Source organism: Mycolicibacterium pulveris (assembly GCF_010725725.1).
GTDB lineage: Bacteria > Actinomycetota > Actinomycetes > Mycobacteriales > Mycobacteriaceae > Mycobacterium > Mycobacterium pulveris.
Window position 1 is genome coordinate 4,083,971 of the sequence record NZ_AP022599.1, and the last position, 230,686, is coordinate 4,314,656.

The window sequence follows — 230,686 nt, forward strand, 5'->3', positions numbered from 1 at the left end:
CACCGATATCGACGCGCTGGTCTCGTGGGTGGGCAGTGAACAGACCGAAAGCCTTGGGCCGCAATCGATCCACCTCAAGGATGCGCTCACCCCGACGTTGCTGTTCCCATTCGCCGCACCGCGGGTCGCCGGCGACCTCTCCGATGTCGGGTCGCGGGCCGAGATGGAGATGAAGGTGCTGCTGTGGGCGGTCCAGCGGCTGATCTCCGGGTTGTCGCATGTCGGCGCCGAACGGGACGTTGCCGCGCGGCTACACGTGGTGCTGCCCGGCTCACCGAACCGCGGCATGTTCGGCGGTGACGGCGCGTACGGCGAGGCCAAGTCCGCGCTGGACGCGCTGGTCACCCGGTGGAAGGCCGAATCATCTTGGGCGCAACGAGTTTCGTTGGCGCACGCGCTGATCGGCTGGACCAAGGGCACCGGGCTGATGGGGCACAACGACGCGATCGTCGACGCCGTCGAAGAGGACGGGGTGACCACCTACACCACCGACGAGATGGCGACCATGCTGCTCGGGCTGTGCGACATCGAAGCCAAGGTGGCGGCCGCACGCGAGCCGCTGCAGGCCGATCTGACCGGCGGGCTGGCCGACGTGGAGCTCGATCTCTCGGAGCTCGGCGCCAAGGCCCGTGAGGAGATGGTGTCGGAGTCGGCCGCCGAGGACCCCGAAGCGCACGGCATGATCCGGGCGCTACCGTCGCCGCCGCGCGGGCACCGCGCGGCACCGCCGCCGGCGTGGGACGACCTCGACGTCGACCCGGCCGACCTGGTCGTCATCGTCGGCGGTGCCGAACTCGGGCCGTACGGCTCGTCGCGGACCCGCTTCGAGATGGAGGTCGAGAACGAACTCTCGGCCGCCGGAGTGCTGGAACTGGCGTGGACCACCGGCCTGGTCAAGTGGGAAGACGATCCGACCCCGGGCTGGTACGACACCGAGACCGGCGAGCTCGTCGACGAGGGCGAGCTGGTGGAGCGCTATCACGACGCTGTGCTCGACCGGGTGGGCATCCGCGAGTTCGTCGACGACGGCGCCATCGGCCCGGATCACGCCGCGCCGCTGCTGGTTTCGGTGTTCCTCGACAAGGACTTCACGTTCGTGGTGTCCAGCGAGGAAGAGGCCAGGGCGTTCGTGCACTTCGATCCGGAGCACACCGTGATCTCGAAGGTGCCCGATACCGGCGACTGGCAGGTCACCCGCAAGGCAGGCACCGAGATCCGGGTTCCGCGCAAGACGAAGCTGTCGCGCACGGTCGGCGCGCAGATCCCCACCGGGTTCAACCCGATGGTCTACGGCGTCAGCCAGGACATGATGAACTCCATTGACCGGCTGGCGATCTGGAACCTCGTCACCACCGTCGACGCGTTCCTGTCGGCGGGCTTCACCCCGACCGAACTGATGCGCTGGGTGCATCCCAGCCTGGTGGCCAGCACGCAGGGCACCGGGATGGGCGGCCTGACGTCGATGCAGACCATGTACCACGGCAACCTGCTGGGCCGGAACAAGCCGAACGACATCCTGCAGGAAGTCCTGCCCAACGTGTACGCCGGCCACGTCGTGCAGTCCTACATCGGCAGCTACGGCGCGATGATCCATCCGGTCGGCGCGTGCGCCACCGCGGCCGTGTCGGTCGAGGAGGGCGTCGACAAGATCCGTTTGGGCAAAGCGGAATTCGTCGTCGCCGGTGGTTACGACGACCTGACGCTGGAAGCCATCATCGGCTTCGGGGACATGTCGGCCACCGCGGACACCGAGATGATGCGCGCCAAGGGCATCAGCGACTCGAAGTTCTCCCGCGCCAACGACCGGCGCAGGCTCGGGTTCGTCGAGGGCCAGGGCGGCGGCACCCTGCTGCTGGCCCGCGGGGACCTGGCGCTCAAGATGGGCCTGCCGGTGATGGCGGTGATCGCCTACGTGTCGTCGTTCGCCGACGGCGTGCACACGTCGATCCCGGCTCCGGGCCTGGGTGCGCTCAGCGCCGGCCGCGGCGGACGCGAGTCCGACCTGGCGCGGTCGCTGGCCAAGCTCGGCGTCGGCGCCGACGACATCGCGGTGGTGAGCAAGCACGACACCTCGACGTTGGCCAACGACCCCAACGAGACCGAGCTGCACGAGCGGCTGGCCGCCTCGCTGGGCCGGTCCGACGGCGCCCCGCTGTTCGTGGTGTCGCAGAAGAGCCTCACCGGCCACTCCAAGGGCGGTGCCGCGGCGTTCCAGATCATGGGGCTGTGCCAGATCCTGCGCGACGGCGTCATCCCGCCCAACCGCAGCCTGGACTGCGTCGACGACGAACTCGCGGGCGCCGAGCACCTGGTCTGGCTGCGCGACACGTTGCGGTTCGGCGACAGCTTCCCGCTCAAGGCCGGTCTGGTGACCAGCCTGGGCTTCGGGCACGTGTCGGGTCTGGTGGCGCTGGTGCATCCGCAGGCGTTCATCGCGGCGCTGAGCCCGCAGCAGCGTGAGGACTACCTCGAACGCGCCAACGCGCGGGTGCTGGCCGGTCAACTCCGGTTGGCGTCGGCGATCGCGGGCGGACCGGCGCTGTACGAGAAGCCGGCCGACCGCAGGTTCGCCGCCGACGTACCGGAGAAGCGGCAGGAGGCCGAGATGCTGCTGAACCCGGCGTCGCGGCTCGGTGACGGCGACGTGTACGAGCCTGCTGCGCCATGGCGATAGTCGGGGTGGGGATCGACCTGGTCTCCATACCCGAGTTCGCCGCCCAGGTTGACCAGCCGGGAACGGTGTTCGCCGAGACGTTCACGCCCGGGGAGCGTCGCGACGCCGCCGACAAGAGCTCGTCGGCGGCCCGGCACCTGGCGGCGCGGTGGGCGGCCAAGGAGGCCGTCATCAAGGCGTGGTCGGGCTCGCGGTTCTCCAAGCGGCCGGTGCTGCCCGAGGGCATCCACCGCGACATCGAGGTCATCACCGACATGTGGGGCAGGCCCAAGGTCCGGCTCACCGGCGCGATCGCCGAGCATCTCAAGGACGTGACGATTCATTTGTCGCTGACCCACGAGGCCGACACCGCGGCGGCGGTCGCCATCCTCGAGGAGCGCTGACGGGTTTCTTCGCGAGCGTGCGTGTCTGCGCGCGACACGCCGCCAAATTGTGCGAGTTTGCGCACGCTCGCGGCCAGGCGGCGACCCATTAACCTCGAGGGCATGGACGATCTCGTGCGGCGAGTGCGTGAGGTGCTGCCGTCGGTACGGCGCGACCTCGAGGATCTTGTGCGGATCGAGTCGGTGTGGGCCGACCCGGCCCGCCGACCGGAGGTGCACCGCAGCGCCGACGCGGTGGCAAAGCTGCTGTCCGACGCGGGATTCGGGGACATCCAGATCGTGAGCGAAGGCGGCGCGCCTGCGGTCATCGGGCGTCATCCCGCACCGCCGGGTGCGCCCACCGTGCTGCTGTATGCCCACCACGACGTGCAGCCGGAGGGCGACCACACGCAGTGGCACTCGCCGCCGTTCGAGCCGACCGAACGCGACGGCCGGCTGTATGGCCGGGGGACCGCCGACGACAAGGCCGGTATCGCAACGCATTTGGCGGCGTTCCGGGCACATGGGGGCAAACCGCCGGTCGGGGTGACGGTGTTCGTCGAGGGTGAGGAGGAATCCGGGTCGCCGTCGTTGTCGAAGCTGCTGGCCGCACAGCGTGAGACGCTGGCCGCCGACGTGATCGTCATCGCCGACTCCGACAACTGGAGCACCGACGTGCCGTCGCTGACGGTGTCGCTGCGGGGGCTCGCCGACTGCGTCGTCGAGGTGGCCACCCTCGATCACGGGTTGCATTCGGGGTTGTGGGGCGGAGTGGTGCCCGACGCCCTCAGCGCGCTGGTGCGGTTGCTCGCCAGCCTGCACGACGACGACGGCAACGTCGCGGTGGCGGGGCTGCATGAGGCCACGGCGGCCGACGTCGACTATCCGCCGGAGCGGCTGCGCCGGGAGACCGGCTTACTCGACGGGGTGTCCGAGATCGGGTCCGGCTCAGTGCCGCAACGGCTTTGGGCCAAACCCGCGATCACGGTCATCGGGATCGACACGACGCCGATCGACAAGTCGTCGAACACCCTGATCCCGCGGGCCAGGGCGAAGATCAGCATGCGGGTCGCGCCGGGAGGCGACGCGGCCGAACACCTGGCCGCGCTGACGCGTCATCTCGAGACGCACGCGCCGTGGGGAGCGCGCGTCACCGTCACGCCCGGCGACCTCGGCCAGCCCTATCGGATCGACGCCACCGGGCCGGTCTACGACGCGGCCCGGGCCGCGTTCCGTGAGGCGTGGGGCACCGAACCCGTCGACGCCGGCGTGGGCGGCTCGATCCCGTTCATCGCGGAGTTCGCGGAGGCGTTCCCGTCGGCCAAGATCCTCGTCACCGGGGTGGAAGACCCTGCGACACAGGCACACAGCGTCAACGAGAGCCTGCACCTCGGGGTGCTGGAACGCGCCGCCACCGCCGAGGCGCTGCTGCTGGCGAAGCTCGGCTCAGACGGAAAGATCGCGACGTAGCTTGGCGACGTGCCCGGTGGCCCGCACGTTGTACTGAGCCACCCCGATCCTGCCCTTCTCGTCGACGACGAACGTCGAGCGAATAACACCCTGAACGCTCTTGCCGTACATGGTCTTCTCGCCGTAGGCGCCCCACTCGGTGAGCACCTTGCGGTCCGGGTCCGACAGCAGCGGGAAGGTCAGCTTCTCCTTGTCGCGGAACTTGGCGAGCTTTTCGGGCTTGTCGGGGGAGATGCCGATGACATCGAGCCCGGCCTCGTTGAGCTCGGCGAGGTTGTCGCGGAAATCGCAGGCCTGCTTGGTGCAGCCGGGCGTCGATGCCGCCGGGTAGAAGTACACGATGACCTTGCGGCCCTTGTAGTCGGAGAGCTTGACCGTGTTGCCGTCGGAATCCGGCAGGCTGAACGCGGGCGCTTTGTCGCCGACCTCGAGTCGCGGTGTCTGTGGCACGGCTGGCATCCCTTCTTGTCGACCGGTGCGCTCCGGTGAGCGCGGGCTGCTTTAGGGTAGATCGGCAGGCTCCGAAGTGGAGCGGCGACTTCTCAGGCGGCTTGGAGGCGCAAGTGGCAGACCGCGACCCCGACACCATCAAGCGGGAGATCGATCAGGCACGCAATCAGCTGGCGTCGACCGTGGACCTTCTGGCCGAACGGGCCAACCCCAGCCGGCTGGCCGAAGACTTCAAGGCTGGTGCCGTGCGGTTCGTCAAGAAGCCCGCCGTGGCGATGTCGCTGGCCGGTGCGGGCGCGTTGCTGCTGGTGTTGGTGGTGCGCCGGGTCAAGCGCGGCTGACGCCGTTCAGCCCCGACGCCGCGCGGAGCGGAACCAGTCGGCGAGGGAAAAGCTCGGCGGGTTGGCGACCCGGCCGAGACGGCTGCAGCTGTAGACCGCGACCGGGCTGTCCACAGTTACCTCATCGGCAGCGTGCGAACCGACGGCGCTTGCCGTCAACGATCCGCTCATCTGCGACATCAGCTAATTCCCCGTCTCTTCGATCATTCGGCAGGCCCGCGGCCTGTCGCCCCACTGTCAGCTAACGAAACTGTAGCAGAAGTTTTTGCCCTCTAGCAGCATAAAACCCGAATAACCCCGTTCCGTTATTGTCTTCTCCGCAACTTTCGGGGACAGCGTGTGATTTTCACCATAAGTTTGCTTATGTCATCGCCAGCACATCGTCTGCGGCGGGGCCGTCGATCGGCAGAGTAATTTGCGCATCCGTAATCCGCAACGTTTCGCGGACTGCTCACAAGCCCGGGTGGGCGGTAATGCGTGCGGCAGGCTGGGAGGGCTTGCTGCCCGCCTGCCAGTCCAAATGCAAAAAGGGGCCGAAAGATCGGCCCCTCGTGGTGCGCCGTCAGGGTTTCGAACCCCGGACCCGCTGATTAAGAGTCAGCTGCTCTACCAACTGAGCTAACGGCGCTGCGTGTGCGACAATAACAGGCCCTCTGGCGCAGGGTGAAATCCCGAGCGCAGGCGGTTGCCGGGGAGGCCGCCGAGGCGACTTCCAGGCGTGTTTGCCCATACACTGTTTCGAGAAGTGTTGCTCCGTGCTTCCTGGTTGCGAGGTGGAAAGAACATGTGGCAGGTCCGTGCTGTGACCCGTCCGCGCCGACGTCGTGCATGGCTGACGGCCATTGCCCTTGTCCCCGTGGTCGCGTTGGGGCTGTCTGCCTGCGGCAGCAATTCCGCGCCCCCGCAGCCCCAGGTGATCACAGACAAGGGAACGCCGTACGGGGATTTGCTCATTCCCAAGCTCGTCTCCTCGGTCAAGGACGGCGCGGTGGGGGTCAGCGTCGACGCCCCGGTGACCGTCAGCGCGGAATCGGGCGTGCTGGGTTCGGTCACGATGGTCAACGAGAACGGGCGCGTGGTTGACGGCAAGCTGAGCCCCGACGGCCTGACCTGGTCGACGACGGAACCGCTTGGCTACAACAAGCGCTACACGTTGACCGCGGAGTCGATGGGCCTCGGCGGCGCCACCAGCAGGCAGATGACCTTCGAGACGCACTCGCCGGAAAACCTGACGATGCCCTACGTGGTGCCCAGCGACGGCGAGGTCGTCGGGGTCGGTCAGCCCGTGGCGATCCGGTTCGACGAGAACATCCCCAACCGTCTGGCCGCGCAGCGCGCGATCACGATCAAGACCACGCCGCCGGTCGAGGGCGCCTTCTACTGGCTGAACAACCGCGAAGTGCGTTGGCGCCCACAGCATTACTGGAAGCCCGGCACCAAGGTCGAGGTGTCGGTCAACACCTACGGCGTCGACCTGGGCGACGGCTTGTTCGGGCAGGAGAACGTCTCAACGCATTTCACCATCGGTGATGAGGTCGTCTCCACGATCGACGACAACACCAAGACGATGACGGTGAAGCGCAACGGCGAGGTCGTCAAGACCATGCCGGTTTCGATGGGCAAGAACAGCACGCCGACCAACAACGGCACCTACATCGTCGGCGAGAAGCGCGCGCACATGGTGATGGACTCGTCCACCTACGGGGTGCCGGTCAACTCGCCCAACGGATACCGCACCGAGGTGGACTGGGCGACGCAGATCTCTTACAGCGGCATCTACGTGCACGCGGCGCCGTGGTCGGTGGGCAGCCAGGGCTACAGCAACGTCAGCCACGGCTGCGTCAATGTCAGCACCAGCAACGGGCAGTGGTTCTACAACAACTCCAAGCGCGGTGACGTCGTCGAGGTCATCAACACGGTCGGTTCCACGCTGCCGGGCACCGACGGCCTCGGGGACTGGAACATCCCGTGGGAGACGTGGAAGGCCGGCAACGCCGGCGTCTGAGCCGAAAAATGGTCAGGGAGCGGAATCCGCTCCCTGACCGATCGGGGTGGCTGACGGGACTCGAACCCGCGACAGCCAGGATCACAACCTGTCTGCGGATTAATGTTGAAAAGGGCTATTGAACTGCACCTATAGTCCCTAAGGACGAGAACCTTCGCAACGTTCAGAGCGGACATAATGGTGCATAAATGCCTGCTAGGAGACGCGTCGGTGTTGCGCTAAGGTTGCAGCCGTGGCCGCAGTGAAAAAGGCTAAGAGGCGCTCCTGGGGCACATTGCGCACCATGCGCAACGGGCGCGTCCAGGCGAGTTACGTGGCCGACGACGGTCGCCGCTACTACGCCGCCCACACTTACGACACGCGGATGGACGCTGAGGGCTGGTTGGCCAACGAGCGCCGGTTGATTGAATCGGGAGACTGGACGCCGCCAGATACGCGTGCCGCAACTAAGCTTGCCGGAACAGTGCTACTCCGTGAATACGTCAACGGCTGGTTGTTGGAGCGGGACCTCACACCGAAGACGCGGGCACTGTATGCGGACCTACTGAACAGCCGAATACTGCCGGTGCTGGGCGAAGAAATGCTGAGGAACGTATCACCCGGCATGGTTCGCGCCTGGTGGATCGGACTGGGCAAGGCGACGCCGACGAGGAATGCTCACGCCTACCAACTGCTGAGAACGATCTTCAACACTGCGGTTGCGGATAAGGTCGTCTCCGAGAATCCGTGCCAGATCAAGTCGGCGGGGAAGGCCCCGAAACCTCGTGATGTTCGACCGCTGACTCCCGATGAGCTAGAGCAAGTGGCTGACGCCGTCCCCGAGAAATATCGGGCTGCTGTCCCGGTTGCTGCCTGGTGTGGACTCCGCTTCGGAGAATTAATTGAACTGCGGCGGAAGGATGTTTATACCGTTGATGGCAACACTGTGCTGCGCATTCGCCGGGTGGCCACACGTGTGGGGAACCGAATTGAGGTCGGCCCACCGAAGACGGATGCAGGAATTCGCGATGTTACTGTCCCGCCCCACGTCGCTGAGACTCTCCGCCGACATATGCGCGTCAACACGGGGCAGGGGCCGGAATCGTTCTTGTTCACCACGACTCGCGGGCAGCGGCTATCGACGACGGCCTTCACAAAGGCCGTAAAGGTTGGCTTTGCGAACGTGGGCAAACCCGAGATGCGCGTACATGACCTTCGACACGTCGGTGCGACGCTCGCTGCCCAGGCTGGCGCGACTACGAAGGAATTGATGAGGCGTATTGGCCACACAACCCCGGCGATGGCAATGCGTTACCAGATCGCGGCTGATGAACGTGATGCGGCGATTGCCCGTGAGATGACCAGGCTGGCGGGTCCGCACGGAAGTTCTTGAGTATCTTGCGAAATGGCGTGGATTTGCAGCTTCCAAGCGTGCGCTGTACTGTGACCTCGTCACCAAACACTTCGCAGATAGCGAGCCTCCTCTAGGCATCATTTGGGCCCTGGCCGATAAGCGGCTGGGCCATGCCGAAGGAGAAATGTGTTTCAAGAGGTCCCGTCAGTCAGCTTCGCCGAGGGGCTGCCGAAACGACCAACCATCAAGCAGGCCGCCGACCATCACGGGCTGTCCGAGAAAACGATCCGTCGTTACATCGCTGAGGGTCGGCTAGTCGCATACCGCGTCGGCAAGCGCAGCATACGAGTTGATCGGGAGTCCCTGATCCGTCTCGCGACGCCGCTGGGCGGTGCGGCATGACCGGCAAAGACCGCTCAGTCAAGCTGGTTCCCGCCACGGACGTGACCGATGACGTTCCAGTTTGGGCGTGGACCTACGGGGGGAAGGGACGCATTCAACTCGGTACGTTGGCACTCTTCGCGGGTCGGCCGGGAGCCGGAAAATCAACCGCTGCACGCTGGTTCGCAGCGGCGGTGTCGAACGGCACGCTGGCCGGCTGCTGGGAGGGGCGGCCGCAGAACGTCGCCTACATCGCTCCGGCGGAGGAGTCAGTGAAGTACATCGTCAAGCCGGGCTTGCGAGCAGCGGGCGCGGCGATGAACCGAATTTTCTTCCCGGAGGTGCGGTGCGACGGCATGCAGGTCCGTCTTCTCTCTGTGGACGACGAGGACAGGCTCACGGAGTGTTTCGTCGCGCACGATATAAAGCTCATCGTCGTCGATCCGCTGATGGACACCATAAGTGCCAAGGCAGATATCAACCGAAACAACGAGGTTCGTGCGGCATTGCAGCCTTGGATGCGTATGGCGGACTTGCTGGAAGGTTGCATCCTCGGCGTCGCGCATCTCAAGAAGATGCCCGGAGATGACATAGTGGCAGGGATTAACGCTTCGTCAGCCTTCGGTGAAGTCGCCCGCGCAGTCTTCGGCTTCGTGAAGGACGATGAATCGCCCGACGATCGGATCATGTCTCAAGCGAAGAACTCAACCGGCGAGGAAGACCTTGCGTTAAGGTATCGTATCGAAACCTGTTCCGTTATAACGGATTCGGGTAGCACTGGGGTAGTGGGGCGCTTCGCCATCACAGGAAATTCTGACCGCACTGCGGGAGACGTGTTGCGAAACGCTTCTGACGACCGGCATGCGTGTCGGAAGTGGCTCAAAACGCATCTGGTAGACCACGGGAAGACTGCATCCGCAGAGGTGAAACAGTTCGGGGAGGCGCAGGGGTTCAGTACTTCGGCGATCGATCGTGCTGCCCGATTGCTCAACGTCACTGTCACCTCTGCCGGGTTCCCTCGAAAAACGTACTGGTCGTTTTCCACACCAACGAAGGTTGGGGCGACCGACGTAACCGACGTGACTGACGCAACTTGCGCCGAGGGCACCCCGAGCGCTTCGGTCGTCGATGCAGTCACGTCAGAAACGTCAGTCACCTCTGTTCAGTTCGGCGACCCCCGTGATGGGGATGCTGTAAAGCAGACGGCGTAGCGCCTGACGATGAGGGGCACGGACCAGCGCAGCCGGGCTGGTCCGCGCCCGTCGTCTCAAAACTAAAGAACTGAGACGGCATGATGAGACCTACTATGGGGCCGGAACTGCCAGTTGAAATTGTCTCAAAAGTTGCGTCAATATGGGTGTCTCATATTGACGTGTTCTGAGACTTTTGAGACACTTAAGGTATGGCAACGGCTATCGCTACTGGCACCCAACTTGGTTACGCCCGAGTAAGCACTGGGCATCAATCGCTCGATCAGCAAGTCGATGCGCTTACCGCCGCAGGCGTCGATTCGTCACGCATTTACTCCGACAAGCTGTCGGGCATGTCGTCGCGGGAGGAGCGTTCCGGCTTGGGTGCGCTGTTGGACTATGCACGCGAAGGTGATGCCATCGTGGTCGTGGGCATCGACCGTTTGGGCCGTAACGCCGCAGAGGTAATGACCACAATCCGGGAGTTGGGGCAGCGCGGAATCGTGTTGCGTTCGATTCGCGAGGGGATCGACACCTCGAACGCCACTGGTCGAATGGTGGCGGGGGTGCTGGCGAGCCTGGCCGAGTTGGAATTGGAGTTGGGGCGGGAGCGTCGGACGGCAGCGCGAGAGGCGCGTCGCGCACGCGGGCAGTCAATCGGTCGTCCGAAGGCTCTAGACGATGCGAAAGCGGCTTTGGCGCAGCGGATGCACGCTAGTGGAGAGTCGGCGACCACGATCGCGAGTGCGCTCGGTGTCAGTCGTGCCACCGTTTATCGGGTGCTGAGCCAAGGGGCATAACGGGAGACCATCGTAATTTCCACGACAACGTCCGCCGTTGCTGGTCGTGCCGCGTGTTTCATACAGCAGCGATTTGTGATTCATCCCAATGCGTGTCGTCTGTCTCGTAGAGCAGCCCCTCGAACCAGTCGATTGCATATTCAACGTGCGGCATTGGCGCTTCCCACCGCACGTCAGTGACCGTGCCACGAGCTCCCTCCTGTAGCGGTGCCATGCAGTCCACCCGCCCGACGAATGCGACTGTGTCGCCAATCTTGTGTGCGGCTGTCGGTATCGAATCGTCCAGGACCCACACGCCGTTGCGTTTCCCATCGGCGGCGTAAGTGTGGCGTTCGATGAACCATCCGTCCTCTGCAAATACCGGCTCCCACTCTTCGCACTCGTCCCAGTCGATGTGGTCAGGAATTCGCTCAACTTCGTCGGCGATAGCACGCAGCATCGTTGCGAGAGTCGCGCCCCGATCTTTATCGACGGTCGAGAGCCTTAGCTCGAACATGATGTGATCACTCCTTCGTATGCGATTGCGATTATGGCCGTTTTGACGAGGGTGGCGAAGGCACGTCAGAGGCCCGCCCCATGCCCAGTGGTGGTCATGTTCCGCACGTTCGTCATGAATTGATGACGCTTCTTCGCCGCATCGGAACCCGAAGCACCCATTGCTATTTCGAGGGTTCGGCGTAAGGGGACTGGCGATTCTGCTATTGCGTCGTTCCGTGCGATTAGGCGGCGGATTTCGTCATCCGTAGGGTTGCGGTACGACTTCTTGAGGTTGCAGGAATCATGGGCCAGGACCAAATTCCACACACCGTTTAGGTCGGGACCCTTCCAACTCCCGGTGGTCATCCACTTGAAGGGGAAAACGTGATCGACGTGTATGTGGGGTCCGTTGAGGTCGCCCAGAGGTTCGCGGCAGTAGAAGCAGCGCCCGTACTGGAATCCGTCGATTGAGGCGCGAAGACTCGTTAATGCCACTCTCTGCGCCGCAACGACAAGCTGGCCGCTCGCCTCCTCGAACTTGAGCCCACCCATAATGCTGCGTCCGATGCCGGCATCGAACGATGCCTCCACGATTCTCCATCGGGCGTCGAGTTCATCGTCGAGAACGCCTGACGACTCGTCCGCGACGGCACGCAGGCTAGGGGTTAGGCGGACGATGCGGGTGGGTCCCCGCCCCTCTAGTTCGTAGAACCTGTGCGCCACTTCCCGGCCCGCAAGGTTATGGAACTTCTGCATCACCATCGCAGGAATCGACTTAACCGCCGCACTGACAAGGGCTTCCGTAGGTCGTCCCGCTGCTCGTGACTCCTCGCGCTCTCGCGCCAACACCGCCAAAAAGTCCTGCTCGCCCATTGATTGCGAACTCGGCGCTTGCGGAAAGTCGCCCGACCGATCAACCAGTTGTGCAGCGTAGGCGGTCGCCAAGTCCACTAGCGGAACGGCATCGCGACCCGTGCGAGCCATGTCCAGCAAAGCCGCACCGAGAGGGAACTTGTATGTTCGCACATTGGCGCCCATCAAGATCGCCTGCCGCCACGCCGTCCGAGCTGTCGGTTCACTGCGGTAGAACTGCTCCAACATGGATCACATTATGGCGAGGCGCTCCGACATTACGGGCAAATTGATCCGGGATGGCGTGGCAGCCGTCATCGCAGCGTCCGGACGGACAGCCAGAGTAAAGACGCTCGACGAAACGGCTTACCGTGCCGCGCTCTGGGACAAGCTGGACGAGGAGGTCGAAGAACTCCGGCGCGCCAGCAACCCAAACGACGTGTTGGAAGAAGCCGCCGATATTCTGGAAGTGCTCGTAAGCATCGCCGAGACTCACGGACACACAATCGACGGGCTGCTTCGCACTGCGGCGATGAAACGGGCGGAGCGCGGACGGTTCCGCAACAGGTTGTGGCTATCGGCGGAGGGGCCTCAGTGAATGCCATCGAACCGGAAACACTGATCAGTGCGCGTTGCTACAGCCGCGACGAGGTGCTGGCCCGTCCTTGTCCCGTCCCGAAATCGCCGGGCGTGTACGGATGGTGGTTCCGTCAAATACCCGGCGCGATAGATATCACCGCATGCGAGAAGCGGGACGGGTTAACCCTTCTGTACACCGGCATCAGTCCGTCGCGGCCACCAGCGAACGGCAAGCCGCCGAGTAGCCAAAGCCTGTTCCATCGGATTCGCTACCACTACACCGGAAACGCAGAAGGATCGACCCTCCGCAAGACCCTAGGTGTGCTGCTGGCCGGAGAACTCGGCATCCAGTTGCGCCGCGTCGGGTCCGGGACACGACGGACGTTCGGCCCTACAGGAGAAGCCGCGCTCAGCCAATGGATGGCCGACAACGCTCTGGTTTCATGGGTGGTACGCGAGGAGCCTTGGGTCCTGGAAGAAGAACTCATCGCTAGCCTCGACCTGCCCCTGAATCTTCAAGGGAACGCACACAACGACTTCTATCCGACGCTGAGGCGCATCCGCGCTGAGGCGGAACGAGTAGCACGGGACCTTCCGATCGTCTAACGGGCTGGTCCTCGTTCCAGATTTGCGAGCCCGACGCGTGAAGGGTAGGGAGTGGCCCCTTGACCTCCGCGATATGCGCCTCGAACGGCCAGCGTCGCTTCTCTCTCAGCCCTCAATAACGAACCGAGTTCCGAGGCGGTCGTCGAGCAGACAGTCGATAACGTCGGCCGAGCCGGCACAGCCAAGCACCCGCTCGCTCAATCCGCGTACCGAAACAATTAAGCTCAGTTCGCGTGGATGGATTCGATCGTTCGCATAGTCAATGCTTAATGCGCTAGCGAAGCTAGCCACGACAATCATCTGGGGGTATTGGCAACGAATCAAACGGTGCCTATGGGAGCGCTCGATCACCCGCGACTGACAACTCTGATCAGCGCCGTCGCCACGGGTGCGCAGGAGAGCGCTACCGGCCCAGGGCCTTGCTGGCAGCAGTGGCTCGGGCACGGTCAACTCGGAGGCGTTCCATGAAGCGTCCTACGTTGTATCCGCCTCGTTCCAGGATGATCCGGAAAAATCGTTCGGCGTCCGTACGTTGCTCTGCCGTCATCCTTTCATTTACATACTGAGATCGCGCTAAAGAGAACATCACGTCGAAAACGGCGGGTGTTTCGTGAAACTTCTCCGCCGCTCTCGCGAATTGGGACGGCCAGTCGCTAGATTCGACGGTGAGCGATAACAGGGCCGCCATGATAGCTGCCTTCGGGCACTCCTCGATCAGATCGTCGAACGCTTGTTGAATCGCTACCTCTAACTTCTTAGACGACAGCGATCCCGCCATTGCGGTGAGGCAAAAGAATAGAGGAAATTGAGCCTGCATCTTCGCCTTTGCATCTGCAATCTGTTTTTCAGACCTCTCGTCGTCTTGAGCCAGCTCATCCGCTAAGTCAGACATGAAGTCTTGGAAATCATCGTCTTGCTCAAATAAATAGACCATGTCCGCCCACAGATGTACTGTCTTCTTGAGCGTCTTGACCTTGAGCGGCATATTCCTTACTAGCTCTGAATCACGAAGGACATTGGAAACCAAAGACAGAGCTCGCAGAGCTTTCTGAATGTGGGGAGCATCGCGCATACTCCGCGCAGGGAACGGCTCACTAGAACGGACCACAGCATTTTCGATCACGTAATTGAGGTCGTCATCGGTTTCTTCTTCGTCGTCCGAGTCGCTCTGGCCCGCATGTGCGCCGGATTCATCATCATCCAGAGGCTCAGTTTCAGCCGAAGTAACGGCCGCGACGACCGAGTCAAGCCCAAGTGGATGGTCTGTCCCGCTTGTCCTGGCGGGTCCAAAAATTGAAGCGGAGCGCTCGTCGGAACATTCTTCGCGGTCGACTAATGCATGAACGCGCTCAAGCACACCTTGATCATTCCTGACTAATGATGCATAGTGGGTTATAATCTTCGAGTAGAATAAGCCATCGTCAATAAGCTCTTCCTTAAAGGGTGGGTCCTCCTTGGCTTGTTTGGCTGCAAATAGGTACAAATAACTAGACTGGGCAAAACGGACAATGTTCTTGGGATCACTGCGTCGAGTCGTCAAAATATGACGAGCTTTCAATGATTCCAGCATGGCCGTCGGGCTTTCGTTCCAGCCATATTCTTCAAAGAGCTCAGTCAGAAACCGTACTACATCATCCTCGGCAAGCGCGCCAGCTTTATTACGTGCATACAATGAAGCAAGCGCTGATAGAATGGCTTCGCGGTCGCGTGCGTCTATGCTGAACCGCGAATCCTCAAATATTTCGCGACCGAGCAGCGAGCTGACAAACTGGTCCAGGAGTGTCACAGGGGTGACAGCTTGTATAGTCAGTGAAGTCTTGATGAAGACATCGAGAAGCAGAGCGATATTCCAGGCAGTCCTGGGTAAACCCTCGACATTCAGAGTCTGCTGCACTTTCTCCAACATCACTTCGGCTCGGTCATCGTCGACAGCCAGGCGGACTAGTGCGCGGACGTCACGCTTCGTCATCCTGCCCATATAGCGGACCGCGGGGGTCAAGCCGGCGTTTTCTAAGGCAGTGATTAATTCCGCCTCTGCGCCGAGTGAACAACTTAGGAAGCAGCCCTGAATCCAGTCAGCTTTAAGGTCTTCGATAAAGCGATCGAAGGTCCTGTTCCCCGGTCGCGGAACTATGTCGTCGACACCAAGTATTATGCCCTCTAAGGGTTCGTGCGGAGGAATCCCACAACTCTCGGCCAGATTTCGACGGATCAATCGGTCGAGACCGCGAACGCCCGAAGGTAATTCGCGGTAATCGACAAGCACAGGCACCGTCGATATTTCGTCATTAGTGCGTGTCATTATTAGCCATTCGAGGGCAGTGGTGATGCCGCTAATTTCTTCGCCTACAACAAGTACAAGCTTCTCTTCACGTGCGTCTTTCGCGGGATCAAGCCTTATGTCCTTCTTTCCAGCTTCATACTGGTCGATGCTCGACAAGATTTTCTCGTGCGGCGCACTAAGAAGCACCGGACGAACAATAAGTTTGTCGAGGTCAGTGATGGTATTAGCGTCGTCGATCGCAACAATGGACTCCGACTGTACGCGTTGCAATAATGCGTCGCGAGCTGCGCGATGGTAACTCTGTCTTGTTATCAGGGCCGGGGTGCGCCCGGCGGCGCTGCCGATCCGCGTAATAAATTCTGGGAGATCGGCGTAATTATCGGATTCGAACGGTACGACGGTGATCGGCGTTTCTCGATATTGCTCGGTGAGTGTGTCGCGTTCTGAATTGCGGCAGAGTAGATAGTGTTCGTTGCCCGAATTAGGTATATCTTCGTCGATTCTCGCTATCAACCGGCCTAGGTTTGGGTCCTCCAATGTGCCACTTGCGCCGACGAATAAGATGGATTTGCCGCCCGCCATCAACCATTGAATAGACTGCGCGCTCCGATTTTCCACGATTGCGCCATAGGATTCGGACCCGAATACCACCGTATCGGGGTCTAAGTAGCATCCGTGTAAGTGCATTACGGCATTAATAGCCCCGTTGAGCGCACGCTGCATATTGTCATATTCTCGCCATGTCACTCGATCGCGATTTGCGACACGCTCGATGAGTACATCATAATTTGTTGTTGCAATTGGCATGCCGAGGCTAGCGATCGCCTGTATTAATTCGGGTCGCTCAGGTTCGGCTAAGCTGCCCACCGTTTCGTAGAGCCAGTTGCTGAAACCGCGCTTGCCTAGCCGGCTCGCGATGTTTTGTGCGACGCTTGCGTAGTCGCTTGGACGCCGTGCTATTTCTATTTGTCGACGGTTGACCTCCGCCCACTCGGCTTCGTCAATCCCCGTTTGCACCACGGTTTCGATGCCGTGCTCAAGCAGGGAACGCCAGTCCCGGAAACGGGACGACGGCATCGTCGCAGCAGTCGTTCCAGCGCCGCAAACGACTACCAGACGGTTGCCCTTGATCGCGGCAACGATGCCTTCAATTGTCACTGCCCTGTTATAACTCATCAGTTCGCCCTGGGTCCGGATTCCCAGCGGGCGGCGAAGTCTTCGGCTCTAGGGCGCCATTGACTGGCCCACGTAGTGCAAGTGCCTAGCGGATCATTTCTCTGTCAATTCGACTAGGTAGCAGTTGGTCTCGGGCAGTTGGGTACCAACTTCGACTGGCACAACCAGGGCGCAGGCGCTGTTGAGCCCAGCGGCCCATTGCGTACTTGAGACCACGTCCGTAAGGCGGGCTAGTAGCAGCCAATAGCATGCTTCGTCTGCGACAATGCGTCGAGCATTCTGCGCCCAGACAATCGCTGAGCCTGCTACACCATCGAACTTCACACTGAGAGGCACGAAGCTTGCCCGTCCTTCAAGGACTGTCTCGATGGTGAAGGCGAGGTCATCCTGATCCGCAGTCACCAGCACTGCGTCGTCGAAGAACCGCTCCGCCGACCGCTCCAAGGACGAAAGGTCAGTGCGCGTGCTTGCGACCATACCGACACCTCCGCCTAGTTCCCTGCTCCATGTGCCGACGTAAAAGCCGTTGATTATATTGTCTCGGCGTTGATAACTCAAATGTACACGGCAGCAGTCTCATTGCCTAACTGTTTATTGCGGGGCTCAGGCGACGCTACTTATATGTGCAGTCACCGTGGAAGTTGATCCGAAGTTGCAATTAGGTTGCAGAGGTGCCCAGGACGAAAAACAGTGGGAGGGCAAAATGCCCTCCCACCTGCGGGGTGGCTGACGGGACTCGAACCCGCGACATCCAGGATCACAACCTGGTGCTCTACCAACTGAACTACAGCCACCATTGCCGCGGCGTGTGCAGCGGCGTCGTCGATACTATCCGCTCGGATGCTCTACGGCCGAATCGGTAACGCTCGAGTCGGCGCCGTTCGTTCCCAGCTCCGCGGCGATCGCCGCGATTTCGCTGGTCGAAGGCCCCGGCGGGGCAACGAACGCGGTGCGGCGGTAGTAGCGCAACTCACGTATCGACTCGTGGATGTCGGCCAGCGCGCGGTGGGCCAGGCCCTTCTCGGGCTGGCCGAAGTAGATCCGCGGGTACCAGCGACGGCACAGTTCTTTGATGGAGCTGACGTCGATCATCCGGTAGTGCAGGAAATCGTCGAGCTTGGGCATGTCGCGGGCGATGAAGCCGCGGTCGGTGGCGATCGAGTTGCCGGCCAGCGGCGCGGTCTTCGCCTGCTTGACGTGCGTGCGGATGTAGTCGAGCACCATCTCCTCCGCGGTGGCGACGTCGACGGTCGAGGACCGGACCTCCTCGATCAGCCCCGAGCGGGTGTGCATCTCGGTGACCACCGGGATCATCGACGACAGCGCCTGCTCATCGGCGTGAATAACGACGTCGATGCCCTCGCCGAGGACATTGAGATCCGCATCCGTCACCAGCACCGCGATCTCGATGAGCCGGTCGGTCGCCAGATCCAGCCCCGTCATCTCACAGTCGATCCACACCAGTTCGTCGCGCACAGCCGCTCTTCCCGTCACTTCGCTCGCCTCAGAGGCTCACAGTACTGTTTTCGACCATGACGACTGAGCCGACAGGCACGCCCGCGCAGCAGATCGCCTCTGGATACGCCGTCGAGGGCCCGGCGCTGGAGTTGGGGAGCGTCGTCGTCGACGGGGTGTGTGACCCGTCTGCGCAGGTCCGCATCCCGCTGGCGACGATCAACCGGCACGGCCTGGTCGCCGGCGCCACCGGCACGGGCAAGACGAAGTCGCTGCAACTGATCGCCGAACAGCTCTCCGCCGCCGGCGTGCCGTGCCTGATGGCCGACGTCAAGGGCGACCTGTCGGGGTTGGCACGCCCTGGGCAGGCGGGCGACAAGATCGACCAGCGCGCCGCCGACACCGGCGACAGCTGGACGCCGACGGCATATCCGGTCGAGTTCCTGACGCTGGGCACCAGCGGGATGGGGGTACCGGTCCGTGCGACGGTCTCCAGTTTCGGTCCGATCCTGCTGTCGAAAGTGTTGGGCCTGAACAAGACCCAGGAATCGACCCTCGGGCTGATCTTTCATTGGGCCGACCAGCAGGGCCTGCCGCTGCTGGACCTCAAAGACCTGCGCGCGGTCATCCAGTACCTCACCAGCGAGGAGGGCAAGCCCCTGCTCAAATCGCTGGGCGCGGTGTCGACGACGACGGCCGGGGTGATCCTGCGGGCGCTGGTGAACCTCGAGGCCGAGGGCGGCGACACGTTCTTCGGAGAGCCCGAGCTGGAGCCGGAGGACCTGCTGCGCTGCGACGACCAGGGCCGCGGCGTCATCACCCTGCTGGAACTGGGCAGCCAGGCCACCCGGCCGGTGATGTTCTCCACCTTCCTGATGTGGGTGCTCGCCGACCTGTTCACCTCGTTGCCCGAGGTCGGTGACCTCGAGAAGCCGAAGCTGGTGTTCTTCTTCGACGAAGCGCACCTGCTGTTCAGCGACGCGTCGAAGGCGTTCCTCGAGCAGGTCGAGCAGACGGTCAAGCTGATCCGCTCCAAGGGCGTCGGCGTGTGCTTCTGCACCCAGCTGCCGACCGACGTGCCCAACGACGTGCTGTCCCAGCTCGGGGCGCGCATCCAGCACGCGCTGCGCGCGTTCACCCCCGATGACCAGAAGGCGTTGTCCAAGACCGTGCGCACCTACCCGAAAACCGAGGTGTACGACCTGGAGTCGGCGTTGACGTCGCTGGGTATCGGCGAAGCGATCGTCACAGTCCTCTCGGAGAAGGGTGCGCCGACGCCCGTTGCCTGGACCCGGATGCGGGCCCCGCGCTCGCTGATGGACACCATCGGCAACGACGCGATCACCGCCGCCGCCAAGGCCAGCCCGCTGCAGGCCGAGTACGGCCAGACCGTGGATCGCGATTCCGCCTACGAACGCCTGGCCGCCAAGCTCGCCCCGCCGCCCGAGGCCGAAGCCGCGCCCGCGGAGGTGCCGGTGCCGCCGCCGGTGCCGCCGCCGCCGATGCCCGCCCCGGCCGCGGAACCCGGCTTCCTGGACAAGATGATGGACAGCCCCGCGTTCAAGAGCGCGATGCGCTCGGCGGGCACCGTCATTGGCCGCGAGATCACCCGCAGCATCTTCGGCACCGGGCGCCGTCGGCGCAGACGCTAGCCGCTGAGACTCCGCGAAATAGCATTCCGGGCTGTGATTTTGGCGATCCGACGACCTGGAATGCTATTTCGCGAGAAAAGAAGAAAAGCTAGCCGCCGGCGAGCTTCTTGTACACCGCGCCGACGATCGGGGTCACGATCACGCGTGGGGTGTAGCCGCTGGCCACCGACATCGCCTTCGACGTCACCCCGGGAACCACCCGCATCTTGTTGCGCTCCAAGCCATCCAGCGACAGCTTCGCGGTGTAGGCGGTGGAGATCCAGAGGAAGTCGGGGATCAGCTTCTCGACAAGCGACTGCTCGTCCTCGGACGGCAGCGTTTCGCGCACCGGCCCCGGCGCCAGCAGCGTGACGTGCACGCCGACGTGTTTGAGCTCGCCGCGCAGCGACTCGCTGAACGTGTTGACGAACGCCTTGCTCGCGGCGTAGGTGGCGTTGTTCGGAATCGGTGAATTGCCCGCCGCCGAACCGGAAATCAGGATGCCGCCGGCCCGGCGCTGCACCATCCCGGGCAACACAGCGAGCACAAGGTCGTGCACACCAAGGACGTTCAGCTGCACCTGCGCCTTCTCGCCGGCCGGATCCAGCTCCGCGACCGGGCCGAACGTCGCCGTACCCGCGTTGGCACACAGGATGGAGATGTCGCGCGCGGCCAACTCGTCGCAGAACTCGGTGCGCGCGGTCGGGTCGGCCAGATCCACCGGACGCACCTCGACCGTCACGCCGTAGCGATCGGTGAGCCGGTCGGCCAACGCCGTGAGCACATCCTCGCGGCGAGCGGTGACGATGAGGTGGTGTCCACGGGCGGCGAGTTCGACGGCCAACGCCTCACCGATGTTCTGCGAGGCGCCGGTGACGACGGCACGGGCTTCCGCGCTGGGAGCGGGTACTGGCATGCGCCGGACTATATCGTGGGCCAGCATGAGCGACACCCGCCCGGCGGACCCCCAGATCGCGGCCAAACGGCAGGTGTTCGCGTGGGCCCTGTGGGACTTCGGCGCGACGGGCCTGAACGCGATCGTCGTGACCTTCGTGTTCTCGGTCTATCTGACCAACGCCGTGGGCGACGATCTTCCCGGCGGCGCAAGCGCCGCGTCCTGGTTGGGCTGGGCCCTCGGAATCGCCGGTGTGGTGGTCGCCCTGCTCGCCCCGGTGACCGGAGTCTGGGTCGACGCGCCGTGGCGGCGCCGCCGCGTCCTGGGGGCGCTCAGCGGTCTTGCGGTGCTGCTGACCGCGGCGATGAGCCTGATCGCTGACGACTATCACTACCTGCTGCCCGGGTTGGTGCTGTTGGCGGGCGCCTCGGCCTGCAGCGAGCTGGCGACGGTGCCCTACAACGCGATGCTGCGCCAGCTGTCCACCCCGCAGACGTCCGGTCAGATATCCGGATTCGGCCTGGGTTTCGGCTATTTCGGCAGCGTCGTGTTGCTGCTGGTCGTCTACGTCGGCTTCATCGCCGGCGAGGGCGACACCCGCGGCGTGCTGAACCTTCCGGCGGCGGACGGCCAAAACGTCCGCGCCGCAATGTTGTTGACCGCCATCTGGTTCGGGGTGCTGGCCCTGCCCGTCGTCATCGCGGTGCGCAGCCCCGAACCCCGGCCGCAGGAGCCGACCGCGCGGGCGGGATTCTTCAGCGGATACCGCACGCTGTGGACGGAGATCGTGGCCGAGTGGCGACGCGACCACAACGTGGTGTACTACCTGATCGCCAGCGCGGTGTTTCGCGACGGGCTCACCGGCATCTTCGCGTTCGGCGCGGTGCTCGGGGTGAACGTCTACGGGGTCTCGGCCGCCGACGTGCTGCTGTTCGGGGTGAGCGCCAGCGTGGTGGCGGCCGTCGGCGCCGTCGGGGGTGGTCTGCTCGACGACAGGTTCGGCGCCAAGGCCGTCATCATCACCTCGCTGACGGCGATGATCGCCGTCGGCATCACGCTGATGGCGTTGTCCGGGCCGTTGGCGTTCTGGATCTGCGGGCTGTTGCTGTGCCTGTTCATCGGGCCCACGTTGTCGGCGGCGCGGACGTTGATGCTGCGGATCGCCGCCGAGGGCAAGGAGGGCGTCGCGTTCGGCCTCTACACCACCACCGGACGCGCCGTGTCCTACCTGGCGCCGTTTCTGTTCTCCACGTTCATCGCCGTGTTCGGAACCGACCGCGCGGGCATGGGCGGGCTGTTGGTGGTGCTGTTCGCCGGCCTGCTGGGGATGGTGGCCGTGCGGGTGCCGCGCCGCGCGACGACGGGTTAGCCGAGCGCGGTGCAGATGGTCAGCCCGGCGCCGGTGCGCCGCTGCACCGTCACGCCGTTGACCGTGATCGAGCAGGACACCTCGCGGCCGACGTTGATGATGCTGATGCTCGCGGAACCCTCTGCGGGCTCGGCCAATTCAACCTGCTTACTCCACGGCAGCAGCACGTTGAACTCGGTCTGCAACAGCCCGCCGGAGTCGACGTAGGTGATGTTGATCGCGCGGCCGGTACCGGTGACGTTGTAGACCACCGTCTCCGTCACCCCCGGGCTCGGGCTGGGCGTCGTGGTGGTCGGCGGCCTGCGCGGCACCGTCGGCGCCGGTACCACCGGGATGGTGGGCCTAGGCGTCGTCGTCGGCGTCGGGGTGGTGAACCTGGGCTCCTGCACCGCGGGCGGAGCCACGACGGTTTCCTGCCGGGACCTGTTCACGTTCACGATGACCAGGGCGACGACGAGGCCTACGACGGTGACCACCGCGATCCCGGCCAACACCCACAACCAACGGGGCGCCGGGCGCTCCTCTTGAGGCGGCTCCTGAGGCGGTTGACCGGGCGGATACTGCTGACCGTATTGGCCGGTCGCATACGGGTCATAGCCGTAGGACGGGTACGCCGGCATCTGCTGGGTCGGCGCGGGCCCCGCGGGCGCCTGGTAGGTGGGTCCGTAGCCCGTCTGGCTCGCGTACGCCGGATCGGCGTATCCGGGGTAGCCGGCGCTCGGCGGCTGGGACGGTACCGAACCGTCGCGCAAGCCCGCCTGCTCCTCGCTTCCGCGGTGCGGTGAATCCGTCATGCCCACCTCATGGCTGCGAGGGTACCTGGGCGACCGCACAAACCCCCCGACAAGCACGTCGAACGAGGCTGCGACCTGGCACTTCCGTGCGTCGGGTCGCCGCCGGACGTGACCCATGGACAATACGAGGGGTGGGGCAACAGGTTCGCCGGGTCTACGGCCCGTCGATGTCGCCGGACGCCACCGCGTTCGCGCACCTCGTCGACGACGGCGGCTTTCCCCGCGCGGTACAGCGCTTCCTGCGCGGCTGGCGCGCGTCGTCCTCACGTGACGTCGAACTGCCCGTCGAGGGACCCGTACTGCGGGTCATGCACTCCGCCGACGGCCACTGGCTAGCGTGTGAGGTCGCCCCGGACGGCAGCACCCGCAGCCAGATCTGGGTCGTGACAACCGATCCCGACGACCGCGACGCGCGCCGCATCGACTCCTGGCCCGAAGGCTTCCAGGAGGGTACCGCGGAGCTGATCAATTGGGACGGCACCCAGGTGGCCGCGATCCTCACCGGCGAAGACGGGGTGGGCACCTCGTGCCTGATCGACCCCGCCACCGGCGAGATGACCGTGCTGGACCGTCGCTCCAGCGGCCGGCTGGTCGACGCCTGGTCCGGGGTGGCGCTGGTGCGTGTCGGCCCGCGCGGCTACCGGGACCTGATCATGCTGCGTGCCGGCATCGAGACCGTGCTGCTGCCATACGATCCCGGCTCGACCACCGACACCGGGATCATCCTCGACGACCACCTTCCCCGCCGGCTGCGCGCCGGTCTTGAAGGGGAACTCACCGAGAGATACCAGCCCGCGACGATCTTCGACGAGGACAGCACCGAAGGCTATGTACGCGCCCTCATCCGCAGCGAGAACGGGGCCGAATACGCGCGGCTGCTCGAGGTGACCGTCACCGCGGACGGGGTCGCCTATCACGTGGTGGCCGAGCGCGCCGGCCACGAACTCGACGAGTTCACCGTCAGCGACGACCTCTCGACGGTGGCGATGTTATGGAACATCTACGGCGCCAGTGAATTACAGATCCTCGACCTCACCGACTACACGCTGCACGAGCCGATTCCGTTGCCCGGCATGGTCGCCAGTGAGCTGAGCATCAGCGCGGGCGGGTGGATGTTGGCGGTGACGGTCGAGGGTCCGTCGCGCCCACCGACCGTCGAACTGGTCGACCCGCGGACGGCGGAGTGGGAACTCGTCGACCGCGAGCCCAGCCTCGGACCGGTCAGCGCCGACCCGACGCTGGAGACCATCACCGCCCGCGACGGGCTGGAGTTCAGCGGTTGGCTGTTCCGGCCGCCCGAGAAAGTGGACCCGATCGGCGCGATGCTGTTTTTGCACGGCGGGCCGGAGGGCCAGGGCCGGCCCGGCTACAACGAGTTCTTTCCGGCGTTGGTGGAGGCGGGGATCACCGTGTTCCTGCCGAACGTGCGCGGCTCCGGCGGATTCGGGCGCAGTTTTATGCATGCCGACGACAAGGAGCGCAGGTTCGCCGCGATCGATGACGTCGCCGACGCGGTGCACTTCCTCGTCGAGAACCAGCATGCGCCGGGCGATCGCATCGCGTGCTGCGGATGGTCCTACGGCGGCTATCTCACCCAGGCCGCGCTCACCTTTCATCCGGACCTGTTCGCGGCGGGCATCAGCATCTGCGGCATGAGCGACTTGAACACCTGGTACCGCACCACCGAGCCGTGGATCGCCGCGGCGGCATATCCCAAGTACGGCCACCCCGTCAGCGACCAGGCGCTGCTGGCGGAACTCTCACCGTTGCAGCGGGTGCAGAATCTGGTCGCCCCGTTGCTGCTCGTGCACGGCGCCAACGACACTAATGTGCCGCCCACCGAATCTCAGCAAATGTATGACGCGTTGCGAGCGCTCGGCCGCACCGTGGAGTACCTGGTTTTCGACGACGACGGACACGAGATCGACCGGCGCGAGAACCGCGCCGTGCTGCTCAAGGCCATGAGGGAGTGGCTCCTCGCGGCGTTTTCGCCCGCTGCGCAGCTTTGACGAGGTCGCTGCGCCTCGAAGGTTTACCGCAACTGGCGCGAGGGTAATTCACCGCTACGTCAATGGCGGTGCCCACACGGACGGAGGCGCAGCATGCGAGGAGTTATCGGTGTCGTCGTTCTCATTTGGTTGCTGATCGGGGTGTTGGCCGCTTACCAGCGCGGCTATTTCCAGACCGGCGACGCAAACTGCGCCACGGCGGCGCGAGTGGCCTTGACGGTTCTCGTCGGGCCGCTCAACTACGCGGGTGTGAATCCCAAAGTTGATTGCAACATCCCGGAGCCCAGCGCTTCCGGGCTTTATCCGAAAGCTGTTGCCTGACAGCGGCAGCTACTAACGAAGGAGTGGCGATGATCATTCTCGGAATCATTCTGGCGGTGCTGGGATACTTCTTGTGGACGCCGTTGATGTACATCGGTATCGCGTTGGTCGTCATCGGCGCGGTGTTCTGGTTGCTCGGCAGCGTCGGGCGTCCGGTCGCCGGCCGGCGAGCCTGGTATTAACCCCAGCGCTGCACACGGCGGTCACCCGGTCAACGGGTGGCCGCCGTTGTTGTTTGTGCCGCAATCGGTTACGTCTCGGTCCCGTCTCGGGTTAGGTCAATGCCGCGAGCGTCATCTCGCGCAGCACCGCGCGTGAGCGTGCTCGTTCAATCCCGTTGGTGCCGTGTGCCTTGAGGGCATGCGGGGTGGAGTTCATCAATCCGAACGCCGCGTGCGCCATCAGCCGGGCCTCCTTCTCCACGAGGCCGCGCCGACGTAGCTGATCGACCCAGATCTCCACATACTGCCGCTGCGCCTTGCGCACTTGGCGCTTGGCGGGGTCGGGAAGATGCGCCAGATCGCGGTCCTGGATCCGGATCAGGTCCGGCTCGCCCAGCGCGAAGTCGAGATGGAAGTCGACCAGCCCGGCCAAGGCACCGTCGGGATCGTCGGCCGTGGCCACCACGGCCCTGGCTCCGGCCAGCAGGCGGGTGCTGATGCCCACCAGCAACTCGACCAGCAGCGCCTCCTTGTTCGGGAAGTGCCGGTAGATCGCCGGTCCGCTGACCCCCGCGGCCGCACCGATGTCTTCGAGGCGCACCGCGAGATATCCGCGGTCGGCGATGAGCCGCTCGGCGGCCGCGAGCAGCTTCGTGCGGCGGTCGGACTTGCGTCGACTGCGGGGCGTTTCAACGCGGGCGACGGTGGACATTTCGGTTAATGATAACTAACATCACCTCGGTTAGTCGCCATTAACTCAACTGAACGGGTTTTCCTCGATGGCAACGCGGGTTTCACATCGTGAGGAGCACGTCGCACTCGTCGAGCAGCTGCGGACCAAGCTGGCCACCGCTGCGCTCGGCGGTCCCGAACGTGCCCGCGAACGACATGTCGGCCGCGGCAAGCTGCTGCCGCGCGACCGGGTCGACGGCCTACTCGATCCGGGCAGCCCATTCCTGGAGGTGGCTGCGCTGGCCGCAGACGGCATGTACGACGACGAGTGCCCGGGCGCGGGGATGATCACCGGGATCGGCCGGGTGTCCGGTCGCGAGTGCATGATCGTGGCCAACGACGCCACCGTGAAAGGCGGGACCTACTACCCGATCACGGTGAAGAAGCACCTGCGCGCCCAGGAGATCGCCGGACAGAACCGGCTGCCGTGCATTTATCTGGTCGACTCCGGCGGCGCGTTTCTGCCGCGCCAGGACGAGGTGTTCCCCGACCGCGAGCACTTCGGCCGGATCTTCTATAACCAGGCCAACCTCAGCGCGCAGGGCATCGCGCAGATCGCCGCGGTGCTCGGGTCGTGCACCGCGGGCGGCGCGTACGTGCCCGCGATGAGCGACGAGGCCGTCATCGTGCGCAACCAGGGCACCATCTTCTTGGGCGGGCCCCCGCTGGTGAAGGCCGCCACCGGTGAAGTGGTGACCGCGGAGGAACTCGGCGGCGGTGACCTGCACTCCAAAACCTCCGGGGTGACAGATCATCTGGCCCACGACGACCGCGACGCGCTGCGCATCGTCCGACGCATCGTGGCGACGTTGGGACCCCGCGCCGAACCGCCGTGGCAGGTCGTGCCGTCGGTCGAGCCGATGGCCGACCAGACCGAGCTCTACGACGTCGTTCCCGTCGATCCGCGCGTTCCCTACGACGTCCACGAGGTGATCACCCGCATCGTCGACGGCGGCGAGTTCTCCGAGTTCAAGGCCGAATACGGCAGCACGTTGGTCACCGGGTTCGCCCGCATCCACGGTCATCCGGTCGGCATCGTCGCCAACAACGGTGTGCTGTTCAGCGAATCCGCGTTGAAGGGTGCGCATTTCATCGAACTGTGTGACAAGCGCATCATCCCGTTGCTGTTCCTGCAGAACATCTCCGGCTTCATGGTGGGCCGCGACTACGAAGCTGGCGGGATCGCCAAGCACGGCGCGAAGATGGTCACCGCGGTCGCGTGCGCCCGGGTGCCCAAACTGACCGTGGTCATCGGCGGCTCGTACGGCGCGGGCAACTACTCGATGTGTGGGCGCGCCTACTCGCCGCGGTTCCTGTGGATGTGGCCCAACGCCAGGATCTCGGTGATGGGAGGCGAGCAGGCCGCGTCGGTGCTGGCGACGGTGCGCGGGGAGATGACCCCCGAAGAGGAGGAGAAGTTCAAGGCCCCCATTCGCCAGCAGTACGAGGACCAGGGCAACCCCTACTATTCGACGGCACGGCTGTGGGACGATGGGGTCATCGATCCCGCCGACACCAGAACGGTGCTGGGCCTGGCGCTTTCAATTGCCGGGCAAGCCCCGCTCGAGCCGGTTTCCTACGGCGTCTTCCGGATGTGATGGTCATGTCTGCGTTCTCCACCGTCCTGGTCGCCAATCGAGGCGAGATCGCCGTGCGGGTGATCCGCACGCTGCGCGCGATGGGAATCCGCTCGGTCGCGGTCTTCAGCGACGCCGACACCGGCGCGCGCCACGTCGCCGAGGCCGACACCGCCGTGCACATCGGCCCCGCGGCCGCACGCGACAGTTACCTCAACATCGACGCCGTCGTCGCCGCCGCTGCGCGCACCGGAGCCCAGGCGATACATCCCGGTTACGGATTCCTCTCGGAGAACGCGCAATTCGCCGCAGCGCTGCAGGACGCGAACATCGTGTTCATCGGGCCGCCGGTGGCCGCGATCCAGACCATGGGCGACAAGATCGCGGCCAAGGCCGCCGTCTCGGCCTTCGGGGTTCCGGTGGTGCCGGGGATTTCCCGGCCCGGCCTGACCGACGCGGAACTGATTGCCGGCGCCGAGGAGGTCGGATTTCCGGTGCTGGTCAAGCCCTCGGCGGGCGGCGGCGGCAAGGGCATGCGGGTCGTGCACACGGCGTCCGAACTGCCCGCCGCGCTGGCCAGCGCACGACGCGAGGCCGGTGCCGCGTTCGGCGACGACACACTGTTCCTGGAACGCTATGTGCTCAACCCGCGCCACATCGAGGTGCAGGTACTCGCCGACGGCTACGGCAACGTCGTGCATCTCGGCGAGCGGGAGTGCAGCCTGCAACGTCGGCACCAGAAGGTCATCGAAGAGGCGCCGTCTCCGCTGCTCGACGACGCGACGCGGGCCCGGATCGGCGCCGCGGCCTGCGACACCGCACGCAGCGTGGACTACACCGGCGCCGGCACGGTCGAGTTCATCGTGTCCGCCGATCGGCCCGACGAGTTCTTCTTCATGGAGATGAACACCCGCCTGCAGGTCGAGCACCCGGTGACCGAGATGGTCACCGGCGTCGACCTCGTCGAACAGCAGGTGCGCATCGCCGCGGGCGAGAAGTTGCCCATCGCCCAGGACGACGTCACCATCACCGGGCACGCGATCGAGGCCCGGGTCTACGCAGAAGACCCGGGACGCGGCTTCCTGCCCACCGGCGGCGACGTGCTGGCCGTCGCCGAGCCCGAGGGACCCGGCATCCGGGTCGACTCCGGCCTGAAGAGCGGCACGGCCGTCGGCAGCGACTACGACCCGATGCTGTCCAAGGTGATCGCACACGGCGCCGACCGGCCCGACGCGCTGCGGGCGCTCGACGCGGCGCTGGCCGACACCGCGGTGCTCGGGGTGACCACCAACATCGAGTTCCTGCGGTTTCTGCTGGCCGATGCCGAGGTCGCCGCGGGCCGGCTCGACACCGGGTTGCTCGACCGCCGCGCCCCGGACTTCCAACCCGCGCCGCCCGGCGACGAGGAGTTGATCGCCGCGGCGGCCTACAAGTGGGTGCGCGGGTGGGCCCGTGCGACGGGCGACCTGTGGGCCTTACCGTCGGGATGGCGGGTGGGGGAACGCGCGCCGACGACGTTGCGGCTGCGCTCCGGTGAGCGCACCGACCACGTCTACCTGACCGGCACCCCGACCTCCGCCAGCGCAGCCGTCGAACATGGCGAAACGCATTCGCTGGCAGCGTCGTTGGACGGTGACCGGCTCACGATCACGCTTGACGGAGTGCGCACCGAGTACCTCATCGCCGCCACCGACGGCCAGATCTGGTTGGCCGGTGCCGGACGTACCGCGCTGGTCGAGGAGGTCCGCGAAGCGCCGGTCCGCCCCGACGACGAACTGTCCGGAGACGCCGAACTGACCAGCCCGATGCCGGGTTCCGTTGTCGCCGTTGGGGTGTCAGACGGACAACGGGTCGACGCGGGCACTGTCGTCGTCACCGTCGAGGCGATGAAGATGGAGCATGCGCTGACCGCGCCGGTGGACGGCGTGGTGGAACTGGTCGTCGCCGCGGGTGAGCAAGTGAAGGTGGGCCAGGTCCTGGCCCGGATAACGGCAAGCGAGGAGCCGCAACCATGACCGACTTTCTGGCTACGGGCACGCTGCCCGACCACTATCAACAACTGGCCAAGACGGTGCGCGACTTCGCGCAGTCCGTTGTGGCGCCGGTCTCGGCGAAACACGATGAGGAACACTCGTTTCCCTACAAGGTTGTCGCGGGCATGGCAGACATGGGATTGTTCGGCCTTCCGTTCCCCGAGGAGTACGGCGGCATGGGCGGCGACTACTTCGCGCTGTGCCTGGCGCTCGAGGAGCTCGGCAAGGTCGACCAGAGTGTGGCCATCACCCTCGAGGCCGGGGTGTCGCTGGGCGCGATGCCGATCTACCGGTTCGGCAACGACAAGCAGAAGCAGGACTGGCTGCCGCTGCTGGCCAGCGGCAAGGCGCTGGGCGCGTTCGGCCTGACCGAGCCCGGCGGCGGCAGCGACGCCGGCGCGACGAAGACGACCGCGCGGCTCGACGACGGCCACTGGGTGATCAACGGCAGCAAGCAGTTCATCACGAACTCCGGCACCGACATCACCAAGCTGGTGACGGTCACGGCGGTCACCGGGGAGACCGACGGCAAGAAGGAGATCAGCTCGATCCTGGTGCCCGTTCCGACACCGGGGTTCACCGCCGAACCGGCCTACAACAAGGTCGGCTGGAACGCCTCGGACACCCATCCGTTGAGCTTCGACGACGTGCGGGTGCCGGAGGAGAACCTGCTCGGCGAGCGCGGCCGCGGCTACGCGAACTTCCTGCGCATTCTCGACGAGGGACGCATCGCGATCGCCGCGCTGTCGGTGGGCGCCGCGCAGGGCTGCGTGGACGAGAGCGTCAAGTACGCCAAGGAGCGTGAGGCGTTCGGCCGGCCGATCGGGGCCAACCAGGCGATCGCGTTCAAGATCGCGCGGATGGAAGCCCGGGCACACACCGCGCGCACGGCCTACTACGACGCCGCGGCGATGATGCTGGCGGGCAAGCCCTTCAAGAAGGCCGCCGCCGTCGCCAAGATGGTGGCCAGCGAAGCCGCCATGGACAACGCGCGCGACGCCACCCAGATCTTCGGTGGCTACGGGTTCATGAACGAGTACCCGGTGGCCCGCCACTACCGCGACAGTAAGATCCTCGAGATCGGGGAGGGCACAACGGAAGTGCAGCTGATGCTGATCGGAAGGGAACTCGGACTTTGAGCGAGAAGAATGTCGGCGGGCGGGGTGGCGGAAGAGTCATCGTTCAGCGGGGCCTGTGGTACGAGGAGTTCGAGCCGGGGGTGATCTATCAGCACCGGCCCGGCCGCACCCTCACCGAGGCCGACAACGTGCTTTTCACCACGCTGACGATGAACACCCAGGCGCTGCACCTTGATGCCGCGTTCTCCGACGCCCTGCCGCCGTTCAACCAGCGGCTGATCAACTCGATGTTCACGCTGTCGACGTTGGTGGGCCTGTCGGTGGCCCAGCTGACGCAGGGCACGATCGTCGGCAACCTCGGCTTCGGCGAGGTCAAGTTCCCCAAGCCGCTTTTCCACGGCGACACCCTGTACGCCGAGACCGAGGTGACCGACAAACGCGAGTCCAAAAGCCGCCCCGGGGAGGGGATCGTCACGTTCGCCCACACCGGGCGTAACCAGCACGGTGATGTCGTCGCGCTGGCATCGCGCAAGACGATGGTGCGGATGCGGCCGCAGGGAGAAGCCTGATGGGAATCGAGCAGGTCGGGCCCGGCTGGCTGTTCTGCCCGGCTGATCGGCCCGAACGGTTCGAGAAGGCCGCAGCGGCAGCCGATGTCGTGATCCTGGACCTCGAGGACGGGGTTGCCGCCAAAGATCGCGAGGCCGCCCGCAAGGCCCTGATCGACACGCCGCTGGACCCGGCCCGCACCGTGGTTCGGGTCAACCCCGTCTCCACGCCCGATCACGCGCTGGATGTAAACGCCGTGGCGGCAACGGATTACAGGACGGTGATGCTGGCCAAGACGGAGACCGCCGAGCAGGTGGCCTCGCTCGCGCCGCTGGACGTCGTCGTTCTCGTCGAAACGCCGCTCGGAGCACTCAACGTCACCGAGTCGGCCCGCGTCGACAACGCCTTCGCGGTGATGTGGGGAGCCGAGGACCTGTTCGCGATCACCGGGGGCACCGCCAACCGCTGGCCCGACGGCAGCTACCGCGACGTCGCCAAGCACGTGCGGTCACACAGCCTGTTGGCGGCCAAGGCCTACGGGCGGCTGGCGCTGGACTCGGTGTACCTGGACATCAAAGATCTCGACGGGTTGCGCGCCGAAGCCGACGACGCCGTTGCGGTCGGGTTCGACGCCAAGGTGGCCATCCATCCCACGCAGGTGGCGGTGATTCGGTCCGCGTACACGCCGACCGACGAACAGGTCGACTGGGCACGCCGGGTGCTCGACACGGCCCGCGACCAGCGGGGCGTCTTCCAGTTCGAGGGCATAATGGTGGATGCCCCAGTGCTGCGGCGAGCAGAGCGCATCGTCGCGTTGGCGCCACACCCCGGCAGCTGACGGACGGGCCCTCCACCAGGGGTTTGCTCTGACCGCCTCCGTGCTGAGCACCTCAGTCGCCTGACGACGCGATCCGCCGTCAGTGACCCTAGGAGGCGGTATGGCCGGTTTGTCGGAGTTGGTCCAACTCGTGGCGCCCGACGGCACACCGACGGCGCAAAGCCGTTACCGCCGAGATCTGCCGCCTGAGACGCTTTCCTGGCTTTACGAGTCGATGGTCGTGGCGCGCGACCTCGACGGCGAGTTCGTCAACCTGCAGCGGCAGGGTGAACTGGCGCTGTTCGCGACGTGCCGCGGGCAGGAGGCCGCGCAGATCGGTGCGGCGGCGTGTTTGCGTAAGACCGATTGGCTGTTCCCCCAGTACCGCGAGCTCGGCGCATTTCTGCTGCGTGGCATCAGCCCCGCCCAGATGGCAGCGGTGTGGCGCGGCAAGTGGCACGGCGGGCTGGATTTCACCGACAGGTGCGTCGCGCCCATCGCCATCCCGATCGGCACCCAAAGCCTGCATGCCGTCGGTGCCGCCATGGCCGCGCAACGGCTGGGCGAGAATTCGGTGACGCTGGCGTTCCTCGGCGACGGCGCCACCAGCACGGGCGACGCGCACGAGGCGCTCAACTTCGCCGCGGTGTTCACGGCGCCGTGCGTGTTCTTCGTGCAGAACAACCAGTGGGCGATCTCGGTGCCGGTCAGCCACCAGATGGCCGCGCCGTCGATCGCGCACCGAGCCGCCGGATACGGCATGCCGGGCATCCGCGTCGACGGCAACGACGTGCTGGCGTGTTTCGCGGTCGTGGCCGAAGCGGCCGAGCGGGCCCGCGACGGCGGCGGGCCGACCCTGATCGAGGCGGTCACCTACCGCATGGGCCCGCACACCACCTCCGACGACCCGACCCGCTACCAGGACCCCGACGAGGTGGCGCTCTGGGCCGCCCGCGATCCGATCCAGCGCTACCGCACGTACCTGCGCGACACCGGAGTCTGGACAGACCGGCTCGAGGAGCGCGTCGCGGCCCGATCGAAACGGCTGCGAACCGAGCTGCGCGAGTCGGTTGTCGGCGCAGCCGATTTCGACGTCGCCGACATGTTCGACACCGTCTACCACGACATCACCCCAGAGCTCGCGCACCAGCGACGACAACTGCTGGCCGAGCTGGCGAAGGAGGCTTCGGGCGAGCGAAGCGACGGGAGGGCAAGAGCATGACACAGATCATCGAACGCCCCGCAGCGCACGGCGAAGACGAGCCCCGCGGCCCCCTGCTGACCCCGGTGCCGGTGGCGCCGACGCTGACCATGGTGCAGGCGATCAACCGGGCGCTGCACGACGCGATGGCCGCCGACGAGCGGGTGCTGGTGTTCGGCGAGGACGTCGCGACGCTCGGCGGCGTCTTCCGTGTCACCGAGGGGCTGGCCGAAACCTTCGGCGCGCAGCGCTGCTTCGACACCCCGCTGGCGGAGTCGGCGATTGTCGGCATCGCGATCGGGATGGCGATCCGGGGCCTGGTGCCGGTGCCGGAGATTCAGTTCGACGGCTTCGTCGCACCCGCGTTCGATCAGATCGTCAGCCATCTGGCCAAGTACCGGATGCGTACCCGCGGTGACGTCGCCATGCCGGTGACCATTCGCATCCCGTCGTTCGGCGGGATCGGTGCCGTCGAACACCATTCCGAATCGACCGAAACCTACTGGCTGCACACCGCGGGCCTCAAAATGGTGGTGCCGTCGACCCCGTCGGATGCGTATTGGCTGCTGCGAGAGGCGATCAGCAGCCCCGATCCGGTGGTGTACCTCGAACCCAAGCGGCGCTACTGGGCGCGCGGGCCCGTCGACACCGAGGTGGCGGCCCCGCCGATCGGCCGGGCGGCGATTCGGCGCAGCGGCGATGACGTCACCGTGGTGACCTACGGTCCGCTGGTCGCGACGGCGTTGAGCGCGGCCGAACTGGCTGCCGTGCAGCGCGGTTGGCGCCTGGAAGTGATCGATCTGCGGTCGCTGAACCCGCTGGACTTCGACACCGTCGCGAACTCCGTGCGACGCACCGGCCGCGCGGTCGTGATGCACGAGGGCCCCCGCACGTTGGGGTTCGGCGCGGAGCTGGCCGCCCGTTTGCAGGAGGAACTCTTCTACGACCTCGAAGCACCGGTGTTGCGCGCCACGGGATTTGACACACCGTATCCTCCGGCCCGGCTGGAGAAGCTGTGGCTGCCCGGTGTCGACCGGTTACTCGACTGCGTCGAACGCACGTTGGAGCAGCCATGACGGTACGGGAGTTTCTGGTCCCCGACCTGGGTGAGGGGCTGGAAGACGCCACGATCACGCACTGGGCCGTCGCGGTCGGCGATGACGTCGAACTGAACCAGACGCTGTGCACCGTCGAAACGAACAAGGCCGAGGTCGAGATCCCCAGCCCGTACGCGGGCCGCGTCGTCGAACTCGGTGGCGCCGAAGGCGATACGCTCGCCGTCGGCGCGGTGCTGGCGCGTTTCGAGACCGATACCGCCGATGCGAATCGCACGCCGGTGCTGGTCGGTTACGGCGCCGACGACGGGCTGGACAGCAGCAGGCGACCCGCCGCGCCGCTCCGGCCCAGAGCCAAGCCCCCGGTGCGTAAGCTGGCCGCCGAGCTGAACGTCGACCTGAGCACGGTGACCGGTTCGGGGGCCGACGGGGTGATCACCCGCGAGGACGTCCTGGCCGCGGCGGGCAGCGCCGCACCCGAACCCGACACCGTTTCCGTTCGCGGTGTCCATGCCGAGATGGCACAGCGAATAACGTTGTCGCGCAGTGAAATACCAGATGCGCATGCCGGTGTGGAGGTCGACGCGACGGGCTTGATGAAACTGCGCGACCGGCTGGCGGGCAAGGCCGACGCGGAGGCGTCGATCACCCCGTTCGTGCTGACGCTGCGACTGTTGACGATCGCGCTGCGCCGCCACCCCCACCTCAACGCCACCTGGGTCGACACCGCCGACGGGCCGCAGATCCATCTGCACTCGGCGGTGCATCTGGGGTTCGGGGTGGCCGCACCGCGGGGTCTGCTGGTTCCGGTGGTGCGTGACGCGCAGGACCTGACCACGCGCGAGCTGGCGCGCGTGGTGGCCGGGTTGATTCAAGGTGCGCGTGACGGAACGCTCAAGCCGACCGAACTACAGGGGTCGACGTTCACGGTGTCAAACTTCGGGGCGCTCGGTCTCGATGACGGCGTGCCGGTCATCAACTATCCGGAGGCGGCGATCCTCGGGATGGGCTCGCTGCGGCCCAGACCCGTCGTCGTCGATGACCAGGTGGTCGCCCGCCCGACGGTGAAACTCACCTGCGCGTTCGACCACCGTGTCGCCGACGGCGCGCAGGTCGCGGCGTTTCTGGGGGAGCTGCGGGAGCTGATCGAGTCACCGGAGCTGGCGCTGCTGGACCTCTAGCTCGTCACCTGCGTTTGGCGGCGGCCAGCCGGCGGGCGAACTCGGGGGACAGGATCGACGTGGCCTGCGGCCCGAGTTCGGTGTCGACGGCGATGCGGTGCTGGTCGGTGTCGACGACACCGGGGTTGGCGGTCGCGCGCATGGAGGCCTTGGTGGCGAGGACGACCTCACGCGGCGCCGCCGCAGGCCCGGCGGCCAGCTCGCGTGCCGACGCGACCGGGTCGTCGGCGACCGTGAGCGCCAGCCCGTGACGGACCGCGGCCTCGGCGTCGAACCGCATGCCGAACAGCAGCGCCGCGCGCGCGGCCTGCGGCCCGACCGCGCGTTGCAGCATCCAGGTGGCGCCGCCGCCGGGGTGGATGCCCAACTTCTGGAACCGGGGATCGAACAGGGCGGCGGGACCGGCGATGCGCACGTCGGCGGCCAGCGCCAGGTTCAGGCCCGCGCCGACGGCCGCGCCGTTGACCGCGGCGATCGTCGGCAGCGCGCAGTTGGCCACGGCCAGGAAACCGTCGTAGATCTTGAGCAGGCCGTCCTCGGTCGCCTCCCCGAGCGCGCTGAGGTCGGCGCCGGCGCAGAACGCCTTGCCGGCCCCGGTGACGATGAGCGCGTGCACGTCGAGGTTGGCCTCGGCGGCGTCGACGGCGGCGCGAAGCTGGGCGGACATGTCGAACGTCACCGCGTTGCGGCGGTCGGGATCGTTGACGGTGACGACGGCGACGCGGTCCTCGATGTGGACCAGCACAAGATCAGACACGCTGCTCAGCCTAGAGCGGCCGTCCCGACGCTCAGCTGGCGGCCGTCAGCGTGACGTTGTGCAGCGCCACCGCGACGTCGCTGGGCAGGACGTCCATGAAGGTCGAAACGTCCCTGATCGCCGCGCCGCTGGCGATGACGTTGCCAGGAAAGCCCGGGCCGCAGGGGAAGGCGTGACACCGATACCAGAAGCCGGGTGCGCTCTGATACGGCGCCATGCTGGGTGCCTGGTCGACCCGGTAGCGGCCGGGCCGGATGTAGGCCGTGGCCCAGCTGTCGGTCGGGTTGGTGGCGACGCCGAACACACCGTTGCTGCCGTAGCTCGGCGGGCTCGCGTGTGCGGCACCGCCGATCGGACCCGCCAGCAGGGCGCCGACCGCAATCACCGCGGTCGCGCCGCGTCGCGCGGAGTTCACGCGATGAGTGTATCGGCGGGTCGGCTTCGGCGTCAGGCCGCGGCGCTGCCCTCGTCGGATCCGGTGGCGCCGCCGGCGTCTTGCGCCGCGTCGGTGCTCTCGTCGTCGCCCTGTGCTGGTTCGCTCTCACCGCCGGCAGCGGAATCTTCATCTGGCGCAACGACGTCCGAGTCGCGATCGTCGACGCCGTCGGTGAGGCCGACGCTGCCGGGTTCGGCTTTGACGCTGGTCCGCACGACGTTGATCTTGGGGCGTTTCTCGTCCGGCGTCTCCGACAATTCGGCGTCCTCGTCGGGGGCGAGTGACTCCGACGCGGTCGCCACAGGCGACAGCACGTGCTCGGCGACAGCGGCGTCCATCTGGGTGGCGGTCTCGGGGCTCTCCTGCTCGGACGCGGCGCTTTCGTCCGCGATGTCCTTCCCAGCAGCGGGCTTCGCGGGCGCCGTTGCCGCATGCCAGCCCTCGACGATCGCGCCGGGGATCCGGACGAGGGTGTCCAGCGCCTGTTTGGGCGAGGGAAGCAGCGTCGCGGGGCGGTACGCGCTGGGATCGCGGGGAATCGGATTGCCCCCGTAATAGGCGGAGTCGACGAGCAGCCGCAGGACCGGGTCGAAGAACGCGGCGACACGGTCGCCGAAGACAGCACCGATGAGCCGGGTCAGCGGTAGTCCTTCGCTGGCATAGGTCACGTAGGTGGTGTTGTTTCGGGAGGTGACATATGTCGTGATCGGATCGCCCGGGGAACTGCAGCGCGCATCCGGGCAGTCGAGAACGGCGCCGCTGACGGTGATCGCGCAGGTGTTCGCGTCGCACTGAACGGCGGGCGTGCCGTCGGGGTTGACCGGCAAGTCCAGCGAGCCCTGGTCGCGGTGCCGGTACAGGTAGCCGACCAGTGAGTTGACGGCCGCCAGCGGGTTGAGGAGTACCGCGGGTGCGTTCGAGTTGTAGTCGTACTCGTAGCCGATGTTCACCGCGCGCAGGGCGGGCACCTCGCTGGGGGTGGGAAACGGGTTGACGCCGATGAGCGCGAACCATGGATATCTGGTGCCGAAGCCGCCGTCGGGGCGCGCGACGTCGTTGTCGAGAACCAACACCGTGTCGCTGAGGTCGGGACGCTTGCTCAACGCAAGCAGGCTCACGTTTGCCGCGCCCCAGCCCGACGCGATGATGGCGTTCTGTTCCCCCGCGTTGGCGTCGAGCGCCTGTTCGATTCCTTTCAGCCCGGACCAGAAGTTGACGTAGACGATGTCGTCACCGTTGGGGCCCGTGTACACGGGGTCGTTGAACTTGCCCTGGAAGAAGTCCTCCACCCCCGCCCCGGTCGGGTTGGTGGAGCTGCCGACGACGATGAGCGCGGCCAGGTCGACAAGCGGCGCGGTGATGGCGGCCGGCTGCATCGCGGCGACGCCGGCGACGCTGGTCGCGATACCCGCGGCCGCGACGGTCAGCGCCACCCTGCTCGCGCGTCTTGCCATCCCTGAATTCCGTTCGACGGTGCCCTAGCAATCTATTGTGCGCCCCCGGCAGGGATCGAACCTGCGACCAACCGCTTAGAAGGCGGCTGCTCTTTCCGCTGAGCTACGGAGGCAATGCCCCTCGAATTCTATCTTCCAGGGCGATAGGGGCCGGACAGCTACTAAAGCCGCTGCCCGCCACCGCGCGGCGGGCTAGCGTGGTCACAGCAGCGTTCGTAGTGGGAAGGGGAGCGGCCAGCTATGACGGATCTGCCGGACCTCGATGCGGCAGGACTTCCTGAGGAACTCAATGCCCTCGACCAGATCCTGCATCGTGGTGAGGCCAACCCGCGGACCCGATCGGGGATCTTGACCCTGGAACTCCTCGACACCACGCCCGATTGGGACCAGTTCCGCGCCAGGTTCGAACATGCCTCCCGCAAGGTTCTGCGGCTGCGGCAGAAGGTGGTGTCTCCGACCCTGCCGACCGTGGCGCCACGGTGGGTGGTCGACCCCGACTTCAACCTCGACTACCACCTCCGCAGACTGCGGGTGCCCGAGCCCGGCACCCTTCGGCAGGTGTTGGACCTGGCCGAGGTCGCCGCGCAATCGCCGCTCGACATTTCCAGGCCGCTGTGGACGGCAACCCTTGTCGAGGGACTCGCCGACGGGCGGGCCGCGTCGCTGGTCCACCTCAGCCACGCCATCACTGACGGTGTGGGTGGTGTGGAGATGTTCGCCAGCCTCTACGACCTCGAGCGCGAACCGCCGCCGCAGGAGGTCCCGCCACTGCCGATTCCACAGGATCTCTCGCCCAACGACTTGATGCGCCAAGGGATCAGCCGCCTTCCCGCCACGATGTTCGGCAGGTTCCGTGGTGTGTTGGCCGGGGCGGCGCACGTGGTGGGCGAGGTGGTCCGCGACCCGATCTCACGAGTGGGTGACGTCGTCGAGTACGCGATGTCCGGTGCCCGCGTCGTCGGCCCCGTCGCCGAACCGTCGCCAGTGTTGCGCCGGCGCAGCCTGTCCTCACGCAGCGAGGCGATCGACATCGAGTTCGGCGACCTGCATCGGGCCGCCAAGGCGGCGGGCGGATCGATCAACGACGCGTATCTGGCCGGGCTCTGCGGCGCGTTGCGGTTCTACCATCACGCCAAGGGCGTGCCGATCGACGAGCTGCCGATGGCGGTGCCGGTGAACCTCCGCTCAGAGGCCGACCCGGCAGGCGGAAACCGGTTCGCCGGTGTGAATCTCGCTGCGCCGATCGGCCTGACCGACCCGCAGGTACGCATCAAGAACATCCGGTCGCAGATGACCACCAAGCGTGAGGAACGCGCCATCGACATGGTCGGGGCGATCGCACCGGTACTGAGCCTGCTGCCCGACGGTGTGCTCGAGTCGATGGCCGGCTCGATCGTCAACTCCGACGTCCAGGCCAGCAATGTGCCGGTGTATGCGGGTGACACGTTCATCGCCGGTGCGAAAATCCTGCGGCAGTACGGGCTAGGCCCGCTTCCCGGCGTGGCGATGATGGTGGTGCTGATCTCGCGCAGCGGCTACTGCACGGTGACGACTCGGTATGACCGCGCCGCGATCACCGATCCCGATCTCTGGGCCCGGTGCCTGGTACAGGGTTTCGATGAAGTCCTCGCCCTCGGCGGTGACGGTCGGGCCGTACCCGCCTCGTTCACGCTCGACGCGGTGTCATCCAGTCCGGTCTCATCCAACGGGAGTGCGTCGCAATGACTTCGGCGAATGGTCAGGGTTCTCGTGTCATGCGGCTTCCCGGTTCGGTCGCCGAAATCAAGGCCAGCCCGCCCGGCCCGGAGGTGGGCGCGTTCTTCGATCTCGACGGCACCTTGGTCGCCGGCTTCACCGGTGTGGTCATGACGCGAGATCGATTGCGTCACAGGCAGATGTCGGTGGGTGAGTTCATCGGGATGGTCCAGGCCGGGCTGAACCACCAGCTCGGGCGATCGGAGTTCGAAGACCTGATCGGCAAGGGCGCACGGATGCTGCGCGGCAACTCGCTCGGCGACATCGACGAACTGGCCGAACGGCTCTTCGTGCAGAAGATCATCGGGCGCATCTACCCGGAGATGCGCGAGTTGGTGCGCGCCCACATGGCGCGCGGCCACACCGTGGTGCTGAGCTCCTCGGCGTTGACGGTTCAGGTCGAGCCCGTCGCGAGGTTCCTCGGCATCGAGAACGTGCTGAGCAACAAGTTCGAGATCGACGAAAACGGCCTGATCACCGGCGAAGTGCGCAGGCCGATCATCTGGGGACCCGGAAAGGCCAGGGCGGTGCAGGCGTTCGCCGCCAAGCACGGCGTGGACCTGTCGAAGAGCTACTTCTACGCCGACGGCGACGAGGACGTGGCGCTGATGTACCTCGTCGGCAACCCGCGGCCGACGAATCCGGGCGGGAAGCTGGCCGCCCTCGCCGCCAAACGCGGATGGCCGGTATTGCGGTTCAACAGCCGCAGCGGCAGCAACCCGATATCACATCTGCGCACCGCCGCCGGCATCGCGACGATGGTTCCGATCGCGGCGGGTGCCGTCGGCCTGGGCCTGCTGACCCGCAGCAAGCGCACCGGCGTCAACTTCTTCACGTCGGCGTTCGGCAGGACGTTGCTGACCGCGATCGGGGTGAACATCAACGTCTTGGGCAAGGAGAATCTGACCGCGCAGCGGCCCGCGGTGTTCATCTTCAACCATCGCAACCAGGCCGACCCCCTCATCGCCGGCCGGCTGGTCGACACCGACTTCACATCGGTCGGTAAGAAGGAGCTCGAGAAGGACCCGATCGTCGGCACGCTGGGCAAGGTGATGGACGCCGCCTTCATCGACCGCGACGACCCGCAGAAGGCGGTTGAGGGGCTCAAGAAGGTCGAGGAACTCGCCCGCAAGGGGTTGTCGATTCTCATCGCGCCGGAGGGCACGCGGTTGGACACCACCGAGGTGGGTCCGTTCAAGAGAGGCCCGTTCCGGATCGCGATGTCGGCCGGAATTCCCATCGTGCCCATCGTGATCCGCAACGCGGAGGTGATCGCCGCGCGGGACTCGAGCACCTTCAATCCCGGCACCGTGGACGTCGTGGTGTACCCGCCGATACCCGTCGACGACTGGACCCACGAGAACCTGTCCGAACGCATCGAAGAGGTGCGCCAGCTCTATATCGACACGTTGAGGGACTGGCCACACGACACGTTGCCGACCCCTGAGTTGTACACGCGCACAGCGAAAAAGAAGGCGAAGAAGGCCACCAAGAAGTCCACCGCCAAGAAGACCACGAAGAAGGCGACCGCCAAGAAGTCCGCGGCTTCGAAGTCCACGGCCAAGAAGTCCGCGGCCAAGAAGTCTGCGGCGAAAGACACCGCTGGGGAAGGCCGGTCGTGAAGGCACCCGTCGACCAATACACCCCGTTCACCCCCACCGACGACGCGCTCGTGCTGGCGTCGGTGTCCTCACCCGCCGAGCAGGAACTGCTCAACGACTGGCTGGCGCAACAGCGACGCGAACATCCCGACACCAACGTCGAGGTGCTGCGGTTGCCGCACGACGACGACCCCCCGCCAGGAGTTCTCGCCCAACTTGTCGAAAAACTTCAGGCCGACGAGGACCGGTCGGTCGTGCCGGTCCGGGTGTTCTGGGTACCGGGCGGACTGCCCACCCGGTCGAAGATCGTGGCCCTGCTGTCCGGCCGCGACACGTACCGCCCACCCGAGATCCTGCAGCGACGCATCCTGCGGAAAGATCCGTCGCGGGCCCGGGTGGTCGCAGGCGAGCCCGCCAAGGTGTCCGAACTCCGTCAGCAGTGGGCCGACACCACCGTCGCCGAAAACGCAAGGGAGTTCGCCCGCTTCGTCATCCGCCGTGCCGCCCTGGCGATCGAGCGCGTCGAACTGCGGCTGTTGGGTCCCGAGTACAAGTCGCCCCGGCTGATCAAACCCGAGTTGCTGGCCTCGGCGCGGTTCCGCGAAGGGCTGGAGAAGATCCCGGGCGCGACAATCGAACGCGCCGGCGAGATGCTCGACGAACTGTCCACCGGATGGAGCCGGTTCTCGGTCGACTTGATCCCGTCACTCGGCCGGGCGATCTTCAGCCGAGGGTTCGACCCCAACATCGACTACGACCGGGCCGAGATCGAGGTGATGCGGCGCAATCTGGAGAACCATCCGGCCGTCCTGCTGTTCTCGCACCGGTCCTATCTCGACGGTGTGATCGTGCCGGTGGCCATGCAGGAGAACCGGTTACCACCCGTGCACACGTTCGCAGGCATCAACCTGTCGTTCGGGCTCATGGGTCCGCTGATGCGTCATTCCGGTGTCATCTTCCTACGCCGCAAGCTCGACGATCCGCTCTACAAGTACGTGCTGCGCCAGTTCGTCGGCTACATCGTCGAAAAGCGGTTCAACCTCAGCTGGTCGATCGAGGGCACCCGGTCGCGCACCGGAAAAATGTTGCCGCCCAAGCTCGGGCTGCTCGCCTACGTCGCCGACGCCTACCTCGACGGGCGCAGCGACGACATCCTCTTGCAGCCCGTGTCGATCAGCTTCGACCAGTTACACGAGACCGCCGAATACGCCGCGTATGCCCGCGGCGGCGAGAAGACGCCCGAAAGCCTGTCCTGGATGTACAACTTCATCAAGGCGCAGGGTGAACGCAACTACGGCAAGATCTACGTCCGCTTCCCGGAAGCCGTGTCGATGAGGGAGTACCTCGGCGAACCGCACGGGCCGATGACCACCGACGAGGACGCCAAACGGCTTGCGCTGCAGAAGATGGCGTTCGAGGTCTCGTGGCGGATTCTGCGGGCGACGCCGGTCAACGCGACCGCGCTGGTTTCGGCGCTGCTGCTCACCACGCGGGGCCTCGCGCTGACGCTCGACCAGATTCACCACACCCTGCAGGACTCGCTGGATTATCTGGAACGCAAGCAAACCCCGATGACCAACAGCGCGTTGCGGCTACGCACAGCCGAGGGGGTGCGCGCGGCGCTCGACGCGCTGTCCAACCGCCATCCTGTCACCGCGGTCGACGGCGGCAGGGAATGTGTCTGGCGGATCGCGCCGGAGGACGAACACGAGGCCGCCTTCTACCGCAACACGCTCATCGACGCGTTCTTGGAGACCTCGATCGTCGAGCTGGCCCTGGCCCACGCCGCGCGCAGTGGCGGCGACCGGTTGGAGGCGTTCTGGGACCAGGCGATGCGGCTGCGCGACCTGCTGAAGTTCGACTTCTACTTCGCCGACTCCGCCGCGTTCCGTGAGCACATAGCGGAGGAGATGTCATGGCACGAGGACTGGGAGGCGCACGTGTCGGCCGGGGGCGATCGCATCGATGCCCTGCTGCGCGCCAAAAAGCCGCTCATCGCCGGCGCCATGCTGCGCCCATTCTTCGAGGCCTACGAGATCGTCGCCGACGCTCTTAGTGACGCCCCCGCCGAGATCGGCGAGAAGGAGTTGACGAAGAAGGCACTCGGCCTCGGCGACCAGTACGTCGCCCAGGGGCGGGTGCGCAGCAACGAGTCGGTGTCGGCCCTGTTGTTCAGCACCGCCCGCCAGGTGGCCGTCGACCAGAACCTCCTGGCGGCGGCGGCCGACCTTGCCGAGCGGCGCCAGGCGTTCCGCGACGAGCTGCGCGACATCCTGAGCGATATGGATCGGGTGGAGCAGATCTCGCGCGAACAGTTCTATGCCCGTGAGGCCCAGCGGCGGGCACTGCGCACCGAGCCCGCCTAGCCTGCGCCATAAGCTGGGGGTATGACTTCCCCCAGCCGGCTGGTCCCGGCGGGCGTACGCAGCAGCGCAGTGTGGCCCGTGCTCGTCGGCGTCGGCCTGCTGGCCGGTGCCGTCGCCGCGGCCATCGGGGGTCTGTCGCTGGTGGACGCGCTGACCGCCACCGGGCTGCCCGACCCGGGTCCGGTGACCACCTACGGCCTGCCGTTCTTCCGGGCAGCGGGGGAGATCGCCGCGGTCATCGCCGTCGGCGCGTTCCTGTTCGCGGCGTTTCTGACCCCGCCCCAAACGAACGGCGTGCTCGACGCCGACGGATACCGGGCGCTGAGGCTGGGCACCGCGGCGTCGGCGGTCTGGACGGTATGCGCAGCGCTGCTGTTGCCGCTGACCGTGTCCGACGTGTCGGGGCAGCCGTTGAGCAAGCTCGATCCGATGAGCGTCTGGTCGGCCGCCGGCCTGGTCGACATCGCCGGCGCCTGGCGGTGGACGGCCTTCATCGCCGCGTTGGTCACGGTGGTGAGCATTCCGGTGCTGCGGTGGACGTGGACGCCGATCCTGCTGGCCGGAGCATTGGCCACCCTGCTTCCGCTCGGGCTGACCGGGCATTCGTCGTCGGGCGGCGACCACGATCTGGCCACCAACAGCCTGCTTCTGCATCTGGGCGCGGGCGCGCTCTGGGCCGGCGGGCTCCTCGCGCTGCTGGCTCACGCGATGCGCGGCGGCTCGCACGCCGATCTCGCCGCACGACGGTTCTCGATGCTGGCGTTCTGGTGTTTCGTCGTGATGGCGGCCAGCGGCGTGATCAACGCGTTTGTGCGCATCGAGCCCTCCGACCTCGTGAGCTCGCGGTACGGCTGGCTGGTTCTGGCCAAGGTGGTCGCGCTCGGCGTGCTCGGCGTGATCGGCTGGCAACAGCGCCGCACCGGTGTCGCGACGTTGCAGAAAAACCCCGAGGAGCGCCGGCCGCTGCTGCGCCTCGCGCTGGTGGAAGCGGTGGTGTTCGGTGCGACGTTCGGTATCGCCGTCGGGCTGGGACGCACGCCACCACCGCCGCTGCGTGAGCAGCCGAGCGTGGTCGCGGTCGCGATCGGCTACGACTTGCCGGGCCCGCCCACGCTGCTGCGGGTGCTGTTCGACTGGCGGTTCGACCTGATCTTCGGCACCGCGGCGATCGTGTTGGCCGTGGTTTACCTGCTCGGGGTACGCCGCCTGCGCCGCCGCGGCGACGCCTGGCCGGTCGGCAGGACGCTGGCCTGGCTGTCGGGCTGCGCGGCGCTGCTGTTCGCGACGTCGTCGGGCCTCGGCCGCTATATGACCGCGATGTTCTCCATGCACATGGTGGCCCATATGGTGCTGTCGATGCTGGTGCCGGTGCTACTCGCGTTGGGCGGCGCGGTGACGTTGGCGCTGCGCGCGCTGCCGACGGCGGGGCGCGGCGAGCCGCCCGGGCCGCGGGAATGGCTGCTGGCCGCACTGCACTCGCGGGTGTCGCAGTTCTTCACCAATCCGATCATCGCGACGGTGATGTTCGTCGCCGGGTTCTACGGCCTGTACTTCGGTGGCCTGTTCGACGCGGCGCTGCCCGAGCATGCCGCGCACATGCTGATGAACGTGCACTTCCTGCTCAGCGGCTACCTCTTCTACTGGGTCGTGATCGGCATCGACCCGACACCGAGGCCGCTTCCGCAGTTGGGCAAGGTCGCGATGGTGTTCGCGTCGCTGCCGCTGCACGCGTTCTTCGGTGTGGTGCTGATGGGTTCGAAGACGGTCCTCGGCGAAACGTTCTACCGCTCACTTCAGTTGGATTGGCACACCGATCTGCTCAGCGATCAGCGGACCGGCGGTGGAATCGCCTGGGCGGCCGGGGAGTTTCCGCTGGTGCTGGTGATGATCGCGTTGCTGATCCAGTGGCAGCGCAGCGACGAACGCACCGCCAAGCGCCTCGACAGGGCCGCTGACCGTGACCACGACGAGGAATTGGCCGCCTACAACAACATGCTGGCGGAGCTGGCCCGCCGCGACGCCGAATCCCATTAGTTCCTTGTGCGCCCGAGACCGACGCCATGGCTGGTTTGCGGCCGCCGAATCGACCATTGCGTCGGTCTCGGCGATAGGGGGAGCCATACCGGCGCCGCGCGCGTCCAACGGGTGTGCGGATTCCTTTCGTCGGCAGCGACGCCATTGCCGCCGGCCACCTCACCAGAGCCCATCTGCGCAGTCACTACCGGCCGCTGTACCGCGACATCTACGTCCCGCGCGGCCACGAGGTGTCGCTGCGCGAACGGATCATCGGTGTGTCTCTCGCCTCGCCGAATGCGGTGATCGCCGGGGTGGCCGCGTCCGTGCTGCACGGCGCGAAATGGGTCGATGACGACATCCCGATCGAAGTGGTCTCGGCGGCCCGACGCCAGCGCGGGCTGATTCTTCGGAACGAGACCCTCGACGAGGACGAGGTCACCACGGTCGCGGGCATCCGGGTGACCACGCCGGCGCGCACCGCGTTAGACCTCGGCCGCCATCTGCCGCGAAACAGCGCCATCGCACGCCTGGACGCGCTGATGAACGCCCGCCCGTTCGCTGTCGAGGACGTCGCGCTGTTGGCCAAACGTCATCGCGGTGTGCGGGGTCTGCGCCGGCTCCCGGCGGCGTTGCCGCTCGTCGACGGCGGCGCCGAGTCGCCGAGGGAAACCTGGCTGCGGCTGCTCTTCATCGACGCCGGGCTACCCCGCCCGACAACGCAATTGGTGATTTGCGACGAGATGGGCCGCTACGTCCGACGCATCGACATGTGTTGGGAAGACTTCAAAGTCGGCGCTGAGTACGACGGCGACCAACACCTGACCAGCCGGCGACAATACGTCTCAGACATCCAGGTCAATCGCGTGCTGCAGCGGCTCGACTGGCACGTCGTCCACGTCGTCAAGGAGGACCGCGGCGCCGACATCGTCGAACAGGTGCGCGCCGCGCTGCTGGCGCGGGGCTGGCGTCCTTGAGCCGCTCGAGACCGACGCAATGGTCGATCTGGCGGACGAAAACCAGCCAAAGCGTCGGTCTCGGGCGCGAGGCCGACGGGGACGATCCCCAACGCCCGATTCATCCACAGGGGCCAACTGGCGCAGGTGGTTCCCGCGCACCGGTGTCGGTGTTCTGACGGTCAATAGCGGTGTCACCGACGCGCTTCGCGGCCGTCGTTCCGCAACAAGTTGGAGGAAATATGTTCGAGACACCGTTCAGCATCGTGGGCACCATCGTCACCGACCCGATCCACCGCCGCGTCGGCGACCAGGAGATGGTCAGGTTCCGCGTCGCCAGCAACTCGCGACGCCGCACCGCCGAGGGAACATGGGAGCCCGGAAACTCGTTGTTCGTCACAGTGAACTGCTGGGGCAAGGTGGTGGCCGGTGTCAGCGCCGCCCTGGTGAAGGGCGACCCGGTGGTCGTTTTCGGACACGTCTACACCAGCGAGTACGACGACCGCGACGGCAACCGACGCTCGTCAGTCGAGGTGCGCGCGACCTCGGTCGGACCCGATCTAGCGCGCTGCGTCGCGCGCATCGACCGGTTCAAACAACAGGAAGACCAAGACCAGCGGTCGGCGGATCAAGACGCGGCGGGCCAGGGCGACAGCGCGGGCACGCCCGACGCCGAGGCGGTCGGCTCCGAGGAGGGGCTGACGCTGTCGGCTTAGTCAGCTCAGGCCACGCCTAGGATGGGGCCCGAGCGAACCGCGCAGACAGCGCAGATAGCGAGAGACTCAGGAGGCAAGACCACGGCATGGCCGAATTCATCTATTCGATGCGGAAGGTCCGCAAGGCGCACGGCGACAAGGTCATCCTTGACGACGTCAGCCTGAACTTCCTTCCAGGCGCGAAAATCGGCGTCGTCGGGCCCAACGGGGCCGGGAAGTCGAGCGTCTTGCGGATCATGGCCGGGCTGGACACTCCCAACAACGGCGACGCGTTCCTGCAGCCGGGCGCCACTGTCGGCATCCTGCAACAGGAACCACCGCTGAACGAGGAGAAAACCGTTCGGGAGAACGTCGAAGAAGGCGTGGCGATCAAGGAGAAGCTCAACCGCTACAACGAGGTGGCTGAGCTGATGGCCACCGACTACTCCGACGAGCTCATGGAGGAGATGGGCCGGCTGCAGGAGGAACTGGACGCAGCCGACGCATGGGACATCGATTCCCAGCTCGAGCAGGCGATGGACGCGCTTCGCTGCCCGCCGCCCGACGAGCCCGTCACCCATCTCTCCGGTGGTGAGCGCCGCCGCGTGGCGTTGTGCAAGCTGCTGCTGTCCAAGCCCGACCTGCTGCTTCTGGACGAACCCACCAACCACCTGGACGCCGAGAGCGTGCAGTGGCTCGAGCAGCATCTCGCGGAGTACAAGGGCGCGATCCTGGCGGTCACCCACGACCGGTACTTCCTGGACAACGTCGCCGAGTGGATCCTCGAACTCGACCGCGGCCGCGCCTACCCCTATGAGGGCAACTACTCGACGTACCTGGAGAAGAAGGCCGAGCGCCTCGCGGTGCAGGGGCGCAAGGACGCCAAGCTGCAGAAGCGGCTCAAGGACGAGCTGGCGTGGGTGCGTTCGGGTGCCAAGGCCCGTCAGGCCAAGGGCAAGGCCCGGCTGCAGCGCTACGAGGAGATGGCCGCGGAGGCCGAGAAGTCACGCAAGCTCGACTTCGAAGAGATCCAGATCCCGGTCGGGCCGCGGCTGGGCAACGTCGTCGTCGAGGTCGAGCATCTGGACAAGGGCTTCGACGGCCGCCCGTTGATCAAGGACCTGTCTTTCACCCTGCCGCGAAACGGCATCGTCGGCGTGATCGGACCCAACGGCGTCGGCAAGACCACGCTGTTCAAGACGATCGTCGGCCTCGAGCAGCCCGACAGCGGCACGGTCAGGATCGGCGAAACCGTCAAGCTCAGCTACGTCGATCAATCCCGGTCGCGTATCGACCCGAACAAGACGGTCTGGGAGGTCGTGTCCGACGGGCTGGACTACATCGAGGTCGGCCAGAACGAGATCCCTTCGCGGGCCTACGTATCGGCGTTCGGGTTCAAGGGCCCCGATCAGCAGAAGCCGGCCGGTGTGCTGTCCGGCGGGGAGCGCAACCGGCTCAACCTCGCGCTCACCCTCAAGGAGGGCGGCAACCTGATCCTGCTCGACGAGCCGACCAACGACCTCGATGTGGAAACGCTGTCGTCGCTGGAGAACGCGTTGGAGAACTTCCCCGGCTGTGCCGTGGTGATCTCCCACGACCGCTGGTTCCTGGACCGCACCTGCACGCACATCCTGGCGTGGGAGGGCGACGAGGACAACGAGGCCAAATGGTTCTGGTTCGAAGGCAACTTCGCCGCCTACGAGGAGAACAAGGTGGAGCGCCTCGGCGCTGAAGCGGCCCGTCCGCACCGGGTGACGCACCGGCGACTGACCCGCGACTGATCGGGAAGAACCTCGCGGCCCGATCGGGCTAGCGAGGCCTCTGCGGGACGATAGTGTCGCACCTGCGGACCACGAAGTCGTGTCGTCAAAGGCAGGAGCACCTATGTCGCTGAAGCCGAGATCCGGTGATGTGGGGTCGTCACCGTCGCCGGCGCTCAGTCAGCAGGCCGCCGCACAGATGGCCAACGCCTATGTCGCCACCTACCGCGGTCCGCACGCGGACGCGCCCGAGGCCGTCGGCGTCACGGCGCCGGTGAACGTCGCCGACCACAATGTCGTGTCCCCCGAACTGCTGGCCGCCCATCACCGCCTCGGCAGGCAGCGCCCGGCCGGCAGCACCCGGGTGGCGGTGTACAGCGCCGGCGACGCCGGAGGTTTCGGACCGGCTCTGCAGATCGTCACCGACGACACCGCGATGGCGATGGATTCGGTGACGGTGCTGCTGCATCGGTTCGGCGTGCCCTACACCGCGGTCATGAACCCGGTTTTCCTGGCCGAGCGCAGCCCGACCGGCGATCTGCGCGAATTGCGCCCCGCCGCGGAGGCCGGCGACATGCGTGACGGCGTCGCGGAGGCGTGGATCCACATCCAACTGGCACCGACCGCGGACAACAAGGCGGTGGCGGGGGTGGCGCAGGCGCTGCCTGCGGTGCTCGAGGACGCCCGCCATGTCGACCTTGATGCCGATGCGCTGGCCACGACGCTTTCCGAGCTTGCCCACCGGGTCGAGACCGATTCCGGCGCACGGTTTCCCGGCCCGGACCGCGAAGACGTCGCCGCGCTGTTGCGTTGGCTGGGCGACGGATACTTCGTGCTGCTGGGTTATCAGCGTTGCCAAGTGCGCGACGGACAAACGACGGTCGACTCATCGAGTCGTCTCGGCTTGCTGCGCTCACGCCGCGACGTGCTGTCCGAACTGACCGAACCTGGCGAACTGCTGGTGCTGGCCCAGGCCACCATTCCGAGCTACCTGCGCTACGGCGCCTACCCCTACATCGTCGTGGTGCGCGAGCAGTCGGGTCAGTCCGCGGTCGAGCACCGCTTCATCGGGTTGTTCAGCGTCGCGGCGATGAACGCCAACGTGCTGGAGATACCGCTGATCTCCCGGCGGGTGCGCGATGCGTTGGCGCTGGCGCACCGCGACCCTAACCATCCGGGCCACCTACTCCTCGACATCATCCAGACCATCCCCCGCTCAGAGCTTTTCGCGCTGTCGGCGCAGGACCTGCTGGACATGGTCAAGGAAGTCGTCGACCTGGGCTCGCGGCGACGCACGCTGCTGTTTATGCGCGTCGACTCGCTCGCGCACTTCGTGTCGTGTCTGGTTTATCTGCCGCGGGACCGGTACACCACCGCGGTGCGCCTGGAGATGCAAGACATCCTGGTCCGTGAACTCGGCGGGGTCGGCATCGACTACACCGCCCGGGTCAGCGAATCACCTTGGGCGTTAGTCCATTTCACGGTGCGCATGCCCGACGACACGCGCCCCCAGGGCATCGACACCTCGACCGAGAACAAGAATCGGATCCAGGGTTTGCTCACCGAGGCGGCCAGAACCTGGGGGGACAGGCTGATCGGCGCGGTGAAGACCGGCTCGATCGACCAGGCCAGCGCCGAGCACTACGCCACCGCGTTCACCGACTTCTACAAAGAAGCCGTCGAACCCCCCGACGCGATCGATGACATCTCGATCATCGAAGGGCTAGAACACAATTCGATCAAACCGGTGCTGATCGACTTGTCGGAGGACGGCGCCGCCCAGTTGACCCTGTACCTCGGCGGCCGGTCGGCGTCACTGAGCGACCTGCTGCCGATACTGCACTCGATGGGCGTCGTCGTCCTCGAGGAGCGGCCCTTCACCGTGGAGCGCCCCGACGGCCTAGAGGTCTCGATCTACCAGTTCAAGATCGTCCCCCACATGTCGATCCCCATGCCCGCGCCCGGCACCGAACGCGACACCATCGCGGAACGATTCGCCGACGCCGTGACCGCGATCTGGCACGGCCGCGTGGAGGGCGACCGGTTCAACGAACTGGTGCTGCGCGCGGGCCTCACGTGGCAGCAGGTCGCGGTGCTGCGCAGCTATGCGAAATACCTGCGGCAGGCGGGATTTCTCTACAGTCAGGCCCACATCGAGTCGGTGCTCAACGACAACGCCGGCACCGCGCGTTCCCTCGTCGAGCTGTTCGAGGCGCTGTTCGCGCCGGTCGACGAATCCGGCGACGGCGCGGCACGACGCCGCACTGCGCAGGCCGCAGCGGCGGCGGTCGCCGCCGACATCGACGCGTTGGTCAGCCTGGACACCGACCGGGTGCTGCGCGCGTTCGCGTCGTTGATTCAGGCCACGTTGCGCACCAACTACTTCGTCTCGCGGCCCGACTCGGCACGCCGACAGGATGTGTTGTCGTTCAAATTGGATGCCGGTCTGATCGACGAACTGCCGCTGCCGCGACCGAAGTTCGAGATCTTCGTGTACTCGCCACGGGTAGAGGGCGTGCACCTGCGGTTCGGGCACGTCGCGCGCGGTGGGCTGCGCTGGTCGGACCGTCGTGAGGACTTCCGCACCGAAATCCTCGGGCTGGCCAAGGCGCAGGCGGTGAAGAACGCGGTCATCGTCCCAGTGGGCGCCAAGGGCGGCTTCGTCGTCAAACGACCGCCGCTGGTCACCGGCGACGAGGCAGCCGACCGCGAAGCCCAGCGCAACGAGGGCATCGCCTGCTACAAGCTGTTCATCTCGGGCCTGCTCGACGTCACCGACAACGTCGACAAGAGCACCGGCGCCGTCGTGCCCCCGCCCGACGTCGTCCGGCGCGACGGCGACGATGCCTATCTGGTGGTCGCGGCCGACAAAGGGACCGCGACGTTCTCCGACATCGCCAACGAAGTGGCCCACTCCTACGGGTTCTGGCTCGGCGACGCGTTCGCCTCCGGCGGATCGGTCGGATACGACCACAAGGCGATGGGGATCACCGCCAAGGGGGCATGGGAGAGCGTCAAGCGCCACTTCCGCGAAATGGGCGTCGACACCCAGGCCGAGGACTTCACCGTCGTCGGGATCGGCGACATGAGCGGGGACGTGTTCGGCAACGGCATGCTGCTGTCCAAGCACATTCGCCTGCTCGCCGCGTTCGACCATCGGCACATCTTCATCGATCCCGACCCCGACGCCGCTCGCTCGTGGGAGGAACGCAAGCGCCTCTTCGACCTGCCGCGGTCCAGCTGGGCGGATTACGACACCTCGCTGATCAGCGAGGGCGGCGGCGTCTACAGCCGCCAGCAGAAATCCATCGCGATCAGCCCGCAGGCGCGCGCCGCGCTCGGGATCGACGACTCCGTCGAGGAACTCACCCCGCCGAATCTCATCAAGGCCATCCTCAAGGCGCCCGCCGACCTGCTGTTCAACGGCGGAATCGGTACCTACATCAAGGCCGAGAACGAGTCCGACTCCGACGTCGGCGACCGCGCCAACGATCCGGTGCGCGTGAACGGAAATCAGGTGCGCGCCAAGGTCATCGGTGAGGGCGGCAACCTGGGGGTGACACCGCTGGGTCGCATCGAGTTCGACCTCGCCGGCGGCAGAATCAACACCGACGCGCTGGACAACTCCGCCGGTGTGGATTGCTCCGATCACGAAGTGAACATCAAGATCCTGATCGATTCGCTGGTCAACGCCGGAAAGGTCAAGGCGGAGGACCGCGCCGAGCTGCTGCTGTCGATGACCGACGAAGTCGGCGCGATGGTGCTCGAGGACAACAAAGATCAGAACGATCTGATGGGCACCAGCCGGACCAACGCGGCAAGCCTGCTGTCGGTGCACGCCCGCATGATCAAGGACTTCGTCGCCGACCGCGGCCTGAACAGGGAACTGGAGGCGCTGCCGTCGGAGAAGGAGATCCACCGACGCACCGAAGCCGGTCTCGGCCTGACGTCGCCGGAGCTCGCGACGTTGATGGCGCACGTCAAACTGGCGCTGAAAGACGATGTGCTGGCCAGCGATCTGCCCGATCAGGAGGCGTTCGCCTCGCGGCTGCCCTGGTACTTCCCGGAGAAGCTGCGCGAGAAGTTCAGCGACGAGATCCGGGCGCATCAGCTCCGTCGCGAAATGGTGACGACCATGCTCGTCAACGACGTCGTCGACGTCAGCGGCATCACCTACGTGTTCCGGATCACCGAAGACGTCGGGGTCGGAACCGTCGATGCCGTCCGCAGCTACGCCGCTGCCAACGCCATCTTCGGAATCAGCAAGCGGTGGCGGTCGATCCGCGCGCTCGGAGACGACGGGGTGTCGGTTGCGGTCACCGACCGGATGACATTGGATCTGCGCAGGCTCGTGGACCGGGCCGGGCGGTGGTTGCTGAACTACCGCCCCCAGCCGTTGGCGGTCGGCGCAGAGATCAACCGGTTCGCGGCGAAGGTCGAGGCGCTGACACCGCGGATGTCGGAATGGCTGCGCGGTGACGACAAGGCCATCGTCAACAAGAACGCCGGCGAGCTGACATCGGAAGGCGTGCCGGAGGACATGGCGTATCTTGCCGCCGCGGGGCTGTACCAGTTCAGCCTGCTCGACGTCATCGACATCGCCGACATCGTCGACCGGGAGCCGGTCGAGGTGGCCGACACCTACTTCGCGCTGATGGACCGCCTCGGCACCGACGGTCTGCTGACCGCGGTGTCGCGACTGCCGCGCGATGACCGCTGGCATTCGTTGGCTCGGTTGGCGATTCGCGATGATGTCTACGGGTCGTTGCGCGCATTGTGTTTCGATGTGCTGGCGGGCGGCGAACCCGACGAGAGCGGCGAGGAGAAGATCGCGGAGTGGGAGATGACGAACAGTTCCCGGGTTGCCCGCGCACGCCGCACCCTGGCCGAGATCTATGAAAGCAATCAGCACGACCTTGCGACGCTGTCGGTGGCGGCACGTCAAATCCGCAGCATGATACGAACGAGTGGAACGGGGACCTCTGGGTGAATGGTTTTGTGGCGCCGGTGCATGTCCGGTGGTCGGACATCGACATGTATCAACACATCAACCACGCCACCATGGTGACCATCCTGGAAGAGGCCCGGATTCCGTTCCTGCGCGAACCGTTCGGCCCCGAGATCGAAACCATCGGGCTGCTGATCGCCGAAGTGAACATCGCCTACAAGGCTCAGCTTCGGCTGGCGGATTCGCCGCTTCAGGTGACGATGTGGTCGAAGCGGGTGCGCGCCGTGGACTTCACCATCGGGTACGAGGTGAGATCGGTCAACGCCCCCGCGGACTCCAAGCCCGCGGTGATCGCCGACACCCAACTGGCCGCGGTGCACATCAACGAACAGCGATTACAACGTCTTTCGCCGGCCCAGCGGGAGTACCTGCGGCGTTGGTCCCGATGACCCCGGCCGAACGCGGTATCTGGCTCGACGACCCGACACATCGCAACGACCTCGCCGCCTTCACCGAACGCCTCCTGCGACTCGACCACGCCGCGATCATCCGGTTTCGGCAGCGCACGGATCAGCACATCATGGCATGGGCCGCAACAGGATTCGACGTCCTGGCCGGCCGCGTGGTCGGTGGGCGGATCAAACCGGTCGATCTGGCTGTCGGGGCCGACGCCCTGGCTGCGGGCCTCGTCGCGATGACACCGGACGGTCACATCGAGCCCGGCTTCGCGATGGACTCCGCATGGCGCGGGGCGCTACCGCCGGAGACCGGATTCGTGCACCTCGACGATGTGCCGGCCCGCGTCGTGCTGGAGTTGGCCGAGCGTGGCGGCGCACTGGCCAAACAACACTCCAGCGCCCACGGACCGCCTGTGTCGCTGCTGGACCAGGACGTCATGGCGGTCAGCTCGGGCGACCAAACCGTGGACATACCGATGCGCTGCGTATTCGCGCTGACCGCAATGGGTTTCGTGCCGCAACCGATTGGAGGCGACGAGGTCGTGCGGGTTCGGGTGCATCCGACGTGGCTGCGCATCGACGCGCGGTTCGGTTCGGTGTACCGGCGCCGTGGCGCCCCGGAGGTGGTGCTGTCTTGACGCGGGAGAGGGATCTAGACCAGCCAGGCGGCGGCGTCGGGCGGTAGGTCGCCGTCGACCAACGGGGCGCTGGCGAGCAACAACTCGCCGTCGGGAAGCGGTATCGCCACGCGGCTCGCGTTGAGCACGCATTTCAGGCCGCCGTCGCGACGGAACGCCAGACAATCGTCGGGAGAGGCAAGCCACTGCACCGATCGGCCGCCGAACTGCGGACGGCTGCGCCGCATGTCGATGGCGCGACGGTAGAACGACAGCGTGGAATCCGGGTCGTCGCGCTGCTTTTCGGCCGTCAGCGCCGCCCACTCGGGTGGAATCGGCAGCCACGTCTGCGGATTGGCGGAGAACCCGAACGGGGGAGCGTCGCCTTCCCACGGCATCGGCACCCGGCATGCGTCGCGTCCGCGCAGGGTGCGCCCCGACCGCTCCCAGATCGGGTCGCGTAGCGCCTCGTCGGGCAAATCGACGTTGGGCAGGCCGAGTTCTTCGCCGTTATAGACGAACACCGCGCCCGGCAGCGCCAGCATCACCAGCGTCATCGCCAGCGCCCGGGACAGCCCCAGGTGTCCGCCGCCGTAGCGGGTCGGGGTGCGGTCGACGTCGTGATTCGACAGCGTCCAGGTGGCTGTCGCGTCAACCAGATCCGCGGCCGCCATGGAGTTCTCGATGGCTTCCCGAATGCCGCCCGCGTCGAAGCGGGTGCGCAGCAGCCGGAAGTTGAAACCCAGGTGCAGCTCGTCTGGGCGCACGTAGCGGGAGAACTGCTCGTTGTCGTAGACCCACACCTCGCCGATCGCGACGGCATGCGCGTAATCGTCGAACACCCGGCGGATCTGGCGGTGGATCTCATGCACGCCGTCGTTGTTGAACCGAGGGTCGTCGTCCATATTGGCCAGCACCATCTCGGCCTTGGCCAATCTCATGTCCGGCAGCCCCGGCGGTTTGGCCATGCCGTGAGCGACGTCGATGCGAAACCCGTCCACGCCCCGGTCCAGCCAGAACCGCAGCGTCTTCTCGAGGTCCTCGAACACCTCGGGGTTGTCCCAGTTGAGGTCGGGCTGTTCGGCGTCGAACAGGTGCAGGTACCACTGACCCGGTTCGCCGTCGGGCTCGACGACGCGGGTCCACGCCGGGCCGCCGAAGATCGACAGCCAGTTGTTCGGCGGGCGACCGCCGTCGGGGCCGGTGCCGTCGCGGAAGATGTAGCGGTCCCGTTCGTCGCTGCCGGGGCCGGCGCGCAACGCCGCCTGGAACCACGGATGGTGCGAGCTGGTGTGGTTGGGCACCAAGTCCATGGTGATCTTGATGCCGCGCCCGTGCGCGGCCTCGATCAGCCGATCCAGCGCGCCGAGCCCGCCGAACAGCGCATCCACGTCGCGCGCGTCGGCCACGTCGTAGCCGTGATCGACCATCGGCGACACCATCACCGGGTTCAGCCAGATCGCGTCCACGCCGAGTTGCTGCAGATAATCCAGCCGGGAGGTGACACCGTCGAGGTCACCGACGCCGTCGCCGTCGCTGTCGCGAAACGACCGCGGATACACCTGGTAGAAGACGGCCCGAGACCACCACGGCGCGGGCATCAGAACGGCGAGTTCACCATCGACTGCGCGGCCATCTCCAGGTAGTCCAGCAGCATCTTGCGGTGTGCGTCGCCGAGCGTCTCGCTATCGATCTCGGCGATGGCGGTGTGCATGCAGCGCAACCAGGCGTCGCGCTCCAGGTAGCCGATGCGAAACGGGACGTGGCGCATCCGCAGCCGGGGATGGCCACGCCGCTCGGAGTAGGTCTGGGGCCCGCCCCAGTACTGCTCGAGGAACATCCTCAGCCGCTCTTCGGCGCCCTCCAGGTCGTCTTCGGGGTAGAGCGGATACAGAATCTCGTCCTCACGCACCAGCTGGTAGAACCGCGACACGATCGCGCGAAACGTCTCGTGGCCACCGACCTCGTCGTAGAACGATCGTTGGGGCTGTGTCACGCCCCCATTGTGTCTTGTCGCCGGATGTGGCTGGTCAGGCGGTCGGTCACCGGATGTTCGCCGGACTGACCTGCGAACACGACAACAAAGACCGTGCGATCGATCCCAAACCAGGGTTTACTGTGCGTCGGAGGACGTATGGCGCATCGCAAGAAAGGCCCGTCCAGAAGAGCGGGCTTGTCCGGGGCCGCGGTATCGCGCGCCCAATCGCGGGCTCTGCACAGCGTCGAAACCCATCCACCAAGTAGCACCGACGGCTCTTTCTGGGGTCGGCGCCGGGTCCTTCTGCTGAACTCCACCTACGAACCGTTGACCGCTCTGCCCATGCGGCGGGCGGTCATCATGCTGATGTGCGGAAAAGCCGACGTTGTGCACGACGACCCGGCCGGGCCGGTCATCCATTCGGCGACCCGCTCCATCGTCGTGCCCTCGGTGATCCGGCTCAAGGCCTACGTGCGGGTGCCCTACCGGGCCCGCATCCCGATGACCAGAGCGGCGTTGATGCACCGCGACCGGTTTCGCTGCGCCTACTGCGGAGGCAGGGCCGACACCGTCGACCACGTGGTGCCGCGCAGCCGCGGCGGCGATCACTCCTGGGAGAACTGTGTGGCGGCCTGCTCGACGTGCAATCACCGCAAGGCCGACCGGTTGCTCGTCGAGCTGGGCTGGACGCTGCGCTCGGTCCCGGTGCCGCCGAAGGGACAGCACTGGCGGCTGTTGTCGACGGTGAAGGAACTCGATCCGTCATGGATGCGATACCTGGGCGAGGGCGCGGCGTAACCGCGGCTGGTATACGGTTTGCGACGTGAGCAGCACACTTTCACACGCGCTAGTGATCCTGGTGCCGTTGGGACTGACCGCCATCCTGGCCGCGCTCATCTGGCGTGGCAAAGGGCCGCACCCGGCGACCTACCAGATGTCCGAGAAGTGGACGCACGAACCGATCCTGTGGGCGTCCGAGGAACCTGTTGTCCATGGCCATGTCCATGGCCATGCTTCACACCCGTTCACCGTAGGAGGCGGCGCCAGTGGCAAGTGGTGAAGTCACGACCATTGAGCAGGACAAGCTGCCGATCGGCTGGGTCGTCACGGCCAGCGGCCGGATCTCGGGGGTCAAGGAACCCGACGAGCCGTCGCTGACCTATCCGTTCCCGGTCAAGGACCTGGTCTTTCTCGACGACGCGCTCGAGTACGGCTCCCGCCGGGCCAAGGCACGGTTCGCGGTCTACATCGGCGATCTCGGTGCCGACACCGCGGCCGGGGCCCGCGAGATCCTGGCCAAGGTGCCCACGCCCAACAACGCGGTGCTGCTGGCCGTCTCGCCGAACCAGCGTGCGATCGAGGTGGTCTACGGCAACGACGTCAAGGGCCGCGGTATCGAGGAGTCCGCGCCGTTGGGGATCTCGACGGCCGCGGAAGCGTTCAAGGACGGCAAGCTGATGGAGGGCCTGATCAAGGCCGTCGAGGTGATGAGCGCGGGTGTCTCGCCGCGCTGACACCCCCGGTTTTTGGGGCGAGCGTGCGTGTCTGCGGGCGACACGCCGTCAACTGTCGCGAGTTTGTGCACGTTCGCGGCTGAGCGCGGCGCGGATCTCGACATAGCGCGCCAGGAACGCGCGCTCGTCGAGGCGCTTGCGGCGCATCCAGATGGTGACTTCCTCGTTGCACTTGCTCGTGTTGCACGACGCGCAGGCCGGCACCACGTTGTCGACGGTGTAGCGCCCGCCGCGCGAGATCGCCATCACACAGTCGCGCTGTAGCGGGCCGTCGGTCGCGCCGCAGTAGGCGCAGCCGCTCCATGCGTTCTTGATCGCCACCCACTGTTCGGCGGTGAGGTCGTTGGTGACGGCGCTCAGTCGACGCTTGCGCTTGCGGGCCGCCCGAGCCCGGCGACTTCGATTGACCGCCACCTCGACAGGATGCCGCGCGAGCGTGCGCAAACTCTTGCTTCTGAGCGGCGTGTCGCCCTCTGACACGCACGCTCGCGCCAAAGAGGTGGTGAGGGGCTTACCCGGCGTCGAATTCGCGGGCTCGCAGGGCGCGCTCCACCCCGGCGCGGCCCTCGAGCACCAGGCGGCGCAGCGGGGGCGGCACATCAGGGTCGGCCAGGAACCGGTCGGCCGCGTCGAGGCCCTCCTGGCTGACGTCCCAGGACGGGTACAGCCCGACGACGACGGTCTGCGCGACCTCGCTGGAGCGTCGCCGCCACACCCCGGCGATCGCGCCGAAGTATTTGTCCCGGAACGGCTTCAACAGCTCCTGCTGACCCGGTCGGACCAATCCGCCGATGATCGACCGCGCGGTGATGTTGGCCAGCGTGTCGTCCTCGATCACCTGCTCCCAAGCCGCTTCCTTGACGGCCAGCTGCGGACGCGCCGCTGCCGCGGCCAGCGCGTGCCGTTGTCCGGCCGCGGTGGGGTCCCGTTTCGCCTCGGCGTCGATGAACGGTGTCGGCATGCCGTCGGAATCCACGGCGCCCGCGGCGGCCAGCGCGGTGACGATGCGCCAGCGCAGGTCGGTGTCGACGTCGAGGCCGGGCAGACCCTTGACGGCGGGATCGTTGTCCAGCAGCTCCGACAGCACCTCGACGTGACGCGGGCTCAGCACCGACCCGCACAGCGCGTTGACATAGGCCAACTGGTGATCGGAGCCCGGCGCCGCCTCGCGGGCCAACTCCAGCAGCCGGTCCGCGAACTCGGGCCAACCCTGTCCATTTGCCCAGTCCGGGTCCGCGTAGGAGTTCAGCGCCGTCTGGGCCTGCAGCAGCAGCCGTTGCGCCACACCGACTTCGGTCTCGGCCTGCACTCCACCGCGGACCAGCGCCACGAAGTCGCGGGCGGTCAGCTCCGCGTCCCGCGTCATCTCCCAGGCCGCCGACCACGCCAGCGTGCGGGGCAGCGGTTCGGCGATGTCGGCGATGCGGGTGAGCACGGTCCGCAACGACTCGGGGTCCAGGCGCAACGAGCAGTACGTCAGATCGTCGTCATTGACCAGGATGAACTTGCCACGCGAAATACCCTGCAGCGCAGGAACTTCGGTGATCGACTCTTCGACGTCGAGTTCCTCGCGGTGCACGCGCACCAGCTTGCCGGAGCCGTCGTCGTCGTACACCCCGACGGCGAGGCGATGCACCCGGGTCTCACCGGCGCCCGGCTGCGCACCGCTTTGGGTGATCGCGAAACGGGTGAACCGGCCGTCGGCGTCCAGGTCGAAGTCGGGTCGCAACGTGTTCAGGCCCGTGGTCTTCAGCCACTGCTGACCCCAGCCGGACAGGTCGCGCCCAGATGCCTTCTCCAGCGCGCCGAGCAGGTCTGAGAACGTGGCGTTGCCGAAGGCGTGGTCGCGGAAGTAATTCCGCAGGCCGGCCAGGAACTCCTCCAGCCCAACATAGGCGACCAGTTGCTTGAGCACGCTGGCGCCCTTGGCGTAGGTGATGCCGTCGAAGTTGACCTCGACGGCGGCCAGGTCGGGAATGTCGGCGGCCACCGGGTGCGTCGACGGCAGTTGGTCCTGGCGGTACGCCCACGACTTCTCGACGTTCGCGAACGTGGTCCACGCCTCGGTGTACTCGGTGGCCTCGGCCTGGCAGAGCACCGAGGCGAAGGTGGCGAAGGACTCGTTGAGCCACAGGTCATCCCACCATTGCATGGTGACCAGGTCGCCGAACCACATGTGCGCCATCTCGTGCAGAAGGGTTTCTGCGCGACGTTCGTAAGACGCCCGGGTCACCTTGCTGCGAAAGACGTAGTCCTCCAGGAAGGTCACCGCGCCGGCGTTCTCCATCGCTCCGGCGTTGAACTCCGGCACGAACAGCTGGTCGTACTTGCCGAACGCGTACGGGATACCGAAATTGTTGTGGTAAAAGGAGAACCCCTGCTTGGTTTCGGTGAACAGCCGTTCGGGGTCCATGAACTCGGCCAGCGACTTGCGGCAGAACAGGCCGAGCGGAATGTCGCCGTGCTCGTCGGAATAGATGTCGTCCCAGCGGGCATAGGGTCCGGCGATCAGCGCCACCAGGTAGGTGCTGAGCCGCGGAGTCGCAGTGAAGCGGTGCCGCTTGGCTTTGCCGTCGTCCTCGGCGCTGAGGGTGGCGCCGTTGGACACCACCTCCCAGTGCGACGGGGCCGTCACGGTGATGTCGAACACGGCCTTGAGGTCGGGCTGGTCGAAGCATGCGAACATCCGCTTGGCGTCGGCGGTCTCGAACTGTGAGTAGAGGTACACCTCGCCGTCGACGGGGTCGACGAAGCGGTGCAGGCCCTCGCCGGTGTTGGAGTAGCGGCAGTCGGCGTCGACGACGAGCACGTTGTGCTTGGCCAGTCCGATGAGCGGAATGCCGGTGGATTCGTCGTAACCGCTGACGTCGATGGGCCGGTCGTTGAGGGTGGCGCGGCGGACGGTGTCGGCCGCGAGGTCGAAGTAGGTGTCCGCGCCGGGCAGCGCCTCGAACTCGACGGTGGTGGTGGAGCGGAAGGTGCGCTCGCCGGGCTTGCCGTTGCCGTCGGTGACGTCGATATCGATGCGGTAGCTGTCGACGGTGACGAGCGCGGCGCGCTCGACGGCTTGTTCGCGGGTCAGGTTGGGTAGTGCCACCCGACCAACCTATCGGCCGCGCCGCCGGTGGGCGCGGCCTCGGCTCAGAGGCCCGGGATCGCCCGCGCCGCCGGCAGCCAGTCCAGCACCGTGCCGTTGCCCACCGACGCCAGCATCTGCGGACAGTACGACGAGATCGCGATGCCGGTGAAGAACGCCGCGATGTCCGGCGGGATGCCGCTGTCGGTCACCTGCGTGTACACCTTCGCGAGGTTTTTGCCGGGTTCGACGAGCAGCGGACATACCGACTCGCCGAGGGCGACCATGTCGACCGGGTTGTCGATGGTCATGCCGGCGCCGCGCAGCGCGGCCAGAAAAGCCTCATCAGCGGTGTCGGCCTGCGCCGGTGCGGCCAGCGCCGTCGCCGCCGCCGCGAGACCGGTTCCCACCGCGAAGACGCGTACTCGAAAATCAAGGTGTTTGTTCACTTTGGTAACGATCGACCACGTTGGTCACAGGAGTACCACGATTCGGTCACCGTTCGCACACTTAGGCGTTTCTTATTTCGTCGTGGCGATCGCGGTGGTTATAGGGCGCGGCGGCGGGGAACACATCGCGAGCCGCTTCGGTTGCCAGGATGGAAGCTTGCTCATCTCGCGCCCGGAAGGATTGCCCATGTCCGAAAAGTCTGTTGCCGGTTTCTGGTTCGATCCGCTGTGCCCGTGGTGCTGGATCACCTCGCGGTGGATTCTCGAGGTCGAGAAGGTCCGCGACATCGAGGTGGATTTCCGCGTCATGAGCTTGGCGATCCTCAACGAAGGCCGCGACGTGCCCGACGAGTACCGCGAGGCGATGAAGAAGGCGTGGGGACCGGTGCGGGTGGCCATCGCCGCCGAGCAGGCCAAGGGCCGCGAGATCCTGGGACCGCTGTACACCGCGATGGGAACCCGGATTCACAATCAGGACAACAAGGACTTCGACGTCGTCATCAAGGAGTCGCTGGCCGAGGTGGGTCTGCCCGCCGAGCTCGCCGAAGCCGCCGGCACCGACAAGTACGACGAGGCGTTGCGCAAGAGCCACCACGAGGGCATGGACGCCGTCGGCGACGACGTCGGCACCCCCACCATCCACGTCAACGGGGTCGCCTTCTTCGGCCCGGTGTTGTCGAAGATCCCGCGCGGTGAGGAGGCCGGCAAGCTGTGGGACGCGTCGGTGACATTCGCGTCGTATCCGCACTTCTGGGAACTCAAGCGCACCCGCACCGAGCCGCCGACCTTCGACTGATCGCGGCCGTCGCGCGTTCGCGAGACGTACACCAGGGTCGCTGAGACGGCGAAGATCACGACCCTCATGTTGATTTCGCGAACGTCGAAGTAGGGTGACCGCCATGCGCGTCTACCTGGGAGCCGACCACGCCGGCTTCGACCTCAAGCAGGCCATCATCGAGCACCTGCGCGACAACGGGCACGAGCCCATCGACTGCGGCGCATTCGTCAACGACCCCGACGACGACTATCCGGCGTTCTGCATCGCGGCCGCCGAGAAGACGGTCGCCGACCCGGGCAGCCTCGGCATCGTGCTCGGCGGGTCGGGCAACGGCGAGCAGATCGCGGCGAACAAGGTGCCCGGCGCGCGCTGCGCGTTGGGATGGAGCGTGGAAACCGCCGAGTTGGCGCGTCAGCACAACAACGCGCAGCTGATCGGCATCGGCGGACGGATGCACACGGTGGAGGAGGCGCTGGCCATCGTCGACGCCTTCATCAACACGCCGTGGTCGAATGCCGAACGCCACCAACGCCGTATCGACATCCTCTCCGAGTACGAGCGCACCCACGTCGCGCCGCCCGTGCCCGGCGGCTAGGAATGCCCGAAGGTCACACCCTGCATCGGCTGGCCCGGCTGCATCAGCGCCGGTTCGCCCGCGCGCCGGTGCTGGTGTCCAGTCCGCAGGGCAGGTTCGCCGACGGCGCCGCCGCGGTCAGCGCCCGGGTGCTGCGGAAGGCCAGCGCGTGGGGCAAGCACCTGTTTCACCACTACGAGGGCGGCCGTGTGGTGCACGTGCACCTCGGCTTGTATGGGACCTTCACCGAGATGCCGCTTCCGATGCCGCCGCCGGTCGGCCAGGTGCGGATGCGGATGATCGGTGCGGAGTACGGCACCGACCTGCGCGGCCCGACGGTGTGCGAGGTCATCGAAGAGGGCGAGATCGACGACGTCATCGCCCGGCTGGGCCCCGACCCGCTACGCCGCGACGCCGACGGTTCGCTGGCATGGGAGCGAATCCGTAAGTCGCGCAGGGCGATCGGCTCGCTGTTGATGGACCAGACGGTGATCGCGGGCGTGGGCAACGTGTACCGCAACGAGCTGCTGTACCGCCACCTGATCGACCCCTACCGCCCGGGCACGCAGATCGACGAGTCGGAGTTCAAGGCGATGTGGACCGATCTCGTCGCGCTGATGAAGGTCGGGTTCCGGCGCGGCAAGATCATCGTGATCCGTCCGGAGGACGACCACGGTGCGCCCGCCTACGGTCCCGACAGGCCGCGGACCTACGTCTACCGGCGCGCGGGTGAGCCGTGCCGGATCTGCGGGACGGAGATTCGTACCGCGGTGATGGAGGGCCGCAACCTGTTCTGGTGCCCGACCTGCCAGAAGTAAGTTCCCTTCCGGCGATTGTGCGGTTTCATCCGCGACACGCCGATGCGCGCGTATGAGGCCGCACAGTCGCGGTGGTCCGGGTCGGTAGCCGCGCACCATCTCTGCGCGACATCTCTGCGCGAGCAGACGCAAAAACCCCCGAATTTGCCCTTATTTGGGGGTTTTCACGTCTGCTCGCGGTGGCTGGGTCTAGGTCAGAAGCCGCCGAAGTCGCCGAAGTCGCCGCCGAAATCCCAGCCGCCGCCGTCGCCGGCATCCCCGCCGAAGTCACCCTGCCCCTGATCGAAGCCTTGGTCGTAGCCCTGGGCGAAGCCCTGCTCATACCCGGTGCCGTGCATGCCGGAGAACAACGCGTCGAACAGCAGCACCGAGCCGAGGCCCCACGCGCCGGCCACCAGGGCCGGCTTCCACCACGGTTCGGAGTACCAGCCGGCGGGCACGGGCCGGCCCGCGACCTGGCCGCCGGGGAAGTAGTTGGGGGTGCGCTCCGAGGGCGTCGGCGACGCCTCGATCTCGCGGCCCTCGAAGTTGACGCGTCGGGCCTCGGTCACAGCACCGGCCGAGCGTTGCCCCGCCAACGTCTCCAACTCGGGCCCCGGATCCATGCCCATCGCGACGCGCGCGGCGCGCACGTAGTACATGCCTTCGAGCGCGCTCTCCTTGGCAAGCGCTGCCTGCCGGACGGTGGTGGCCTGTTCGATCTGCGAGCCGGCGGCGGTGTATCGCTCCGAGGCGTCGGCCAATGCCTGCTTGGACGCCTCGTCGGAGCCGGTGAGGCCGATGACCTGGCCGCCGAGGCGTTCGATGACCCGGCGCGCGTCGGCCTTGGCGTCCTCCAGCGCGGTCGCGTTGCGTTTGTCCGAGGCCTTCATCACCGCGTAGACCAGCACCCCGAACGCGACGATGACCAGCACGACCAGCACGAGCAGCACGCCGTTCATGGCGTTCAGCCTACCGATGGCACCGCCCGGTCAACCGGTCCGAATTGCGCTCTCAGCGAGCGCACCGGGGCGGGGATTGGAGCGGGCGACGGGAATCGAACCCGCGTCGCTAGTTTGGAAGACTAGGGCTCTACCATTGAGCTACGCCCGCATGTGCAGCACCAGCAGACTGTACCGGCGGCACCGGAATCAAATCCAATTAAAGGTAACGCGTGTCCAGCCCGTAGTATCTCGCGTGGTCGTTCTGTGTTTTCGGGGCGGCCGATGGGCGCGGGGTGTAGCGCAGCTTGGTAGCGCATCCGCTTTGGGAGCGGAAGGTCGCAGGTTCAAATCCTGTCACCCCGACTGCAACGTGGACCACACCAAACTTGAAGGAGCAGGAAGTGAAGAGCACCGTCGAGAAGTTGAGCCCCACCCGGGTTCGCATCAACGTGGAGGTGCCCTTCACTGAGCTCGAGCCGGAGTTCGACCGCGCGTTCAAGCAGCTGGCCAAGCAGGTGCGGCTGCCCGGCTTCCGGCCCGGCAAGGCGCCGCGCAAGCTGCTGGAGGCCCGCGTCGGCCGCGAGGCGATGCTGGACCAGGTGGTCAGCGAAGCCCTGCCGGGCCGCTACTCCGAGGCGGTGACGTCGTCGGAGGTCAGCCCGCTCGGGCAGCCCGACATCGAGATCACCAAGAAGGAGTACGGCGAGGACCTGGTGTTCACCGCGGAGGTCGACGTCCGCCCCGACATCGAGCTGCCGGATCTCGACAGCCTGGCGGTCACCGTGGACGCGATCGAGGTGACCGACGAGGAGGTCGACGCCGAACTGCAGTCGCTGCGCGCGCGCTTCGGCACGCTCAAAGGCGTCGACCGCGCCGCGCAGACCGGCGACTTCGTCTCCATCGATCTGTCCGGTTCGATCGACGGCAAGGACCTGCCCGAGGCCGCGACCGAGGGCCTGTCGCACGAGGTCGGTTCCGGACAACTTGTCGAGGGTCTCGACGAGGCGATCGTCGGGCTCAAAGAAGGCGAGAGCCGCGTCTTCACCACCAAGCTGGCCGCCGGCGAGCACGCCGGCGAGGAGGCTCAGGTCACCGTCACCGTCAAGTCGGTCAAGGAACGCGAGCTGCCCGAGCCCGACGACGAATTCGCCCAGCTGGCAAGCGAATTCGACACCATCGACGAGCTGCGCAACAACCTTCGCGAGCAGGTGGAGCGCACCAAGCGGGTCCAGCAGGCCGAGCAGATCCGCGACAAGGTGTTGGAGACCCTGCTCGAGCAGGTCGAGGTGCCGCTGCCGGAGAAGATCGTGCAGGCCCAGGTCGACGACACCCTGCACAACGCGATCCACAGCCTCGACCACGACGAGGCGCGCTTCGCCGAGGTGCTGGAGCAGCAGGGCACCAGCCGTGAGCAGTTCGACGCCGACAACCGCAGCAACGCGGAGAAGGCCATCAAGACCCAGCTGCTGGTCGATGCCATCGCCGACAAGCTCGACGTCCAGGTCGGTCAGGCCGACCTCACCGAGCGCCTGGTGCTGATGTCTCAGCAGTACGGCATGGAGCCGCAGCAGCTGCTGCAGGCGTTGCAGCAGAACAACCAGCTTCCGGTGATGTTCGCCGACGTGCGGCGCGGGCTGGCGGTGGCCGCCGTCGTGCAGCGCGCCGCGGTCACCGACACCGACGGCACCGTGATCGACACCACCGAGTTCTTCGGCCGCCCGGGCGAGGCCGAGGCCGAGGCCGCGACGGAGGAGGCTTCCGCCGAGGAAGCAGACAAGGCCGACAAGACCGACGAGGAACCTGCCGACGCCAAGTGACGCTGTGAGCGAACGCGGCCCCTCTGAGGACTGCGCGACGCCGCTGGTTGGTTAGTGTCGGGAAGAACGGGACTTTGACAGAAAGCAGGTACCAGTCGTGACTGACATGCGGTCAAACGGCCACGGACTCAACCTCGTCGACTCGGTGTATGAGCGGTTGCTGTCCGAGCGGATCATTTTCTTGGGCTCGCAGGTGGACGACGACATCGCGAACAAGCTGTGCGCGCAGATTCTGCTGCTCGCCGCCGAGGACCCCACCAAGGACATCCACCTCTATATCAACTCACCCGGCGGGTCCATCAGTGCCGGCATGGCGGTCTACGACACGATGGTGCTGGCGCCGTGCGACATCGCCACCTACGGCATGGGGATGGCCGCGTCGATGGCGCAGTTCCTGCTCGCCGCCGGAACCAAGGGCAAGCGGTACGCGCTGCCGCACGCCCGGATCCTGATGCACCAGCCCCTGGGCGGTGTGACGGGCAGCGCCGCGGACATCGCCATCCAGGCCGAACAGTTCGCGGTCATCAAGAAGGAGATGTTCCGGCTCAACGCCGAGTTCACCGGTCAGACCATCGAACGTATCGAAGCTGACTCCGATCGCGACCGCTGGTTCACCGCACAGGAAGCGCTCGAGTACGGGTTCGTCGACCACATCATCACCCGCGCCAGCATCAACGGAGTGTCGCCATCATGAGCCAGATCGATCCCCGCCTGCAGCCCGCCCACGGCGGAGCCGTGAATCAACCTTCAGCCCGCTACATCCTGCCGTCGTTCATCGAGCACTCCAGCTTCGGTGTCAAGGAGTCCAACCCGTACAACAAGCTCTTCGAGGAACGCATCATCTTCCTCGGGGTGCAGGTCGACGACGCGTCGGCCAACGACATCATGGCCCAGTTGCTGGTGCTGGAGTCGCTGGATCCCGACCGCGACATCACCATGTACATCAATTCGCCCGGCGGCTCGTTCACGTCGTTGATGGCGATCTACGACACCATGCAGTACGTGCGTGCCGACATCCAGACGGTGTGTCTGGGGCAGGCGGCGTCGGCGGCGGCGGTGCTGCTGGCGGCCGGTACGCCGGGCAAGCGGCTCGCGCTGCCCAACGCCCGTGTGCTGATTCACCAGCCGGCGCTGGCCGGGGTCATCCAGGGCCAGTTCTCCGACCTGGAGATCCAGGCCGCCGAGGTGGAGCGGATGCGCACGCTGATGGAGGCGACGCTGGCCCGCCACACCGGCAAGACGCCCGAGCAGATCCGCAAGGACACCGACCGCGACAAGATCCTGACCGCCGAGGGCGCCAAGGAGTACGGAATCATCGACACGGTGCTGGAGTACCGCAAGCTCTCGGCGCGGACCGCCTGAGCCTGGGCACATCCGGCGTGGCTGAATCGCGCCGATTGATGCTGTCGCAAACCCCGGGTATGGCACTCTTACGGCAGCCATTCGGGGGGCCAGACGGCAGGGGGGCGTGATGTTGGCGGGAAAACGACTTGGTGCTGTGGTGGCCGTGGGCGCGACGGCGACGGTGCTGCAGGTGGCGTCGCCGGCGCTGAGCCACGCCGATGAGGTGTGTCCCGCCGGGACCTATTGGGACGTCTACACCAACCAGTGCATCCCGTATTCCGCCGTCGACGTGTACCTGAACCCGACCCCGATCCTGGGGCCGAACCCGGTGGTGGGGCCCGCCGGCCCCGTCGGCGTCGGTGGCGTGGTGGGCCCGGTCGGTCCCGGTCCGGTGGGGCCGGGCCCCGTGGGGCCGGGTCCGGTGGGACCAGGCCGGCGCTGAGTGCGACGCCGGCTGCGGTGGGTGATGAAACTCGCGGTGGATATTCGCTCGGCGACGGGTAGTTTGGTTGCGGACTGCTCCCGAAGCGGTAACGGCGGCGACACGCCAGGGACACGGTCCGCGTTCCACACAGTTATCTGGGTAGACAGACGATATGTTGGCGCGACAGGCAAATACCAAAGGCGCGATTCGGCTTTATCAGTCGCCCCGTACGGGAACAAACGGGTAGCGTCGGGTTCATTCCCCCTGGGAAGCCCGACGGACCACATAGAGAAGATTCAGTACCGACTGCGAGGAAAGTAGGACCCCACCACCATGGCGCGCATTGGAGACGGCGGTGACCTGCTGAAGTGCTCGTTCTGTGGCAAGAGTCAAAAGCAGGTTAAGAAACTCATTGCGGGCCCAGGGGTCTACATCTGCGACGAGTGCATCGACCTGTGCAACGAGATCATCGAGGAGGAACTCGCCGACGCTGACGACGTCAAGCTCGACGAGTTGCCCAAACCGGCCGAGATCCGGGACTTCCTGGAGGGCTACGTCATCGGCCAGGACAACGCCAAGCGCACGCTGGCGGTCGCGGTCTACAACCACTACAAGCGCATCCAGGCCAGCGAGAAGGGCCGCGATTCGCGCTCCGAGCCCGTCGAGTTGGCCAAGTCCAACATCCTGATGCTCGGCCCCACCGGCTGCGGCAAGACCTATCTCGCGCAGACGCTGGCCAAGATGCTCAACGTGCCGTTCGCGATCGCCGACGCCACCGCGCTCACCGAGGCCGGCTACGTCGGTGAGGACGTCGAGAACATTCTGCTCAAGCTGATCCAGGCCGCCGACTACGACGTCAAACGCGCCGAGACCGGCATCATCTACATCGACGAGGTCGACAAGATCGCCCGCAAGAGCGAGAACCCGTCGATCACCCGCGACGTCTCAGGCGAGGGTGTGCAGCAGGCGCTGCTGAAGATCCTGGAAGGCACGCAGGCGTCGGTGCCCCCGCAGGGCGGCCGCAAGCATCCGCATCAGGAGTTCATCCAGATCGACACCACCAACGTGCTGTTCATCGTCGCGGGCGCGTTCGCCGGGCTGGAGAAGATCGTCTCCGACCGCATCGGTAAGCGCGGGTTGGGCTTCGGCGCCGAGGTGCACTCCAAGGCCGAGATCGACACCCAGGACCACTTCGCCGAAGTGATGCCCGAGGACCTGATCAAGTTCGGGCTGATCCCGGAGTTCATCGGCCGGCTCCCGGTCGTGGCGTCGGTGACCAACCTCGACAAGAACTCGCTGGTGCAGATTCTGTCCAAGCCCAAGAACGCGTTGGTCAAGCAGTACACCCGGCTGTTCGAGATGGACGGCGTCGAGCTGGAGTTCACCGACGACGCGCTCGAGGCCATCGCCGATCAGGCCATCCACCGCGGCACCGGTGCCCGCGGCCTGCGCGCCATCATGGAGGAAGTCCTGCTGCCGGTGATGTATGACATCCCCAGCCGGGACGACGTCGCCAAGGTCGTCGTCACCAAGGAGACCGTGCAGGACAACGTGCTGCCGACGATCGTGCCGCGCAAACCGTCTCGCACCGAACGCCGCGACAAGAGCGCCTAGCCGGCCGAATGCGTCAGCGCACCACCCGGTCCGGCCGGGTGTAGACGTTCATCGAATCACCGCGTAAAAACGCCACCAGCGTGAGACCGGATTGGCTGGCCAGGTCGACGGCCAGCGATGACGGCGCCGACACCGCGGCCAGCACTGGGACGCCGGCCATCACCGCCTTCTGCGTCAGTTCGAACGACGCGCGTCCGCTGACCAGCAGCACCGTGCCGCCCAACGGGATCCGGTCGTGCTCCAGCGCCCATCCGATCACCTTGTCGACGGCGTTGTGCCTGCCGATGTCCTCACGGACCGCCAGCGGGGCGCCGGTGGTGTCGAACAGCGCGGCACCGTGTAGGCCGCCGGTGCTGGCGAAGACCTTCTGCGCGTCACGCAGCAGCGCAGGCAGGCGCGTCAGCGTCTTCGCGGCCACGGTCGACGGATCGTCGCCGGGGCAGTGGCGGCTGCTCAGCCGCACGGCCTCCAGGGAGGCCTTGCCGCACACGCCGCACGACGAGGTGGTGTAGAAGTTGCGGGTCACGTCGACGTCGGGCATCGCGACGCCTGCGGCCAACGTGACGTCGAGCACGTTGTAGGTGTTGGCCACCACCCCCGACTCGTCGGTCGTGGTGCCCTTGCAGTACCGCACGGTCAGCACATCCTCGCGGCGCCCGATCACCCCTTCGGTGAGCAGAAACCCTTGCGCCAGTTCGATATCCGATCCGGGTGTGCGCATGGTGACGGTGATGGGCCTGCCATTGACCCGGACTTCCAGCGGCTCCTCGACCACCAGCGTGTCCGGCCGGGCCACGGTGTCTGCCGCGGTGACATGCTGTACCCGGCGCCGGGCGGTGACCCGTCCCATCACGCGCCCCCCGGGCGGACCAGGTCGGCGCGTCGGCTGCTCGGGGGCATGGGCCCAGCCTAGGACGAAGGCCACGCGCGTCGAACTCGCCGCCGACGCCATCAGACGGCACAATGGTCGCGTGGATTCTGAAACCGCAACGAAAGCACGTGCGCGCGTGTGGCGTGATCCGCTTTCGGCCGGCTTCCGCGCGCACCAGAACCTGCTGCTACTCCGGTTGCGCTGGCATGAGCGGCGCGCCGCGGCCTCGGCCGAGCGGCTGAATTAGCCCACGCGCTGCGACGATCGCTGACCCGCATTTCGGCGTGCCGGCGCGCCGCTACTGCCGAGTAGAGCGTTTTCTTAGAAATCGCGGCCGCCCCGGGGTGACGAAAAGCACACTCTTGTCTCACGACGGCACCCCGCACACACGTGAGCTGCGCGTTTGGGCTAACCTTGTCCGCGTGTCCCACGCGGGTCCGGTGAAGGCCTACCTAAGGAAAGTGCAATAATCGGTACTGGTAGTGACATAAAAAATTTTGGGTGGACGTCTGCGGCGCCGGGTCACACTGACGGCGACGCGAACGACGTTCGTCGGTAACGACCCACAAACTAGAGAGGCAGGGGCGTGGGGGCCAACGGCAACGGCGCAAGTGCAGGAACTCGGCAGAAGCTGGAGAAGGTCGTCATCCGGTTCGCCGGTGACTCCGGTGACGGCATGCAGCTCACCGGTGACCGGTTCACCTCCGAGGCCGCGCTGTTCGGCAACGACCTTGCCACGCAACCGAATTACCCTGCCGAGATCCGCGCCCCCCAAGGCACCCTGCCCGGTGTTTCGTCGTTCCAGATTCAGATCGCCGACTACGACATCCTCACCGCGGGCGACCGCCCCGACGTCCTCGTCGCGATGAACCCGGCCGCGCTCAAGGCAAACGTTTCGGACCTTCCCCGCGGCGGGCTGATCATCGCCAACTCCGACGAGTTCACCAAGCGCAATCTCGCCAAGGTCGGCTACGAGTCCAATCCGCTCGACAGCGATGAGCTGTCCGACTACGTCGTGCAGGCCGTCCCGATGACCACGCTGACCCTGGGGGCCGTCGAGTCGATCGGCGCCTCCAAGAAGGACGGACAGCGCGCCAAGAATATGTTCGCCTTGGGTCTGCTGTCGTGGATGTACGGCCGCGAGCTCTCGCACAGCGAGGCGTTCATCCGCGAGAAGTTCGCCCGCAAGCCCGACATCGCCGAAGCCAACGTACTGGCGCTGAAGGCGGGCTGGAACTACGGCGAAACCACCGAGGCGTTCGCCAGCACCTACGAGGTGGCCCCCGCCAAGCTGAAACCCGGTGAGTACCGCCAGATCTCCGGTAACACCGCGCTGGCCTACGGCATCGTCACCGCCGGTCAGCTGGCCGGTATCCAGGTCGTGTTGGGCACGTACCCGATCACGCCGGCGTCGGACATCCTTCACGAGCTGTCCAAGCACAAGAACTTCAACGTGCTGACGTTCCAGGCGGAGGACGAGATCGCCGGGATCGGCGCGGCGATCGGGGCGTCCTACGGCGGCGCACTGGGCGTCACCAGCACGTCGGGACCGGGGATCTCGCTGAAGTCCGAGGCCATCGGCCTGGCGGTGATGACCGAGCTGCCGCTGGTCGTGATCGACGTGCAGCGCGGTGGCCCCTCGACGGGTCTGCCGACCAAGACCGAGCAGGCCGATCTGCTGCAGGCGATGTTCGGGCGCAACGGCGAGTCACCGGTTGCGGTCATCGCGCCGCGCTCACCCTCGGACTGCTTTGACGTGGCCATCGAGGCGGTGCGCATGGCGGTCACCTATCACACGCCCGTGATGATCCTGTCCGACGGCGCGATCGCCAACGGCTCTGAGCCGTGGCGCATTCCGGACGTTGGCACGTACCCGCCGATCAATCACGTCTTGGCCAAACCCGGTGAGCCGTTCCAGCCGTACGCGCGGGACCCCGAGACGCTGGCGCGCCAGTTCGCCGTTCCCGGCACACCCGGGCTGGAACACCGCATCGGCGGGCTGGAGGCGGCCAACGGTTCGGGCAACATCTCCTACGAACCGAAGAACCACGACCTGATGGTGCGGCTGCGGCACGCCAAGGTGGCGGGCATCAAGGTGCCCGACCTGGAGGTCGACGACCCGACCGGCGACGCTGAACTGCTGATGCTGGGTTGGGGCAGCAGCTACGGCCCCATCGGTGAGGCGTGCCGGCGTGTACGGCGCCGGGGGATCAAGGTCGCGCAGGCGCACCTGCGCAATCTCAACCCGCTTCCGGCCAACCTCGGTGAGGTGCTGCGGCGCTACTCCAAGGTCGTGCTGCCGGAGATGAACCTCGGCCAGCTGGCGCTGTTGCTGCGCGGTAAGTATCTGGTCGACATCCAGTCGGTCACCAAGGTGGAAGGCATGGCGTTCCTGGCCGACGAGGTGGAGGGCATCATCGATGCCGCGCTCGATGGAACGCTGGGCGACAAGGAAAGTGACAAGACCAAGTTCGCGCGGCTGGCGGCTGCGACCGTCGAAGTTGGCGCGACTGGTGTGGGAGCGAACGCATGACAGATCTGGTTGGAGCTGATCTCGGCCTGACGTCGGGCACCAGTGGTGTGCCCACGACCGACCAGCCGCAGAAGGGCAAGGATTTCACCAGCGACCAAGAGGTCCGGTGGTGCCCGGGTTGCGGTGACTACGTCATCCTCAACACCATTCGCAACTTCCTGCCCGAACTGGGTCTGCGTCGCGAGAACATCGCGTTTGTCAGCGGTATCGGCTGCTCGAGCCGCTTCCCGTACTACCTGGAGACCTACGGTTTCCACTCCATCCACGGCCGCGCGCCCACCATCGCGACCGGACTGGCGCTGGCGCGCAAGGACCTTTCGGTGTGGGTGGTCACCGGCGACGGCGACGCGCTCTCGATCGGCGGCAACCACCTGATCCATGCGCTGCGCCGCAACGTCAACATCACGATCCTGCTGTTCAACAACCGGATCTACGGGCTGACCAAGGGCCAGTACTCGCCGACGTCGGAGGTCGGCAAGATCACCAAGTCCACCCCGATGGGCTCGCTGGACTACCCGTTCAATCCGGTGTCGCTGGCGCTGGGCGCCGACGCCACGTTCGTCGGGCGCGCGTTGGACTCCGACCGCAAGGGGCTCTCCGAGGTGCTGCGGGCGGCCGCGGCACATCGCGGCGCGGCGCTGGTCGAGATCCTGCAGGACTGCCCGATCTTCAACGACGGCTCGTTTGACGCGCTGCGCAAGGAGGGCGCCGAGGAGCGGCTGATCAGCCTCACTCACGGCGAGCCCGTCGTGTTCGGCGCCGACGGCGAGTACTGCGTGGTGAAGTCGGGCTACGGGCTCGAGATCGCCAAGACCGCCGACGTCTCGGCCGACGAAATCGTGGTGCACGACGCCCATCTTGAGGACTCGGCGTACGCGTTCGCGCTGTCACGGCTGTCCCAGGAGAACCTCGAGCACATGGTGATGGGCGTCTTCCGGCAGGTCAACAAGCCGACCTACGACGATGCCGCCCGCCAGCAGGTCGCGGTGGCCCAAGAGGCGCAACCGCACGACACGGCCGCGCTGCAGTCGCTGCTTCGGGGCAAAGACACCTGGACGGTCGACTAACGTCTCACCCATGACGACCACGACAGGTCTGGCCGCGATCATCCTGGCGGGCGGGGCTTCTCGCCGGATGGGCCGGGACAAAGCCACCCTTCCCTACGAGGGCACCACCTTCGTCGAGCACATGGTGAGCATCGTCAGACGCCGGTGCGCGCCGGTGTTCGTGGTGGCCGCGCCCGGGCAGGCGCTTCCGGAGCTCGATGCCGAGGTGCTGCGTGACGAGGCCCGCGGTTACGGCCCGCTGTTGGCGACCGGACGCGGGTTGCGCGCCGCCGCGGAGGCCGGCGTCGAGCTGGCGTTCGTCTCGGCGGTGGACCTGCCGCTGCTGACCGGCGAGCTGATCGATCAACTGGTGACCCCCGCGGTGGCGCTGGGCGCCGACATCGTGCTGCCCTGGGACGGGCGCACCCACTACCTGGCCGGTATCTACCGGACGTCGCTGGCCGACCGGGTGGACGAACTGGTGGCGGCCGGGGAACGCAGCATGCGCGCGTTGGCGAACTCCGTCGACACGCAACGCGTCGTCATGCCTCGGCAGCGCGCTTTGACCAACGTCAACACCCCCGCGGATCTGGCCGCCGTGAATTCTCGGCAAATTGCGTAGCAAATTACTTTAGTTTCAATCAACCATTTGTAGCGACCGGAATTGAATTCCGCGCCTGCAATTACGTCGGCAACTCGTCGTAATATGCGTCCGATGGTGCGGACCCGTGCGCACAAGGGCTTCGCCGCCCCCTGTCCGGTGCGACTCGAAACTTGGTGCGGTGCATACGGTTTCGAATTCGGCAAGTGACAATGGTCCTCAATTCGGTCACAATTGGTCACGAATTTCGGTCTGGGACAGCGGCGAAACCGCACGCTCCGGTGTCGACGGACGCATCCCATCGGCCGATCGCCTGGTCGGTGACAGGGCGCACGTGGCCGCGGCGGGTGCAGACGCCGCGGTTCGACGCGACCTGCAAGATCTGAACCATGTTGGGATCCCCGGCTTTTCATTCCGTGGCGTCGCGTCTCCCGGGGTTGTCGTCGCAGCAGGTGGCCCGGACGCGAGAACGGCTCGTCTGAGCCGAAAATCCCTCTATGACACCATCTTTGGACCCAAACCTGCCTGCTCCCGCTGCGGGGCACGGCCAGCGAACCCGTTCGCCAGTTGGGTGGTCTGCATCGGTGTGAAACGCGATGTGGTGCGGTTGAGACCCGATTTCAGGGCCCGCGTACCCGAAATCTGCGCACATACTCGTGCTCCACGTCACAAAATCATGGTGAGTTGGCTCACGAAATTATGCTGACCGCCGGCTTCTGAGATGTCCGTCGGCACGGTGAGTTACCTGCACAGACATCGGGAAAATGCCGTCGTGATCTGTCCGTGATCATTCCGCGACACGTCCTTCACCGATATGACTTCCGCCGATTCGGTTTGTACGGTCCCAAACGGCTTCATAAGGAGCAAACAATTTCAAACCCACGAACCTGCGCGTGAGTGGGGCCGCCGGGCGAGATGGGCGAGATGACACCGCCGGTGGCCGCCGGGCGGTCACGTCCGGCGAGGTTTCGGCCTTCCGCTGTCGCACCCGACCGAGACGGTGCGGCCCAACTGACGCCTGAAGAGGCACTTACACCCGCGTGTCCCGCGGGTGTCGGTGGTGCGCGCTTGGCGAAAGGAACGAAGTGAAGAACATCCGCAAGACGTTTGGCCTGGCCACCTTCGCCGGTGCGCTCGCCGTGGCGCCGATCGCGCTGGCGGGCACTGCCAACGCGGACAGCGTGAACTGGGAAGCCGTCGCGGCCTGCGAGTCCGGTGGCAACTGGTCGATCAACACCGGTAACGGCTACTACGGCGGCCTGCAGTTCAGCTTGGGGACCTGGCGGTCCAACGGCGGGTCGGGCATGCCCCACCAGGCCAGCAAGTCTGAGCAGATCCGCGTCGCGGAGAACGTGCTGCAGTCGCAGGGTATCGGCGCCTGGCCGTCCTGCGGCGGACGCGGCTGATAACAACAGACCTCGGAGGCGGCGCCGGTTCTCGACCGGCGCCGCCTCTTCTTTCTCAGAGGCCTCTTACATCAGTTAAGTAACGAATAAAACTTTTGACACTCACGTAACAGGTGACCTTCCTCACCCGACACACGGGATAACCGCAGCGGAGAGCAGCTCTTCACGCGGGCCTGGTGTCAAACGGTCGGGGAAGGACCGCAGTGATGAACATTCGTAAGGCAGTTACCAAGGGTTTGTGGGCCATCGCGATCACCGGAGGCCTGGCCGTCGTGCCGATGGCCGTGTCGACGCCCACCGCCGCGGCTGAGTCGGTCAACTGGGACGCCATCGCCGAGTGCGAGTCCGGCGGCAACTGGTCGATCAACACCGGTAACGGTCACTACGGCGGACTGCAGTTCAAGCAGTCGACCTGGACGGCCAACGGCGGCGTCGGCAACCCCGCGCACGCGTCCCGCGCAGAACAGATCCGGGTGGCCGAGAACGTTCTGCGCACCCAGGGGCTGAAGGCCTGGCCGAAGTGCGGGCCCCGCGGCGCCACCCCGGCGGTGTGGACCAACGCCGGTGTCCCGGCCGCGCCGGCCACTCCCGTCGCCACCGGCTGCGCCGCGATGCCCACCAGCGGCCTGCTCGGCTTCGTCAACCCGCGCCAGATGTGCACCGCCCTGCTCAACCCGCTGGGCGCCCTGGGCGTGACACGCTGAACTCGTTGCCCTGGGGATCGACGAACAGCCCGCCGGGCCCACGCAGCGCGGCGAAGCCGGCGGGTTCGGTCCGAAGCGTCCACTGCCAACGATTGGGCACCGCCCGTTCGTCGGTCACCCGGACGAACTTCCAGATCAGCGATTCCCAGCCTGCCGAGCCGTAGAGCCAGCGCGGGGTGCCGTCGGGCGCGTCTCTGACGTCGGCGCCGACCACCGCCGCCCACCACGCGGCCAGTTCCTCGGGACGGTCGCTGTCGGTGCACACGGCGAACACCCGGGCCGCGGCCGTGCCCTCCGGTGCGGGGTCGGGAAACGCGCAGAACTCGTTGCCCTCCACGTCGGCGAGGGTGACCCAGCCGGAATGCTCGGCCAACAGCCGCGCGCCGCAGTCCAACAGCGCGGTGACGTCGCGGGCGTAGACATCCAGGTGCACGCGGTTCTTCACGGTTTTGGGCCGCTGCTGACGGCGAAACGACAACAGCCCCCGCTGGGCGTCGCGGCCCAGCACGTCGGCCCAGAACGCCTCGACGGCACACGGATCGGCGGCCTCCACCGACAGGGCGCCCAGCGCGGTGCTCACGCCGGTTGTACGTCGAGTTCGCCGGGCAGCCGGAACGCCGACCGCGCCGCGACGGCGGCCATCTGTCGCGCCAGCACCCCCTCGGGCACCAGCACCGAGGAGCGGCTGACCAGCGTGCTCAATATCGCCGGTCGCAGGTTGACGGCGACGCCGAGCAGCTTGGACTGGCGCACCACCGACCGCACCCGTGGCCGGCGGAACGCCACGAACCTGGCGAACGCGGCGGAAAGATCGCCCACGCCGTCGACGAACCTCGCCAGGATCGCGGCGTCCTCGATGCCCTGGCAGCCGCCCTGACCCAGGTGCGGACGCATCGGATGTGCGGCGTCGCCGACCAGCACCACCGGGCCGCGTGACCACTGCCGCGCGTCGTCGCGGTCATAGAGGTCGTTGCGCAGCACGGCGCGCGGATCGCTGGCCGCCAGCACCTGTGGGATCGGGTCGGCCCAGCCGGCGAACATGGCGCGCAGGTAGGTCAACTCCCCGTCGGGTGCCCGTCCGCCCTCGGGCGTACGTTCGGTCGCGAACCAGTAGGTGTGGTCGGTTCCGAGCGGAACGTGGCCGAATTCGACCGCGGGTCCGACGACTTCACCGGCGACCTCGGGGTCGATCGTGCAGTCGGCCACCCCGCGCCATGCCGTGTATCCGACGTAACGGTTCCGCAGCGGACCGTTGAGGTGGCGCGCCACCATCGAGTGCGTTCCGTCGGCGCCCACCACGGCGTCGGCGTGAAGCGCCGCCGAGCCCGACAACGTCACTCGCACCCCGTCTCCCGTCGGGACCAGCGCTTCCGCGGACACCCCCGCGCGCAGGCTGCCGTCGGCGAGCGCGTCGCTCAGCACGGCGGTCAACGCCGAGCGGCGGATCACCACCAGCGGCTCGCCGAGTGCCTTGACGATGCGCTGCGGCGACGGGTGCCGCAGCCAGGTGCCGTCACGCCAGCGCAGCGCGCCGGCGGTCACCGTGCCGCCGGCCGCGCGCACCGCATCGCCGAGGCCCAGCTCGTCGAGCGCGGCCAGCGCGTTGGGCCAAATGGAAATGCCCGCGCCCGACGAGGTGTCGGTGCGTTGCTCGACGAGCGTCACGTCGTGACCGCACCGCTGCAGCGCGACGGCGGTCGTCAGGCCCGCGATGCCCGCACCGATCACCACGATCCGTTTCGCCATCCGATGAACGTAGCGCGTGACCCGGGCGCTTTCGCGTCCGTTTCTGCCGGAGGGCGGTGATTTCGCGCCCGGCACAGCCATGGCGCAGATCTCGACGACTTTTCTGCGACGGGCTTGTGCTACGAACGGGTCATGTCCACCACGCCGTTCGAGGATCTCGACGACTACATCGCGCTGCCCCGCGTCTCCGGCCTTGCGGTGTCACCCGACGGAACCCGTGTCGTGACCACCATCGCCGAGCTCAACGACAAACGCACCGAATACCTCACCGCGGTGTGGGAACTGGACCCCGCGGGCAGGCAACCGGCGCGGCGGCTGACCCGCGGCGCCAAGGGCGAGTCGTCGCCGGCCTTCGCCGCCGACGGTGACCTGCTGTTCATCGCCGCGCGCCCCACCGAGGACGACGACAAGCCGCCGGCGGCGTTGTGGCGGTTGCCTGCCGCCGGCGGCGAGGCGTTCAAGGCGCTGGACCTGCCGGGCGGGGTGGAGGCGGTCGCCACCGCGCGGGAGGCCGACGTGGCGGTGGTGCGCGCGCCGATGTTGCCGTCGGCGCGCACCGTCGACGACGACCGCCGGCTGCGCGATCTTCGCAAGGACAACAAGATCACCGCGGTCCTGCACACCGGCTACCCGATCCGGGACTGGGACAAGGACATTGGGCTCAGCCATCCGCACCTGTTCGGCCTCGGTGTCGACGGAGGCGATCCGAAAGATCTCGCCGGGGCGCCGGCGGGAGCGCTGCGTGAGGCGCAGTTCGACGTCAGCCCGGACGGCCGATTCGTGGTCACCACCTGGCAGCAGCCCGCGCCCGGGGCCGCTGCGCATTCGGTGTTGGTGCGGATCGACACCGACACCGGCGAACGCGTCGTGATCGCCGACGAGCCCGACGCCGACCTGTGGAGCCCGGCGATCGCGCCGGACGGGTCGGCGGTCGCCTACGTTCGGGAGTCGTATTCGACCCCAGAGAAGGCGCCGCGAATCACGCTGGGCTGCTTACGGTTTGGTGGGCAGCACGAAACCGTCGCATCGGAGTGGGACCGGTGGCCGGCCTCGCTGACGTGGGCGCGAGACGGGTCGGTGTTGATCGTTACCGCCGACCAGAACGGGCGCTGCCCGGTGTTTTCGGTGGACCTCGCCGACGGCGCGGTGACCCAGTTGACCTTCGACGACTACGCCTACACCGATGTCACCGCCGCACCCGACGGCGGGATCTACGCGCTGCGCACCTCCTATGCCGCGCCCCCGCATCCGGTGCGCATCGACCCCGACGGTGCGGTGACGGAGTTGCCGTGTGTGCCCGCGCCACGGCTGCCGGGGCAGCTGACCGAAATCGAGGCGACCGCGCCCGACGGCGCCCGGGTGCGGTCCTGGCTGGTGCTGCCCGACGGCGACGGGCAGGCGCCGTTGCTGCTGTGGATTCACGGCGGCCCGCTCAGCAGCTGGAACGGCTGGTCGTGGCGGTGGAACCCGTGGCTGCTCGCCGCGCGCGGGTACGCGGTGCTGCTGCCGGATCCGGGGCTGTCCACCGGCTACGGCCAGGACTTCATCCAACGCGGTTGGGGCGCTTGGGGCGGTGCGCCGTTCGACGACCTGATGGCGGCCACCGACGCCGCCTGTGCACACCCCCGCGTCGACTCCTCGCGGACCGCGGCGATGGGCGGATCCTTCGGCGGTTACATGGCCAACTGGGTCGCCGGTCACACCGACAGGTTCGACGCCATCGTCACCCATGCCAGCCTGTGGGCGCTCGATCAGTTCGGCGCCACCACGGACTCGGCCTACTACTGGGTGCGGGAGATGACCCGCGAGATGGCGGAGACGTACTCGCCGCACCGCTTCGTCGAGAAGATCCGAACCCCGATGCTGGTCATCCACGGTGACAAGGACTATCGGGTGCCGATCGGCGAGGCGCTTCGGCTGTGGTACGAGCTGCTCACGGACTCCGGGCTGCCCGCTGACGAGGACGGCACCACCGCGCACCAGTTCCTCTACTACCCGTCCGAGAACCATTGGGTGCTCAGCCCGCAGCACGCCAAACTCTGGTATCAGGTGGTCACCGCGTTCCTGGCCCGTCACGTGCTCGGCGAGGAGGTCGAACGGCCCGAAGCCCTCGGGTAGCGTCGCCGTCATGAGCGGAGCACAGCGAGAGTTCGACATCGTTCTATACGGGGCAACCGGTTTCGCCGGCAAGCTGACCGCCGCGTACCTGGCCACGGCGGGAGCCGACGCCCGCATCGCGCTGGCAGGCAGATCCGAGACCAAGCTCCTCGCGGTGCGCGACTCGCTCCCCGCGGCGGCGCAATCCTGGCCGCTGATCACCGCCGACGCGTCGCAGCCGTCGTCGCTGAACGCGATGGCGGCCCGCACCCAGGTGGTGGTGACCACCGTCGGGCCCTACATCAAGTACGGGTTGCCGTTGGTGGCGGCGTGCGCGGCCGCGGGCACCGACTACGCCGACCTGACCGGTGAAACGATGTTCATCCGGCAGAGCATCGACCTCTACCACAAACAGGCCGCCGACACCGGTGCCCGGATCGTGCACTCATGTGGATTCGACTCCATCCCTTCAGATCTCACCGTGTTCGCGCTGTACCGCAGGGCGCAGCAGGACCAGCAGGGACAGCTCACCGACACCAACCTCGTGGTGCGCACGTTCGCCGGGGGCGTGTCCGGCGGCACGGTCGCCTCGATGCTGGAGGTGATGCGCACCGCGTCCGCTGACCCCGAGGCCAGGCGGTTGATGGAGGATCCGTACACGCTGACCGAGGACCGGTCCGCCGAACCGGAGTTGGGGGCACAACCCGACATGAGGTGGCGCCGCGGGGCCGAGGTCGCCCCGGAGCTGAAGGGATACTGGACGGCACCGTTCGTGATGGCCATGGTCAACACCCGAATCGTGCGGCGCAGCAACGCGTTACTGGACTACGACTACGGGCGGCGATTCGAATACGGCGAGCAGATGAGCGTGGGCCGCTCGATCGCCGCGCCCGTGGCCGCGGCCGTCGCCGCGGGTGGCAACGCGGCCACCATGGCACTCGGCAGCCGGTTCTTTCATCGGCTGCCCGCCAAGCTGGTCGAGCGCGTCGTCCCCAAACCCGGCACCGGACCCAGCGAGCGTGTCCGTGAGCGGGGGCACTACACGGTCGAGACCTACACCACCACGACGACGGGTGCGCGGTACAAGGCCACCATGTCCCAGCAGGGTGACCCGGGCTATAAGGCCACCTCGGTGCTGCTCGGCGAGAGCGGCCTGGCGCTCGCCCTCGACCGGGATCGGCTCTCGGACCTGCGCGGGGTGCTGACCCCGGCCGCCGCGATGGGCGATGCGTTGCTGGCCCGTTTTCCCGGTGCGGGGGTGACGCTGGACACCGTCCGGCTGGCGTGATCCGGCTGCGCCGAAGACGTCCGGCACCCCGGTCCACTGGATTACTGTCGGCAGATACACACTCTCGGGGGACGAAGGTGGATACGCGATGGCCGGCCTCGACGAACTCTTCAATCAGATTCCCACCCAGGAGATCGCCGCCAAGTTGGGCGCCGACGAGAACGAGGTGAACAACGCCGTCCGCACCCTGGTGCCCGTCCTCGTCGGAGGATTGCAGCAGAACGCCCAAGACGCCGGGGCTGCGTCCAACATCGAGTCCGCGGCCACCAACCACGCGGCCAGCGGCCTGCTGGATGGCGGCGTCAGTGTCGAGCAGGTCGACGAGGCCGACGGCTCAAAGGCCGTCGCGCGGATCTTCGGCGGCAACGACACCACCCAGGTCGCGTCGGCCTTGGCGGGTGGCGGCGCAGGCAACAGTGAACTGATCCAGAAGCTGCTGCCGATTCTGGCTCCGATCGTGCTTGCCTATATCGGCAAGCAACTGTCGAGGGGGTCTGCCGAACCGCAGGCTCAGCAGCCCGGCGGCGGTGGGCTCGCCGACGTGCTGGGCGGGATCCTCGGCGGGACCGGCGGTGGTGGCGGAAACAACCCGCTGGGCAGCATCCTCGGCAGCGTGTTGGGCGGCAACCAGGGCGGCGCGCTCGGCGACATCCTCGGCGGGCTCTTGGGCGGCAAGAAGTAACTGCTCGGCGCCGGTTAGGCCCACCGGGCTTGCATCGGCCGGCTCTTCCTAGAATTGCGGGGTGACCTCAACCCCTCGTCGCGCCGCCGATCCCGGCGTTGAAGCTTTACCCAAGTCGTGGGACCCGGGCGCGGTGGAGTCTGACCTGTACGAGGGTTGGGTCAGGGCCGGCTACTTCACCGCCGACGTGAACAGCCCCAAGCCCGCCTATTCGATCGTGCTGCCCCCGCCGAACGTGACCGGCAGCCTGCACATGGGCCACGCGCTCGACCACACGCTGATGGACGCGCTGACCCGGCGCAAGCGGATGCAGGGCTACGAGGTGCTGTGGCTGCCCGGCATGGACCACGCCGGGATCGCCACCCAGTCCGTGGTCGAGAAGCAGCTGGCCGTCGACGGCAAGACCAAAGAGGACTTCGGCCGTGAGCTGTTCGTCGACAAGGTGTGGGACTGGAAGCGCGAGTCCGGCGGCACCATCCAGGCCCAGATGCGGCGCATCGGCGACGGCGTGGACTGGAGCCGCGACCGGTTCACCATGGACGAGGGGCTGTCGCGGGCGGTCCGCACGATCTTCAAGCGGCTGTTCGACGCCGGCCTGATCTACCGCGCCGAACGGCTGGTCAACTGGTCACCGGTGCTGGAGACCGCCGTCTCCGATCTCGAGGTCAAATACGAGGACGTCGACGGCGAGTTGGTGTCGTTCCGCTACGGGTCGCTGTCCGACGACGAGGCGCACATCGTGGTGGCCACCACCCGGATGGAGACGATGCTCGGGGACACCGCGATCGCCGTGCACCCCGACGACGAGCGCTACCGCCATCTGGTCGGCAAGAAGTTGCCGCATCCGTTCCTCGACCGCGAAATCGTCGTCGTGGCCGACGAACACGTCGATCCGGAATTCGGTACCGGCGCGGTGAAGGTCACCCCCGCCCACGACCCCAACGACTTCGAGATCGGGATGCGCCACGGGCTGCCGATGCCGACCATCATGGACACCAAGGCCCGGATCACCGACACCGGAACGCAGTTCGACGGGATGGACCGGTTCGAGGCCCGGGTGAAGGTACGCGAGGCGCTGGCCGCCCAGGGCCGCATCGTCGAGGAGAAGCGGCCGTATTCGCACAGCGTCGGGCACTCCGAACGCAGCGGCGAACCGATCGAACCCCGGTTGTCACTGCAGTGGTGGGTCAAGGTCGACGACCTCGCCAAGGCTGCAGGTGACGCAGTGCGCAACGGCGACACCGTGATTCACCCCAAGAGCCTGGAACCACGCTGGTTCGCCTGGGTGGACAACATGCACGACTGGTGTATTTCGCGCCAACTGTGGTGGGGCCACCGCATCCCGATCTGGCACGGACCCAACGGTGAGATGGTGTGTGTGGGGCCGGACGAGACACCGCCCGAGGGCTGGGAACAAGACCCCGACGTGCTGGACACCTGGTTCTCGTCGGCGTTGTGGCCGTTCTCCACGATGGGCTGGCCCGACCACACGCCTGAACTCCAGAAGTTCTATCCCACAACGGTTCTGGTCACCGGTTACGACATCCTGTTCTTCTGGGTGGCCAGGATGATGATGTTCGGCACGTTCGTCGCCAACGACGACGCGATCACCGACTACGGCAGGCGTGGACCGCAGGTGCCGTTCAAGAACGTCTTCCTGCACGGGCTCATCCGCGACGAGTTCGGCCGCAAGATGAGCAAGTCGCGGGGCAACGGCATCGATCCGCTGGACTGGGTGGAGAAGTACGGCGCCGACGCGCTGCGCTTCACGCTGGCCCGCGGCGCCAGCCCCGGCGGCGACTTGTCCATCGGCGACGACCACGCGCGCGCGTCGCGCAACTTCGCCACCAAGCTCTTCAACGCCACCCGCTTCGCGCTGATGAACGGCGCCCGCCCCGCCGAGCTGCCGGACGCTTCCGAGCTGACCGACGCCGACCGCTGGATCCTGGGCCGGATGGAGCTGGTGCGCGCCGAAGTGGACGCGGCGTTCGACGGCTACGAGTTCAGCCGGGCCTGCGAAGCGCTCTACCACTTCGCGTGGGACGAGTTCTGCGACTGGTACGTCGAGCTGGCCAAAGTGCAACTGACAGAAGGTATCGAGCACACGACCGGGGTGCTGGCCAAGGTCCTGGACACGTTGCTCAAGCTGCTGCACCCGGTGATGCCGTTCGTCACCGAAGTGTTGTGGAAAACGCTCACCGGCGAGGAGTCACTGGTGGTGGCCGACTGGCCCGAACCCAGCGGCTTCGCGTTGGACCCCGATGCCGCCCGGCGGGTCGCCGATATGCAGAAGTTGATCACCGAGGTGCGCCGGTTCCGCAGCGACCAGGGCCTCAACGACCGGCAGAAGGTGCCCGCAAGGCTGACCGACATCGACTCCGCCGATCTGGCCGCGCAGGTGCCCGCCGTCAGCGCGTTGGCATGGCTGACCGCCGCCGATGACGGGTTCACCCCGACGGCCGCCATCGAGGTGCGGCTGTCGAAGGGCACCGTCACGGTCGAGGTGGACACCTCGGCAAGCGTCGACGTGGCCGCCGAGCGGCGTCGCCTGGAAAAGGACCTCGCCGCCGCGCAGAAGGAATTGGCAAACACCACAAGCAAACTCGGCAACGAAGCGTTTCTCGCCAAGGCCCCCGCCGAGGTGGTCGAGAAGATTCGCGGGCGCCAACGGGTGGCCGAAGAGGAAGTCGAGCGCATCACCGCGAGGCTGGCATCGCTGAAATGACCGATCCGGCGGATCCGCCGCGGCCGGACCCCGACCCGACCCCGGACGAGGTGGCGGCACTGCTTCAAGTCGAGCACCTACTCGACCAGCGTTGGCCCGAAACCAAACTCGAACCGAGCACCGCACGCATCGCGGCGTTGATGGAACTGCTCGGATCACCCCAGCTGAATCATCCGTCGATCCATATCGCGGGCACCAACGGCAAGACGTCGGTGGCGCGTATGGTCGACGCCCTGCTGACCGCGCTGCATCGGCGCACCGGGCGCACCACCAGCCCGCACCTGCAGTCGGCCGTGGAACGCATCGCGATCGACGGTAAACCCGTCACGCCGGCGCAGTACGTGGCGACCTACCGCGAGATCGAGCCGTTCGTGCACCTGGTCGACGAGCAGGCGGCGAAGACCGGCGGGCCCGCGCTGAGCAAGTTCGAGGTGGTCACGGCGATGGCGTTCGCCGCGTTCGCCGACGCACCGGTCGATGTGGCGGTCGTGGAGGTCGGGCTCGGCGGCCGCTGGGACGCCACCAACATCATCAACGCCCCGGTCGCCGTCGTCACCCCGATCTCGGTGGACCACGTCGACTACCTCGGCAGCACCGTCGCCGAAATCGCCGGGGAGAAGGCGGGAATCATCACCAAGCAAGACGACGACCTGGTCCCCACCGACACCGTGGCCGTCATCGCGCGCCAGACGCCCGAGGCGATGGAGGCGCTGCTGCGCCAAGCCGTGCGGGCCGACGCCGCCGTCGCACGCGAGGACTCCGAGTTCGCGGTGCTCGGCAGGCAGGTCGCGGTCGGCGGGCAACTTCTGGAACTGCAGGGCCTCGGCGGGGTGTACTCCGACATCTATCTGCCGCTGCACGGTGAACATCAAGCCCACAACGCGGTGCTCGCTCTCGCCGCCGTGGAGGCGTTCTTCGGCGCGGGCGCGCAGCGTCAACTCGACGTCGGCGCGATACGCGCCGGCTTCGCCGCGGTCACCAGCCCGGGTCGGCTGGAACGAATGCGCAGCGCGCCAACGGTGTTCATCGACTCCGCGCACAACCCGGCCGGGGCGTCGGCGCTGGCGCAGGCGCTCACCGAGGAATTCGACTTCCGCACCCTGGTCGGCGTCGTCTCGGTGATGGGGGACAAGGACGTCGACGGCATCCTCACCGCCCTCGAGGCGGTGCTCGACCAGATCGTGGTGACGCACAACGGTTCGCCGCGCGCGCTCGACGTCGAGGCGCTGGCGCTGCGCGCCGAGGAGCGGTTCGGTCCCGAACGCGTCGTCACCGCCGCCACCCTGCCCGATGCGATCGAGACCGCGACGGCGATCGTGGAGGAATCGGCCCAGGACGGCGAGTCGTTCGGCGGTGCGGGCATCGTGATCACCGGTTCGGTGGTGACGGCGGGCGCGGCGCGGACGCTGTTCGGAAAGGATCCCCAGTGAGCCAAGCACCGGACCCGTGGAAGAGCTTTCGCGGGGTGATGGCCGGCACGCTGATTCTGGAGGCCATCGTGGTGCTGCTGGCGTTGCCGGTGGTGGCGCGCATCGGCGGCGGGCTGACCGCGGCCAGCGGCGGCTACCTCGTCGGGCTCGCGGTGCTGCTGGTGTTGCTGTGCGGGTTGCAGGGCCGGTCGTGGGCGATCTGGCTGAACCTGGCCGTGCAGCTGGTGTTCATCGCGGGGGTCGTCGTCCATGTCGCGATCGGCCTGATCGGGGTCGTCTTCCTGGTGGTGTGGCTGGTGATCGCCTACCTGCGTGGCGAGGTGCTGCGCAGGCAGAAACGCGGGCTCTTGCCCGGGCAGCAGCAGCCGCCCGACTAGGCTGTCGGCCGTGACTGAGCGGACCCTGGTGTTGATCAAGCCCGACGGCGTCAAACGAGGCCTGATCGGAGAAGTCCTCAGCCGGATCGAGCGGAAGGGCCTGGCGATCGTGGCCCTGCAGCTCAAGGACGTCAGCGACGACCTGGCCCGTCGGCACTACGCCGAACACGAGGACAAACCGTTCTTCGATTCGCTGCTGGAGTTCATCACCTCGGGCCCCGTCGTGACGGCCATCGTCGAGGGCCCCCGGGCGATCGCGGCGTTCCGCCAGATCGCCGGCGGCACCGATCCGGTGGAGAAGGCCGCGCCCGGCACGATCCGCGGCGACCTGGCCCTGGTCACCCAGGACAACATCGTGCACGGCTCGGATTCCCCGGAGTCGGCGGCCCGCGAGATCGCGCTCTGGTTTCCCGGCAGCTGACTCCGCGATATTGCCTGCTCGCGCGGCCTGGTCGGGTGGGGTGGCGTGATGTGGGATACTTGCCTCGGGTGACCGGCCTGTAAGCGGGGCTGGAAACCCGAATGAAGACTTAGACGTGCGCGACCATCGCCACGCGCGGTGCGGCGCCGACCGTCCAGCCATCATTCGCAATAGGCGCCGGGATGGTTCCACAGGGAGCCGCTCGGGGCGAGACCATAACAAGCTCGGGACCGTGTAGTACCGAGCCAATAGCGGAAGCCCTCGCGTGGCCGCGTCCAACGGGACGCGCCCGGGGGCTTAGAGGAGACTACGTGGCCGACAATGACCATTCCCAAGCCCCGACTGAAGACCTTTCAGAACACGCACCGCCGACCGAGGACTCTCAGCCCGACAAGCTGAGCGTCGATTCGCTCGCGCAGGAGCTGGGCACCACCAGCGAGCGGGTGCTCGAGGCGTTGACCGAACTCGACGGCAGGGCCCGCGACCCGCAGTCTCCCGTCGAGGAGGACGAAGCCCAGCGGGTGCGCGATGCGCTCGCCCAACCGCCTGGCGTCGCCGAGCAGCCCGCCGAGCAGCGCGAGCCAGAGACCGATTCAGGTGATTCAGGTGACGGCGCCGCCACGCCCGAGCCCGCCGACTACCTTCCCCTGTTCGTCGCGCCCCAGCCTGTCACCGTCGAGTACAGCTCCGACGACGAGGACGAGGACGGCGACGACGGGACGGACTCCGACGACGACCAGTTCGAGCGGCCGTCGGGTCGGCGCAGGCGCCGTGGCCGCCGCGGGCGGGGCCGTGGTCGCGGCGAGCAGAGCGGTGACGACGACTCCGACGACACCGACAGCCAGGGCAGCGACTCCGACGACGACTCCGACGACTCCGACGATGACTCCGGTGACGACGACAGCACCGGCACCGAGGGCGCCACCCGGCGTCGTCGCCGCCGCCGTCGTCGCAAGTCCGGCTCCGGTGACGACACCGACACGGCCCTGTCGCCCGACGATCCACCCAACACCGTCGTGCACGAACGCGAGCCGCGGAAGACCAGCAAGACCTCGGGGTCCAGCGGTGACGGCGAAATCCAGGGCATCAACGGGTCGACCCGGCTGGAGGCCAAGCGGCAGCGCCGACGCGACGGCCGCGACGCAGGCAGGCGCAGGCCGCCGATCCTGAGCGAGGCCGAATTTTTGGCCCGCCGCGAATCCGTCGAACGGATGATGGTGGTGCGCGACAAGGTGCGCACCGAACCGCCGCACGAGGGCTCCCGGTACACCCAGATCGCCGTGCTCGAGGACGGCGTCGTCGTCGAACACTTCGTCACCTCGGCCGCGTCGGCCTCGCTGGTCGGCAACATCTACCTCGGCATCGTGCAGAACGTGCTGCCGTCGATGGAGGCCGCGTTCGTCGACATCGGCCGCGGCCGAAACGGCGTCCTCTACGCCGGTGAAGTGAACTGGGAGGCCGCGGGCCTCGGCGGCGCCAACCGCAAGATCGAGCAGGCACTCAAGCCGGGCGACTACGTCGTCGTGCAGGTCAGCAAGGATCCGGTGGGGCACAAGGGCGCCCGGCTGACCACCCAGGTGTCGCTGGCCGGGCGCTACCTGGTCTACGTGCCGGGCGCGTCGTCCACCGGGATCAGCCGCAAGCTGCCCGACACCGAACGGCAGCGGCTCAAGGAGATCCTGCGCGAGGTGGTGCCGCCGGATGCCGGCGTGATCATCCGCACCGCCTCGGAGGGCGTCAAGGAAGACGACATCCGCTCCGACGTCGAGCGGTTGCAGAAGCGCTGGACCGAGATCGAGGCCAAGGCCGCCGAGATCACCGAGAAGAAGGCCGGGGCGGCCGTCGCGCTCTACGAGGAGCCCGACGTGCTGGTCAAGGTCATCCGCGACCTGTTCAACGAGGACTTCACCGGGCTGATCGTCTCCGGCGACGAGGCGTGGAACACCATCACCGAGTACGTGAATGCTGTTGCGCCGGAGCTGCTTCCGCGGATGACGAAGTACGAGCCTCCGGTCTCCGCCGAGGGTGAGCCGGGACCGGACGTGTTCGCCGTCCACCGGATCGACGAACAGCTGCTCAAGGCGATGGACCGCAAGGTGTGGTTGCCGTCGGGCGGCACGCTGGTCATCGACCGCACCGAGGCGATGACCGTGATCGACGTCAACACCGGCAAGTTCACCGGCTCGGGCGGCAACCTCGAACAGACCGTCACCCGCAACAACCTCGAGGCCGCCGAGGAGATCGTGCGCCAGCTGCGGTTGCGCGACATCGGCGGCATCGTGGTCATCGACTTCATCGACATGGTGCTCGAGTCCAACCGCGACCTGGTGCTGCGGCGGCTGACCGAGGCGCTGGCCCGCGACCGCACCCGGCACCAGGTTTCCGAGGTCACCTCGCTGGGCCTGGTGCAGTTGACCCGGAAACGGCTGGGCACCGGGCTGATCGAGGCGTTCTCGACGTCGTGCCCGCACTGCGCCGGGCGGGGCATCATCCTGCACACCGATCCGATCGACTCGACGTCGGGGAACGGACGCAAGTCCGACGGCAACCGCCGGGGCAGGCGCGGTAAGCGGGGCGGCAAGTCCGACGACGTCGCGGTTGCCAAGGTGCCCGCTCATGCCGCCGAGCATCCGATGTTCAAGGCGATGGCCGCGTCGGCGTCCCGGCAGGAGGACGAGGCCGAGGACGACGAGAAGAAGCCCGCCGAGGAGGTCGCCGAGGCCGACACCGAAGGCATCCGGGAGGCGGTTTCCTCGTCGGCGGACGAAGACCTCGAAGACGACGACTCGTATGAGCCCGACGAGGACGAGGACGACGAGCCCGACGAGGACGAGATCGAGCTGGATGACGACGACGACGAGGACGACCTCGACGACGACATCGAGGTCATCGACGACGACTCCGACTCGGACGAGGATGAGGACGACGACTCGGACGAGGACGACGACTCAGACGAGGACGAGGACGACGAGGACGCTGCGGTGGCCTCCGTGGCGCTGACCCGGCCGGGCGGCCGACACCGTCGCCGCGCCGCCGCGCGACCTGCGGGCCCACCCAGCCACAGCCGCTGATCAGCCTCGGAGCCCGGCGCCGTGACCTGCGGTGATTTGACCCTCACGGTCCGGCTCAAGTAGCCTTGAGCAGTTGTCGCCAGGCTGTGGCCGGCGATCGTGGAAGACCCGGAAACCCAGACCCGCGCAGTCGCGAGCAGCGCTGTGTCAGAAACGACGTAGGAGCACGAGCACGATGGCAGCCGAGAAGGCCACGTACGCAATCGTCAAGACGGGCGGCAAGCAATATAAAGTCGCCGTCGGTGACGTGGTCAAGGTCGAGAAGCTCGACAGCGAACCCGGCTCCAAGGTGTCGCTGCCCGTGGCCCTCGTCGTCGACGGCGCGAAGGTCACCACCGACGCCAAGGCCCTGGAGAAGGTCGCCGTCACCGGCGAGGTGCTCGAGCACCGCAAGGGCCCCAAGATCCGCATCCACAAGTTCAAGAACAAGACCGGCTACCACAAGCGTCAGGGTCATCGTCAGCAGCTGACGGTCCTGAAGGTCACCGGCATCAAGTAAAGGGCTTTCGACATGGCACACAAGAAGGGCGCATCCAGCTCACGCAACGGTCGCGACTCCGCAGCACAGCGGCTCGGCGTCAAGCGATTCGGCGGCCAGATCGTCAAGGCCGGCGAGATCCTGGTCCGCCAGCGGGGTACTCACTTCCACCCCGGCACTAACGTCGGGCGCGGCGGCGACGACACGCTGTTCGCCACGGCTCCCGGTGCCGTCGAGTTCGGCACCAAGCGCGGCCGCAAGACCGTCAGCGTCGTGCGACCGTCCGCGGAGGCCTAACTCCGCCGTCGAAACCGACGTTTAGGCGTTAGGCACTCGCACTTTCGCGCCCAAACGTCCCTTTCGGCGAAGGAGAGGAGTATCCGATGGCCCGGTTTGTCGACCGCGTGGTGATTCACGCGCGGGCCGGCAACGGCGGCAACGGCTGCGCCTCCGTCCATCGCGAGAAATTCAAACCGCTCGGCGGTCCCGACGGCGGCAACGGCGGGCGCGGCGGCAGCGTCGTGCTGGTCGTCGACCCGCAGGTGCACACGCTGCTGGACTTTCACTTCCATCCGCACGTCGTCGCGCCCTCGGGCAAGCCGGGCGCGGGCGGTCACCGCGACGGCGCCGCGGGCGCCGACCTGGAGGTCAAGGTGCCCGACGGCACCGTCGTGCTCGACGAGAACGGCAGGGTGCTCGCCGACCTGGTCGGGGCCGGTACCCGCTTCGTCGCCGCCGCAGGCGGCCGCGGCGGGCTGGGCAACGCCGCGCTGGCCTCGCGGGCCCGCAAGGCACCCGGCTTCGCGCTGCTCGGCGAGAAGGGCGAGGCCCGCGACCTAACGCTGGAACTCAAGACCGTCGCCGACGTCGGGTTGGTCGGGTTTCCGTCCGCAGGCAAGTCGTCGCTGGTGTCGGTCATCTCGGCGGCCAAACCCAAGATCGCCGACTACCCGTTTACCACGCTGGCGCCCAACCTCGGCGTGGTGTCCGCCGGCGAGCACACCTTCACCGTCGCCGACGTGCCCGGCCTCATCCCCGGCGCATCCGAGGGCCGCGGCCTGGGCCTGGACTTCCTGCGCCACATCGAGCGCTGTGCGGTGCTGGTGCACGTGGTGGACTGCGCGACGCTGGAACCCGGCCGCGACCCGATCTCCGACATCGAGGCGCTCGAAGCCGAACTCGCCGCCTACCAGCCGACGTTGCGGGGCGACTCGACGCTCGGCGATCTGGCCGAACGTCCGAGAGCGGTGGTGCTCAACAAGATCGACGTCCCGGAAGCGCGGGAGCTGGCCGAGTTCGTCCGCGACGAGATCGCCGAGCGGTTCGGCTGGCCCACCTTCGCGGTCTCCACCGCAACCCAAGAGGGATTGCGGCCGTTGATCTTTGCCCTGGCCGAGATGGTGGCTGAATACCGCAAGGCGCGCCCGCCCGCCGTGGCGCGTCGACCCGTCATCCGGCCCGTGCCGGTGGACGACACCGGGTTCACCATCGAGCCCGACGGCCACGGCGGATTCATTGTCCGCGGTGTGCGGCCCGAAAGATGGGTCAATCAAACGAATTTCGACAATGACGAGGCGGTCGGATACCTGGCCGACCGGTTGGCGCGGCTTGGCGTCGAGGAGGAGCTGCTTCGGCTCGGCGCACGGCCCGGCTGCGCGGTGACCATCGGCGACGTGACCTTCGACTGGGAACCGCAGACTCCCGCCGGTGTCGATGTTCCGTTGTCCGGGCGTGGCACCGACGCGCGGCTGGAGCAGACCGAGCGGGTCTCGGCGGCCGAACGCAAGGCGGCCCGCCGCGAACGCCGCCGCGGAAGCGGGGAGTCGTGAGCGCGCACCGCGACGCGATCCGCACCGCCCGCAGCGTCGTCGTCAAGATCGGCACCACCGCGCTGACCACACCGTCGGGGGTGTTCGACCCCAGCCGGCTGGCGACGCTGGCCGAGGCGATCGAGGCCCGCATGAAGGCCGGCTCGGACGTGGTGATCGTCTCCTCCGGCGCGATCGCCGCCGGCATCGAGCCGCTCAAGTTGTCCAAGCGGCCCACCGATCTGGCCACCAAGCAGGCCGCCGCCAGTGTCGGGCAGGTGGCGCTGGTCAACGCGTGGAGCACGGCGTTCGCCCGCTACCAGCGCACCGTCGGCCAGGTGCTGCTGACCGCGCACGACATCTCGATGCGCGTGCAGCACACCAACGCCCAACGCACGCTGGACCGGTTGCGGGCGCTGCACGCCGTGGCGATCGTCAACGAGAACGACACGGTGGCCACCAACGAGATCCGGTTCGGCGACAACGACCGGTTGTCGGCGCTGGTGGCTCATCTGGTCGGCGCCGACGCGCTGGTGCTGCTGTCCGACATCGACGGCCTCTACGACGCGGATCCGCGCAAGGGCCAGGCGCGCTTCATCCCGGAGGTCTCCGGTCCCGAGGACCTCGACGGTGTGGTGGCCGGCCGCGGCTCTCACCTGGGCACCGGCGGGATGGCGTCGAAGCTGTCGTCGGCGCTGCTGGCCGCGGACGCCGGTGTTCCGGTGCTGCTGGCCGCGGCGTCGGACGCCGCGACCGCGCTGGCCGACGCGTCGGTCGGCACGGTCTTCGCCGCCCGGCCCCAACGGATGTCGGCGCGCAAGTTCTGGGTGCGCTACGCCGCCGAGGCGTCGGGATCGCTGACGCTGGACGACGGCGCCGTGCGGGCGGTGGTGCGGCAACGCCGGTCGCTGCTGCCTGCCGGCATCACAGCGCTGTCCGGGCGCTTCTACGGCGGCGACGTCGTCGAGTTGCGGGCGCAGGACACCACGATGATCGCGCGCGGAGTGGTGGCCTACGACCACACCGAGCTGGAGACCATGCTGGGCCGGTCGACGTCGGACCTGCCCGCCGACATGCGCAGGCCCGCGGTGCACGCCGACGATCTGGTCGCCGTCTAGGCGATTTCGGCGCGGCTATGCCCCTACAGCGTCCGTTTGCGCGCCCAACTCACACACCAGCAGGGCCAACATCTCCGAGCAGCCGCTGTCGACCTTGACCGTGGCAAGCGCGTCGCCGCGCGTCGGCCCGCGGTTGATGATCGCGACCGGCATCCCGGCGGCCGCCGCGTGCCGGACGAACCGGTAACCGGAGTACACCGTCAGCGACGACCCCGCCACCAACAGCGCGTCGGCGGCGTCGACGACCGAATATGCCTCTGTCACACGCTCTTTGGGCACGTTCTCGCCGAAGTAGACGATGTCGGGCTTGAGCATGCCGCCGCATCGCCCGCAGTCGACGACGCGAAACGACGCGGTGTCGTCGACCACCGCGTCGGCGTCCGGTGCCACGGCGATACCACCGACCGCCTTGGCGCGCTGCGCGAATCCCGGGTTGGCTTCCTCCAACAGGTCGGCGAGCGCCGCGCGCGACATGCGGTGGCCGCAGCCCAGGCAGATCACCTCGGCGTAGCTGCCGTGCAGGTCGACCACCGCGCGACTGCCCGCCTTGGTGTGCAACAGGTCGACGTTCTGGGTGATCAGCCCGCACACGACGCCGGCCCGCTCGAGCCGGGCCAGCGCGCGGTGACCGGCGTTGGGCGCGGTGGTGTCCATGTGCCGCCAGCCGAGGTGGTTGCGCGCCCAGTACCGCTGCCGAAACGCCGGGTCGGAGGTGAACTGCCGAATCGTCATCGGATTGCTCGGCGGCGAGTCCGGTCCGCGGTAGTCCGGGATACCCGAGTCGGTCGATATCCCCGCGCCGGTCAGCACGGCGACACGCCTGCCGCGCAGCACATCGATCAGTTCCGGGGCGTCCACGGTGTCGAGGGTACGGCTCAGCTCATCAGCGCCCCGGCCGTCACCCGGCCCGGCGTCGAGATCGACGTTTTGGCGGGATTTACTCGCACTTTCCCGCAGGCGGGAAGGATCAGCCGTCGCGCCCGTGGGCGAGGCGGGCCACTCCGCGCAGGATCCACGGTGTGTGCCTGGCCATCGTGGCCACGGCGCGGTCCGAGCGGCGCATGCCGGTCCGTGGACCTGGAGTAGGTGCGGATATCAGCTGTGCCTCCATCGATTCGGTCCGCGCGCCGCGGCGATCCACCGCCAACAGTTGCCATGCGCCGGGCACGCCCCGCAACTCGACGGAGCCGCGATCGTCGAACTCGGTGCCCGAGCCGACGACGAGATCACATACGGTGCGCGAGACGAGGATCTCCCCGCTGCCCGCCTTGTCGACGATCCGCGCCGCGATGTGCACAGCGATGCCGCCGATGCCGGTTTCCAGCAGTTCGCACTCGCCGGTGTGGATTCCGGCGCGTATCTCGATACCCAAGGTTTCCGCCTCGGCGCGTAAGGTCTCGGCGCACCGGATCGCAAGCGTCGGGCCCTCGAAGGTGATCAAGTGGCCGTCGCCCGTACTTTCCACCACCGTGCCCCCGAACCGGTGTGCGACGTCAGCGGTGATCTCGTCGAATCGGTGCAGCACCGCACGCCACCGCTCGTCGCCCATCGCCGCGGCGTGTCGTGTCGATGCGACGATGTCGGTGAACAGCACGCTGCGCAGCGCACGACGCGCCGGAGAGGGCGCGGCATGGCTGCCGGTGAGGAACTCCTCGACCTCGGTCAGGATCGTGTCGGGATCGGCGAGCCAGGGCGCGTGGTTGTTGCCGTCGACTTCGAGCATTCGCGCACCGGGGATGTGGTCGGCGATGTAGCGGCCGCACTGCACCGGAACGACTTCTTCTCGGGCATGGATGACCAGGGTGGGTGCGGTGATGGCCGGCAGGACCGGCCGCGCGTCGATCCGGAACCCGGCTTCGAGGACCGCGCGCGCCATCCCCGGGCTGGCGCTCATCCGTTCCACCATCGCGAGCAGGCGGACGGAGCGCACCGACGGCAGTAGAGCCTTGGCCGCCGCGCCGCTGCCCCATGCTGTGAGGACGGCGCGCCAAAAAGCCTGCAAGCCGGCGATCTGCTGCACCGAGGGTGTGTAGCGCTCATCGAGCTCGCCCAGCAAGCGGTCCCGCAGCTCGGCCGGATCGCGTTCCAAGTCAGCCCAGCCGTCGACGTAGGCGTACGCGAAGGTGCCGGTGAGAATCAGCGCCCGCGTTCGCTGCGGTCGTGTCGCCGCGAAGAGGATGGAGGCCGGGCCGCCCTCGCTCGTCCCGAAAAGCACGGCCCTTTGGAAGCCGACGGCGTCCATGACGGCCTCGATCTCGGACACCCGCTCCTCCAGCGTGCGGACTTTGGGCACCGGGTCCGACAGGCCCGCCCCGGCCTTGTCGAAGAGAAGGACGCGACAGAACGTGGCGAGGCGCTCGAAGAAGGCCACGAATTCGGGCACGGTCCAATACAGCTCGACGTGGCTGGCGAACGATCCGGCGAAGACCAGCTCGATAGGTCCGTCGCCGAAGACCTGATACGCCAGGTTGAGGTCGCCGCAGGATGCGTACGCCGTTTCCGGCACGTTTGAAGCGTACTGCTGCCCGACATCAGCCGTAGCGTCTCGCCTTTTCCCGTCAGCCCAGGCAATCGGCCGCGGAAATGATGTCGGCGCTCATGTTGCTGCGCATCATGGTCAGCGCCGCATCGCTGAGTTCCGGATCGATGTGCGCGACCGCGTCGGGCGGGACCACTACGGGAAAGTGCCGGACGTAGGCATCCAACGCGGTGTAGAGGATGCACTGTTCGGTCACCTGGCCGGTGAGGATCACCCGCTCCGGCTTGAGTTGGTTGAGCAGGTACGCCAGCGAGGTGGCGTAGAAGGCGCTGTGGCGCACCTTGGTCATCAACCGGCAGCCCTTGTGGGGCACGATCGGTTTCACCAACTCCGGTCGTTCACCATCGAGCGCGGCACTCACGATGTCGTCGAATTGTGCGCTGAAATCGCCGTAGTTGTCGTTGACATAGATCAGCTCGACGTCGTCGCGTTCGCGGGCCTCGGCGACCAGCTGCGCCAGCGGATCGATGATCTCGGCGACGTGGGGGGCCAGCTTCTCGGCATCGGGATGCCGGTAGGTGTTCATCATGTCGATGACCAGCACAGCGGTGTCACTCATGGGCTTCTGCATACCCCGTTCTGCTTTCGGGCAACAATGAGGCATGGATTTCTACTCGGCCTACCGGCACGGGTTCGTGCGCGTCGCCGCCTGCACACACCACACGGCGCTGGCGGATCCGCAGGCCAACGCGCAATCGGTGCTGCGGTTGGCGCAGGGCTGCCACGACGACAGCGTCGCGCTCGCGGTGTTTCCGGAGTTGACGCTGTCGGGGTACTCGATCGAGGACATCGTGATGCAGGACGCCCTGCTCGACGCGGTCGAGGACGCGCTGCTCGACGTCGTCGCCGCATCCGCCGACCTGATGCCGGTGCTCGTCGTCGGCGCCCCGTTGCGGTACGCGCACCGGATCTACAACACCGCGGTGGTGATCCACCGCGGCCACGTGCTCGGGGTCGCGCCCAAGTCGTATCTGCCGACCTACCGAGAGTTCTACGAACGCCGCCAGATGGCACCAGGCGACGACGTGCGCGGGGCGATCCGGATGGGGGATGCCGACGTACCGTTCGGGCCCGACTTGTTGTTCATCGCCACCGACATGCCCGGCTTCGTGCTGCACGTGGAGATCTGCGAGGACATGTTCGTGCCGATCCCGCCGAGCGCACAGGCCGCGCTGGCCGGCGCGACGGTGCTGGTCAACCTCTCCGGCAGCCCGATCACCGTCGGGCGCGCCGAGGACCGTTGCCTGCTGGCGCGTTCCGCGTCGGCGCGGTGCCTGGCCGCCTACGTCTACGCCGCAGCGGGAGAAGGCGAGTCGACCACCGACCTGGCCTGGGACGGTCAGACGATGATCTGGGAGAACGGGGAGTGCCTGGCGCAGTCCGAACGCTTCCCGAAGGGCGAACGACGCTCGGTCGCCGACGTCGACCTCGAGCTGCTGCGCAACGAGCGGCTGCGGATGGGCACGTTCGACGACAACCGCCTCCACCACGGCATCGATGCGGACACGTTCCGGCGGGTGGAGTTCCGGCTCGACCCGCCGTCGGGCGACATCGGGCTGCGCCGGGAAGTCGAACGGTTCCCATTCGTGCCGTCGGATCCCGAACGGCTGGAACAGGATTGCTACGAGGCCTACAGCATCCAGGTGTCCGGGCTGGAACAGCGCCTGCGCGCGCTGCACTACCCGAAGGTGGTGCTCGGGCTGTCCGGCGGGCTGGACTCCACCCACGCGCTGATCGTCGCCGCCCGCGCCATGGACCGAGAAGAACGGCCGCGCAGCGACATTCTCGCGTTCACCATGCCGGGTTTCGCGACGGGGGAGCGCACCAAGGGCAACGCGGTGCGGCTCGCCGAAGCCCTGGGCGTGACCTTCGCCGAGCTTGACATCAGCTCCACCGCCGAACTGATGCTCAAGAACATCGACCACCCGTTCGGGCGCGGTGAACCGGTGTATGACGTCACATTCGAGAACGTGCAGGCCGGCCTGCGCACCGATTACCTGTTCCGGCTGGCCAACCAGCGCGGCGGCATCGTGCTCGGCACCGGTGACCTGTCCGAGCTCGCACTGGGCTGGTCGACCTACGGTGTGGGCGACCAGATGTCGCACTACAACGTCAACGGCGGTGTGCCGAAGACGTTGATCCAGCACCTGATTCGCTGGGTGATCGCCTCGGGGCAGTTCGACGACGCGGTCAACGAGGTGCTGCAGTCGGTGCTGGACACCGAGATCTCTCCGGAGCTGGTGCCCGCCGGCGAGGACGAGGAGATTCAGAGCACCGAGTCGAAAATCGGACCGTATGTCCTGCAGGACTTCTCGCTGTTCCAGGTGCTGCGATACGGGTTTCGGCCCTCGAAGGTCGCGTTTCTGGCGTGGCATGCGTGGAGCGACGCGCAGCGCGGCGACTGGCCGGCCGGATATCCCGAGCACAAGCGGCCGTCATACTCGCTCAAGGAGATCCGGCACTGGCTGCAGGTGTTCGCGCAGCGCTTCTACTCGTTCGCGCAGTTCAAGCGTTCGGCAGTGCCCAACGGCCCCAAGGTGTCTCACGGCGGGTCGCTCTCGCCGCGCGGTGACTGGCGGGCGCCGTCGGACATGACGGCGCGGGTGTGGCTCGACGAGATCGAGCGCGAAATCCCCGAATCCGGTTAGCGTTTGCGGCGCAGCTTGCCGGCGCTGAGCGCGCCGACCGCCGCGCCGGCCAGCGCCCCGACAGTTGACCACCACCACTGATCGGTCATGGCGGCCACGGTCACGCCGAGGACCAGACCGATGATCAACGGCATCCAGAGCCAGGTCGCTTCCTGCTTGGTGTTCATCTGCCTGCGTGCCATCACACCCACGCTAGCGCGGGTGGTCGACGGCCCAGGTCAGCGCTCGTAGGTGCCCGTCAACACGCCGCGCGCCAGTACATGACCGGCGATCGAGGCGAGAAGTCCCTTGTGGTCGGTCACGCCGTCGGGCACCGGCGTGTCGAGCGCGAACAGCTGAAACCGGTAGTGGTGGGGGCCGTGTCCCCGGATCGGTGCGGGGCCGACATAGGAGTCGCCGAACGCCTTGACGAACCGCACGCCGGCGGCGCCGGGCGTGAGCTCGCCTTCGTCGAGGCTGCGCCGGTCGGCTTCGATCAGCGCGATCGTGTGCATCAGCGGTTTGGGGCCGGGCACGTCGATGTCGTCGATGACCAGGGCGAGTTGTTTGGCCGGCGCCGGCACCCCGCTCCAGCGCAGCGGCGGCGAAACGTTTTCGCCGACGGCGGCGCCGGCGTGCTTCTGCGGGATCGGCCCGCCGTCGTCGAACGCACTGCTGGTGATGTCGATGGTGTCGGCACCCGCGTACTCGGGCGCGGCCAGCGGGCTGCGGTGTGCGCCTGCGCGGAACCGGCGGAGCAGCTTTCCCACAATCGGCATGCCCGGCAGTCTAGTCAGCGATTTCGGCGTAGTTCGTCACGGTGAGCGTGACGAACTACGCCGAAATCGCCCGAGGCCCGGGACGAAACGGCCGACTCGTGCGGTGTACTCGCGGTACGTGTCGCCGTGCACCGCCAGCAGGTAGGGCTCTTCGACGGCCCGGACCTGAAGTTCGATGGTGACGACCAGAATCACGAACCCGGCCAACGCCACCACATTCGGTGTCACCAAGGCGATTCCGAGCCCGAACACCAGCATCGCGGTGAAGATGGGATTGCGCACCACCGCGAACACCCCGGTGCGCACCAGCGCGGTCCGCTCACGAGCGTCGACACCGATCCGCCACGAATCGCCCATGTCCAGCTGCGCGTACACGGTGGCGGCGATCCCGACGGCCGCGAGCACCACCCCGACGACGTTCAGCCACGGCCGGTCCAGCGCCGCCAACGGCGCCACCACACCGAGCAGCTGCAAGATCGCCGCGCACACCGCCGCGGCCATCGCCACCACGAAGCCCACCCCGGCGAACCATTCGACCGAACCGATGCGGCCGCTGATCCCCCGGAACCCGGTCGAACCGGTTCGACGACGCTGAACCCAACTGCGCCAACCAAATCCGAGCAGCGCGAACACGCCGAACAGCACGAGCGCGACGACAGGCACCATGTCTCCCCTCATGAACAGCAGGCGTCTCCGCGCCAGGCATTGATGCCTTCACGAACGGCGATGGCGGCGATACCCAGCGCGGCGAGCGGATCGGTCCACGTCCATCCGAGCACGGCGTTGAAGACCAGACCGATCAGCAAGACGGCCGACAGATACGTGCACAACAGCGTCTGTTTGGAGTCGGCGACAGCCGAGCGCGAGCCCAGTTCGCGCCCGGCGCGACGCTGCGCCCACGACAACACCGGCATGATCACCAGGCTGAGCGCGGCCAGCGCGATGCCGATGCGCGATGGCCGCGCCTCGCCGAGCCCGACCAACGTCAGCACCGCGTCGGCGGTCACATAGGCCGCCAGCGCGAAGAACGAGAACGCGATGAACCGCAGCGCGGTCTTCTCCCGGGTCTCGGGGTCCGGGGCGGCGAACTGCCAGGCGACCGCCGCCGCGGAGGCGACCTCGACGGCCGAATCGAGCCCGAAACCGATCAGCGCCGTCGACGACACGCGACTGCCTTCGGTCAGCGCGACGATCGCCTCGATCACGTTGTAGCTGATGGTCGCGGCCACGAAGAGCCGGACGCGGCGGATGAGGACGTCGCGCCGGGCCGCCGTCGTCGCGACCATCAGCAGCAGCCCTCGGTTTCAGCGGCTGGGCAGCACGCCGGGTCGACCGTGAGCACCAACCCGATCAGGTCGTCGAGCGCGTGGGCGATCCGGGCGTCGGCGAGTTCGTAGCGGTTGCGCCGACCTTCGGGCTGCGCGACGACCAGGCCACAGCCGCGCAGGCACGCCAGGTGGTTGGACAAGATCTGGCGCGACACCCCGATCTTGTCCGCTAGCTCGGAGGGGTAGCCGGGGCCCTCGCGCAGGAGCAGCAGGATCTCGCAGCGCGTCGGGTCGGACAGCGCGTAGCCGAACCGCGACAACGCGTCGCGATGGGTGACCGTCCGCATGCCACAGACAGTACAGCAATTTCTGTACTATTCAAGCGTGATTTCGGCGCGGTTCGTCACGGTGAGCGTGACAAACTGCGCCGAAATCGCTGCTCAGAGGCGGCCGTCGAGGCGTAGGTCGGGATGCACCCAGTCCGGCGAACGCCGCTCCTTGAACGCCCGGAACCCCTCGATGATCTCGGGTCCGGACAGGCTGGACTGCATCCCGATGCGGTCGAACAACCCCAGATAGTTGTCGATGCTGGACTTGACCAGTCCGCGGGCGCCCGGGGCGGTGCGGCAGCACTGGGCCAGCACCTCGCGGGCCTGCTCGAGCAGCTCGTCGTGCGGCACCACCCGCGCCACCAAGCCCCACTCGTAGGCCTCCTGCGCGTTCAGCACGCGCCCGGAGAACATCAGGTCGCGGGTGCGGACCGGCCCGATCAGCCGGGTCAGCATCTGGGCGTAGTAGGTGTCGGCGATGCCGCGGAACAGCTCGGGCACCCGGAACGTGGCCCGGTCGCTGACCACCGCCATGTCGCTGCACATCGCGATCTGCAGCCCGCCGCCCTGACACAGCCCGTTGACCGCCGACACCACCGGTTTGACCGACTGGCGCAGCGTCTCGAACGGCGTCACGTCCATCCCCAGCGCCGACCCGAACGTCAACCAGTCGTCGCTGCCGTCGCCGCCACCCATGTCGCCGCCGGGGGCGAACACGTCACCGGTCCCGGTGATGAGCAGGCCCGCCAGGTCGGGATCGGCGTCGACGTGGCGCACGGCGTAGCGGATGCCGAAGTACATCGCGGGCGTCATCGCATTGCGTGCCTCGGGCCGGTCCAACGTGCACACCCCGAACGCGCCCTCACGGCTGAAGCGCAGATACGGTGTGCCCAGCCAGTCGCCTTCGGGGGGCCGAGGCGTGCTGGTGGTGGGGGGCACTGAGGTGTCCGATGTCATAGCCGTGGCTCTCCTGCCTTCCGTTTGGTCACTGCATCGTCGATGGCCTCTGCGTAGGGCGCGCAGTCGCCGGCGCCGGGCACCAGCGTGGACAGCGCGGCGGCCGCGCACGCACGGCGCATCGCGCCCTCGTGTCCGTCGAGCCAGCCCGCGGCCAGCACGCCCGCGAACACGTCGCCCGCGCCGGTGGTGTCGACCGCATCGACGGCCGGCGCGGGCACATCGAACCGCTCGTCCTCGCCCAGATAGCTGGCCCCGCGCGCGCCGCGGGTGATCACCAGATGGGGGACCGGCCAGTGCCAGTGGCCGGCCTCGGATTCGTTGACCACGACGACGTCGGCCGACTCGGACAGGGCGAGCAGCGCGTGCGGCGGCGCGCCCGCCGGCGACGCGTTGACGACGACGACCGCACCCGCTGCCCGGGCCACCCGCGCCGCGTCGACGGCAGTGCCGACCGGGATCTCCAACTGCATCAGCACCACATCGCTGTCGGCGATCACCGCGCGCACGTCGGCGTCGTCGACGCTCAGGTGCGCGTTGGCCCCCGGCGCCACCACGATCGTGTTCTCCGCCGCGTTGTCGACGACGATGACCGCCGTGCCGCTGGGGCCCGGCAGCGTCACCACCCCGGCCAGCGCGACGTCGTTGTCCTCCAGGTGGGCCCGCAGCAACGCGGCCGCCGGATCGGTGCCGAGCGCCGCGACGAGCTGCACCTCCGCGCCCGCGCGGGCGGCGGCCACCGCCTGGTTTCCGCCCTTGCCGCCGGGCGCGGTGGCCTTCGTCGACGCGAGGACCGTCTGGCCAGGCCGCGGCAGCGTGTTCACCACGAAGGTGTGGTCGAGATTGACACTGCCGACCACGCAGACCCGCGCCACCATGACTGACAACGCTAGACCAAGCCGCCTACCCGACACGTGTCGAACGGCCCGGACGCCCGTTCGATACGCTGGGGTAATGAGTGTGCAGGCCCCCTCACTGCCCGGTTTGCGCGAACAGGTCCACGACGCCGCCCGCCGCGCCCGCGTCGCGGCCCGCGCGTTGGCCACGCTGAGCACCGAAACCAAGAACCGTGCGCTCAACACCGCCGCCGACCACCTGCTGACGCGCGTTGGCGACGTCCTCGCGGCCAACGAACAGGACCTGGAGGCCGCCAGGGCCGCGGGCACACCGGACGCCATGCTCGACCGGCTCGCGCTGAACCCCGGCCGCGTCGAAGGGATCGCCGACGGGCTGCGCCAGGTCGCCGGGCTGCCCGACCCGCTCGGCGAGGTGCTTCGCGGCCGCACCCTGCCCAACGGGCTGCGGCTGCGCCAGGTGCGGGTGCCGCTGGGTGTGGTGGGCATAGTCTACGAGGGCAGGCCCAACGTCACCGTCGATGCGTTCGGCCTGACGCTGAAGTCGGGCAATGCGGTGCTGCTGCGCGGCAGTTCGTCGGCGGCGCGCTCCAACGCCGCCCTGGTGGATGCGTTGCGCGCGGCGCTGGCCACCGAGCTGCTCGACGCCGACGCCGTGCAGCTGCTGCCCAGCGAGGACCGGGCCAGCGTCACCCACCTGATCCAGGCGCGCGGCCTGGTCGACGTCGTCATCCCGCGCGGCGGGGCAAACCTCATCGACGCGGTGGTGCGCGACGCCACGGTGCCGACCATCGAGACCGGGGTCGGCAATTGCCATGTCTACGTTGACAAGTCGGCCGATCTCGACGTCGCCGAACGGATTCTGTTGAACGCCAAGACACGCAGGCCCAGCGTGTGCAACGCGGCCGAGTCGGTGCTGATCGACGCCGCGATCGCCGGGCAGGCGGTGCCGCGGCTCACCAAGGCGCTGCGCGACGCCGGCGTGGCCGTGCACGACAATCCGTCCGAGGACGAACTGCGCGCCGAGTTCCTGTCGATGGACATCGCGCTGGCGGTCGTCGACGGCGTCGATGGGGCGATCGCCCACATCAACGAGTTCGGCAGCGGACACACCGAGGCGATCGTGGCGACCGATCTTGCTGTAGCCCAACGCTTCACCGATCAGGTCGACGCGGCGGCGGTGATGGTGAACGCGTCGACGGCGTTCACCGACGGCGAGCAGTTCGGGTTCGGCGCCGAGATCGGCATCTCGACCCAGAAGCTGCACGCCCGCGGCCCGATGGGACTGCCCGAACTGACCTCAACCAAGTGGATCGTGTGGGGAGAAGGCCACACCCGCCCGGCCTGAAAACAGGAGTTACTACATTGACCGTCCCCGCACGCCCGGCACCGCTGTTCGCCGACATCGACGATGTCGCGCGCCGGCTGGCCGAAACCGGTTACCTGCCCGACACCGCCACCGCCACCGCGGTTTTCCTCGCCGACCAGCTGGGCAAGCCGTTGCTGGTCGAAGGCCCCGCCGGGGTCGGCAAGACCGAGCTGGCCCGCGCGGTCGCGCAGGCCACCGGCTCGGGCCTGGTGCGGTTGCAGTGCTACGAGGGGGTCGACGAGGCCCGCGCCCTCTACGAGTGGAACCACGCAAAGCAGATCCTGCGCATCCAGGCCGGGCACGGCGACTGGGATGCCACCCGCGACGACGTGTTCAGCGAGGAGTTCCTGCTGAGCCGGCCGCTGCTGACCGCGATCCGGCGCACCGAGCCGACCGTGCTGCTGATCGACGAAACCGACAAGGCCGACATCGAGATCGAGGGTCTGCTGCTGGAGGTGCTCTCGGACTTCGCGGTGACCGTGCCCGAGCTGGGCACGATCACCGCCGAACGCGCGCCGTTCGTCGTGCTGACGTCCAACGCCACCAGGGAGCTCTCCGAGGCGCTCAAGCGGCGTTGCCTGTTTCTCCACATCGACTTCCCCGACGCCGAGCTGGAACGGCGCATCCTGCTGTCGCGGGTGCCCGAGCTGCCCGAACATCTGGCCGCCGAACTGGTCCGCATCATCGGGGTGCTGCGCGGAATGCAGCTCAAGAAGCTGCCGTCGGTGGCCGAGACCATCGACTGGGGCCGCACCGTGCTGGCGCTCGGCATGGACACGATCGACGACGCGACCATCGCGGCCACGCTGGGCGTGGTGCTCAAACACCAGTCCGATCAGATCAAAGCCAGCGGCGAGCTCAGGCTGAACTGACATGGCCGTCCGCCGCACCCGTCCGCCGCAGCCGCTGGCGCCGCACGGTATCCCCGGTCACCTGGTCGGGTTCGTCGAAGCGCTGCGCAAGCAAGGGATTTCGGTGGGGCCGTCGGAGACCGTCGACGCCGGGCGGGTGATCTCGGTGCTCGGTCTTGGGGACCGGGAGGTGCTGCGCGAGGGCCTCGCGTGCGCGGTGCTGCGCCGCCCCGAGCACCGCGACACCTACGACGCGATGTTCGATCTGTGGTTCCCCGCGGCGCTGGGCGCCAAGACCGTGCTGCTCGACGACGACGGCGCGCCGCTCGACGACATCGAGGGGTTGCCGCCCGGGGACATCGAGGCGATGCGCGCGGCGCTGCTGGACCTGCTGGCCGACAACGAAGAGCTGGCCAACCTCGACGAGCGGATGGCGGCGATGATCGCCCGGATCGTGGAGGCTTACGGCCGCTACAACTCCAGCCGCGGCCCGTCGTACTCGTCGTATCAGGCGCTCAAGGCGATGAACCTCGACGACCTCGAGGGCCGGCTGCTCGCCGGGCTGCTGGCGCCCTACGGCGACGAGCCGACGCCGACGCAGGAGCAGATCGCCAAAGCGATGGCCGCCCAACGCATCACGCAGCTGCGCAAGATGGTGGAGGCCGAAACCAAGCGCCGCACCGCCGAGCAGCTCGGCCGCGACCACGTGCAGATGTACGGCGTGCCGCAGCTGGCCGAGAACGTCGAGTTCCTGCGCGCTTCCGGTGAGCAGCTGCGCCAGATGCGCCGGGTGGTGCAGCCGCTGGCCCGCACCCTGGCCACCCGGCTGGCCGCGCGTCGGCGCCGCTCCCGCGCCGGCGAGATCGACCTGCGCAAGACGCTGCGCAAGTCGATGTCCACCGGCGGTGTGCCGATCGACGTGGTGCTCAAGAAGCCGCACCCGGCCCGGCCCGAGCTGGTGGTGCTGTGCGACGTGTCGGGTTCGGTGGCCGGGTTCAGCCACTTCACGCTGCTGCTGGTGCACGCGCTGCGCCAGCAGTTCAGCCGGGTTCGCGTGTTCGCGTTCATCGACACCACCGACGAGGTGACCGAGTTGTTCGGCCCCGACGCGGACCTGGCCGTCGCGGTGCAGCGCATCACCCGCGAGGCCGGGGTGTACACCCGCGACGGGCACTCCGACTACGGACACGCGTTCGTGTCGTTCCTGGAGCGCTGGCCCAACGTGCTGTCGCCGCGCAGCTCCCTGCTGGTGCTCGGCGACGGCCGCAACAACTACCGCAACCCGGAAACCGAGCTGCTGGCCCACATGGTCAACTCCAGCAGGCACGCGCACTGGCTCAACCCCGAGCCGAAGCATCTGTGGGGTAGTGGTGACTCGGCGGTGCCGCGCTATGAGGAAGTCATCACCATGCACGAATGCCGTTCGGCCAAGCAGCTGGCCTCGGTCATCGATGCCCTGCTACCGGTCTAAGTACGGCGCGAACGTGGGTTACCCGCACGCCTCGGCGGCCCGAACCGTGACACGGGCCCACACTCGGCGCGAGAAGTAAGCTGGCTCTTCGTGGCTTCTGGACGCAGGCTCGGGGTGATGGGTGGGACGTTCGACCCCATCCACAACGGACACCTTGTCGCCGCCAGCGAGGTCGCGAATTTGTTCGGGCTCGACGAGGTGGTGTTCGTGCCGACCGGGCAGCCGTGGCAGAAGGATCGCCACGTCACCGCCGCCGAGGACCGCTACCTGATGACCGTGATCGCCACCGCGTCCAACCCTCGGTTCACCGTCAGCCGCGTCGACATCGACCGCGGCGGGCCGACCTACACCAAGGACACGCTGAACGATCTGCACGCGCTCAACCCGGACAGCGAGTTGTACTTCATCACCGGGGCCGATGCGCTGGCGTCGATCCTGACGTGGCAGAACTGGGAGGAGATGTTCGCCATCGCGAAGTTCGTCGGCGTGAGCAGGCCCGGCTACGAGCTGGACGGTAAGCACGTCACGGCCGCGGGCAAACAACTGCCCAAGGACGCGTTGACCCTCGTGGAGGTGCCTGCGCTGGCGATCTCCTCGACCGACTGCCGCCTGCGCGCCGCCCAGAACCGACCGATCTGGTATCTGGTGCCCGACGGCGTGGTCCAGTACGTGGCGAAGCGAAAGCTCTACGCCGCCAAACCGTTGACAACCCAGGGAAAGCAGCAATGAGCGCCTCCGAGGAAGCGGTCCAGATGGCCACGGTGGCCGCGCGGGCCGCCGCGGCCAAGCTGGCCGACGACGTCGTCGTGATCGATGTGTCGAATCAGCTGGTGATCACCGACTGTTTCGTCATCGCCTCGGCGTCCAACGAGCGCCAGGTCAACGCGATCGTCGACGAGGTCGAGGAGAAGATGCGGCTGGCCGGATACAAGCCGGCCCGACGCGAAGGTGCCCGCGAGGGCCGGTGGACGCTGCTCGATTACGTCGATATCGTCGTGCACATCCAGCACCAAGACGAACGCAACTTCTATGCGCTGGACCGGCTTTGGCGTGACTGTCCGGAGATACCGGTCGAGCTGGACGGGCAGACGTGAGGGTTCGTCGCTTGGTCATGCTGCGGCACGGCCAGACCGAGTACAACGCGGGCAGCCGAATGCAGGGCCAGCTCGACACCGACCTGTCCGAGCTGGGCCGCGAGCAGGCCGTCGCGGCCGCCGAGGTGCTGGCCAAGCGGCAGCCGCTGGTCATCGTGTCCTCGGATTTGCGCCGCGCGTTGGACACCGCGGTGTCGCTGGGTGACCGCGCCGGGCTGCCGGTGCTTGTCGACACCCGGCTACGCGAGACGCACCTCGGTGACTGGCAGGGCATGACCCACCTGGAGGTCGACGCCATCGCACCCGGGGCCCGGCTGGCCTGGCGGGAGGATGCCCGCTGGGCACCGCACGGCGGCGAGAGCCGCGTCGACGTCGCCGCCCGCGGTATGCCGGTGGTCGAGGGCTTGGTCGCCGAGCAGACCGAGTGGGGGCTGGACTCGCCGGAGCGGCCGGTGGTGCTGGTCGCGCACGGCGGGTTGATCGCGGCGCTGACGGCGGCGCTGCTGCGGCTGCCGGTGGACAACTGGCCGATCCTGGGGGGGATGGGCAACGCCAGCTGGGTGCAGCTGTCCGGGCACAGCGAGGTCGACGCGCGTGCCGAGTACATCCGCTGGCGACTCGATGTGTGGAACGCCTCGGCGCAGGTTGCCAACGATGTCCTCTGAGCGCCCGACCCTGCTCATCTTCTGCGACTCGCTGTCCTACTACGGGCCGTCCGGCGGCTTGCCGTCCGACGATCCGAGAATCTGGCCCAATATCGTTGCTCGGCACCTGGATTGGGATGTCGAGCTGATCGGGCGGATCGGCTGGACCTGTCGCGACGTGTGGTGGGCGGCCACCCAGGATCCGCGGGCGTGGGCGGCACTGCCGCGGGCGCGGGCGGTGATCTTCGCGACGGGCGGGATGGACTCGCTGCCGTCGCCGCTGCCGACCGCGCTGCGGGAGTTGATCCGCTACGTGCGCCCACCGTGGCTTCGACGCTGGGTGCGCGACGGCTACGGGTGGCTGCAGCCTCGGCTCTCACCGGTCTCCCGTTCGGCGCTGCCCGCGCATCTATCCGCGGAATATCTCGAAATGACCCGCGGCGCCATCGATTTCAACAGGCCGGGGATACCGGTGGTGGCGTGCCTGCCGTCGGTGCACATCGCCGAGACCTATGGGCGCGCGCATCACGGCCGCGAAGCCACCGTGCGGGCGATCACCGAATGGGCTGAGCAGCACGATGTTCCGCTCGTCGACCTCAAGGCCGCCGTCGGCGAATACGTCATGGCCGGCCAGGGCAACCCCGACGGCATCCACTGGAACTTCGAGGGCCATCAGGCCGTTGCCGAACTGATGATCAAGGCACTGGTGGAGGCGGGGGTGTCGTGTCCGTAGTCGTGGTCACGGACTCGTCGTCGCGGCTGCATCCCGACGCGCTCAAGCAGTGGCAGATCCGGCAGGTTCCGTTGCACGTGCTCGTCGACGCGGTCGACCTGCGCGACGGCGTCGACGAGGTGCCTTACGACATCCACGAGTTGCCGCGCGCCAGCACCGCCGGAGCGACGCCGGCCGAGCTCGCCGAGACGTATCGGCACGCACTGCAGGACAGCGGTGGCGGCGGCGTTGTGGCCGTGCACCTTTCGGCCGCACTGTCGAGCACGTACAGTTCGGCGGTGCAGGCCGCCCGCGAGTTCGGCCCCGCGGTGCGGGTGATCAACTCCCGATCGGTCGCGATGGGGGTCGGTTTCGTCGCGCTGAGCGCCGCACGTGCCGCGGCGTCGGGTGCGGATCTGGACGCGGTGGAAGCCGCCGCGCGCTCCGCCGTCGACCGTGGCCGGGTGTTCGTCGTCGTGCACCGGCTGGACAACCTGCGGCGCAGCGGGCGTATCCGGGCCGCGGCGTCGTGGCTGGGCACCGCGCTTTCGGTCAAACCGCTGCTGTGTTTGGACGAGGACGGGCGTCTGGTGCTCGATCAGCGCGTCCGCACGGTCAGCAGAGCCCACGCGGCGATGGTCGATCGGGTCGTGGAACTGGTCGGTGACAGGCGGGCCGCGGTCGCGGTGCACCACGTCGACAACCATGACGGCGCCGACGCGCTCGGCGCGGAGCTCACCACGCGGCTGCCGCAGATCGAGTCGCTCACGGTGTCCGACATGGGCCCGGTGCTGTCGATCCACGTCGGCGCGGGGGCGGTGGGCGTCGTTGTGCAGCTCGATCCGTAAGTCATCGCCCTGGTCGACGGCGGGGCATAGCGTGGGTCAGACCGCTACACGCCCGGTGACCGGCGGCAGGTCCTTGAGCGTGACGATGCCCGGCTTCGCCGCGACGACGGCAGGCACCGCGTTGGTCACCGGCATCGCCGTGTAGATCATGCCCAGGCCCATGAAGGGTTCGGTCCAGTCCCTGGGCGGCAGGCAGTGCAGCACGGTACGCATGTTGGGCACCCCGAACATTGTTCGAGGATATACGGCGTGTCGGGTGCTGTGACCTCGTGTTTTGGGGCTATGTGCGGGTCACGGGCACCAGCCGGTCGCCGGTGAGGGCGTAGACGATGGTGCCGTCGCGGGGCGGTTGCCATTCGGCGGGTATCTCGTGGCGGTAGACGAGTACGTCGGCACCGTCGAGCAGCGCGTCCATTCGGTCGCGCTCTCGGCGTAGGTCGGCGGTGAAGTCGTACCAGTCGCTTCGGGCGTTGGTGAGTCGTGCGACGTGTGCGCGGGCTTTGACGATGAGGTGCTCGCGGAGGCCGGTGACGACGGCGGCGGCTTGCTCAGCCGGTCGGGGCATGACGGGGGTGCCAGCGGGCGTTGGCGGCGCGGCGGGCCTTGATGGTGGTCTGGCTCTCGGGTGCGGGGATGTCGGTGTGTACTTCCTTGAGCAGTCGGGCCAGCGCACCTTCAAGTAACCGGAGTTCCGCGCTGAGCTTCACCCGTACCTTCGGCTCCGTGCTCGCCTGATAGTCGGCGGTGAGGTCTACGCGGCGGTCGATGTTGGCGGCGATGGCGTCGAGCACGGCACGGTCGGCGGCGGTCCACACCAGCGTCGTGCCGGTGCGCTCAGACGACGCGGCGAGTTCAGCGTCCAACTCCCGCAGCACCTTTCGCGCCTCCGCGCAATGCCCACCCATACCCACCAGTCTGACACCACAGAACCAGGCCCATGCGTGCATCCAGCGGAATCTTCAGTGCTGGCCGTGGGTGTTGGTGGGGTTGGGGTGGGGGTGGAGTACCCCCGTTTTGCCGTCTGTGCGTGCCGTGGAGCGGCGAACGGCGTGGTGGTGGTGTCGTGGTGGCTTAGCGGGGTGTCGGTCGGCTGAGTTGTGGCGCGGTCCAGGTGTCCAATTGTGGACGCGCTGGGCTCAGTCTTGGTTGGGTCGAAGACGGCGGAAGATGTGGGCGAGCCGGTCGATGGTCTCATCGGGGAGGATTAGTGTCAGGTCGACCTCGGTACCGCCGAGTTGCCGCAATCTGAGCGGAAGCAGGGGTCCTTCGGGATACTCGGTGCTGTGGGTGAGCCTCGTAGGCGGCTCGACGACGACGTACTGATTGAGGTCGCGTAGCGCTTCGCCCATGAGCAAGACGGGCGCGGCCATGCCGGTCGCCGATTGTTCCGAGCCTTGCGGGCGGTATTCGGCACCGGAGTCGAGTTCGTTGTAGTGCTGAGAACAGACCGGCCAGAAGGCATACGGCATGGTCGCTTCGCGGTTGCACATAAGCACGGCGCAGTGTCCCATGCCGCAAATAATCGCAGCCCGACGTGGTCGTGTGTCTATCGACGCGCCGTTGCCCGTAATTCAATGGGTGTGTTGCGTCGTGACGCGGTCATCTCGGTGAGTGATGCTGTGAAGTGTGTTGAGTCGTGAGGTTCGGTGTCGGCGGGTGGCGCGGTGTCGCGGGTGGTCGGTGTTGATGCGTCGGAGTGCGCGCGGTGTGTACGGTCTTCGCCGTCGCAAGGGCAGGTTGCGGCTCGACCTGACCATCGACCAACTAGAGGCGGCGTTGGGTATTCAGCGACCGTCGCCGCCGCCGACGTGGATACAGAGGGCCGCGTGTCGCGGGGTCGATCCCGAGGTCTTCTTTCCCGACTGTGGGGACAGTCGGTCGGCCCAAGCAGCCAAGGCGATCTGCGATAGGTGCTCGGTCGCGGATGCATGCCTTGCGTACGCGATGAAGCGAAGCGAGCTGTTCGGGGTGTGGGGCGGCAAGACCAGGCGCGAGCGAATGGTCCTCGCTCGTCAGACCTGAGCGGGCGCTCTGAACGCCTGAGACTTGAAGAGGTCGAATTCGGCGACGGGTGGTCGATGACGGTAATAACGTCAGCAGCACCTACCTAAACGAAATTCACCGGGGGAGGGGAGTGTCGGTGGCTGACTTTATGGGCTCGTTGGAGATCGTTTGGCCTGGCCTTTCGGCGTTGATCGGCGCGGCAATCGGAGGTGGTGTGACCCTGTGGGCGAACAAACAGAACTCAGCTCAGGAGCGATCGGCCAGAAAGGATGCAAGACAGAGGGAGATAAAAGACCGTGGATTCGCCGCTTGTAGCGAAGTTCTCAGGACAGGACAGCTCTACTACAACGAGGTGAATAGTCTTTGGTGGGACCTCCAATGCCTTAAGGACCGGAAAGCCATCCTGACCCACGATGAACCGTTCGATGATGCCCTTCGGAACCACCACGCAGCCACCGCGCTAGCGCGAATCGCAATTCCGCCAACGGCTGAGCCAAGCTTCTCGGACTACATCAGAAGCGTTCGCAATATTGCGAATGTCGTGGCCGATTGGAAGGTCGAGTATCTCGATGCGCGCGACTTCCTCTCACCTGAGCCGTTTGAGTTCTCCACCAGCGACGATTCGACTCCTGAAGACAGGTACGACTGGCTCTCACGAGACATGGTGACTAGACGCGACGAATTCGCGAGGGTGGCGCGTGAGCTGTTCGCCGAGGACGTGTGGACCACTACGTAGGCAGCCCGGCCCCGGCTTCCCGGTGTACGCCCGTGACCGGAATGCCGGGGCGGCTGTCGTCACCCCCTTGGGAAGCCGTCGCCGTAGGAGGAATGCGGAAAGGGCGGCGACATGTTCTTTGCAGGGGTGTGGGCCGGTGCATGAATCATGGCTGAGCTAGGAGCAACACACACCGGCCCACGTCTTTAGCTACCGCCGACGCCGACCTTGACGATGGCGTCCTCGTGGGGGAAGCCGAAGCCCACCCGGCAGGTCACCCTGACGGCCAAGCTGTCGGAGCCGAAGAAATAGTCGGTGGACACGTCGAGGGTCACGTCCCGGCGCAGCACCACAAAGACTTTCGCCTTGTCGAGTGCCCAGATTCGCCCGTCCGGGAGGTTTGTGCCGTCCGCGACTGCGACCAGCGGGATGCCGAGCACGGTGTCGGCGGGGGCGCGGGTGGCGTCGCCGACCGTGGACGCCAGCAAGGGTTGGTTGCTGTCAGCTTCGGTCTTCAGCCGTTCAATGTCGGCAACGGTATCGGCGGCGGCGACGAACGCGGTAGCGGTCGAACCGACCTTGCGGAGCCGTGTTTTCGCTTCGACGGCCCAGTCCAGGTTGGTGAAAGTCGATCCAGCGGTGACGAGTTGGGTACCGCCCAACGATTGCAGGCCGCTTGGCCCGTTGGTGACCGTGTTGCCGAAGAAAGCCGCGTCGATCTTGCGGGCAACCGAGCGGGCCAGAGATGCCTGGACGACGGCGGTGGCTTCGGGCGATGAGTCTTCGGCCAGTTCGGTCGAGACTTTCACCAGGGCAGCAACTTTCAGCGGCGTGACGACCTCTTCGGTGACGGTCGGGTCGGTGAGGTCAATGTCGGTGCCCTCGGGCACCCAGGCGGCGGCGGCGTCTTCGTCTACGACGGGGATTCTGAAGTCACGCGATGCGGTGTGGACGACGGTGGCGACTTCGGACCGCAACGCGACGGATTCGTCTTGGATTGGGCGAACGATGAGGTCGCCGACCTCTTCGGGGGTGAGGATGCCGCTAGCAGCGTCGGACAGGAAAGCCATGTCGAACCTCTTCGGTAAGACAACGGCGTGACCGTCCCGCGAGGGAACAGCCAGCGTCGTTGTGCAATTACCGCGAGTGCCGACCGGCGACCCACGTTGACCCGACCGGGCCTGAGCCGAATGCCCTTACCGGGCAATCAATGTCGTGATGTTACCCCGTGCGGCCCGCCCCTCGTAGCAGCTCTTGAAATGTTCGGGGTTGCTTCGCTTCACGGTCGGGCACGTCTCTACTGGTCACCATGCTCGCGGGCGCGGCGGGGGAGATGCCGTGTCGCACGCTCAGGTGCGGGTGTTCGGCCACGACGGCGGCAAGGGCGGCGTCCACCAACTCCGCGCTGACGTTGCCGTCCTCGTCCAGCAGTTCGGCCAGCGGCGGGCCGAATCGGAACAAGTCGGCGGGGTCGTGGAGCTTGCCGGTCACCAGTGCCTCGGCTTCGCGTTGTTGCACGGTGTCGAGGCGGGCCTGCAGGGCGTCGCGTTCGGCGGTCAGCGTGTCGATGGTCGTCTGGTGTTCGCGTGCCTTGGCTTTCCACCATTCCAACGACCGGGGAGTGGGCTTGTCTTCGGTCGGCTCAGCCTCAGCAGCCGGCGACTCGTCGCCGGTCGCGTTCTCGGTGGGGGCGGCGTCGGTGTCCGGTTCGGGCACGGTGTCTTCGGGCGCGGTGTTTTTACGCTTCGTGGTCATACGTATTCCTTTGGTAGTTGGAGCATGGACAAGTGCAGACCGTCAATCTCGCGGAGGATCGCGTGGCGTACGGCCTCGGTGCTGAGCACGCGGAGCGCGTAAACGCGGGCCGCGTAGTTGACCGCGAGCCATGCCACGCGAGCCGGGTCGGTGTCGGGGTCGGCGATGATCTGGTCGGCGAGCCAGCGCACCCGTTTGTCGGTCGTCGCAAGCAACATCACCAACGCGGTGAACATGTCGCCGACAAGGTCGCGCTCCGGGGTACTGACGACCGGGTCAGCGACCAGTGAGCCGTTCCGCATCGCTGTCATCCCTGGGCAGCACCTCCATCTGAGTCGAATCCTATTGGCGGCGGCACACTTCCGGCCTCGGCACGGGCGAAGTGCGCAATGTCGGCCCGGATTGAGACGAGGCGTTCAGGGTTGCGGTCGAGGTGCGTGAGTCTCGTGAGCATGAAAAGCAGAGTCCAGACCAGATCGTCGCGGCGGTCGAGTTGGTCGGCCTCCGCGAGAACGGCATCGACACCAGCAGCATCGCAGGTCGCGTATGCCTCGATAGCAACGTATGCGCGTTTTAGGTCACCGGCCCGGTGCTGGGGATGGGTCGCGTTTTGGGGGGTCATGCAGGTTCCCTTCTCTCTTTGCTGTTGGCGACAGGGCAGTTGTCTCTGTGTCCTTGCGTCGGGACGTGCTACCCGCACACTTCACAGCGACCTGGCCCGGTCGGCGGCGTGAATTGTCCAGTTGCGTCAGCACTCTCATCGTGATGCAACTGTCCAGTTGCATCAGTGACGCCAGTAGAACGGTGCTGGTCGCGCCCAGTTGCATCAGTTGCATCAGTTGCATCAGTGCTGGGGTGGGGTGATGCGACTGTGGGCGCTGGGAGCGACCAGTACGTGATGCGTGGGAAGCCTTCGGGTTCGACCACGACATTAAGTTTGCTCGCGGCCCGGTCGATGCTGGCCTTGCTGAAGCCGCCCTGCTTGCGTGCTTCGTCTTTCGCGTCGCGGGAACGGACCCGGCCATGCTCGGTCAGGTAGTCCTCAAGCCACTGCTCCGCTTCGGTCGTCTTCTCTTCGCGATCGTGTGAAGCCAGCAATGCGTATGCGTCGTGCTGGCTGGTGCCGACCCACTCCACGCGGGCGGCACCGCGTTCAGGCACGTCCATCAGCCGGTAGGTCAGCGAGTCAGGCAGGGGCGCAAGGTTACTTTTGACGGCGGCGAGCACCCGCGTGGATTCGTCGTCGGGGTCCGGGGCCACCAACAGTCCGGCCCGGGCCGCACCGACAATGCCGATAGAGCCACCGCCGCGATACAACGGGTCACCCTTGCCCTTATTCAGGTGCCGCAAGAGCAACACAGTGCAGCCGGTTTCGTCGGCGAGCGCGGCCAGCCGTGCGAGGACTTGCCGCATGTCCTGATCGCGGTGCGAGTCGGTGCCGGTCGGCAAGTAGGCCATGAGCACGTCCACGATGACGAGCCGCGACTGTGTCGCGGTGACGACGGCGCGGAGTTGCGCCACGTCGGCCAACGTGGCTGTGCGTAGTTCCGTGCCGTCTGAGTCGAGCGGAACACCCTGCACGGCGTGGACCCTCGCCACGTCGGCACCGGCCACGTCGAGACGCGGACGCACGGTGTCGGCAAGCCCGTCCTCGGCTGACAGCAACACCACGTCTCCGGGGTGGTCGCACCGGCTGCCGTCGGGCCACGTGCCGCCCGTCGTCACGGTCGCCGCGAACGTCAGTGCCAGCGTGGACTTGCCGAGACCGGGGTCACCGTCGAGAGTCACGAGCTTGCCCAGCGGTATGCGGTTCGGCCAGAGCCACGACACACGCTCAGGCAACACGTCAGCCAGCGTGACGACGCTGAAACTCAGCGGCGCGGCGTCGGGACTGAGGTCTGGGTCCGGTTCCGGTCCTGGGTCCGGTGGCGGCTCAGGCGGGCCGGGGTCGTCATGGTATGTCGTGTTCGGTGTGTGACCGTTGAGTCGTGACCGTGCAGCGTGGAACTCGAACCGCTCTTTCCCAAGAACCGGGTCGTTGTGATCTCTCATGCCGCGCTCCGACGTGCCAAGCGTTCAAGCCGAACCCGGTGCTCTGGACAGAGTCGCCATGCGGCGCGAAGCGTATGCGGCTCGAATACCGGGGTGCATCCGATGCTTTCGAGGTAGTTGGCGGTGGCGATGACAGCGTCGGCTTGTGCGAGTGTTATGTCGTCGCGGCAGCGGTGCCGGTCGTGGTCGGGGTCGCGGATGCATCCGCATGGTTCGAGTGGCGGCATGAGCAACTTGGCAGCCGCTCTGCGACGCCCGCCGGTGTCGGTGCGGTGCGATAGGGTGGCGGTGTCCAGGGCGAGGGGCGGCTGACCGTGATCGGTGGCCGCCTTTTCGTTTGTCATCCGGTGGACCTCCGGGTGAGGTTGGTGTCTGTGAAAGCGACACACAGGACTGACTTTTGGTGGCTACCCAGTGGTGGCGCGTCCGCAACGGCGCGGCGCACGTAGGCGCGTTCCTGGTCGGTGAGTTCGTCGTACCGGCTCACGCGGCACCGCCCGCGAGCGGCTTCGGGGTGACCATGCCGCGTACGTCGTTGCGGTGGACGAGGAAGCGGTTAGCACCGACGTTGACGGCGCGAACCTTGCCCACCTTGGCCCAGCGGAGAACCGTTTCGTAGGTCGGAGTGCGGATGCCGTCGCGGTCGAGTTCGGCGAGAACGACCGTGATGCGGTCGAAGTCAGCAGGGTTCACGGGAAGCGGTCCTTATCGGCTCAGCGGTCAGTTGCGCGACCGTTCCGCTGTTCCAGCCTCACCCGTCCGGTGGCGTCAGTTGGCTTACCGCCAAAATGTCGGACGTGACGCCCGCCCGCATGTCGAGAGATTACGCGATGCGTGACAAGTCTGACAAGACTTATACACTTGAAAGTAGTTCTCTAAGAACGCTATTCGTGTCGCGTTGTGTATCGAGTGTGAATCAAGCGGTCACAGTTTCCAGCTGTGCTCGACAGAGTCGGGATGAAAGCCGGTGCCCTTGTTCGCGGCGGGGAGAATAGTCACGGTCAGCAACGCATCCACGACGGCACGTTGACGGTCCAGCGGCAACGCATCGAACGCGGTGCCCACGTCCTTGGCGTCGATGAGTCCGTCGAACACGCGAGCGCGGTGACTGTCGTGCAACTGAGCTTCGATGGGCGCGAGCTTCGCCGTGGCTCGCGCAATCTTCGAGTTCATCCGGTGCGCGTCGATCAAGTCTTCGTCGTAGTCGCGTTCGGCCTGGGCGATCTGAGCGCGCAACGCGGCGGCGCGTTTCCGTAGCTCGGTCACGTCGGGCGCGTCACGGCTCACCAACAGTTCGGCGGCGTCCGGTTGGGCGAGGCGTTCGACCACCATGCCGACGACCAGGCGGTCAACGGCGGCCATGTCGCGGGTGACACCGAAACAGCGCTTGCACACGTAGACGCGGCGACCTTGGGCGACGGCGGCACCGGAGCCAACGGCTTTGCCGCATTTGCCGCACTTGGCGACCCCCGTCAGCAGGTGTTTACGGGCGCTCGACGTGCCGCCTTTGCGGCGTCCCGGCTCGGTGAGGACGGCGCGGACACCGTCGAACACATCGCGATCCACAATGGCGGGCCAGTCGCCGTCACCCACGGGTTGACCTTTGTATTCGCGGACGCCAGCGTTGCGGTAGGCCATGAGCAACTGACGCACCGTCGCACCGGTCCAGGTGTTACCACGGGTCGTGGTCGCGCCCTTGGCATTCCACTGTTTCGCGATGGCGTGCAAGCTGGTCCCGGCCAGTATCGCGGCGTAGGCGTCGCGGACCATCTTCGCGTGCTTCGCGTGCAGGGCGATGCCCTTGCTGGTCTTGCGGTACCCGAACGGCACGACGTTCCAGTTCGGCACACCGGCCTCGGCGCGCTGGACGGCGGCGCGTTTCTGGCGTGCTGATTTGCGGTCCACTTCAGCCCGCGCTACCGCCGCCTTGATGCGGGCGAACAGTTGGCCGTTGTCGGTGCTGAGGTCCGCTTCGCCGCCGACCGTGGCGAGCGCGAGCCGTTTGTCGTCGGCCAGAGTGATGAACTCTTCGAGTTCGATGGGGCGGCGGTGCAGCCGGTCCAAGTCCCACGCGACGACGGCGCGGATACGGCCCGCACGGATGTCGGCGAGCATGTCCTGATAGCGGGGGCGTGGCTTGCCGGTGCTGGCACTGGTGTCGTTGTCGAGATATTCGACCGGCGTCCAGCCACGGGCGGCACAGAGCTTTCTACAGTCGGTGCGTTGGCGGTCAACGGCAAGCATGTTGCCGTCGCGGTCCTGTGATTGTCGGAGGTACATTGCGGCGTCCATGCCCTATATCCTAGGCGCATATTCGGGACGCCGAAGACCTGGATGACGTGTCCGTGTTCGAGCGGCTTCGGCGGGGTGACATGGTTGCCCATGATCCAGTTGAAGCCCACGTTGACGACGTTGCGGTCGCCGACCCAGCCGCGGTGATATCCGTGCACTCCCGCGACCGTGCCCTCGGGAATCCGCATGAAGCCCAGATCGCTGTCGCCGGTGGCGGCGGTGAACGTGACGTCGAACGTGATCCGGTCGAGCGTCGCGCCGATGGCGTCCGCCATCATCGCCGCCGATTCGGCGAAGACCTCGCTTTCCCGGCGCACGCTCTCGGCCAGACCCGGTGTGTCGGGATCCTGCGAAAACCCCATCGCGGTTTGGGTTCCGGCGGACTCGTAGGTCGAGCAGTCCACCGACTCGGTGATGCGGATCTCGTCCACCCGCTCACACGCGCCGGAGAGCACCATGCCGACCATGTTGGAGATACCGGGGTGCGCCCCGCTGCCGAAGATGCTGGAATTGCCTTTCTCACAAGCCTTTCGGATGCGGTCGAGGTCTTCGGGCGTCTGCTTGCCGCCGGTGATCCAGGCCGCGCTCGTGCAGACGTTGACGCCGGCTTCCAGCAGCCGCGCCAGCTCGTCGATGTTCGGCCACAGCGGGTTGTAGCAGCAGGCGTCGGGCTGCAGCGCCAGCAGCGCGTCGACGTCGTTGGTGGCGGTCACCCCGGTCGGCTCGGGCCAGCCGGCCAGCTCCGCGGCGTCCACGCCGACCTTGTCCGCGCCGTGGGCATACACCCCGACCAACTCCATGTCGTCGCGGCCGATGATGGCGTGCAGTGACCGGCGGCCGACGTTGCCGGTGGTCCATTGGATGACGCGAAGGGGCCGGGTGACGCTCATCTGCAGGAGGTTACATGTGGGTGCCGCCGTCGACACGCACCTCGGTGCCGGTGACGAAGAACGCGTCGGTGCTGCCCAGCATGGCGACGACGGCGGCGACCGCCTCGGGTTTGGCGAACATCGCCCCGTTCTCGAGCGCCAGCACCGGCTGGATCTTGCCGAACAGCGAGTAGTCGGCGTCGGCGGGCAATCCGGGTCCGACGCTTTGCTTGGATTCACCGGTGCCGTCGGTCATGCCCGACGAGATCGAGCCGGGCTGCACGGAATTGAACCGGATGCCCTCCTTGGCGAACTCGAGGGCCAACGCGTGCGTCATCGCCTGGACGCCGCCCTTGGAGGCCGCGTAGGCCGACATGTAGGGGTGGGCGAACGTCGCCGACGTCGAACTGAAGTTGACCACGGCGGGTTTGGTGCCCTTGCGCAACGCCGGAATGGCTTCGCGGGTCACCAGGAAAGTGCCGATGAGGTTGATCCGCAGCACCTGCTCGAAGTCGGTCAGCGTGGTGTCGAGGAGATGCGCTGAGCGCAGCACCCCCGCGGCGTTGACGAGGGTGTCCAGCGCGCCCAGCGTCCGGACCGCCTCGGCGACGCCGGCTTGCACCGACGGTTCGCGGCTGATGTCCATGGCCACGGTGGTGAGCCGATCGCCGTGCGGCTCGGCCTTGGCGACGGTGTCTTTCAGGCCGGCCTCGCTGATGTCGGCGGCCACCACGCGCCCGCCCTCGTCGAGGATGCGCAGGACGGTCGCCTGCCCGATGCCCGACCCACCGCCGGTGATCAGAACCCGTCGGTCGGTGTATCGCTGAAGAGATGCCATGGCCCGATACAACACTGTCGGACACCAGGTGTCAGCCAGATATCCCGATCGTCGGAAGAATTCAACGGCGCTTGGGCCGGATGAAGACACCGGAGGCCTCGACCGTGGCGCCCTCGGCGTCGGCGATATGGCCGACGACGTAGGTCTTGGCGCCCTCGACGCGGTCGACCCAGGCCTCGGCGCGCAGCCGGCCGAGTCGGGTGGGCCGCACGTACCGGACGGTGATCGTTCCGGTGACGGCGGGTGCGTCCGGTCGGTGGGCGGGGGCGGCCAGGACGTGGTCGAGGATCAGCGCGCACACCCCGCCGTGCACGTGTCCCGCGGGGCCTTCGTAGGCGGCGCCGAGTTCGAACTCCGTGTGCACGGATCCCTCGGGTGCGTGGTGGATCACCAGCGGGGGAGCGATGGCGTTGCGGGCCCCGATCAACACGTTGCCCAGTGCTGTCGGGCGGCCGTCAGCGGCGGCGCGCACCCCGTAGGAACCAGGCATCAGCTCGGCGGACAACAGTTCGACGGCTTTGTCGATGTGCGCCTTGGCTTCTGCGGCGGCGGCGTTGCCCACCTCGCTGCGGATGGTGACGTCGATGAGGCGGCGAACCGACTGCGTGAGCGGTTCGAAGTCGTCGGTCATGCGTGCGGCTCTCGCGCCGCCATGTCGAGCGCCGCGAGATGGCTGAACAGCATCGACGCGCCGATCGGGTTGCCGCCACCGGGATAGGCGGTGCCGCTGACGGCGGCCATGGTGTTGCCGGCCGCGTACAGGCCCGTGATGGGGTTGTCCGATGCATCGAGCACGCGGGCCCGGGTATCGGTGCGCAGACCTCCTTTGGTGCCGAGGTCGGACAGACCGAACGCCGCGGCGTGAAACGGCGGCTTGTCGATCGGGACCAGCGGCGGCTCGCCGCTGGAAAAGGCCCGGTCGTAGGCTTCGTTGCCGCGTCCGTAGTCCTGGTCTTCACCGGCGGCCACCATGTCATTGAAGCGCTGCACGGTGCGGATCAGGTTCGCCGCGGGTACCCCGATCAACTGCGCCAGGTTTTGCAACGTGTCGGCCGTGCGCCACAGACCTTCGGCCCGGTACCGGGCGGTTTCGACCAGCGACACGTTGGTCGCCTTGACCGGCGGCACCTCGCCCTCGCGGTCGTCGTAGACCATCCAGCACGGCAACCGAAGCGCGCCACTGTCGATTTGGCGGATCATCTCCCGGCCCAGCCGGTCATATGGTGCGGATTCGTTGACGAAGCGAGTCCCGTCCTGGTTGACGAAGATTCCGCCGGTGAACCACAGCGCGAACGCCGAACGCCCACCGGGATGGGTCAGCCCAGGTGACCACCACGCCTGGTCCATCAGGTCGACCGATGCTCCGACAGCCAGGGCCGCGGCGTGCGCGGCGCCGGTGTTGCCGGGCGCCCCCATGGTGTCGTCGGCGCGGCCGGGAACGCCATAGCGCTTCCTCATCCGGGGGTTGTGCTCGAATCCGCCGGCCGCCAGCAGTACCCCGCGACGGGCGCCGATCGCAATTCGTTCACCACCGCGGTCCAGGACTGCGCCGACGACGGCGCCGTCTTTCGTAATGAGCTCCACCAACGGTGAATTCAGATGCATTGTGACGTCCGGCTTGTCACGCAAGGCAGCGATGAACCGCCCGACCAGCGCGCGCCCGCCGGTCAACAGCTCGGGTTGCGGCGCGCCGAGCCGCTCGCTGTCGAGCGGTCCGCGTATCGACCTCGCAAGTTGGCCGAGCTGTTTCGCCGGTAGCGGCTTGGCCACGATGTGGCGTAGCCCGTCGGTTCTCGACCCGGGTAGTGCGCCGAAATAGTCGGGCCACGGCAGCACGGCGAAGTCGAAATGCGGGTCGGCTTCCAGGTACTCGATGAGTGCGGCGCCACCGCGGACGTACGTCTCCTGCAGCTGCTGCGGTGTGCGGTCGCCGACGACGGCACGAAAGTATGTCAGCGCGTCCTCAATCGTGTCGTCGCTGCCCGCGCGTCTGAGCACCGGGTTGCAGGGGAACCACATTCCGCCGCCGGCCGAGTAGGCCGTCGTCCCGCCGAACTTGTCGGTTGCTTCGACCAGTGCCACCGAAAGGCCTTCGCGCGCCGCGGTATACGCGCCGGTGACGCCGCCGCCCGAGCCGGCTACCAGAACGTCGACGACCTGGTCAAAGTCAGTCAACGGGCTGGCCTTGGAACGCGGTGGTGATCCGGCGGACCAAACCGACGGTCGGCGTTCGCCGTCGAGTCGTCCGAAGCCACATCTGCCTCCAGTGCCTCGAGTATTTGTCGATGATGAACCACAGTGTTACATCGTCGTCATGGCGGGCAACCGCGCGTCCCGTGAGCGGCAGTCGACAATGCCGACAGCGCCGCCGTTGATAGCCTTGACCGGTGGAGCCGAGTTCAGCGATGCCGAACCTGACAGCGACCGCATGGGCGTTGCTGGGCATGCTGTCGTACGACACCGAGTTGTCCGGTTACGACATCCGCAAGTGGATCAACTGGAGCATGCGGTTCTTCTACGGCAGCCCGGCCTACAGCCAGATCTATTCGGAGCTGAAAAAGCTCGAAGAGCAGGGTTTTGTCACGTCGCGGGTGGAAAGCAGCGCGGGTGCCCGCAACCGTCGGCTATACAAGATCACCGAAGCGGGCATGACAGCCGTCACTCGATGGGCGAATGAGGCCCCGCTGGACCCGCCGGTGCTCAAGCACAACGCCATCTTGCGGGTCACGTTGGGGCATCTGACCAATCCGGCCAGGCTCAAGGAACTCTTGAAGCAGCATCTGGCCTGGGTGGAGCAAATGCACCTCGAGGCGGCAAAGGATGCGCGCTGGGCCGATGTCGAGCCGGCATGGGCGTTCGCCCGAGTCGGATTGCAGTGGGCTGAGCGACATTACGCCGCAGAGCGCGAACTGACCCTGCAGATGATCAAGGACCTCGACGAGGCGCAGGCGGTCTTTGCCCAGGCCACCAGTGGGACAGAGGCAGGCATTCCGTGGCCGAAGCCGGAGTATTGGTACGAGATCGAGAAGAAGGCCGAGGCTGAAGAGTCGGACTAGCCGTGCGGTGTAGCCGCGTTGGCGTGTCGCGCCGCGATGTACCCGAACACCAGGCCCTGGGCGATGGTCGCGCCCGCACCGGGATACGTCGCGCCGAACGCATTGGCTGCGGTGTTGCCGATCGCGTATAGACCGTCGACGATGCTGCCGTCTTCGCGCAGCACCCGGGCGCATTCGTCGGCACGAAGACCGCCGCAGGTACCCAGATCGCTGAGCACCATCTTGACCGCGTAGTACGGCGGCTTGTCGAGCGCGCGCAGGTTGGGGTTGGGCGTGATCGTCGGATCGCCGTAGTAGCGGTCGTATGCGCTGCTCCCGCGATGGAATTCGTTGTCATGTCCGTCGCCCGCCTTTTCGTTGAACTGCGTCATCGTCGCGACGAACTCTGACGCCGGAACTTGCATCTTGGACGCAAGGTCCGCGAGCTCCGATGAGCGATGCGCGATGCCGGCCTCATACCAGGCGCGCGGAATGGGCATCCGCGGAAACAGTTCAGCGCCAAAGACATAGCTGTTGCGGTACTGCTGGTCGAACACGATCCACATCGCCTCGACCGGATTCCCGGCGCGTTCTCGTTCGAGGACCCGTTGCCCGAACGACATGTAATCGGTCGCCTCGTTGACGAACCTGGTGCCGTTCTGGTCGACGATCAGCGAGCCCGGCAGCGACCGTTCGGCGAGCATCACCAAAGGAGCCGCGCCGGGCAGCGGCGCCACCGCGGGGAACCACCACGCCTGATCCATCAAATCGATTGCGCCGCCGAGTTCTTGAGCGCAGCGAATCGCGTCGCCCGTGTTGGTCTCGGCGCCCAGGCTCATATGCTCGCCGAGCGCTTCGGACTGAAACTTCCACCTCATTTCCATGCTGTGGTCGAACCCACCGGCGGCAAGTACCACGCCGCGGCGCGCGGTGACGGCCACCTCGCGTCCGTCGTGGTCGATTACGGCACCGGTGACCCGGCCGTTCTCGGTGGTGAGGCGGCGCAGCACGCTTTCCGTCCAGACCGGGATGCCCGCCCGCAGCACTCCGGCGAACAACCCAGCGGCCAAGGCTTGACCGCCCGCGGTGTAGCGGCGGCCGAGCAGCAGCCCCCCGACCCCCTGCCCGAGGCGCTTGGCGACCGTCGGCAGGCCTTTGCGCGGCACCCGCGACATCAGGTTCAGCCACCGGTAGTCGGCTCCGGTCGTGGGCATCGGGATCTTGACTTCCATCACGCCGCCACGTAGCCGGCTCCGATAGTCGCCGAGGATCGCAGTGTTCAGGGGCCGACACTCGCAGGTGCGTCCGGCCGCTGTGCCACCGGGCTTCTCAGGGTGATAGTCGGAGTAGTCCTTTGCCCAGAACAGCCGCATCGGCGTCGTCCGCCGCAACATCTGCACGGTCGCGCCGACATGAGCGAGGAACGCTGCGGAACGCTCTCGGGGAGCGGTACCACCCACGACCGAGTCCAGGTACTCTTGCGCATCCGCCGTCGTGTCGGCCGCGCCGTTCTCGTCGAGAACCGGGCTCGCCGGGAACCACAGAGCACCGCCGGATCTTGCCGTCGAGCCTCCTACGTGGCTCGACTTCTCGACCAGCAGCACGGACATCCCGAGTTCCTTGGCTGCCAACGCGGCGGCCATGCCGGTGCCTGAACCGATCACGACAAGGTCCACGACAGTGTCCTGGACCGTTAATCCGGTGGGGATCGTGCTGGAATCGCGAGTCGTCACGTTCGCCGACAGTAGATAGCCATCACCGGCCCCCGGATTCACCCTCCCTACCAGCGGGACGCTTACCGACCTGGATCGGTATCAGGCGGTAAAACGAAGCCATGACGTTGCACACTGCTGTCGAGGTCCGCCAGATCGAATCAGGGCAGGCACCCACTCGATTCGCTCGCGGGTGGCACTGCCTCGGGTTGACCCGTGACCTCGGGGATGGCAAGCCGCACACGATGCACGCGTTCGGCAAGAAGTTGGTGGTCTTCCGCAGCGGGGACGGCAGGATCAACGTGCTCGACGCCTACTGCCGGCACATGGGCGGCGATTTGTCGCAAGGCGAAGTCAAGGGCAACGAGATCGCGTGTCCATTCCATGACTGGCGTTGGGGCGGAGACGGCCGTTGCAAGAAGGTGCCCTACAGCAAGCGGGTGCCGCGGCTGGCTCGGACGGCGACCTGGCTGACGCTCGAGCAGGACGGGATGCTGTTCGTGTGGAACGATCCCGAGAACAACCCGCCGCCGGCCGATGTGACGATTCCGCGCATCGAAGGCGCCGGAAGCGATGAGTGGACCGACTGGCACTGGTACACAACCGTCGTCAACACCAACTGCCGGGAGATCATCGACAACGTCGTCGACATGGCGCACTTCTTCTATATTCACGGGTCGATGCCGACCTACTTCAAGAACATCTTCGAAGGACACATCGCCACCCAGTACATGAACAGCGGCGCCCGTGACGACATACCGCATCCCGAAGACCAGCCGCGGATGCTGGGTACGACATCGGTCGCGTCGTATTATGGACCGTCGTTCATGATCGACGATCTGACCTACCACTTCGAGCATGAGGACCAGAAGACGGTTCTTCTCAACTGTCACTACCCGATAGACGCCGATTCCTTTGTGTTGCAATACGGGATCATCGTCAAGAAATCCGAGAACCTGCCCGAGGAGGCGGCGATGCAGACCGCGATCGCACTCGGCGACTGGGTGAAAGTGGGTTTCGAGCAGGACGTGGCGATCTGGAAGAACAAAGCTCGCATCGACAACCCGCTGCTGTGCGAAGAGGACGGACCGGTGTACCAGCTGCGGCGGTGGTACGAGCAGTTCTACGTCGACGTCGCTGACGTCACGCCCGACATGGTGGACCGGTTCGAGTACGAGATCGACGTCACCCGGCCGCGGGAGGCCTGGCAGAAGCAGGTCGAAGACAACATCGCCGCACGCGCCGCGCAGGCTTAGCATGGCCGTCCACGCCGACAACCGACTGCTCGACTCACCGCTGGTACCGGTGCGTTGCCGTCGATGCGCGGCACAGGTCCTTGTCCGCAAGAGCAGCTGGCAGCAGACCAGCATCCAGTGGAACGCGGACGCCACCGCCAGGTGCCCGCAACGACGCGAAGCAGAGCAACTCAACGAGCACAGCGGCGGAGTGTTTCTGGCGTGCTCTGACCTGCGCGACACGATCGATGAGGCAGTTGGGAGTGGCGCGCTGCGCATCGTCGACGAAACGGTTGACGTGACGCCGTAACCTCGAGGCTGTGACAACGGACGCCCACGTGCGTGTCGCGGTCGTAACCGGGGCCAGCCGCGGCGCCGGCCACGGCATCGCCAGCGCCCTGGTGGCACGCGGCTGGCGCGTATACGTGACCGGCAGGACCGTGACGGACGCCGGTGACGGCCGGATCGCGGTGCCGCTCGACCATCGCGACGATGCGGCGGTGTCCGCGTTGTTCACGCGGGTTGAGCAGGAAGACGGCCGGCTCGACCTACTGGTCAACAACGCCGCCGCGGTCCACGATGCGCTGACAGATCCGAAACCGTTCTGGGACAAGCCCATCGGTCTGGCCGACATCATTGACGTCGGTCTGCGATCGGCGTACGTGGCAGCGTATTTCGCCGCTCCGCTGATGCTTCGGAGCGAGCGCGGCCTGATCGCGTTCACATCCTCGCCCGGGTCGGTGTGCTACATGCACGGGCCTGCCTACGGGGCGCAGAAGGCCGGCATCGACAAGATGGCTGCCGATATGGCGGTCGACTTCCGCGGAACCACCGTGCACACCGCATCGATCTGGATGGGCATCCTGCTCACGGCGAAGCTACGCAGCGCATTCGACGGCAACCCCGAGGGTCTGGCGGCGATGGCGCAGCACGCCGAGACACCCGAGTTCGTCGGGCATGTGATCGACGCGCTGTACCGCGACCCGAAGCTCACCGAGGTCAGCGGACACACCTTGATCGCCGCCGAACTCGCGGCGCGCTACGGGATCACCGACGAGGGCGGCAGGAAGCCGCCGTCGCACCGCGACATGCTGGGCTCACCGCGCACGCCCAGCGATGTGATCGTGCGGTGACGACTCAGGTCAGCTGAAACGCGCTGATCGGCGCTTCCTCGGGGTAGACCGCCGGACCGCCGAGGTCGTAGACCGCGTTGAGCGCGGCAATGAACTCCGGATCGTGCAGCGGTTCGCTGGGCACGTCGAGCTTGACGCCCTTCTTGTGAACGTCATCGACGAGCATGTCGATCGCTTTGTCGACGGTGAGGTCGTCGCTGCCGTCCATGTTCTTTTTCAGCTCGTCGAAGTCGGTGAACACCTCGGCCGACCAGTGCACCAGGAACCGCAATTCGTCGGTGTGGTGACGGGCGATCACATCCTCGCCGTTCTTGAGCAGCCAGTGGTCGCGATCGGCCGGATCGCCGGTGAAGACGGTGTCGAAGGCGAGGCCCGGTGGCGTCTGCAGTTCCAGCGGCCCGTTCGCCTCGCCGCGATGCACCATCATCTCGTTCTGCACGAGCACACCGCGGTTGTAGATCGGCGGCAGGACACGTCGCGGCTGCTTGAGCGGGCCGTCGGGCCAGTAGGTGAATCCGCTGCCCTCGTCGAGCGAGAACCAGGTGATCACCTGCGCCATCTTGATCAAGTACTCCTGGAACAGCCCGGACTTGCCCATCACGCTGCACAGCCAGGTCGGCGCGTTCTCGTGGCGCACACCGCGGAAGCTCGGGGAGTCCAGGTGTCCGGGATCGCGGTTGGCGCACGGCCCGTTGATGTTGAACAGCATCATCTGGGGCTTGGCGTACTCGGCGTTCCAGTAGCTCTTGGCCAGGTCGATGAACCGCTTGTTGTAGAAGCAGTCGTGCAACTCCGGGTAGAGCACCGTGCCGTAGTTCGCCAAATACCCGCGGAACGTCGCGGTCAGAAACAGGTCCAGCGACGGGGTGAACCCCTCGGGAAACATTCCGCTCATGGTGGCCATCAGCTCCTCGGCGGATGCGAAGTGCTGGGCGATGATCAGTCGCCACGGCCCCTGTGTGCGAACCACGTCGAGGAGGCGTTCGCGTTGGTCGTCGGTATAGACGTTGTCGATCTCGCGGGGCGGCGAAACCGGCCGCAGTATGTCGGAAAGCTCCATCCGCTGCTGTTCGGTAAGCATGGCTCGATTGTGGTGCGGCGATAGGCTGCCTGGTCGCCACCTGTCCGGTGATCGGGACGCCGCTTTTGCGCCGAGCAGACGTGAGCACCCCCTTTCCGGGGGCTTTCAGGGGGTCTTAGCGTCTGCTCGCGCGGGGGCCCAGCTCGCGCGGGGGCCCAGCTCGCGCGGGGGGCCCAGCTCGCGCGAGCAAAACGATCTACCACGGGAGCGGGTGTGCGAACTTTGCGCGCAGCAGCGCACCGATCTCGGCGACCGCCAGCCGGCCCCTGGCCGTGGCCTCCGAGCGCATCAGAAAGCCGTGGTACATGCCGGGATAGCGGGTCAGCGTGGTCTGTACCCCAGCGTCGCGCAGCCGAAGCGCGTACCGCTCGCCCCAGTCGCGGATCGGATCACACGCGGCGGTGACGACGATGGCCTGCGGAAGCCCGGCCAGGTCGGTTGCCATTGCCGGGAACCGGTACTGGTCCGGCGGTGTGCTTACGCCCCGATCCGCGAGTTCATGCATGAAGTCGATGTCGTCGCAGTGCAGCATCGGCGCGTCGGGCATGCTCACGATCGACTCGCAGGTCATGTCGCGGTCCAGACCCGGATACATCAGCACCAGACAGCAGATCGGGGGGCCGCCGCGGTCGCGTGCGGCCAGCGCGACTGCCGCCGCCAACGAGCCGCCCGCGCTGTCCCCGACGACGGCTAACCGCTGGGGGTCGACGCGAAACGCACCGGCGTTGGAGGCGACATATGAGGTCGCCGCATACGCGTCCTCGAACTGCGCCGGCGCCGGCGCCTCCGGTGCAAGCCGATAGTCGACGGACACCACCGCGGCGCCGCTTTCGGCGGCCAGTGTCCGGGCGAACGGTTCGAACGAGTGATTCGAGCCCAATACCATTCCGCCGCCGTGGAAATAGACCAGGACGGGGGAGTCGTCGGCGAGGGTCGGGCGGTAGATCCGGATCGGAACAGACCCTGCCGGGCCGGGAACGTCGCGGTCCTCGATGTCAGCCATCTCCGGCATGTCGTCGGGGTGCGGTGCCGATTCGATCGTCCGCCGCACCTCGGTAAGGCCACGCTGACGCATCGGGGGAATCGGCCCGAACGCCGCGACGCGCTCGGCAGCGTCCGGATCCAGAGGGTATTGCGTCACAGCTGATCTCGATCGCCTGATGCCGACTGCACGGTGGCGGCCGCGTGCGCGCCCGCGCGGCGTCCGCTGAAGATGCAGTCCGCGATGGACAGCCCGCTGACATAGCTGTTGGAGCAGACACCGATCGCGTTGTGGCCTGCGGCGTACAGGCCGGCCACCGTCCCGCCGTCCCGATGGGCGACTTCGCCCGTGCGTTCGTCGACGATGAGGCCGCCGAGCGTCAACCCGGGGATCGGATAGAACATCGAACTGTCTGCCGAGATATTGATCGAGTAGAACGGCGCTGTCTCCAACGGTGGGCACAGCTCCGGCTCCTTGTGGGCGGGATCGCCTGCGCCGCTGCGGATGTCGCGATTGTATTCGTCGACGGTGCGGCGCAGCCCTGACGGGTCGATCCCGTTCTTGACCGCGATGTCTTCGATCGTCGACGCCTTCTTGCGCCCAAGGGTGAAGAGGTAGATCAGCTGCAGGCGCTGGAAGAGCTGCGTCTGCTCGCGGATCTGATCCTTCACCTTTCGCCAGGTCGGGGTGTCGTAGATCGCCCACCCGGCGCCGCCGAACTCGCGCATCATCACGTTGCCGTGCGTCGCGCCGTACAGGTCTTCGTTGGCGATGCGTCGGCCGTCGCGGCCGACGGTGAGGCCCTCGAGGAACGCGCTCGGCGGCGATAGGAAGCGCCAGGCGGTGACGTTGCCCATCTTGTCGGTCCTGCCGCCGGCCGCGACGCCCAGGGCGATGCCGGAGCCGTCGTCACCGGGGGTTCCGAGCGGGGAGATCTTCAGAAATTCGGGCGCGTGTTCAGCCATCCACTCGCGGTTGTGCACGAAGCCGCCGGCCGCCAGGATCACGGCGCGCGCGTGTGCCTCACCGTCCACGGCGGCAGCGGCCCACAGCGCCTCGGCGTGCTCGACAGCGCCCTTGACCAAGCCCGGTAGCCAGGTGCCGGTCTTTCCGGTGAGTTTGGTCAGAACCCGGTGCCGGCGTGCGTGGGGATGGTTCGCGGACATCGCGCGGTAGCGGACTCCGCGGATGCGCCCGTCGCCGTCCGACAGGAGTTCGTGTACCCGGCACAACGGAACGAACTCGACACCTTTGACTTTGGCCGAGCGGCGCAGGTGCTCGAACAGCACCTTGCCCGAACTCATGCCAGGCGCCAGCACCCGGTGGCCGCGCGGCACGGGCCGCGCGTGAAGCGCGTAGGGATAGGCCTTTTCGTTTCCGGAGTAGTATAGGTAGAAGTCGTCGGTCGGATACGACGTCTTGTACGACGGCACCGGGCCGCCGCGGAACCGCACCCCTTGCCGCTTGAGCCAGTCGATCAGCGCTGGGCTCTGCTCGCAGAACCTCTGCAGAGTTTCGCCGCTGACCGCGTCGCCGACCTCCTGCTCGAGATATGCCCGCATGTCCTCGACGCTGTCGTCGTAGCCACCGGCCCGCTGTTCGGCGGTGCCCGCGCCCGCGTAGATGATTCCGCCCGACAACGCGGTGGCCCCGCCGCCGTATCCACGGTCCAGCACCAGGACGCGTGCCCCGCGGTCGGCAGCCTCGATCGCCGCGGCCGCACCCGCGGCTCCGAACCCGACGACGATGACGTCGTACTCGATGTCTCTTGGCATGGTCACCGTCACAGGACCGACTTGATCTGTTTGGCGACCAACCGGGTGGCGCGCTCCGCCGACAACCGGGTCAGGATGTCGAGAGCCCGCGCATCCGTGCCGATCAGGACGCGGAACCGGTCATCGGCAATGCCCTCGACGATCTTGTCGCCCGCGGCCTCGGCGCTGGTGGAACGGACTTTCCTGCCGCCGGCATCGAGCATCTGCACCCCGGAGTTGCCCGTCAGGTTGGTGTCGATGTTGCCCGGAAACACCGTCACCACATGGACGTTGGTGTCGCACAGTTCGGCGTAGAGACCTTCGCTGAACTGCTTGACGGCACCCTTGCTCGCGCTGTACAGCGTTTGGCTGGCGAACGGCAACAGCGCGGAAAGACTCGACATGTTCGTGATGTTCGCCTCCGGACGTGCCAGCAAGGTCGGCAGGAACGTGCGGCACATGCGCACCGTGCCTTCGAAGTTGATGGCCATGATGTGGTTGGTCTCCGCCGGGGAGAGTTCGGCGAACGGTGCGAACCGGTGGATGACGCCTGCGATGTTGACCAGCCCGTCGACCTGCCCGTGTGTCTCTGTCACCACCTGCGGCAGTGCCGCGACGGCCTCGTCGTCGGTGACGTCGAGAACGTGGGTGGACACCGCGGCGCCGGTCTGGGCTGCGAGCTCAGCCGTGCCGGCCAGCCCGACGGCATCGAGGTCCACGGCTGCGACGCGGGCGCCTCGGCGGGAAAGACCAAGTGCGACTTGCCGGCCCATTCCGTTGCCCGCGCCGGTCACTACGAACACCCTGTCGGCGATCTGCACGTCGACCTTCTTTCAGCCGGATCCGGTCAGTGCCGTGCGGGGTCGAATCGCTGCTTGGTGCGCAGGACCGGTGCGCGGCGGTCCGCCAGGATCGCAGCCCGCTCGGACATCGCGTTGCCCACATACTCGGGCTGGGTGAGCAGGTAGAACTCGCCCGCGGCGGCCTGCTCGAACACCACCTGTGCCGCTTCGAGCGGATCCATTGCCTCGGCCTTGATGTCGAGCATCGCCGCCCGCTGCGATTCGGCGGCCCCGACGTCGCCGTCGTCGACCCCACCGGCCGCTTCGAAGATGTTGGACTTCACCGCGCCGGGCAGCACCGCTTGCACGTGGATCCGGTCGGCGTGGCCGGCCAGTTCCACTTCCAGACGCAGACATTCGGTGAGTGCCAGCACCGCGTGCTTGCTCATGATGTAGGGCGTCTGCAGCGGTACGGCGGCTACGCCGCCGATGGACGACAGGTTCCACACCCACGCCGGGGAGTCGGTGGCGATCATGCGGGGTAGGAACGCGCGGATCCCGTAGAACACGCCGCTGACGTTGATGTCCACCAGTCGGTCCCAGTTGGCGACCGGGGTGTCCCACAGATAGCCGAACTGCTCGACACCTGCGTTGTTGACCAGCAGCCGTACCGGTCCGATGTCGGAGTACACCTGTGCGGCAACGTCTTCGAGTGCATCCGGGTCACGCACGTCGCACACCACATCCACGGCGCCGGGCAGCTCCTCCCGTAGCGCCACGATGGCGCCGGCGTCGATGTCGACGAGCACGACGGTCATGCCCAAGGCGGCGGCGTGGCGCGCCAAGCCCGCACCTATCCCATTGCCCGCGCCGGTGATGACGGCGACACCACCGCCGAAGGCCGCGTGCGCGCCCACCCGTTACGAACCGGCCGGTGCTGTGGCGGCGGCCTTGGCGGCGTGCTCGGCGAACGGAATCGAGTCCTCGGCGTCGAGAATCACGGTCATCGAGGTGAAGACCAGTCCGTTGTTCGAGCGGCGGATGCCGACGTCGACCACTCCACTGGAGACGTCGAACGGGACGTTGTTGGTCACTTGATTGACGTACAGGTAGAAGCGGGCTGTGGTGACGTCGCCGTCGACCCCGGTGCGGAAGATATTGGTCGCGTGGTGTCGCAACGGGTAGGGGTTTTCGTTGCGGTGCCGGGTCAGCCACGCCAGCGTCTCGTCCTTGCCGTGCAACTCGGCGGCCAGCAGATCCTCGAACGGGCAGTTGCCGGAGTCGGATCGGCTCAGGTATTCCATTTCGTCGCCGAGCCGGGCGCCCAATTCGGTGAAATGGCCCTGGTCGTAGTGGTACCAGAAGCCGGCGATGAACTCCTGAACCTCAGACAGCGAAATTTCGTTGCTCATGGCAGTGAGTCAACCGTCGACGGGCACGGCTTGGTGCCACGATGCCCGGTCAGTGGAACATTGCCCGTGCGCGCGGACCGATCAGTCCGTGATCAGTCCCCACATGTCCGCGCCCGGTGCCGTCGTTGCGGCGCTGACCTGCTCGTCCCAATAGCGCACCGATCCGAACTCGGATCGCCACGCAAGCGCGGCGCGGGTGAACTCGTGCAGCCGGTGCTCATAGGTAGTGCCGATGGCGCCGTGGATTTGATGGGCGTTTCGTACCACGACGGAGGAGGCGTGGCCGACACACGACCGGGCCGTCGCGACGCGGAACCTAAGGTTCGGAGCCGTCCAGCCGCTGGCGACCGCCGTCATCAATGCCGCCTCGGTCGCCGCGCGTGCCAGCGCCGCCTCGGCCGCGACGTCGGCAATCAAATGCTGCACCGCTTGGAACCGAGACAGCGCCCTGCCGAACTGGATGCGTGAACCCGCATGGTTGATCGAGGACAGCACGATCTCGTCGAGGACCGCGCACACCTGAATCGCTCGCGTCAGCGCCGCTTTCAGCCGCAACCGCTCGACGAGATCCGCGTTGACGGGCACCCCGTCAAGCGTGTCGACGTCGGCAACCACCGTGTCGCGTGGTTCGCCGATCAGGTTGGCGCCCGGCGAGATCTTCAGTTCTGCGGTGTCGACATCGGCAACGCGGTGGGTGTTGCCGTCGCGCCAGAGTACGACGGCCCGGTCGCTGCTGGCCGCCCACGGCACACCGCGCGCCGTTCTGTCATCGTCCAACAGGCAGATGGTCCGTGTCGCGGCGTCGACCGGCATCGTGTTCGCGTCGAGCAGCCAGCACGCCAGCAGGTCGTGTTCGGCCAACGGGATGCGCACCGCGTTGCGGGCCGCGGCGGCCAGCAGCTCGGCCGCCTCGAACCAGCCCGCGCCGCTGCCGCCGGACTCTTCGGCACCGGTCAATCGAACCAGCCCGAGTTCGTCGAGTTGGCGCCACAATTCGGCATCTCGTTCGACGGTCTTCGTCGGCGGGTGGGTGTCGCGGTACTCGGTGAACACCGCGGCCATCATCTCGACCAGCGCGGGATCCACGTTGACTGGTGAGGTGGCGGAAGTGCTCATCGCAGCCCCAGTCCTCTCGCCACCACACCGCGCAGGATTTCGTTGGTCCCGCCGCGCAGCGTGAAACCCGGACGCTGGTCGACGGCATGCGAAACCAGTTGAGCGAACGCGGGGTCCGCTGTGTCGACGGTGTCATCGGTGAGCAGGTCGGCGAAATCGGCGATGTCACCCTCCGTGGCCGTGCCAAGTATCTTCACGACGGCGGCCGGAACGTCGGCAGGATTCCGACGTTCGAGCGCGCCGGCCACGGCGCTCGACATTTGATGTAAGGCGGCGATCCGGGCCACCAGCCGGCCGAGGTCGGCCTCCCGGCCGCCGCGCTGTCCGGCGATTCGTTCACCGCACGCCCTCAACAGGACGAACGTGGACAGAAACCGTTCGGGCCCGCTGCGCTCGAAGGCCAGTTCCGAGGTGACCTGCTGCCAGCCTGCGCCGATCTCGCCGAACACCATCTCTTCGGGCACGAAGGCCTCGTCGAGGATCACCTCGTTGAAGTGGTGGGCGCCGTTCATCGAAACGACAGGTCGGATGTGAACTCCGGGCCCACGGAGATCGACGATGAACTGGCTCAGCCCAGCGTGCCGGTTGTCCGGATCGACCGGTGCGGTGCGGGCCAGGGCGATGAAGGCGTGCGCGCGATGCGCGCCGGAGGTCCACACCTTGGTGCCGGACAACAACCAGCCGCCGTCGACCGGCACCGCTTTGGTGCGCACACTTGCGAGATCTGATCCGGAATCGGGTTCGCTCATGCCGATGCCGAAGTAGCACTCGCCACGCACGATGCGCGGGAGAAACTCCTTCTTCTGGTGTTCCGTGCCGTACTTGAGCAGCGACGGAACGATCTGCCGATCGGCGATCCAGTGGGCCGCGACGGGTGCACCCGCGGCCAGAAGCTCGGTCACGTCATCGAGCGTCCGTGCGCCGCTCGACGGCTCATCCCATCCCGTGCGGCAAGCGGACGCTCGCCCATCCCGTGAGGAATCGACCGCGGGCCCGCCGTGCTCGATGCGAACGGGGAGCGTCCGTTCGGCCAACTCTCGGCCGACGCCGGACCTCTTGTACCCGCCGAATGGAGCGACCGGGTTGTACATGCCCCCGTTGATGTCGAGCTGGCCCGTCTGCACCCTTCGCGCGAAGGCGATGGCGGTATCGAGGTCAGGGCCCCACACCGCGCCTGAGAGCCCGTAGGGCGTGCCGTTGGCGATGCGCAGGGCGTCATCGGGGTCCCGGACCGGGATCACGGCCAGCACCGGCCCGAACACCTCCTCCTGACCCAACTCGGAGGCGGGGTCGACGTCGGCGAACACCGTCGGAGCGACGTGCCCGCTCCCGAGGCCGTGGCCGCGCAGTTGACCGATGGACGGTACACGCTGACGGTCGACGTCCCGGATGGTTTGCGGTGCGGCAACGTCTATTACGGGCCGGTCATCGCGACCCGCGACGTCTATTCCTGGGATGCGACATCCCGGTCCGGCACGCTTGAATCCTCCTTCGCGGTGGGGTGTGACGGTGCTCCCGGCGGCACCTACACCTACCCGTTTCAGCTCGTACGCGCTGTAGCCGCCGGCTTCGCGCAAATTCGCCGCCCGCAGATCGAACTTTTCGACGCCCGCCGTCGTGACCTTAGAAGGTCCGCCACGACGTTAGGGGTCGAGATGCGTGGTCGCGTGCAATCGGGTCTGGTGGCCGCCGTCACCGCCATCGGTGTCGTCACGCCGATGGCCGTCGTCCCCGCTGAACCACCGGCGTGGACGCCACGCGCCGAGGTCCACGACGTGCGGCTGGCAGCGGCCGCACCGCCCCTCGGCGCGATCCCGCTGGCGTTCATCAACAACCAGTTCCAGTACTGCAGCGTCATCTGCCCCCACGTCGTGCAAGGGCTGGTCACGATACCGATCGCGGTGGTGATGACGCCGGTGACGTTCCTGGGCGCCCTCGCCGCGACGGGGGCGCCGCTGAGGGCGCTTGGAGCCGCCGCGGCGACGGTGACCGGGGCGGCGAACGCCGCGGCGACCCCGATCATCGAAAACGACGTGTTCCGGGTGGTTCCGAAGGCGTTCAACAACCTCGAGGTCGCGGTGGTCGAGCTGCTCAACGTCGCTGCGGCGGTGTCGCGGCCTGGCGAGTTTCTGCAGGAACTCAACTCCGCGCGCGCGAACATTCTCGCTGCGCTGAACCAGCCGCTGCCGCCGCCGGTACCCACCGAAACCGGCGCGCGGACGCTGCCGCAGGTGCTGGCCGTCGAGGCGATCAGGGTGTTCGCTGCCGTCGCGTTCCAGGCAGGCGAGATCCTGCTGCTCGGCGTCGTTCAGACCGCCGACGCCGCCGCGCAGGAACTGGCGCTGTCGGGTGATCCGGTCGCGGCGATCGAGGCCGGGGTGGCCCAGGCGGCCGAGAGCCTCACCGTCGCAGGCGGCATCGTTCGCGACGCCGCCGACACCGCACTCACCAACATCAGCGCGGCGCTGGCCGACCCGTTCCCGGGTGCTGCGCCGACGGGGCCCGACGCCGAGGCTGACAACGAGGCTGACACCGAGCCGGACACCGCGTCGGTCATCGCCGAAACATCGCGCGTCACAGCGGTATCCGACGTGTCAGACGAATCGAAACCGAAGACGTTGGCGCAGCTGCGCGACCGGGAAGACGACTTCGGTCTCCAGGACGATTCGCCGTCAACCGCGGGTCAAGCCTCGTCTGCGGACTCCTCGACGTCGGCTTCCTCGGCTTCTTCGGCCGCCCGGTCCACCCGCTCGGCAACGCCCTCACCTGTCGGCTCGTCGGCGGTGCGGGAGCGATCAGCGGACGCGGTGCCCGGCGCTGGCGAGACGTTCATGGACAGCGCGACGCCGAGCGCCGTGAAGAACGCGATGAACAACGATCCGCCGAGGTAGACGTTCATGGGCCCGCCCGGGGAGATGAAGCTGCCCGGCGGGCCGATGATCGTGATGGTCTCGATCAGCTGCTCGACGGTGAACACCGCGGCGGCGATCCCCAACCATCGTGGGAGCCGGTCTTCGTTGGCCGCCAACAGGATTGGCGCTGCCACCATGATGTTGGCAATGGTGAGCATCGGCGCCGACATCGCCAGGATGTCACCGATGGTGCGCGCAGTCGCCGACCCGAGCTGAGCGGGATGCAGCGCGAACCCCGCGGTGAACCACGTCGCGATGATGAGCTGCACCAGCACCAACGCCGAGCCGATCGTGAACACATAGCCGGCCGGCCCCGTCAGCCGGTCGCGGGCGTGGCCGAGCACCACCACCAGCGCCAGGCTCCCGAACGCCGCCAGCAGCGCGTGCGCGCGCATCGCGGCCGAGTGCGCGTTCGCGTGGGCGACGATGTCGTGGCCGGGCTGGCCGATGCCCGGCATCGTCGGAACCATCGCCAGTGCAACGGCGAACAGCACTCCGAACGTGATTCCGGCGATCATCGGTGTACGACGATCCATTGCTGCGCTCCCTTACGGGCCGTGGCGATGCGTGCGCGGCCGCCGGCGGACAACCGTAAACAACACCGTATCCACAATCGCGAATTCATCCACAGTCCGTACGGCGTGTCACCGCACGAGCCGAAATCGGTCGGCGCCGCGGCCTACTTTTCGGCGTATGCGAACCGAATTGCCGACCGAGCGCCTGCAGCGCCGGTTGGGCACCGAGACGAAGCCCGACGCGAGCGACGGGCAGCCAGCCGGCGACGGCGACCGACCCGACACTCTGCTGTCACGATGGCTTCCCGACACCCAGGCGGACGGCGGCGCCGGCTGGATGGCCGCCGTACGGGCGGACCCCGGCCGGGCCGGGGTCGTCGCGCTGGCCGCGGTGGGCGTCATCGCCGTCCTGGTGACGGTGTTCACCATCGTCCGCGACAAGCCCCCGCCGGTGACGTCGGCCAACTTACCTCCGGTGCAGATGGTTTCGTCGGGCAGCCCGACCCCGAGCGGCCCACCGGCGCCGGATACCCCGGTCGTCGTCAGCGTGGTCGGGTTGGTGCACAAACCCGGCCTCGTCACGCTGGATCCGGGGGCCCGGATCGCCGACGCTGTCGGCGCCGCCGGGGGAGCGCTCGACGGCGCCGACCTGCTCGGGTTGAACATGGCCAGACGCGTTGCCGACGGCGAGCAGATCATCGTCGGCATCGCGCCGGTGCCGGGTGAACCCGCCGCGATGGGAAGCTCGATCACCGCCGACACCGCTGACACCGGCTCCACCGCCTCATCGGCACCCGCCGAAGGCGCCACCGCCCCCGGGGCGGTCGTGGACCTCAACACCGCCACCGTCGAACAGCTCGACACGCTGCCCGGTATCGGGCCGGTGACCGCGTCGGCGATCGTGGCGTGGCGCGACGCCAACGGGCGGTTCAGCAGCGTCGAGCAGCTCGGCGACGTGGACGGTATCGGCCCCGCGCGGCTGGAAAAGCTTCGTGACCTCGTCCGTGTGTGACGCCGATGGACGCCGGCCCCGTTCGGCTCGACCTACGCCTGGTGCCGGCGGCACTCACCAGTTGGGCGGTGACGGCCGCCGGAATCCTGTGGCACGTCACCGGATTGGTCGCCACGGCGCTGGCGGCGGTCGCGGTGACAGCTGTCGCCGGGTGGTTCGGTGATGTCCGCCGCGGTGCCGACGGCGACCGCCGGGCGATCCGGGCGGGCGTCGTCGTCGTCGCCGTCGTCGGTGCGACGTACTCGATCGCGATCGGGCTGCGGGTCGACGAACTGGGCAGGCATCCGATCACCGCGCGCTACGGCACGGTCGCCGCCGTCGTCGTGACGCCGAGTGAAAGCCCACGGGTGCTGGGCGGCAACCGGGCGATGTTCCGCGGATCGCTCGCGATGGTCGACGGACACGAGGTGACCGGTCGGGTGGTCGTGTTCACCTCAGCGATCGCGGTCGCAGACCTGTCCGCCGGCCAGCCCGCCGGGTTCCGCGCCCGCATCGGCCGGCCGACGCGCCGCGACTTGTCCGTTGCGGTGTTGTCGGCGAGTGGGCAGATGGCGCGGGGACAGGCGTCGCCGATCCAGCGGGCCGCACACGGGATTCGGCGCGGTTTCGCCGAGGACTCGCGTCAGGTGCTGCCCGCCGATCGGGCCGCGATGCTGCCCGCGCTGGTGCTGGGTGATACCTCGTCGGTGAGCTCGCGGACGACCGCTGAATTCCGGGCGTCGGGCCTGACCCATCTCACCGCGGTGTCGGGCGCCAATGTCACCATTGTCTGCGGCGCCGTGCTGTTGAGCGCGGGTCTGGTCGGCCCCCGGGTGGCGGTGGCGCTGGCCGCTGTGGTGCTGGTGGCGTTCGTGGTCGTGGTGCAGCCGTCGGCCAGCGTGCTGCGCGCGGCGGTCATGGGTGGGATCACGTTGCTGGCGTTGGTGTCTCACCGGCGCCGTCAGGCGATCCCCGCGCTGGCGGCCAGCGTGCTGGTGTTGATGGCCGCCTCGCCGGAACTCGCCGTCGACGTCGGCTTCGCGCTGTCGGTGTCGGCGACGGCGGCCCTGGTGGTTCTGGCTCCGCACTGGTCGCGGCGGCTGGTCGGGCGGGGCTGGCCCAAGCCGCTCGCCGACGCGGTGAGCGTGGCCATCGCCGCGCAGCTCGTCACCGCGCCGCTGGTGGCCGGTATCGCGGGCCGATTCAGCGTGGTCGCCGTCGCGGCGAACCTGGCTGCGGCCGCGGTGATCCCACCGATCACCGTGATCGGCACCGCGGCGGCAGCGCTCGGCGCGCTCTGGCCGGCGGGTGCGCAGCTGCTGATCCGGTTCACCGGGCCTGAGCTGTGGTGGTTGCTGCGGGTGGCGCACTGGGCGGCGGCGGTGCCTGGGGCGTGGCTGCCGGTGCCGTCCGGACTGCTGGGTGTCGTGGTGGTCGCGGTCAGCGGCATCGTCGGCACGCTCGCGTGGCGGTGGCGCCCGGTGCGCATCGTGGTGTGCGGCGCCGCGATCTGCCTGCTGGCGTGGACGGTGTCGGGCTTGTCGGGCTGGCATGACACGATCGGGGAGTGAGTCAGGAGGTTTCGCGGCTGCACCTGATCCTCGGTGACGAGGAGCTGCTGGTCGAACGCGCCGTCGCGGCCGTGCTGCGAGCGGCCCGCAAGAGCGCGGGCACCGTCGACGTGCCGGTCGACCGGATACGCGCCGGGGAGGTCAGCGCCAGCGAGCTCGCCGAGCTGCTCAGCCCGTCGTTGTTCGCCGACGAGCGGGTGGTGGTGCTCGAGTCGGCGGGGGAGGCGGGCAAGGATGCCGTCGCCGTCATCGCCGCCGCGGCGGCCGACCTGCCGCCCGGCACCATGCTGGCCGTCGTGCACTCCGGAGGCGGCCGGGCCAAGGCCCTCGCGGATAAACTCAAAAAGCTTGGCGCACAAGTGCATCCATGTGCCCGGATCACCAAGCCGCGTGAGCGCGCGGACTTCGTGCGTGCCGAGTTCCGCGCGTTGAAAACCAAGGTCGACGACGACACCGTCACCGCCGTGCTCGACGCGGTCGGCTCGGACATCCGCGAGCTGGCGTCGGCGTGCTCACAACTGGTCGCCGACACCGGCGGCACCGTCACCGCCGCGGCGGTGCGCCGCTACCACTCGGGCAAAGCGGAGGTGAAGGGTTTCGACATCGCCGACAAGGCGGTCGTCGGCGACGTCGCGGGCGCGGCCGAGGCGCTGCGGTGGGCGATGATGAGCGGCGAACCTCAGGTGGTGTTGGCCGACGCGTTGGCCGAAGCCGTGCACACCATCGCGCGGGTGGCTCCGCTGTCGGGGGATCCGTACCGGCTGGCGTCGGAATTGGGCATGCCGCCGTGGCGGGTGCAGAAGGCGCAGAAACAGGCCCGGCGCTGGTCACGCGCGTCGGTGGCGGAGGCGATGCGCCTGGTCGCGGCGCTGAACGCCGACGTCAAGGGTGCCGCGGCCGACGCGGATTACGCGCTGGAATCGACGGTGCGCAAAGTCGCCGAACTCGCGGCGGACTAGAACTACCGCGGGCTCAGAGCTTGTTGAGCGCGCGCGCCAGCGCCGACTTGCGGTTGGCGGCCTGGTTCTTGTGGATGACGCCCTTGCTGGCGGCCTTGTCCAGCTGGCGGCTCGTCGAATGAAGCAGCTCGCTGGCCTTCTCCTTGTCGCCGGCCTCGACGGCCGCCCGGAATCCGCGCACCGCGGTGTGCAGCGACGACTTCACCGACTTGTTGCGCATCCTGCGCTTCTCGTTGGTGCGGTTGCGCTTCATCTGCGACTTGATGTTGGCCACGCGGCTATTCCTTCGTAAATCTCGACTGGGTTCGGCAAGTGTGTGGGCGCCCGTCCTACGGGCAGCGACTGCTCAGGGTACCAGCGAGCACCGTGATCGCCCAAAGTGAGGCCCGCTGGCCTGCTGATATGGGTCGGGTCAGGCCGGTTTGACGCCGACGCCGGGGTGGACCTCGACCCGGTGCAGGTCGTCGCCCAACTCGATCTGGCGGTCGAACGCCGAGGCGGCCAGCGCGCGCCACTCGTCCTCCTGACCCGGTTCGATGGCCGGGACGTAGTGGGTGAGGATGAGGATGCCGACCCCCGCCCGTGTCGCGGTCGCCGCGGCCTCCTCGACCGAGGAGTGGTAGTCGCAGATGTCGCGCAGGCGCTGCATCGGCAACGCATCGATCAGGTCCTTGCGGATCACCGTGTGCACCAGCGCGCCCGCGCCCGCGGCCAGCTTGTCGAGGCTCTCGCACGGCACCGTGTCGCCGGCCAGCACCACCGACGCGTCGGCGTGCTCGACGCGGAAACCGATCGTGGGGGTGACCGGGCGGTGATCGGTCGGGGCCGCCGTGATCGTCACGCCGTCGCGGTCCCACACCACGCCGTCGGTGTACTCGTGCACCTCGACCGGGGGCGGGGACGTCAGGTCGTCGTGGTGCGCGATCCGGTAGCCGATGTCGAAGCTGAACGCCTTGAGCGTGGCGTCGACCACCTCGGCGGTGCCAGGCGGCCCGATGATCGGAAACGGCGGCTGGTCGGGGGTGAACGTGGTGACCCAGCGGCTGATGATGAGATCCCCCAGGTCGGCGATGTGATCGCTGTGTAGGTGGGTCAGCAGCAGCGCGGCCAACCCGTTGGCGCCCGCGCCGGCGCCCGTCATCCGCTGCTGCACGCCGCGGCCGCAGTCGACCAGGAACGTCTGCCCGCCCGCCCGCACCAGCGTCGACGGGCCCGCCCGGTTCGCGTCGGGAATCGGACTTCCAGTGCCGAGCAGCGTCACCTCGATCATGGCCCCACATATACCCGACGGCCGTGGCGAGCGTGCGCTATTGGCCCGATCGAAAACCAGTGTGGCGACGAGCAATTCATGATCAACCCCGGCACGCAGCTGCGCAGGGTGCTCGCGTCGGCGCTCTCAGGTGCGCGGTTTCGAGGCGGTGCCGTCGGGTGGCGCGTCGCCGCGGTTTTGGGACACCGATGCCAAAACCTTTCGCGTTTTGTCCCTTCGACCTAGCCTGATGTGAGAAGGATCACTGAAACGGAGGCATCGATGCGGATCGCGGACGTATTGCGCAGTAAGGGTGCGTCGGTGGCGACCATCACCCCCGAGACTTCGGTCGCGGGGCTGCTGACTGAGCTCAGCGTGCACAACATCGGCGCGATGGTGGTGGTTTCGCCGGATGGTTTGGTCGGCATCGTGTCCGAACGCGATGTTGTGCGGGCGTTGCAGCAACGAGGCTCCGAGCTGCTCACGCGGCCGGTCGCAGAGATCATGTCCACGCTGGTGGCGACCTGCTCACCCAACGATTCGGTGGACAGCCTCAGTGCGCTGATGACCACCAACCGGGTGCGTCATGTGCCGGTGTTGAATAACGGTCGGCTCGCCGGAATCGTCAGCATCGGCGACGTGGTCAAGACGCGGATGGAGGAGCTGGAGGCGCAGCAGGAGCAGTTGGAGGCCTATATCACCCAGGGCGGCTGATGCCGTTCGCCATCGCCGTTCGAACCTCCCGAAAAGCCGATATCCGGCCGTTGGCCGGCACGTTGGGTCGCGCCTTCTACGACGACCCGGTGATGCGGTGGATGCTGCCCGACAACGCCCGTCGCGCCAGGAGGCTGGCGCGGATGTTCGCGACCATGACCCGCCACCACTTCCTGGCCGGCGGCGGCGTCGAGATCGCGGCCGGCGCCGACGGCATCGGCGCTGCCGCGCTGTGGGACCCGCCGGGGCGGTGGCGGCAGTCGCCGCTGGAGGAGTTCCGGATGATGCCCGGCTTCATGCTCGCGATGGGCACACGCGCGGGTCGCGGCCGCCAGATCGCCGAGCTGATGAAGCAGCACCACCCCGAAGAGCCGCATTGGTACCTGGGCGTGATCGGCAGCGATCCCAGCGTGCGGGGCGGCGGGTTCGGGCGTGCCCTGATGCAGTCCAGACTGGACCGCGTCGACGCCGAACACGCGCCGGCCTACCTGGAGTCCAGCAACCCCGACAACATCCCCTACTACCAGCGCTTCGGCTTCGAGGTCACCGGCGAGATCACCCTGCCCGACGACGGCCCGAAGATGTGGCCGATGTGGCGCGACCCGAGGTAGTCCCCTGGCGCGAGCGTGCGCAAACTCGCGCTTTTCGGCGGCGTGTCGCCCTCAGACACGCACGGTCGCGCAATGGAAGGCGCGTGCTCAGCTCCAGGAGTATTCGGCCCGCAGCCGGGCGGCCACCACGTCGAACTTCGTGCGTTCGAGGATCGCGCCCTCGCGCCGGATGCCTTCCTCGGGCACGTCGAGCACCCGGTCCAGCCGCACCCAGCTCTGCCTGCTCTCGTAGTCCCACGTGCCGCTGCCGATGGCCACCCAACTGGGGTCGTCGCGGTGGTGTTCCTGGCTGGACAGCATCAGTCCAAGCAGCGTGGACCGGTCGCGCCCGACCACCAGCACGGGACGGTCCTTGCCTTGCGTCGGGTCGTCCTCGTAGACCACCCAGGTCCACACGATCTCGCCGGGGTCGGCGCGCCCGTCCAGATCCGGGGCGTAGACCAGCTTGCGGGCCCGCTGGGCGGTCGGCACGAAGTTGCGGCTGACCGGTCGGCCCGCGGTGATCGCCGGCGCGTCGTCGCGCGAGGTGCCCGCGATCGCCTCCAGACCGAGCCTGATGCCCTGCTGAATTCCGCGCTGCACGGTCTCGGATTGACCGATTTGACGGATGAACTTCGGCGCCTCGTTGAACACCAAATTCTCCGCAAACCTCTGAAAGGTTTTCCACGGCGGAGCCATATTGCCGAGCATAAGCGAAGGCGCACAGCCGCGATTGTGCCGACCGGCGCCTCGCTGGATACCCTGGTAGCCGACACAGTCCGCCTCACCAGGAGATTCCCATCAGCAGCTTCGCCGACCAGACCTTCACAGCGCCGGCGCAGATTCGGAACTTCTGCATCATCGCCCACATCGATCACGGCAAGTCGACGCTGGCCGACCGAATGCTGCAACTGACCGGTGTCGTCGACGACCGCACCATGCGGGCGCAGTACCTGGACCGGATGGACATCGAACGCGAGCGCGGCATCACGATCAAGGCCCAGAACGTAAGGCTGCCTTGGCGAGTCGATGGCACTGACTACGTGCTGCACCTGATCGACACCCCCGGCCACGTCGACTTTACCTATGAGGTGTCGCGGGCGTTGGAGGCCTGCGAGGGCGCGGTGCTGCTGGTGGACGCCGCGCAGGGCATCGAGGCCCAGACCCTGGCCAACCTCTATCTGGCGCTGGACCGCGACCTGGCGATCATCCCGGTGCTCAACAAGATCGACCTGCCCGCCGCCGACCCGGACCGCTACGCCGCCGAGATCGCCCGCATCATCGGCTGCGAACCCGAAGACGTCCTGCGGGTCTCGGGCAAGACCGGCGACGGGGTTCCCGACCTGCTCGACCACGTCGTGCGCGAGGTGCCGCCGCCCACCGGCGACGCCGACGCGCCGGCGCGGGCGATGATCTTCGACTCGGTCTATGACACCTACCGCGGCGTGGTGACCTACGTCCGCGTCGTCGACGGCAAGATCGTCCCGCGCGAGCGGATCAAGATGATGTCCACCGGCGCCACCCACGAACTTCTCGAGGTCGGCATCGTCTCCCCGGAACCCAAGCCCGCCGACGGCCTCGGCGTCGGGGAGGTCGGCTATCTGATCACCGGCGTGAAGGACGTGCGTCAGTCCAAGGTCGGTGACACCGTGACGACCGCGCGCAACGGCGCTGCCGAGCCGTTGACCGGTTACCGCGAGCCCAAGCCGATGGTCTACTCCGGGCTGTATCCGGTCGACGGCTCCGACTATCCGGATCTGCGCGACGCGCTGGACCGCCTGCAGCTCAACGACGCCGCGCTGACGTGGGAGCCCGAGACATCGGTGGCGCTGGGATTCGGTTTCCGCTGCGGCTTTCTCGGCCTGCTGCACATGGAGATCACCCGTGAGCGCCTCGAACGCGAGTTCAACCTCGACCTGATCTCCACCTCACCCAACGTGGTGTATCGCGTTGTGACCGAAGACGGTTCGGAACGACTGGTGACCAACCCGTCGGACTGGCCCGGCGGCAAGCTGCGCGCCGTGTACGAGCCCGTCGTCAAGACGACCATCATCGCGCCCAGCGAGTTCATCGGGGCGATCATGGAGCTGTGCCAGTCACGCCGGGGCGAACTCGCCGGCATGGACTACCTGTCCCCCGAACGCGTCGAGCTGCGCTACACGATGCCGTTGGGCGAGATCATCTTCGACTTCTTCGACGCGCTGAAATCACGCACCCGCGGTTACGCCAGCCTCGACTACGAAGAGGCCGGCGAGCAGGAGGCCGATCTGGTCAAGGTCGACATCCTGTTGCAGGGTGAGCCGGTCGACGCGTTCTCGGCGATCGTGCACAAGGACGCGGCCTACGCCTACGGCAACAAGATGACGACCAAGCTCAAGGAGCTCATTCCGCGTCAGCAGTTCGAAGTTCCGGTGCAGGCGGCGATCGGGTCCAAGATCATAGCTCGCGAAAACATCCGCGCGATCCGCAAAGACGTGCTATCGAAGTGCTACGGCGGTGACATCAGCCGCAAGCGCAAGCTGCTGGAGAAGCAGAAGGAAGGCAAGAAGCGGATGAAGACGATCGGGCGGGTCGAGGTGCCACAGGAGGCGTTCGTCGCCGCCCTGTCCACCGACACGTCCGCGGACAAGGCCAAGAAGTAGGCATCCGATGCATCCGCGCGCGACGACGGCCGCTGCGTTGAGCGCGTGCGTTCTTCTTGCCGGGTGTTCGATGCGGGTCGCTGACCGTCCGGCCCTTCACATCGCCGAGGTCGCCAAACCGTCGCCGGTGCGCGCGCTCGACCAGATACTGCCCAGCGCCGACGAGCTGACCACCATGCTCGGCGCTGTCGGGTTGATGGGCCCGCTCGTCGAGGGCGGCGCCGACATGCTGCTGCACAGCGTCGGGGAAGCCGACGCGACCCCGGCTGACTGTGTGGGCGCGGCTTATCGGCTGCAGAAGGTGGTTTACGACGCCGGCTCGGCCCGTACCGTGGCCAGCCGGTCGTGGGCCGGCGGGGACGCCAACGGCCCGTCGTCGACGGGGGCTTTCGGAGTTGTCCAGTTCGCCACCCCCGACGACGCTCAGGAGTTCTTCGCCGCCGCGGCCGACAAGTGGCACCGCTGCAACGGGCAGACGTTGGTGCTGCAGCGTCCCGATGCCCACGCGCAAGGGGCCAGCAGGATCACCGGCGTGGCCGTCGACCGCGACACGGTGTCGGCGGTCGTCATGCACGACGGCGGGTCCACGGTTCAGCGGGCGCTGGGTGTGGCATCGGATTGCGTTGTGGACGTGGAGATCTCCGATGTCGCGGGCGCGGATCCGATGGGTACGCACGATGCGGTCGCCGTCGTCGACTTGATGTTGCAGAAGATCGGAATGTCGTGAGGCCCGGGACGGCCACGGTTTCCCGGGCAATCGCCATGGGAGCCGTGGTCGTCGCGGCCACGGTGCCGCTATCGGGTTGTGTGAGCACCGTTTCGGGCACGGCGGTGCGCGGCCCCGATCTCGGGCAGTTCGATGTGCCGCCGCTCGACGAAACCAAGCTCAACGACGTGCTGCTGTCCATCGGCGAGCTCAACGGGATCATGGGTTCGACCACGATGCGGGTCACCAGCGAGCTCGACGAGATGACCGACCACTCCGACGACGTGTCGGACCGGGACTGCCTGGGCACGGTCTACGGCGCTGAGGAACCGGTGTATGACGGCAGCGGCTGGACGCACGTGCGCGACGAGGTGGCCCGCGAACCCGGCGACGACAACGCGCACTGGGTCGAGCAGACCGCGGTGCTGTACCCGTCGCCCAGAAACGCGCAGCGGTTCTTCGACGACTCCAGGCGGGCCTGGCAGAACTGCGCGGGCACCCCGGTCGCGATCTTCTCCGACGACGAGGCGTATTTCTGGGACCTCGACGACGTCCTCACCGAGGACGCGCTGATCACCCAGATGACCACCCAGGACGACGCCGACGGATGGGCCTGCCAGCACGCCCTTGCCGTGGCGTCCAACCTCACCGTCGAAACCTGGGCGTGCGGCTACACGATCATCGACGAGGCCGAGACCATCGCCCGCGAGATGCTCGCCAACGCCGCCCGCAGATAGGCCGAGCAGACGCTAAAACCCCCAAATGCACCGCGAATTGGGGGTTTTCACGTCTGCTCGCGGATGGAAGCGGAACGCTACATCGGGGCGTTGGCGGGCACGAAACCGCCGGAGCTGTCGGCCTCCTCCTCGGCGCGGATCACGTGCACCACCGCGTTGATCAACGCCAGATGGGTGAACGCCTGCGGGAAGTTGCCGAGGTGACGTCCGGTGCGGGGTTCGATCTCCTCGGCGTACAGGTGCAGCGGGCTGGCGAACGACAGCAGCCGCTCGCACAGATGCTTGGCGCGGTGGATCTCGCCGATCTCGACCAACGCCGACACCAGCCAGAACGAGCAGATCGTGAAGGTGCCCTCATCGCCGGCCAGCCCGTCGTCGGTCTCTTCGACGCGGTAGCGCAGCACCAGACCGTCCTCGGTGAGCTCGTCGGCGATCGCCAGCACGGTGGCGCGCACCCGCGGGTCGTCGGGCGGCAGGAACCGGGTCAGCACCGCCAACAGCAGCGACGCGTCCAGTGCGTCGTTGCCGTAGCGCTGGGTCAGCACCCCTCGGGAGTCGACACCGTTCTTGAGCACATCGGCCTTGATCTCCTCGGCGATGGCGCGCCACTGCTGGGCGTAGGACTTCTCGCCCTGCAGTTCGGCCAGTTTGGAGCCGCGGTCCAGCGCCACCCAGCACATGATCTTGCTGGAGGTGAAGTGCTGCGGCTCGCCGCGCACCTCCCAGATGCCGCGGTCGGGTTGGCGCCAGTGCTTGATCGCCTCCTCGACCTGCTGCTTGAGCACCGGCCACAACGTGTCGGAGATCTGCTCGCGCGACTTGGCGTGCAGATACACCGAATCCAGCATCGTGCCCCAGATGTCGTGCTGCATCTGGTTGTACGCCCCGTTGCCGATGCGCACCGGGCGTGCGCCGTCGTAGCCGGACAGGTGGTGCAGTTCCTCCTCGACCAGCGTGCGCTCACCGCCGACGGCGTACATCACCTGCAGCGGGTGACGCTCGCCGTTGTTGGCGCCGGAGACGTCGGCGATGAACGCGAAGAAGTCGTCGGCCTCGCGGTCGAGGCCCATCGTGTACAGACCCCACAGCGCGAACGTCGAGTCACGCACCCAGGCATAGCGGTAATCCCAGTTCCGTTCGCCCTGCGGGGTTTCCGGCAGCGACGTGGTGGGAGCCGCCAGCAGCGCGCCGGTCGGCGAGTAGGTGAGCCCCTTCAGCGTCAACGCGCTGCGCTGCAGGTAGGCCCGCCACGGATGATCGGGGAAGTTTCCGATGTTGATCCACTGCCGCCAGCACTCGCTGGTCTGCCACATCTTGTCGGCGGCTTCGTCGTAGTTCTGTGGCGCCGGGTGCTTGGACCACGACAGCGCGACGAACGCGTTGTCGCCCTCCTTCATCCGGGTGCGTGCGCGCGCCTCGTGGCCCTCCAGCCCCAGCCGCAGGTTGGTGGTCAACCGCAGCGTCGGATGCGCGTCGGGGTCGCGGCGGGCGCGGGCGATCGCCTCACCGTAGGCCTGGGCCGAGTACTCCCAGGTGGCGGGGATGCGGTGGTAGTCGAACGCGGGCTCGCAGTTGAGCACCAGCTCGACGGTGCCGCTCACACACCGCACCGTGCGCAGCAGGATGTGCTCGGCGTCCCAATCCATCGGGGTGCGGCGGTGGGTGCGCGACCGGGTTTCGAGGTCATGCCACGGCCCCATCACCAGCGCGTCGCGCACGATCAACCAGCCGGTGTGGGTCTGCCAGGTGGTTTCCAGGATCAGGCTGCCCGGCAGGTACCGGCGGGCCGCCGGCACCGATACCCCGTAGGGGCCCAGCCGGAAGTGGCCGGCGCCGCGGTCCAGGATCGCGCCGAACACGCTGGGCGAGTCGGGGCGCGGAACGCACAACCATTCGACCGACCCCGCCGACGAGATCAGGCACGTGTTCTCGCAGTCGGACAGGAACGCATAGTCGGCGATCGGCGGAAAGGGGTTCCGCAGCGACGCCGTCGGCGCGTAGGGCATCGGCCCGGTCATGGTCAACGGGACGTTCGACTCGCCGGTGGGGGCGGATCTCGACCCGTTGTCGCCCTCAATCTTGGCCTTCGACGACTCTTCGGACGGCTCGATATGCGGCAGAACCATGCCGACATCATCGACTGCCGACCTGTCCGGAGTCCACCCGCAGGGTGTGTGTCGTCCGACGGGGATCAGCGGCGCGCGAACTGCGGCACGGACTCGGGAAGCGGGCCGATCGCCACGCCGTACGCCGCGACCCTGCGCAGCAGCGTCGTGCGCGCGGCGATTCGGATCAAAAGCGGCGGCCGGACCGGGCCGCTGGAGCCCACCGCGACCGCGATCACCCGCGCGTGAATCACCCGCTGCACCGCCTGGATCACGGCGGCGGGCAGCCACCGCCGGGCCTGCAGCCGGGCCAACTGCCTGACCGGAACCCGGCCCGTCCGCAGCGGAGCGGCCAGCATGCGCCCGGCGGCCACCGCATCGGCCACCGCCAGGTTGATCCCCACGCCGCCGACCGGCGACATCGCGTGCGCGGCGTCGCCGATCAGCAACAAACCGTCGGTGTACCAGCGTCGCAGCCGGTTGAGCTGGACGTTGAGCAGCTTGACGTCATCCATCGACGTCAACGCCGCGGTGTGTTCGGCCAACCACGGCACCAGGGCCACCACGTTGCGGCGCAGCGCCTCGACGCCCTCGGCGCGAAGCTCGCTGTCACGCCCCTTCGGGATGACGTAGGCGCACTGGTAGTAGTCACCGCGGTCGATCACGATCTGGGCATTCCCGGCGCCGAGCACCCCGGCCAGGCCGTGGGGGTCGTCGGCATCTCGAGGCAGCCGGAACCACCACACGTCCATCGGCGCGCCGAAGTTCTTGGGCGTCATCCCCATGGCCGCCCGCAGCGTCGAGGACCGACCGTCGCAGGCCACGGTCAGCGGTGCGTGCATCGCGCGCACCTTCCCGTCGGCCGTGCGGTAGCGCACCCCGACCACCGTGTGGTTGCGGGGACCGCCGCGGACGATCGGTCCGAGCACCTCGGTGCTGCGCAACAGTGTGAACGTGGGCTCTTTTTCGGCCGCAGACGCCAACAGCTCCAGGAAGTCCCACTGCGGCACCAGCGCGATGTGTTTGTGCGGCCCGGGAATTCGGCGCAGATCCATCGCCACCTCGGTGCCCTGCACGCTCAGCGACAGCCGTTCGATCTCACGGTGCGGGATTCGGGCGAACTCCTCGCCGAGACCGAGCTCGTCAAGCAACCGCAGGGTGCTGGCGTGCACGGTGTCGCCGCGGAAGTCACGCAGGAAGTCGGCGTGCTTTTCCATCACCGTGACGTCGATGCCGGCGCGGGCGAGGAGCAGGCCGAGCATCATCCCGGCGGGCCCGCCGCCGGCGACGATGCAGGTGGTGCTCTCGGGGCGCGGCTCGTCGTGCGGCACGGCGCAATCTTCGCATCACATACCCTGGCCAGGTGGACGGCTTCCTCAATTGGTGGGACGGCGTCGAGCTGTGGCTCACCGGGCTGCCGTTCGTTGCGCAGACCGCGGTGGTGATGCCGGTGGTGCTTGCGGGGGCCTTCGGGCTCGCGGTGGTGCTCGACGGCGTGCTGGGCAACAGCATCCGACTGGTGCGCCGGGTGCGCCATCTTGACCGGGACGACGATCGATGAGAGGTGGCACATGCCGCGGTCGAGGGTGACGTTGGTGCTCGTCTTCTTGGTGGTGTTGGTCCTCGTCGCGTGGCTGGTGACGCGTCAGGGCGGCTGAGCCCACACCGAGCACATCCGGTGAATTCTGTTATTCTTCGCGCCATGCGTACGGCTACCGGCAACAAGGGCGGCCATGTCTTGGCGCTCATTGCCGTGGGCTTCTCCGCTGTCGCTGACGTCTGTTGTTGTTGCTAACCCCACTCCCGTCCACGGTTTGGTGTCGGCAGCGGCCATCCAAAGCCTGATGCTGATCTGTTCTTGCCGTTGTGGCGGGCCGTCCCGTTAGCGTTTCTGCAAGGAAAGGTCATCAAATGCTCAACCGCCCCAGGTCGTGGCGAAACGCCGCCGTACTGACCACCGTCGCCGCCGTCCTCGCCGCCTGCGGCGGGGGTGCCAGCGATGTCGCCGGTGACGGAGGCACCTCTGACGCCGAGACGACACTCACCTTGGTTGCCTACGCCGTACCCGAACCCGGCTGGTCGAAGGTCGCCCCCGCGTTCGCCGCCACCGAGGAGGGCAAGGGGGTCGCCGTCACCGCGTCCTACGGCGCCTCCGGCGACCAGTCGCGTGCGGTCGAAGCCGGGAAACCCGCCGACATCGTCAACTTCTCGGTGGAGCCCGACATCACCCGTCTGGTCAAGGCCGGCAAGGTCGACGAGAACTGGAATACCGGTGCGACCAAGGGGATCCCGTTCGGCTCGGTCGTCACCTTCGCGGTGCGCGACGGCAACCCGAAGAACATCCGCGACTGGAACGATCTGCTGCAGCCCGGTCTCGAGGTCATCACGCCCAGCCCGCTGAGTTCGGGCTCGGCCAAATGGAACCTGCTGGCGCCGTACGCCTGGGCCAGCAACGGCGGGCAGGATCCGCAGGGCGGCCTCGAGTTCGTGACCAAGCTCGTGACCGAGCACGTCAAACTGCGGCCCAGTTCGGGTCGTGAGGCCACCGACGTCTTCCAGCAGGGCAGCGGTGATGTGCTGCTGGCCTACGAGAACGAGGCGATCAACTTCGGGCTGGAATACGTGAACCCGCCGCAGACCTTCAAAATCGAAAACCCGGTGGCGGTCGTGAACGCCAGTCGGCACGCGGAGAAGGCCCGCCAGTTCGTGAACTTCCAGTACACCCCCGAGGCGCAGACGCTGTGGGCGGAAGCCGGATTCCGTCCCGTCGACCCCGCGGTGCTCGCCGAGTTCGCCGACAAGTACCCCGCACCCGAGAAGCTGTGGACCATCGACGATCTCGGCGGCTGGGCAAAGGTCGACCCGGAGCTGTTCAACAAGGACAACGGCGCCATCACGAAGATCTACCAGCAGGCCACTGGATGACAGCAAGCCTTGAGCCCGAGGCGGCCCGGCAGGACCCCACCGGCAGCGGTGGCGCCGGGTTGCCCCGGGGTTTCTTCACCAGCCGCTACGGCAGCACCAGGCTGCGGGTCGGGGTCGCGACGACGTGGCTGTCGATCATCGTGCTGTTGCCGCTGGCGGCGATCGCCTGGCAGTCCGCCGGAGGCGGCTGGGATGCGTTCTGGCAGGCGGTCACCTCCAACGGGGCGATCCAGTCGTTTCGGGTCACGCTGACCGTCTCGGTGACGGTCGCGGTGATCAACCTGTTCTTCGGTCTGCTGGTCGCGTGGGTGCTGACCCGCGACGACTTCCCCGGCAAGAGGCTGGTGGACGCGATCATCGACCTGCCGTTCGCGCTGCCGACGATCGTGGCGAGCCTGGTGATGCTGGCGCTGTACGGGCCGGCCAGCCCGGTCGGCATTCACCTTCAGCACACCAAGTGGGGGGTGGGGATGGCGCTGCTCTTCGTCACCCTGCCGTTCGTGGTGCGTTCGGTACAGCCGGTGCTGCTCGAATTGGACCGCGAGGTCGAGGAGGCCGCGGCCTCGCTGGGCGCCGACAACTTCACGATCTTTCGGCTGGTGTTGCTGCCCGCCTTGCTGCCGTCATTGCTTTCCGGTGCGGGGCTGGCGTTTTCGCGGGCCATCGGCGAATACGGCTCGGTGGTGCTCATCGGTGGGGCGGTGCCCGGGGAGACCGAGGTGTCGTCGCAGTACATCCGCACCCTGATCGAGTTCGACGACCGCACCGGTGCGGCCGCCGTTTCGATCGTGCTGCTGGCGATCTCGTTCGTCGTGTTGTTCATTCTGCGCAGCATCGGGTCGCGGGTGGCCAAGCGACAGGAGCTGTCCGAGTGACGCTTTCGCCCGCCGCACGTTACGCGCTCCGATTCCTGGCGCTGGGCTATCTGCTGGTGCTGCTCGTGGTGCCGGTCGGGCTGATCCTCTGGCGCACCTTCGCGCCGGGATTCGGCGCGTTCATCGAGTCGGTCACCACCCCCGCGGCGATCTCGGCGCTTCAGCTCTCGCTGTTGGTGGTGGCGATCGTGGTGCCGCTCAACGTGATCTTCGGGGTCCCAACGGCGTTGGTGCTGGCGCGTAACAAGTTCCGCGGAAAGAGCCTGTTGCAGGCGGTGATCGACCTGCCGTTCGCGGTGTCGCCGGTGGTGGTTGGGGTGGCGCTGATCCTGCTGTGGGGATCGGCCGGGGCGCTGGGGTTCGTCGAGAACGACTTCGGAATCAAGGTCATCTTCGGGCTGCCCGGGATCGTGCTGGCCAGCATCTTCGTCACGGTCCCGTACGTCATCCGCGAGGTCGAGCCGGTGCTGCACGAGTTGGGCACCGACCAGGAGGAAGCCGCGTCGACGCTGGGCTCCAGCGGATGGCAGACGTTTCGGCTGGTCACCTTGCCGTCGATCAAGTGGGGCCTGATGTACGGCATCGTGTTGACCGTGGCCCGCACGCTCGGTGAATACGGCGCGGTGATCATGGTGTCGTCGAACCTGCCGGGCACCTCCCAGACGTTGACGCTGCTGGTGTCGGACCGCTACATGCGCGGCGCCGAATACGGCGCGTATGCCATCTCCACGCTGCTGATGGCGGTGGCGATCGTCGTGCTGATCGCGCAAGTGGTCCTCGACATCCGCCGCGAGAAGACAGCCAAATAGGCTGGAGGAGACATCATGACCAATGCGATCACCGTGCGAGGCGCCAACAAGCGCTACGGCGACTTCGCCGCACTGGACAACGTCGACTTCGACGTGCCGTCTGGCTCCTTGACGGCGCTGCTCGGGCCCAGCGGCTCGGGCAAGTCGACGCTGTTGCGTGCGATCGCGGGCCTGGACCGACCCGACACCGGAACCATCACGATCAACGGCCGTGACGTCACCGACGTGCCCCCGCAACGGCGGGGCATCGGGTTCGTGTTTCAGCACTACGCGGCGTTCAAGCACCTGAACGTGCGGGACAACGTCGCCTTCGGCCTGAAGATCCGCAAGCGGCCGAAGACCGAGATCAAGGAGAAGGTCGACAACCTGCTGGAAGTGGTGGGGCTGGCCGGGTTTCAGACCCGCTACCCGAACCAGCTCTCCGGCGGGCAGCGGCAGCGCATGGCGCTGGCGCGCGCACTGGCCGTGAACCCGGAGGTGCTGTTGCTCGACGAGCCGTTCGGCGCGCTGGACGCCAAGGTGCGTGAGGATCTGCGGATCTGGCTGCGGCGCCTGCACGAGGAAGTGCACGTCACCACCGTGTTGGTCACCCACGACCAGTCCGAGGCGCTGGACGTGGCCGACCGCATCGCGGTGCTCAACCAGGGCCGCATCGAGCAGGTCGGTTCCCCGACAGAGGTTTACGACGAACCCGCCAACGCGTTCGTGATGTCGTTTCTCGGGGCGGTGTCCTCACTGAACGGCAGCCTGGTGCGCCCCCACGACATCCGCGTCGGGCGCAGCCCGGAGATGGCCATCGCGGCAAGCGAGGACTCCGTGGCCACCACCGGCGTCGTGCGGGCCACCATCGACCGAATCGTCATGCTCGGCTTCGAGGTTCGTCTCGAGCTCACCAACGGCGCGACCAACGCCTCGTTCACCGCGCAGATCACCCGCGGGGACGCCGAGGCGCTCGCGTTGAAGGCCGGCGACACCGTCTACGTGCGCGCCACCCGCGTCCCGGCGATCCCGCCCAGCGGCGCGAGCAGTCAGGAAAACCCCCTGCAGAGCGCGGAAATAGGGGATTTCGCGACTGCTCGCGAAGAGTGAATTAAGCCGCCACGCTGGCGGTGCTCAGCGCGTCGAAGCGGTCCAGCACCGTGGCGGCGACGAGATTGTGTGAGCCCAGCGGCTCGGCCATCGGAATACCGTGCGCGGCAGCGTAGTTCGCCACCCGGTCGGTGATGCGGCCGTGTGCCAGGAACCACGGGGCGATCACCAGGCGTCGTGCGCCTCTGGCGCGCAGCGTTCGCGCGGCGTCGTGCACACCGGGGTGCGGACCGGTCGCGAACGCGACTTCGGTGCCCAGCCACCGGGTTCCGGTGTGCAGCTTCTTGGCCACGGCGGCGGTGTGCGCGTTGGCGGTGGCGCTCGACGAACCGACGGCGACCACGATCACCCCGAGGCCGTCGTCGTCGGGCGAGACCCCGCTCTCGGCGAGTCGCTGCCGCAGCACCGACAACAGGGCCGGGTCCTGCCCCAGCACCCCGGCCTGTTCCACGTCGGCCCCGGAGGCTTCGATCACCGAGGGCAGGTCGATGCGCGCATGATAGGCGTCAGCCAGCAGGAACGGCACCACGATTCCGTGCCCGGTCACGCCGGCCAGCACGTCGCTCAGGCTGGGCAGCGCCTTCTCCAAAAACGCCGGGCGCACGTCCAGCCACGGCCGAAGCCGCCGGATCCGCCCGGCAACCGCATGAGTCACCGCCGCCGAGCGCGGATCGACGCTGCCGTGCGCGGTCAGGATGAGCGTCACGAAGCGTGCAGCCCGCACTCGATCTTGCCGGTGCCCGCCCAGCGGCCGCTGCGCGGATCGGCGCCGTCCACGGGCTTGGCCGTGCACGGTGCGCAGCCGATCGACGGATAGCCTTCGTCGACAAGCGGATTGACCAGCACCTCGTTGGCGTCGATGTAGTTCTGCATGTCCTCGTCGGTCCACGCCGCCAGCGGGTTGATCTTCACCAGCCCGAACGCCTTGTCCCAGCTGATCAGCGGTGCGTTCGCGCGCGTCGGCGCCTCCACCCGCCGAATGCCGGTGACCCACGCCGAATATCCGCGCAGCGCCTTGCTCAACGGCTCGACCTTGCGCATCCGGCAGCATTCGTTGGGCGCGCGGGCGAACAGGTCCTTGCCGTAGAGCTCGTCCTGGCGGGCCACCGAGTTCTCCGGGGTGACGTTGACCACGTTCACGTCGTAGACCGCCGCCACGGCGTCGCGGGTGCCGATCGTCTCCGCGAAGTGATAGCCGGTGTCCAGGAACAGCACATCGACCCCGGGTCGCACCTTGGCGGCCAGATCGACGAGCACCGCGTCCTGCATGTTGGACGCCACGATGTAGTTGCCGCGGAAGTTCTCGTCGGTCCAGCGCAGCAGGTCCTCGGCGCCGGCGCCGTCGAGTTCCCTGGCCCCGCGCTCGGCCAGCGCCTGTAAGTCTGTGTCGGACAGCACCTCGGTCACCGCAGATCCGCCTCCTCGGCTCGCATCGCCCACGTAGCGAAACGCTCGCCGTCCTCGCGTTGTTTCACGAAGTTGCGGACCACCCGATCGATGTAGTCGCCGACATCCTTGGACAGCACCTTGTGCTGGCGCAGCTTGCGACCGAACCCGCTGTCCAGACCCAGGCTGCCGCCCAGGTGCACCTGGAACCCCTCCTCGGGCCCGTCGCCGTCGTCGACGATCTGGCCCTTGAAACCGATGTCGGCCACCTGGATGCGCGCGCACGAGTTCGGGCAGCCGTTGAGGTTGATCGTGATCGGCACGTCGAGTTGGGCGTTGATGTCCTCGAGCCGCTTCTCCAGCTCGGGCACCAGGGCCTGCGCGCGGGTGCGGGTCTCGGTGAAGGACAGCTTGCAGAACTCGATGCCGGTGCAGGCCATCAGGTTCTTGCGCCAGTGCGTCGGCTCGGCCGGCAGTCCCAGCTTGGCCAGCCCGGCAGTGAGCTCATCGAGCTTGTCGTCGGCCACGTCCAGAATGATCAGCTTCTGGTAGGGCGTGAACCGCGCACGGTCGGAGCCGGCTTTCTCCATCAGGTCGGCGACCGCGGTCAGGATGGTGCCCGACACCCGGCCGGCGATCGGGGCGACGCCGACGGCGTTGAGACCGTTCTTGAGCTTCTGCACCCCGACGTGGTCGATCGGATGCTTGACCGGTTTGGGCGCCGGTCCGTCGATCAGCGGCCGCTTGAGGTACTCGGTTTCGAGAACTTCGCGGAACTTTTCCGTGCCCCAGTCCTTGACCAGGAACTTCAGCCGCGCCTTGGACCGCAGCCGGCGGTAACCGTAGTCGCGGAACATCGCGGTGACCGCTTCCCAGACGTCGGGAACCTCATCCAGCGGCACCCAGGCGCCGAGCCGTTGCGCCAGCATCGGGTTGGTGGACAGGCCACCGCCCACCCACAGGTCCAGTCCGGGGCCGTGTTCGGGATGGTTCACCCCGATGAACGAGATGTCGTTGACCTCGTGGGCCACGTCCTGCAGGCCCGAGACCGCGGTCTTGTACTTGCGCGGCAGGTTGGAGTACTCGGGGTTGTTGATGTAGCGGCGGACGATCTCGTCGAGCGCCGGCGACGGGTCGAGCACCTCGTCGAGGGAGAGCCCCGCCAGCGGTGAGCCCAGCATGCCGCGCGGGCAGTCGCCGCAGGCCTCGGTGGTCTGCAGCCCGACCTCGTCGAGCCGGCGCCAGATCTCGGGAACGTTCTCGATCTCCAACCAGTGGTACTGCAGGTTCATCCGGTCGGTGATGTCGGCGGTGTCGCGGGCGAACTCGGTGGAGATCTGGCCCAGGGTGCGCAGCGCGGCGGTGGACAGCGCCTTGCCGTCGCAGCGGACCCGCATCATGAAGTATTTGGCTTCCAGCAGATCGGCGTTCTCGTCGCCGGTCCAGGTGCCGTCGTAGCCCTGCTCGCGTTGGGTGTAGAGACCCATCCAGCGGAACCGGCCGCGCAGGTCGGTCTTGTCGATGCCGTCGAAGCCGGTCTTGGCGTAGATGTTGATGATGCGGTCCCGCACGTTGAGCGGGTTGTCGTCCTTCTTGAGCTGCTCGTTGGCGTTGAGCGGTTCGCGGTAGCCGAGCGCCCACTGGCCTTCGGCGCGCGGCTTGCGGGTCGTCTTGGGCTTGGCCTGTGTCTTCGCCTGTGTCATTGGGGGTGGGCTCCTTCGTGGAGCCGGCGTTCGGATCGCGCGTGTCACCGGTGAGCTGACCGGCGGCGCAGATCCGGCGGCCAGCTGGAAGTGATGGTTGGGCTGGGTCCGAAATCAGCGCGTCAGGGCAGACAACAACAGGTACAGACGCGCTTGAAATCGACGTGCCGACGCGCCACCAGCGAGATGCGGGGGAAGATGCGTGCGGCAGTCACGACGCCAATTGTGCCATGAACTATGCGGTGTGCCCTAACCGGGCGATATTTGCGCTCAAGGTGAGCCGAACTCGTCTGGGAAACTGGCCTCATGACCCCCCGAACGGCGCCCGCGGAACTGCCTGGTCTGGCGCTGACGCCAGGCGGCGCGTTCGGCATCTACGTCCACGTGCCGTTCTGCGCGACGCGGTGCGGTTACTGCGACTTCAACACCTACACGCCCGCCGAGCTCGGCGGTGCGAACCCCGCCGGGTTCCTGGCCGGCCTGCGCACCGAGCTGGGGCTGGCCGCCGCACAGTTGGGATCGCCGCCGCCGGTCGACACCGTGTTCGTCGGCGGCGGGACGCCGTCGCTGCTGGGTGCCGCGGGCCTCGCGACGGTCCTGGATGCGATCCGCGAGCATTTCGTGCTGGCGCCCGACGCCGAGGTCACCACCGAAGCCAACCCGGAATCGACCTCGGCGCAGTTTTTCGCGCAGCTGCGCGCCGCGGGGTTCACCCGGGTGTCGCTGGGCATGCAGTCCACGGCCGCGCACGTGCTGGCGGTGTTGGACCGTGTGCACTCGCCCGGCCGCGCGCTGGACGCGGCCCGTGAAGCCCGCGACGCCGGGTTCGAGCACGTCAACCTCGATCTGATCTACGGCACGCCGGGGGAGAGCGACGACGATCTGCTGCGCTCGGTGGAGGCCGCCGTCGACGCCGGCGTCGACCACGTCTCCGGGTACGCGCTGGTGGTCGAGGACGGCACCGCGCTGGCGCGGCGGGTGCGCCGCGGCGAGTTGTCCCCACCCGACAACGACGCGCTGGCCCACCGGTACGAGATGCTCGATGCGCGGCTGTCGGCGGCCGGCTTCACGTGGTACGAGGTGTCGAACTGGTGTCGGCCCGGCGGCGAGTGCCGACACAACCTTGGCTACTGGAACGGCGGGCAGTGGTGGGGTGCCGGGCCCGGTGCGCACGGCTTCGTGGGCGCGATCCGGTGGTGGAATGTCAAGCACCCCAACGCTTATACGCAGTTTCTGGCCGACGGTCAGCTCCCGGTGGCCGACTACGAGCTGCTCGGCGACGGCGTCCGCCACATCGAGGACGTCATGCTGCGCGTGCGGTTGCGTGACGGGCTGCCGGTGGCGCTGTTGAGCAAGACCGAACGGCGCCGGGCCGCCACGGTCGTCGAGGACGGGTTGGCGACCCTGGTGTCCGAGCGGCTGGTGCTCACCGACCGCGGGCGGCTGCTGGCCGACGCGGTGGTGCGCGAGCTGCTGGACTGAGCGTCCGCCACGCGTTCACCCGTCGGTGTAGCTCGGGGCCCTAGACTGCGCCGTATGGATCGTGACAACTTGCGGCAGCCCCTGCGCGTGGCGAAATTGCGGGACGAGGTGGTGACGCCCGGGCAACCGTGGCGTTATCTCGAGGTGGTCGAGGAGACCGGGTCCACCAACGCCGACCTGCTCGCCCGCGCCGAGGCGGGCGGGGACATCGACGGGGTGGTCTTGATCGCCGAACATCAGACCGCCGGGCGTGGCCGCATGGGCAGGACCTGGTCGGCGGCCCCGCGCGCGGCGATCCTGCTGTCGGCAGGCGTGCCCGTTGGGGACGTGCCGGTCGCCCACTGGGGCTGGCTGCCACTGGCCGCCGGGGTCGCGGTGGTCGATGCGGTGGCGGCCGAAACCGACGTCCGACCCGGGCTCAAGTGGCCCAACGACGTGGTGCTCGGCGACCGCAAGCTGGCGGGCATCTTCACCCAGGTGACCGAGCCGAGAACCGCGGTCATCGTCGGGATCGGCCTCAACGTGACGCTGAGCGCCGAGGAGGCGGGCGATCCGGTGGCGGTGTCGCTGCTCGACGCGGGCGTGGCGGCGCCCGATCGCGACCGGCTGGTGAGCGCGCTGCTGTCCGAACTCGGCAGGCGCGTCATCGCCTGGCGTCGCGCCGGTGGCTACGACGAGCAGTTGGTCAACGACTACCGCGCCAAGAGCACGACGATCGGTGCGACCGTCTCCGCGACACTGCCCGGTGACCGCACGCTCGTCGGCACGGCGCAGTCGATCGACCACGAGGGGCGCCTCGTCCTCGACTGCGGCACCGAAACCGTCGCGCTGTCGGCCGCCGACATCGTGCACGTGCGCCCGCACGACGGCACCGCACGCTGACGGTGAGAGCATGATGCCATGGCTGCCATAGATTCGACCCCCGTCTCCACGGTCATCGGCGACCCGGTCGCACGCATCCCGGCCGACGCCACGATCGCCGACGCCGCCAAGGCACTGGCCGAAGGCGAATTCGGGGCCGTTGTCGTGGGTGACGAGGAGTCGCCCGTCGCGCTGCTGAGCGAGCGCGACGTCATGCGAGTCGTCGCTTCCGGTCAGGACCCGGCCGCCGTCCGGGCCCGCGACGTCGCCGCCAAAGATCTGGTCTGGTGTGACGCCAACGCCACCGTCCAGGAGGTGGCGATCCGGATGATGGACCGCTACATCCGGCACATCCTCGTCAAGCAGGACGGCAAGCTGGCCGGCATCGTGTCGGCCCGTGACCTGCTCGGCGTCTACTGCAGCGACACCGATCTCGACTAGTTCGGCGGAACAGGCGGGGCGCACGGCCGCCGTACCTGTCCGCCGAACGTGGGTTACCCGCACACTTTTCGCGCGCTGCCGTGGCACGAGCCCACACTCGGCGCGCGGGGGTGCACGACCGCCGTACCTGTCGGCCGAACGTGGGTTACCCGCACGGCTTTTTGGCGTTTGCCGTGGCACGAGCCCACACTCGGCGTCAACATTGACGGGTGAGCGAGCCCGACCAGGCCGCACTGCTGCGCGCGATCCACGACGCGCACAGTCAATCGTTGCTGCGCTATGTCCTGCGGCTCACCCGGGGAGACATGCCGTTCGCCGAGGATGTGGTGCAGGAGTCGCTGCTGCGGCTGTGGCGTAAACCCGAGGTGCTGGCTCAGCCGAGCGAGTCGGTTCGCGCCTGGCTGTACACCGTCGCCCGCAACCAGGTGATCGACGACCGGCGCAGCGCGCGGTTCGGCCGTGAACTACAGACCGACACCGTGCCCGAGCCGCCGTCGGCCGACGCGATCGGCCCGGCGGTCGACAAATGGGTGCTCGCCGACGCGCTGAAGTCGCTGAGCCCCGAGCACCGCACCGCGGTGGTGCGCGCCTACTACCTCGGTCAGACCGTCGCCGACATCGCCGAGCAGGAAGGCATTCCCGCCGGCACTGTCAAGTCCAGGCTGCACTACGCCCTGCGGGCATTACGAGATGCGTTGCACGAGAAGGGGGTCGTCTCATGACCGACCGAACGCCCGACGACAATCTCGCCGAGTGGGACGCCGCCTATGTGCTCGGCGCGTTGAGCCTTGACGAGCGTCGCATCTACGAAGACTATCTGGCCGCCAACCCGCAGGCCCTCGCCGAACTCACCGACCTCGCCGAAATGCCGGGAATTCTCGGCGCGCTCAGCCGCGAGGAGGCGCTGGAGCTGGCCGGCCTCGCCGACGAGGCCGCCACGGACGGCCGGGACAACGTGACCTCGTTGGCTCGGGCGGCGGCCGAGCGTCAGCGCCGGTCCCGACGCACAGTGCTGGCGACGGCGGTCGCCGCGGCCGCCGCGCTGGCGATCATCGGGGGCGTGGTGGGGGCCACCGTGTTCCCGCGCACCGAGTCGGTGCAGACGGTGGCGATGGCCCCGATGCAGCCCGGCCAGCGCGAGGGGTTGACCGCTCAACTCGCGGTCACCGAGAAGCAGTGGGGCACCGAGCTGACCTGGTCCTGTGAATACACCAAGGACTGGGCGCGCGACGTCGCGAGCTACGACATCGTCGTGACGAGCCGCGACGGCACGCAGACGGTCGTCGGGTCCTGGCGACCCGCCGGTGACGAGTCGACCGGGTTGTCGGCGGCCACCAGCATTCCGACCTCGGAGATCCAGACCGTCGACATCAGGGTGTCCGGCGACGACGAGCCGCTGGCCGTCAAGACGCTCTAGGAACCTCGCGCGCCGCGAGCGTGAGCGGCACCACCCGTCACCCGCTGGCCATAGCTCCCCACTATCGCCCGGGCTGTGCGAACATGAGCGCCATGGCGCGTGGCTACTTAGGCAAGGCTATCCAGACTACTGGGGCTGGCGGTGCCCGTCGGACTCTTTCGTGAGCTCAGCCCCCGAACCCATCGCGATCGTCGGCATCGGGTGCCGGCTGGCAGGCAACATCAGCACACCGAGCCAGCTGTGGCGCTTCCTGCTGGAGGGCGGCAGCGCGGTCAATGAGGTGCCCGCCGAGCGGTGGGAGCCCTACCTGCGCCGGGATCCGCGCAACGCCGCGGTGCTGCGCGAGGTGACCCGCCTCGGCACCTTCCTCGACGACCTGGCCGGCTTCGACGCGGAGTTCTTCGGGGTCTCCCCGCGCGAGGCGGAACTGATGGATCCCCAGCAGCGGCTGGCCCTGGAGGTCAGCTGGGAGGCCCTCGAACACGCCGGGGTGCCGCCGAAGTCGTTGGCGGGCAGCGACACCGCGGTGTTGATGGGGGTCAACTCCGACGACTACGGCAAGTTGGTGATGGAGGACCTGCCCGGCATCGAAGCGTGGACCGGGATCGGCACGTCGCTGTGCGGGATCGCCAACCGGGTGTCGCACCTGCTCGATCTGCGCGGCCCCAGCGTCGCGCTGGACGCCGCCTGCGCCGCGTCCCTGGTCGCCGTGCACCAGGCCTGCCAGATGCTGCGTGCGGGGGAGACGTCGTTGGCGCTGGCCGGTGGGGTCAGCGCGCTGATCGGCCCGGGGCTGACCCGGGTGCTCGACGTCGCCGGAGCCACCGCCCCCGACGGCCGATGCAAGACGTTCGACGCCGCCGCCGACGGATACGGCCGCGGCGAAGGCGCGGGGGTGGTGGTGCTCAAGCGGCTCAGCGACGCCCTGCGCGACGGCGACCACGTCTACGCGGTCGTCCGCGGAGGTGCGGTCGCACAGGACGGCCGCACCGTCGGCATCATGTCCCCCAACGGTGACGCGCAGGCCGACTTGTTCAGGCACGCATGCGAATCCGCCGATATCCCGCCGTCGAGCGTCGATTTCGTCGAAGCGCACGGCACCGGAACCCCGACCGGTGACCCCACCGAGGTCCGCGCGCTGTCTTCGGTTTACGGCGTCGACCGCCCCGCCGATGCACCGTGCCGCATCGGATCGGTCAAGCCCAACGTCGGGCACCTCGAGGGCGGCGCGGGAGTGGTCGGCCTCGTCAAAGCCGCCTTGGCGCTTCATCATCGGGTGATCCCACCGACGGCGGGTGTGCAGAAGCTGACTCCCGCCGTCGACTGGGAGAACAGCGGGCTGCGCGTGCCGACGGAAGCCGAGGCGTGGGAGCGGACCGGCGGTGCGCCGCGTCGGGCAGCGGTGTGCAGCTACGGCTACGGCGGCACCATCGCCCACGTCCTGCTCGAGGAAGCACCCGGCGGCTCTGGTGGAAACCACACTGGAAATATGCTGTCACCCAAGGTGATACCGCTGTCAGCGCGGTCATCGGCACGGCTGGGCATGCAGGCCAAGGCGCTGGCGGACCGCCTGCGCACCGGTGATCACCAGCTGGAGCGGGTGGCGGCCACCCTGTGGTTGAGGCGCTCGCACGAGCCGGTCAGGGCGGCGGTGGTGGCCGAGTCCGTCGACGACGTCGTGGCCGGACTGGATGCGGTGGCCGAGGGGGTGCCCGCCCCTGGTGTGGTGACTGGCCCGGTGCTGCCCGGCGCCGCCGACGGCGCGGTGTGGGTGTTTTCCGGGCACGGCTCGCACGGGTCGGGCATGGGCAGACAGCTGCTTTCCGACGAGCCGGCGTTTGCCGCGGTCATCGACGCGATCGACCCGGTGTTCGGTCGTGAGCTCGATTTCAGTGCGCGCGAGGCGCTTTCCTCGGGACAACTGGGCGGCACCGACCGCGTGCAGGCGCTGACATTCGCCATGCAGGCCGGCCTTGCCGCGGTGCTTCGCCAACGTGGTGCGGCACCGGCCGCGGTGATCGGGCACTCGGTGGGGGAGGTCGCCGCCTGCGTCGCAGCGGGGGTGTTCGATCTGACGGTCGGCGCCGCCGTGGCGTGCTACCGCGCGCGCGGATTCCGAACGGTGATGGGCCAGGGCGCGATGGCGTTGGTGCGCCTGCCGTTCGAGGAGGCCGAACGGCGGCTGCAGGGACGCGCCGATGTGGTCGCCGCGATCAGCGCGTCACCGGTGTCGACGGTGGTGTCCGGCGCGGTGGCCGCGGTCGACGAGATCTGCCGTGACTGGTCCGACGAGGGTGTGATGGTGCGCCGGGTCAACACCGACGTCGCGTTTCACAGCCCGGCCATGGACGCGCTCACCGCCGAACTGAGCCGGCTCACGGGCGGGTTGCCGGCCCCGCGGCCGGCCGAAATCCCGCTGTACACCACGGCGTTGGCAGATCCGCGATCCAGCGCTCCTCGCGACCACCGCTACTGGCCGGTGAACCTGCGCGATCGGGTGCGCTTCGCCGAGGCAGTCGCCGCCGCCGCCGAGGACGGTCATCGGCTGTTCCTCGAGGTGTCCGCTCATCCGGTGGTGGCCCACTCGGTCGTCGAAACGCTGCTGCACGCTGGGATCGAGGAGCACGCCGCCGTCCCCCTGCTGCGCCGGGACCGGCCCGAGCGGCTCGCGCTGGGCACCGCGCTGGCCACCCTGCACTGCCACGGCGCGCCCGTCGACCCCGGTATCGACGCGTCGGCGCCGTGGGCGGACGATCTGCCCGTCACCCAATGGCGGCATCGCAGGTTCTGGCGCACGCCGACGCCTCCGCCCGGCGGCTGCGGGGTGCACGACGTGGACACCCACACCCTGCTCGGCGGCGCGATGGAGGTGACCGGTCCCGTCGCCGCCCGCATGTGGCAGACCCGGCTGGACATCGCCAGCAGGCCCTATCCCGGGGATCATCCGGTGCAGGGCACCGAAATCGTTCCCGCCGCAGTCATTTTGAACACGTTCTTGGCCGCGGCCGACGGCAGAGGGCTCGACGACGTCCGGTTGCGTACCCCGGTCGCTCCCGGCCGTCCACGCGACGTGCAGGTGGTGCTGCAGGACCGTGCCCTGACACTGTCGTCACGGGTGCTGGACGACGGCGCGGAGGATGGCGGGTGGCTGACCCACACCAGCGCGGTGACCGCCGCAGATGAAACCTGCGGAGAACACGCCGCGTTCGATCTGTCGGCCGCCAGGAAGCGTTGTGCCCAGCCCTTGCCCGCCGACCACGTCGTGGACACGCTGGCGTCGCTGGGCGTGGCCGCCATGGGATTCGACTGGCAGAACCTTGAACTGCGCCAGGGTGAGGGGGAGCTGCTCGTCCGCGTGGCGGCGGACAAGGCGGGCGCGGTGCCGGCCACCTGGGCGGCGCTGCTGGACGCGGCCACGTCGGCGGCCTCGACGGTGTTCGACGGCCCGCCGCGGCTGAGGATGCCCGCCCGCATCGAGCGCGTCCGGGTGCACGGTCGCCCACCGGCGGTGGCCGTTCTGCACATTCGGCGGCGCCCGCACACCACGACGACCGATGTGCTGATCGCCGACGAGTCCGGGGCGATTCGCGCCTCACTGCTCGGAATGTCGTTCGAAGAACTGGAAAGTCCTGCGGGCAGTGACCTTTCGCGGATGCTGCACGAGGTGAGCTGGCATCCCGTGCCGGTTGACGACGACGACCGACCCAGCGCGGTGCTCATCGTCGGCGGCGACGACGGCACCGCCGACTCGGTGCGCCGCGATTTGGCCGCGGCCGACGTCCCGCACGCCAGGTGCGCCGATCCGAGCGACATGGACGCCGCGATCCTCGACCGTGACGCCGTGGTGCTGGTTCTTCCCAGCGCGTCCGATCCGCCCGCCGAGGCGGTCGACCTCACCGTGCGAACGCTGCGCCGTTTGCTCGACTCCAGAGCCCCCGCGCGGATGTGGGTGCTCACCCAGCGCGTTCACGAAGGCACCAATGTGGCGCATGCGCCGCTGTGGGGCCTGGCGCGGGTGGCCGCCGCCGAGCATCCCGACGTGTTCGCAGGGGTGCTGGATGTGGCAGACGCGAGACTTCCAGTGGCAGTGCTGGCTTCGCGCCTTGGGCACCCGGTGGTGGTCATGCGCGACGGTGTCGGGTCTGCCGCGCGGTTGAAGCACGCCAGCCCGGGGGCCGGCACCCCGTTGCAGTGCTCGGCGGGCGGCACTTACGTCGTCACCGGCGGCACCGGCGCACTGGGCCTGCGCATGGCGCAACGCCTCGCCGACGTCGGGGCGCGACGACTGCTGCTGCTGTCGCGCTCCGGCATGCCGGACCGTTCTGAATGGCGCGATGCGGGCGACTCGGAGGTGGTCCGCGCCGTCGCCGCCCTCGAGGAGCGCGGGGTGTGGGTGCGCGTCGCGCCCATCGACATCGGCGCACCGGGGGCGGCCGACAAGCTGCGCGACGCGTTGTGCGACCTGCCGCCGGTCCGCGGCGTCATCCATGCGGCCGGTGTGGAAGCCGGTGCGCTGCTGGTCAACACCACACAGCGGGACTTCGCGGCGGCGATGCACCCGAAGGTCGACGGCACCCTGACATTGCACGAGGTGTTCCCGCCGGGGCAGTTGGACTGGATGGTGTTGTTCTCGTCGTGCGGCTACTTGGCGGGCTTCCCCGGCCAGGGCGCGTACGCCTGCGCGAACTCGTTCCTCGACGTGATGGCCCGGCACCGCAGGCGCCTGGGCGATCGCACGGTGAGCGTGGCGTGGACGGCGTGGCGGGGGATGGGCATGGGCTCCACCTCAGGTTTCATCGCGGCGCAACTCGATGCTCTGGGCATGGGCACCATCGGACCCGACGAGGCGGTGCGGGCACTGGACCTGGCTATGCGCGCTGATCGGGCGAACATCGTTGTGCTGCCGGTGCTTCCGGCGGCAGCATCGGTGCCGATGTTCGCCGACGTGGCACCGGCAGAGGTTGCCGAGCCGGCTACGGACGAACCGTCGCCGACCACCTTCATCGGTGCGGACGGTGCACCGGATCCGCAGCGCATCGCCGAGCACGTGATCGCCGCGGTCGCATCCCAACTCGGGTTGTTCGAAGGCGATGTCGACGCCGGCGTCCCGCTGGTGGAGATCGGGGTCGACTCGATCATGACCGTCGGCCTGCTGCGCCGACTCGAGAAGCAGACGGGGTTGTCCCTGCCCCCGACGCTGTTGTGGGAGCACCCGACCGCGGACGCGATCTCCGCGAGGATCGCCGAATTGCTCAGTTCGACGCAGGCGTCTGTCGAAGCGGTCGAAGTGTCCTGATTCGCTCGGTCAGCGACTTCCCTGGAGTCAGCCCGGGCCGACTGAACCAGGCGTGACGAAGGTCGGGGTGATCTCCGGGTTCCGAATTGGCGGCAGCGGCGGCGCCGGGTTCTGCGTGGCTTCACCAGGACGGGGCGCCATCCCCGGCGGAGTGGGCTGAGCGGACTGTTCGGCGGGAGGAGCAACACAGCCCTGCGAATCGGTCCAAATACCGCCGTTGAGAACGCAGCAATCGATCACGGCCCGGTTGTATTGCTCGAGCGTGATCTGGCCGGATTGATACTTCTGACCGTTCAAGACGACACAATCGTCGTAGTTGGCGACGTCCCACTCTCGGGGTTCGGCGCAGGCGTTTGGCGGTTCTCCGACGGCGCCGCCGGTGACCGTGGTGGCGGCAGCGATTAATCCTGCGGCAGCGAGATGACGCGCGTGGCCGGTTGCGGTTGTCATGTTGACCCTCGATTCGATCTGAAGGTGGCCTAGACACCGGGCCCCGCACCGGGGAGAAGGTCTCCGTTGTTCGTGAGTGCTGCATCAATAGCGTCCTCTTGATTGGACGCCGGCTCAAGCATTCGCGAAATTCTGAGGCAGGAGCGCAATCCGCGTCCGCGACGAATGTGTCGCCAAAACTCACATCGCAGACGTCCGTTCGCGGATACTGGCGGTCGGTGGAGGCGACATCGATTCAGGACCGGCTTTTTCCGACCATGACCTGCTTCGGTTGTGGACCGGCCAACCCTCGCGGTCTCCAACTCAAGAGTTATGTCGCAGACGGGCATGTCACCGCGACCTTCATGCCATGGTCCGAACACGACAACGGCTTGGGTTTCCTCAACGGCGGCATCATCGCCACCCTGCTCGACTGCCACTCTGCCGCTGGTGTCATGAACGAGGCCGCGCTCCAAGGATGGGAGGCGCCGCCCGGGGCCCTGCTGCCGTTCGTGACCGCCGGCATCGACGTCCGTTATCTGCGTCCCAGCCCACTTGACAGGACGGTCGAGTTGCGCGCCGTCATCGTCAAATCAACCGAACCTGAAATCGTCTGTGATGCCGAACTGCTGTACGACGGCAAGACCCGCGCCACGGGTCATGCGGTCTGGAAACGCTGGCGACTACGGTGATTTCGTTCGCAAGTATTGCCCGACCCACCTCACCGAGCGCGATGTCACCCGGTGCTCCGACGGCACATGTATTCAATGGACTGCGCAGCCGGCACCGATGGAAGACCTTCGGGAAACTCCATCTCGCGGGCGTAGGCAACTCTAGACTGTCAGCAGCGAACATCCGGGCGGCGACATGGAACGATTCACACACGACGACATCCCCGCGGTGATCGAGGGCGACGGCGTGGACTTCCGCAGCCAAAAGGCTGGGGTGATGTCGATCGCATGGGTTAGGTTGGCGGCCGGCACCGATCTGCGGCCAGCCCTGGTGGGGCTCGATGACGACCTCTGTCAGTGCCCCCATTGGGGCTACATGCTCAGCGGCCAGCTGCGGATGCATACCCGTGAAGGAGAACACACCTATGGCGCCGGGGACGCGTTCTACTGGGCTGCGGGGCACGCGCCCGAGGCGATAACGGATTGTGAATACGTCGATTTCTCGCCCACCGAGAGTATCAAGCCAGTACTCGATCACCTCACGGGCGCAGGCGGCTGACATGCCGAAGCCCTTTCAGGCCGTCGAACCCTCTACTCAATACCCTTTAAGCCGGTTGTATTCGTTCTGAGATAAGGGATCTCGCCAACGTCAGGTCAACCGTTCGTCGTGGGAGATGCGGAGGGTGCTATGGACATCAATGGCGCGACGGCGGTGGTGACAGGCGCTGCCGGTGGCCTCGGTGGTGCGATTGCCCGTGTCCTGAACGCCCGTGGCGCTCGCCTGCTCCTCACCGACAGGCGGGAAGAAGCCCTCAAATCTCTGGCGTCGCAGTTGAATGGGGCCGAGATCCTCGTTTGCGATCTGGCGGATTCCGCCCAGGTCGCCGAGCTGTCCGCTCGCTTGGCCGACACCGATATTGTGGTCTCAAACGCGGCGTTACCGGCTACCGGCAAGCTCGAGGACTTCACGCCCGAGCAACTCAACCGAGCGCTCGACGTGAACCTGCGAGTACCGATGCTCATGACACAGCAGTTGCTGCCGGGGATGCTGCAACGCAGGCGTGGCCACTTCGTCTACATCTCATCGATCGCCGGCAAACTGCCCAGCGCCCGCGTACCCATCTACTCGGCCACAAAGGCCGGGCTGCGCGGCTTTTGCGGATCGCTTCGCCAGGACCTTCACGGGTCTGGAGTAGGCGCATCGGTCGTATTCCCCGGAACGATGACAGACGCCGGCCTTTTGGCCGACGCTGGCCTACCGGCCACGCCCGGCACGAAGGGAACGTCGTGCGACTTCGTTGCGCATCGCGTCATCGCCGCTATCGTGAAGAATCTGGGCGAAGTCGATGCGGCCGAGCTGCCCATCCGCATCATGGCGAGGTTCGGCGGCATGGCGCCCGAACTGGCCGCGCGCCTCGCGCGGAGGAAGGATTCCGTCGCGTGGGGCGACCAGGTGACCGAGGGGCTGCGTCACCTCCGCTGAGTTGCTCTGCGTGAGAATGTACTTGCCGCAGTCGGTCTGACTGGGTGCCGCACCCCGATGCCGCGGCCAGCCGGGCCGAGAAGTGACGACGCACCTCAACCGGTCAGCTGGGCCACCACCTTCTTCTTGTCCACCTTGCCGACCGCGGTCTTAGGCAGCGACGGCATCGGGGCGAGCATGTCCGGACGGCAGTGCGCCGACACCCCGCGCTCGTCGAGGAACTGGTTGAGCTCGGCGAGCGTGATCGGGGCGCCCTTGAAAACAACCGCTGCACAGATCTTTTCGCCGAGGTACTCGTCGGGTACGGCGACGGCGGCCGCCGTGTAGATCGCGGGATGGGCGAAAAGATGCTCTTCCAGGTCGGACGCCGACACCGTCTCGCCGCCGCGGTGAATGACGTCCTTGATGCGGCCGGTGACCTCCACGTAGCCCGCCAGCGGGCCGTCGTCGAAGATCCGTACCCGGTCGCCGGTTCGATAGAACCCGTCGGGGCTGAACGAGCGCGAATTCGCCTCGGCGGCGCGGTAATAGCCGTTGAGGGTGTATGGCCCGCGCACCAGCAGCTCACCCTCCTCGCCCGGGGCGACCGGCGCACCGGCGTCGTCGACCACCAGCATCTCGTCGTGCGGTGACATCGGCCGACCCTGCGTGTTGAGCACGATGTCGACGGAGTCGCCCAGGCGGGTGAAGTTGAGCATGCCCTCGGCCATGCCGAAGATCTGCTGTAGACCCGGGGTCAACCCCTCGAGGATGTAGCGCGCCTCGTCGGCGGTCATCCGGGACCCGCCGACCTGCACCAGACGTAACGACTTGGGCAACACCGGTTCCCACTCGCAGGCTTGTGTCCACATCTTGGCCAGGGCATTGACGAGGCCGGTCACGGTGATGTTGTGCCGGTCGATCAGTGCGAACGCCGACTCGGGGCTGGGGTCGGTGGTGAACACCGACGCTGCGCCGACCGTCATCGATCCGAGCAGGCCCGGGCAGGCCAGCGGGAAGTTGTGACCGGCGGGCAGCACCACGAGGTAGACGTCCTCGGCGGTGAGCCCGCACTCTCGAGCGCTGCCGATCGCGTTGTAGACGTAGTCGTTGTGCGTGCGTGGAATGAGCTTGGGTAGCCCGGTAGTGCCGCCGGACACCAGCAGCAGCGCGGGCAGATCGGGGTCGACCGGTGCGGGTTCGCTTATGTCCCCGTCGAAATCGTGCAGCTGCGACCAGGATTGGAAGCTGCCCGGCTCGCCGTGAACGAACACATGACGCAGCGCCGGATGATCGCTGACCAGACCCGCGGCCATCTCCCGGTAGTCGAATCCGGCGACCACGTCGGGGATGATCAACCCCACCGCCCCGCTGACCTCGGCGAAGTGGCCGAGCTCCGCGGAGCGGTGTCCCGACAGACACATCACCGGCACAGCGCCCGCGCGCAGCAGGCCGAACAGCGCGACCGCGAACTCACAGGTGTTCGGAAGCTGCAGCAGCACCCGGTCGCCTGGCGCGATGCCGCGGTCGGTCAGTGCCGCGGCGATGCGGGCGGCGCGCGTGTCAAGTTCGGCGAACGTGTAGGTGACGTCCGCGTCGATCACCGCGTGCCGGTCGGGCCACCTGTCGGCCGCGTCCGTGAGGATCGAATCGAGCCGGCGATCGGTCCAGTAGCCCTGTTCGCGGTATTTCTCGGCACGGTCGCGGGGGAATGGCACGAAACCTGTGGCCAGGTCGCCGAAGTCGGTTCGCTGAGGCGTGAAACCGGTGCTCATGGAGGATGTGGCCCCTCTGGTAGGTATGTGCGGTGCCTCGAATATAAGGTAGCCTCCACCGAGTTAGTTAGGGCAGCCTTCACTAATTTGGAGGATCGAGTGGGTAACGCGGCGACGAGTTCCGAGACCGTCCGCAAGGAGGTAGCCGAACTCCTCGGGGTCAGCCCCGACGCCGTCGACCCGGACTCCGACTTGATCGCCTCCGGTCTCGACTCCATCCGGATGATGTCGCTGTCCGGTCGCTGGCGTAAGCAGGGCATCGACGTCAACTTCGCCGCGTTGGCGCAGAACCCCACCGTCGCGGCGTGGTCGGCGCTGGTCGCCGAGCGCACCGCCGACGCCGACACCGGCGCGGCCACAGCGCATCCCGGCGATCCCGATGTCGCCGCCGACGACGCGTTTCCGCTCGCGCCGATGCAGCACGCGATGTGGCTGGGTCGCAACGAAGACCAGGAACTCGGCGGGGTGGCGGCGCACCTGTACGTGGAATTCGACGGCGTCGGCGTCGATCCGGAGCGGCTGCGCGCGGCGGCTGCGAAACTCGTTGCGCGCCACCCGATGCTTCGCGTGGAGATCCTGCCCGACGGCACGCAGCGGATAGGAAACCGCGGGCTGCCCGTGACCGTGTACGACCTGCGCGACCTCGAAGAGAACGCGGTGGCGCAGCGCCTCGACGCCATCCGGGACGAGAAGTCGCACCAGATCCTCGACGGCGACGTGCTGGAACTGAGCCTGTCGCTGTGCCCGGGCGGACGCACCCGCCTGCACGTCGACATGGACATGAACGCCGCCGACGCGGTGAGCTATCGCAAGTTCATGGCCGATCTCGCGGTGTTCTACCGCGGCGGTGAGCTGGCGGAACTGGGCTACACCTATCGGCAATACCGTGACGCGCTCACCGCCTCGGACACCGGCCCGTCCGAAGAGGACGTGCAGTGGTGGGCCGAACGCCTGCCGGATCTGCCGGAACCGCCTGCGCTGCCGCTGGTTCCGCCCGCCGAGCGAAAGGATCCGCGACGCAGCGTACGGCTCTGGCACATTTTCGATGTCCCGACCCGAGATGCTCTGTTCGCCGCCGCCCAGCGCCGCGGGCTCACGCCGGCGATGGCCGTCGCGGCGTCCTATTCCAACGCGTTGGCACGGTGGGCGACCAACTCGCGCCTTCTGCTCAACCTGCCGATGTTTGGCCGCGAACCGTTTCATCCCGACGTCGAGAAGCTGGTCGGGTGCTTCACCTCGTCGCTGATGCTCGACATCGATCTCACGCACACCCGCACCGCCGCGGAGCGCACCCGGGCGGTTCAGGAGACGTTGCACCGCACCGCGGCACATTCCAGTTACTCGGGTCTGTCGGTGCTGCGCGATCTGGGCCGGCACCGCGGTACACCGACGCTGGCGCCGATCGTGTACACCAGCGCGATCGGCCTCGGCGATCTGTTCGCGGGGGAGGTGACCGATCAGTTCGGCGTGCCGGTGTGGACGATTTCACAAGGCCCACAGGTGCTTCTGGACGCACAGGCCACACCGCTGGCGACCGGGCTGATGATCAACTGGGATGTTCGCATCGACGCGTTCCGCCCCGGCGTGGCCGAGGCGATGTTCGCCTACCACATCGCCGAACTAGCCCGGCTCGCCAGCGACGACGCGGCATGGGACGCGCCGGATCCGCCCGCGGTGCCGCCGCGGGCCCGCTCGGTCCGCGACGCCCTCAACGCCACGACCGCACCGCCCAGCGGGGAAGCGTTGCACGACGGGTTCTTTCGCTCGGCGCAGGCGACGCCCGACGCCCCGGCGGTGCTCGGACGCGACCGCCAGCTCAGCTACGGCGAGCTGCGCAGGCAGGCGCTCTCCGTCGCTGAGACGTTGCGCGACAACGGGGTGAGGCCGGGCGACCTGGTCGCGCTGGTCGGACCGAAGTGCGCCGAGCAGATTCCCGCGGTGCTGGGCATCTTGGCCTCTGGTGCGGCATATCTGCCGATCGGCGCGGACCAACCGGCGGACCGGGCCGCGCGCATCCTGGACTCCAGCGGTGTGGCGGCCGTGCTGATGTGCGGCGACGCCCAACCGGGTGCGGGTCTGCCGCAGGTACCGACCTTCGCCGTGGCCGCCGCGCTCGGTCGCGACGCGGATGCCGACCCCGCCGTGGACCCCTCGGCGTTGGCGTACGTGCTGTTCACCTCGGGCTCGACCGGGGAACCCAAGGGCGTCGAACTGACCCACGACGCGGTGATGAACACCGTCGAGTTCCTCAGCGAACACTTCGATCTCGGACCGGGCGACCGCAGCCTGGCGTTGGCCTCACTGGAAGCCGACATGTCGGTGCTGGAGATCTTCGCGATCCTGCGGGCGGGCGGCACGGTCGTCGTGGTTGACGAGCAGCAGCGCCGCGACCCCGACAGCTGGGCGGACCTGATCGAGCAGCACTCCGTCACCTTCTTGAACTGGATGCCGGGCTGGCTGGACATGCTGCTGAACGCCGGCGACGCGCGGTTGTCGAGCCTGCGGGTGGTGCTTCTCGGTGGCGACTGGGTGCGGCCGGAACTCGTCGCGGCCCTGCGCAATGCCGTGCCGGGGGTGCGGGTAGCCGGGCTGGGCGGGGCGACCGAGACGGCGGTGCACGGAACGCTGTGCGAGGTCGATGGGGAGCCGCTGTCGCACTGGACCTCGGTGCCCTACGGCACACCGTTTCCCAACAACGCGTGCCGGGTGGTCGCCGCCGACGGCTCGGACTGCCCGGACTGGGTGCCGGGTGAGCTGTGGTTCTCCGGGCGCGGCATCGCGCGCGGATACCGTGGCCGCGAGGATCTGACCGCCGAGAAGTTCGTCGAGCACGACGGCCAAACCTGGTACCGTACCGGCGATCTCGTGCGCTACCTGCCGGACGGAACGCTGGAGTTCCTCGGCCGCATGGACCATCGGGTCAAGCTCAGCGGATATCGGATCGAACTGGGGGAGGTCGAGGCGGCGCTCAAGCGGGTCGCGGGCGTCGAAGCCGCCGTCGCCGCGGTGATATCCGGCGAGCGCGACGTGCTGGCGGCATTGGTGCGCGCCACGGATCCCGGCGTCGATACGGACGCCGTCGCGACGCGCATGGCCGAACTGGTTCCCGCGCACATGGTTCCGAAGGTCATCGTGGTGACCGACCGGATACCGTTCACGCTGGCGGGCAAGATCGATCGTGCCGCGGCCGAACGGCAACTGGCCGACGCCGAGATGCCCGCGGAACACGCCTACCGGGCACCGACGAGCCCGCTGGAGTCGGCGCTGGTCGCGATCGTCGCCCGGGTCTTGGGCGTCGACGCGGGGCGGGTCGGCGTCGACGACGACTTCTTCGCCCTCGGCGGGGATTCGCTGTTGGCGACCCATGTCGTTGCCCGGGTTCGCGATTGGCTGGACACGTCGTCGATGATGGTCACCGACATGTTCGCCGCACGAACGATCGCGAAGCTGGCCGAGCGCCTGCGTGAGCGCGAACCCGACGGCGAGCGCCCCGACGCGGTGGCCGAGGTGTACCTGGACGTCGCGCAGATGGACAGCGCCGAGGTGCTCTCCGAACTCGGCTAGCCCCGAATCGCTGGCGCCGAGATCGACGAAATGGTCGCAAATATGCGAGAGAATCCACCATTTCGTCGATTTCGGCGAAGAAACTAGAGCAGGGCCGCAGCCAGTCGGCGCCACTGCTCGCGCGGGAATTCCCTCGGGTCGGCGGTCAGCACCTGCACACACACGTGGTCGGCGCCTGCTTCGCGATGCTCGCTGACGCGGGCCCGCACGGCATCCTCGTCGCCCCAGGCGATGATCGCGTCGAACAAGCGGTCGCTGACCGACGTCACGTCCTCCTCGGTGAAGCCGGAGCGCAGCAGGTTGTTGGCGTAGTTCGGCAACGCCAGATACGACCGCAGCCAGTCCTTTCCGACCGCGTGGGCCTCCGCCTTGTCCTCGGTGAGCAGCACCGTCTGCTCGGGCAGCAGCAGCGGGCCCTCGCCAAGCACCTCCCGTGCCGATCGGGTGTGATCGGGCGTGACCAGATACGGATGCGCGCCCCGCGACCGGGTCGCCGCCAGCTGCAGCATCTTCGGGCCCAGCGCGGCGAGGACCCGGTTGGCGACCGGCACCGGTTTCTCCGTCGCGTCGATCGCATCGAGGAAGGCCCGCGTCGCGGCCAGCGGCTTGCGGTAGCGACCCGGCTCCTTCGAATCAATCAGTGGCGCATGGCTGCAACCGATCCCCAGCAGGAAACGCTCACCGTGTTGCTCCGTCAAGCCGGCGTAGCGCGCCGCCACCTCGGCGGGCTCGTGCATCCACAGGTTCAGGATGCCGGTCGCGATGACCACCTGCTTGGTCGACGCCAGCAGATGGTCGACCGAATCGAGGACCGGCCCACCGACATCGGGAATCCACAGCGCCTCGAAGCCCAGCTCCTCCAGCTCCGCGGCCGCTTCGGCGGCCTGGCCCTCATCGCCGTAGCGCAGCTGAGAACTCCAAATCCCGACACCCGCCAGATCCATGTCCTGTCCTTTCGCGGTCCTCTCGCACCTAACCGACCACCCCCACGTTACGTAGCCGCCGACGCGCCCACCTCGACCGGTAGGGTTAGGCCACCCTAACCAGGAGGAGTGTGATGACCGCAGCGCAGACCGCGCTCGACGGTGTGGAGCCGGCCCCGTCGGCACCGGCGCCGGAGACGGCCAAGCGCGCCGCGACCTACGACAAGCTCGCCCTGCAACAGCTGCTGGCCCCGACGCGGTCGCGCACCTCGCGGGCCCAGCTGTACCAGCTGCTGGCGTCCGCGGCGACCGTCGTGCCGTTCATCGGCATCGTCGAGATCGGTCGGGAGCTGCTGGCCGACGGGCCGGTCAACGCGTCCCGGGTCTGGGCCATCGTGGCCGTCGTGGTGATCGCGCTGCTGGTCCGCACGGTCGCGGGCGGCGCCGCGCTGACCATCACGCACTACGCCGACGTCGACCTGCAGCGCTCGCTGCGGCGGCGCATCGTCGACAAGCTCAGCCGGCTGCCGCTGGGCTGGTTCAACACCACCTCCTCGGGCGAGGTGCGCAAGGCCGTCCAGAACGACGTCGGGGAATTGCACTTCCTGGTGGCCCATTCCGCCGTGGAGAACACCGGCGCGCTGGCCACCCCGGTGTTCGGGCTCGCGTACTGCTTCTACCTCGACTGGCGGCTCGGCTTGCTGGCGCTGGCGACCGTGCCGCTCTACGTCGCCATCTTCACGTGGCTGGGCCGCGACTCCAGAACCCAGATGGAGCGGCTCAACCACGGCCTCGAACGGATCAGCGCCACCATCGTCGAGTTCATCGCCGGCGTGTCGGTGGTCAAGACCTTCGGCGAAACCGGCAAGGCGCACAGGCGGTTCGCCGACGCCGCCGACCAGTTCAACGACAGCTTCGCCGAGTGGATGGGGCCGCTGGTCCGCGTCAAGGCCGCCTCGTCGATCTTCATCGAAACCCCGGTGCTGTTGCTGGCCAACCTGGCCGGCGGCTACTGGTTCGTGCGCAGCGGCTGGGTGGCTCCGATCGAGGTGCTCGGCTCGACGCTGGTCGCGGTCACCATCCCCGCCGCGGTGCTGACCGTCGGATACTCGACCCACATCAAACGCCAGGCCGCCTCGGCCGCCGGCCGGCTGCAACGGCTGCTCGACACGCCGGCCCTGCCGATGCCCACCGACCCGCAGGTGCCACGGGACAACTCGGTGCAGTTCGACGCCGTCGGCTTCTCCTACGACGGGAAAAACACTGTGCTGCACGATGTTTCGCTCACATTGGCGCCGGGCACGATCACTGCCCTGGTCGGCCCGTCGGGCAGCGGGAAGTCGACCCTGGCCACGCTGGTGCCGCGGTTTCACGACGTCACCGCCGGTGCGGTGCGTGTCGGAGGCGTCGACGTACGCGAAATCGCGTCCCGGGAGCTGTACCGTCACGTCGGATTCGTGCTGCAGGACGTCGCGCTGCTGGGGATCAGCGTCGCCGACAACATCCGGCTCGGCAAGCCCGACGCCACCCAGCAGGACATCGTCGCCGCGGCCAAAGCCGCGCACATTCACGACCGAATTCTGCAGTTGCCCAACGGCTATGACTCGGTCGTCGACGTCGACGCGCACTTCTCCGGCGGGGAGGCGCAGCGCGTCAGCATCGCCCGCGCGCTGCTGGCCGACACCCCGATCCTGGTGCTCGACGAAGCGACCGCATTCGCCGATCCCGACTCCGAAGCACAGATCCAGGCCGCGCTGTCGCGGCTGATCGTCGGGCGCACGGTGCTCGTCATCGCCCATCGCCTCGGCTCGATCGTCTCCGCGGACCAGATCGTGGTGCTCAGCGACGGCCGCATCGTCGAACAGGGCCGCCACCAGGACCTGCTCGAAAGCGGTAATCGGTATGCACGGATGTGGCAGACCTACACCGCCGGCCACGCCACGGAATGGGAGGTGACGCGGTGATCCGCAGCTTTCTGCGCATCCTCGGCCCGCAGCGCGGCCAGATGTACATCTACCTGGCGCTGGTGACGGTCTACGGGTTGCTGCACGGCTTGGCGATGGTGCTGTTGGTGCCGATCTCGGTGGCGCTGTTCGACGGTGACTTCACGGCCGCGGCGCGCTGGCTGGGGGTGCTCGCGGTCGTGGTGGTGGTCGCGTCGGCGTTGAACTATGCGCAGGCCACCTCGGCGATCCGGATGGCGCTGACCACGATGCGGTTGCTGCATCACCGGCTCGGCGATCACATGGTGACGCTGCCGCTGGGCTGGTTCAACCGCGAGCGGACCGGGCAGGTCTCCCAGATCGCAGTCAAGGGAACGGTTTTCGTCGGCACAAGCGGCGGTAACCTGCTCACCCCGCTGGTGCTCAACGTGGTCAGCGCGACGACCGTGGTGGTCGGGTTGACGATCTTCGACTGGCGGATCGGGCTGGTCGCCGTGATCGGAGGGGCGCTGCTGATCGCCTGCGGCAAGTTCGCCTCCCGCTTGATCGCCTCGGCAGAACAGGTCAGCCACGAGGCCGAAACAGAGGTCAACAACCGGGTGCTCGAATTCGCCCGCTATCAGCCGGTGCTGCGCGCGTTCGGTCGCAGCGGCGCCGACTACGAACCGCTGGCCGACGCGCTGGAAACGCAACACCGCGTCGGGCGCCGGGCGCTGCGGCAGTCGGTGGCCGGGCTGATGCTCAACGGCGTTGCCGTACAAGCGGTCTTCTCGGTTCTGATCGCCACGGGCGCCTGGATCGCCGTCAACGGCGACATGAACCCCATCACGCTGGTGGCCATCCTCGGCCTCGCCGCCCGGTTCGCCTCGCCGCTTGCCGCGCTCGCCGAGGTCGGTTCGGCGATGCGGATCGCCGCGACAGAGTTGCGCCGTATCACCTCGATCCTGGAGACCCCGGCGCTGCCGGAACCCGAAGACCCGCGCCCGGTGTCGATTCCGGGTCGGGTCGAACTCGACCACGTCGCGTTCGGCTATGCGGGGCGAAACGTGTTGTCGGACGTCAGTTTCGTCGCCGAACCGGGAACGATGACCGCGCTGGTCGGGCCGTCGGGGTCGGGCAAGTCCACGATCACCAAGCTGATCGCCCGCTTCTATGACGTCGACGCCGGCGTGATCCGGGTCGGTGGTGTCGACGTCCGTGACCAGAGCAGCGCCGACCTGATGGCGCAGCTGTCCCTGGTCTTTCAGGACGTCTACCTGTTCGACGACACGTTGTGGGAGAACATCCGGATCGGCCGGCCCGATGCGACCGACGAGCAGATCGTCGAGGCGGCGCGCACCGCCGGTCTGCTGCCGGTCGTCGAACGTCTGCCCGGCGGCTGGCAGACCAGGGTGGGGGAGGGCGGTTCGGCCCTTTCCGGCGGCGAGCGCCAGCGCGTGTCGATCGCCCGCGCGCTGGTCAAGAACGCGCCGATCGTGTTGTTCGACGAGGCCACCAGCGCGCTCGACCCGGAGAACGAGCACCACGTTGCGGAGTCCATCCGCACATTGGCGCAGACGAGCACGGTCATCGTCATCGCGCACAAGCTGTCCACGGTGACCGCCGCCGACAACATCGTGGTCCTCTCCTCCGAGGGCACCGTCGAGGACCAGGGCACCCACGCCGAACTGATGCAGCGCGGTGGCCAGTACGCGCAGTTCTGGGAGCGTCGGGTCGCCGCGACCGGATGGACGATGGCCGCCCAGGGGTAGCCAGCAAATCTGTTTGCGCCGATTCGTTGGCTTGACGGCTGCTCAGCAAACGGTCGGGTGGAGCCGCGACGTGGTCGACGTCACCCGGTGGCGCTCGGGGCGTAGGCGTGTTCGGCGGACCGAAAATGAGGTAACGTCATCCTAACTTAGGGCAGCCTGCGCTAATTCGTGGAGGAGATCATGGAGGCACCGACCGCGCGAACCCAGGCCGTCCACCGCCGGGGAGCCGATGCGACGCCGCGCCGATGATTGACGACCAGCGTCAGCTGACCTTCGCGCCCTGGGTCAAACGCTCACCGGGGCAGCGCGCGGACGGCGCGACCGTGGTTTTCCCGCACGCGGGCGGGGCGGCGGCGGCCTACCGCTCGTTCGCGACGGCGTTGGCCGCCAACGGCACCGACGCGTTCGTCCTGCAATATCCGCAACGCGCCGACCGGCTTTCGCACCCCGCCCCCGACACCGTCGAACAGTTGGCCGCCGACCTGTTCGCGGCCGGTGACTGGACACGGCTGGGTCCGCTGCGGCTGTTCGGCCATTGCATGGGCGCGATCATCGCGTTCGAGTTCGCCCGCGTCGCCGAGGCACACGGCGCCGTCGTCGGCGCGCTGTGGGTGTCGGCCAGCCAGGCTCCGCACACGGTCGTCACCTCACCGCGGCTGCCGACCGCCGCCGCCGAGGTGGTCGCCAATATGGTCGATCTCGGGGGCACCGATCCGCGGCTGCTCGACGACGAGGAGTTCATCGACCTGCTGGTCCGGGCGGTGCGCGCCGACTATCTCGCGTTCAACCGCTACGCGTGCGGGCCGGACCGCACGATCAGCGCCGACATTCACCTGCTCGGCGGTCGCGACGACCACCAGGTGAGCCAGGAGATGTTGCGTGGGTGGGAAATACACACCGATCAGGCTGTCACGCTGACGCTCTTCGACGGCGGACACTTCTACCTCAACGACCACATCGACACGGTCGCGGAGCTGATCAATGCCACCTAGCGACCCCGACCCCGTCGTCATCGTCGGGATGGCGCTGGAGGCCCCCGGCGGCATCGAAACCGCCGACCAGTACTGGTCACTGCTCGCCGAACAACGCGAAGGCTTGAGCCCCTTCCCGCGCGACCGCGGCTGGTCGATCCGCGACGTGCTGGACGGGTCGCGGCGCGACGGGTTCAAGCCGATCCAGGATCTGGGTGGATTCCTCACCGGCGCGGCCACCTTCGATCCCGAGTTCTTCGCCATCTCGCCGCGCGAGGCCGTCGCGATGGATCCGCAGCAGCGCGTCGCGCTGCGGGTGGCGTGGCGCGCGCTGGAGAACACCGGGATCAACCCCGACGACCTCTCCGGGCACGACGCGGGTTGCTACCTCGGCGCTTCGGCGATGGGCTACGGACCCGATCTGGCCGAGTTCACCGATCTCACAGGGCATTTGATGGCAGGTACGGCGCTGGGCCCGGTGTCGGGACGGATCGCCTACACGCTCGGGCTGGCCGGGCCCGCGCTCACCATCGACACCTCGTGTTCGTCGGCGTTGACCGCGATCCACGTCGCGAGCCAAGCGCTGCGGTCCGGGGACTGCGACCTGGCGCTGGCGGGCGGGGTGTGCGTGATGGGGTCACCGGGCTTCTTCGTCGAGTTCTCCAAGCAGCACGCGCTGTCCGACGACGGCCACTGCCGTCCGTACAGCGCGCACGCGTCGGGAACGGTGTGGGCGGAGGGCGCGGCGATCTTCGTCCTGCAACGCCGGTCGGGGGCGCGTCGCGACGGCCGCCGGGTGCTGGCGGAGGTGCGCGCCACCTGCCTGAACCAGGACGGCCGATCGGTCGGTCTCACCGCGCCGAGCGGACCGGCACAGGCCAAGCTTTTCCAGCGCGCCATGGATATCGGCGCGGTGCGTCCGGAAGACATCGGGATGATCGAAGGACACGGCACCGCAACCAGGCTTGGCGACCGCACCGAGTTGATCTCGCTGTCGCAGACCTACGGCGCCACCGCACCCGGCCGCGGTGGACTGCTCGGCTCGGTGAAGTCGAACATCGGCCACACGCAGGCCGCCGCCGGCGGGCTGGGCCTCGCCAAGGTGCTGGTCGCCGCCGAGCACGGCGCCGTCCCGGCCACCCTGCACACCGACGACGCCAGCCGTGAAATCGACTGGGACAGCCAGGGGTTGCGGCTGGCCACCAAGCTCACGCCCTGGCCGGCGACCGACGGTCAGCGTGTGGGGGCGGTGAGCGCGTTCGGGATGAGCGGCACCAACGCCCATCTGATCGTCTCGATACCGGAGCACGGCACCGGAATTGAGGCGGCCTGATGGCATTGAGCACGCTGCCGGACGGACGGGTGCCCGTCGTGCTCAGCGCGCACGCCGAGGAACTGCTCGGCGCCGACGCCCGGGCGATCCTGCACTACCTGGACCGCGGACCAGACGTACACGCGGTCGCCGCGACGCTGTTGCGGACCCGCAGGCTGCGCAGGCACCGGGCAGTGCTACGCGCGGCCGGCCTCGACGAGCTGGCCGACGGCCTGCGCGCGCTGAGCGCGGACGAAGATCACCCGCTGGTCGCGCGATCCTCGCAATCACCGCGTGGCCGAACAGCATTCGTCTTTCCCGGCCAGGGCAGCCAATGGCCGTCGATGGGCGCCGAAGCGTATCACCGATCGCCGCAGTACCGGGCCGAGGTCGACCGGTGCGCCGCGGCGTTCGCCGCCACCGGTGAAGGGTCGCCGCTGCCGTACCTGACCGCCGACCGCGACGACGGCGATTGGTCGCAGGTGCAGATCCAGGCCGCGCAGTTCACCCATGCGGCGGGGCTGGCGCGGGTGTGGCGGTCGTGCGGGATAACCCCCGACATCGTGGTGGGACACAGCCTCGGCGAAGTGGCCGCGGCCTACCTCGCGGGCACCATCACGCTGGTCGACGCCGCCGCGGTGGTGATCGCCAGGGCCAAGGTGGTCGACAGCCTGCCAGGGAACTACGGCATGGCCGCGCTGGGCACCACTTTCGAGGAAGCCCAGCGGCTTTGCGCCACGATCGACGGTTGGCTCGAGGTGTCGGCGGTCAACTCCGAGTCCTCGGTCGTGGTGGCGGGGCACCGCGCCGCCGTCGAGGCGCTCGCGGCCGCCGCGGCGGCGGAGCGCGGGTTGTTCGCGCGCCGGCTCGACGTGACCTACCCCGGGCACACCAGCGCGCTGGAACCGCTGCGCGCCGAGTTCGAGGCGCTGTTGCCGCGCGGCCGATTCACCGCGGGCGCCGTCGAGTTCATCGGGTCGGCGACAGCCGACGTGGTTCCGGCAGGCACCGACTTCGTCGACTACTGGTACCGCAACCTGCGCACAACCGTGCGCTTCGACCGAGCAGTGGCGGTCGCCCGTGCCCGCGGCGCATCGAGGTTCGTTGAGCTGTCGGCGCATCCGTCGTTGTTGTTCGCCCTGGGTGATCTGGTGGCGGACGGCGCCGATGGTCCGCCTGCGACCGTCGGCTCGGGGCAGCGCGGCGAGCCGTGGCCCGACACCGTGTCCGCGGCCATCGTCCGCGCGGCGGTGACCGATCCCGGATACCGGTGGACCGATTTGGTGGACGCCGGCGTATCCGTGCTGCCGGGCTTTCCCAACGCCCCGATGCGCGCTGTTCGGCTCTGGGCGGCACCCAAGCCGCTGGCTCCGGTGGCCGGCATCACCGTGGCCGACGAGCGGTGGATCCCGGCGACGGGTGCGGGCAGCGGCGACACGGTCCGGCGGATCGCGGTGGTTGAACTCGCGGGACCCGCGGGGACCCTTGGCGATCGGCTGCGCAGCGCGGCCCGGCGCCATCCGTGCGTGCAGCCCGCCGCACCACACGAGGCCGACGTCGTCGTCGCGGTCGCGCCCGTACTCGACCATCCGGACGCCGTACTGGCCGCACACCAGATCGCCACGCTCATCGACGCCGGGCTGCTCGACTACGCCGACACGGCAGGACCGGCCTGCAAGACGCTGTGGCTGGTGACCGTCGGCGGCGAACACGTCCGACCCGAGGAACCCGTGGCCCTGCCCGCTCAGGCCGCGCTGGCCGCGATGCACCGCAGCATCGGCTTCGAACGGCCCGAGCAGACCTACCGCCGCCTGGACCTGCCCTCATGGGAGATCGGCGACGCCACGGCCGCCGCGGCACTCGACTCGGTGCTCGGCGACGCGCAGGACGTGGCCGTGCGCGACGGCGACAGCGGTCCAACGACATACGTGCGCACCGTGACCGAGTCCGCCGAGGCGGCGGTGCCGTGGTCACTGGACGACGGCGTGCTCGACAACGTGGTGATCACCGGCGGCACCGGCACCGTGGGGCTGCACTTCGCACGGTATCTCGCCGCCCGAGGCGCCCGCCGGATCGTGCTGATCAGCCGCGCCGGAATCGACGACGCCACCAGGGCGGAGCTGCTGTGTCAGGGCTCCGCCGAGATTGAAATCATCGCCGCGCGATGTGATCTCACCTGCGCACAGCAGACGGCGACGGTGGCCCGCGCCCACGGTGGAGACGGTGCCACACTGCTCATCCACGCCGCCGGTGCCGCCACATTCGCCGAACGCGACGGCATCACCGGCGCGGCGTTCGCCGACACCGCGGCGGCCAAGGTCAACGGCTTTGCACACATGATCGACCATTGGCCGCTATGTCCCGGCGCCCGGATCATGGTGTGCTCATCGGTATCCGGCGTCTGGGGCGGACGCGGCCACGGCGCGTACTCCGCGGCCAATCGGATGATCGACGTGATGGCCGGCCAGCTGCGCGCGAAGGGCCAGCACTGCGCGGCGGTGAGATACGGCTTGTGGCAAGGTGACCCGCGACGCGGCAGCGGCATCGCCGAGGGGGCCGGCGTGGCGAGCATCGAACGCTCGGGGTTGCTGCCCATGGCGCCCGACACGGCGATCGCGGCAAGCCTGTGCGAGCACCGCGGCGATCCGCTGGTGATGACCGCCGACCCCGAGCGTCTGCGGGTGTTTCTCGACGATCACACGGCCGGCGAAACACCCTCGGAAACCGCCGGACTCGATGAGGCCGCAAGCGTCGCCGACCGCGCGATGGCCGAACTTGCCGCCGTCCTGAAGCTCGACGCGAACACGATCGACCCCGAGATGTCGCTGCTCGACCTCGGCCTGGACTCACTGCTCGCGCTCGACCTGCGCAAGCGGGTGATGCGGGCGACCGGCACGAAAGTGGCGCTGGCGACGCTGCTCGGCGGTATCACCGCCCGCGAGCTCACCACCAGCCTGAACGACCCGACAGGTTCCCCACGCACAGAGAAGGTGGAAACCACGCGTGACTGACACAGTAGATATCCGCGAGGACCTCGAGCAGCGACGTCTGGAGCTGTTGCGGCGCAGGCTTGCCGAGCGCGGGCTGCGATCGACGAACGGCCGGGACGGCGCGGTCGAGGCCGGGCTCTCCGACGGCCAGCGTCGGATGTGGTTCGTCCAGATGACCGACCCCACCGGCGCGATCCTCAACATCTGCCTGTCGTACCGGCTCACCGGCGCGCTCGACGTCGCACGGCTGCACGATGCGGTCAACGCCGTCGCGGCGCGCCACCCCGCGCTGCGTACCACCTTCCATGCCGACGACGACGGCGAGCCGCAACCGACCCTGCACGACGGCCTGACGCCCGGCTGGGCCGTCCACGACCTCTGCGGGCTCTCCGAGCACGCCCGCCGACTGCGTCTGGAGGTGTTGGCGCAGCGCGAGTTCAACGCGCCGTTCGACCTCGGCACCGACGCGCCGTTGCGACTCACCGTGGTGCGTACCGGCCCCGACGAACACATCATGCTGCTGGTCGCCCACCACATCGCGTGGGACGACGGCTGCTGGCAGGTGTTCTTCGACGACCTCACCCGCGCCTACCGCGGGGAGGCGCTGCCGCCCCCCGTAGCGGCGCCCGCGGTGAACGACAAGCCGAGCGCCGAAGACCTGGATTACTGGCGCTCGGTGATGGCTGACCCGCCCGAGCCGCTGGAGCTGCCCGGGCCCAACGGATCTGCGGTCCCGACGAGTTGGCGTGCCCAGCGCTGCACGCTGAGGCTGTCCGAGCAGACGACCAAGCGGGTGGCCGCGCTGGCCAAGGAATCCGGCGCGACGCCCTACATGGTGCTGCTAGCCGCCTTCGGGGTGTTGCTGCACCGCTACACCCACGCCGACGACCTCCTGGTCGCCACCCCGGTGCTCAACCGGTCCGCCGACCTCGACGAGGTCATCGGCTACTACGGCAACACGGTGGTGCTGCGGCTTCGCCCGCAACCCAGGCAGACGTTCCGTGAAATCCTCACGCACACCCGCGAAACCACCGTCGGCGCGTTCGCGCATCAACGGACCAACCTCGACCGGGTCGTGCGGGAGCTGAACCCCGACCGCCGCCACGGCGTGGAACGGATGACCCGGGTCGCGTTCGGAGCCCGCGGCGCCGACGGTGCCGGCTTCAACCCGCCCGGCATCACGTGCGAACGCGCCGAGCTGCGTGGCCAGTTCACCCAACTGCCACTGGCGTTCATGGTCGAGTTCGACGGCCCCAACGTGGTGGTGGAAGCCGAATATCTCCTCGAGATCCTCGACGCGACCCTGGCCCGGCAGCTGCTCGACCACTACGCCGTGCTGCTCGACGACGCGCTGCGCGACACCGACCGGCCGATCAGCGAGCTGCAGTTGATGGGCCCCGCCGACCTCGAATGGCTGCGCGTCGTGTCCGCGGGCGACGAATTCCAGACCCCGGCAAAGACGTTGACGGAGTTGGTGGAGGTGCAGGTGGCCCGCACTCCCGACGCGGTGGCCGTGGTCTACGAAGGCCGCCGGTACTCCTACCGGGAGCTCAACGAGTCGGCCAACCGGGTGGCGCACTGGCTGATCGAGCAGGGCATCGGCGCCGAGGACCGGGTGGCGGTGCTGCTGGACCGCTCACCGGAGTTGGTGATCACCGCACTAGGCGTGATCAAGGCAGGCGCGATCTACCTGCCCGTCGACCCCACCTATCCCGAAGACCGGCTGACGTTCATCCTGTCCGACTCCGACCCCAAACTCGTGCTCCGCGAAGCGGTCACCGGACTGGACCGGTTTCGCGCCGACAACCCCACCGACGCCGACCGGGTGCGGCCGCTGGGCCCGGACAACACCGCCTACCTGATCTACACGTCGGGCTCGACCGGTCTGCCCAAAGGGGTACCGGTGCCGCACCGGCCGGTCGCGGAGTACTTCGTGTGGTTCGCCGACGAGTACGAGATCGACCATCGCGAGCGGCTGCTGCAGGTGGCATCACCGAGCTTCGACGTGTCGATGGGCGAGATCTTCGGCATGCTGGCCTGCGGCGGCCGACTGGTGATCCCGCGGCCCGACGGCCTTCGCGACATCGGTTACCTCACCGAACTGCTGCAGAACGAGGGCATCACCTCGATGCACTTCGTGCCGTCGCTGCTGGGGCTCTTCCTGTCGCTGCCGGGCGTGAACCAGTGGCGCACCCTGCAGCGAGTGCCGATCGGCGGCGAGGCCCTGCCCGGTGAACTCGCCGACAAGTTCCACGCCACGTTCGACGCGCTGCTGCACAACTTCTACGGGCCCACCGAAACGGTCATCAATGCGAGCCGCTACAAGGTGGAGGGCGCGCAGGGCACCCGCGTCGTGCCGATCGGCACCCCCAAGATCAACACGCAGATCCACCTGCTCGACGACGCACTGCAACCGGTGCCGGTCGGCGTCATCGGTGAGATCTACATCGGCGGAACCCATGTCGCACACGGTTATCACGACCGCCCCGGGCTGACCGCCGAGCGGTTCGTCGCTGACCCGTTCACCGTGGGCGGGCGGCTCTACCGCTCCGGCGACCTGGCCCGCCGCAACGCCGACGGCGACATCGAGTTCGTCGGGCGCGCCGACGAACAGGTCAAGATCCGCGGCTTCCGCATCGAGCTCGGCGAAGTCGCCGCGGCGATCTCGGTGGACCCCAGCGTCGGGCAGGCCGTCGTGGTGGCCAGCGATCTGCCGGGACTGGGCCGAAGCCTCGTCGGCTATCTCACGCCCGCCGCCGACACCGAGGTTGTCGACGTCGAACGCATCCGCAACCGGGTCGCCGCCGCGCTGCCGGACTACATGACACCGGCGGCGTATGTCGTCGTCGACGAGATCCCGATCACCGCACACGGCAAGATCGACCGGGCGGCGCTTCCCGAACCGGACTTCGCTGCCTCCTCCCGCGTGGCGTACCGGGAACCCGAGGGCGGCACCGAGCGCCACGTCGCGCAGCTGTTCGCCGAACTGCTCGACCGCGAGCAGGTGGGCGCCGACGACTCCTTCTTCGATCTGGGCGGCCACTCGCTGCTGGCCACCAAACTCGTTGCGGGGATACGGTCGCGGTTCAACGTCGACATCGGCGTCAAAGAGGTGTTCGAACTCGGCACGGTCGCCGCGCTGGCCGAGCGGATCGACGCGACGTCCTCGCACGGCACCGCGCGCCCCCCACTGGTCGCGATCCCGCACGACGGCCCGCTGGAGCTGTCGGCGTCGCAGCTGCGGATGTGGTTCCAGTACCGCGTCGACGGACCGAACCCGGTCAACAACATCCCGTTCGCCGCCCGCATCAGCGGACCCTGCGACGCCGATGCGTTCGTGGCGGCGGTTCGCGACGTCCTCGCCCGCCACGAAGTGCTGCGCACCACCTACCGCGAAATCGACGGCGTGCCATATCAGATCGTCAACGACATCCGTGACGCGGCGGTCCGCCGGGCACGCGGCGCCGACGACTGCTGGCTGCAGGCCGAGCTCGACCACGAGCGCAGGCAGATCTTCGACCTCGAACGCGACCTGCCCGTGCGCGCCGCGGTGTTGTCCACACCCGACGCGCACGTGGTGTCGCTGGTGGTGCACCACATCGCATCCGACCACTGGTCGGCGATGGTGTTGTTCACCGACCTGCTGACCGCCTACCGGTCCCGCCGCACCGGTCAGCCACCGAGGTTCGCGCCGCTGCCGGTGCAGTACGCCGACTACGCGGCGTGGCAGGCCAGGCTGCTCGCCGACCCCGAAGGTCCCACCGCGGCGCAACGCGAATACTGGCGCGCGCAGCTCGCGGGACTGCCGGAGAACCCCGGCCTGGCACCGGATTTCGCTCGCCCGGCCGTGCTAAGCGGCGACGGCGACGCCGTCGAGTTCGGTATCGACACGGCGACCCGCGAGAAGTTCGCCGCGCTCAGCCAGGAACTCGGCGTCACCGAGTTCATGCTGCTGCAGGCCGCGGTGGCCGTGGCCTTGCACAAGGCCGGTGAGCGGCCGGACATCCCGCTGGGCACCCCGGTCGCCGGGCGCACCGAAGCCGAACTCGACCAGCTGATCGGGTTCTTCATCAACATCGTGGTGCTGCGAAACGACCTGCGGGGCAACCCCACGCTTCGCGAGGTGTTGCAACGGTCCCGCGATACCGCGCTGGAGGCCTATGCGCACCAAGACCTTCCGTTCGACCAGGTGGTCGACGTGGTGAGCCCGACGCGGTCGCTGTCGCGTAATCCGCTGTTCGGGGTCGTGGTACACGTGCGTGATGGGCTGCCCGTCGACCACCCGATCGAGTCCAGCGCAGAGGGGGACACCACGTTCACCGCGCTGGAGCCGCCCTTCGACGTCGCACACGCCGATCTGTCGGTCAACTTCTTCGCCACCGACGACGGCTACCGCGGCCATGTCATCTACCGCACCGACCTGTATCGCCGGGGCACCGCCGAACGGCTGGTCGGATGGCTGGGACGGGTACTGGCGGCGTTCGCCGACGATCCCGACCAGCGGGTGCGCGACGTGCAGATCGCCGACCGCGACGAGCGGCGTCAGGTACAACAGTTCAGTGCCGCAGCACAAGTCAGCATCCTTGACGGCTGGCGCGATCCCGTTCCGATAGGTGTGGTCGGCGACCTCTACGACCACGTGGTCGACGAAACCGGCGTGCGCCTTCGGGCCCGCGGCAAGCGGGGAAGGTGGACCGAGGACGGCCGCGTGGAGGTCGTCGAAGCCGCCTCCGTCCCCCGGCCGTCGGCGCCAACCGGGCCCGCCGAGCCGGCCCGCACCGACACCGAGCGGGCACTGGCCGCGATCCTGGCCGGCGTGCTCGACGTGCCCGAGGTCCACCGCACCGACGGCTTCTTCGAACTCGGCGGCGACTCGATCCTGGCGGTACAGGTGGCCGCCCGGGCCCGCGACGCAGGCCTGACGCTCACCCCCCGGATGGTTTTCGAGCACCCCACCGTCTCCGAACTGGCCGCCAAGGTCGACGAGGCCGGCGATACCGCACCGGACGCCGACACCCATCACGAGCCGATGTCGACCTCCGGGCTGTCGCCAGAAGAGCTCGCGGCCGTGACGTCGATGTGGACCGCGTCGCGCGACGGTGCCCCATGACCGCGACCGAGGCGACGCCCGCCATCGAAGACGTGATGGCGCTGAGCCCGCTGCAGCAGGGGCTCTACTCGCTGGCGAAGCTCAGCGACGACGACCGCGGCGATCCCTATGTGATCGCCATGGCCGCCGACATCAGCGGCACGTTGGACACCGCACTGCTACGCGACTGCGCCGCAACGATGCTGGCGCGCCATCCCAACCTGAGGGCGAGTTTCCTGCAGGCCAACCCGGGCCGGCCGGTGCAGGTGGTGCCCACCCGGGTCGACGTGCCCTGGCGGCAGATCACCGCGACCGCCGACGAGGTGGACGCGCTGGAGGCCGACGAGCGCCGCCGCCCGTTCGATCTCGAACGCGGACCGGCCATCCGATTCCTGCTCATCGCATTGCCGCGGTCGCGGTGGCGATTGATCGTCGTCGCCCACCACATCATCATCGACGGATGGTCGCTGCCGCTGTTCGTCGGTGAGCTGATCACGCTGTACCGGTCGAGCGGTGACCTCGCCGCCCTTCCGCCGCCGCCGCGACCGTACCGCGACTACATCGGTTGGCTCGCTGATCGAGACCGGGACGCCAGCCGGGAGCTGTGGCGGGAACACCTTGCCGGCCTCGACGGTCCGACGCTGCTGACGCCCGCGCTGACCACCGGTGAGCCGCCGGACGGAGCGCCGCGGCGCACCGAGTTGAAGCTGGACCGTCAAGGCACCGCCGAACTGTCAGAGGCCGCGCGCGCCCGCGGTGTCACCGTGAACACCCTGATGCAGATGGCATGGGCCACACTGTTGTCGGCGTTCACCGACCGCAGCGATGTGGTGTTCGGGGTGACGGTGTCCGGGCGCCCAGGTGAGCTCACCGGCGTGGAGACGATGGTCGGGCTGTTCATCAACACGGTGCCACTACGGGTGCGGCTGGACCCGGTGGCGTCGGTCGGTGCGCAATGCCGCGCGGTGCAGCGGGAGGCCGCGCTGTTGCGCGATCACAGCCACGTGCCGCACGCGGAGCTGCGGGCGCTGGGCGGTGTCGGAGAGATGTTCGACAGCCTGCTGGTGTACGAGAACTTTCCACCGGGAGGGCTGGTCGGGGGCGGCGATTTCACCGCCAACGGCGCGACGTTCCGTCCGGCGGCGCTGGAGAGCCTGTCGCACTTCCCGGTCACCATCGCCGCGCACATGGTCGACGACCAACTGACCGTGCTGGTCGAAGCGATCGACGGGGCGCTCGGCCTGATGAGCGCTGAGTCGCTGGGCCGGCGTCTGCTGGCGACCGTGGAGCGTCTGATCAGCCACTGGGACCGTCCGCTGCGCGACGTCAGCGTGCTGCTCGACGGTGAGGGCTCGCCGCCAGCCCAGATCGCCCCCGCCCCAACAGATGACGGTGTGCATACGACCTTCACCGCCGTCGCGAACCGCAGGTTGGCATCGGTGGCCCTGAGCTGGCCCGGCGGTGAGCTGACCTTCCGCGAACTCGATGAAGCAGCCGACCGGCTGGCCGCCGCGCTGGCGCGTCGTGGCGTCGAGCCCGAACGCCCGGTGGCGATCCGCCTCGCCCGCGGCCCCGAGTATGTGATCGCGATGTTCGCGGTGTTGAAGGCCGGGGGCGTGATCGTTCCGCTCGACCCGTCCATGCCCGCCGACCGCGTCGCCGACATCCTGCAGCAGTGCGACGCGACCCTGGTCATCGACGACACGCTCATCGCCGCGACCGCCGACGAACCGGTTGGGGATTTCGAACCCGTTGCGGCACAGCCGGGCCAGGCCGCCTATGTGGTGTTCACCTCGGGCACCACCGGACGACCGAAGGGCGTCATCGGCACCCATCAGGCCCTGCTGGCCTACGCCGAGGACCACGCTGAGAATGTGTTGCGCCCCGCGGCGGCCCGGCTGCGGCATCCGCTGCGGGTCGCCCACGCGTGGTCGTTCGCGTTCGACGCCGCCTGGCAGCCGCTGGCCGCGCTGCTGGATGGGCACGCCGTTCACATCGTCGACGGCGACGTGCAGCGGGATGCCGAGGCGTTGGTGCAGACGATCGGGCGGTACGGCATCGACATGATCGACACCACCCCGTCGATGTTCGCCCAACTGCACGCCGAAGGCCTGCTCACCACGGTGCCCCTCGGGGTGCTCGCGCTGGGCGGGGAGGCCGTCGGCGTCCCGGCATGGAACCTGATCCGCCACGAATGCGCCCGCACCGGCATGGCGGCCTACAACTGTTACGGCCCAACCGAAACCACGGTGGAAGCCGTCGTCGCCACCATCGCCGATCACGAGCAACCCACGATCGGGCGGCCGACCTCGCCCAGCCGCGCCTATGTCCTGGACTCCTGGCTGCGGCCGGTGCCCGACGGTGTCGCCGGCGAGCTGTACCTGGCCGGTGGCCAGGTGACCCGCGGTTACCACGGCAGGCCGGGGGAGACGGCGAGCCGATTCGTCGCCGACCCGTTCGTAGCCGGGCAGCGGATGTACCGCACCGGCGATGTGGTGCGCCGCCAGGTCGACGGTGCACTGCAGTTCCTGGGTCGCAGCGATGCCCAGCTGAAAGTTCGCGGCTTCCGGGTGGAGCCCAGCGAGATCGCCGCGGTGCTGCACAGTCATCCGGCGGTGCACCACGTCCACGTCGCGGTGCGCAGAAAACGCGGGGGGCCACGGTTGACCGCCTACGTGGCCGCCGACCCGGCGCCCGCCGTGGCCGAACTGCGCAACCTGCTGGCAAAGCGGTTGCCGCGCTATATGGTTCCGCACGCCATCGTCGTCGTCGACCAGATACCGCTGACCTCGCACGGCAAGGTCGACGACGCCGCGCTGGGCGCCATCGCCGTCGACGACGGCCCGGCTATCGCCGCCGAAACCGAAACCGAGACCGCCCTCGTCGAGGTGCTCGCCGAGCTGTTGGACTGCGTCGAGGTCGACGTCACCGCGGACTTCCTGGCGCTCGGGTTGGACAGCATCGTGGCGCTCTCGGTGGTGCAGGCCGCGCGGCGACGCGGGATTCCGTTGCGGGCCCGGCTGATGCTGGAATGCGGAACCATCCGCGAACTCGCGGCCGCGATCGACAACGAGTCGGTCGGCGTCCAACGCGACGACGACCACGAGGACGGCCCGATCCCCGTGCTGCCCAACGTGCATTGGCTCTACGAACACGGCGACCCGCGCCGGCTCGCGCAGACCGAGGCGATCTGGCTGCCCGACGGCATCACCGGCGAACACCTGCAGCAGATGTTGCGAACGGTTGTCGACGGACACGAGGTGCTTCGTTGCCGGCTCGACGTCGACACGATGACGCTCGTGCCCCACGAACCGGGCGACATCCTGACCGAGGCGATAGTCGACGGCGACCTGACCCAAGCAGTCGCCCGCCACACCGAGGAGTCCGTGCAACGCCTTGACCCGCAACGGGGTTCGATGCTGTCGGCGGTGTGGCTGCGCCGACCCGACGGGCCCGACGTGCTGGTGCTCACCGCTCACGTGCTCGCGCTGGACCCGGCGTCATGGCGGATCGTGCTCGGTGAGCTCGACGCGGCGTGGCACACGATCGCCGCAGGCAACACGCCGGCACCGATGCGCGAACACACCAGCTTCCGAAAGTGGGCCCGCCTGCTGGGTGAGCGGGCACAGCAGCTGCAGACCTGCGATTTCTGGGCCGCACAACTCGACGGCGAGGACCCCGCGATCGGCGCGCGGCGGCTGCAGCCGCAGACCGACCGGGTGGGTGACGTCGTCGTCACCGTTTCGGTCGCCGGCGCCGACGTCAGCGCCCGGCTGGTGTCCTCGGCGGTGCCGACCGCGCACCTGTTGGCGGTCGCGGCCGCGCGCACCGTCACCCGCTGGCGGCGGCATCGCGGACAGGACCCGCAGCCGACGCCGCTGCTGGCGCTGGAAACGCACGGCCGCGCCGACGGCATCGTCGGGGGCGCGGACATCTCCGACACCGTGGGCCTGCTCTCCGCGATCTACCCGCTGCGGGTGTCGTCGACGCAGGACCTGACCGCCATCCCCGGCGATGGGATCGACTACGGTCTGCTGCGCTATCTGCGTGCCGACACCGCCGAGCGCCTGCGCGGCCACCGCGACCCCCAGCTGCTGCTGAACTTCCTCGGCCGCATCCACGTCGGGCTCGACGGCGGCGCGCTCAGGGTGGATCGCGAGTTGCTGAAGGACGTAACGCCGTTGCCCGAACCCGACCTCGCGGTCCGGCACGAGCTGACCATCATCGCCGCCGTCCTCGGCGCCGCCGACGCTCCCGTGTTGGCCACGCAGTGGCGCACGGTGCCCGAAGTCCTCTCGGCTGGCGATGTCGCCACTCTTCAGTCGCTGTGGCAGGAGTCATTACGAGAGGTGGTGTCATGACCAGGTCCTCAACCCCGACATTGGTTGTGGTCGGTGCCGGGGTCAAGGCGGTCGCGGTCGCCGCCAAGGCCGCGGTGCTGCGTGAAATGGACATCGCCGTACCCCGCATCGTCGCCGTGGAACGCACTGCGGTGGCGGCCAATTGGCGGGCCGACGGTGGCTGGACCGACGGCCAGCACCGGCTCGGCACCAGCCCCGAGAAGGATGTCGGCTTTCCCTACCGGTCCTCGTTGGTGCCGCGCCGCAACGCCGAACTCGACGAGCGGATGACCAGGTACAGCTGGCAGTCCTACCTCATCGGAACCAACCAGTTCGCCGAATGGGTGGACCGCGGCAGGCCGGCGCCCACCCACAAGAAGTGGAGCCAGTATCTGCGCTGGGTCGCCGACAACGTCGACATGAACGTGATCTTCGGTGAGGTGCAGCGGATCTCGGTTGACTCCGGCGCCAACGGGCAGCGCTGGGCGGTGCACACCGCGGATCAGTGCGTCGACGGCGACGGCCTGATGATCACCGGTCCCGGGCAGCCCGAGCGGTCGATCCTTCCCGGCAACCCGCGGGTGTTGTCCATCGCCGAGTTCTGGCACCGCGCCGCGCAGTGTGAGCTGATCGCCGCCGAACGTGTGGCGGTGATCGGTGGTGGCGAGTCCGCCGCGTCGATGCTCAACGAGCTGTTCCGACACCGGGTTTCCACCATCACCGTGATCTCGCCGCAGGTGACGTTGTTCACCAGGGGCGAGGGTTTCTTCGAGAACACGCTGTTCTCGGATCCCACCGGCTGGACGGGCCTGACGCTCGACGAGCGTCGCGACGCGCTGACCCGGACCGACCGCGGCGTGTTCTCTGCCCGGGTGCAGGAGGCGCTGCTGTCCGATGACCGGATTCGGCACCTGCGCGGCCGGGTCGCGCACGCCGTGGCCCGCGACGGCCGAATCCGCTTGACGCTGAGCACGAATCAGGGCGCCGAACGCCTGGAAACCGTGCACGGATTCGACCTGGTGATCGACGGTTCGGGCGCCGATTCGGCGTGGTTCATACCGCTGCTTGGCCAGGACGCGCTGGATCTGCTCGAGATCGGTCTGGGCGGTCCGCTGACCGCCGATGCGCTGCAGGACGCCATCGGCTACGACCTCGCCGTCACCAATGTCACCCCGAAGCTGTTTCTGCCCGCCCTGTCCGGGCTGACGCAGGGGCCCGGCTTTCCCAACCTGTCCTGTCTCGGGCTGCTGTCGGACCGGATACTCGGCGCGGACATCGGTGCGGGCACCGAGCCCGACGACACCGCCGATCGAGCAACGAGGAGAAGCGATGAGCACCAACCCGTTCGATGACCCCGACGGCACGTTCTATGTGCTCGCCAACGACGAGGATCAGCACAGCCTGTGGCCCGGGTTCGCCGACCCGCCCGCTGGGTGGCGCGTCGTATTCGGTGAGGGCACGCGCGAGGACTGCATGACCTACATCGAGCAGAACTGGACCGACATCCGGCCACGCAGCCTGAAGGCGGCCATCGGCGCGGGGTGACCGGGCGGCTGCTCTACGTTGGGTGCCGTGGCATCCCCTGCGGCATCCCCGACGCGGCCGAGGACCCTCGCGGTCGGTGCGGCGTGTTGGATCGCCGCGGCCATCGGCTACGTCGTCCTCGAACTGCTGACCGCGGTGGCGTTACCCGGGTACAGCTACACCGGGCACTACATCAGCTCGCTCGGCGTTCCGGCGTGGTCACCGCGCGCATACCTGATCAACGCGGCGTTCTACGCCCAGGCGGTGCTGTTTCTCACCGGCGCGCTGCTGGTCGCCCGGTCGGTGCGGGGTCGCTTCAGCGCGGTGCTCGTCGTGCTGGCGGCGCTCACCGCCGTCGGCAACATCCTGGTCGGCACCGTGTACGGCGGTTCTGCGCTGTGGACCAACGGATTCGAATGGCTGCACGTGCTCGGCGCGTTCCTGGCGATACTGGGCGGCAACGCCGCGGCGCTGGCCGGCTCCCCCGTGGTGGCCCGCGTCACCGCTGCCCGATGGTATCTGCCGACCGGGGTGCTGATCGGGTTGGCGGGCATCGCGATCTTCGCGATGCTGCAGAACTACAACGACTGGACCGTGAACTACGCGCCGGTCGGGCTCGTCGAACGCGGCTGTGTGTACACGATCCTGATCTGGCAGCTGCTCAGCGGCCTGCTGTTGACGCTGGCCGCCGCGGCGGGCGACTAGACCTGCCGGCCTAATGGCACGTCCATGTCGAACACCCGGGCGTGAAGCACGGTGCGGTTGCGCAGCGCGGCCCGCACCGCGCGGTGCAGGCCATCCTCCAGATAGATGACGCCCTTCCACCGCACCGCGTGCGGAAACAGATCGCCGTAGAACGTCGAGTCCTCCGACAGCAACCGGTCCAGGGCCAGCACCGTCGTCGTCGTCACCAGCTCGTCGAGCCGGATCTGCCGCGGCGGGATCCGGGCCCACTGCCGGTGGGTCAGGCCATGATCGGGATACGGACGGCCCTCCCGGACGCCCTTGAAGATCATCTGGCCGACGTCCCCCGCATCTGTGACTGGGGCAACGGCTTCACGCTGCGAAGGCTATCGCAAACCGGCGATCGCCACGCGCGCTGCGGCGGCGGGCTATCACCGCTGCTGATGACCGTAAACTGGATGGCGATTGGAGGTGAACCATGGGGAGTGCCGAGGAGCGTCGCTTCGAGGTGCTGCGCGCTATCGTCGCTGACTTCGTGGCCACCAAAGAGCCGATCGGCTCCAAGTCCCTTGTGGAACGCCACAACCTCGGGGTCTCGAGCGCGACGGTCCGCAACGACATGGCCGTCCTCGAAGCCGAGGGCTACATCACCCAGCCGCACACCAGCTCGGGCCGGGTGCCCACCGAGAAGGGCTACCGCGAGTTCGTCGACCGGATTCACGACGTCAAGCCGTTGTCGGCGGCTGAACGACGCGCGATCTTTTCGTTCCTGGAGTCCGGTGTCGATCTGGACGACGTGCTGCGCCGCGCCGTGCGGCTGTTGGCCCAGCTCACCCGCCAGGTGGCGATCGTTCAATATCCGACGCTGACCGCGTCGACCGTGCGCCGCCTAGAGGTCGTGCCGCTGACGCCGGCCCGGGTGTTGCTGGTGGTGATCACCGACTCCGGCCGCATCGACCAGCGCATCGTCGAGCTCGGCGACACCATCGACGACCACGAACTCGGACAGCTCCGTGACCTGCTGGGCCAGGCGCTGGAGGGCAAACCGCTGTCGGCCGCGTCGGCGGCGGTGGCCGAGCTGGCGGCGCAGCTGGACGGGACCGGTGGCCTGTCGGACGCGATCGGTCGCGCGGCCACCGTGCTGGTGGAAACCCTCGTCGAACACCGCGAGGAGCGGCTGCTGCTGGGCGGCACCGCCAACCTGACCCGCAACACCGCCGATTTCGGCGGCAACCTCCGCTCCGTGCTCGAGGCGCTGGAGGAACAGGTCGTGGTGCTGCGGCTGCTGGCCGCGCAGCAGGAGGCGGGCAAGGTCACCGTGCGTATCGGCCACGAAACCGAGGCCGAGGAGATGTCGACGACGTCGGTGGTGAGCACCGCCTACGGTAGTGCGGGCAAGGTGTATGGCGGCATGGGCGTGTTGGGACCCACCCGGATGGACTATCCGGGAACTATCGCTAATGTCGCTGCGGTTGCTCTTTATATCGGCGAAGTCTTAGGCAGCCGATAGGTCAAGCAGCAGACAGACAGGCACAGACAGGCAGGTCAGGCGTGGCACGCGACTACTACGGGCTGCTCGGGGTGAGCAAGGGCGCCAGCGATTCCGAGATCAAGCGCGCCTATCGGAAGCTGGCGCGTGAACTGCATCCCGACGTCAACCCCGACGAAGAGGCCCAGGCGCGGTTCAAGGAGATCAGCGTCGCCTACGAGGTACTCAGCGATCCGGAGAAACGCCGCATCGTCGACCTGGGCGGCGATCCGCTCGAGTCCGCGGGCGCCGCGGGCAACGGGTTCGCCGGCTTCGGCGGGCTCGGCGACGTGTTCGAGGCGTTCTTCGGCGGCGGCGCGACGTCGCGCGGGCCGATCGGCCGGGTGCGGCCCGGCTCGGACTCGCTGCTGCGGATGCGGCTGACCCTGGAGGAGTGCGCGACCGGGGTGACCAAGCAGGTCACCGTCGACACCGCGGTGTTGTGCGATCTGTGCCACGGCAAGGGCACCCACGGCGACTCGCGGCCGGTCACCTGCGACACCTGCGGCGGGCACGGCGAGATCCAGACCGTGCAGCGCTCGCTGCTCGGGCAGGTCATGACGTCGCGGCCGTGCCCGGTGTGCGGCGGGGTCGGCGAGGTCATCCCCGACCCGTGCCACCGCTGCGGCGGCGACGGCCGGGTGCGTGCGCGGCGCGACATCAGCGTCAAGATCCCCGCGGGCGTCGGCGACGGGATGCGGGTGCGGCTGGCCGCCCAGGGCGAGGTCGGGCCCGGCGGCGGACCCGCGGGCGACCTGTACGTCGAGGTGCACGAAAAGCCGCACGAGGTGTTCGTGCGTGACGGCGACGACCTGCATTGCACGATCTCGGTGCCGATGGTCGACGCCGCGTTGGGCACCACCGTCACCGTCGACGCGATCATCGACGGCCCGACCGAGATCACCATCGCGCCCGGCACCCAGCCCGGACAGGTGACGACGCTGCGCGGCCACGGCATGCCCCACCTGCGCAGCGGGGTGCGCGGCGACCTGCACGCCCACATCGAGGTCGTCGTGCCGTCGCGGCTGGATCACGAGGACACCGAGCTGCTGCGCAAGCTGCGGGAACGCCGCGGCGACGCCGCCGAGGTGCGCTCCACCAACGGGTCGTCGCCGTCGTCGGGCGGGGGACTGTTCTCCCGGCTGCGCGAAACGTTCAGCGGCCGCTGATGGGCTTGCGTCGGTCACCCTTTCCGCGAATTCTGCACCAGGGCGGTGATCGCCGCCGGCTGACGACCCTGCGGCAGAAATCGGTGCCGCGGTAAGACCGATGACCGACGCGTTGTTCTACGTCGACGCGCTACCCGAGCCGGGCGGGTTGGCCGTGGTGGACGGCGACGAGGGCTTTCACGCCGCCAACGTGCGCCGCATCCGCGCAGGTGAACGCCTGGATCTCGGCGACGGCGCCGGAGAGGTGGCGCACTGCGTCGTCGAGGAGACGGGCAAGGCCCGGCTGACTGCGCGGGTGCTGGATCGGCGCCGCGTCCCGCCCGCCCGCCCGGCGGTCACCGTCGTGCAGGCGCTCCCCAAGTCCGACCGCGCCGAGCTGGCCGTCGAACTGGCGACCGAGGCCGGAGCCGATGCGTTTCTCGCCTGGCAGGCGACCCGCTGCGTGGCCCGCTGGGACAAAGCGGCCAAGGTCGACAAGGGGCTGCGGCGCTGGGCCGCGGTGGCCCGCTCAGCGGCCCGCCAGTCGCGGCGGCCCTACATTCCCGACATCGCAGGCGTGGTGTCGACGGCGCAGCTGGCGGCGCGGGTCCGAGACGAGGTGGCGGCGGGTGCGGCGGTGCTGGTGTTGCACGAATCGGCCATGCAGCCACTCGCCGACGTCGCACTGGCGCAAGCGGATTCGCTGATGCTGATCGTCGGACCGGAAGGCGGTGTCGCCGACGAGGAGATCGCGGCACTCGGCGACGCCGGCGCGATTGCGGTGCGGCTGGGCCCCACGGTGCTGCGGACGTCGACGGCGGCGGCGGTCGCGCTCGGCGCCCTGGGTGTGCTGACCGGCCGGTGGGGCTGAGCCGGGCGTCTGCGGTAAACATTGGGAAGCGTCGCGGCCCGGCGGTAAACTGGGGATTCCTGGCAAACCGCCAGGCCAGAACACAGAAAGCAGGCACTGAACCCTCTTGACGCCCCGCGAGAACGCTGACTCGTCGCAGGCTGAGCAGTCTCCCGAGTCGGTACGCAGCAGCATCGATGTTCCGCCCGACCTCGTCGTGGGCCTTCTGGGTTCCGCCGACGAGAATCTTCGCGCCCTCGAGCGCATCCTGGCGGCCGATATCCATGTCCGCGGCAACGCGCTGACCCTGTCCGGGGAACCGGCCGACGTCGCGCTGGCCGAGCGGGTGGTTTCCGAGTTGATGGCGATCGTGGCCAGCGCCCAGTCGCTGACCCCCGACGTCGTACGACACAGCGTGAACATGCTCACCGGCGCGGGCAACGAGTCGCCCGCCGAGGTGCTGACCCTCGACATTCTGTCGCGGCGCGGCAAGACGATCCGGCCAAAAACGCTGAACCAGAAGCGTTACGTCGACGCCATCGACGCACACACCATCGTCTTCGGCGTCGGCCCGGCGGGCACCGGCAAGACGTATCTGGCAATGGCCAAGGCGGTCAGCGCATTACAGGCCAAGCAGGTCAACCGGATCATCCTGACCCGGCCGGCCGTCGAGGCGGGGGAGCGGCTCGGTTTCCTGCCCGGCACGCTCAGCGAGAAGATCGACCCCTATCTGCGGCCGCTCTACGATGCGCTGCACGACATGATGGATCCGGAGCTGATCCCAAAGCTGATGAGCGCCGGGGTGATTGAGGTCGCACCGCTGGGATATATGCGGGGCCGGACCCTCAATGACGCGTTCATCATCTTGGACGAGGCGCAGAACACCACCGCCGAGCAGATGAAGATGTTCCTGACCCGGCTGGGGTTCAACTCGAAAATCGTTGTCACAGGCGATATCACGCAGGTGGACCTGGCCGGCGGCGCCAACTCGGGACTGCGCGCGGCGATGCGCATTCTCGAAGGCATCGACGACATCCACTTCGCCGAACTCACCAGCGCCGACGTCGTGCGCCACCGGCTGGTCTCAGAGATCGTGGACGCCTACGCACGACACGACGAGCCCACCCAGCTGAACCGGGCCCAGCGGCGCGCCATGGCGAACAGGTCACAACGGTAGCCCGATATGAGCATTGAGGTGTCCAACGAGTCGGGCATCGACGTCTCCGAAGACGAACTGATCAGCGTCGCCCGCTTCGTCATCCGCAAGATGAACGTGCATCCGGCCGCGGAGCTGTCGATGGTGCTGCTCGACACCGCCGCGATGGCCGACCTGCACATGCGGTGGATGGACCTGCCCGGCCCCACCGACGTGATGAGCTTTCCGATGGACGAGCTCGAACCGGGCGGGCGGCCCGACGCGCCGGAGCCGGGCCCGGCGATGCTCGGCGACATCGCGCTGTGCCCGGAGTTCGCCGCCGAGCAGGCCGCTGCGGCCGGCCACTCGCTGGGTCAGGAGCTGGCCCTGCTGACCGTGCACGGCGTGCTGCACCTGCTCGGGTACGACCACGCCGAACCCGATGAGGAACGCGAGATGTTCGCGCTGCAGCGCCAACTGCTTGAAGAGTGGGTGGCCGAACAGGTCGAGTCCTATCACCAGCACCGCCAGTTCGAGAAGGAACGCAGGCTGCTGGACAACTCCCGATACTTCGACGAACCGTGACCGGCGCAGGGCAGCTGATCGCCGCGGTCGTGCTCGTCGTGCTCGGCGGGCTGTTCGCGGCCATCGACGCCGCCCTGAGCACCGTGTCGCAGGCGCGCGTCGAGGAACTGCAGCGCGAGGAACGCCCCGGCGCGGTTCGGCTGGCCAAGGTGATGGCCGAACGGCCCCGCTACATCAACCTCATCGTGCTGCTGCGCATCACCTGCGAGGTGGGGGCGACGGTGCTGCTGGCGGCGTATCTGGACGGCCATCTCGGCGTGACGTGGGGGCTGTTCGCCGCGGCGGCGATCATGGTGGTGGTCAGCTTCGTGGTCATCGGCGTCGGCCCGCGCACCGTGGGCCGGCAGCACGCGTACACGATCGCGTTGCTGGCCGCGCTTCCGCTGCAAGCGGTTTCGCTGCTGCTGACCCCGATCAGCCGGCTGCTGGTGCTGATCGGCAACGCGCTCACACCCGGCCGCGGGTTCCGTAACGGCCCGTTCGCCTCCGAGATCGAGCTGCGCGAGGTCGTCGACCTGGCCCAGCAGCGCGGCGTGGTGGCCGACGACGAGCGACGGATGATCCAGTCGGTGTTCGAGCTCGGCGACACCCCGGCCCGCGAGGTGATGGTGCCCCGCACCGAGATGGTGTGGATCGAGGCCGACAAGTCCGCGGGCCAAGCCACCTCGCTCGCGGTGCGCAGCGGACACTCCCGGATCCCGGTGATCGGCGAGAACGTCGACGACATCGTCGGGGTGGTGTACCTCAAAGACCTCGTGCAGCGCACCTATTACTCCACCAACGGCGGCCGCGACACCAAGGTGTCCGACGTGATGCGGCCCGCGGTGTTCGTGCCGGACTCCAAACCGCTCGACGAGCTGCTGCGGGAGATGCAGCGCGACCGCAACCACATGGCGCTGCTGGTCGACGAGTACGGCGCCATCGCGGGCCTGGTCACCATCGAAGACGTGCTGGAGGAGATCGTCGGCGAGATCGTCGACGAATACGACGCCGGCGAGACCGTTCCGGTGGAGGACCTGGGCGACAACCGCTATCGCGTGTCGGCGCGGCTGTCGATCGAGGACCTCGGCGAGCTCTACGACATCGAGTTCGACGAGGATCTCGACGTCGACACCGTCGGCGGGCTGGTGGCGCTCGAGCTCGGACGCGTGCCGCTGCCCGGCGCCGAGGTCGTCTGGGACGGGCTGCGGCTGCGCGCCGAGGGCGGTCCCGACCACCGCGGCCGGGTGCGCATCGGTACCGTCCTGGTCAGCCCGACCGAGCCGGCACCCGAGGAGACGCAATGAGTGAACTCGACCCCGAGGACGCCAAGCTGGTGACGCTGGCTCGCGGCGCGATGGGCCGGGCCGAAGCGGCCAGCGGCGCCGCGGTGCGCGACGTCGACGGCCGCACCTACGCCGGGGCGCCGGTCGCGTTGGACACGCTGCGGCTCACCGCCCTGCAGGCGGCGGTCGCCGCCGCGGTGTCCAGCGGGGCGACCGGGCTGGAAGCCGCGGTGCTCGTCGGCGGAACCGTCGACGACGCCGGCGTCGCCGCGGTGCGTGAGCTGTCGGCCGACGCGGCGGTCATCGTCACCGACCGCTCGGGGCGCCCCGCATGACGCTCGAGACTGCGCACAGATCGCGAACCCGGCCGAAAACGCGATCTCTCCGCAGTCTCGGCGCGAGGAGTGGGGTGCAGTGAGCGAATTTCGTTCCGGTTTCGTATGTTTCGTGGGGCGGCCGAACACCGGCAAGTCGACGCTGACCAACGCGCTGGTCGGCGCGAAGGTCGCCATCACGTCGAACCGGCCGCAGACCACCCGGCACACGATCCGCGGCATCGTGCACCGCGACGACTTTCAGATCGTCCTCGTCGACACCCCTGGGCTGCACCGGCCGCGGACCCTGCTCGGCCAGCGGCTCAACGATCTGGTGAAAGACACCTACTCCCAGGTCGACGTGATCGGGCTGTGCATCCCCGTCGATGAGAAGATCGGACCGGGCGACCGCTGGATTTACCAGCAGATCCGCGCCGTCGCCCCCGACACCACGCTGGTCGCGATCGTGACCAAGATCGACAAGGTGGCCAAGGACCGGGTGGCCGCCCAGCTGGTCGCGGTCAGCGAACTGGTGGGCCCCGACGCCGAAATCGTGCCGGTGTCGGCGACCACCGGCGAGAACGTCGACGTGCTGATCGATGTGCTGGCCGCCCAACTGCCGCCGGGCCCGGCGTTCTATCCCGACGGGGAGCTGACCGACGAGCCCGAGGAGACGCTGATGGCCGAGCTGATCCGCGAGGCTGCGCTCGAAGGGGTGCGCGAGGAACTGCCGCATTCGCTGGCCGTCGTCATCGAGGAGGTCAGCCCGCGCGAGGGCCGCTCGCCCGAACAAGGGGAGCTGATTGACGTGCGCGCCAACCTGTTCGTCGAGCGGGACAGCCAGAAGGGCATCGTCATCGGCAAGGGCGGCGCCCGGCTACGCGAGGTCGGCACCGCCGCGCGCACGTCGATCGAGAAGCTGCTGGGCACCAAGGTGTTCCTGGACCTTCGGGTCAAGGTCGCCAAGAACTGGCAGCGCGACCCCAAACAGCTGGGCCGGCTGGGCTTCTAGCTCGTCAGCCCGGGGCGCCTGCGCCCGGCTGACCGAACGGCCGCTGTCCGGGCACGTTGACCGGCGGGGCGCCGTCGCCCTTGCCGTAGACCGCGACCACGACGGTGCGGTCGATCAGGTTCTCCGACCACACGCCGATGTCGACGTTGGCGCAGTCGGACATGATCGCGTGGTAGTCGGGCCGGTGATACCACTGGTTGATCAACTCGACACCGCTGATGGCCAGCGCCGGGTTGATCGCGACGGTCTCGGCGACGTCACCGGCGTAGCCGGCCCTGCGCGCCCGGTCCGTCACCGTGGAGCCGTCCGAGCCGATGTCGCCGTTGAGCGCGCGGTTGTGCAGCACGTCGTTGGTGTGCCACTGGGCGGCCAACCGCAGCTTCGGGTTGATCTTGATGTCGGTGTCGCACCCGGCCTGGTGTTGCATGGTGTAGACGTTGGCGACCACACCGTCGTTGAGCCGCTTGTTGTCGGCGTTCGCCGCGGGCGTGCCAGCCAGCAGCCCGCCCGCGACGGCCAGGACCGGAACCGCGTATGCACAGCGTCGCGCGTTCATGACCGGAAACATTACGCGACCTCGTCGGAGATGGGGTCGACAACGTCGGGTTCATCTCGCACCGTCGGCTCGGGGTCCGGTCCGGCGGTCCACCACCGCGGCGGTTGCTTGATTGCCCACCCGTTGATCGCCTCGAGTTCCGCGGCCAGCGACACCAGCAGCGGCTCGCTGTTGGCGGGACCCATCAACTGGACCCCGATCGGCAGCCCCGACGAGGTGAACCCCGCGGGCACGTTGATCGACGGCCAGCCCAGCAGGTTCCACGGCCAGGTCACCGGGCACGCCTTGATCATCGTGCGGTCCGTGGAGAGCCCGCCGCGGTGGTCGAAGTCGTGCACCAGCGGCGGCGGCTGCGCGGTCGTCGGCGCCAGCACCACGTCGGCGATGTTGAAGATCCATCCCATCCGGCGTTGGGCGGCGGCCTCGCGGGCCCGCGCCTTGCGCAACACGTTCTCCGAAAGCAACCGGCCCATCCGCAGGTTGGACTTGGTGCGCGCATCCAGCGAGACGCCGTAGCCGAGCCGGTCGGCCCAGTCCAGCAGCCCCGACGTCGAGCGGGACAGGAAATTCCACGACATGCCGAGGCTGTAGCTGGGGTCGGCCTCGATCACGGTGTGGCCGAGTTCGCCCAGCTGAGCCGCGACGGCCTCCATCGCGGCCCGGATCTCGGGATGCAAGGTGGCGCGGAAGACCGTGAAGGGAAACTTGGTCGACATCGCGACCCGCAGCGGGCCGGGCGCTTGGCCGACCGACTCCGACACCCGCACCGGCGGCGGCTGATGCAGATCGCCGGGCACGTTGCCGGAGGCGGCGTCGAGCACGATCGCGGCGTCGGCCACGGTCCGGGCCAGCACCCCGTTGACGGTGATGCCGTTGAACGCCTCGGGCAGCGGCCAGGTAGAGATGCGGCCGCGCTGCGGCTTGATGCCGACCAGATGGGTCCACGCCGCCGGAATCCGTACGCTGCCCGCGCCGTCCGAGCCGATCGCCACGGTGACCAGCCCGGCTGCGACGGCGGCGGCGCTGCCCCCCGACGAGCCGCCGGGGGTGTGGTCACGCGACCACGGGTTGCGGGTGTGGCCGAACGCCGGCCCGCTGGTGAACGGCCATTGACCCAACTCGCAGGTGTTGGTCTTACCCACGATCACCGCCCCGGCCGCGCGCAGCCGCCGCACCACCTCGGCGTCCTCGGTGGCCGGGCCGACCGCGCCGTCGGCGCCGAAGCGGGTCGGAACCCCTGCGACGTCGACGTCGTCCTTGACCGCGATCGGGATCCCGAGAAGCGGAAGGTGTTCACCCGCCGCGCGTTTGCGGTCCGCGGCCGCGGCATCGGCGAGAGCCTGCTCGGTCAAGACCACACGAAACGCGTTGAGCGTGGGCTGGCTGGCCTCGATCGCGTCAAGCGACTGCCGCACCAGTTCGGTGGACGTGACCGAGCCGCTCGCCAGCTGGAACAGCTGCTGTGTGAGAGTAGGGAATCGGGCAGTGTCGACCATCGCCTAACAGGATATCGGCGCTGCGTAACACGGAACTGTCAGATTGCAGTGGGAGACTGTATCGATGCGGTTGTATCGGGACCGGGCGGTGGTGCTGCGCCAGCACAAGCTCGGTGAGGCCGACCGAATCGTCACCCTGCTCACCCGCCAGCACGGGTTGGTGCGCGCGGTGGCCAAGGGGGTGCGGCGCACCCGCAGCAAGTTCGGGGCCCGGCTGGAGCCGTTCGCGCACATCGACGTTCAGCTGCATCCCGGCCGGAATCTCGACATCGTCACCCAGGTGCAGTCCATCGATGCGTTCGCTGCCGACATCGTCAGCGACTACGGCCGCTACACCTGTGCGTGCGCCATGCTGGAGACCGCGGAACGGTTGGCGGGAGAGGAGCGGGTGCCGATGCCCGCGCTGCACCGGCTGACCGTGTCGGCGTTGCGCGCGGTGGCCGACGGCGGCCGGCCCCGTGAACTCGTGCTGGACGCTTACCTGTTGCGTGCCATGGGGATCGCGGGGTGGGCGCCGGCGCTGACCGAGTGCGCCCGCTGCGCCACCCCCGGGCCGCACCGCGCGTTCCACGTTGCCGCGGGCGGAAGCGTGTGCGTGCACTGCCGCCCGTCGGGGTCGGTGACCCCGCCGCAGGGCGTGCTGGACCTGATGGTCGCCCTGCACGACGGGGACTGGGAGTATGCGGAAGCGACGTCGGCGTCGTACCGCAGCCAGGCCAGCGGGCTGGTCGCCGCGCATCTACAGTGGCACCTGGAACGCCAGCTGCGGACGTTGCCGCTGGTCGAACGGGTCTATCGGGTGGACAGGACCCTGGCTGATCACCGCGCAGCGGTGGCTGCCGATCACCGCGCCTCCCTGTTCAGGCAGGATGTGGCCCATGGCAGTGAAGAGGGCCGGACAAAGGACGCGCAAGGTGACCTACCCCCAACTGCCTCCGGCGCCTGACGACTATCCGACGTTTCCCGACAAGTCGACGTGGCCCGTGGTCTTTCCCGAGATCCCGGCGGGCACCAACGGCCGGTTCGCCCGGCCGCCCCAGCACACCTCGAAGGCGGCCGCGCCGCGAATCCCGGCCGACCAGGTGCCCAACCACGTCGCCGTCGTGATGGACGGCAACGGCCGCTGGGCCACCCAGCGCGGGCTGCACCGCACCGAGGGGCACAAGATGGGTGAGGCGGTCCTCATCGACATCACCTGCGGCGCAATCGAAATCGGCATCAAACACCTGACGGTGTATGCCTTCTCGACGGAGAACTGGAAGCGCAGCACCGAGGAGGTGCGCTTCCTGATGGGCTTCAACCGGGAAGTGGTGCGTCGCCGCCGGGAGAACCTCAACGACATGGGCGTGCGGATGCGCTGGGTGGGGTCACGGCCTCGGATGTGGCGCAGCGTGATCAAGGAGTTCGACATCGCCGAGCAGATGACGGTGGGCAACGACGTCATCACGATCAACTACTGCGTGAACTACGGCGGTCGCACTGAGATCGTCGAGGCGGCGCGTTCGCTGGCCCAGCTGGCGGCGGACGGCAAGATCAAACCGTCACGGATCACCGAGGCGACGTTCGCCAAGCATCTGCACCGCGCCGACATCCCCGACGTCGACCTGTTCATCCGGACCTCAGGCGAGCAGCGCGCGAGCAACTTCCTGCTGTGGCAGGCGGCCTACGCCGAGTTCGTCTTCCAGGACAAACTGTGGCCGGACTACGATCGCCGCGATCTGTGGGCGGCCTGCGAGGAGTACGTGCAACGCAACCGACGCTTCGGCAGAGCCGAATGATGTACCTGAGCGGCAGAGCCTGATGGAGCTCCAGGATCGCCTGGTCGCGGTGCTCGCGGAGATCATGCCCGTGCATCGGGAGGAGGATGGGGCGCTCACCGTGCAGCACGACGAGACGTTGGCGTCGCTGCGCGCGGTGACGATCGCCGAGGGCCTGGAAATGGTTTCGCTGACCCAGATCCTGGCGTGGGATCTGCCGTTGGACGCCAAGCTGCGGGCCAAGGTGGCCGAGCACGCGCACAAGACGCTGCTGGGCACCGTGTCGCTGAACGCCAAGAGCGCACCCAAGGAGATCGCCGCGGGCGCCAAGCGCAACTCCAAGAAGGCCGCGGATGTGTTGCTGCGCTACAACTTTCCCGCCGCGGGCCTCACCGACGACGCGCTGCGTACCCTGATCCTGATGGTGTTGGCCACCGGCGCCGACGTGCGTCGTGCGTTAGTCGGCTGAGCAGTCGCCGCAGCGCCCGAAGATCTCGATGGTGTGGCTGACGTCGGAGAAACCGTGTTCTCTGGCGACGTCGGCGGCCCAGGTCTCCACGTCGCGGCCCTGGATCTCCACGGTCGCGCCGCATGCCCGGCACACCAGGTGGTGATGGTGGTCCTCTGAGCAGCGGCGGTACACGGCCTCGCCGGTGTCGGTGCGCAGCGTGTCGACGACGCCGGCGGCAGCCATCTGCTGCAGCGTGCGGTAGACGGTGGTCAGCCCGATGCCCTCGCCGCGCCGGCGCAGTTCGTCGTGCAGTTCCTGAGCGGAACGAAAGCCGTCGACCTTGTCGAGCAGCGCGGCGATCGCGGCGCGCTGCCGTGTCGAGCGGACCCCGGTCGGGATCGGCGTCGAGGTCATGGGTGGACCTCGCCCGCGTGGGTGACGGCGGCGACGACGATCTCGGCCAGGTGCTCGTCGACCAGCCGATACATCACCTCGCGGCCCGACCGTTCCCCGGCCACCACGCCGGCGGCCTTGAGAATGCGCAGATGCTGGCTGACCAACGGCTGCGGCACCCCGAGCGCGTCGACGAGCTCGTGCACGCAGCGGCTCGACTCCCGCAACTGCAGCACGATCGCGATGCGTACCGGCGCGGCCAGCGCGCGCAGCAGGTCGCCGGAGGTGTCCAGGACGTCGCGCGGCGGCAGCTCGGGTGACGGCGCGCCGCCGTGGTCGTGGGCGACGTCGTCGACGGCGTCGGAGGTGTCGGAGGTGGCCCCGGCGTTTCCGGCGTTTCCGGACAAAGTGGAAACGATTTTCATTATGCCGCCACCATACATGCGTGGTCACGCATGTCAACGGGCCGCGCGCGGGTCGCTAGGCTGTGTGCCCGTGGCTCCATCTTCTTCGATCATCGATACGGTCGCAAACCTCGCCAAGCGTCGCGGCCTCGTCTTTCAATCGGGCGAGATCTACGGCGGAACCAGGTCGGCGTGGGACTTCGGCCCGCTCGGCGTGGAGCTCAAGGAGAACATCAAGCGGCAGTGGTGGCGCGCGGTGGTCACCGCCCGCGAGGACGTCGTCGGCCTCGACAGCGCGATCATCCTGCCGCGCGAGGTGTGGGTGGCCTCCGGCCATGTCGACGTGTTCAACGACCCGCTGGTGGAGTGCCTCAACTGCCACAAGCGGCACCGGCAGGATCACCTGCAGGAGGCGTACGCCGACAAGAAGGGCATCGACGACCCCGATTCGGTGCCCATGTCGGAGATCGCCTGCCCGGACTGCGGCACCAAGGGGCAGTGGACCGAACCGCGCGACTTCAACATGATGCTCAAGACCTACCTCGGTCCGATCGAGACCGAGGAGGGTTTGCACTACCTGCGGCCCGAGACCGCTCAGGGCATCTTCGTCAACTTCGCCAACGTGGTGACGACCGCCCGGAAGAAGCCGCCGTTCGGAATCGCCCAGACCGGCAAGAGCTTTCGCAACGAGATCACGCCCGGCAACTTCATCTTCCGGACCCGGGAGTTCGAGCAGATGGAGATGGAGTTCTTCGTCGAGCCGTCGACGGCGCGCGAGTGGCACCAGTACTGGATCGACGAACGCCTGCAGTGGTACGTCGACCTCGGTATCGACCGCGACAACCTGCGGCTCTACGAGCATCCCAAGGAAAAGTTGTCGCACTACTCCGAACGCACGGTCGACATCGAGTACAAGTTCGGGTTCGCGGGCAGCAGCCCGTGGGGTGAGCTGGAGGGCGTCGCCAACCGCACCGACTTCGACTTGTCCACGCACAGCAAGCATTCCGGTGTCGACCTGTCGTTCTACGACCAGGCCAACGACACTCGCTATGTGCCGTATGTCATCGAACCCGCAGCGGGGCTGACCCGGTCGTTCATGGCGTTCCTCATCGACGCGTACGCCGAGGACGAGGCGCCCAACGCCAAGGGCGGGGTGGACAAGCGCACCGTGCTGCGGCTGGATGCGCGGCTGGCGCCGATCAAGGCCGCGGTGCTGCCGCTTTCGCGGCATGCCGACCTTTCGCCGAAGGCGCGCGACCTCGCCGCCGAACTGCGCAAGTACTGGAACGTTGAGTTCGACGACGCCGGCGCGATCGGCAGGCGGTACCGCCGCCAGGACGAGATCGGTACGCCGTTCTGCGTGACGGTCGACTTCGACACGCTCGAGGACCAGGCGGTGACGATCCGCGAACGCGATTCGATGACCCAGGATCGTGTCGCGCTCGACACCGTGAGCGACTACCTGGCCGCCCGCCTCAAAGGCTGCTAGCGCCATCACGGCGAGCGTGCGTGTCGGAGGGCGACACGCCGCGAAAATCCGCGAGTTCACGCACGCTCGCGGCCAATCGAGGTGTCCCCAACCGGGAATTCATCCACAACCGGGCTCGCATGTGCGCGGGGCCGGCCCGCCGGGCGCTGAGGATCATCGCCATGACTGGCGATATCGCGGCGCTCTTCGACACCCAGAACGGCGTCGTCACCACGGCTCAACTGTTGGCGGCGATGGGACGCAGCCGGCTCGACACCAAGATTCGCACCGGTGAACTGGTGAAGGTCTGGCCCGGCATTTACAGCCGCGACGAGCCCGACACCGGCGTGCGGCTCGCGGGCCTCGACCTTCGTGCCGAAGAGCCCGTCGCGATCTGCCTCGGAACCGCTGCGGCGGCGTACGGGTTCGACACCGAAGGGGTCGTCGACCTGCATGTGCTCAACCCCGACGGACACCAGTTGCGAAACTCCGACGGGTTGGTCGTGCATCGGCGCGAAGGCGCGCCGCTGGGCGTGGTCGACGGCCGACCCGCGACCATGCCGGAGTGGACGGCCGTCGAGGTCGCTCGCGGCCTACGTCGTCCCCGTGCGCTGGCCACCCTCGACGCCGCCCTGCGCAGCGGCACATGTGATGCCCGTCAGCTGCGTGTCGCGGCCGCGCAGCAAGCGGGCAGGCGCGGCATTGTGGCCGTGCGCGAACTGATCCCGCTCGCACGGGCCGAAGCAGAGTCGCCGATGGAAAGCGAGGCGCGGCTGGTCATGATCGACGGCGGACTGGCGCCGACAGAGCTGCAGTTCGAGATCGTTGACCGCGATTTCAGAACGTGGCGAGTCGATTTCGCGTGGCCCGAGGGCAAGCTCGCCGTCGAATACGACGGGTTCGATTGGCACAGCGACCAGGACCAGTTTCGCCGGGACCGCTTGAAGCGGGCTGCCCTGCAGGAGGTCGGCTGGAGTGTGCTGTCGGTGGTGTTCGACGACGTGCGGCATCGGCCGTGGGAGATGCTGCGGCGTATCGAGACCGAGTTGCGGCGGACGCGGGCGGCGTGAGCGTGCGTAAAGTCGCGATTTTCCCCGGCGTGTCGCCCTCTGACACGCACGCTCGCGCAGAAGGTCGCGCAGAAGGTCGCGCCGAAGGTGACACCTAGAGGCTAGAAGCGGCCGCCGCCGCCCGAGAAGCCGCCGCCGGAGCCGCCGAACGAACCGGGGCTGAACCCGCCCCCACCGAAGCCGCCGAAGCCGCCGCGCATCGCGCCGCCCAACATGTTGCCGATGAGGATGCCGCCGATGACCGCGCCCATGTTCCCGCCGCCGCCACCGTACGGGCCCATGTAACTGCGCCGCGCCTGCTCGACGTCGGCGTTGGCCAACGCCTGAGCCTGGGCGGCCAGCATCGCCGCGCCGTTGGCATGCGCGATCGCCTCGGCGGGATCGGTCGACCGCTTGGCCTCCGCGGCACCGATCTGCCGCACCGCCTCCGCGAGGCGCGTACGCGCCTCCGGACCGATGGTGCCGCGTCGGGTGTCGATGAAATCCGATACCGACCGCACCCGTGACCGCGCGGTGAACAACGCCTCCTCGAGCGCCCGGTTCAGCCGTTCGGCGGCCTCCCGTTCCTGTTCGACGGCGGCCAACAGCCGATCCAGGTCGGCGTCGGCCTTCGTCAGCTCGGTGAACGTGCCGAGCGGGTCGACCGTTCCGGCGCGCTGCGCGGCGGCGACGGCGGCCGCCGCGGCGTCTCGGGCAGCCGTCAGCTGATCGGCCTGCGGCACCGACCCCTGCGCCAGCAACGCGCCCGCTTGCTCGATACCGGCCTTGATGTCCTCGATCGCGGCAGGCAGCGCCGCCGCAGCGCGCCGGATGTCGCTGGCCGCGCTGTCCACCGCATCCAGTAACGAATTGGCCTGTCCCAGCGCCGATTCGCCGGCCCGCACGCTCTCGACGAGCTCGGTTTGCCGGCCTGCCACGGGCCGCTCGGCCAACTCCCGAGCGCGGCCGATGTTGCGGTCGGCGAACTCGAGCAGCTCCTTGGCTGTGTCCACGTTGTCGGCCACCGACGCCAGCGCCGCGGCGTCGAACTCGTTGTGCAGTTCAGCCAGCTTCTGCTGCGACGGGCCGATCCGCGCGGTGATGTCGACGAGCTGCTGGGTCATCTTGTTCAGCCGTGCCGGCGCGTTGATCACGAGGTCGCGCAGCCGGGCGAACTCCTCCTTGCGCGCATCGAGTTCGCGGTCCGCCTTGGCCGCCGCCACCACCACGCGCGTCAACAGGTCCCGACGTTGCGCCGGGGTCTCGGGAATCGCGTCGTCGAGCTGCTGGCGCACGTTGAACGCTTGCATCAGAGTGGTTTTCGCGTTGCGTACCGCCTCCGCGAACGGGGCGGTCTGCGCCTCCCCGAACTCTTCGACGGCCAGCTCGAGCTCGTGTTCGCTGGTGCGCACCGCGTTGTCGACCTCGACCACCATCGTCCGGGACAGGTCGTCGAGGGCATCGAGCGACACCGCCGCCAACGCGTTCGGATCCGTCGGGTCCACCCGGCGCGCCGCCGCGAACTCGGCCTCGCGGCGCTTGCGACGTCGACGTCGGCTCCACAGCCACAGGCCCAGCACGGCGACGGCGATGACGGCCAGCGCCACCAGCACCGGCACCCAGCCGATCCCGCCCCCCGCGGGGGAGTTCAGCCCGGTGGCCGCCGCGACCGCCGCGCCCGCCCAGTCGCCGCGGCGCAGCGCCGGTTCGATGTCGTCGCGCTGCAACGCCGCGGCGTCGGATTGGTCCATCACCGCCGAGGGCACCTGAAAGGCGTAGGCGCGTTCGCCCGTGGCCACCGCCAGCAGCGCATCGCGGTCACCGAAGTCGCTGAGCTGCATGGTGGTTCGCGCCCATGACACGGGGCTTTGGCTGAAGCTGTCGACATAGACCACCCACAGCCGGACGCGTTTGTCGGTGTAGAGCTGCTCCACGGCGGCCTCGACCTGGGCGCGCTGGTCGGGCGACAGCACGCCTGCGCGGTCGGTGACGTAGCCCGGCACCCGGAACGGTGGTTCGGCAGCGGCCGTCGGCGCCAGAAGGGTACCGGCGACGAACACCGTGAACACGAGGCTGAGCAGACGGGCGAGGCGCATGATCGCCAATGTAATGCGGCGCGCGTCCTCACCACGCGCTACCCGCGAACACGGCTGGCAGACTGTGGTGCGGTGGCAGCGAATTCCGATCCGTACAACGACCTCGACCGCGAGCGGCTGGTGGTCGAACCGCCCAAGGCTGCCGGTCTGCCGGGCACCGACAACGAGCACCGCACCGACTTCGCCCGCGACCGGGCCCGCGTGCTGCACAGCGCGGCGCTGCGCCGGCTGGCCGACAAGACGCAGGTCGTCGGGCCCCGCCAGAGCGAGACGCCGCGCACCCGGTTGACCCACTCGCTGGAGGTGGCCCAGATCGGCCGCGGGATGGCCATCGGGCTGGGTTGCGACCCCGACCTCGTCGACCTCGCCGGGCTGGCGCACGACATCGGCCATCCGCCGTACGGGCACAACGGTGAGCGCGCGCTGAACCAGATCGCCGCCGAGCACGGGGGCTTCGAAGGCAACGCCCAGAACATTCGGATCCTGACCCGTCTCGAGCCGAAAACCCTTGACGCGCAGAACCACAGCGCGGGCCTGAACCTGACGCGCGCGGCGTTGGACGCCGTCACGAAGTATCCGTGGCGTCGCGACGGGCGGCAGCGCAAGTTCGGCTTCTACGAGGACGACGCGGCGGCCGCCGACTGGATCCGGTTGGGTGCTCCGGCGCGCCGGCCGTGCCTGGAGGCCCAGATCATGGACTGGGCCGACGACGTCGCCTACTCGGTGCACGACGTCGAGGACGGCGTCATCTCGGGTCGCATCGACATGCGGGTGCTGGCCGACGCCGACGCGGTCGCCGTCCTCGCCCGGCTCGGCGAATCCAGCGGGATGGGCGCGGGTCTGCCCGCCGACGATCTGGCGGCGGCCGCGGCGCGGCTGTCGAACCTGCCGGTGGTCGCCGCTGTCGGCAAGTACGACGGCACCCTGGGCGCGTCCGTGGCGCTGAAGCGGTTGACCAGCGAGTTGGTCGGACGCTTCGCGTCGGCGGCGATCGCGGCCACCCGGGAGGTCGCCGGGCAGGGCCCGTTGGTGCGGTACGCCGCCGACCTGGCCGTGCCCGACCTGGTGCGCGCGGAGGTCGCGGTGCTCAAGATCCTGGCGCTGCAGTTCATCATGTCCGACCCGAGGCACCTGGAACTGCAGGCCCAGCAGCGGGAACGCATCCACCGCGTCGCGGACTGGCTGCTCGCCGGAGCGCCCGCGACGCTGGACCCGATCTTCGTCCCAGCGTTCAACGCCGCCGCCGACGACGGTGCGCGGGTCCGGGTGATCGTCGACCAGATCGCGTCCTACACCGAGGGTCGTCTGGAACGGCTCGAACCCGCATAAGGATGCTCGGGCGCCGAGGCCCTCGGCCTAGACTGTGCGCGTGGCAGGCCGCATTCCCGATCGTGACATCGCGGCCATTCGTGAACGCATCCGCATCGAAGACGTCGTTGGGGATTACGTGCAGCTGCGCCGGGCCGGCGCGGACTCGATGAAGGGGCTGTGCCCGTTCCACGACGAGAAGACGCCGTCGTTTCACGTGCGCCCCAACCACGGCCACTTCCACTGCTTCGGCTGCGGCGAGGGTGGCGACGTCTACGCCTTCATCCAGAAGATCGAACACGTCAGCTTCGTCGAATCGGTCGAACTGCTCGCCGACCGCGTCGGCTACACGATCACCTACACCGGCGCCTCGGCGACCAACGTGCAGCGTGACCGCGGCAGCCGCAGCCGGCTGCTGGCCGCCAACGCGGCCGCTCAGGAGTTCTACGCCGAAGCGCTGCAGTCCGAGGAGGCCGCGCCGGCGCGCCAATTCCTGCTCGACCGCAACTTCGATGCCGAGGCCGCCGCCCGGTTCGGCTGCGGCTTCGCGCCGTCGGGCTGGGATATGTTGACAAAGCACCTGTTGCGCAAGGGTTTCGAGTTCAAGGAGCTCGAGGCCGCCGGGCTGTCGCGGGAAGGGCGCCGTGGCCCCATGGATCGCTTTCACCGCAGGCTGCTGTGGCCGATCCGGGCCAGCAGCGGCGAGGTGATCGGGTTCGGTGCCCGGCGGATCTTCGACGACGACCCGATGGAGGCCAAGTACGTCAACACCCCTGAGACCGTGCTGTACAAGAAGTCCTCGGTGTTGTTCGGACTGGATCTGGCCAAGCGCGACATCGCCAAATCGCACCGCGCCGTCGTCGTCGAGGGCTACACCGACGTGATGGCCATGCACCTGGCCAACGAGACCACCGCGGTGGCCTCCTGCGGCACCGCGTTCGGCGATGGGCACCTGTCGCTGCTGCGCCGGCTGATGATGGACGACAACTGGTACCGCGGCGAGCTGATCTTCGTGTTCGACGGTGACGAGGCCGGCCAGGCGGCGGCGCTGAAGGCGTTCGACGGCGACCAACAGGTCGCCGGAAAGTCCTTCGTGGCAATCGCTTCCGATGGGATGGACCCGTGCGACCTGCGGCTGAAATCCGGCGACAAGGCGCTGCGGGACCTGGTGGCCCGGCGCATCCCGATGTTCGAGTTCGCCATCCGCAGCCTCATCCCCGACGGCGACGTGCTCGACAACGACCCGCAGGCTCAGGTCGACGCGCTGCGCCAGTGCGTGCCGCTGGTGGCCCGGATCCGTGACTACGCGCTGCGCGACGAGTACGCGCGCCGGCTGGCCGGCTGGACGGGATGGCGCGACGAGGGCCAGGTGCTGTCGCGGGTGCGCGAGGAGGCCCAGAAGCGCGGCATGCCCGACCGCGGCCGGCGGCGCCGCGCGACGACCGAAGCCCCGCCGCGACGGGCCGCCGCGCAGCCGGAGGCGGCCGCCGCGCGGCCCGACCCCAACGATCCGACCCTGTGGCCGCAGCGGGAGGCGCTCAAGGCGGCGCTTCAGTACCCGGCGCTGGCCGGGCCGGTGTTCGATTCGCTGACCGTGGAGAGCTTCACCCATCCTGGCTACGCGGCCGTGCGAGCGGCGATCGAGGCCGCGGGCGGCGCGTCGGCGGGGCTGTCGGGCGCACAGTGGATCGAGGTCGTCCGCGACAAGACCGCGGCCCCGGCCGCGGCGAGCTTGGTCAACGAGCTCGGGGTGGAGGCCATCAACGTCGACGACGACGAACGGCTGCCGCGCTACATCGGTGGGGTGCTGGCCCGGCTGCAGGAAGTGTGGGTGGGACGCCAGATCGCCGAGGTCAAGTCGAAACTGCAGCGCATGTCGCCGGTCGATCGGGGCGACGAGTACCACGCGCTGTTCGGGGATCTGGTGGCGATGGAGGCCTATCGCCGCAGCCTGCTGGAACAGGCCAGCGGCGACGACATGACTGCGTGAGTGCCTGTAACGCGATAGGGTGAGCTCGCTATAAAACCGTCGGGGAACGGTCAGAAAGGCGTGCTCGTGACATCGACCAACAACCGGCTGCGGCGGCGCGTTGCTGCCGGCGCCATCGCGGTGGCGGCCGTCGCGGCGCCGTTCGTGTCATCCGCGCTGGTCACCGCCGCTCCTGACGTTCAGGCGGCGCCGTGTCTTGCCTGGTTCGGCAACAAGGAAGACGGCCGGTGCCTCGGCTACTCCACCGGCAACGGCGTCAATGTCGGTACGCCGGAGATCGGCCTCTACGGCCCCAACGGCCCGGGTTTCAGCACCGGCCCGCTGTTGCCGGGCACCACCATCACCGAGGGCATCAACTAGCGGCGCTGGCCGCGCTGCGCGGCGTCGGGCCCGATGACCGTAATGTCGGGGTCGATCTCGGTCAGGGTGACCATCGCCGGGTCCGGTGAGACCCGGTCGGCGATCTTGCGTCGACCCGCATCGATCACGGCCTTGGCGGCAGGGCTCTCGGTGACCGCTTTGTAGGTCCCGGCGATCTGTTCGTACCGACGCCGGCCAGCCTTCGAGCCCAACACGTAGCCGACAGCCAATACGACGAGATACCGGATCACAGGGCCCCTCCCAGTCGACGTTGCGTACCCGTCCATCCTGCCTCACCCGGCGGGGTGCGTGCCGGGTGGCGGCGTATTGGCGGGCCGCGCGGCACGTAAGCTAGAGTCATCCCTCGATCCGCGGACGTCTACCTTCGCGGGTGAGCGATCCCCTGTAGCTCAATTGGCAGAGCATTCGGCTGTTAACCGAAGGGTTGTTGGTTCGAGTCCAACCGGGGGAGCCATCACGGCAAAATTCACGCGCTCGGCCGCCGAGAGCGATAATGTGGTCGCGATCACAGAAGCGTCCTCGGGGGCGACACCGGTCAGGACGCCGACGTGTTCACACCGCGCGACAAAACGACCGTGCGCGCCCGGAGCTTCGGCGGCACGGCCCTGCCTGAGCGCGGCACGAGACACCACAGCTCGACGCTGACAGGCGGAGAGCACTTCGGGCGCCGGCCCGTCACCGAGCAGGTGGCGGGCCGACGCGTTCGTAGGCCCGCGGCGCTGGGCCCCCTCTTTCGCCGAGCAGACGTGAACACCCCCTGAATTGCCCGAATTTGGGGGCGTTCACGTCTGCTCGCGCAGACGGCTTACGTGTCGACGATGTTCTCCGGGTGCAGCATCTCGGCGTAGCGCAGCGGCTCCGGGATTCCGAACCCGTCGACCAGCAACTCCGCGTACGGGCGCAGGTTGCGGCAGCGTTCGTTGATCCCGCGGGTCACCGCCTTGGCGCGCTCCGTGGACAAGAACCGGTGCTCCATGTACCAGGCGCGGTCCTCTTCGAACACCGACAGCGCATACAGGTCGCAGACCATGTCGAGGATCTTGCGGGCTTCGGGGTCCTCGCACACGTCGATGCCCGCCACGAACGCCTCGAGGATGACGCGGTCGATGTGGGCGCGTGCGGCGTGCAGCACGTGATCCTGCACGGCATTGAACGCGTCGAACGCGCTCATCTCCTTGGACTTGCCCTGCAGCCGGCGCGCCACCGTGGACAGCATGTACTCTTCGCGGTCCTCGAACATCTTGATCTGGGTGCCGCGGTTGAACAGGCTGCCCTCTTCCTCGTTGTCCTGCCGGTTGTCCAGAATCGTCTGGATGATCGGTTGTGCGGCAGTGCGTTTCAGGACGCGGGTGCCGACGGTCTCGGCGGCGAAGCGCACCCATTCCACCGGGCTCATGCTCTTGACGTCGTCGGCGTAATCGGTCAGCAACTGCTTGGCGACCAGCTGGGTCAGCACATGGTTGTCACCTTCGAACGTGGTGAACACGTCGGTGTCGGCCTTCAGCGCGATCAACCGGTTCTCGGCCATGTAGCCGGCGCCGCCGCAGGCCTCCCGCGCCTCCTGGATCGCGCGGGTGGCATGCCAGGTGTTGGCCGCTTTCAACCCGGCGGCGCGTGCCTCCAACTCGCGCTGCTCCTCGGGATCCGGGTCATCGGACGTCTGCAGTTCGTGGCACTTGGCCACAAGTTCGTTCTGCGCGAACTGCAGCGCATACGACTCGGCGATCAGCGGCAGCAGCCGACGCTGATGCACCAGGTAGTCCATGATGAGCACTTCGTCGTCGGTGTCGGGCTCGGTGAATTGCCTGCGCTGCAACGCATATCGCGTGGCGATGTCGAGCGCGACCCGCGCCGCGGCGGCCGCGCTTCCGCCGACCGTGACCCTCCCGCGGATCAGCGTGCCCAGCATCGTGAAGAACCGGCGGTTCGGGTTCTCGATCGGCGAGGAGTAGGTGCCGTCCTCGGCCACGTCAGCGTACTTGTTGAGCAGGTTCTCCCGTGGAACGCGCACGCGGTCGAACTGGATGCGCCCGTTGTCCACACCGGGCAGGCCGCCCTTGTAGTGGTTGTCCGAGGTGGTCACGCCCGGCAGATCGTTGCCCTCGTCGTCGCGGAGCGGCACCACGAAGCAGTGCACCCCGTGGCACTGGCCGTCGGGGGTGATCAGTTGGGCGAAAACCGCTGCCACCCGAGCGGTTTCGGCCGCACCGCCGATGTAGTCCTTGCGGGAGGTGCGGGTGGGGGAGTCGATGATGAACTCCTGGGTGGCGGGGTCGTAAGTCGCGGTGGTCTCCAACGACTGCACGTCGCTGCCGTGGCCGGTCTCGGTCATCGCGAAGCAGCCGAGCAGCTCCAGGTTGATGATCTTCGGCACGTACTTCTCGTGATGGCGTTTGGTGCCGAGGTTCTCGATGGCCCCGCCGAACAGCCCCCACTGCACACCGGCCTTCACCATCAGCGACAAGTCGGACATCGCCAGCATCTCGATCTGGGTGACCGCCGCGCCGACGTTCCCGTTGCCGCCGTGCTCCTTCTTGAACCCGTCCTCGGCCGCGCCCCTGGCGGCCATGATCTTCATCTGCTCGGCGACTTTGGTGCGGGCGATGACGGTGTTCGGGGTGTAGTGCGGACGGAACACCTCGCTGGAGAGTTCCTCGCGCACCTGGTTCTTCACGTCGCGCCAACGGCCGTCGAGCGCATTGCGCAGGTGCTCTGCGGTGGTGGTCATACCCCACGGTATCCCGCCGCGGGACAACGCAAACGTGATGCGGCAAACGCAGGTGAACCTGAGTGGATCCGGCCGAATCAGGTGGGGTTCAATCGACGACATGAGAGAGTGCGGACATGCCTGAGTGGGAGGCGCCCACCGGCGTGCCGCACCTGACCACCCACCGGCACGCCGACGTCACCGGCGGCTGGCTGCGCGCGGCCACCTTCGGTGCGATGGACGGCCTCGTCAGCAACACCGCGCTGATCGCCGGCGTCGCCGCCGCCGCCGACGCGCCGACCGTGGTGATCAGCGGCATCGCCGGGCTGCTGGCGGGTGCCTTCTCGATGGCCATGGGGGAGTACACATCGGTGACCACCGCCAACGAGCAGATCGACTCTGAGGTCCTCGTGGAGCGTCGCTCCTTCCGCAAGCACCCACAAGCCGAAAAGTCGGAGCTGATAGCCATGCTGACGGAGATGGGCATGACGCGCGAGACCGCGACGAAGGCCACCGAGGAGGTGCACCGCGACGAGAACCGCGCGTTGAACTTCCACCTGGTGCAGGAACTGGGGGTCGATCCCGAGGAGAAGCCGTCACCGTGGGTGGCGGCCGGCTCGTCGTTCGTGCTGTTCGCGATCGGTGCGATCATTCCGCTGATCCCGTACCTGCTCGGTTACGAAACGTTGTGGGCCGGGCTGGCGTGCGGCGGCCTGGGACTGCTCATCGCCGGCGCCATGGCTGCCCGGATCACCCGCAGACCATTGTGGTTTGGGGCGTTGCGGCAGTTGGCGTTCGGCACCGTCGCCATCACGGCGACCTACCTGGTCGGAACGCTCTTCGATACGGCGGTCTAGTGCGAGCTGTTCGCCTGATCGCGTTCGCGGGTACCGCACTGCTCTGCGCGTGCGGTGTTTCGGGCACCACGAACGTCGACGGGCCGCACTACCTCGGTGCGCTGAAGCTCGAGGACGACGCGACTTTCGACGGCACAGTGATCGGCGGGCTGTCCGGACTGAGCTACGACCCCGACCGCGACCTGTACTACATCATCAGCGACGACCGATCCGAGGAGAACCCGGCCCGCTTCTACACGGCGCGGATCACGCTGTCGGACAACGGAGTCGAAGCCGTCGAGTTCGTCTCGACACACCCTCTGCTGGACGACGACGGCAAGCCGTTCCAACCGTTGGACGCCGACGCGCGACCGCCGGTGGTGCCGCCGGACCCCGAGGGCATCGCCTTCGACGTTGGCCGCCAGCGGTTGTACTGGTCCAGCGAGGGCGAACGGAAGCGCGACGCGCTGCTCGATCCGTCGGTGCGGATCGCCGGCCTCGACGGCGGCTACCTCGGCGAGTTCGCCCTGCCGCCCATGCTGCGCATGTCCGGCGAGAAAGCCGGGCCGAGGCGCAACCGCGCGCTGGAGGGGCTCACGCTCACGCCCGACGGCCGCTACCTGTGGGCGGCGATGGAGGGCCCACGCTACGAGGACGGGGAGCTACCCACCGAAAGCGACGGTGCGCTGGTCAGGTTCACCAAGTTCGACGTGGAAACTCGCGCCGCAACAGCGCAATACGCCTACCCAGTCGATGAGCTCGACACGGGCCCGCGTGGTGACAACGGGGTCTCTGAGCTGCTGGCCCTCGACGACGACGGCGAGTTCCTGGTACTGGAACGCGGATACGGCACGCACGTTCAGGCGCGTCTCTATCGGGTCAGCGTCGGCGACGCCGAGGATGTGCTGAACCGGCCGTCGCTGCGCGACGCACCGGTGCGAACGATGACCAAGACCCCGCTCGTCGACCTGACCGACGTCGTCGACCCGCTGGACAACGTGGAGGGTATCACGCTGGGCCCGCCGCTACCCGATGGACGCCAGTCGCTGGTACTGGTCAGCGACGACAACTTCTCGGCCAAGCAGTTCACCCAGTTCCTGGCGTTCGCGCTCTAAGTGTGATTTCGGCGCGCTCGTGGCCCCTCAGGGTCGGTAAGCGCGCCGAAATCGCTCCCCGGCTGAGGCGACGCGGCGTCCTCGAGGAGGCGTCGCAGCACCACGACTGCCTCGCCGAGCGTCTTGCGGTCGGCGTCGTCGAGGCACTCCAGGTACGGGTCGATGGCCGCACCGCGCTGTACCCGAACCTGGCGCAGGGTCTCCACGCCCTTGGGTGTGATGCGGATCAGCACGGCGCGCGCGTCCTCGGGGTCGACGGTGCGCGACACCAGCCCGGCTTCTTCGAGCCGACGCACCTGGGTGGTCATCGTCGGCTGCGAGCAGTGGTCGAGCGCGGCCAGGTCCGAGATGCGGGCCTCACCGCAGTCTTCAATGGTGGACAGCAGCCGCGCCTGCGCAAAACCGAGCGGCATCCTGGCCCGCTGGGTGGCCAGTCGGTTGAGCCGGGCAACGACAGCCAGCAGGTCGGCTCCGAGGGTCGACGACATGCCGCCATGATTACATAGCTTTGCTATATTTTCCGGATTTCGTGGGCGGCGTCCCCGGCACAACTGCGCCGATGGAGCTCGACGCGTTTGGACTGGCAGAATCGTGTAATGACCGTGACCGAGGAATCGAGGCCGTCTCGGCGGACCGGTTCCTTGGTTCCCGGCGAACTCGCGCAGGCCTCGGTGATGGCGGCGCTGACGGCGGCGACCGCGATCATCGCCGTCGTCGTCCCGTTCGCGGCCGGGTTGGCGCTGCTTGGCACCGTCCCGATGGGTCTGCTCGCCTACCGCTACCGGTTGCGCGTGCTCATCACCGCTGCCGTGGCCGGCGGCATCATCGCGTTCCTCATCGCCGGGCTCGGCGGGTTCATGACGGTCTTCAACTGCGCCTACATCGGCGGGCTCACCGGCATCGTCAAGCGCCGCGGCCGCGGCACCCCGACCGTGGTGCTGGTCGCGGTCATCGCCGGCGCGGTGTTCGGCGCGGCCACCGTGATAGCGCTGGCCATCCTGGTGCGGCTGCGTACCCTGATCTTCGACACGGTCACCGCCAACGTCGACGGCGTCGCCGCCATCCTCGCCCGCATCCCGGATATGCAGGGCGTGGCCGATCGGCTCAAGCGTGACTTCGCGACCGCGCTGGACTACTGGCCGTTCCTGTTCTTCGGCGCCGGGGTGCTGTCGATCACGATGGTCAGCGTGCTGGGTTGGTGGGCGCTTTCGCGGGTGATGTCGCGACTGCTCGGCATCCCCGATGTGCACAAATTGGAATCCTCCACCGACACCGGCGTCGTGGCACCGGTGCCTGCCCGCCTGCGCGACGTCCGGTTCCGCTACCCCAACGCCGACGTCGACGCGCTCGGTCCCGTGTCGCTGACCGTGGAACCAGGCGAATACCTCGCCGTGACAGGGGCGAACGGGTCCGGCAAGACGACGTTGATGTTGGTGTTGGCTGGTCGCGAACCCACGTCGGGCAGCGTCGAGCGGCCCGGCGCCGTGGGCCTCGGCCGAATCGGCGGCACCGCGGTGATCATGCAGCATCCCGAGAGCCAGGTGCTGGGCACGCGGGTCGCCGACGACGTCGTCTGGGGGTTGCCGCCGGGCAAGACCATCGACGTACAGCAGTTGCTCGCCGAGGTCGGGCTCGATGGGCTGGCCGAGCGGGACACCGGTGGGCTCTCCGGCGGTGAGCTGCAGCGCCTGGCCGTGGCGGCCGCCCTGGCCCGCGAACCTTCGCTGCTGATCGCCGATGAGGTCACCAGCATGGTTGACCAGCAGGGCCGCGAGTCGTTGGTGTCGGTGCTCTCCGGACTGACCAAACGCCACCGCATGTCGCTGGTGCACATCACCCACTACAACGCCGAGGCCGACAACGCCGACCGGACCATCGACCTGACCGGAAATGGCGCGGCCGACAACACCGAGATGGTGGAGACGACGGCGGCGCCCGCCGCCACCGTCGTCCCGGGCCGCCGGTCCGCAACCCCGGTGCTCGAACTCATCGACGTCGGCCACGAATACGGCAGCGGAACCCCCTGGGCCGCCGTCGCATTGCGCGACATCAACTTCACCGTGCATGAGGGCGACGGTGTGTTGATTCATGGCCTCAACGGGTCCGGCAAGTCGACGCTGGCCTGGATCATGGCCGGCCTGACCGTGCCCACCGTCGGCGAGTGCCTGCTCGATGGCGCCCCGGCCTCCGAGCAGGTTGGGGCCGTCGCGCTGTCATTCCAAGCCGCGCGGCTGCAGTTGATGCGCAGCCATGTGGGCCACGAAATCGCCTCGGCCGCAGGATTTCCCGTCGACGACCACGCCAGGGTGGCCGAAGCCCTTACCATGGTCGGGCTGGATCCGGCGTTGGCCAAACGGCGCATCGATCAACTCAGTGGCGGTCAGATGCGCCGCGTGGTGCTGGCCGGATTGCTGGCCCGATCACCTCGGGCGCTCATCCTCGACGAACCGCTGGCCGGTCTCGACGCCGCCAGCCAGCGCGGTCTGCTGCGGTTGCTGGAGGACCTGCGGCGCAACGCCGGCCTGACCGTCGTCGTGATCTCGCATGACTTCACCGGGCTGGAAGAGTTGTGCCCGCGCACGCTGCACCTGGAATGCGGTGCGCTGGTCGCGGCGCCCTCCGCGGCGGGAGGCATGTCATGACGGCGTTCGCCACCCGGCGCCAGCCCAAACCGGTCGTGCTGCTGCGACCCGTGCCGGGCGACAGCGTCATCCACCAACTGTGGGCCGGCACCAAACTGGCCGTGGTGGCCGGCATCGGCGTCCTGCTCACCTTCTATCCGGGCTGGGTGCCGATCGGCGCGGTGGCCGTGCTGGTGCTGACGGCCGCGCGGCTGGCCCGCATTCCGCGCGGCGTGCTGCCGACGATCCCGGGCTGGCTGTGGGTGCTGTTGGTGCTCGGCGGCGTCACCGCCGCGTTCGCCGGCGGCAGTCCGATCATCGACGTGGGCTCGGTCGAGTTCGGGCTCGGTGGGCTGCTCAACTTCCTGCGCATCACGGCGCTGTCGATCGTGTTGCTGGGCCTCGGGGTGATGGTGTCGTGGACCACCAACGTCGCCGAGATCGCCCCGGCTGTCGCGGCATTGGGCCGGCCGCTGCGTGTGCTGCGCATCCCCGTGGACGAATGGGCAGTCACGTTGACCTTGGCGTTGCGTGCGTTCCCGATGCTGATCGACGAGTTGCGGGTGCTCTACGCGGCGCGCCGGCTGCGGCCCAAACAGCGACCGCAGACCAGGCGTGGACGCCACCGTCGCTGGTGGATCGAGGCCATCGACCTGCTCGCGGCGGCGATCGTCGTCGCGCTGCGGCGTGCCGACGAGATGGGCGACGCGATCACCGCGCGTGGCGGCGCGGGTCAGATCTCGGCGGCGCCGTCGCGACCGAAACGGGCTGACTGGGTGGCGTTCTCGATCGTCGCCGTGGTGTGCGGCGCCGCACTGGCGCTGGAACTGACGGTGGCGGGCACCAGCGCGTAGGGCTTGCCCACTAAATTGGAGGCCGTGACAGCGAGCCGACGCGTCGACGCCGACTTTCTCGAGCTGCCGCGACATGCCCTTGCCGATACGGCGTTGTCCGCGGCCGTGGCCGCCGGAGCCAGCCACGCCGATCTGCGCATTCACGCGATCACGACCGAGTACGTGCAGATGCGCGACGGGGAGCTGGAGACCGCCGTCGTCAACCGCGAGATCGGTCTGGCGGTGCGGGTGATCGTCGACGGCACCTTGGGGTTCGCCTCGCACGCCGAGCTCAGCGCCGAGGTCGCGGCCGACACCGCTCGCCGCGCCGTCGGCGTGGCGAGGACGCTGGCCCCGCTCAACGCCGAACGCATCGAACTGGCCGCCGAGCCGGTGTATTCCGACGTCACCTGGGTGTCGGGCTACCGGATCGACCCGTTCACCGTGGCGTCGACGGACAAGCTCGCCGTACTGGGCGAGTACTCCGGGCGGCTGCTGGCCGCCGACGGTGTGGATCACGTGTCGGCCGGGGTCAACGCCGTCAAGGAACAGACGTTCTACGCCGACACCTTCGGCTCGTCGATCACGCAGCAGCGGGTGCGGGTGCTGCCGATGCTGGAGGCGGTCACGGTCGACCCCGCCGCGGGCACATTCGAGACCATGCGCTCACTGTGCCCGCCGTCCGCGCGCGGCTGGGAGGTCTTGGCCGGTGACGACGTGTGGAGCTGGTCAGCGGAGCTGGCCGAGCTTCCCGAACTGCTCGCCGAGAAGGTCAAGGCGCCCAGCGTCGTCGCGGGCCCGACGGATCTGGTGATCGATCCATCCAACCTGTGGCTGACGATCCACGAATCGATCGGGCACGCAACCGAATACGACCGCGCGATCGGTTATGAGGCCGCGTACGCGGGCACGTCGTTCGCCACACCGGACAAGCTGGGCACCATGCGCTACGGTTCGCCGGTGATGAACGTGACCGCCGACCGCACCGTCGAATACGGCCTGGCCACGGTCGGATACGACGACGAGGGCGTGCGCGCACAGAGCTGGGACCTGGTGCGCGACGGCGTCTTCGTGGGCTATCAACTGGACCGGGTGTTCGCGCCGCGGTTGGGTGTTGCGCGCTCCAACGGATGCTCCTATGCCGACTCCCCGCACCACGTACCGATCCAGCGGATGGCCAACGTGTCGCTGCAGCCGGCCGCCGAGGATGTCAGCACCGAGGACCTGATCGCCCGGGTGGACGACGGCATCTACATCGTGGGCGACAAGAGCTGGTCAATCGACATGCAGCGCTACAACTTCCAGTTCACCGGTCAACGGTTCTTCCGGATTCGGGGCGGCAGGCTGGACGGTCAGGTGCGCGACGTGGCGTACCAGTCGAGCACGACGGACTTCTGGGGCTCGCTGGAGGCCGTCGGCGGGCCGTCGACCTGGCGCCTCGGCGGGGCGTTCAACTGCGGCAAGGCCCAACCGGGGCAGGTGGCGCCGGTCAGCCACGGCAGCCCGTCGG

At 67.8% G+C, this 230,686-nt stretch carries 207 protein-coding genes, 6 tRNA genes and 5 pseudogenes (2 of these 218 cut by a window edge); 136 read left to right on the top strand and 82 right to left on the bottom strand.

What is annotated here, in order from left to right:
• The 3 genes from G6N28_RS19815 to G6N28_RS19825 form a co-directional block, all read left to right on the top strand.
• Positions 1-2,674, top strand: partial view of a type I polyketide synthase gene (locus tag G6N28_RS19815; RefSeq protein ID WP_163903234.1) — the final stretch only. Its footprint begins 6,596 nt before the window's first position; the window shows 2,674 of its 9,270 coding nt (coding positions 6,597-9,270); its start codon lies beyond the left edge, outside the window; its stop codon occupies positions 2,672-2,674.
• Positions 2,665-3,057: a holo-ACP synthase AcpS gene (gene acpS, locus G6N28_RS19820; protein WP_163903236.1), complete on the top strand. Its 393-nt coding sequence runs from the start codon at positions 2,665-2,667 to the stop codon at positions 3,055-3,057. The genes G6N28_RS19815 and acpS overlap by 10 nt, the downstream gene beginning before the upstream one ends.
• 102 nt (positions 3,058-3,159) lie before the next feature.
• Positions 3,160-4,506, top strand: coding sequence for a dipeptidase (locus G6N28_RS19825; protein ID WP_163903238.1), 1,347 nt, complete (start codon positions 3,160-3,162; stop codon positions 4,504-4,506).
• On the opposite strand, the gene bcp is transcribed toward G6N28_RS19825, so the two are convergent.
• Complete coding sequence (gene bcp, locus G6N28_RS19830; protein WP_163903240.1) at positions 4,483-4,956, bottom strand: thioredoxin-dependent thiol peroxidase; 474 nt, start codon at positions 4,954-4,956, stop codon at positions 4,483-4,485. The two genes, G6N28_RS19825 and bcp, sit on opposite strands and share 24 nt — an antisense overlap.
• A gap of 113 nt (positions 4,957-5,069) precedes the next feature.
• On the opposite strand from bcp, the gene G6N28_RS19835 reads away from it, so the two are divergent.
• Positions 5,070-5,297 (top strand): DUF3618 domain-containing protein, encoded by a 228-nt coding sequence (locus tag G6N28_RS19835; RefSeq protein ID WP_163903242.1) that lies wholly within the window; start codon positions 5,070-5,072, stop codon positions 5,295-5,297.
• Positions 5,298-5,303: 6 nt separating this feature from the next.
• Here G6N28_RS19835 and G6N28_RS19840 read toward each other — a convergent pair whose 3' ends face one another.
• Both G6N28_RS19840 and G6N28_RS19845 read right to left on the bottom strand, forming a co-directional pair.
• Positions 5,304-5,477, bottom strand: coding sequence for a hypothetical protein (locus G6N28_RS19840; RefSeq protein WP_163896474.1), 174 nt, complete (start codon positions 5,475-5,477; stop codon positions 5,304-5,306).
• Between the two features lie 372 nt (positions 5,478-5,849).
• Positions 5,850-5,925, bottom strand: a tRNA-Lys gene (locus G6N28_RS19845).
• 156 nt (positions 5,926-6,081) lie between these two features.
• Between G6N28_RS19845 and G6N28_RS19850 the strand changes: the two genes are divergently transcribed.
• The 5 genes from G6N28_RS19850 to G6N28_RS19870 all read left to right on the top strand — a co-directional run bounded on the left by G6N28_RS19850 (position 6,082) and on the right by G6N28_RS19870 (position 11,006).
• A complete protein-coding gene (locus tag G6N28_RS19850) occupies positions 6,082-7,302 on the top strand; it encodes a L,D-transpeptidase (protein ID WP_163903244.1) in 1,221 nt (406 codons plus the stop codon).
• A gap of 232 nt (positions 7,303-7,534) precedes the next feature.
• Positions 7,535-8,674, top strand: coding sequence for a site-specific integrase (locus G6N28_RS19855; protein WP_235674632.1), 1,140 nt, complete (start codon positions 7,535-7,537; stop codon positions 8,672-8,674).
• A 147-nt stretch (positions 8,675-8,821) separates the two neighbouring features.
• The gene (locus tag G6N28_RS19860; protein ID WP_235674633.1) at positions 8,822-9,037 is read left to right on the top strand and encodes a helix-turn-helix domain-containing protein; all 216 of its coding nucleotides are present in this window, start codon (positions 8,822-8,824) and stop codon (positions 9,035-9,037) included.
• Positions 9,034-10,227, top strand: coding sequence for an AAA family ATPase (locus G6N28_RS19865; RefSeq protein ID WP_163903246.1), 1,194 nt, complete (start codon positions 9,034-9,036; stop codon positions 10,225-10,227). Before G6N28_RS19860 ends, G6N28_RS19865 begins: the two co-directional genes overlap by 4 nt.
• A 191-nt stretch (positions 10,228-10,418) precedes the next feature.
• Positions 10,419-11,006 carry a recombinase family protein gene (locus tag G6N28_RS19870; protein WP_163903248.1) on the top strand — a complete coding sequence of 196 codons (588 nt, stop codon included), beginning with the start codon at positions 10,419-10,421 and terminating at the stop codon, positions 11,004-11,006.
• A gap of 58 nt (positions 11,007-11,064) precedes the next feature.
• Here the strand turns inward: G6N28_RS19870 and G6N28_RS19875 are convergent, their stop codons facing one another.
• Positions 11,065-11,502 carry a hypothetical protein gene (locus G6N28_RS19875; protein ID WP_163903250.1) on the bottom strand — a complete coding sequence of 146 codons (438 nt, stop codon included), beginning with the start codon at positions 11,500-11,502 and terminating at the stop codon, positions 11,065-11,067.
• 65 nt (positions 11,503-11,567) lie between these two features.
• Positions 11,568-12,584, bottom strand: a complete 1,017-nt coding sequence (locus G6N28_RS19880; protein WP_163903252.1) for an HNH endonuclease — start codon at positions 12,582-12,584, stop codon at positions 11,568-11,570.
• Between G6N28_RS19880 and G6N28_RS19885 the strand changes: the two genes are divergently transcribed.
• Together G6N28_RS19885 and G6N28_RS19890 are read left to right on the top strand one after the other, a co-directional pair.
• Positions 12,583-12,933, top strand: coding sequence for a nucleoside triphosphate pyrophosphohydrolase (locus G6N28_RS19885; RefSeq protein ID WP_235674634.1), 351 nt, complete (start codon positions 12,583-12,585; stop codon positions 12,931-12,933). The two genes, G6N28_RS19880 and G6N28_RS19885, sit on opposite strands and share 2 nt — an antisense overlap.
• Positions 12,930-13,520, top strand: coding sequence for a GIY-YIG nuclease family protein (locus tag G6N28_RS19890; RefSeq protein ID WP_163903254.1), 591 nt, complete (start codon positions 12,930-12,932; stop codon positions 13,518-13,520). Before G6N28_RS19885 ends, G6N28_RS19890 begins: the two co-directional genes overlap by 4 nt.
• A gap of 403 nt (positions 13,521-13,923) precedes the next feature.
• Here G6N28_RS19890 and G6N28_RS19895 read toward each other — a convergent pair whose 3' ends face one another.
• The 4 genes from G6N28_RS19895 to orn all read right to left on the bottom strand — a co-directional run bounded on the left by G6N28_RS19895 (position 13,924) and on the right by orn (position 18,456).
• Positions 13,924-16,980 carry an SIR2 family protein gene (locus G6N28_RS19895; protein ID WP_163903256.1) on the bottom strand — a complete coding sequence of 1,019 codons (3,057 nt, stop codon included), beginning with the start codon at positions 16,978-16,980 and terminating at the stop codon, positions 13,924-13,926.
• Between the two features lie 93 nt (positions 16,981-17,073).
• Positions 17,074-17,457, bottom strand: coding sequence for a hypothetical protein (locus G6N28_RS19900; protein WP_163903258.1), 384 nt, complete (start codon positions 17,455-17,457; stop codon positions 17,074-17,076).
• Positions 17,458-17,701: 244 nt separating this feature from the next.
• Positions 17,702-17,774 (bottom strand) — tRNA-His (locus tag G6N28_RS19905).
• A 34-nt stretch (positions 17,775-17,808) separates the two neighbouring features.
• Positions 17,809-18,456: an oligoribonuclease gene (gene orn / locus G6N28_RS19910; RefSeq protein ID WP_163903260.1), complete on the bottom strand. Its 648-nt coding sequence runs from the start codon at positions 18,454-18,456 to the stop codon at positions 17,809-17,811.
• Between the two features lie 56 nt (positions 18,457-18,512).
• On the opposite strand from orn, the gene G6N28_RS19915 reads away from it, so the two are divergent.
• Complete coding sequence (locus G6N28_RS19915; RefSeq protein ID WP_163903262.1) at positions 18,513-20,087, top strand: helicase HerA-like domain-containing protein; 1,575 nt, start codon at positions 18,513-18,515, stop codon at positions 20,085-20,087.
• A gap of 88 nt (positions 20,088-20,175) precedes the next feature.
• Here G6N28_RS19915 and cmrA read toward each other — a convergent pair whose 3' ends face one another.
• A complete protein-coding gene (gene cmrA / locus G6N28_RS19920) occupies positions 20,176-20,982 on the bottom strand; it encodes a mycolate reductase (protein ID WP_163903264.1) in 807 nt (268 codons plus the stop codon).
• Positions 20,983-21,007: 25 nt separating this feature from the next.
• Here cmrA and G6N28_RS19925 point away from each other — a divergent pair, with 25 nt between their 5' ends.
• Positions 21,008-22,330, top strand: coding sequence for an MFS transporter (locus tag G6N28_RS19925; RefSeq protein WP_163903266.1), 1,323 nt, complete (start codon positions 21,008-21,010; stop codon positions 22,328-22,330).
• Here G6N28_RS19925 and G6N28_RS19930 read toward each other — a convergent pair.
• Complete coding sequence (locus G6N28_RS19930) at positions 22,327-23,124, bottom strand: MmpS family transport accessory protein (protein WP_163903268.1); 798 nt, start codon at positions 23,122-23,124, stop codon at positions 22,327-22,329. The genes G6N28_RS19925 and G6N28_RS19930 overlap by 4 nt on opposite strands.
• Before the next feature lie 167 nt (positions 23,125-23,291).
• On the opposite strand from G6N28_RS19930, the gene G6N28_RS19935 reads away from it, so the two are divergent.
• The 3 genes from G6N28_RS19935 to G6N28_RS26765 all read left to right on the top strand — a co-directional run bounded on the left by G6N28_RS19935 (position 23,292) and on the right by G6N28_RS26765 (position 25,636).
• Entirely contained in the window at positions 23,292-25,133 is a 1,842-nt protein-coding gene (locus G6N28_RS19935) for an alpha/beta hydrolase family protein (protein WP_163906467.1), read from the top strand.
• Between the two features lie 93 nt (positions 25,134-25,226).
• On the top strand, positions 25,227-25,454 hold the full coding sequence (locus G6N28_RS19940) for a hypothetical protein (RefSeq protein WP_163903270.1): 228 nt from the start codon (positions 25,227-25,229) through the stop codon (positions 25,452-25,454).
• A gap of 29 nt (positions 25,455-25,483) precedes the next feature.
• Positions 25,484-25,636: a hypothetical protein gene (locus tag G6N28_RS26765; protein ID WP_170307909.1), complete on the top strand. Its 153-nt coding sequence runs from the start codon at positions 25,484-25,486 to the stop codon at positions 25,634-25,636.
• 91 nt (positions 25,637-25,727) lie between these two features.
• Here G6N28_RS26765 and G6N28_RS19945 read toward each other — a convergent pair whose 3' ends face one another.
• Complete coding sequence (locus G6N28_RS19945) at positions 25,728-26,327, bottom strand: SACE_7040 family transcriptional regulator (protein ID WP_163903272.1); 600 nt, start codon at positions 26,325-26,327, stop codon at positions 25,728-25,730.
• A gap of 67 nt (positions 26,328-26,394) precedes the next feature.
• Here G6N28_RS19945 and G6N28_RS19950 point away from each other — a divergent pair, with 67 nt between their 5' ends.
• The 8 genes from G6N28_RS19950 (at position 26,395) to G6N28_RS19985 (ending at position 35,839) form a co-directional block, all read left to right on the top strand.
• Positions 26,395-27,945 carry a carboxyl transferase domain-containing protein gene (locus tag G6N28_RS19950; protein ID WP_163903274.1) on the top strand — a complete coding sequence of 517 codons (1,551 nt, stop codon included), beginning with the start codon at positions 26,395-26,397 and terminating at the stop codon, positions 27,943-27,945.
• Positions 27,946-27,950: 5 nt separating this feature from the next.
• Positions 27,951-29,939, top strand: a complete 1,989-nt coding sequence (locus G6N28_RS19955; RefSeq protein ID WP_197745796.1) for an acetyl/propionyl/methylcrotonyl-CoA carboxylase subunit alpha — start codon at positions 27,951-27,953, stop codon at positions 29,937-29,939.
• Positions 29,936-31,096: an acyl-CoA dehydrogenase family protein gene (locus G6N28_RS19960; RefSeq protein WP_163903292.1), complete on the top strand. Its 1,161-nt coding sequence runs from the start codon at positions 29,936-29,938 to the stop codon at positions 31,094-31,096. The genes G6N28_RS19955 and G6N28_RS19960 overlap by 4 nt, the downstream gene beginning before the upstream one ends.
• The gene (locus G6N28_RS19965) at positions 31,093-31,605 is read left to right on the top strand and encodes a MaoC family dehydratase (protein WP_163903294.1); all 513 of its coding nucleotides are present in this window, start codon (positions 31,093-31,095) and stop codon (positions 31,603-31,605) included. Before G6N28_RS19960 ends, G6N28_RS19965 begins: the two co-directional genes overlap by 4 nt.
• Positions 31,605-32,423, top strand: a complete 819-nt coding sequence (locus G6N28_RS19970; protein ID WP_163903296.1) for an HpcH/HpaI aldolase/citrate lyase family protein — start codon at positions 31,605-31,607, stop codon at positions 32,421-32,423. Before G6N28_RS19965 ends, G6N28_RS19970 begins: the two co-directional genes overlap by 1 nt.
• A gap of 100 nt (positions 32,424-32,523) precedes the next feature.
• Positions 32,524-33,624, top strand: a complete 1,101-nt coding sequence (gene pdhA, locus G6N28_RS19975; RefSeq protein WP_163903298.1) for a pyruvate dehydrogenase (acetyl-transferring) E1 component subunit alpha — start codon at positions 32,524-32,526, stop codon at positions 33,622-33,624.
• Positions 33,621-34,679: an alpha-ketoacid dehydrogenase subunit beta gene (locus G6N28_RS19980; protein ID WP_163903300.1), complete on the top strand. Its 1,059-nt coding sequence runs from the start codon at positions 33,621-33,623 to the stop codon at positions 34,677-34,679. Before pdhA ends, G6N28_RS19980 begins: the two co-directional genes overlap by 4 nt.
• The gene (locus G6N28_RS19985; RefSeq protein WP_163903302.1) at positions 34,676-35,839 is read left to right on the top strand and encodes a dihydrolipoamide acetyltransferase family protein; all 1,164 of its coding nucleotides are present in this window, start codon (positions 34,676-34,678) and stop codon (positions 35,837-35,839) included. Before G6N28_RS19980 ends, G6N28_RS19985 begins: the two co-directional genes overlap by 4 nt.
• 4 nt (positions 35,840-35,843) lie before the next feature.
• Here G6N28_RS19985 and G6N28_RS19990 read toward each other — a convergent pair whose 3' ends face one another.
• The 4 genes from G6N28_RS19990 to G6N28_RS20005 form a co-directional block, all read right to left on the bottom strand.
• Complete coding sequence (locus G6N28_RS19990) at positions 35,844-36,596, bottom strand: enoyl-CoA hydratase (protein WP_163903304.1); 753 nt, start codon at positions 36,594-36,596, stop codon at positions 35,844-35,846.
• Positions 36,597-36,627: 31 nt separating this feature from the next.
• The gene (locus tag G6N28_RS19995) at positions 36,628-36,978 is read right to left on the bottom strand and encodes a hypothetical protein (protein ID WP_163906471.1); all 351 of its coding nucleotides are present in this window, start codon (positions 36,976-36,978) and stop codon (positions 36,628-36,630) included.
• Positions 36,979-37,043: 65 nt separating this feature from the next.
• The gene (locus G6N28_RS20000; RefSeq protein ID WP_163903306.1) at positions 37,044-38,486 is read right to left on the bottom strand and encodes a PE-PPE domain-containing protein; all 1,443 of its coding nucleotides are present in this window, start codon (positions 38,484-38,486) and stop codon (positions 37,044-37,046) included.
• 40 nt (positions 38,487-38,526) lie between these two features.
• Positions 38,527-38,599: transfer RNA gene (locus G6N28_RS20005), tRNA-Arg, on the bottom strand.
• 127 nt (positions 38,600-38,726) lie between these two features.
• Between G6N28_RS20005 and G6N28_RS20010 the strand changes: the two genes are divergently transcribed.
• The 10 genes from G6N28_RS20010 (at position 38,727) to G6N28_RS20055 (ending at position 55,676) form a co-directional block, all read left to right on the top strand.
• Positions 38,727-40,211: a wax ester/triacylglycerol synthase family O-acyltransferase gene (locus tag G6N28_RS20010; RefSeq protein WP_163903308.1), complete on the top strand. Its 1,485-nt coding sequence runs from the start codon at positions 38,727-38,729 to the stop codon at positions 40,209-40,211.
• Entirely contained in the window at positions 40,208-41,863 is a 1,656-nt protein-coding gene (locus tag G6N28_RS20015; RefSeq protein ID WP_163903310.1) for an HAD-IB family hydrolase/lysophospholipid acyltransferase family protein, read from the top strand. The genes G6N28_RS20010 and G6N28_RS20015 overlap by 4 nt, the downstream gene beginning before the upstream one ends.
• The gene (locus tag G6N28_RS20020; RefSeq protein ID WP_163903312.1) at positions 41,860-44,208 is read left to right on the top strand and encodes a glycerol-3-phosphate 1-O-acyltransferase; all 2,349 of its coding nucleotides are present in this window, start codon (positions 41,860-41,862) and stop codon (positions 44,206-44,208) included. Before G6N28_RS20015 ends, G6N28_RS20020 begins: the two co-directional genes overlap by 4 nt.
• 21 nt (positions 44,209-44,229) lie before the next feature.
• Positions 44,230-46,242: a bifunctional copper resistance protein CopD/cytochrome c oxidase assembly protein gene (locus G6N28_RS20025; protein ID WP_163903315.1), complete on the top strand. Its 2,013-nt coding sequence runs from the start codon at positions 44,230-44,232 to the stop codon at positions 46,240-46,242.
• A 113-nt stretch (positions 46,243-46,355) separates the two neighbouring features.
• Positions 46,356-47,198: a type IV toxin-antitoxin system AbiEi family antitoxin gene (locus G6N28_RS20030; protein ID WP_163903317.1), complete on the top strand. Its 843-nt coding sequence runs from the start codon at positions 46,356-46,358 to the stop codon at positions 47,196-47,198.
• 221 nt (positions 47,199-47,419) lie between these two features.
• The gene (locus G6N28_RS20035; RefSeq protein WP_163903319.1) at positions 47,420-47,893 is read left to right on the top strand and encodes a single-stranded DNA-binding protein; all 474 of its coding nucleotides are present in this window, start codon (positions 47,420-47,422) and stop codon (positions 47,891-47,893) included.
• Positions 47,894-47,979: 86 nt separating this feature from the next.
• Positions 47,980-49,653, top strand: coding sequence for an energy-dependent translational throttle protein EttA (ettA, locus tag G6N28_RS20040; protein ID WP_163903321.1), 1,674 nt, complete (start codon positions 47,980-47,982; stop codon positions 49,651-49,653).
• Between the two features lie 103 nt (positions 49,654-49,756).
• Complete coding sequence (locus tag G6N28_RS20045; RefSeq protein ID WP_163903322.1) at positions 49,757-54,622, top strand: NAD-glutamate dehydrogenase; 4,866 nt, start codon at positions 49,757-49,759, stop codon at positions 54,620-54,622.
• 44 nt (positions 54,623-54,666) lie between these two features.
• Entirely contained in the window at positions 54,667-55,029 is a 363-nt protein-coding gene (locus G6N28_RS20050) for an acyl-CoA thioesterase (RefSeq protein WP_163906473.1), read from the top strand.
• Positions 55,026-55,676: a DUF8185 domain-containing protein gene (locus tag G6N28_RS20055; RefSeq protein WP_163903323.1), complete on the top strand. Its 651-nt coding sequence runs from the start codon at positions 55,026-55,028 to the stop codon at positions 55,674-55,676. Before G6N28_RS20050 ends, G6N28_RS20055 begins: the two co-directional genes overlap by 4 nt.
• Positions 55,677-55,690: 14 nt before the next feature.
• On the opposite strand, the gene G6N28_RS20060 is transcribed toward G6N28_RS20055, so the two are convergent.
• Both G6N28_RS20060 and G6N28_RS20065 read right to left on the bottom strand, forming a co-directional pair.
• Positions 55,691-57,256, bottom strand: a complete 1,566-nt coding sequence (locus G6N28_RS20060) for a glycoside hydrolase family 13 protein (RefSeq protein ID WP_163903324.1) — start codon at positions 57,254-57,256, stop codon at positions 55,691-55,693.
• Entirely contained in the window at positions 57,256-57,651 is a 396-nt protein-coding gene (locus G6N28_RS20065; protein ID WP_163903325.1) for a globin, read from the bottom strand. Before G6N28_RS20065 ends, G6N28_RS20060 begins: the two co-directional genes overlap by 1 nt.
• A 138-nt stretch (positions 57,652-57,789) precedes the next feature.
• Here G6N28_RS20065 and G6N28_RS20070 point away from each other — a divergent pair, with 138 nt between their 5' ends.
• The 3 genes from G6N28_RS20070 to G6N28_RS20080 are packed head-to-tail and all read left to right on the top strand — an operon-like array spanning position 57,790 to position 59,147.
• Entirely contained in the window at positions 57,790-58,431 is a 642-nt protein-coding gene (locus G6N28_RS20070; protein WP_163903326.1) for an HNH endonuclease, read from the top strand.
• Positions 58,432-58,456: 25 nt separating this feature from the next.
• On the top strand, positions 58,457-58,693 hold the full coding sequence (gene ctaJ, locus G6N28_RS20075) for an aa3-type cytochrome oxidase subunit CtaJ (protein ID WP_163903327.1): 237 nt from the start codon (positions 58,457-58,459) through the stop codon (positions 58,691-58,693).
• Positions 58,680-59,147, top strand: coding sequence for a DUF5130 domain-containing protein (locus tag G6N28_RS20080; RefSeq protein WP_163903328.1), 468 nt, complete (start codon positions 58,680-58,682; stop codon positions 59,145-59,147). The genes ctaJ and G6N28_RS20080 overlap by 14 nt, the downstream gene beginning before the upstream one ends.
• A gap of 48 nt (positions 59,148-59,195) precedes the next feature.
• On the opposite strand, the gene G6N28_RS20085 is transcribed toward G6N28_RS20080, so the two are convergent.
• From G6N28_RS20085 to G6N28_RS20095, 3 genes are all read right to left on the bottom strand, one after another.
• The gene (locus G6N28_RS20085; RefSeq protein WP_163903329.1) at positions 59,196-59,591 is read right to left on the bottom strand and encodes an HNH endonuclease; all 396 of its coding nucleotides are present in this window, start codon (positions 59,589-59,591) and stop codon (positions 59,196-59,198) included.
• Positions 59,592-59,658: 67 nt separating this feature from the next.
• A complete protein-coding gene (pepN, locus tag G6N28_RS20090; RefSeq protein ID WP_163903330.1) occupies positions 59,659-62,244 on the bottom strand; it encodes an aminopeptidase N in 2,586 nt (861 codons plus the stop codon).
• A 44-nt stretch (positions 62,245-62,288) separates the two neighbouring features.
• On the bottom strand, positions 62,289-62,633 hold the full coding sequence (locus G6N28_RS20095; RefSeq protein WP_235674635.1) for a DUF732 domain-containing protein: 345 nt from the start codon (positions 62,631-62,633) through the stop codon (positions 62,289-62,291).
• A 226-nt stretch (positions 62,634-62,859) separates the two neighbouring features.
• Here G6N28_RS20095 and G6N28_RS20100 point away from each other — a divergent pair, with 226 nt between their 5' ends.
• The 3 genes from G6N28_RS20100 to G6N28_RS20110 all read left to right on the top strand — a co-directional run bounded on the left by G6N28_RS20100 (position 62,860) and on the right by G6N28_RS20110 (position 64,842).
• Positions 62,860-63,468, top strand: a complete 609-nt coding sequence (locus G6N28_RS20100) for a mycothiol-dependent nitroreductase Rv2466c family protein (protein ID WP_163903332.1) — start codon at positions 62,860-62,862, stop codon at positions 63,466-63,468.
• Between the two features lie 103 nt (positions 63,469-63,571).
• Complete coding sequence (locus tag G6N28_RS20105) at positions 63,572-64,045, top strand: ribose-5-phosphate isomerase (RefSeq protein ID WP_163903333.1); 474 nt, start codon at positions 63,572-63,574, stop codon at positions 64,043-64,045.
• A gap of 2 nt (positions 64,046-64,047) precedes the next feature.
• Entirely contained in the window at positions 64,048-64,842 is a 795-nt protein-coding gene (locus G6N28_RS20110; protein ID WP_163903335.1) for an Fpg/Nei family DNA glycosylase, read from the top strand.
• A gap of 194 nt (positions 64,843-65,036) precedes the next feature.
• On the opposite strand, the gene G6N28_RS20115 is transcribed toward G6N28_RS20110, so the two are convergent.
• Together G6N28_RS20115 and G6N28_RS20120 are read right to left on the bottom strand one after the other, a co-directional pair.
• Positions 65,037-65,783 carry a DUF1542 domain-containing protein gene (locus G6N28_RS20115; protein ID WP_163903337.1) on the bottom strand — a complete coding sequence of 249 codons (747 nt, stop codon included), beginning with the start codon at positions 65,781-65,783 and terminating at the stop codon, positions 65,037-65,039.
• 77 nt (positions 65,784-65,860) lie between these two features.
• A tRNA-Gly gene (locus G6N28_RS20120) sits at positions 65,861-65,934 on the bottom strand.
• Between the two features lie 120 nt (positions 65,935-66,054).
• On the opposite strand from G6N28_RS20120, the gene G6N28_RS20125 reads away from it, so the two are divergent.
• The 6 genes and pseudogenes from G6N28_RS20125 to clpX all read left to right on the top strand — a co-directional run bounded on the left by G6N28_RS20125 (position 66,055) and on the right by clpX (position 70,964).
• Positions 66,055-66,128 (top strand) — tRNA-Pro (locus G6N28_RS20125).
• Positions 66,129-66,166: 38 nt separating this feature from the next.
• The gene (gene tig / locus G6N28_RS20130) at positions 66,167-67,582 is read left to right on the top strand and encodes a trigger factor (RefSeq protein ID WP_163903340.1); all 1,416 of its coding nucleotides are present in this window, start codon (positions 66,167-66,169) and stop codon (positions 67,580-67,582) included.
• 94 nt (positions 67,583-67,676) lie between these two features.
• Positions 67,677-68,276: pseudogene (locus tag G6N28_RS20135) on the top strand (ATP-dependent Clp protease proteolytic subunit); the annotation flags it as partial.
• A complete protein-coding gene (locus G6N28_RS20140) occupies positions 68,273-68,944 on the top strand; it encodes an ATP-dependent Clp protease proteolytic subunit (RefSeq protein WP_163903342.1) in 672 nt (223 codons plus the stop codon). The pseudogene G6N28_RS20135 and the gene G6N28_RS20140, both read left to right, overlap by 4 nt.
• Positions 68,945-69,083: 139 nt before the next feature.
• Positions 69,084-69,368 carry a hypothetical protein gene (locus G6N28_RS26870; RefSeq protein ID WP_407664981.1) on the top strand — a complete coding sequence of 95 codons (285 nt, stop codon included), beginning with the start codon at positions 69,084-69,086 and terminating at the stop codon, positions 69,366-69,368.
• A 315-nt stretch (positions 69,369-69,683) separates the two neighbouring features.
• Entirely contained in the window at positions 69,684-70,964 is a 1,281-nt protein-coding gene (gene clpX, locus G6N28_RS20150) for an ATP-dependent Clp protease ATP-binding subunit ClpX (RefSeq protein WP_163903344.1), read from the top strand.
• Positions 70,965-70,977: 13 nt separating this feature from the next.
• On the opposite strand, the gene fdhD is transcribed toward clpX, so the two are convergent.
• Positions 70,978-71,814 (bottom strand): formate dehydrogenase accessory sulfurtransferase FdhD, encoded by an 837-nt coding sequence (fdhD, locus tag G6N28_RS20155; RefSeq protein ID WP_163903347.1) that lies wholly within the window; start codon positions 71,812-71,814, stop codon positions 70,978-70,980.
• A 121-nt stretch (positions 71,815-71,935) separates the two neighbouring features.
• On the opposite strand from fdhD, the gene G6N28_RS20160 reads away from it, so the two are divergent.
• The 6 genes from G6N28_RS20160 to G6N28_RS20185 all read left to right on the top strand — a co-directional run bounded on the left by G6N28_RS20160 (position 71,936) and on the right by G6N28_RS20185 (position 78,125).
• Positions 71,936-72,082: a hypothetical protein gene (locus G6N28_RS20160; protein WP_163903349.1), complete on the top strand. Its 147-nt coding sequence runs from the start codon at positions 71,936-71,938 to the stop codon at positions 72,080-72,082.
• Positions 72,083-72,421: 339 nt separating this feature from the next.
• Positions 72,422-74,368, top strand: a complete 1,947-nt coding sequence (locus G6N28_RS20165; RefSeq protein ID WP_163903351.1) for a 2-oxoacid:acceptor oxidoreductase subunit alpha — start codon at positions 72,422-72,424, stop codon at positions 74,366-74,368.
• Positions 74,365-75,435 carry a 2-oxoacid:ferredoxin oxidoreductase subunit beta gene (locus G6N28_RS20170; RefSeq protein WP_163903353.1) on the top strand — a complete coding sequence of 357 codons (1,071 nt, stop codon included), beginning with the start codon at positions 74,365-74,367 and terminating at the stop codon, positions 75,433-75,435. The genes G6N28_RS20165 and G6N28_RS20170 overlap by 4 nt, the downstream gene beginning before the upstream one ends.
• 10 nt (positions 75,436-75,445) lie before the next feature.
• A complete protein-coding gene (gene mobA / locus G6N28_RS20175; RefSeq protein WP_163903355.1) occupies positions 75,446-76,036 on the top strand; it encodes a molybdenum cofactor guanylyltransferase in 591 nt (196 codons plus the stop codon).
• A gap of 1,064 nt (positions 76,037-77,100) precedes the next feature.
• Entirely contained in the window at positions 77,101-77,421 is a 321-nt protein-coding gene (locus G6N28_RS20180) for a transglycosylase family protein (protein ID WP_163903357.1), read from the top strand.
• Positions 77,422-77,627: 206 nt separating this feature from the next.
• Entirely contained in the window at positions 77,628-78,125 is a 498-nt protein-coding gene (locus G6N28_RS20185) for a transglycosylase family protein (RefSeq protein WP_163903359.1), read from the top strand.
• Here G6N28_RS20185 and G6N28_RS20190 read toward each other — a convergent pair.
• Entirely contained in the window at positions 78,091-78,705 is a 615-nt protein-coding gene (locus G6N28_RS20190; protein ID WP_128110960.1) for a VOC family protein, read from the bottom strand. The two genes, G6N28_RS20185 and G6N28_RS20190, sit on opposite strands and share 35 nt — an antisense overlap.
• Complete coding sequence (locus G6N28_RS20195; protein ID WP_407664982.1) at positions 78,702-79,952, bottom strand: FAD-dependent oxidoreductase; 1,251 nt, start codon at positions 79,950-79,952, stop codon at positions 78,702-78,704. Before G6N28_RS20195 ends, G6N28_RS20190 begins: the two co-directional genes overlap by 4 nt.
• 51 nt (positions 79,953-80,003) lie before the next feature.
• Here G6N28_RS20195 and G6N28_RS20200 point away from each other — a divergent pair, with 51 nt between their 5' ends.
• The 12 genes from G6N28_RS20200 to proB all read left to right on the top strand — a co-directional run bounded on the left by G6N28_RS20200 (position 80,004) and on the right by proB (position 95,366).
• Positions 80,004-81,989 carry a S9 family peptidase gene (locus G6N28_RS20200; RefSeq protein WP_163903363.1) on the top strand — a complete coding sequence of 662 codons (1,986 nt, stop codon included), beginning with the start codon at positions 80,004-80,006 and terminating at the stop codon, positions 81,987-81,989.
• A gap of 10 nt (positions 81,990-81,999) precedes the next feature.
• Entirely contained in the window at positions 82,000-83,256 is a 1,257-nt protein-coding gene (locus G6N28_RS20205; protein WP_163903365.1) for a saccharopine dehydrogenase family protein, read from the top strand.
• Positions 83,257-83,344: 88 nt separating this feature from the next.
• Positions 83,345-83,938 carry a DUF937 domain-containing protein gene (locus G6N28_RS20210; RefSeq protein ID WP_163903367.1) on the top strand — a complete coding sequence of 198 codons (594 nt, stop codon included), beginning with the start codon at positions 83,345-83,347 and terminating at the stop codon, positions 83,936-83,938.
• A 61-nt stretch (positions 83,939-83,999) separates the two neighbouring features.
• Positions 84,000-86,663, top strand: a complete 2,664-nt coding sequence (locus G6N28_RS20215; protein ID WP_163903376.1) for a valine--tRNA ligase — start codon at positions 84,000-84,002, stop codon at positions 86,661-86,663.
• Positions 86,660-88,093, top strand: a complete 1,434-nt coding sequence (gene folC / locus G6N28_RS20220; RefSeq protein WP_163903378.1) for a bifunctional tetrahydrofolate synthase/dihydrofolate synthase — start codon at positions 86,660-86,662, stop codon at positions 88,091-88,093. The genes G6N28_RS20215 and folC overlap by 4 nt, the downstream gene beginning before the upstream one ends.
• A gap of 38 nt (positions 88,094-88,131) precedes the next feature.
• Positions 88,132-88,470, top strand: a complete 339-nt coding sequence (locus G6N28_RS20225) for a DUF4233 domain-containing protein (RefSeq protein WP_163906475.1) — start codon at positions 88,132-88,134, stop codon at positions 88,468-88,470.
• Positions 88,471-88,480: 10 nt separating this feature from the next.
• Positions 88,481-88,891 (top strand): nucleoside-diphosphate kinase, encoded by a 411-nt coding sequence (gene ndk / locus G6N28_RS20230; RefSeq protein ID WP_163903380.1) that lies wholly within the window; start codon positions 88,481-88,483, stop codon positions 88,889-88,891.
• 311 nt (positions 88,892-89,202) lie between these two features.
• Positions 89,203-91,962, top strand: coding sequence for a ribonuclease E (locus G6N28_RS20235; RefSeq protein WP_179962124.1), 2,760 nt, complete (start codon positions 89,203-89,205; stop codon positions 91,960-91,962).
• A 175-nt stretch (positions 91,963-92,137) separates the two neighbouring features.
• Positions 92,138-92,461: a 50S ribosomal protein L21 gene (gene rplU / locus G6N28_RS20240; protein ID WP_163903383.1), complete on the top strand. Its 324-nt coding sequence runs from the start codon at positions 92,138-92,140 to the stop codon at positions 92,459-92,461.
• Between the two features lie 12 nt (positions 92,462-92,473).
• Entirely contained in the window at positions 92,474-92,737 is a 264-nt protein-coding gene (gene rpmA / locus G6N28_RS20245; RefSeq protein ID WP_163903385.1) for a 50S ribosomal protein L27, read from the top strand.
• Positions 92,738-92,823: 86 nt separating this feature from the next.
• Positions 92,824-94,269 carry a GTPase ObgE gene (gene obgE / locus G6N28_RS20250; protein ID WP_163903387.1) on the top strand — a complete coding sequence of 482 codons (1,446 nt, stop codon included), beginning with the start codon at positions 92,824-92,826 and terminating at the stop codon, positions 94,267-94,269.
• The gene (proB, locus tag G6N28_RS20255; protein ID WP_163903389.1) at positions 94,266-95,366 is read left to right on the top strand and encodes a glutamate 5-kinase; all 1,101 of its coding nucleotides are present in this window, start codon (positions 94,266-94,268) and stop codon (positions 95,364-95,366) included. Before obgE ends, proB begins: the two co-directional genes overlap by 4 nt.
• Positions 95,367-95,381: 15 nt before the next feature.
• Here proB and G6N28_RS20260 read toward each other — a convergent pair whose 3' ends face one another.
• The 3 genes from G6N28_RS20260 to G6N28_RS20270 all read right to left on the bottom strand — a co-directional run bounded on the left by G6N28_RS20260 (position 95,382) and on the right by G6N28_RS20270 (position 98,464).
• A complete protein-coding gene (locus G6N28_RS20260) occupies positions 95,382-96,224 on the bottom strand; it encodes an NAD-dependent protein deacetylase (RefSeq protein WP_163903392.1) in 843 nt (280 codons plus the stop codon).
• A 109-nt stretch (positions 96,225-96,333) separates the two neighbouring features.
• A complete protein-coding gene (locus G6N28_RS20265) occupies positions 96,334-97,872 on the bottom strand; it encodes an adenylate/guanylate cyclase domain-containing protein (protein WP_163903394.1) in 1,539 nt (512 codons plus the stop codon).
• A 52-nt stretch (positions 97,873-97,924) separates the two neighbouring features.
• Positions 97,925-98,464, bottom strand: coding sequence for a cysteine hydrolase family protein (locus G6N28_RS20270; protein WP_163903396.1), 540 nt, complete (start codon positions 98,462-98,464; stop codon positions 97,925-97,927).
• Between the two features lie 43 nt (positions 98,465-98,507).
• On the opposite strand from G6N28_RS20270, the gene G6N28_RS20275 reads away from it, so the two are divergent.
• Positions 98,508-100,553 (top strand): NAD(+) synthase, encoded by a 2,046-nt coding sequence (locus tag G6N28_RS20275; protein ID WP_128110940.1) that lies wholly within the window; start codon positions 98,508-98,510, stop codon positions 100,551-100,553.
• On the opposite strand, the gene G6N28_RS20280 is transcribed toward G6N28_RS20275, so the two are convergent.
• From G6N28_RS20280 to G6N28_RS20310, 7 genes are all read right to left on the bottom strand, one after another.
• On the bottom strand, positions 100,550-100,735 hold the full coding sequence (locus tag G6N28_RS20280; RefSeq protein ID WP_163903398.1) for a glycine zipper 2TM domain-containing protein: 186 nt from the start codon (positions 100,733-100,735) through the stop codon (positions 100,550-100,552). The genes G6N28_RS20275 and G6N28_RS20280 overlap by 4 nt on opposite strands.
• A gap of 36 nt (positions 100,736-100,771) precedes the next feature.
• The gene (locus G6N28_RS20285; protein WP_163903400.1) at positions 100,772-101,311 is read right to left on the bottom strand and encodes a YbhB/YbcL family Raf kinase inhibitor-like protein; all 540 of its coding nucleotides are present in this window, start codon (positions 101,309-101,311) and stop codon (positions 100,772-100,774) included.
• 36 nt (positions 101,312-101,347) lie between these two features.
• Positions 101,348-101,977, bottom strand: coding sequence for a methyltransferase family protein (locus G6N28_RS20290; RefSeq protein ID WP_179962222.1), 630 nt, complete (start codon positions 101,975-101,977; stop codon positions 101,348-101,350).
• Positions 101,978-101,985: 8 nt separating this feature from the next.
• Positions 101,986-102,597 carry a cation efflux transmembrane domain-containing protein gene (locus tag G6N28_RS20295; protein ID WP_163903404.1) on the bottom strand — a complete coding sequence of 204 codons (612 nt, stop codon included), beginning with the start codon at positions 102,595-102,597 and terminating at the stop codon, positions 101,986-101,988.
• On the bottom strand, positions 102,597-102,926 hold the full coding sequence (locus tag G6N28_RS20300; protein WP_163903406.1) for an ArsR/SmtB family transcription factor: 330 nt from the start codon (positions 102,924-102,926) through the stop codon (positions 102,597-102,599). Before G6N28_RS20300 ends, G6N28_RS20295 begins: the two co-directional genes overlap by 1 nt.
• A 93-nt stretch (positions 102,927-103,019) precedes the next feature.
• Positions 103,020-103,865, bottom strand: a complete 846-nt coding sequence (locus G6N28_RS20305; RefSeq protein ID WP_163903408.1) for an enoyl-CoA hydratase/isomerase family protein — start codon at positions 103,863-103,865, stop codon at positions 103,020-103,022.
• The gene (locus G6N28_RS20310; RefSeq protein WP_163903410.1) at positions 103,862-104,743 is read right to left on the bottom strand and encodes a PfkB family carbohydrate kinase; all 882 of its coding nucleotides are present in this window, start codon (positions 104,741-104,743) and stop codon (positions 103,862-103,864) included. Before G6N28_RS20310 ends, G6N28_RS20305 begins: the two co-directional genes overlap by 4 nt.
• A 76-nt stretch (positions 104,744-104,819) precedes the next feature.
• Between G6N28_RS20310 and G6N28_RS20315 the strand changes: the two genes are divergently transcribed.
• The 8 genes from G6N28_RS20315 (at position 104,820) to G6N28_RS20350 (ending at position 111,708) form a co-directional block, all read left to right on the top strand.
• Positions 104,820-106,067 (top strand): glutamate-5-semialdehyde dehydrogenase, encoded by a 1,248-nt coding sequence (locus G6N28_RS20315; RefSeq protein ID WP_163903412.1) that lies wholly within the window; start codon positions 104,820-104,822, stop codon positions 106,065-106,067.
• A gap of 17 nt (positions 106,068-106,084) precedes the next feature.
• On the top strand, positions 106,085-106,960 hold the full coding sequence (locus tag G6N28_RS20320; protein WP_064918905.1) for an AAA family ATPase: 876 nt from the start codon (positions 106,085-106,087) through the stop codon (positions 106,958-106,960).
• 1 nt (position 106,961) lies between these two features.
• Positions 106,962-108,410, top strand: a complete 1,449-nt coding sequence (locus tag G6N28_RS20325) for a vWA domain-containing protein (protein WP_163903414.1) — start codon at positions 106,962-106,964, stop codon at positions 108,408-108,410.
• 90 nt (positions 108,411-108,500) lie between these two features.
• Positions 108,501-109,139, top strand: a complete 639-nt coding sequence (gene nadD / locus G6N28_RS20330) for a nicotinate-nucleotide adenylyltransferase (RefSeq protein ID WP_163903416.1) — start codon at positions 108,501-108,503, stop codon at positions 109,137-109,139.
• Positions 109,136-109,504, top strand: a complete 369-nt coding sequence (gene rsfS / locus G6N28_RS20335; RefSeq protein ID WP_163903418.1) for a ribosome silencing factor — start codon at positions 109,136-109,138, stop codon at positions 109,502-109,504. Before nadD ends, rsfS begins: the two co-directional genes overlap by 4 nt.
• Positions 109,501-110,169, top strand: a complete 669-nt coding sequence (gene gpgP / locus G6N28_RS20340; protein ID WP_163903420.1) for a glucosyl-3-phosphoglycerate phosphatase — start codon at positions 109,501-109,503, stop codon at positions 110,167-110,169. Before rsfS ends, gpgP begins: the two co-directional genes overlap by 4 nt.
• A complete protein-coding gene (gene octT, locus G6N28_RS20345) occupies positions 110,159-110,881 on the top strand; it encodes a diglucosylglycerate octanoyltransferase (RefSeq protein ID WP_163903422.1) in 723 nt (240 codons plus the stop codon). The genes gpgP and octT overlap by 11 nt, the downstream gene beginning before the upstream one ends.
• Entirely contained in the window at positions 110,872-111,708 is an 837-nt protein-coding gene (locus G6N28_RS20350; protein ID WP_163903425.1) for a DegV family protein, read from the top strand. The genes octT and G6N28_RS20350 overlap by 10 nt, the downstream gene beginning before the upstream one ends.
• A gap of 36 nt (positions 111,709-111,744) precedes the next feature.
• On the opposite strand, the pseudogene G6N28_RS20355 reads toward G6N28_RS20350, so the two are convergent.
• The 4 genes and pseudogenes from G6N28_RS20355 to G6N28_RS20370 all read right to left on the bottom strand — a co-directional run.
• Positions 111,745-111,939: pseudogene (locus G6N28_RS20355) on the bottom strand (dihydrodipicolinate reductase); the annotation flags it as partial.
• Positions 111,940-111,988: 49 nt separating this feature from the next.
• Positions 111,989-112,273, bottom strand: a complete 285-nt coding sequence (locus G6N28_RS20360) for a hypothetical protein (RefSeq protein WP_163903428.1) — start codon at positions 112,271-112,273, stop codon at positions 111,989-111,991.
• Positions 112,257-112,613, bottom strand: coding sequence for a hypothetical protein (locus tag G6N28_RS20365; protein WP_235674636.1), 357 nt, complete (start codon positions 112,611-112,613; stop codon positions 112,257-112,259). Before G6N28_RS20365 ends, G6N28_RS20360 begins: the two co-directional genes overlap by 17 nt.
• 231 nt (positions 112,614-112,844) lie before the next feature.
• Positions 112,845-113,219: a hypothetical protein gene (locus tag G6N28_RS20370; protein WP_163903430.1), complete on the bottom strand. Its 375-nt coding sequence runs from the start codon at positions 113,217-113,219 to the stop codon at positions 112,845-112,847.
• Positions 113,220-113,394: 175 nt separating this feature from the next.
• Here G6N28_RS20370 and G6N28_RS27460 point away from each other — a divergent pair, with 175 nt between their 5' ends.
• Entirely contained in the window at positions 113,395-113,730 is a 336-nt protein-coding gene (locus G6N28_RS27460; RefSeq protein WP_163903432.1) for a WhiB family transcriptional regulator, read from the top strand.
• A 118-nt stretch (positions 113,731-113,848) separates the two neighbouring features.
• Positions 113,849-114,448, top strand: a complete 600-nt coding sequence (locus tag G6N28_RS20380) for a hypothetical protein (RefSeq protein WP_163903434.1) — start codon at positions 113,849-113,851, stop codon at positions 114,446-114,448.
• Between the two features lie 185 nt (positions 114,449-114,633).
• Here the strand turns inward: G6N28_RS20380 and G6N28_RS20385 are convergent, their stop codons facing one another.
• From G6N28_RS20385 to G6N28_RS20435, 11 genes and pseudogenes are all read right to left on the bottom strand, one after another.
• On the bottom strand, positions 114,634-115,497 hold the full coding sequence (locus tag G6N28_RS20385; protein WP_163903436.1) for a phage major capsid protein: 864 nt from the start codon (positions 115,495-115,497) through the stop codon (positions 114,634-114,636).
• 151 nt (positions 115,498-115,648) lie between these two features.
• Positions 115,649-116,182, bottom strand: coding sequence for a hypothetical protein (locus G6N28_RS20390; RefSeq protein ID WP_163903438.1), 534 nt, complete (start codon positions 116,180-116,182; stop codon positions 115,649-115,651).
• Positions 116,179-116,493, bottom strand: coding sequence for a hypothetical protein (locus tag G6N28_RS20395; RefSeq protein ID WP_163903440.1), 315 nt, complete (start codon positions 116,491-116,493; stop codon positions 116,179-116,181). Before G6N28_RS20395 ends, G6N28_RS20390 begins: the two co-directional genes overlap by 4 nt.
• A complete protein-coding gene (locus G6N28_RS20400) occupies positions 116,490-116,804 on the bottom strand; it encodes a hypothetical protein (RefSeq protein WP_163903442.1) in 315 nt (104 codons plus the stop codon). Before G6N28_RS20400 ends, G6N28_RS20395 begins: the two co-directional genes overlap by 4 nt.
• Positions 116,805-116,872: 68 nt before the next feature.
• Positions 116,873-118,234, bottom strand: a complete 1,362-nt coding sequence (locus tag G6N28_RS20405; RefSeq protein WP_264073042.1) for an AAA family ATPase — start codon at positions 118,232-118,234, stop codon at positions 116,873-116,875.
• 483 nt (positions 118,235-118,717) lie between these two features.
• Positions 118,718-118,927 (bottom strand): hypothetical protein, encoded by a 210-nt coding sequence (locus G6N28_RS20410; protein WP_163903446.1) that lies wholly within the window; start codon positions 118,925-118,927, stop codon positions 118,718-118,720.
• Positions 118,928-119,158: 231 nt separating this feature from the next.
• Positions 119,159-120,526 (bottom strand): recombinase family protein, encoded by a 1,368-nt coding sequence (locus G6N28_RS20415; RefSeq protein WP_163903447.1) that lies wholly within the window; start codon positions 120,524-120,526, stop codon positions 119,159-119,161.
• 14 nt (positions 120,527-120,540) lie between these two features.
• A pseudogene (locus G6N28_RS20420) lies at positions 120,541-121,416 on the bottom strand (NAD(P)H-dependent amine dehydrogenase family protein); the annotation flags it as partial.
• Positions 121,417-121,426: 10 nt separating this feature from the next.
• Positions 121,427-122,233 (bottom strand): SDR family NAD(P)-dependent oxidoreductase, encoded by an 807-nt coding sequence (locus tag G6N28_RS20425; RefSeq protein WP_163903449.1) that lies wholly within the window; start codon positions 122,231-122,233, stop codon positions 121,427-121,429.
• Positions 122,234-122,294: 61 nt separating this feature from the next.
• Positions 122,295-122,864, bottom strand: coding sequence for a PaaI family thioesterase (locus G6N28_RS20430; RefSeq protein WP_163903451.1), 570 nt, complete (start codon positions 122,862-122,864; stop codon positions 122,295-122,297).
• Positions 122,861-124,408, bottom strand: coding sequence for an FAD-binding protein (locus G6N28_RS20435; protein ID WP_163903454.1), 1,548 nt, complete (start codon positions 124,406-124,408; stop codon positions 122,861-122,863). Before G6N28_RS20435 ends, G6N28_RS20430 begins: the two co-directional genes overlap by 4 nt.
• Before the next feature lie 230 nt (positions 124,409-124,638).
• On the opposite strand from G6N28_RS20435, the gene G6N28_RS20440 reads away from it, so the two are divergent.
• The gene (locus tag G6N28_RS20440) at positions 124,639-125,289 is read left to right on the top strand and encodes a PadR family transcriptional regulator (protein ID WP_163903456.1); all 651 of its coding nucleotides are present in this window, start codon (positions 124,639-124,641) and stop codon (positions 125,287-125,289) included.
• On the opposite strand, the gene G6N28_RS20445 is transcribed toward G6N28_RS20440, so the two are convergent.
• Complete coding sequence (locus G6N28_RS20445) at positions 125,286-127,001, bottom strand: 3-ketosteroid-delta-1-dehydrogenase (protein ID WP_163903465.1); 1,716 nt, start codon at positions 126,999-127,001, stop codon at positions 125,286-125,288. The genes G6N28_RS20440 and G6N28_RS20445 overlap by 4 nt on opposite strands.
• Before the next feature lie 101 nt (positions 127,002-127,102).
• Here G6N28_RS20445 and G6N28_RS20450 point away from each other — a divergent pair, with 101 nt between their 5' ends.
• The 3 genes from G6N28_RS20450 to G6N28_RS20460 are packed head-to-tail and all read left to right on the top strand — an operon-like array spanning position 127,103 to position 129,348.
• Positions 127,103-128,236 carry a 3-ketosteroid-9-alpha-monooxygenase, oxygenase component gene (locus G6N28_RS20450; RefSeq protein ID WP_163903467.1) on the top strand — a complete coding sequence of 378 codons (1,134 nt, stop codon included), beginning with the start codon at positions 127,103-127,105 and terminating at the stop codon, positions 128,234-128,236.
• A gap of 1 nt (position 128,237) precedes the next feature.
• Complete coding sequence (locus tag G6N28_RS20455; protein ID WP_163903469.1) at positions 128,238-128,525, top strand: ferredoxin; 288 nt, start codon at positions 128,238-128,240, stop codon at positions 128,523-128,525.
• A gap of 10 nt (positions 128,526-128,535) precedes the next feature.
• Positions 128,536-129,348 carry an SDR family NAD(P)-dependent oxidoreductase gene (locus tag G6N28_RS20460; RefSeq protein ID WP_163903471.1) on the top strand — a complete coding sequence of 271 codons (813 nt, stop codon included), beginning with the start codon at positions 128,536-128,538 and terminating at the stop codon, positions 129,346-129,348.
• A gap of 4 nt (positions 129,349-129,352) precedes the next feature.
• On the opposite strand, the gene G6N28_RS20465 is transcribed toward G6N28_RS20460, so the two are convergent.
• From G6N28_RS20465 to G6N28_RS20500, 8 genes are all read right to left on the bottom strand, one after another.
• Positions 129,353-130,429: a hypothetical protein gene (locus tag G6N28_RS20465; RefSeq protein ID WP_163903473.1), complete on the bottom strand. Its 1,077-nt coding sequence runs from the start codon at positions 130,427-130,429 to the stop codon at positions 129,353-129,355.
• Positions 130,430-130,625: 196 nt separating this feature from the next.
• On the bottom strand, positions 130,626-131,570 hold the full coding sequence (locus G6N28_RS20470) for an alpha/beta hydrolase (RefSeq protein ID WP_163903475.1): 945 nt from the start codon (positions 131,568-131,570) through the stop codon (positions 130,626-130,628).
• Positions 131,567-133,186, bottom strand: a complete 1,620-nt coding sequence (locus tag G6N28_RS20475) for an FAD-binding protein (RefSeq protein ID WP_163903477.1) — start codon at positions 133,184-133,186, stop codon at positions 131,567-131,569. Before G6N28_RS20475 ends, G6N28_RS20470 begins: the two co-directional genes overlap by 4 nt.
• Before the next feature lie 8 nt (positions 133,187-133,194).
• Entirely contained in the window at positions 133,195-133,986 is a 792-nt protein-coding gene (locus G6N28_RS20480) for an SDR family NAD(P)-dependent oxidoreductase (protein WP_163903479.1), read from the bottom strand.
• A gap of 26 nt (positions 133,987-134,012) precedes the next feature.
• Complete coding sequence (locus tag G6N28_RS20485) at positions 134,013-134,864, bottom strand: SDR family oxidoreductase (RefSeq protein WP_163903481.1); 852 nt, start codon at positions 134,862-134,864, stop codon at positions 134,013-134,015.
• Between the two features lie 3 nt (positions 134,865-134,867).
• Positions 134,868-135,359 carry a nuclear transport factor 2 family protein gene (locus tag G6N28_RS20490; protein ID WP_163903483.1) on the bottom strand — a complete coding sequence of 164 codons (492 nt, stop codon included), beginning with the start codon at positions 135,357-135,359 and terminating at the stop codon, positions 134,868-134,870.
• 81 nt (positions 135,360-135,440) lie between these two features.
• Positions 135,441-136,475, bottom strand: a complete 1,035-nt coding sequence (locus G6N28_RS20495) for an acyl-CoA dehydrogenase family protein (protein WP_235674638.1) — start codon at positions 136,473-136,475, stop codon at positions 135,441-135,443.
• On the bottom strand, positions 136,472-137,782 hold the full coding sequence (locus G6N28_RS20500; protein ID WP_163903485.1) for an aldehyde dehydrogenase family protein: 1,311 nt from the start codon (positions 137,780-137,782) through the stop codon (positions 136,472-136,474). The genes G6N28_RS20495 and G6N28_RS20500 overlap by 4 nt, the downstream gene beginning before the upstream one ends.
• 30 nt (positions 137,783-137,812) lie before the next feature.
• Between G6N28_RS20500 and G6N28_RS20505 the strand changes: the two are divergent.
• Positions 137,813-138,028: pseudogene (locus G6N28_RS20505) on the top strand (hypothetical protein); the annotation flags it as partial.
• A gap of 1,130 nt (positions 138,029-139,158) precedes the next feature.
• Here the strand turns inward: G6N28_RS20505 and G6N28_RS20515 are convergent.
• On the bottom strand, positions 139,159-139,923 hold the full coding sequence (locus tag G6N28_RS20515; RefSeq protein ID WP_235674639.1) for a hypothetical protein: 765 nt from the start codon (positions 139,921-139,923) through the stop codon (positions 139,159-139,161).
• Between the two features lie 157 nt (positions 139,924-140,080).
• On the opposite strand from G6N28_RS20515, the gene G6N28_RS20520 reads away from it, so the two are divergent.
• Genes G6N28_RS20520 through holA form a run of 3 tightly spaced genes read left to right on the top strand, consistent with a single transcriptional unit; the run spans position 140,081 to position 143,423 of the window.
• A complete protein-coding gene (locus tag G6N28_RS20520; protein WP_163903487.1) occupies positions 140,081-140,914 on the top strand; it encodes a ComEA family DNA-binding protein in 834 nt (277 codons plus the stop codon).
• Positions 140,915-140,919: 5 nt separating this feature from the next.
• Complete coding sequence (locus tag G6N28_RS20525; protein WP_163906479.1) at positions 140,920-142,464, top strand: ComEC/Rec2 family competence protein; 1,545 nt, start codon at positions 140,920-140,922, stop codon at positions 142,462-142,464.
• The gene (holA, locus tag G6N28_RS20530; protein WP_163903489.1) at positions 142,461-143,423 is read left to right on the top strand and encodes a DNA polymerase III subunit delta; all 963 of its coding nucleotides are present in this window, start codon (positions 142,461-142,463) and stop codon (positions 143,421-143,423) included. The genes G6N28_RS20525 and holA overlap by 4 nt, the downstream gene beginning before the upstream one ends.
• A 13-nt stretch (positions 143,424-143,436) precedes the next feature.
• Here the strand turns inward: holA and rpsT are convergent, their stop codons facing one another.
• Both rpsT and G6N28_RS20540 read right to left on the bottom strand, forming a co-directional pair.
• Positions 143,437-143,697 (bottom strand): 30S ribosomal protein S20, encoded by a 261-nt coding sequence (gene rpsT, locus G6N28_RS20535; RefSeq protein ID WP_163903491.1) that lies wholly within the window; start codon positions 143,695-143,697, stop codon positions 143,437-143,439.
• 138 nt (positions 143,698-143,835) lie between these two features.
• Positions 143,836-144,693, bottom strand: a complete 858-nt coding sequence (locus tag G6N28_RS20540; RefSeq protein ID WP_163903493.1) for a ribonuclease Z — start codon at positions 144,691-144,693, stop codon at positions 143,836-143,838.
• Positions 144,694-144,954: 261 nt separating this feature from the next.
• Here G6N28_RS20540 and G6N28_RS20545 point away from each other — a divergent pair, with 261 nt between their 5' ends.
• On the top strand, positions 144,955-145,386 hold the full coding sequence (locus tag G6N28_RS20545) for a CBS domain-containing protein (RefSeq protein WP_163903494.1): 432 nt from the start codon (positions 144,955-144,957) through the stop codon (positions 145,384-145,386).
• Positions 145,386-145,997, top strand: coding sequence for a GNAT family N-acetyltransferase (locus G6N28_RS20550; protein ID WP_163903496.1), 612 nt, complete (start codon positions 145,386-145,388; stop codon positions 145,995-145,997). Before G6N28_RS20545 ends, G6N28_RS20550 begins: the two co-directional genes overlap by 1 nt.
• A gap of 87 nt (positions 145,998-146,084) precedes the next feature.
• Here the strand turns inward: G6N28_RS20550 and G6N28_RS20555 are convergent, their stop codons facing one another.
• Positions 146,085-146,687 carry a type II toxin-antitoxin system PemK/MazF family toxin gene (locus G6N28_RS20555; RefSeq protein ID WP_163903498.1) on the bottom strand — a complete coding sequence of 201 codons (603 nt, stop codon included), beginning with the start codon at positions 146,685-146,687 and terminating at the stop codon, positions 146,085-146,087.
• Here G6N28_RS20555 and lepA point away from each other — a divergent pair.
• From lepA to G6N28_RS20570, 3 genes and pseudogenes are all read left to right on the top strand, one after another.
• Positions 146,676-148,618 (top strand): annotated as a pseudogene (lepA, locus tag G6N28_RS20560) (translation elongation factor 4). The gene G6N28_RS20555 and the pseudogene lepA overlap by 12 nt on opposite strands.
• 70 nt (positions 148,619-148,688) lie before the next feature.
• Positions 148,689-149,345 (top strand): sensor domain-containing protein, encoded by a 657-nt coding sequence (locus G6N28_RS20565; RefSeq protein ID WP_235674640.1) that lies wholly within the window; start codon positions 148,689-148,691, stop codon positions 149,343-149,345.
• A gap of 35 nt (positions 149,346-149,380) precedes the next feature.
• Positions 149,381-150,061 carry a sensor domain-containing protein gene (locus G6N28_RS20570; RefSeq protein ID WP_163903502.1) on the top strand — a complete coding sequence of 227 codons (681 nt, stop codon included), beginning with the start codon at positions 149,381-149,383 and terminating at the stop codon, positions 150,059-150,061.
• 77 nt (positions 150,062-150,138) lie between these two features.
• On the opposite strand, the gene G6N28_RS20575 is transcribed toward G6N28_RS20570, so the two are convergent.
• Complete coding sequence (locus G6N28_RS20575) at positions 150,139-152,085, bottom strand: glycoside hydrolase family 15 protein (RefSeq protein ID WP_407665020.1); 1,947 nt, start codon at positions 152,083-152,085, stop codon at positions 150,139-150,141.
• 167 nt (positions 152,086-152,252) lie between these two features.
• On the bottom strand, positions 152,253-153,497 hold the full coding sequence (locus tag G6N28_RS20580; protein ID WP_264073044.1) for an FAD-dependent oxidoreductase: 1,245 nt from the start codon (positions 153,495-153,497) through the stop codon (positions 152,253-152,255).
• 32 nt (positions 153,498-153,529) lie between these two features.
• On the opposite strand from G6N28_RS20580, the gene G6N28_RS20585 reads away from it, so the two are divergent.
• From G6N28_RS20585 to G6N28_RS20605, 6 genes are all read left to right on the top strand, one after another.
• Positions 153,530-153,727, top strand: a complete 198-nt coding sequence (locus tag G6N28_RS20585) for a hypothetical protein (protein WP_163903504.1) — start codon at positions 153,530-153,532, stop codon at positions 153,725-153,727.
• Positions 153,728-153,868: 141 nt separating this feature from the next.
• Entirely contained in the window at positions 153,869-153,961 is a 93-nt protein-coding gene (locus G6N28_RS27465) for an Ms4533A family Cys-rich leader peptide (protein WP_407664983.1), read from the top strand.
• 116 nt (positions 153,962-154,077) lie between these two features.
• Positions 154,078-155,091, top strand: a complete 1,014-nt coding sequence (locus tag G6N28_RS20590) for a sulfate ABC transporter substrate-binding protein (RefSeq protein ID WP_163903506.1) — start codon at positions 154,078-154,080, stop codon at positions 155,089-155,091.
• The gene (gene cysT / locus G6N28_RS20595; RefSeq protein ID WP_163903508.1) at positions 155,088-155,966 is read left to right on the top strand and encodes a sulfate ABC transporter permease subunit CysT; all 879 of its coding nucleotides are present in this window, start codon (positions 155,088-155,090) and stop codon (positions 155,964-155,966) included. The genes G6N28_RS20590 and cysT overlap by 4 nt, the downstream gene beginning before the upstream one ends.
• Positions 155,963-156,775, top strand: a complete 813-nt coding sequence (cysW, locus tag G6N28_RS20600) for a sulfate ABC transporter permease subunit CysW (protein WP_163903510.1) — start codon at positions 155,963-155,965, stop codon at positions 156,773-156,775. The genes cysT and cysW overlap by 4 nt, the downstream gene beginning before the upstream one ends.
• Before the next feature lie 15 nt (positions 156,776-156,790).
• Entirely contained in the window at positions 156,791-157,864 is a 1,074-nt protein-coding gene (locus G6N28_RS20605) for a sulfate/molybdate ABC transporter ATP-binding protein (RefSeq protein WP_163903512.1), read from the top strand.
• A gap of 1 nt (position 157,865) precedes the next feature.
• Here G6N28_RS20605 and G6N28_RS20610 read toward each other — a convergent pair whose 3' ends face one another.
• From G6N28_RS20610 to G6N28_RS27470, 4 genes are all read right to left on the bottom strand, one after another.
• Positions 157,866-158,570, bottom strand: a complete 705-nt coding sequence (locus G6N28_RS20610; RefSeq protein WP_163903514.1) for a sirohydrochlorin chelatase — start codon at positions 158,568-158,570, stop codon at positions 157,866-157,868.
• A complete protein-coding gene (locus G6N28_RS20615; protein WP_163906483.1) occupies positions 158,567-159,259 on the bottom strand; it encodes a phosphoadenylyl-sulfate reductase in 693 nt (230 codons plus the stop codon). Before G6N28_RS20615 ends, G6N28_RS20610 begins: the two co-directional genes overlap by 4 nt.
• An 8-nt stretch (positions 159,260-159,267) precedes the next feature.
• Positions 159,268-160,953: a nitrite/sulfite reductase gene (locus G6N28_RS20620; RefSeq protein WP_163903516.1), complete on the bottom strand. Its 1,686-nt coding sequence runs from the start codon at positions 160,951-160,953 to the stop codon at positions 159,268-159,270.
• Positions 160,954-161,075: 122 nt separating this feature from the next.
• Entirely contained in the window at positions 161,076-161,327 is a 252-nt protein-coding gene (locus G6N28_RS27470) for an Ms4527A family Cys-rich leader peptide (RefSeq protein ID WP_407664984.1), read from the bottom strand.
• Here G6N28_RS27470 and hemW point away from each other — a divergent pair.
• The 6 genes from hemW (at position 161,260) to G6N28_RS20650 (ending at position 170,450) form a co-directional block, all read left to right on the top strand.
• On the top strand, positions 161,260-162,435 hold the full coding sequence (gene hemW / locus G6N28_RS20625; protein WP_163903519.1) for a radical SAM family heme chaperone HemW: 1,176 nt from the start codon (positions 161,260-161,262) through the stop codon (positions 162,433-162,435). The genes G6N28_RS27470 and hemW overlap by 68 nt on opposite strands.
• 54 nt (positions 162,436-162,489) lie before the next feature.
• Positions 162,490-163,317, top strand: coding sequence for a biotin--[acetyl-CoA-carboxylase] ligase (locus tag G6N28_RS20630; RefSeq protein WP_163903521.1), 828 nt, complete (start codon positions 162,490-162,492; stop codon positions 163,315-163,317).
• An 18-nt stretch (positions 163,318-163,335) separates the two neighbouring features.
• The gene (locus G6N28_RS20635; RefSeq protein ID WP_163903523.1) at positions 163,336-163,737 is read left to right on the top strand and encodes a CBS domain-containing protein; all 402 of its coding nucleotides are present in this window, start codon (positions 163,336-163,338) and stop codon (positions 163,735-163,737) included.
• Positions 163,738-163,946: 209 nt separating this feature from the next.
• On the top strand, positions 163,947-164,459 hold the full coding sequence (locus G6N28_RS20640) for a sigma-70 family RNA polymerase sigma factor (RefSeq protein WP_163903525.1): 513 nt from the start codon (positions 163,947-163,949) through the stop codon (positions 164,457-164,459).
• Positions 164,456-165,154: an anti-sigma factor gene (locus tag G6N28_RS20645; protein WP_163903527.1), complete on the top strand. Its 699-nt coding sequence runs from the start codon at positions 164,456-164,458 to the stop codon at positions 165,152-165,154. The genes G6N28_RS20640 and G6N28_RS20645 overlap by 4 nt, the downstream gene beginning before the upstream one ends.
• A gap of 160 nt (positions 165,155-165,314) precedes the next feature.
• Positions 165,315-170,450 carry a type I polyketide synthase gene (locus tag G6N28_RS20650; protein ID WP_163903529.1) on the top strand — a complete coding sequence of 1,712 codons (5,136 nt, stop codon included), beginning with the start codon at positions 165,315-165,317 and terminating at the stop codon, positions 170,448-170,450.
• A gap of 27 nt (positions 170,451-170,477) precedes the next feature.
• Here G6N28_RS20650 and G6N28_RS20655 read toward each other — a convergent pair whose 3' ends face one another.
• Positions 170,478-170,900: a hypothetical protein gene (locus G6N28_RS20655; protein ID WP_163903530.1), complete on the bottom strand. Its 423-nt coding sequence runs from the start codon at positions 170,898-170,900 to the stop codon at positions 170,478-170,480.
• A 218-nt stretch (positions 170,901-171,118) separates the two neighbouring features.
• On the opposite strand from G6N28_RS20655, the gene G6N28_RS20660 reads away from it, so the two are divergent.
• The 3 genes from G6N28_RS20660 to G6N28_RS20670 all read left to right on the top strand — a co-directional run bounded on the left by G6N28_RS20660 (position 171,119) and on the right by G6N28_RS20670 (position 173,033).
• On the top strand, positions 171,119-171,571 hold the full coding sequence (locus G6N28_RS20660) for a PaaI family thioesterase (RefSeq protein WP_163903532.1): 453 nt from the start codon (positions 171,119-171,121) through the stop codon (positions 171,569-171,571).
• Positions 171,572-171,746: 175 nt separating this feature from the next.
• Positions 171,747-172,109: a cupin domain-containing protein gene (locus tag G6N28_RS20665; protein ID WP_163903534.1), complete on the top strand. Its 363-nt coding sequence runs from the start codon at positions 171,747-171,749 to the stop codon at positions 172,107-172,109.
• Between the two features lie 129 nt (positions 172,110-172,238).
• On the top strand, positions 172,239-173,033 hold the full coding sequence (locus tag G6N28_RS20670; RefSeq protein ID WP_163903536.1) for an SDR family NAD(P)-dependent oxidoreductase: 795 nt from the start codon (positions 172,239-172,241) through the stop codon (positions 173,031-173,033).
• Between the two features lie 95 nt (positions 173,034-173,128).
• On the opposite strand, the gene G6N28_RS20675 is transcribed toward G6N28_RS20670, so the two are convergent.
• On the bottom strand, positions 173,129-174,787 hold the full coding sequence (locus tag G6N28_RS20675) for a (2,3-dihydroxybenzoyl)adenylate synthase (RefSeq protein ID WP_163903539.1): 1,659 nt from the start codon (positions 174,785-174,787) through the stop codon (positions 173,129-173,131).
• Between the two features lie 99 nt (positions 174,788-174,886).
• On the opposite strand from G6N28_RS20675, the gene G6N28_RS20680 reads away from it, so the two are divergent.
• Positions 174,887-178,351, top strand: coding sequence for a non-ribosomal peptide synthetase (locus tag G6N28_RS20680; RefSeq protein ID WP_163903541.1), 3,465 nt, complete (start codon positions 174,887-174,889; stop codon positions 178,349-178,351).
• Between the two features lie 83 nt (positions 178,352-178,434).
• Here the strand turns inward: G6N28_RS20680 and G6N28_RS20685 are convergent, their stop codons facing one another.
• Entirely contained in the window at positions 178,435-179,295 is an 861-nt protein-coding gene (locus G6N28_RS20685; RefSeq protein WP_163903543.1) for an LLM class F420-dependent oxidoreductase, read from the bottom strand.
• A 113-nt stretch (positions 179,296-179,408) separates the two neighbouring features.
• Here G6N28_RS20685 and G6N28_RS20690 point away from each other — a divergent pair, with 113 nt between their 5' ends.
• The 10 genes from G6N28_RS20690 to G6N28_RS20735 all read left to right on the top strand — a co-directional run bounded on the left by G6N28_RS20690 (position 179,409) and on the right by G6N28_RS20735 (position 199,899).
• Positions 179,409-181,238 carry an ABC transporter ATP-binding protein gene (locus G6N28_RS20690; RefSeq protein ID WP_163903546.1) on the top strand — a complete coding sequence of 610 codons (1,830 nt, stop codon included), beginning with the start codon at positions 179,409-179,411 and terminating at the stop codon, positions 181,236-181,238.
• Entirely contained in the window at positions 181,235-182,968 is a 1,734-nt protein-coding gene (locus G6N28_RS20695; protein ID WP_163903547.1) for an ABC transporter ATP-binding protein, read from the top strand. The genes G6N28_RS20690 and G6N28_RS20695 overlap by 4 nt, the downstream gene beginning before the upstream one ends.
• A gap of 245 nt (positions 182,969-183,213) precedes the next feature.
• Positions 183,214-183,960 carry a thioesterase II family protein gene (locus G6N28_RS20700; RefSeq protein WP_163903549.1) on the top strand — a complete coding sequence of 249 codons (747 nt, stop codon included), beginning with the start codon at positions 183,214-183,216 and terminating at the stop codon, positions 183,958-183,960.
• Positions 183,950-185,272 carry a beta-ketoacyl [acyl carrier protein] synthase domain-containing protein gene (locus tag G6N28_RS20705; RefSeq protein ID WP_163903551.1) on the top strand — a complete coding sequence of 441 codons (1,323 nt, stop codon included), beginning with the start codon at positions 183,950-183,952 and terminating at the stop codon, positions 185,270-185,272. Before G6N28_RS20700 ends, G6N28_RS20705 begins: the two co-directional genes overlap by 11 nt.
• Complete coding sequence (gene mbtD / locus G6N28_RS20710; RefSeq protein WP_163903554.1) at positions 185,272-188,262, top strand: mycobactin polyketide synthase MbtD; 2,991 nt, start codon at positions 185,272-185,274, stop codon at positions 188,260-188,262. Before G6N28_RS20705 ends, mbtD begins: the two co-directional genes overlap by 1 nt.
• A complete protein-coding gene (locus G6N28_RS20715) occupies positions 188,255-193,351 on the top strand; it encodes a non-ribosomal peptide synthetase (protein WP_163903556.1) in 5,097 nt (1,698 codons plus the stop codon). Before mbtD ends, G6N28_RS20715 begins: the two co-directional genes overlap by 8 nt.
• Positions 193,348-197,691, top strand: a complete 4,344-nt coding sequence (locus G6N28_RS20720; protein WP_163903558.1) for a non-ribosomal peptide synthetase — start codon at positions 193,348-193,350, stop codon at positions 197,689-197,691. Before G6N28_RS20715 ends, G6N28_RS20720 begins: the two co-directional genes overlap by 4 nt.
• Positions 197,688-199,022, top strand: coding sequence for an NADPH-dependent L-lysine N(6)-monooxygenase MbtG (gene mbtG / locus G6N28_RS20725; protein WP_163903560.1), 1,335 nt, complete (start codon positions 197,688-197,690; stop codon positions 199,020-199,022). The genes G6N28_RS20720 and mbtG overlap by 4 nt, the downstream gene beginning before the upstream one ends.
• Positions 199,000-199,215, top strand: a complete 216-nt coding sequence (locus tag G6N28_RS20730; protein WP_128106927.1) for an MbtH family protein — start codon at positions 199,000-199,002, stop codon at positions 199,213-199,215. Before mbtG ends, G6N28_RS20730 begins: the two co-directional genes overlap by 23 nt.
• A gap of 27 nt (positions 199,216-199,242) precedes the next feature.
• Positions 199,243-199,899 carry a DUF998 domain-containing protein gene (locus tag G6N28_RS20735; protein ID WP_163903562.1) on the top strand — a complete coding sequence of 219 codons (657 nt, stop codon included), beginning with the start codon at positions 199,243-199,245 and terminating at the stop codon, positions 199,897-199,899.
• Here the strand turns inward: G6N28_RS20735 and G6N28_RS20740 are convergent.
• Positions 199,896-200,210, bottom strand: a complete 315-nt coding sequence (locus tag G6N28_RS20740; protein WP_163903564.1) for a type II toxin-antitoxin system VapB family antitoxin — start codon at positions 200,208-200,210, stop codon at positions 199,896-199,898. The genes G6N28_RS20735 and G6N28_RS20740 overlap by 4 nt on opposite strands.
• A gap of 146 nt (positions 200,211-200,356) precedes the next feature.
• Between G6N28_RS20740 and hrcA the strand changes: the two genes are divergently transcribed.
• The 8 genes from hrcA (at position 200,357) to era (ending at position 207,715) form a co-directional block, all read left to right on the top strand.
• Positions 200,357-201,388, top strand: a complete 1,032-nt coding sequence (gene hrcA, locus G6N28_RS20745; RefSeq protein WP_163903566.1) for a heat-inducible transcriptional repressor HrcA — start codon at positions 200,357-200,359, stop codon at positions 201,386-201,388.
• A 41-nt stretch (positions 201,389-201,429) separates the two neighbouring features.
• Complete coding sequence (gene dnaJ, locus G6N28_RS20750) at positions 201,430-202,575, top strand: molecular chaperone DnaJ (protein ID WP_163903568.1); 1,146 nt, start codon at positions 201,430-201,432, stop codon at positions 202,573-202,575.
• A 100-nt stretch (positions 202,576-202,675) separates the two neighbouring features.
• The gene (locus G6N28_RS20755; protein ID WP_163903569.1) at positions 202,676-203,425 is read left to right on the top strand and encodes a 16S rRNA (uracil(1498)-N(3))-methyltransferase; all 750 of its coding nucleotides are present in this window, start codon (positions 202,676-202,678) and stop codon (positions 203,423-203,425) included.
• Positions 203,426-203,531: 106 nt separating this feature from the next.
• Complete coding sequence (locus G6N28_RS20760) at positions 203,532-204,581, top strand: PhoH family protein (protein ID WP_163903570.1); 1,050 nt, start codon at positions 203,532-203,534, stop codon at positions 204,579-204,581.
• Positions 204,582-204,587: 6 nt separating this feature from the next.
• Entirely contained in the window at positions 204,588-205,124 is a 537-nt protein-coding gene (gene ybeY / locus G6N28_RS20765) for an rRNA maturation RNase YbeY (protein ID WP_163903571.1), read from the top strand.
• Positions 205,121-206,410, top strand: a complete 1,290-nt coding sequence (locus tag G6N28_RS20770; protein WP_163903572.1) for a hemolysin family protein — start codon at positions 205,121-205,123, stop codon at positions 206,408-206,410. Before ybeY ends, G6N28_RS20770 begins: the two co-directional genes overlap by 4 nt.
• The gene (locus G6N28_RS20775) at positions 206,407-206,724 is read left to right on the top strand and encodes a cytidine deaminase-like protein (protein ID WP_163903573.1); all 318 of its coding nucleotides are present in this window, start codon (positions 206,407-206,409) and stop codon (positions 206,722-206,724) included. Before G6N28_RS20770 ends, G6N28_RS20775 begins: the two co-directional genes overlap by 4 nt.
• 79 nt (positions 206,725-206,803) lie before the next feature.
• Positions 206,804-207,715: a GTPase Era gene (gene era / locus G6N28_RS20780; RefSeq protein ID WP_163903574.1), complete on the top strand. Its 912-nt coding sequence runs from the start codon at positions 206,804-206,806 to the stop codon at positions 207,713-207,715.
• A gap of 4 nt (positions 207,716-207,719) precedes the next feature.
• On the opposite strand, the gene G6N28_RS20785 is transcribed toward era, so the two are convergent.
• Entirely contained in the window at positions 207,720-208,271 is a 552-nt protein-coding gene (locus G6N28_RS20785) for a CAP domain-containing protein (RefSeq protein WP_163903575.1), read from the bottom strand.
• A gap of 11 nt (positions 208,272-208,282) precedes the next feature.
• Positions 208,283-209,767, bottom strand: a complete 1,485-nt coding sequence (locus tag G6N28_RS20790) for an amidase (RefSeq protein ID WP_163903576.1) — start codon at positions 209,765-209,767, stop codon at positions 208,283-208,285.
• Positions 209,768-209,831: 64 nt separating this feature from the next.
• Here G6N28_RS20790 and recO point away from each other — a divergent pair, with 64 nt between their 5' ends.
• The 3 genes from recO to G6N28_RS20805 are packed head-to-tail and all read left to right on the top strand — an operon-like array spanning position 209,832 to position 211,993.
• Positions 209,832-210,713 carry a DNA repair protein RecO gene (recO, locus tag G6N28_RS20795; RefSeq protein WP_163903578.1) on the top strand — a complete coding sequence of 294 codons (882 nt, stop codon included), beginning with the start codon at positions 209,832-209,834 and terminating at the stop codon, positions 210,711-210,713.
• Positions 210,646-211,545 (top strand): decaprenyl diphosphate synthase, encoded by a 900-nt coding sequence (locus tag G6N28_RS20800; protein ID WP_163903580.1) that lies wholly within the window; start codon positions 210,646-210,648, stop codon positions 211,543-211,545. The genes recO and G6N28_RS20800 overlap by 68 nt, the downstream gene beginning before the upstream one ends.
• Positions 211,546-211,567: 22 nt before the next feature.
• On the top strand, positions 211,568-211,993 hold the full coding sequence (locus G6N28_RS20805; RefSeq protein ID WP_163903582.1) for a hypothetical protein: 426 nt from the start codon (positions 211,568-211,570) through the stop codon (positions 211,991-211,993).
• On the opposite strand, the gene G6N28_RS20810 is transcribed toward G6N28_RS20805, so the two are convergent.
• Both G6N28_RS20810 and G6N28_RS20815 read right to left on the bottom strand, forming a co-directional pair.
• Positions 211,982-212,389 carry a Fur family transcriptional regulator gene (locus tag G6N28_RS20810; protein ID WP_170307911.1) on the bottom strand — a complete coding sequence of 136 codons (408 nt, stop codon included), beginning with the start codon at positions 212,387-212,389 and terminating at the stop codon, positions 211,982-211,984. The two genes, G6N28_RS20805 and G6N28_RS20810, sit on opposite strands and share 12 nt — an antisense overlap.
• Positions 212,386-212,793, bottom strand: a complete 408-nt coding sequence (locus G6N28_RS20815) for an ArsR/SmtB family transcription factor (RefSeq protein ID WP_163903584.1) — start codon at positions 212,791-212,793, stop codon at positions 212,386-212,388. The genes G6N28_RS20810 and G6N28_RS20815 overlap by 4 nt, the downstream gene beginning before the upstream one ends.
• 70 nt (positions 212,794-212,863) lie before the next feature.
• On the opposite strand from G6N28_RS20815, the gene G6N28_RS20820 reads away from it, so the two are divergent.
• Complete coding sequence (locus G6N28_RS20820) at positions 212,864-214,261, top strand: glycine--tRNA ligase (RefSeq protein WP_163903586.1); 1,398 nt, start codon at positions 212,864-212,866, stop codon at positions 214,259-214,261.
• 161 nt (positions 214,262-214,422) lie between these two features.
• Entirely contained in the window at positions 214,423-215,310 is an 888-nt protein-coding gene (locus tag G6N28_RS20825; protein ID WP_163903588.1) for a type IV toxin-antitoxin system AbiEi family antitoxin, read from the top strand.
• A 101-nt stretch (positions 215,311-215,411) separates the two neighbouring features.
• Here G6N28_RS20825 and G6N28_RS20830 read toward each other — a convergent pair whose 3' ends face one another.
• Positions 215,412-217,385, bottom strand: a complete 1,974-nt coding sequence (locus G6N28_RS20830) for a TPM domain-containing protein (protein ID WP_163903590.1) — start codon at positions 217,383-217,385, stop codon at positions 215,412-215,414.
• Positions 217,386-217,457: 72 nt separating this feature from the next.
• Here G6N28_RS20830 and G6N28_RS20835 point away from each other — a divergent pair, with 72 nt between their 5' ends.
• The 3 genes from G6N28_RS20835 (at position 217,458) to G6N28_RS20845 (ending at position 221,043) form a co-directional block, all read left to right on the top strand.
• Positions 217,458-218,714 (top strand): deoxyguanosinetriphosphate triphosphohydrolase, encoded by a 1,257-nt coding sequence (locus G6N28_RS20835; RefSeq protein WP_163903592.1) that lies wholly within the window; start codon positions 217,458-217,460, stop codon positions 218,712-218,714.
• Between the two features lie 40 nt (positions 218,715-218,754).
• Positions 218,755-220,683, top strand: a complete 1,929-nt coding sequence (gene dnaG / locus G6N28_RS20840; protein ID WP_163903594.1) for a DNA primase — start codon at positions 218,755-218,757, stop codon at positions 220,681-220,683.
• A 66-nt stretch (positions 220,684-220,749) separates the two neighbouring features.
• Positions 220,750-221,043 (top strand): DUF7155 family protein, encoded by a 294-nt coding sequence (locus G6N28_RS20845; protein ID WP_407664985.1) that lies wholly within the window; start codon positions 220,750-220,752, stop codon positions 221,041-221,043.
• Here the strand turns inward: G6N28_RS20845 and G6N28_RS20850 are convergent.
• Positions 221,040-221,294, bottom strand: a complete 255-nt coding sequence (locus tag G6N28_RS20850; RefSeq protein WP_163903598.1) for a hypothetical protein — start codon at positions 221,292-221,294, stop codon at positions 221,040-221,042. The genes G6N28_RS20845 and G6N28_RS20850 overlap by 4 nt on opposite strands.
• A gap of 148 nt (positions 221,295-221,442) precedes the next feature.
• Between G6N28_RS20850 and G6N28_RS20855 the strand changes: the two genes are divergently transcribed.
• A tRNA-Asn gene (locus G6N28_RS20855) sits at positions 221,443-221,518 on the top strand.
• 351 nt (positions 221,519-221,869) lie between these two features.
• Here G6N28_RS20855 and G6N28_RS20860 read toward each other — a convergent pair.
• Positions 221,870-223,792: an acyl-CoA dehydrogenase family protein gene (locus tag G6N28_RS20860; protein WP_163903600.1), complete on the bottom strand. Its 1,923-nt coding sequence runs from the start codon at positions 223,790-223,792 to the stop codon at positions 221,870-221,872.
• Between the two features lie 116 nt (positions 223,793-223,908).
• Between G6N28_RS20860 and G6N28_RS20865 the strand changes: the two genes are divergently transcribed.
• Together G6N28_RS20865 and G6N28_RS20870 are read left to right on the top strand one after the other, a co-directional pair.
• Positions 223,909-224,628: a VIT1/CCC1 transporter family protein gene (locus G6N28_RS20865; protein ID WP_163903601.1), complete on the top strand. Its 720-nt coding sequence runs from the start codon at positions 223,909-223,911 to the stop codon at positions 224,626-224,628.
• A complete protein-coding gene (locus tag G6N28_RS20870; protein WP_235674642.1) occupies positions 224,628-225,722 on the top strand; it encodes an esterase-like activity of phytase family protein in 1,095 nt (364 codons plus the stop codon). Before G6N28_RS20865 ends, G6N28_RS20870 begins: the two co-directional genes overlap by 1 nt.
• Here G6N28_RS20870 and G6N28_RS20875 read toward each other — a convergent pair.
• Positions 225,719-226,210: a MarR family winged helix-turn-helix transcriptional regulator gene (locus G6N28_RS20875; RefSeq protein ID WP_163903603.1), complete on the bottom strand. Its 492-nt coding sequence runs from the start codon at positions 226,208-226,210 to the stop codon at positions 225,719-225,721. The two genes, G6N28_RS20870 and G6N28_RS20875, sit on opposite strands and share 4 nt — an antisense overlap.
• Positions 226,211-226,318: 108 nt before the next feature.
• Between G6N28_RS20875 and G6N28_RS20880 the strand changes: the two genes are divergently transcribed.
• The 3 genes in view from G6N28_RS20880 to G6N28_RS20890 are tightly spaced (at most 24 nt apart) and all read left to right on the top strand, a layout consistent with a single transcriptional unit that may run on beyond the window.
• Positions 226,319-228,364, top strand: a complete 2,046-nt coding sequence (locus tag G6N28_RS20880; protein WP_163903605.1) for an ABC transporter ATP-binding protein — start codon at positions 226,319-226,321, stop codon at positions 228,362-228,364.
• Positions 228,361-229,197, top strand: a complete 837-nt coding sequence (locus G6N28_RS20885) for a CbiQ family ECF transporter T component (RefSeq protein WP_163903607.1) — start codon at positions 228,361-228,363, stop codon at positions 229,195-229,197. The genes G6N28_RS20880 and G6N28_RS20885 overlap by 4 nt, the downstream gene beginning before the upstream one ends.
• Before the next feature lie 24 nt (positions 229,198-229,221).
• A protein-coding gene (locus G6N28_RS20890; protein WP_163903609.1) for a TldD/PmbA family protein crosses the window boundary here: on the top strand, positions 229,222-230,686 show its 5' portion. 53 nt of this gene lie beyond the right edge of the window; the window shows 1,465 of its 1,518 coding nt (coding positions 1-1,465); its start codon is at positions 229,222-229,224; its stop codon lies off the right edge, out of view.

What these genes read in the sequence shown, in the direction of transcription:
- acpS (WP_163903236.1), top strand. Translation starts at nt 2,665, where the DNA reads ATGGCGATAGTCGGGGTGGGGATCGACCTGGTCTCCATACCCGAGTTC.
- G6N28_RS19825 (WP_163903238.1), top strand. Translation starts at nt 3,160, where the DNA reads ATGGACGATCTCGTGCGGCGAGTGCGTGAGGTGCTGCCGTCGGTACGG.
- G6N28_RS19840 (WP_163896474.1), bottom strand. Translation starts at nt 5,477, where the DNA reads ATGTCGCAGATGAGCGGATCGTTGACGGCAAGCGCCGTCGGTTCGCAC.
- G6N28_RS19850 (WP_163903244.1), top strand. Translation starts at nt 6,082, where the DNA reads ATGTGGCAGGTCCGTGCTGTGACCCGTCCGCGCCGACGTCGTGCATGG.
- G6N28_RS19865 (WP_163903246.1), top strand. Translation starts at nt 9,034, where the DNA reads ATGACCGGCAAAGACCGCTCAGTCAAGCTGGTTCCCGCCACGGACGTG.
- G6N28_RS19870 (WP_163903248.1), top strand. Translation starts at nt 10,419, where the DNA reads ATGGCAACGGCTATCGCTACTGGCACCCAACTTGGTTACGCCCGAGTA.
- G6N28_RS19875 (WP_163903250.1), bottom strand. Translation starts at nt 11,502, where the DNA reads ATGTTCGAGCTAAGGCTCTCGACCGTCGATAAAGATCGGGGCGCGACT.
- G6N28_RS19885 (WP_235674634.1), top strand. Translation starts at nt 12,583, where the DNA reads ATGGATCACATTATGGCGAGGCGCTCCGACATTACGGGCAAATTGATC.
- G6N28_RS19880 (WP_163903252.1), bottom strand. Translation starts at nt 12,584, where the DNA reads ATGTTGGAGCAGTTCTACCGCAGTGAACCGACAGCTCGGACGGCGTGG.
- G6N28_RS19895 (WP_163903256.1), bottom strand. Translation starts at nt 16,980, where the DNA reads ATGAGTTATAACAGGGCAGTGACAATTGAAGGCATCGTTGCCGCGATC.
- G6N28_RS19900 (WP_163903258.1), bottom strand. Translation starts at nt 17,457, where the DNA reads ATGGTCGCAAGCACGCGCACTGACCTTTCGTCCTTGGAGCGGTCGGCG.
- G6N28_RS19915 (WP_163903262.1), top strand. Translation starts at nt 18,513, where the DNA reads ATGACGACTGAGCCGACAGGCACGCCCGCGCAGCAGATCGCCTCTGGA.
- cmrA (WP_163903264.1), bottom strand. Translation starts at nt 20,982, where the DNA reads ATGCCAGTACCCGCTCCCAGCGCGGAAGCCCGTGCCGTCGTCACCGGC.
- G6N28_RS19925 (WP_163903266.1), top strand. Translation starts at nt 21,008, where the DNA reads ATGAGCGACACCCGCCCGGCGGACCCCCAGATCGCGGCCAAACGGCAG.
- G6N28_RS19930 (WP_163903268.1), bottom strand. Translation starts at nt 23,124, where the DNA reads ATGACGGATTCACCGCACCGCGGAAGCGAGGAGCAGGCGGGCTTGCGC.
- G6N28_RS19935 (WP_163906467.1), top strand. Translation starts at nt 23,292, where the DNA reads ATGTCGCCGGACGCCACCGCGTTCGCGCACCTCGTCGACGACGGCGGC.
- G6N28_RS19940 (WP_163903270.1), top strand. Translation starts at nt 25,227, where the DNA reads ATGCGAGGAGTTATCGGTGTCGTCGTTCTCATTTGGTTGCTGATCGGG.
- G6N28_RS26765 (WP_170307909.1), top strand. Translation starts at nt 25,484, where the DNA reads ATGATCATTCTCGGAATCATTCTGGCGGTGCTGGGATACTTCTTGTGG.
- G6N28_RS19945 (WP_163903272.1), bottom strand. Translation starts at nt 26,327, where the DNA reads ATGTCCACCGTCGCCCGCGTTGAAACGCCCCGCAGTCGACGCAAGTCC.
- G6N28_RS19950 (WP_163903274.1), top strand. Translation starts at nt 26,395, where the DNA reads ATGGCAACGCGGGTTTCACATCGTGAGGAGCACGTCGCACTCGTCGAG.
- G6N28_RS19955 (WP_197745796.1), top strand. Translation starts at nt 27,951, where the DNA reads ATGTCTGCGTTCTCCACCGTCCTGGTCGCCAATCGAGGCGAGATCGCC.
- G6N28_RS19960 (WP_163903292.1), top strand. Translation starts at nt 29,936, where the DNA reads ATGACCGACTTTCTGGCTACGGGCACGCTGCCCGACCACTATCAACAA.
- G6N28_RS19970 (WP_163903296.1), top strand. Translation starts at nt 31,605, where the DNA reads ATGGGAATCGAGCAGGTCGGGCCCGGCTGGCTGTTCTGCCCGGCTGAT.
- pdhA (WP_163903298.1), top strand. Translation starts at nt 32,524, where the DNA reads ATGGCCGGTTTGTCGGAGTTGGTCCAACTCGTGGCGCCCGACGGCACA.
- G6N28_RS19980 (WP_163903300.1), top strand. Translation starts at nt 33,621, where the DNA reads ATGACACAGATCATCGAACGCCCCGCAGCGCACGGCGAAGACGAGCCC.
- G6N28_RS19985 (WP_163903302.1), top strand. Translation starts at nt 34,676, where the DNA reads ATGACGGTACGGGAGTTTCTGGTCCCCGACCTGGGTGAGGGGCTGGAA.
- G6N28_RS20000 (WP_163903306.1), bottom strand. Translation starts at nt 38,486, where the DNA reads ATGGCAAGACGCGCGAGCAGGGTGGCGCTGACCGTCGCGGCCGCGGGT.
- G6N28_RS20010 (WP_163903308.1), top strand. Translation starts at nt 38,727, where the DNA reads ATGACGGATCTGCCGGACCTCGATGCGGCAGGACTTCCTGAGGAACTC.
- G6N28_RS20015 (WP_163903310.1), top strand. Translation starts at nt 40,208, where the DNA reads ATGACTTCGGCGAATGGTCAGGGTTCTCGTGTCATGCGGCTTCCCGGT.
- G6N28_RS20025 (WP_163903315.1), top strand. Translation starts at nt 44,230, where the DNA reads ATGACTTCCCCCAGCCGGCTGGTCCCGGCGGGCGTACGCAGCAGCGCA.
- G6N28_RS20035 (WP_163903319.1), top strand. Translation starts at nt 47,420, where the DNA reads ATGTTCGAGACACCGTTCAGCATCGTGGGCACCATCGTCACCGACCCG.
- ettA (WP_163903321.1), top strand. Translation starts at nt 47,980, where the DNA reads ATGGCCGAATTCATCTATTCGATGCGGAAGGTCCGCAAGGCGCACGGC.
- G6N28_RS20045 (WP_163903322.1), top strand. Translation starts at nt 49,757, where the DNA reads ATGTCGCTGAAGCCGAGATCCGGTGATGTGGGGTCGTCACCGTCGCCG.
- G6N28_RS20050 (WP_163906473.1), top strand. Translation starts at nt 54,667, where the DNA reads ATGTATCAACACATCAACCACGCCACCATGGTGACCATCCTGGAAGAG.
- G6N28_RS20055 (WP_163903323.1), top strand. Translation starts at nt 55,026, where the DNA reads ATGACCCCGGCCGAACGCGGTATCTGGCTCGACGACCCGACACATCGC.
- G6N28_RS20060 (WP_163903324.1), bottom strand. Translation starts at nt 57,256, where the DNA reads ATGCCCGCGCCGTGGTGGTCTCGGGCCGTCTTCTACCAGGTGTATCCG.
- G6N28_RS20070 (WP_163903326.1), top strand. Translation starts at nt 57,790, where the DNA reads ATGGCGCATCGCAAGAAAGGCCCGTCCAGAAGAGCGGGCTTGTCCGGG.
- G6N28_RS20100 (WP_163903332.1), top strand. Translation starts at nt 62,860, where the DNA reads ATGTCCGAAAAGTCTGTTGCCGGTTTCTGGTTCGATCCGCTGTGCCCG.
- G6N28_RS20105 (WP_163903333.1), top strand. Translation starts at nt 63,572, where the DNA reads ATGCGCGTCTACCTGGGAGCCGACCACGCCGGCTTCGACCTCAAGCAG.
- G6N28_RS20110 (WP_163903335.1), top strand. Translation starts at nt 64,048, where the DNA reads ATGCCCGAAGGTCACACCCTGCATCGGCTGGCCCGGCTGCATCAGCGC.
- G6N28_RS20115 (WP_163903337.1), bottom strand. Translation starts at nt 65,783, where the DNA reads ATGAACGGCGTGCTGCTCGTGCTGGTCGTGCTGGTCATCGTCGCGTTC.
- G6N28_RS20140 (WP_163903342.1), top strand. Translation starts at nt 68,273, where the DNA reads ATGAGCCAGATCGATCCCCGCCTGCAGCCCGCCCACGGCGGAGCCGTG.
- clpX (WP_163903344.1), top strand. Translation starts at nt 69,684, where the DNA reads ATGGCGCGCATTGGAGACGGCGGTGACCTGCTGAAGTGCTCGTTCTGT.
- fdhD (WP_163903347.1), bottom strand. Translation starts at nt 71,814, where the DNA reads ATGGGACGGGTCACCGCCCGGCGCCGGGTACAGCATGTCACCGCGGCA.
- G6N28_RS20170 (WP_163903353.1), top strand. Translation starts at nt 74,365, where the DNA reads ATGACAGATCTGGTTGGAGCTGATCTCGGCCTGACGTCGGGCACCAGT.
- mobA (WP_163903355.1), top strand. Translation starts at nt 75,446, where the DNA reads ATGACGACCACGACAGGTCTGGCCGCGATCATCCTGGCGGGCGGGGCT.
- G6N28_RS20185 (WP_163903359.1), top strand. Translation starts at nt 77,628, where the DNA reads ATGAACATTCGTAAGGCAGTTACCAAGGGTTTGTGGGCCATCGCGATC.
- G6N28_RS20195 (WP_407664982.1), bottom strand. Translation starts at nt 79,952, where the DNA reads ATGGCTGTGCCGGGCGCGAAATCACCGCCCTCCGGCAGAAACGGACGC.
- G6N28_RS20200 (WP_163903363.1), top strand. Translation starts at nt 80,004, where the DNA reads ATGTCCACCACGCCGTTCGAGGATCTCGACGACTACATCGCGCTGCCC.
- G6N28_RS20205 (WP_163903365.1), top strand. Translation starts at nt 82,000, where the DNA reads ATGAGCGGAGCACAGCGAGAGTTCGACATCGTTCTATACGGGGCAACC.
- G6N28_RS20210 (WP_163903367.1), top strand. Translation starts at nt 83,345, where the DNA reads ATGGCCGGCCTCGACGAACTCTTCAATCAGATTCCCACCCAGGAGATC.
- folC (WP_163903378.1), top strand. Translation starts at nt 86,660, where the DNA reads ATGACCGATCCGGCGGATCCGCCGCGGCCGGACCCCGACCCGACCCCG.
- G6N28_RS20225 (WP_163906475.1), top strand. Translation starts at nt 88,132, where the DNA reads ATGGCCGGCACGCTGATTCTGGAGGCCATCGTGGTGCTGCTGGCGTTG.
- rplU (WP_163903383.1), top strand. Translation starts at nt 92,138, where the DNA reads ATGGCAGCCGAGAAGGCCACGTACGCAATCGTCAAGACGGGCGGCAAG.
- rpmA (WP_163903385.1), top strand. Translation starts at nt 92,474, where the DNA reads ATGGCACACAAGAAGGGCGCATCCAGCTCACGCAACGGTCGCGACTCC.
- obgE (WP_163903387.1), top strand. Translation starts at nt 92,824, where the DNA reads ATGGCCCGGTTTGTCGACCGCGTGGTGATTCACGCGCGGGCCGGCAAC.
- G6N28_RS20270 (WP_163903396.1), bottom strand. Translation starts at nt 98,464, where the DNA reads ATGAGTGACACCGCTGTGCTGGTCATCGACATGATGAACACCTACCGG.
- G6N28_RS20275 (WP_128110940.1), top strand. Translation starts at nt 98,508, where the DNA reads ATGGATTTCTACTCGGCCTACCGGCACGGGTTCGTGCGCGTCGCCGCC.
- G6N28_RS20280 (WP_163903398.1), bottom strand. Translation starts at nt 100,735, where the DNA reads ATGGCACGCAGGCAGATGAACACCAAGCAGGAAGCGACCTGGCTCTGG.
- G6N28_RS20285 (WP_163903400.1), bottom strand. Translation starts at nt 101,311, where the DNA reads ATGCCGATTGTGGGAAAGCTGCTCCGCCGGTTCCGCGCAGGCGCACAC.
- G6N28_RS20290 (WP_179962222.1), bottom strand. Translation starts at nt 101,977, where the DNA reads ATGGTGCCTGTCGTCGCGCTCGTGCTGTTCGGCGTGTTCGCGCTGCTC.
- G6N28_RS20295 (WP_163903404.1), bottom strand. Translation starts at nt 102,597, where the DNA reads ATGGTCGCGACGACGGCGGCCCGGCGCGACGTCCTCATCCGCCGCGTC.
- G6N28_RS20300 (WP_163903406.1), bottom strand. Translation starts at nt 102,926, where the DNA reads ATGCGGACGGTCACCCATCGCGACGCGTTGTCGCGGTTCGGCTACGCG.
- G6N28_RS20305 (WP_163903408.1), bottom strand. Translation starts at nt 103,865, where the DNA reads ATGACATCGGACACCTCAGTGCCCCCCACCACCAGCACGCCTCGGCCC.
- G6N28_RS20310 (WP_163903410.1), bottom strand. Translation starts at nt 104,743, where the DNA reads ATGGTGGCGCGGGTCTGCGTGGTCGGCAGTGTCAATCTCGACCACACC.
- G6N28_RS20315 (WP_163903412.1), top strand. Translation starts at nt 104,820, where the DNA reads ATGAGTGTGCAGGCCCCCTCACTGCCCGGTTTGCGCGAACAGGTCCAC.
- G6N28_RS20325 (WP_163903414.1), top strand. Translation starts at nt 106,962, where the DNA reads ATGGCCGTCCGCCGCACCCGTCCGCCGCAGCCGCTGGCGCCGCACGGT.
- rsfS (WP_163903418.1), top strand. Translation starts at nt 109,136, where the DNA reads ATGAGCGCCTCCGAGGAAGCGGTCCAGATGGCCACGGTGGCCGCGCGG.
- octT (WP_163903422.1), top strand. Translation starts at nt 110,159, where the DNA reads ATGTCCTCTGAGCGCCCGACCCTGCTCATCTTCTGCGACTCGCTGTCC.
- G6N28_RS20360 (WP_163903428.1), bottom strand. Translation starts at nt 112,273, where the DNA reads ATGCCCCGACCGGCTGAGCAAGCCGCCGCCGTCGTCACCGGCCTCCGC.
- G6N28_RS20365 (WP_235674636.1), bottom strand. Translation starts at nt 112,613, where the DNA reads ATGGGTGGGCATTGCGCGGAGGCGCGAAAGGTGCTGCGGGAGTTGGAC.
- G6N28_RS20370 (WP_163903430.1), bottom strand. Translation starts at nt 113,219, where the DNA reads ATGGGACACTGCGCCGTGCTTATGTGCAACCGCGAAGCGACCATGCCG.
- G6N28_RS27460 (WP_163903432.1), top strand. Translation starts at nt 113,395, where the DNA reads ATGCGTCGGAGTGCGCGCGGTGTGTACGGTCTTCGCCGTCGCAAGGGC.
- G6N28_RS20385 (WP_163903436.1), bottom strand. Translation starts at nt 115,497, where the DNA reads ATGGCTTTCCTGTCCGACGCTGCTAGCGGCATCCTCACCCCCGAAGAG.
- G6N28_RS20390 (WP_163903438.1), bottom strand. Translation starts at nt 116,182, where the DNA reads ATGACCACGAAGCGTAAAAACACCGCGCCCGAAGACACCGTGCCCGAA.
- G6N28_RS20395 (WP_163903440.1), bottom strand. Translation starts at nt 116,493, where the DNA reads ATGACAGCGATGCGGAACGGCTCACTGGTCGCTGACCCGGTCGTCAGT.
- G6N28_RS20400 (WP_163903442.1), bottom strand. Translation starts at nt 116,804, where the DNA reads ATGACCCCCCAAAACGCGACCCATCCCCAGCACCGGGCCGGTGACCTA.
- G6N28_RS20405 (WP_264073042.1), bottom strand. Translation starts at nt 118,234, where the DNA reads ATGAGAGATCACAACGACCCGGTTCTTGGGAAAGAGCGGTTCGAGTTC.
- G6N28_RS20415 (WP_163903447.1), bottom strand. Translation starts at nt 120,526, where the DNA reads ATGGACGCCGCAATGTACCTCCGACAATCACAGGACCGCGACGGCAAC.
- G6N28_RS20425 (WP_163903449.1), bottom strand. Translation starts at nt 122,233, where the DNA reads ATGGCATCTCTTCAGCGATACACCGACCGACGGGTTCTGATCACCGGC.
- G6N28_RS20430 (WP_163903451.1), bottom strand. Translation starts at nt 122,864, where the DNA reads ATGACCGACGACTTCGAACCGCTCACGCAGTCGGTTCGCCGCCTCATC.
- G6N28_RS20440 (WP_163903456.1), top strand. Translation starts at nt 124,639, where the DNA reads ATGCCGAACCTGACAGCGACCGCATGGGCGTTGCTGGGCATGCTGTCG.
- G6N28_RS20450 (WP_163903467.1), top strand. Translation starts at nt 127,103, where the DNA reads ATGACGTTGCACACTGCTGTCGAGGTCCGCCAGATCGAATCAGGGCAG.
- G6N28_RS20455 (WP_163903469.1), top strand. Translation starts at nt 128,238, where the DNA reads ATGGCCGTCCACGCCGACAACCGACTGCTCGACTCACCGCTGGTACCG.
- G6N28_RS20465 (WP_163903473.1), bottom strand. Translation starts at nt 130,429, where the DNA reads ATGCTTACCGAACAGCAGCGGATGGAGCTTTCCGACATACTGCGGCCG.
- G6N28_RS20475 (WP_163903477.1), bottom strand. Translation starts at nt 133,186, where the DNA reads ATGCCAAGAGACATCGAGTACGACGTCATCGTCGTCGGGTTCGGAGCC.
- G6N28_RS20490 (WP_163903483.1), bottom strand. Translation starts at nt 135,359, where the DNA reads ATGAGCAACGAAATTTCGCTGTCTGAGGTTCAGGAGTTCATCGCCGGC.
- G6N28_RS20495 (WP_235674638.1), bottom strand. Translation starts at nt 136,475, where the DNA reads ATGAGCACTTCCGCCACCTCACCAGTCAACGTGGATCCCGCGCTGGTC.
- G6N28_RS20515 (WP_235674639.1), bottom strand. Translation starts at nt 139,923, where the DNA reads ATGGATCGTCGTACACCGATGATCGCCGGAATCACGTTCGGAGTGCTG.
- G6N28_RS20520 (WP_163903487.1), top strand. Translation starts at nt 140,081, where the DNA reads ATGCGAACCGAATTGCCGACCGAGCGCCTGCAGCGCCGGTTGGGCACC.
- G6N28_RS20525 (WP_163906479.1), top strand. Translation starts at nt 140,920, where the DNA reads ATGGACGCCGGCCCCGTTCGGCTCGACCTACGCCTGGTGCCGGCGGCA.
- G6N28_RS20540 (WP_163903493.1), bottom strand. Translation starts at nt 144,693, where the DNA reads ATGATCGAGGTGACGCTGCTCGGCACTGGAAGTCCGATTCCCGACGCG.
- G6N28_RS20545 (WP_163903494.1), top strand. Translation starts at nt 144,955, where the DNA reads ATGCGGATCGCGGACGTATTGCGCAGTAAGGGTGCGTCGGTGGCGACC.
- G6N28_RS20550 (WP_163903496.1), top strand. Translation starts at nt 145,386, where the DNA reads ATGCCGTTCGCCATCGCCGTTCGAACCTCCCGAAAAGCCGATATCCGG.
- G6N28_RS20555 (WP_163903498.1), bottom strand. Translation starts at nt 146,687, where the DNA reads ATGCTCGGCAATATGGCTCCGCCGTGGAAAACCTTTCAGAGGTTTGCG.
- G6N28_RS20565 (WP_235674640.1), top strand. Translation starts at nt 148,689, where the DNA reads ATGCGGGTCGCTGACCGTCCGGCCCTTCACATCGCCGAGGTCGCCAAA.
- G6N28_RS20570 (WP_163903502.1), top strand. Translation starts at nt 149,381, where the DNA reads ATGGGAGCCGTGGTCGTCGCGGCCACGGTGCCGCTATCGGGTTGTGTG.
- G6N28_RS27465 (WP_407664983.1), top strand. Translation starts at nt 153,869, where the DNA reads ATGCGTACGGCTACCGGCAACAAGGGCGGCCATGTCTTGGCGCTCATT.
- G6N28_RS20590 (WP_163903506.1), top strand. Translation starts at nt 154,078, where the DNA reads ATGCTCAACCGCCCCAGGTCGTGGCGAAACGCCGCCGTACTGACCACC.
- cysT (WP_163903508.1), top strand. Translation starts at nt 155,088, where the DNA reads ATGACAGCAAGCCTTGAGCCCGAGGCGGCCCGGCAGGACCCCACCGGC.
- G6N28_RS20605 (WP_163903512.1), top strand. Translation starts at nt 156,791, where the DNA reads ATGACCAATGCGATCACCGTGCGAGGCGCCAACAAGCGCTACGGCGAC.
- G6N28_RS20620 (WP_163903516.1), bottom strand. Translation starts at nt 160,953, where the DNA reads ATGACACAGGCGAAGACACAGGCCAAGCCCAAGACGACCCGCAAGCCG.
- hemW (WP_163903519.1), top strand. Translation starts at nt 161,260, where the DNA reads ATGACCCCCCGAACGGCGCCCGCGGAACTGCCTGGTCTGGCGCTGACG.
- G6N28_RS27470 (WP_407664984.1), bottom strand. Translation starts at nt 161,327, where the DNA reads ATGCCGAACGCGCCGCCTGGCGTCAGCGCCAGACCAGGCAGTTCCGCG.
- G6N28_RS20630 (WP_163903521.1), top strand. Translation starts at nt 162,490, where the DNA reads ATGGATCGTGACAACTTGCGGCAGCCCCTGCGCGTGGCGAAATTGCGG.
- G6N28_RS20635 (WP_163903523.1), top strand. Translation starts at nt 163,336, where the DNA reads ATGGCTGCCATAGATTCGACCCCCGTCTCCACGGTCATCGGCGACCCG.
- G6N28_RS20645 (WP_163903527.1), top strand. Translation starts at nt 164,456, where the DNA reads ATGACCGACCGAACGCCCGACGACAATCTCGCCGAGTGGGACGCCGCC.
- G6N28_RS20655 (WP_163903530.1), bottom strand. Translation starts at nt 170,900, where the DNA reads ATGACAACCGCAACCGGCCACGCGCGTCATCTCGCTGCCGCAGGATTA.
- G6N28_RS20665 (WP_163903534.1), top strand. Translation starts at nt 171,747, where the DNA reads ATGGAACGATTCACACACGACGACATCCCCGCGGTGATCGAGGGCGAC.
- G6N28_RS20670 (WP_163903536.1), top strand. Translation starts at nt 172,239, where the DNA reads ATGGACATCAATGGCGCGACGGCGGTGGTGACAGGCGCTGCCGGTGGC.
- G6N28_RS20675 (WP_163903539.1), bottom strand. Translation starts at nt 174,787, where the DNA reads ATGAGCACCGGTTTCACGCCTCAGCGAACCGACTTCGGCGACCTGGCC.
- G6N28_RS20685 (WP_163903543.1), bottom strand. Translation starts at nt 179,295, where the DNA reads ATGGATCTGGCGGGTGTCGGGATTTGGAGTTCTCAGCTGCGCTACGGC.
- G6N28_RS20690 (WP_163903546.1), top strand. Translation starts at nt 179,409, where the DNA reads ATGACCGCAGCGCAGACCGCGCTCGACGGTGTGGAGCCGGCCCCGTCG.
- G6N28_RS20700 (WP_163903549.1), top strand. Translation starts at nt 183,214, where the DNA reads ATGATTGACGACCAGCGTCAGCTGACCTTCGCGCCCTGGGTCAAACGC.
- G6N28_RS20705 (WP_163903551.1), top strand. Translation starts at nt 183,950, where the DNA reads ATGCCACCTAGCGACCCCGACCCCGTCGTCATCGTCGGGATGGCGCTG.
- mbtD (WP_163903554.1), top strand. Translation starts at nt 185,272, where the DNA reads ATGGCATTGAGCACGCTGCCGGACGGACGGGTGCCCGTCGTGCTCAGC.
- G6N28_RS20720 (WP_163903558.1), top strand. Translation starts at nt 193,348, where the DNA reads ATGACCGCGACCGAGGCGACGCCCGCCATCGAAGACGTGATGGCGCTG.
- mbtG (WP_163903560.1), top strand. Translation starts at nt 197,688, where the DNA reads ATGACCAGGTCCTCAACCCCGACATTGGTTGTGGTCGGTGCCGGGGTC.
- G6N28_RS20730 (WP_128106927.1), top strand. Translation starts at nt 199,000, where the DNA reads ATGAGCACCAACCCGTTCGATGACCCCGACGGCACGTTCTATGTGCTC.
- G6N28_RS20740 (WP_163903564.1), bottom strand. Translation starts at nt 200,210, where the DNA reads ATGATCTTCAAGGGCGTCCGGGAGGGCCGTCCGTATCCCGATCATGGC.
- hrcA (WP_163903566.1), top strand. Translation starts at nt 200,357, where the DNA reads ATGGGGAGTGCCGAGGAGCGTCGCTTCGAGGTGCTGCGCGCTATCGTC.
- G6N28_RS20755 (WP_163903569.1), top strand. Translation starts at nt 202,676, where the DNA reads ATGACCGACGCGTTGTTCTACGTCGACGCGCTACCCGAGCCGGGCGGG.
- ybeY (WP_163903571.1), top strand. Translation starts at nt 204,588, where the DNA reads ATGAGCATTGAGGTGTCCAACGAGTCGGGCATCGACGTCTCCGAAGAC.
- G6N28_RS20775 (WP_163903573.1), top strand. Translation starts at nt 206,407, where the DNA reads ATGAGTGAACTCGACCCCGAGGACGCCAAGCTGGTGACGCTGGCTCGC.
- G6N28_RS20785 (WP_163903575.1), bottom strand. Translation starts at nt 208,271, where the DNA reads ATGAACGCGCGACGCTGTGCATACGCGGTTCCGGTCCTGGCCGTCGCG.
- G6N28_RS20790 (WP_163903576.1), bottom strand. Translation starts at nt 209,767, where the DNA reads ATGGTCGACACTGCCCGATTCCCTACTCTCACACAGCAGCTGTTCCAG.
- recO (WP_163903578.1), top strand. Translation starts at nt 209,832, where the DNA reads ATGCGGTTGTATCGGGACCGGGCGGTGGTGCTGCGCCAGCACAAGCTC.
- G6N28_RS20800 (WP_163903580.1), top strand. Translation starts at nt 210,646, where the DNA reads ATGGCAGTGAAGAGGGCCGGACAAAGGACGCGCAAGGTGACCTACCCC.
- G6N28_RS20805 (WP_163903582.1), top strand. Translation starts at nt 211,568, where the DNA reads ATGGAGCTCCAGGATCGCCTGGTCGCGGTGCTCGCGGAGATCATGCCC.
- G6N28_RS20810 (WP_170307911.1), bottom strand. Translation starts at nt 212,389, where the DNA reads ATGACCTCGACGCCGATCCCGACCGGGGTCCGCTCGACACGGCAGCGC.
- G6N28_RS20815 (WP_163903584.1), bottom strand. Translation starts at nt 212,793, where the DNA reads ATGAAAATCGTTTCCACTTTGTCCGGAAACGCCGGAAACGCCGGGGCC.
- G6N28_RS20825 (WP_163903588.1), top strand. Translation starts at nt 214,423, where the DNA reads ATGACTGGCGATATCGCGGCGCTCTTCGACACCCAGAACGGCGTCGTC.
- G6N28_RS20830 (WP_163903590.1), bottom strand. Translation starts at nt 217,385, where the DNA reads ATGCGCCTCGCCCGTCTGCTCAGCCTCGTGTTCACGGTGTTCGTCGCC.
- G6N28_RS20860 (WP_163903600.1), bottom strand. Translation starts at nt 223,792, where the DNA reads ATGACCACCACCGCAGAGCACCTGCGCAATGCGCTCGACGGCCGTTGG.
- G6N28_RS20865 (WP_163903601.1), top strand. Translation starts at nt 223,909, where the DNA reads ATGCCTGAGTGGGAGGCGCCCACCGGCGTGCCGCACCTGACCACCCAC.
- G6N28_RS20875 (WP_163903603.1), bottom strand. Translation starts at nt 226,210, where the DNA reads ATGTCGTCGACCCTCGGAGCCGACCTGCTGGCTGTCGTTGCCCGGCTC.
- G6N28_RS20880 (WP_163903605.1), top strand. Translation starts at nt 226,319, where the DNA reads ATGACCGTGACCGAGGAATCGAGGCCGTCTCGGCGGACCGGTTCCTTG.
- G6N28_RS20885 (WP_163903607.1), top strand. Translation starts at nt 228,361, where the DNA reads ATGACGGCGTTCGCCACCCGGCGCCAGCCCAAACCGGTCGTGCTGCTG.